The 166,772-nt window shown below is 70.3% G+C and carries 155 protein-coding genes and 2 pseudogenes (1 of these 157 only partly in view); 66 read left to right on the top strand and 91 right to left on the bottom strand.

Annotated elements, in window-relative coordinates:
• Positions 1-60: 60 nt before the first annotated feature.
• A pseudogene (locus CRT23_RS06685) lies at positions 61-1,065 on the bottom strand (IS481 family transposase).
• Positions 1,066-1,447: 382 nt separating this feature from the next.
• Here CRT23_RS06685 and CRT23_RS27715 point away from each other — a divergent pair.
• The gene (locus tag CRT23_RS27715; protein ID WP_146056333.1) at positions 1,448-1,750 is read left to right on the top strand and encodes a hypothetical protein; all 303 of its coding nucleotides are present in this window, start codon (positions 1,448-1,450) and stop codon (positions 1,748-1,750) included.
• A gap of 852 nt (positions 1,751-2,602) precedes the next feature.
• Here the strand turns inward: CRT23_RS27715 and CRT23_RS06680 are convergent.
• Both CRT23_RS06680 and CRT23_RS06675 read right to left on the bottom strand, forming a co-directional pair.
• Complete coding sequence (locus CRT23_RS06680; protein WP_103709061.1) at positions 2,603-3,598, bottom strand: SDR family oxidoreductase; 996 nt, start codon at positions 3,596-3,598, stop codon at positions 2,603-2,605.
• A gap of 118 nt (positions 3,599-3,716) precedes the next feature.
• Complete coding sequence (locus tag CRT23_RS06675) at positions 3,717-5,063, bottom strand: sorbosone dehydrogenase family protein (RefSeq protein ID WP_103709083.1); 1,347 nt, start codon at positions 5,061-5,063, stop codon at positions 3,717-3,719.
• A 252-nt stretch (positions 5,064-5,315) separates the two neighbouring features.
• On the opposite strand from CRT23_RS06675, the gene CRT23_RS06670 reads away from it, so the two are divergent.
• Together CRT23_RS06670 and CRT23_RS06665 are read left to right on the top strand one after the other, a co-directional pair.
• Positions 5,316-6,263 carry a TAXI family TRAP transporter solute-binding subunit gene (locus CRT23_RS06670; RefSeq protein WP_103709060.1) on the top strand — a complete coding sequence of 316 codons (948 nt, stop codon included), beginning with the start codon at positions 5,316-5,318 and terminating at the stop codon, positions 6,261-6,263.
• 61 nt (positions 6,264-6,324) lie between these two features.
• Positions 6,325-6,837: an SRPBCC family protein gene (locus CRT23_RS06665; RefSeq protein ID WP_103709059.1), complete on the top strand. Its 513-nt coding sequence runs from the start codon at positions 6,325-6,327 to the stop codon at positions 6,835-6,837.
• 24 nt (positions 6,838-6,861) lie between these two features.
• On the opposite strand, the gene CRT23_RS06660 is transcribed toward CRT23_RS06665, so the two are convergent.
• Complete coding sequence (locus tag CRT23_RS06660) at positions 6,862-8,337, bottom strand: sensor domain-containing diguanylate cyclase (RefSeq protein WP_181017270.1); 1,476 nt, start codon at positions 8,335-8,337, stop codon at positions 6,862-6,864.
• A 309-nt stretch (positions 8,338-8,646) separates the two neighbouring features.
• On the opposite strand from CRT23_RS06660, the gene CRT23_RS06655 reads away from it, so the two are divergent.
• A complete protein-coding gene (locus CRT23_RS06655) occupies positions 8,647-8,901 on the top strand; it encodes a hypothetical protein (protein ID WP_103709057.1) in 255 nt (84 codons plus the stop codon).
• 25 nt (positions 8,902-8,926) lie between these two features.
• Here the strand turns inward: CRT23_RS06655 and CRT23_RS06650 are convergent, their stop codons facing one another.
• Positions 8,927-9,214 carry an MTH1187 family thiamine-binding protein gene (locus tag CRT23_RS06650; RefSeq protein WP_103709056.1) on the bottom strand — a complete coding sequence of 96 codons (288 nt, stop codon included), beginning with the start codon at positions 9,212-9,214 and terminating at the stop codon, positions 8,927-8,929.
• A 263-nt stretch (positions 9,215-9,477) separates the two neighbouring features.
• Here CRT23_RS06650 and CRT23_RS06645 point away from each other — a divergent pair, with 263 nt between their 5' ends.
• Positions 9,478-10,023: a hypothetical protein gene (locus CRT23_RS06645; protein ID WP_245436009.1), complete on the top strand. Its 546-nt coding sequence runs from the start codon at positions 9,478-9,480 to the stop codon at positions 10,021-10,023.
• 105 nt (positions 10,024-10,128) lie between these two features.
• Here CRT23_RS06645 and lpdA (CRT23_RS06640) read toward each other — a convergent pair whose 3' ends face one another.
• From lpdA (CRT23_RS06640) to gloB, 8 genes are all read right to left on the bottom strand, one after another.
• A complete protein-coding gene (gene lpdA / locus CRT23_RS06640) occupies positions 10,129-11,529 on the bottom strand; it encodes a dihydrolipoyl dehydrogenase (protein WP_103709055.1) in 1,401 nt (466 codons plus the stop codon).
• Between the two features lie 114 nt (positions 11,530-11,643).
• Positions 11,644-12,930, bottom strand: a complete 1,287-nt coding sequence (gene odhB / locus CRT23_RS06635) for a 2-oxoglutarate dehydrogenase complex dihydrolipoyllysine-residue succinyltransferase (RefSeq protein ID WP_103709054.1) — start codon at positions 12,928-12,930, stop codon at positions 11,644-11,646.
• Positions 12,931-13,025: 95 nt separating this feature from the next.
• Positions 13,026-15,998 carry a 2-oxoglutarate dehydrogenase E1 component gene (locus tag CRT23_RS06630; RefSeq protein WP_055946206.1) on the bottom strand — a complete coding sequence of 991 codons (2,973 nt, stop codon included), beginning with the start codon at positions 15,996-15,998 and terminating at the stop codon, positions 13,026-13,028.
• 193 nt (positions 15,999-16,191) lie between these two features.
• Positions 16,192-17,076, bottom strand: coding sequence for a succinate--CoA ligase subunit alpha (gene sucD / locus CRT23_RS06625; protein WP_055946209.1), 885 nt, complete (start codon positions 17,074-17,076; stop codon positions 16,192-16,194).
• A gap of 8 nt (positions 17,077-17,084) precedes the next feature.
• On the bottom strand, positions 17,085-18,281 hold the full coding sequence (gene sucC / locus CRT23_RS06620) for an ADP-forming succinate--CoA ligase subunit beta (protein ID WP_055946213.1): 1,197 nt from the start codon (positions 18,279-18,281) through the stop codon (positions 17,085-17,087).
• 135 nt (positions 18,282-18,416) lie between these two features.
• Positions 18,417-19,379: a malate dehydrogenase gene (gene mdh / locus CRT23_RS06615; protein ID WP_055946216.1), complete on the bottom strand. Its 963-nt coding sequence runs from the start codon at positions 19,377-19,379 to the stop codon at positions 18,417-18,419.
• Positions 19,380-19,652: 273 nt separating this feature from the next.
• A complete protein-coding gene (locus tag CRT23_RS06610; protein ID WP_338011819.1) occupies positions 19,653-20,282 on the bottom strand; it encodes a TetR family transcriptional regulator in 630 nt (209 codons plus the stop codon).
• 259 nt (positions 20,283-20,541) lie between these two features.
• On the bottom strand, positions 20,542-21,321 hold the full coding sequence (gene gloB, locus CRT23_RS06605) for a hydroxyacylglutathione hydrolase (protein ID WP_103709053.1): 780 nt from the start codon (positions 21,319-21,321) through the stop codon (positions 20,542-20,544).
• Between the two features lie 250 nt (positions 21,322-21,571).
• On the opposite strand from gloB, the gene CRT23_RS06600 reads away from it, so the two are divergent.
• The 6 genes from CRT23_RS06600 to CRT23_RS06575 all read left to right on the top strand — a co-directional run bounded on the left by CRT23_RS06600 (position 21,572) and on the right by CRT23_RS06575 (position 26,531).
• Positions 21,572-22,306, top strand: a complete 735-nt coding sequence (locus CRT23_RS06600) for a methyltransferase domain-containing protein (protein ID WP_055946221.1) — start codon at positions 21,572-21,574, stop codon at positions 22,304-22,306.
• Positions 22,307-22,310: 4 nt separating this feature from the next.
• Entirely contained in the window at positions 22,311-23,024 is a 714-nt protein-coding gene (locus tag CRT23_RS06595) for a MarC family protein (RefSeq protein ID WP_103709052.1), read from the top strand.
• A 77-nt stretch (positions 23,025-23,101) separates the two neighbouring features.
• Positions 23,102-23,899: a 4-hydroxy-tetrahydrodipicolinate reductase gene (dapB, locus tag CRT23_RS06590; RefSeq protein WP_103709051.1), complete on the top strand. Its 798-nt coding sequence runs from the start codon at positions 23,102-23,104 to the stop codon at positions 23,897-23,899.
• Positions 23,900-24,110: 211 nt separating this feature from the next.
• A complete protein-coding gene (locus tag CRT23_RS06585) occupies positions 24,111-24,749 on the top strand; it encodes a 2,3-bisphosphoglycerate-dependent phosphoglycerate mutase (protein ID WP_055946230.1) in 639 nt (212 codons plus the stop codon).
• A gap of 11 nt (positions 24,750-24,760) precedes the next feature.
• A complete protein-coding gene (locus CRT23_RS06580; RefSeq protein WP_103709050.1) occupies positions 24,761-25,438 on the top strand; it encodes an alpha-ketoglutarate-dependent dioxygenase AlkB in 678 nt (225 codons plus the stop codon).
• A 133-nt stretch (positions 25,439-25,571) separates the two neighbouring features.
• Entirely contained in the window at positions 25,572-26,531 is a 960-nt protein-coding gene (locus tag CRT23_RS06575; RefSeq protein ID WP_103709049.1) for a hypothetical protein, read from the top strand.
• Positions 26,532-26,753: 222 nt separating this feature from the next.
• Here CRT23_RS06575 and grpE read toward each other — a convergent pair whose 3' ends face one another.
• Positions 26,754-27,371: a nucleotide exchange factor GrpE gene (gene grpE / locus CRT23_RS06570; RefSeq protein WP_055946239.1), complete on the bottom strand. Its 618-nt coding sequence runs from the start codon at positions 27,369-27,371 to the stop codon at positions 26,754-26,756.
• A 104-nt stretch (positions 27,372-27,475) separates the two neighbouring features.
• Positions 27,476-30,265 (bottom strand): [protein-PII] uridylyltransferase, encoded by a 2,790-nt coding sequence (locus CRT23_RS06565; RefSeq protein WP_055948511.1) that lies wholly within the window; start codon positions 30,263-30,265, stop codon positions 27,476-27,478.
• Positions 30,266-30,522: 257 nt separating this feature from the next.
• Here CRT23_RS06565 and CRT23_RS06560 point away from each other — a divergent pair, with 257 nt between their 5' ends.
• From CRT23_RS06560 to CRT23_RS06550, 3 genes are all read left to right on the top strand, one after another.
• On the top strand, positions 30,523-31,002 hold the full coding sequence (locus tag CRT23_RS06560; protein WP_103709081.1) for a hypothetical protein: 480 nt from the start codon (positions 30,523-30,525) through the stop codon (positions 31,000-31,002).
• 190 nt (positions 31,003-31,192) lie between these two features.
• Positions 31,193-31,900 (top strand): ribose-5-phosphate isomerase RpiA, encoded by a 708-nt coding sequence (gene rpiA / locus CRT23_RS06555; RefSeq protein ID WP_055946242.1) that lies wholly within the window; start codon positions 31,193-31,195, stop codon positions 31,898-31,900.
• A gap of 68 nt (positions 31,901-31,968) precedes the next feature.
• Entirely contained in the window at positions 31,969-32,556 is a 588-nt protein-coding gene (locus CRT23_RS06550) for a DUF2059 domain-containing protein (RefSeq protein ID WP_103709048.1), read from the top strand.
• Positions 32,557-32,562: 6 nt separating this feature from the next.
• Here CRT23_RS06550 and CRT23_RS06545 read toward each other — a convergent pair whose 3' ends face one another.
• Positions 32,563-33,936 (bottom strand): PleD family two-component system response regulator, encoded by a 1,374-nt coding sequence (locus CRT23_RS06545; protein WP_103709047.1) that lies wholly within the window; start codon positions 33,934-33,936, stop codon positions 32,563-32,565.
• A gap of 60 nt (positions 33,937-33,996) precedes the next feature.
• A complete protein-coding gene (locus CRT23_RS06540; RefSeq protein WP_055946254.1) occupies positions 33,997-34,377 on the bottom strand; it encodes a response regulator in 381 nt (126 codons plus the stop codon).
• A gap of 75 nt (positions 34,378-34,452) precedes the next feature.
• On the opposite strand from CRT23_RS06540, the gene CRT23_RS06535 reads away from it, so the two are divergent.
• Together CRT23_RS06535 and CRT23_RS06530 are read left to right on the top strand one after the other, a co-directional pair.
• On the top strand, positions 34,453-34,755 hold the full coding sequence (locus tag CRT23_RS06535) for a DUF3572 domain-containing protein (RefSeq protein WP_055946257.1): 303 nt from the start codon (positions 34,453-34,455) through the stop codon (positions 34,753-34,755).
• A 147-nt stretch (positions 34,756-34,902) separates the two neighbouring features.
• Positions 34,903-35,310, top strand: coding sequence for a DoxX family protein (locus CRT23_RS06530; protein WP_055946260.1), 408 nt, complete (start codon positions 34,903-34,905; stop codon positions 35,308-35,310).
• A gap of 24 nt (positions 35,311-35,334) precedes the next feature.
• On the opposite strand, the gene CRT23_RS06525 is transcribed toward CRT23_RS06530, so the two are convergent.
• Positions 35,335-35,994 (bottom strand): methyltransferase, encoded by a 660-nt coding sequence (locus tag CRT23_RS06525; protein ID WP_103709046.1) that lies wholly within the window; start codon positions 35,992-35,994, stop codon positions 35,335-35,337.
• A gap of 39 nt (positions 35,995-36,033) precedes the next feature.
• On the bottom strand, positions 36,034-36,636 hold the full coding sequence (locus tag CRT23_RS06520) for a hypothetical protein (protein ID WP_103709045.1): 603 nt from the start codon (positions 36,634-36,636) through the stop codon (positions 36,034-36,036).
• 133 nt (positions 36,637-36,769) lie between these two features.
• Here CRT23_RS06520 and CRT23_RS06515 point away from each other — a divergent pair, with 133 nt between their 5' ends.
• The 3 genes from CRT23_RS06515 (at position 36,770) to CRT23_RS06505 (ending at position 40,743) form a co-directional block, all read left to right on the top strand.
• Positions 36,770-38,074: a DNA topoisomerase IB gene (locus CRT23_RS06515; RefSeq protein WP_103709044.1), complete on the top strand. Its 1,305-nt coding sequence runs from the start codon at positions 36,770-36,772 to the stop codon at positions 38,072-38,074.
• 120 nt (positions 38,075-38,194) lie between these two features.
• Positions 38,195-39,205: an SDR family oxidoreductase gene (locus CRT23_RS06510; protein WP_103709043.1), complete on the top strand. Its 1,011-nt coding sequence runs from the start codon at positions 38,195-38,197 to the stop codon at positions 39,203-39,205.
• A gap of 128 nt (positions 39,206-39,333) precedes the next feature.
• The gene (locus CRT23_RS06505; RefSeq protein WP_055946273.1) at positions 39,334-40,743 is read left to right on the top strand and encodes a cytochrome ubiquinol oxidase subunit I; all 1,410 of its coding nucleotides are present in this window, start codon (positions 39,334-39,336) and stop codon (positions 40,741-40,743) included.
• 58 nt (positions 40,744-40,801) lie between these two features.
• Here CRT23_RS06505 and CRT23_RS06500 read toward each other — a convergent pair whose 3' ends face one another.
• The 9 genes from CRT23_RS06500 to crcB form a co-directional block, all read right to left on the bottom strand.
• Positions 40,802-41,485, bottom strand: a complete 684-nt coding sequence (locus CRT23_RS06500) for a response regulator transcription factor (RefSeq protein WP_103709042.1) — start codon at positions 41,483-41,485, stop codon at positions 40,802-40,804.
• Positions 41,486-41,745: 260 nt separating this feature from the next.
• Positions 41,746-42,642, bottom strand: coding sequence for a diguanylate cyclase (locus tag CRT23_RS06495; RefSeq protein WP_103709041.1), 897 nt, complete (start codon positions 42,640-42,642; stop codon positions 41,746-41,748).
• Positions 42,643-42,741: 99 nt separating this feature from the next.
• Positions 42,742-43,272 carry a hypothetical protein gene (locus tag CRT23_RS06490; RefSeq protein ID WP_103709040.1) on the bottom strand — a complete coding sequence of 177 codons (531 nt, stop codon included), beginning with the start codon at positions 43,270-43,272 and terminating at the stop codon, positions 42,742-42,744.
• A gap of 227 nt (positions 43,273-43,499) precedes the next feature.
• Positions 43,500-43,769: a hypothetical protein gene (locus tag CRT23_RS06485; protein WP_103709080.1), complete on the bottom strand. Its 270-nt coding sequence runs from the start codon at positions 43,767-43,769 to the stop codon at positions 43,500-43,502.
• A 204-nt stretch (positions 43,770-43,973) separates the two neighbouring features.
• On the bottom strand, positions 43,974-44,132 hold the full coding sequence (locus tag CRT23_RS28385; protein ID WP_181017269.1) for a hypothetical protein: 159 nt from the start codon (positions 44,130-44,132) through the stop codon (positions 43,974-43,976).
• A gap of 93 nt (positions 44,133-44,225) precedes the next feature.
• Positions 44,226-44,552, bottom strand: coding sequence for a hypothetical protein (locus CRT23_RS06480; RefSeq protein ID WP_055946289.1), 327 nt, complete (start codon positions 44,550-44,552; stop codon positions 44,226-44,228).
• 17 nt (positions 44,553-44,569) lie between these two features.
• The gene (locus CRT23_RS06475; protein ID WP_245436002.1) at positions 44,570-44,764 is read right to left on the bottom strand and encodes a hypothetical protein; all 195 of its coding nucleotides are present in this window, start codon (positions 44,762-44,764) and stop codon (positions 44,570-44,572) included.
• Positions 44,765-44,974: 210 nt separating this feature from the next.
• Positions 44,975-45,412, bottom strand: coding sequence for an EamA family transporter (locus CRT23_RS06470; protein ID WP_055948516.1), 438 nt, complete (start codon positions 45,410-45,412; stop codon positions 44,975-44,977).
• A 22-nt stretch (positions 45,413-45,434) separates the two neighbouring features.
• Positions 45,435-45,803 carry a fluoride efflux transporter CrcB gene (gene crcB, locus CRT23_RS06465; RefSeq protein ID WP_055946296.1) on the bottom strand — a complete coding sequence of 123 codons (369 nt, stop codon included), beginning with the start codon at positions 45,801-45,803 and terminating at the stop codon, positions 45,435-45,437.
• A gap of 400 nt (positions 45,804-46,203) precedes the next feature.
• Here crcB and CRT23_RS06460 point away from each other — a divergent pair, with 400 nt between their 5' ends.
• Positions 46,204-47,319 (top strand): DUF2778 domain-containing protein, encoded by a 1,116-nt coding sequence (locus tag CRT23_RS06460; protein ID WP_245436000.1) that lies wholly within the window; start codon positions 46,204-46,206, stop codon positions 47,317-47,319.
• A gap of 64 nt (positions 47,320-47,383) precedes the next feature.
• Here CRT23_RS06460 and CRT23_RS06455 read toward each other — a convergent pair whose 3' ends face one another.
• Genes CRT23_RS06455 through CRT23_RS06445 form a run of 3 tightly spaced genes read right to left on the bottom strand, consistent with a single transcriptional unit; the run spans position 47,384 to position 51,181 of the window.
• Entirely contained in the window at positions 47,384-49,636 is a 2,253-nt protein-coding gene (locus CRT23_RS06455) for a xanthine dehydrogenase family protein molybdopterin-binding subunit (protein ID WP_103709038.1), read from the bottom strand.
• Between the two features lie 10 nt (positions 49,637-49,646).
• Complete coding sequence (locus CRT23_RS06450; RefSeq protein WP_103709037.1) at positions 49,647-50,660, bottom strand: xanthine dehydrogenase family protein subunit M; 1,014 nt, start codon at positions 50,658-50,660, stop codon at positions 49,647-49,649.
• Positions 50,657-51,181 (bottom strand): (2Fe-2S)-binding protein, encoded by a 525-nt coding sequence (locus CRT23_RS06445; protein WP_103709036.1) that lies wholly within the window; start codon positions 51,179-51,181, stop codon positions 50,657-50,659. The genes CRT23_RS06450 and CRT23_RS06445 overlap by 4 nt, the downstream gene beginning before the upstream one ends.
• Before the next feature lie 421 nt (positions 51,182-51,602).
• On the opposite strand from CRT23_RS06445, the gene CRT23_RS06440 reads away from it, so the two are divergent.
• From CRT23_RS06440 to CRT23_RS06420, 5 genes are all read left to right on the top strand, one after another.
• Entirely contained in the window at positions 51,603-52,997 is a 1,395-nt protein-coding gene (locus CRT23_RS06440) for a M20/M25/M40 family metallo-hydrolase (RefSeq protein WP_103709035.1), read from the top strand.
• Between the two features lie 191 nt (positions 52,998-53,188).
• Complete coding sequence (locus tag CRT23_RS06435) at positions 53,189-53,896, top strand: hypothetical protein (RefSeq protein ID WP_103709034.1); 708 nt, start codon at positions 53,189-53,191, stop codon at positions 53,894-53,896.
• Positions 53,893-55,797: a glycosyltransferase gene (locus CRT23_RS06430; protein ID WP_348628839.1), complete on the top strand. Its 1,905-nt coding sequence runs from the start codon at positions 53,893-53,895 to the stop codon at positions 55,795-55,797. The genes CRT23_RS06435 and CRT23_RS06430 overlap by 4 nt, the downstream gene beginning before the upstream one ends.
• Positions 55,794-57,848, top strand: a complete 2,055-nt coding sequence (locus tag CRT23_RS06425; protein ID WP_103709033.1) for a glycosyltransferase — start codon at positions 55,794-55,796, stop codon at positions 57,846-57,848. The genes CRT23_RS06430 and CRT23_RS06425 overlap by 4 nt, the downstream gene beginning before the upstream one ends.
• On the top strand, positions 57,845-58,699 hold the full coding sequence (locus CRT23_RS06420) for a hypothetical protein (RefSeq protein WP_103709032.1): 855 nt from the start codon (positions 57,845-57,847) through the stop codon (positions 58,697-58,699). The genes CRT23_RS06425 and CRT23_RS06420 overlap by 4 nt, the downstream gene beginning before the upstream one ends.
• A gap of 26 nt (positions 58,700-58,725) precedes the next feature.
• On the opposite strand, the gene bioD is transcribed toward CRT23_RS06420, so the two are convergent.
• The 9 genes from bioD to ileS form a co-directional block, all read right to left on the bottom strand.
• A complete protein-coding gene (gene bioD / locus CRT23_RS06415) occupies positions 58,726-59,424 on the bottom strand; it encodes a dethiobiotin synthase (protein ID WP_103709031.1) in 699 nt (232 codons plus the stop codon).
• Positions 59,421-60,194 carry a ferredoxin--NADP reductase gene (locus CRT23_RS06410; protein ID WP_103709030.1) on the bottom strand — a complete coding sequence of 258 codons (774 nt, stop codon included), beginning with the start codon at positions 60,192-60,194 and terminating at the stop codon, positions 59,421-59,423. Before CRT23_RS06410 ends, bioD begins: the two co-directional genes overlap by 4 nt.
• A gap of 146 nt (positions 60,195-60,340) precedes the next feature.
• Positions 60,341-61,276 carry a ring-cleaving dioxygenase gene (locus CRT23_RS06405; RefSeq protein WP_103709029.1) on the bottom strand — a complete coding sequence of 312 codons (936 nt, stop codon included), beginning with the start codon at positions 61,274-61,276 and terminating at the stop codon, positions 60,341-60,343.
• A 103-nt stretch (positions 61,277-61,379) separates the two neighbouring features.
• The gene (locus CRT23_RS06400) at positions 61,380-61,985 is read right to left on the bottom strand and encodes a HupE/UreJ family protein (RefSeq protein ID WP_103709028.1); all 606 of its coding nucleotides are present in this window, start codon (positions 61,983-61,985) and stop codon (positions 61,380-61,382) included.
• A 163-nt stretch (positions 61,986-62,148) separates the two neighbouring features.
• Positions 62,149-63,447 carry a pitrilysin family protein gene (locus tag CRT23_RS06395; protein ID WP_055946335.1) on the bottom strand — a complete coding sequence of 433 codons (1,299 nt, stop codon included), beginning with the start codon at positions 63,445-63,447 and terminating at the stop codon, positions 62,149-62,151.
• An 87-nt stretch (positions 63,448-63,534) separates the two neighbouring features.
• Complete coding sequence (locus tag CRT23_RS06390; protein ID WP_103709027.1) at positions 63,535-64,914, bottom strand: pitrilysin family protein; 1,380 nt, start codon at positions 64,912-64,914, stop codon at positions 63,535-63,537.
• Between the two features lie 154 nt (positions 64,915-65,068).
• The gene (locus tag CRT23_RS06385; RefSeq protein WP_055946341.1) at positions 65,069-65,704 is read right to left on the bottom strand and encodes a hypothetical protein; all 636 of its coding nucleotides are present in this window, start codon (positions 65,702-65,704) and stop codon (positions 65,069-65,071) included.
• A gap of 208 nt (positions 65,705-65,912) precedes the next feature.
• A complete protein-coding gene (lspA, locus tag CRT23_RS06380) occupies positions 65,913-66,401 on the bottom strand; it encodes a signal peptidase II (RefSeq protein WP_103709026.1) in 489 nt (162 codons plus the stop codon).
• 136 nt (positions 66,402-66,537) lie between these two features.
• Positions 66,538-69,519, bottom strand: a complete 2,982-nt coding sequence (gene ileS / locus CRT23_RS06375; protein WP_103709025.1) for an isoleucine--tRNA ligase — start codon at positions 69,517-69,519, stop codon at positions 66,538-66,540.
• A 403-nt stretch (positions 69,520-69,922) separates the two neighbouring features.
• On the opposite strand from ileS, the gene CRT23_RS06370 reads away from it, so the two are divergent.
• Complete coding sequence (locus CRT23_RS06370) at positions 69,923-70,189, top strand: hypothetical protein (RefSeq protein WP_055946349.1); 267 nt, start codon at positions 69,923-69,925, stop codon at positions 70,187-70,189.
• On the opposite strand, the gene CRT23_RS06365 is transcribed toward CRT23_RS06370, so the two are convergent.
• Positions 70,180-71,061, bottom strand: a complete 882-nt coding sequence (locus CRT23_RS06365; protein ID WP_103709024.1) for a DMT family transporter — start codon at positions 71,059-71,061, stop codon at positions 70,180-70,182. The genes CRT23_RS06370 and CRT23_RS06365 overlap by 10 nt on opposite strands.
• A 327-nt stretch (positions 71,062-71,388) precedes the next feature.
• Between CRT23_RS06365 and CRT23_RS06360 the strand changes: the two genes are divergently transcribed.
• Entirely contained in the window at positions 71,389-71,658 is a 270-nt protein-coding gene (locus CRT23_RS06360) for a hypothetical protein (RefSeq protein ID WP_103709023.1), read from the top strand.
• 56 nt (positions 71,659-71,714) lie between these two features.
• Here the strand turns inward: CRT23_RS06360 and CRT23_RS06355 are convergent, their stop codons facing one another.
• Positions 71,715-72,251: a MarR family winged helix-turn-helix transcriptional regulator gene (locus CRT23_RS06355; RefSeq protein ID WP_244477191.1), complete on the bottom strand. Its 537-nt coding sequence runs from the start codon at positions 72,249-72,251 to the stop codon at positions 71,715-71,717.
• Between the two features lie 453 nt (positions 72,252-72,704).
• Here CRT23_RS06355 and rfbF point away from each other — a divergent pair, with 453 nt between their 5' ends.
• The 5 genes from rfbF to CRT23_RS06330 are packed head-to-tail and all read left to right on the top strand — an operon-like array spanning position 72,705 to position 77,344.
• Positions 72,705-73,472 (top strand): glucose-1-phosphate cytidylyltransferase, encoded by a 768-nt coding sequence (gene rfbF / locus CRT23_RS06350; RefSeq protein ID WP_055946355.1) that lies wholly within the window; start codon positions 72,705-72,707, stop codon positions 73,470-73,472.
• Between the two features lie 42 nt (positions 73,473-73,514).
• Positions 73,515-74,639, top strand: a complete 1,125-nt coding sequence (gene rfbG, locus CRT23_RS06345) for a CDP-glucose 4,6-dehydratase (RefSeq protein WP_245435998.1) — start codon at positions 73,515-73,517, stop codon at positions 74,637-74,639.
• On the top strand, positions 74,636-75,907 hold the full coding sequence (locus CRT23_RS06340) for a class I SAM-dependent methyltransferase (RefSeq protein ID WP_245435996.1): 1,272 nt from the start codon (positions 74,636-74,638) through the stop codon (positions 75,905-75,907). The genes rfbG and CRT23_RS06340 overlap by 4 nt, the downstream gene beginning before the upstream one ends.
• A 4-nt stretch (positions 75,908-75,911) precedes the next feature.
• On the top strand, positions 75,912-76,442 hold the full coding sequence (locus tag CRT23_RS06335; RefSeq protein WP_103709022.1) for a dTDP-4-dehydrorhamnose 3,5-epimerase family protein: 531 nt from the start codon (positions 75,912-75,914) through the stop codon (positions 76,440-76,442).
• Positions 76,439-77,344: an NAD(P)-dependent oxidoreductase gene (locus CRT23_RS06330; protein WP_103709021.1), complete on the top strand. Its 906-nt coding sequence runs from the start codon at positions 76,439-76,441 to the stop codon at positions 77,342-77,344. Before CRT23_RS06335 ends, CRT23_RS06330 begins: the two co-directional genes overlap by 4 nt.
• A gap of 12 nt (positions 77,345-77,356) precedes the next feature.
• On the opposite strand, the gene CRT23_RS06325 is transcribed toward CRT23_RS06330, so the two are convergent.
• Positions 77,357-77,743, bottom strand: coding sequence for a response regulator (locus CRT23_RS06325; protein WP_244477148.1), 387 nt, complete (start codon positions 77,741-77,743; stop codon positions 77,357-77,359).
• A gap of 195 nt (positions 77,744-77,938) precedes the next feature.
• Positions 77,939-79,192, bottom strand: coding sequence for an adenosylmethionine--8-amino-7-oxononanoate transaminase (locus CRT23_RS06320; RefSeq protein WP_103709020.1), 1,254 nt, complete (start codon positions 79,190-79,192; stop codon positions 77,939-77,941).
• A 452-nt stretch (positions 79,193-79,644) separates the two neighbouring features.
• Between CRT23_RS06320 and CRT23_RS06315 the strand changes: the two genes are divergently transcribed.
• From CRT23_RS06315 to CRT23_RS06300, 4 genes are all read left to right on the top strand, one after another.
• Positions 79,645-81,660, top strand: coding sequence for a TonB-dependent siderophore receptor (locus CRT23_RS06315; protein WP_245435994.1), 2,016 nt, complete (start codon positions 79,645-79,647; stop codon positions 81,658-81,660).
• Between the two features lie 216 nt (positions 81,661-81,876).
• Complete coding sequence (locus CRT23_RS06310; protein ID WP_103709018.1) at positions 81,877-84,072, top strand: TonB-dependent siderophore receptor; 2,196 nt, start codon at positions 81,877-81,879, stop codon at positions 84,070-84,072.
• Positions 84,069-85,319 carry a PepSY-associated TM helix domain-containing protein gene (locus CRT23_RS06305; protein ID WP_245435992.1) on the top strand — a complete coding sequence of 417 codons (1,251 nt, stop codon included), beginning with the start codon at positions 84,069-84,071 and terminating at the stop codon, positions 85,317-85,319. The genes CRT23_RS06310 and CRT23_RS06305 overlap by 4 nt, the downstream gene beginning before the upstream one ends.
• Before the next feature lie 72 nt (positions 85,320-85,391).
• Positions 85,392-86,405, top strand: coding sequence for a bifunctional riboflavin kinase/FAD synthetase (locus tag CRT23_RS06300; RefSeq protein ID WP_103709016.1), 1,014 nt, complete (start codon positions 85,392-85,394; stop codon positions 86,403-86,405).
• Positions 86,406-86,413: 8 nt separating this feature from the next.
• Here CRT23_RS06300 and CRT23_RS06295 read toward each other — a convergent pair whose 3' ends face one another.
• Positions 86,414-86,968 carry a YcgN family cysteine cluster protein gene (locus CRT23_RS06295; RefSeq protein ID WP_103709015.1) on the bottom strand — a complete coding sequence of 185 codons (555 nt, stop codon included), beginning with the start codon at positions 86,966-86,968 and terminating at the stop codon, positions 86,414-86,416.
• A 302-nt stretch (positions 86,969-87,270) separates the two neighbouring features.
• Here CRT23_RS06295 and CRT23_RS06290 point away from each other — a divergent pair, with 302 nt between their 5' ends.
• The 3 genes from CRT23_RS06290 to CRT23_RS06280 all read left to right on the top strand — a co-directional run bounded on the left by CRT23_RS06290 (position 87,271) and on the right by CRT23_RS06280 (position 90,848).
• Complete coding sequence (locus CRT23_RS06290) at positions 87,271-89,514, top strand: PBP1A family penicillin-binding protein (RefSeq protein ID WP_103709014.1); 2,244 nt, start codon at positions 87,271-87,273, stop codon at positions 89,512-89,514.
• 174 nt (positions 89,515-89,688) lie between these two features.
• On the top strand, positions 89,689-90,255 hold the full coding sequence (locus CRT23_RS06285; RefSeq protein WP_245436008.1) for a DUF1214 domain-containing protein: 567 nt from the start codon (positions 89,689-89,691) through the stop codon (positions 90,253-90,255).
• Positions 90,252-90,848, top strand: coding sequence for a hypothetical protein (locus CRT23_RS06280; protein ID WP_103709012.1), 597 nt, complete (start codon positions 90,252-90,254; stop codon positions 90,846-90,848). Before CRT23_RS06285 ends, CRT23_RS06280 begins: the two co-directional genes overlap by 4 nt.
• A gap of 8 nt (positions 90,849-90,856) precedes the next feature.
• On the opposite strand, the gene CRT23_RS06275 is transcribed toward CRT23_RS06280, so the two are convergent.
• Together CRT23_RS06275 and CRT23_RS06270 are read right to left on the bottom strand one after the other, a co-directional pair.
• Entirely contained in the window at positions 90,857-91,672 is an 816-nt protein-coding gene (locus tag CRT23_RS06275) for a hypothetical protein (protein ID WP_103709011.1), read from the bottom strand.
• A gap of 22 nt (positions 91,673-91,694) precedes the next feature.
• Positions 91,695-91,907, bottom strand: coding sequence for a hypothetical protein (locus CRT23_RS06270; RefSeq protein ID WP_055946379.1), 213 nt, complete (start codon positions 91,905-91,907; stop codon positions 91,695-91,697).
• A 603-nt stretch (positions 91,908-92,510) separates the two neighbouring features.
• Between CRT23_RS06270 and CRT23_RS06265 the strand changes: the two genes are divergently transcribed.
• Positions 92,511-92,723: a hypothetical protein gene (locus CRT23_RS06265; protein WP_244477193.1), complete on the top strand. Its 213-nt coding sequence runs from the start codon at positions 92,511-92,513 to the stop codon at positions 92,721-92,723.
• Positions 92,724-92,798: 75 nt separating this feature from the next.
• Entirely contained in the window at positions 92,799-93,755 is a 957-nt protein-coding gene (gene gshB, locus CRT23_RS06260; RefSeq protein WP_103709010.1) for a glutathione synthase, read from the top strand.
• A gap of 74 nt (positions 93,756-93,829) precedes the next feature.
• Here gshB and CRT23_RS06255 read toward each other — a convergent pair whose 3' ends face one another.
• The 4 genes from CRT23_RS06255 to oxlT are packed head-to-tail and all read right to left on the bottom strand — an operon-like array spanning position 93,830 to position 98,588.
• Positions 93,830-95,386, bottom strand: a complete 1,557-nt coding sequence (locus CRT23_RS06255; RefSeq protein ID WP_103709009.1) for an acyl--CoA ligase — start codon at positions 95,384-95,386, stop codon at positions 93,830-93,832.
• A gap of 20 nt (positions 95,387-95,406) precedes the next feature.
• On the bottom strand, positions 95,407-96,417 hold the full coding sequence (locus CRT23_RS06250) for a 2-dehydropantoate 2-reductase (RefSeq protein WP_103709008.1): 1,011 nt from the start codon (positions 96,415-96,417) through the stop codon (positions 95,407-95,409).
• A gap of 55 nt (positions 96,418-96,472) precedes the next feature.
• Positions 96,473-97,237, bottom strand: a complete 765-nt coding sequence (locus CRT23_RS06245; protein ID WP_055946388.1) for a fumarylacetoacetate hydrolase family protein — start codon at positions 97,235-97,237, stop codon at positions 96,473-96,475.
• Between the two features lie 4 nt (positions 97,238-97,241).
• The gene (gene oxlT, locus CRT23_RS06240) at positions 97,242-98,588 is read right to left on the bottom strand and encodes an oxalate/formate MFS antiporter (protein WP_103709007.1); all 1,347 of its coding nucleotides are present in this window, start codon (positions 98,586-98,588) and stop codon (positions 97,242-97,244) included.
• A 356-nt stretch (positions 98,589-98,944) separates the two neighbouring features.
• On the opposite strand from oxlT, the gene CRT23_RS06235 reads away from it, so the two are divergent.
• From CRT23_RS06235 to CRT23_RS06215, 5 genes are all read left to right on the top strand, one after another.
• The gene (locus CRT23_RS06235) at positions 98,945-99,157 is read left to right on the top strand and encodes a CsbD family protein (protein ID WP_055946396.1); all 213 of its coding nucleotides are present in this window, start codon (positions 98,945-98,947) and stop codon (positions 99,155-99,157) included.
• Positions 99,158-99,303: 146 nt separating this feature from the next.
• Positions 99,304-99,687: a CsbD family protein gene (locus tag CRT23_RS06230; protein ID WP_103709006.1), complete on the top strand. Its 384-nt coding sequence runs from the start codon at positions 99,304-99,306 to the stop codon at positions 99,685-99,687.
• 160 nt (positions 99,688-99,847) lie between these two features.
• The gene (locus CRT23_RS06225) at positions 99,848-100,630 is read left to right on the top strand and encodes a creatininase family protein (RefSeq protein WP_103709005.1); all 783 of its coding nucleotides are present in this window, start codon (positions 99,848-99,850) and stop codon (positions 100,628-100,630) included.
• Positions 100,631-100,882: 252 nt separating this feature from the next.
• Positions 100,883-101,491, top strand: a complete 609-nt coding sequence (locus CRT23_RS06220; protein ID WP_055948545.1) for a sigma-70 family RNA polymerase sigma factor — start codon at positions 100,883-100,885, stop codon at positions 101,489-101,491.
• Positions 101,484-102,143, top strand: a complete 660-nt coding sequence (locus tag CRT23_RS06215) for an NrsF family protein (protein WP_103709004.1) — start codon at positions 101,484-101,486, stop codon at positions 102,141-102,143. The genes CRT23_RS06220 and CRT23_RS06215 overlap by 8 nt, the downstream gene beginning before the upstream one ends.
• A gap of 5 nt (positions 102,144-102,148) precedes the next feature.
• Here the strand turns inward: CRT23_RS06215 and CRT23_RS06210 are convergent, their stop codons facing one another.
• Positions 102,149-102,727 (bottom strand): isochorismatase family cysteine hydrolase, encoded by a 579-nt coding sequence (locus tag CRT23_RS06210; protein ID WP_348628840.1) that lies wholly within the window; start codon positions 102,725-102,727, stop codon positions 102,149-102,151.
• Positions 102,728-103,050: 323 nt separating this feature from the next.
• Between CRT23_RS06210 and CRT23_RS06205 the strand changes: the two genes are divergently transcribed.
• Positions 103,051-103,905 (top strand): manganese catalase family protein, encoded by an 855-nt coding sequence (locus CRT23_RS06205; RefSeq protein WP_103709002.1) that lies wholly within the window; start codon positions 103,051-103,053, stop codon positions 103,903-103,905.
• A gap of 66 nt (positions 103,906-103,971) precedes the next feature.
• Here the strand turns inward: CRT23_RS06205 and CRT23_RS06200 are convergent, their stop codons facing one another.
• From CRT23_RS06200 to CRT23_RS06180, 6 genes are all read right to left on the bottom strand, one after another.
• Positions 103,972-104,847, bottom strand: coding sequence for an alpha/beta hydrolase (locus CRT23_RS06200; protein WP_103709001.1), 876 nt, complete (start codon positions 104,845-104,847; stop codon positions 103,972-103,974).
• A gap of 612 nt (positions 104,848-105,459) precedes the next feature.
• Positions 105,460-106,047 carry a hypothetical protein gene (locus tag CRT23_RS27710; protein ID WP_146056332.1) on the bottom strand — a complete coding sequence of 196 codons (588 nt, stop codon included), beginning with the start codon at positions 106,045-106,047 and terminating at the stop codon, positions 105,460-105,462.
• A gap of 560 nt (positions 106,048-106,607) precedes the next feature.
• The gene (dapD, locus tag CRT23_RS06195) at positions 106,608-107,462 is read right to left on the bottom strand and encodes a 2,3,4,5-tetrahydropyridine-2,6-dicarboxylate N-succinyltransferase (protein ID WP_055946411.1); all 855 of its coding nucleotides are present in this window, start codon (positions 107,460-107,462) and stop codon (positions 106,608-106,610) included.
• Positions 107,463-107,703: 241 nt separating this feature from the next.
• The gene (locus CRT23_RS06190) at positions 107,704-108,105 is read right to left on the bottom strand and encodes a hypothetical protein (protein ID WP_146056331.1); all 402 of its coding nucleotides are present in this window, start codon (positions 108,103-108,105) and stop codon (positions 107,704-107,706) included.
• Between the two features lie 459 nt (positions 108,106-108,564).
• On the bottom strand, positions 108,565-108,879 hold the full coding sequence (locus tag CRT23_RS06185) for a hypothetical protein (protein WP_103709000.1): 315 nt from the start codon (positions 108,877-108,879) through the stop codon (positions 108,565-108,567).
• A 355-nt stretch (positions 108,880-109,234) separates the two neighbouring features.
• A complete protein-coding gene (locus CRT23_RS06180; RefSeq protein ID WP_103708999.1) occupies positions 109,235-109,693 on the bottom strand; it encodes a Crp/Fnr family transcriptional regulator in 459 nt (152 codons plus the stop codon).
• A 332-nt stretch (positions 109,694-110,025) separates the two neighbouring features.
• On the opposite strand from CRT23_RS06180, the gene CRT23_RS06175 reads away from it, so the two are divergent.
• Both CRT23_RS06175 and CRT23_RS06170 read left to right on the top strand, forming a co-directional pair.
• Positions 110,026-110,748, top strand: coding sequence for a Crp/Fnr family transcriptional regulator (locus CRT23_RS06175; protein ID WP_103708998.1), 723 nt, complete (start codon positions 110,026-110,028; stop codon positions 110,746-110,748).
• Between the two features lie 15 nt (positions 110,749-110,763).
• The gene (locus CRT23_RS06170; RefSeq protein ID WP_055946424.1) at positions 110,764-111,015 is read left to right on the top strand and encodes a hypothetical protein; all 252 of its coding nucleotides are present in this window, start codon (positions 110,764-110,766) and stop codon (positions 111,013-111,015) included.
• A 15-nt stretch (positions 111,016-111,030) separates the two neighbouring features.
• On the opposite strand, the gene CRT23_RS06165 is transcribed toward CRT23_RS06170, so the two are convergent.
• Entirely contained in the window at positions 111,031-111,717 is a 687-nt protein-coding gene (locus CRT23_RS06165) for a response regulator transcription factor (protein ID WP_055946426.1), read from the bottom strand.
• A gap of 350 nt (positions 111,718-112,067) precedes the next feature.
• Here CRT23_RS06165 and CRT23_RS06160 point away from each other — a divergent pair, with 350 nt between their 5' ends.
• The gene (locus tag CRT23_RS06160; protein WP_055946429.1) at positions 112,068-112,640 is read left to right on the top strand and encodes a L,D-transpeptidase family protein; all 573 of its coding nucleotides are present in this window, start codon (positions 112,068-112,070) and stop codon (positions 112,638-112,640) included.
• Between the two features lie 6 nt (positions 112,641-112,646).
• Here the strand turns inward: CRT23_RS06160 and CRT23_RS06155 are convergent, their stop codons facing one another.
• Positions 112,647-113,618: an NAD(P)H-binding protein gene (locus tag CRT23_RS06155; RefSeq protein ID WP_103708997.1), complete on the bottom strand. Its 972-nt coding sequence runs from the start codon at positions 113,616-113,618 to the stop codon at positions 112,647-112,649.
• A gap of 92 nt (positions 113,619-113,710) precedes the next feature.
• On the opposite strand from CRT23_RS06155, the gene CRT23_RS06150 reads away from it, so the two are divergent.
• The gene (locus CRT23_RS06150) at positions 113,711-114,583 is read left to right on the top strand and encodes a LysR family transcriptional regulator (RefSeq protein ID WP_103708996.1); all 873 of its coding nucleotides are present in this window, start codon (positions 113,711-113,713) and stop codon (positions 114,581-114,583) included.
• A gap of 181 nt (positions 114,584-114,764) precedes the next feature.
• On the opposite strand, the gene CRT23_RS06145 is transcribed toward CRT23_RS06150, so the two are convergent.
• From CRT23_RS06145 to CRT23_RS06100, 9 genes and pseudogenes are all read right to left on the bottom strand, one after another.
• A complete protein-coding gene (locus CRT23_RS06145; protein WP_103708995.1) occupies positions 114,765-117,029 on the bottom strand; it encodes an NADP-dependent malic enzyme in 2,265 nt (754 codons plus the stop codon).
• A 100-nt stretch (positions 117,030-117,129) separates the two neighbouring features.
• Complete coding sequence (locus CRT23_RS28380; protein ID WP_181017267.1) at positions 117,130-117,630, bottom strand: hypothetical protein; 501 nt, start codon at positions 117,628-117,630, stop codon at positions 117,130-117,132.
• 140 nt (positions 117,631-117,770) lie between these two features.
• Positions 117,771-119,642, bottom strand: coding sequence for a dihydrolipoyl dehydrogenase (gene lpdA, locus CRT23_RS06130; protein ID WP_103708992.1), 1,872 nt, complete (start codon positions 119,640-119,642; stop codon positions 117,771-117,773).
• A 39-nt stretch (positions 119,643-119,681) separates the two neighbouring features.
• Positions 119,682-121,016, bottom strand: a pseudogene (gene aceF, locus CRT23_RS06125) (dihydrolipoyllysine-residue acetyltransferase); the annotation flags it as partial.
• Between the two features lie 125 nt (positions 121,017-121,141).
• Positions 121,142-123,805 (bottom strand): pyruvate dehydrogenase (acetyl-transferring), homodimeric type, encoded by a 2,664-nt coding sequence (aceE, locus tag CRT23_RS06120; RefSeq protein ID WP_103708990.1) that lies wholly within the window; start codon positions 123,803-123,805, stop codon positions 121,142-121,144.
• Between the two features lie 814 nt (positions 123,806-124,619).
• A complete protein-coding gene (locus CRT23_RS06115; RefSeq protein ID WP_055948551.1) occupies positions 124,620-125,348 on the bottom strand; it encodes an amino acid ABC transporter ATP-binding protein in 729 nt (242 codons plus the stop codon).
• Between the two features lie 135 nt (positions 125,349-125,483).
• Entirely contained in the window at positions 125,484-126,176 is a 693-nt protein-coding gene (locus CRT23_RS06110) for an ABC transporter permease subunit (protein WP_055946451.1), read from the bottom strand.
• Between the two features lie 40 nt (positions 126,177-126,216).
• Entirely contained in the window at positions 126,217-126,939 is a 723-nt protein-coding gene (locus CRT23_RS06105; protein ID WP_055946454.1) for an amino acid ABC transporter permease, read from the bottom strand.
• Positions 126,940-127,310: 371 nt separating this feature from the next.
• Positions 127,311-128,642: an MFS transporter gene (locus CRT23_RS06100; RefSeq protein ID WP_103708989.1), complete on the bottom strand. Its 1,332-nt coding sequence runs from the start codon at positions 128,640-128,642 to the stop codon at positions 127,311-127,313.
• Positions 128,643-128,759: 117 nt separating this feature from the next.
• Here CRT23_RS06100 and CRT23_RS06095 point away from each other — a divergent pair, with 117 nt between their 5' ends.
• On the top strand, positions 128,760-129,188 hold the full coding sequence (locus CRT23_RS06095; protein ID WP_055946462.1) for a MarR family winged helix-turn-helix transcriptional regulator: 429 nt from the start codon (positions 128,760-128,762) through the stop codon (positions 129,186-129,188).
• A 7-nt stretch (positions 129,189-129,195) separates the two neighbouring features.
• Here the strand turns inward: CRT23_RS06095 and CRT23_RS06090 are convergent, their stop codons facing one another.
• On the bottom strand, positions 129,196-129,963 hold the full coding sequence (locus tag CRT23_RS06090; RefSeq protein ID WP_103708988.1) for a YggS family pyridoxal phosphate-dependent enzyme: 768 nt from the start codon (positions 129,961-129,963) through the stop codon (positions 129,196-129,198).
• Between the two features lie 243 nt (positions 129,964-130,206).
• Between CRT23_RS06090 and leuS the strand changes: the two genes are divergently transcribed.
• The 3 genes from leuS (at position 130,207) to holA (ending at position 134,605) form a co-directional block, all read left to right on the top strand.
• The gene (gene leuS, locus CRT23_RS06085) at positions 130,207-132,813 is read left to right on the top strand and encodes a leucine--tRNA ligase (RefSeq protein ID WP_103708987.1); all 2,607 of its coding nucleotides are present in this window, start codon (positions 130,207-130,209) and stop codon (positions 132,811-132,813) included.
• Positions 132,814-132,987: 174 nt separating this feature from the next.
• Positions 132,988-133,563, top strand: a complete 576-nt coding sequence (gene lptE / locus CRT23_RS06080; RefSeq protein WP_244477151.1) for an LPS assembly lipoprotein LptE — start codon at positions 132,988-132,990, stop codon at positions 133,561-133,563.
• A gap of 13 nt (positions 133,564-133,576) precedes the next feature.
• On the top strand, positions 133,577-134,605 hold the full coding sequence (gene holA / locus CRT23_RS06075; protein ID WP_103708986.1) for a DNA polymerase III subunit delta: 1,029 nt from the start codon (positions 133,577-133,579) through the stop codon (positions 134,603-134,605).
• 12 nt (positions 134,606-134,617) lie between these two features.
• Here the strand turns inward: holA and CRT23_RS06070 are convergent, their stop codons facing one another.
• From CRT23_RS06070 to CRT23_RS06030, 9 genes are all read right to left on the bottom strand, one after another.
• A complete protein-coding gene (locus CRT23_RS06070; RefSeq protein ID WP_055948557.1) occupies positions 134,618-135,517 on the bottom strand; it encodes a ParB/RepB/Spo0J family partition protein in 900 nt (299 codons plus the stop codon).
• 71 nt (positions 135,518-135,588) lie between these two features.
• Positions 135,589-136,437 (bottom strand): ParA family protein, encoded by an 849-nt coding sequence (locus tag CRT23_RS06065; protein WP_055946476.1) that lies wholly within the window; start codon positions 136,435-136,437, stop codon positions 135,589-135,591.
• Positions 136,434-137,072, bottom strand: coding sequence for a 16S rRNA (guanine(527)-N(7))-methyltransferase RsmG (gene rsmG, locus CRT23_RS06060; RefSeq protein WP_055948560.1), 639 nt, complete (start codon positions 137,070-137,072; stop codon positions 136,434-136,436). The genes CRT23_RS06065 and rsmG overlap by 4 nt, the downstream gene beginning before the upstream one ends.
• Positions 137,062-138,942 (bottom strand): tRNA uridine-5-carboxymethylaminomethyl(34) synthesis enzyme MnmG, encoded by a 1,881-nt coding sequence (mnmG, locus tag CRT23_RS06055; RefSeq protein ID WP_103708985.1) that lies wholly within the window; start codon positions 138,940-138,942, stop codon positions 137,062-137,064. The genes rsmG and mnmG overlap by 11 nt, the downstream gene beginning before the upstream one ends.
• Positions 138,943-139,058: 116 nt before the next feature.
• Positions 139,059-140,375 (bottom strand): tRNA uridine-5-carboxymethylaminomethyl(34) synthesis GTPase MnmE, encoded by a 1,317-nt coding sequence (mnmE, locus tag CRT23_RS06050; RefSeq protein ID WP_103709074.1) that lies wholly within the window; start codon positions 140,373-140,375, stop codon positions 139,059-139,061.
• A 147-nt stretch (positions 140,376-140,522) separates the two neighbouring features.
• Positions 140,523-141,863, bottom strand: coding sequence for a transcription termination factor Rho (gene rho, locus CRT23_RS06045; protein ID WP_055946483.1), 1,341 nt, complete (start codon positions 141,861-141,863; stop codon positions 140,523-140,525).
• Between the two features lie 251 nt (positions 141,864-142,114).
• Positions 142,115-142,837, bottom strand: a complete 723-nt coding sequence (locus tag CRT23_RS06040) for a Smr/MutS family protein (RefSeq protein WP_103708984.1) — start codon at positions 142,835-142,837, stop codon at positions 142,115-142,117.
• Positions 142,834-144,021, bottom strand: coding sequence for a murein transglycosylase A (locus tag CRT23_RS06035; RefSeq protein ID WP_103708983.1), 1,188 nt, complete (start codon positions 144,019-144,021; stop codon positions 142,834-142,836). The genes CRT23_RS06040 and CRT23_RS06035 overlap by 4 nt, the downstream gene beginning before the upstream one ends.
• A gap of 22 nt (positions 144,022-144,043) precedes the next feature.
• Positions 144,044-144,775, bottom strand: a complete 732-nt coding sequence (locus CRT23_RS06030) for a Tim44/TimA family putative adaptor protein (protein WP_103708982.1) — start codon at positions 144,773-144,775, stop codon at positions 144,044-144,046.
• A gap of 623 nt (positions 144,776-145,398) precedes the next feature.
• Between CRT23_RS06030 and secB the strand changes: the two genes are divergently transcribed.
• The 4 genes from secB to hisS all read left to right on the top strand — a co-directional run bounded on the left by secB (position 145,399) and on the right by hisS (position 149,641).
• A complete protein-coding gene (secB, locus tag CRT23_RS06025; RefSeq protein ID WP_055946493.1) occupies positions 145,399-145,908 on the top strand; it encodes a protein-export chaperone SecB in 510 nt (169 codons plus the stop codon).
• A 203-nt stretch (positions 145,909-146,111) separates the two neighbouring features.
• Complete coding sequence (locus CRT23_RS06020) at positions 146,112-147,464, top strand: MFS transporter (protein WP_103708981.1); 1,353 nt, start codon at positions 146,112-146,114, stop codon at positions 147,462-147,464.
• Between the two features lie 79 nt (positions 147,465-147,543).
• Positions 147,544-148,035, top strand: coding sequence for a DUF3429 domain-containing protein (locus CRT23_RS06015; protein ID WP_055946496.1), 492 nt, complete (start codon positions 147,544-147,546; stop codon positions 148,033-148,035).
• A gap of 97 nt (positions 148,036-148,132) precedes the next feature.
• Entirely contained in the window at positions 148,133-149,641 is a 1,509-nt protein-coding gene (gene hisS, locus CRT23_RS06010; protein ID WP_055946498.1) for a histidine--tRNA ligase, read from the top strand.
• Between the two features lie 53 nt (positions 149,642-149,694).
• Here hisS and CRT23_RS06005 read toward each other — a convergent pair whose 3' ends face one another.
• A complete protein-coding gene (locus CRT23_RS06005) occupies positions 149,695-150,117 on the bottom strand; it encodes an organic hydroperoxide resistance protein (RefSeq protein WP_055946503.1) in 423 nt (140 codons plus the stop codon).
• A 187-nt stretch (positions 150,118-150,304) separates the two neighbouring features.
• Between CRT23_RS06005 and CRT23_RS06000 the strand changes: the two genes are divergently transcribed.
• Positions 150,305-150,862, top strand: a complete 558-nt coding sequence (locus tag CRT23_RS06000; RefSeq protein WP_103708980.1) for a MarR family transcriptional regulator — start codon at positions 150,305-150,307, stop codon at positions 150,860-150,862.
• A gap of 171 nt (positions 150,863-151,033) precedes the next feature.
• Here the strand turns inward: CRT23_RS06000 and CRT23_RS05995 are convergent, their stop codons facing one another.
• The gene (locus tag CRT23_RS05995) at positions 151,034-151,396 is read right to left on the bottom strand and encodes a cytochrome c family protein (protein WP_055946506.1); all 363 of its coding nucleotides are present in this window, start codon (positions 151,394-151,396) and stop codon (positions 151,034-151,036) included.
• Between the two features lie 346 nt (positions 151,397-151,742).
• Between CRT23_RS05995 and CRT23_RS05990 the strand changes: the two genes are divergently transcribed.
• Positions 151,743-153,176 (top strand): FAD-linked oxidase C-terminal domain-containing protein, encoded by a 1,434-nt coding sequence (locus tag CRT23_RS05990; protein ID WP_055946509.1) that lies wholly within the window; start codon positions 151,743-151,745, stop codon positions 153,174-153,176.
• Positions 153,177-153,194: 18 nt separating this feature from the next.
• On the opposite strand, the gene rlmJ is transcribed toward CRT23_RS05990, so the two are convergent.
• From rlmJ to CRT23_RS05970, 4 genes are all read right to left on the bottom strand, one after another.
• Entirely contained in the window at positions 153,195-154,040 is an 846-nt protein-coding gene (gene rlmJ, locus CRT23_RS05985; protein ID WP_103708979.1) for a 23S rRNA (adenine(2030)-N(6))-methyltransferase RlmJ, read from the bottom strand.
• Positions 154,041-154,104: 64 nt separating this feature from the next.
• Positions 154,105-154,710 carry a ribonuclease T2 gene (locus tag CRT23_RS05980; RefSeq protein ID WP_103709073.1) on the bottom strand — a complete coding sequence of 202 codons (606 nt, stop codon included), beginning with the start codon at positions 154,708-154,710 and terminating at the stop codon, positions 154,105-154,107.
• Between the two features lie 89 nt (positions 154,711-154,799).
• Positions 154,800-155,267, bottom strand: coding sequence for a hypothetical protein (locus tag CRT23_RS05975; protein ID WP_055946514.1), 468 nt, complete (start codon positions 155,265-155,267; stop codon positions 154,800-154,802).
• Between the two features lie 151 nt (positions 155,268-155,418).
• Positions 155,419-156,435 carry an extensin family protein gene (locus CRT23_RS05970; RefSeq protein WP_103708978.1) on the bottom strand — a complete coding sequence of 339 codons (1,017 nt, stop codon included), beginning with the start codon at positions 156,433-156,435 and terminating at the stop codon, positions 155,419-155,421.
• Positions 156,436-156,546: 111 nt separating this feature from the next.
• Here CRT23_RS05970 and CRT23_RS05965 point away from each other — a divergent pair, with 111 nt between their 5' ends.
• On the top strand, positions 156,547-157,779 hold the full coding sequence (locus tag CRT23_RS05965; protein WP_103708977.1) for an amidase: 1,233 nt from the start codon (positions 156,547-156,549) through the stop codon (positions 157,777-157,779).
• 79 nt (positions 157,780-157,858) lie between these two features.
• Positions 157,859-158,626 carry a methyltransferase domain-containing protein gene (locus CRT23_RS05960; RefSeq protein ID WP_103708976.1) on the top strand — a complete coding sequence of 256 codons (768 nt, stop codon included), beginning with the start codon at positions 157,859-157,861 and terminating at the stop codon, positions 158,624-158,626.
• A gap of 23 nt (positions 158,627-158,649) precedes the next feature.
• Here the strand turns inward: CRT23_RS05960 and metW are convergent, their stop codons facing one another.
• Together metW and CRT23_RS05950 are read right to left on the bottom strand one after the other, a co-directional pair.
• Positions 158,650-159,339 (bottom strand): methionine biosynthesis protein MetW, encoded by a 690-nt coding sequence (metW, locus tag CRT23_RS05955; protein ID WP_055946525.1) that lies wholly within the window; start codon positions 159,337-159,339, stop codon positions 158,650-158,652.
• Positions 159,340-159,350: 11 nt separating this feature from the next.
• A complete protein-coding gene (locus CRT23_RS05950) occupies positions 159,351-160,568 on the bottom strand; it encodes a homoserine O-acetyltransferase (protein ID WP_103708975.1) in 1,218 nt (405 codons plus the stop codon).
• A gap of 334 nt (positions 160,569-160,902) precedes the next feature.
• On the opposite strand from CRT23_RS05950, the gene CRT23_RS05945 reads away from it, so the two are divergent.
• From CRT23_RS05945 to CRT23_RS05935, 3 genes are all read left to right on the top strand, one after another.
• The gene (locus CRT23_RS05945) at positions 160,903-161,766 is read left to right on the top strand and encodes a chorismate mutase (protein ID WP_103708974.1); all 864 of its coding nucleotides are present in this window, start codon (positions 160,903-160,905) and stop codon (positions 161,764-161,766) included.
• 145 nt (positions 161,767-161,911) lie between these two features.
• Entirely contained in the window at positions 161,912-163,048 is a 1,137-nt protein-coding gene (locus CRT23_RS05940) for a histidinol-phosphate transaminase (protein ID WP_181017266.1), read from the top strand.
• On the top strand, positions 163,041-163,982 hold the full coding sequence (locus CRT23_RS05935) for a prephenate/arogenate dehydrogenase family protein (protein WP_181017265.1): 942 nt from the start codon (positions 163,041-163,043) through the stop codon (positions 163,980-163,982). The genes CRT23_RS05940 and CRT23_RS05935 overlap by 8 nt, the downstream gene beginning before the upstream one ends.
• Before the next feature lie 28 nt (positions 163,983-164,010).
• Here CRT23_RS05935 and CRT23_RS05930 read toward each other — a convergent pair whose 3' ends face one another.
• The 4 genes from CRT23_RS05930 to ggt form a co-directional block, all read right to left on the bottom strand.
• Entirely contained in the window at positions 164,011-165,093 is a 1,083-nt protein-coding gene (locus CRT23_RS05930; RefSeq protein ID WP_103708973.1) for a DUF2125 domain-containing protein, read from the bottom strand.
• 162 nt (positions 165,094-165,255) lie between these two features.
• Positions 165,256-165,702 (bottom strand): hypothetical protein, encoded by a 447-nt coding sequence (locus tag CRT23_RS05925; protein WP_055946546.1) that lies wholly within the window; start codon positions 165,700-165,702, stop codon positions 165,256-165,258.
• A gap of 124 nt (positions 165,703-165,826) precedes the next feature.
• The gene (locus tag CRT23_RS05920) at positions 165,827-166,624 is read right to left on the bottom strand and encodes a lysophospholipid acyltransferase family protein (RefSeq protein WP_103708972.1); all 798 of its coding nucleotides are present in this window, start codon (positions 166,622-166,624) and stop codon (positions 165,827-165,829) included.
• Between the two features lie 100 nt (positions 166,625-166,724).
• Positions 166,725-166,772: the 3' end of a gamma-glutamyltransferase gene (gene ggt, locus CRT23_RS05915; protein ID WP_103708971.1), read on the bottom strand. Its footprint extends 1,734 nt past the window's final position; the window shows 48 of its 1,782 coding nt (coding positions 1,735-1,782); the start codon falls outside the window, past its right edge; the stop codon is at positions 166,725-166,727.

The following is a 166,772-nucleotide window of genomic DNA, read 5'->3' as shown; positions in this document are numbered from 1 at the left end:
ACCACACCGCCGTCTTCATGGGCAAAGACGTCGACCAGCCGCGCAACCTCGCCAAATCGGTCACAGTGGAGTGACAAGAACACTGCTGTCTGGACGTGAAACCTCCTTGGCGTCTGCGACGACCTGCAGTGCTCGTTTGATGATGGTGCGATTGGGTGGTTTGTAAGTTGGATTGGCCCGCGCCAGTTCGGCTTCCAGGCGCTGACGCAGGACCATTTTGGGCGAGAGGCCGTTGAGCACGCGCTGACGACGGCTGTTGTAGGCGCGTTGAACCGACGTAAGACGATCTCCAGCTCGCTGTGGCTGTAGAGCGTGATGCCCAACACTTCGCGCTGCACCCGGCCGTTGAAGCGCTCGACCATGCCGTTAGTCTTGGGCGTATAAGGGCGCGTCCTGCGATGCTGCACACCGCGCCGCTCGGAGGCAGCCTCGAAGGCGTCGGCTGTGAAGCTAAGAGCCGTGGTCAGTCAGAACATGGGTGACCTGGAACGGAAAGGCACCGAGCGCATCCGCCGGGAAGGCAGTGGCGGACGCCGTGGTCTCGTCGTCTTTGACGGCGAGGTGCACGTAGTGGGAGGCGCGGTCGATGGCGACGTACAGGTAGCGTTTGCGCAAGACGCGGTGGCGGTCCTGCAATTTGGGCAGGTCCTTAATGTCAACGTGGATGAAGCCGACCTCGTACTCCTTGAGGGTACCGTGCGGTTTGCGAGCCTGCTGGGAGGGGGCCAAGCGGTTGAGCCCCTCCGCCTTGAGGATGCGATAGACCGCATCCCGGATGAGGTGCGGCAGGAAATGGCAGACGACGAAGGTCAGCGCGTCGAGAGGGAAGCCGGTGCTGCGGCGGAGCTCACACACGATGGCGCGCTCCTCGTCACTGGCGCGCCAGGGCAGCTTATGAGGCCGAGCCGAACGATCCTGGCAATCATCCGAGCCACGCTTGCGCCATTTGCGGACGGTCTTGGCGGAGATGCCGTAGCGCTTGGCCGGTGTGCTCGAACTCTCGAGTGAACGGGCGATCTTGGCACGGACGGCCGGGGTGGTCCGCGCCCTGGGGATGGATGGCAAACATCAGCGGGCCCTCCTGCCTGCACAACGGCGGACATGTTCAAAGCGCCATGCATAGGCTTCACTTGCTCAGCGCGCCGCAGCCCAACCTCGTTCCGCAACCAGACATGGCCGCAGTTGCGCTCGTTTCTTGTGTCATTGCACCGACCTGAATAAATCTTCTACCTAAAGGTGCATCACCACAGAGCGACGGTTCAAGGTTCCGCATTAGGAATGCCTATTACGAGGAAAAAAAGGGAAAATGCTCAGCAGTATCACGGGTGTCCCGCGGCTACCCGTATTCGGCAGAACGAAGCCATTACACGGCTGGGCTACGTTATAGGAGACACTCGGAAATGGATTGTTTAGGGCCGCTGTTAGCAAGCTGGTTAACTGACGGGTCATGATTCTCGACTTTCTGGCCAATGCACGGTCTAGAAATTTTATTCAAGACGTGAGAGCGATTAGACCCTGGCATCGTGACCGTCATTTGCCGTCCATTTACCAGGCCGATGTATTGATGAGGTCCGATTTGAAATATGATCATCCCACCCGTCACGTTCTTGATGATCAGCGGACTCCATTCAAAGGGCTTATCGGGATTGTCGTTCGCTTGAACGGCATCTTGATCGACCCGGATCTGAAGACCTTCTCCCGCCCAATGCCCTTCGAGAAATTTGCGCATGTTGAATTGGGCGTTGGCTGAGACGAGACTAAGCAGAAGCCCTATCGCCACGTTCAGCAATCATCGTGCAATTTTCAAAGCGCACCTCCGGTAGCATTCTTCGGATTACACCGCTCCCACCGACAAGGCACCTATACGACACGCTTGGCGCAGCCATTTTTAACCTTGGGAGTCAGCGCCGCAACGACGAGATGGTAGTTGCGCGCTGAATGACGGCAGAGGTTCCTGCGCTGCCATGTGCATCACCATCAGCGCGAGGACCGTTACTGTTGTCTCATGAGCCAATCTTGGCAGACGTTCCGCGCAAATCGCAGGAGTCAAGAGCCTATTGTAATGTGTGTCGCAATTGGGTTTCAGATACCGGTAGGCTTCCATCCGCCGCCGAGATGCCGCTTTCACCCGCTTGGCGACTTAAAATATGGCACGCTTCAGCCGGCGACCGTCACTGGCAGGGCCAATAGGACTCCCAGGGTCCCTGACGTGCCAGTCTATCACCAAGTGGAGGCCGCTCATGTCCTGCGAACATTGGTTTCTCCGTCCACCTTATTAGCATCGCCGAAGCTGTTAGGAGGGTCGGCTTTGCCAACCAGCCTGAGGCGGCGAGCGACGGAGACGTGGCGCGCGGCCTCGGTGTCGAAGCGGTGACATCCAGGTTCGAAGTGAAGGCATCGCACTCAGAGCGCGGCGCCTCGGCCTTGTCAAAAATAGAGCTATGTGGACTGCCACTCAGGCACGACAATCCGCCTCACGGGGTTCGGACTCATCATCAGCTTCACAGACAGTGACCACCAAGCCGGCCCTCTCGGGCCGGGTCCGGCGCCAACCGACGGGTGCAGCGGGACGTCGAATCCGCTAGCACGCGCATCTGCTGCCTCAGGGACCACCGCGCCCGCCGACAGCGCCGAAGACCTGGCCCGTGGAGTAGCTCGCTTCGTTGGAGGCGAGCAGGACGTAGATGCCGGCGAGTTCGGCTGGCTGACCTGGCCGCCCGATCGGCGTGTCCTTGCCAAAATTCGGCAGCTTCTCCGGCGGCTGCCCGCCGCAGACCTGGAGCGGAGTCCAGAAGGGTCCCGGCGCGACCGCATTCACCCGGATGCCGCTCTCCGCCAGTTGCTTGGCGAGACCCTTCGAGAAATTTACGATCGCCGCCTTGGTGGCGGCGTAGTCGAGCAGGTTCTCGGATGGCTCATAGGCGTTGACCGAGGCCGTGTTGATGATCGCCGCGCCGGGCCCGAGATGCGCAAGAGCGGCTTTGGTGATCCAGAACATCGCGTACACATTGGTCCGGAAGCTCTGGTCGAGTTGCTCGGTGGTGATGTCGAGGATCGAGACCTGGGACTTCTGATAGACCGCGTTGTTGACGAGGATGTCGAGTCCACCGAGTTCGCGCGCCGCATCCGCCACTAGGCGCTGGCAGAAGGCCTCCTCGCGGATGTCGCCCGGCAGCGCCACCGCCTTGCGTCCGGCCTGCCGGATGAGCGCCACCACCTCGGCCGCATCCGGCTCCTCGGCCGGCAGGTAATTGATGGCCACGTCCGCGCCCTCGCGGGCATAGGCGATGGCCGCGGCTCGGCCGATGCCCGAATCGCCGCCGGTGATCAGCGCCTTCCGGCCGGCGAGACGTCCGGACCCCTTGTAGCTGGTCTCACCATGGTCCGGGCGCGGCACCATCCGGCTCGCCAGCCCCGGCCACGCCTGCTGCTGCTTCTCGAAGGGGGGCTTCGGATAGCTGCGCGCCGGGTTCGGAGCGGTGTCGGTCTGCGCGACCTGCTCCTGGGCGCCCGCAGAACTTCCCAGGACGGCCACCATGCCGGCGGAGAGGCCACCGACGAGGGCGCGCCGCGAGGGATCGGTCTTGGTCTCTGTCATCAGGACTTTCGCTGCTCATCGAGACGGCGGGCTGGACGATCGCCGCCCCCTGGGAGACCCGCGGCCCGGCCGCCCGTCATTGGGGGCGGACCGGGGTCGGCGATCGGAGGGGAAGTGCCTACTGGGTCCGGGTGGAGGCGCTCACCCGCCAGATCGTCTTGCCGACATCGTCCGAGACCAGCAGGGCGCCGGTCTTGTCGAGGATGACGCCGACAGGACGTCCCTGGGCCTTCTCGTCGGCGTTGAGGAAGCCGGTCAGCGCATCGACCGGCTGACCGGTGGGCTTACCGTCCTTGAAGGGCACGTAGATCACCTTGTAGCCGCTCTTCGGCCGGCGGTTCCACGAACCGTGCTGCGCGACGAACAGGCCGCTCTTCCAGGCCTCCGGCAGGCTGCTCGCCTGCGAGAACGCGATGCCGAGGGAGGCGGTGTGGGTGCCCACCGCATAGTCCGGCGCGATCGCCTTGGCGACGAGATCGGGCTTCTGCGGCTCCACCCGCGCGTCGACATGGTTGCCCCAGTAGCTGTAGGGCCAGCCGTAGAAGCCGCCCTCCTGCACGGAAGTGATGTAGTCGGGCACGAGGTCGCTGCCGATTTCGTCGCGCTCGTTCACCGCCGTCCAGAGCTTGCCCGTCACCGGCTCGAAACCGAGGCCGTTGGGGTTGCGCAGGCCGGTGGCGTATTCACGCATCTGCTTGGTGGGAATCGTGTATTCCCAGATCGCCGCGCGGCCGGTCTCCTTGTCGAGGCCGTTCTCGCCGACATTGCTGTTCGAGCCGACGGTCACGTAGAGTTTCTGCCCGTCGGGGCTGGCGATGACGTTCTTGGTCCAATGGTGATTGATGCCGGACGGCAGGTCGACGAGCTTTTCCGGGGTCGCGGTGATCTCCGTCTGGCCCGCCTGGTAGGGCACCTTCACCAGCGAATCCGCGTTGGCGACGTAGAGGTCCGACCCGACCAGCGCCATGCCGAAGGGCGAGTGCAGGTCCTTCAGGAGCACGTGGCGTTCCTCGGCGACCCCGTCGCCGTTCGCGTCCCGCAGCAGGACGATCCGGTCGGGGCTCTTCACGCCGGCGCCGGCCAGGCTCTTGACCTTGTCGGCCACCCAGTCCGCGACGCCGGTGGAAGGGTCGTCGGTCTGCGGCTTGTTGGCCTCGGCCACCAGCACGTCGCCGTTGGGCAGGAGGTACATCCAGCGCGGATGGTCGAAACCATCCGCGTAGGCCGCCACCTGCAGCCCATCCGCGGCCTGCGGCTTGGCGCCATTCTCCCAGCGGGCAACGCGGGCGATGTTCACGGTGGGCATCAGGGTCGGATTCGGAGTCGGCAGGGTCGGACTCGCGCCCTGTCCGGCCGAGGCCTCGAGCGTGGCCTGCTCGGGATAGACGATGAAGCGCACGAAGGCCGCGCCGCCGAGGAGAACGAAGGCCAGGGCCGCGAGGCCGAGTTTCGATCGGGTCCGCATGATGATCTCGTCAGCTGGCATGGTGCGCGAGGCCCAGCGGGCCACGCCTCATCGGAACAAGCACCCGAGACCGGTTTTGGCTCCATCGGCAGGGGCGGCGGTTCCTTTGCGGCAGCCCCTTGCGCCGGCTGCCTCGCCTCCGCTTGAATGCTGATCGCAACCCTGCACGCGCGAGGCGATCTCCGCAGGGACGCGGCGGCCCACGATCCCGCAGGCCATGTTCCCGCGGCCCATGATCCACCGGATGGACCCATGCTCAGGCGCTCGTTCCTCATCGCGGCCACGGCGGCAACGCTGGTCCCGTCCCGGCGGGCGCGATCGGCCGGCGGGCTCGTCCTGGCGACGGCGACGCCCGGCGGCTCGTTCCCCGCCTTCGGCCAGGCGCTGGTGGAGGCGCTCCGCACGGTCGATCCCGCGCTGTCCATCGCCCTGCAGCCCTCCAAGGGCTCGGCCGAGAATGTCGGTCTCCTGAAGGGCGGTTCCGTCGATCTCGCCCTGGTCCAGGGCGACTATGCCTATGACACCCTCAAGGCCGAGCCCGCGGCGGGGCCGCGGATCACCGTGGTCGCGCCGGTGAACGCCTCGCCGGGCCTCTTCGTCGTCCCGGCCGCCAGCCAGATCCACGGTGTGCCGGACCTGCGCGGCAGGCGCGTCGTGCTGGGCACCCACGCCTCCGGCCTCACCGTCATGGGCCGGACCGTCCTGGCAGGGTCAGGCCTCGACCCCGACCGCGACATCGCGCCGATCCTCCTCGACCGGGCCGGCGACGGCGCGGTCATGGTGCAGGACGGGCGCGCCGCGGCGCTCTGGGGGGCGGGGCTCGGCTGGCCGGGCTTCCGCACGCTGGCGGAGGCGCCCGGCGGCGCCCGCTTCTTCGGGCCGCCCGCCGATGCGATCGATCGCATCCTGGCGCTCGGAACCTCCCTCCGCCGCCGCACCGTTCCGGCAGGGGCCTTCGCGGGGCAGCACGCGCCCATCGAGACCGTCGGCTCCTGGAGCTTCGTCCTCGCCCGGCCGGACATCGACGGCGCGCAAGTGGCACGCTTCGTGGCGGCCCTGGCACGAAGCCAGGCGAGTCTCGCGCGGATCTACCCGCAGGGCGGCGACAGCGACCCGCGCAACCTGATCGACGCCGTGCCGCGGGGCTGGCTGCACCCGGCAAGCGCCGCCTACCTGCGCGACAGCGGAGCGCTTCCGTGAGCGGAGGCGCAACCTTCCCTCGCGTCAGCCGGTTGCGCTGAGCGGAAACGGGGGGAATGACATGCGGCAGGCCATCCTGGGAGTCACCCTCACGCTCCTCGCCGGCCCGGCCAGCGCGATCGAGGTCTCGCGCAGCCGCGACATCCCGGCCCCGGCCGCCGCCGTGTGGGCGCTCATCGGCGGCTTCTGCTCCATCGCCCTGTGGCACCCGCAGGTGGTCGCCTGCGAAGCATCCGGAACCCGGGACGACGCCGACCGGGAGGACAACGAGCCCGTCCGCCGCCTCGTCGTCGCCGGAGGCCTCGGCACCCTCGTCGAAGCCGAGACCCGGCGCGACGAGGCCGGGATGAGCTACAGCTACGCCTTCATCGAGGGGCCCCTGCCGGTGGCGGCCTACAATGCCACCTTGCAGGTCCGGCCGAACGGCACCGGCGCGACGGTGGTGTGGAGCGCCACCTTCGACCCGGCCGGCATGAGCGAGGCCGAGGCCCGGGCCGACATCGAGGGCGTCTACGACCAGGGCCTCGACGGCATCGCCCGGGAGCTCGGCGCTCCGGCGACCCGCCCGCGATAGGTCCCCGCGCCCCCTGGTCCGGGATCAGCCCGCGGCGAGGCGAAGGCCGGCCTTGTCCCGGCGCCGCACCTGGACCTGGTTGCGCCCGTTCGCCTTGGCCGCGTAGAGCGCCTGGTCCGCCGCCTCGACGAAGGCGGCGGCGTCGGCCGCCCGGATTTCGGGGATCTGCGCCAGGCCCAGGCTGACGGTGAGCACCCCGAGGGGGCTGCTCGCATGCGGGACCTTCCAGCCCGCCACGGCCTCGCGGATGCGGTGGGCGACGATCTCCGCCCCCGCCGCGTCGGTCTCGGGCAGGATCACGGCGAATTCCTCACCGCCGATGCGGCAGGCCGTGTCGGAGGCATTGGCGATGCTCGCCTCGATGGAGCGCGCGATCAGCCGGAGGGCCTCGTCGCCTCGCTGGTGCCCGTAGCGGTCGTTGAAGCCCTTGAAGTAGTCGGCATCGAGGACGATGAGGGAGAGGGGCAGCTGGTTGCGGACCGCACGGCGCCATTCGCGTTCCAGCGCATCGTCGAACCGTCGCCGGTTGGCGAGGCCCGTCAGGGCATCGGTGGTGGCCAGCTTCTCGAGCTGGACGTTGAGGTCGAGGGCCGCCTGCTCCGCCGCCCTGCGCTGGTGCAGCTCGCGGCGGAACAGCCAGGTCAGGACGATGGTGGAGGCGCACAGGCTCAGCACCACCCCCCCGAGGACCAGGGCGCGGTGCCACCAATCGGCATAGATTTCCTCCGGCGCCACGGCGATGCTGAGGTGAAGCGGCAGGTCGCCGACCTTGGTGAACACGAAGTCGCGGCTGCCCTCGCCGACCATCGCAGGGCCGGTGAAGCGGCCCTCCGGTGCATCGAAGAACTTCCGGTAGCTGTCCGTGGCCGAGACGCTCCGCCCGATGACGCCCTCGTCGTAGGGCTCGCGCATGACGATCGTACCGCCCGGACCGTAGAGGGTGACGGTGCCGGCATGATCGGCACCGACGGCGGCGAACAGCTGGCGGAAGTAGTCGAGATAGATCGAACCGAGCACGACCCCCGCGAAGCTGCCATCCGGGTCCGACAGGCGCCGGCTGATGATCAGCACCCGCTTGCCCGTGAGGCGCGAAACCAGGGGTTGGCTGATGTGCAGCTCGTTGCCCGGGTGGGTGATGTGGTACTGGAAATATTCGCGGTCGGCGTAGTTCAGCGGCTCGGGGGCGAGGGATTTCGAGCTGATGATCAGCTTCCCGACTCGGTCGAACACCAGGGTGTGGCCGAAGTTCTCGGCCGTGGCGGCGCGATCGAACAGGATCATCTGCCGGAGCTCGGGATCCGCCTGGGCCAGATCGGGAAGCTTCAGGCCATCGACGACGGCCCGCAGGGAGAGATCATAGAGCTCGATGTTCCGAGCGATATCGCGCCCCAGAACCTGCACGAGGCTCCGCGACGTCACCTCCGAGCGCCGGGCCGAATCGAGGCGCATCTGCCAGAGCATGAAGGCGGAGACGGCGCAGAGACCGATAATCGAAAGCAAGTTGATGGCACTCAGCCATCGGGCCGAATGCGTCCATCGAAATCGCTGCAGCAGGACGGGTCGCTTGGGCATCGTCAGCACCCTGACATCCATCGTTGATCTGCGGTCAGCGCGGCGTGAGCAAGGAGAACGACCGCCGCCAGAGTCCTTTCATCACCGAGAGCCAGTTAATTCTTTCTCCGTTTCCTGCGTATGCGTACGCTGATGGACCATTGCGGATTGGCCGGCCGGCGGATCAAGGGCCGTTCGGCCGCGTTGCCCCGGCGACGCGGACCGAACCGGACAGCGCACAGGACGGAAGGACCCTTCATGGCATCCCGGCATCGTCACATCCTGCTCCTTGCCTTCGGGCTGGCCGGCCCGGCCTTCGGGCTGGCAACCCCGGCCGCGGCCCAGGCACCGGCCGTCGCCCCGCCTGCGAGCGGGCAGGCGCACGACGAGGCGGTCTGCGCCGCGCAGGCCGACAAGAACGCGTTCACGGGCGCGCACCGTGAGACCTACCTGCGGGAATGCGTGGCGGGCGAGAAGCTCGATCGACCGAAGACGGATCCGGCGAAGCCGTGACGATCCGCGCCGCCGCGGATCCCGTTCAGAGAACGGCCTTCAGCTTGTCCGCCATGGACTGGTCCTTGTCGCGCCGCGACGAGAACGCCATGGTGATGAAGACCCGCTGGACGCCGATCTCGCTCAATCTGGCCTCGCAGGCCTCGATGAGCGCGCAGATGTCGCTGAGTTCGCCCTCGATATTGGTCCCGTTGGCATGCATCTCGGCATTGAGGGGACTGGCGTCGATGACCGCCTTGATCTCTTTCACGTAGGGCGAGACCGAGGGGCCGACGCCCATCGGAACGATGCACAGATCCGCCACGACCTTCATGATGTGTCTCCCGGTGCCTGCTGACGCTGTCAGAGGTCGCACGCGCTCCGGCCTGTCAACCACGTCCGGACGCCGACGGCTCTCACCGCGGGGCCGCTGGTGGATCAAGGCGGGGGGAACGGAATCCACACCTTCGCCGTATCTGCTGACCGACGGGGACCCCTCCGCGCCTTACGGGGCGCGTCTGTCGAGAGGTCCGGAGGACAGGAGACGATCGAGCCTTGACCGACAGGTTTCGCGCCCTCGCCGCGGCGATCGCCGCTCTGCTGCTGTCGACGGCCTGGGAAGCGCCGGCCCAGGCCGCGACCGAGGCACCGGCCGTCGAGGTGGAGGAGGGGCGCCCGGGACCGCCACCGCCACTCCCCGATCTGGCCGATCCCAACGGGCGTGCCGGCGAGCCCTTGAACCAGCCCGGCCCGAACTCCGGTATTCCGAGGGCGCTTCGCGGCTCTGCCGACCGAGCCGGTGGTCCGGCCAACGACCTGACCGAGGTCGACCGGCCGGATGAGCCGCCGCTTCCCAGGGCCGATCTCGCGCAGGTGCTGGAGGGCAAGGCCCTGTTCCACGGCAATTATTGTGGTGCCGGCCAACGGGGCGAGGGCTTGCCGCCGACCGACGATCTCGATGCCGCCTGCCTGCGCCACGACGCCTGCTTCGATGCGGCCGGGCATCGGTCCTGCGCCTGCAACGTCCGCCTCGAACGGGAAGCGGCCGCTGTCTCCGAGCGGCCGGGCCTCTCGCGGCAGGTTCGCGAGCGCGCCCTCAGCGTGGCCCAGGCCGCCGAGGTGATGGACTGCCAAGCCCCCTGACCGCCCTCTCGACGATGGCGCGGCTTGGGGACGTGATGCCCCCAACGAGAACGGCCGCCGCTCGTGAAACGACGGCCGTCTTCGTCCTCGGAAAGGCGCTGCGGTTCAGATGTGGATCGCGCGCTTGCCAACCGCGAGGGCGGCTTCCTTGACCGCCTCGGTAAGGGTCGGGTGGGCGTGGCAGGTGCGGGCGACGTCCTCGGCCGAGGCGCCGAACTCCATCGCCACCGCGACTTCCGCGATCAGGTTGCCGGCATCGGCCCCGACGATGTGGACGCCGAGGACCCGGTCGGTGGTGGCGTCGGCCAGGATCTTCACGAAGCCGTCCGTGGTGTGGTTCACCTTGGCACGGCCGTTGGCGGTGAAGGGGAACTTGCCGCTGTTGTAGGCAATGCCGTCCTTCTTGAGTTCCTCCTCCGACTTTCCGACGGAAGCGACCTCAGGGTGGGTGTAGACCACGTTCGGGATGACGCCGTAGTTCACGTGGCCCGACTGGCCGGCCAGCAGCTCGGCCACGGCGACACCCTCGTCCTCGGCCTTGTGGGCCAGCATCGGCCCGGCGATGACGTCGCCGATGGCGTAGATGCCCGTGACGTTGGTGGCGTAGTGGCTGTCCGTCTGGATGCGGCCCTTGTTGTCGAGGCCGACCCCCACCGTCTCCAGCCCGAGGCCTTCGGTATAGGGCACCCGGCCGATGGCCACGAGCACGACGTCGGCCTGCAGCTTCTCGGCCTCGCCGCCGGCGGCGGGCTCCACCGTGACGGTGGCGGCGCCGTCCTTGACCTCGACGCCCGTGACCTTCGACGCGAGCTTGAACTGCATGCCCTGCTTGCCGAGGATGCGCTGGAACTGCTTGCCGACTTCGCCGTCCATGCCCGGCAGGATCCGGTCGAGATATTCGACCACGGTGACCTCGGAGCCGAGGCGGCGCCAGACCGAGCCGAGTTCGAGGCCGATGACGCCGGCGCCGATGATGAGGAGCTTGCCCGGGACCTTCTCCAGGGTGAGCGCACCGGTGGAGGAGACGACGACGGTCTCGTCGATGGTGACGCCCGGGAGCTTGGTGACGTCCGAGCCCGTGGCGATGACGACGTTCTTCGTCTCCAGGAGCTGGTTGCCGCCATCCTCGGACAGCACCTCGACGCGGCCGGCACCGGCGAGGCGCGCGGTGCCGCGATAGGCGTCGATGCCGTTCTTCTTGAGGAGGAACTCGACGCCCTTGGTGTTGCCGTCGACGCCGTCCTGCTTGAACGTCATCATCTTCGCGAGGTCGAGTTCGGGCGCGCTGACCATCACGCCCATGTCGGCGAAGTGCTTGCCCGCCTCCTCGAACGCTTCGGAGGCGTGCAGCAGGGCCTTCGACGGGATGCACCCGACGTTGAGGCAGGTGCCGCCGTGGGAGGCCCGCTTCTCCACCACGGCCGTCTTGAGGCCGAGCTGGGCGGCGCGAATGGCGCAGACGTAACCGCCGGGGCCGGTGCCGATTACGACGAGATCGTAGGACATAGGAATCTGACTCGCTGGATTGGGCGGCGGGTCATGCCCCACCATCGAAGTACGAAGCGCACGGAAGCGTCCGGCCGCGCGGGAGCGCGGCCGGCGGACGGCAGCTGCCGGGCCTTAGAGGTCGAGCACGAGGCGTGCCGGATCCTCCAGCGCCTCCTTGACGCGCACGAGGAAGGTCACGGCCTCCTTCCCGTCGACGATGCGGTGATCGTAGGACAGGGCGAGGTACATCATCGGGCGCGCCTCGATCTTGCCGGCGCGCACCACGGGGCGCTCCTCGATGCGGTGCATGCCGAGGATGCCGGATTGCGGCGCGTTGAGGATCGGCGTCGACATCAGCGAGCCGTAGATGCCGCCGTTGGTGATCGTGAAGGTGCCGCCCTGCATCTCGTCGATGGAGAGCTTGCCCTCGCGGGCCTTCTTGCCGAAGCCGGCGATCTTCTTCTCGATGCCGGCGATCGACAGGTCGTCGGCGTCGCGCACCACCGGCACCACGAGGCCCTTATCGGTGCCGACGGCGATGCCGATGTGGTAGTAGTTCTTGTAGACGAGGTCCTGCCCGTCGATCTCGGCGTTCACCGCCGGAACGTCCTTGAGGGCGCCGATCACCGCCTTGGTGAAGAAGCCCATGAAGCCGAGCTTGGTGCCGTGCTTCTTCTCGAAGATGTCCTTGTACTGGCTCCGCATCGCCATCACGGCCGACATGTCGACGTCGTTGAACGTCGTCAGCATCGCGGCACTGTCCTGCGCGTCCTTGAGACGGCGGGCGATGGTCTGGCGCAGCTTGGTCATGCGCACGCGCTCCTCGCGCGCCGCATCGTCGGGCTTCGAGGGAGCGCGCGGGGCGGCGGGCTTGGCCTCCCGCGCGGGGGCCGGTGCCGGGGCGGAGGGAGCCTTCGACGTGGCCTCGAGCATGTCGCCCTTGGTCACGCGGCCATCCTTGCCGCTGCCGTTCAGGGTCGCGGGGTCGATTCCGGACTCACGCGCCATCTTGGCGACCGCGGGGCCGTGATCGCCGCTCTCCCGAGCCGCCGGCGGGGCGCCATCGCCATGGTTGCCGTAGCCGGCCGAGGTGTCCTGGGCCGGCGCTTCCGCGGCCTTGGTCTCCGTCTCGGGCTTGGTCTCGGCCTTCTTCGGCGCCGCGGCCTTGCCCCCGCCGGCCCCGGCCTCGACGATCGAACCGAGGAGCGCGCCAGGCTCCACCGTCTCGCCGTCCTTGGCCAGGATCTCGCCGAGCTGACCCGCGGCCGGCGCGTTCACCTCGAGGGTGACCTTGTCGGTCTCGAGCTCCACCAAGGGCTCATCGGCCGCCACGGCGTCGCCCGGCTTCTTGAACCAGCGGCCGATGGTGGCCTCGCTCACGGATTCGCCCAGGGTCGGGACGACGATATCGGTTGCCATGGTTCAGTGTCCGTCCGGAGGGTTTGGGACGCCGCTCTGCGGCGCCCTCGGATCGAGTAACGTGGAGGCGAGCAACGTGGAGAGAGGGCCGGCGGTCAGACCGCCAGCGCCTCGTTGAGGAAGGCCTGGAGCTGGGCCTGGTGCTTGGAGAGCATGCCCACCGCCGTGGAGGCGGAGGCCGGGCGACCGACGTAGCGCGCACGCTTCACCGGCGACTGGGCCTGGCCGAGCACCCATTCGAGGTAGGGCTCGACGAAGGCCCAGGAGCCCATGTTCTTCGGCTCCTCCTGGCACCACACCACCTCGGCGTTGCGGAAGCGCGCCATCTCGTTGGCCAGGGCCTTCAGGGGGAACGGGTAGAGCTGCTCGACGCGCATCAGGTAGACGTCGTTGACGCCGCGCTTCTCCCGCTCCTCGTAGAGGTCGTAATAGACCTTGCCCGAGCACAGCACGACGCGCCGGACCTTGTCGTCCTTCACGAGCTTGATGCCGTCCTCGTCGCGCTCGGCATCGTCCCAGAGCACGCGGTGGAAGCTCGAGCCCTCCGCCATGGCCTCGATCGGCGAGACCGCCTTCTTGTGGCGCAGAAGCGACTTCGGCGTCATCAGGATGAGCGGCTTGCGGAACTCGCGGTGCAGCTGGCGCCGCAGGATGTGGAAGTAGTTCGAGGGCGTGGTGCAGTTGGCGACCTGCATGTTGTCCTCGGCGCACATCTGCAGGAAGCGCTCCAGGCGGGCGGAGGAGTGCTCCGGGCCCTGGCCCTCGTAGCCGTGCGGCAGCAGCAGGGTCAGGCCCGACATGCGCAGCCACTTGCGCTCGCCCGACGAGATGAACTGGTCGATGACCACCTGGGCGCCGTTGGCGAAGTCGCCGAACTGCGCCTCCCACAGCACCAGGGCGTTGGGCTCGGCCGCGGAGTAGCCGTACTCGAAGCCGAGCACCGCCTCCTCGGAGAGCATCGAGTTGATGACCTCCAGGCTGGCCTGGCCCTCGCGGATCGAGTTCAGCGAGGTGTAGCGCTGCTCGTTCTCCTGGTCGATCACCACCGCGTGGCGCTGCGAGAAGGTGCCGCGCTCCACGTCCTGGCCCGAGAGGCGGACGCGATTCCCCTCGATGAGGAGCGAGCCGAAGGCCAGCGCCTCGGCGGTGGCCCAATCGATGCCCTGGCCCGAGTCCACCGCCTTGGCGCGGTTGTCGAAGAAGCGCTGGATCGTCCGGTGCAGGTGGAAGCCGGGGGGCGGCGTGGTGATGCGCTGGGCGATCTCCCGCAGGGTCTCCACCGGCACGCCGGTCTTGCCGCGGCGCGGATCGTCCACGTCCTCGCGGACGGCCTTGAAGCCGGCCCAGCGGCCGTCGAGCCAATCGGCCTTGTTGGCCTTGTAGTTCGTCGCGACCTCCAGCTCGGCGTCGAGCATGGCGCGGAACTCGGCCTTGCGGGCGTCGAGCTGCTCCTGGCTCACCACGCTCTCGGCGACGAGCTTCTTGCCGTAGGTCTCCAGCGCCGTCGGGTGCTTGCGGATGCGCTGGTACATCTTCGGCTGGGTGAAGGCCGGCTCGTCGCCCTCGTTGTGGCCGAAGCGGCGATAGCAGAGCATGTCGATGACGACGGGCTTGCCGAACCGCTGGCGGTACTCGATCGCGATCTTGGCCGCGAAGGTCACGGCCTCCGGGTCGTCGCCGTTGCAGTGGAAGATCGGCGCCTCGACCATCTTCGCCACGTCGGACGGATAGGGCGAGGAGCGCGAGAAGCGCGGATCGGTGGTGAAGCCGATCTGGTTGTTGATGATGAAGTGGATCGAGCCGCCGGTGCGGTGCCCCTTCAGGCCGGACAGGCCGAGGCACTCGGCCACCACGCCCTGGCCCGCGAAGGCCGCGTCGCCGTGGATGAGCAGCGGCACCACGCGGGTGCGCTCCACCGTGGGCTTGGCCCGCTGGTCCTGCTTCGCGCGCACCTTGCCGAGCACGACGGGATCGACGATCTCGAGGTGCGACGGGTTGGCGGTGAGCGAGAGGTGGACGTTGTTGCCATCGAAGGCACGGTCCGACGAGGCACCGAGATGGTACTTCACGTCGCCGGAGCCCTCGACTTCGGCCGGGTTGGCCGAGCCGCCCTTGAACTCGTTGAACACCGCCCGGAAGGGCTTGGCCATCACGTTGGTGAGCACGTTGAGCCGGCCGCGGTGGGCCATGCCCACGACGATCTCCTCGGCACCGAGCGCGCCGCCGCGCTTGATGATCTGCTCGAGGGCCGGGATCATAGCCTCCGAGCCGTCGAGGCCGAAGCGCTTGGTGCCGGTGTACTTGAGGTCGAGGAACTTCTCGAAGCCCTCCGCCTCGATCAGCTTGTTGAGGATCGCGCGCCGGCCCTCGGGGGTGAAGGTGATCTCCTTGCCCTTGCCCTCGATGCGCTCCTGAATCCACGCCTTCTCCTCCGGATTGGAGATGTGCATGAACTCGACGCCGAGCGTCTGGCAGTAGGTGCGCTCCAGGATCTCGACGATCTCCCGGATGGTCGAGAATTCGAGGCCGAGCACGTTGTCGAGGAAGATCGGGCGGTCCCAGTCCTTCTCCTCGAAGCCGTAATGCTGCGGATGCAGCTCCTCGTGGTCGCCGCGGGGGGCGAGGCCGAGGGGATCGAGCTTGGCGTGCAGGTGGCCGCGCATGCGGTAGGCGCGGATCAGCATGATCGCGCGGACCGAATCCTTCGTCGCCTGCTCCACCGAGATCCCGGGAGCCGAGGCGATGACGGCCCCCTTGGCCGGGGCCGTCGCGGTGTCGGACTTGGCGCGGATCTTGTCGCCCATCGCCTTCTCGACGGTGGCCCAGTTGCCGTCGAGGGCCGAGACGATCTCGCCGTTGGCGTGGATCGGCCAGTTCGGCCGCTCCCACGAGGCGCCGGCGGCGTTTTTCTCCGCCAGGCCCTTGTCCTCGTTCAGGGACCGGAAGAACGTCTGCCACTCGGGGTCGACCGAGTTCGGATCACGGGCGTAAGACGCCTGCAGCTCCTCGATATAGGCGGCGTTGCCGCCGTAGAGGAACGAGGTTTCGAGCGCGTCCTGGCGTGCCATCGTTCGGGTCATCCTGCCGCTGTGCGGGGTCCTCCGCCGGGGAGGCCCCCTGCCCGACCCCATCCGCGCGGATCGCGGCCGGGATCGGATGTCTCGGGAAAGACGCGGGCCCCGATGGGCTCGCGTCGCTCAGTCGTCAGATGGGGTCGCGGACCTGAACCTCGTACAACGCGAGGCCCGCGTCCCGTGCGTGTCAGCCGCGCAGGACCTCGACGAGGGTGCTGCCGAGGCGGGCCGGCGAGGGCGAGACCCGGATGCCGGCCGCTTCCATTGCGGCGATCTTGTCCTCGGCGCCGCCCTTGCCGCCCGAGATGATGGCGCCCGCATGGCCCATGCGGCGGCCCGGAGGCGCCGTGCGGCCGGCGATGAAGCCGACCATGGGCTTCTTGCGGCCGCGCTTGGCCTCGTCGGCGAGGAACTGCGCCGCCTCCTCCTCGGCCGAGCCGCCGATCTCGCCGATCATCACGATCGACTCGGTCTTGTCGTCGGCGAGGAACAGCTCGAGCATGGAGATGAACTCCGTGCCCTTCACCGGGTCGCCGCCGATGCCGACCGCGGTGGTCTGGCCGAGGCCCGCATTGGTGGTCTGGAACACGGCCTCGTAGGTCAGCGTGCCGGAGCGGGAGACGATGCCCACCGAGCCCGGCTTGAAGATGTTGGCCGGCATGATGCCGATCTTGCACTGGCCGGCGGTGACGATGCCGGGGCAGTTCGGCCCGACGAGCCGGGACTTCGAGCCTTCCAGGGCGCGCTTGACGCGCACCATGTCGAGGACCGGGATCCCTTCCGTGATGCAGACGATGAGCGGGATCTCCGCCTGGATCGCCTCGCAGATCGCGTCGGCCGCGCCCGGCGGCGGCACGTAGACGACCGATGCCGTCGCGCCCGTGGCCTCGCGGGCCTCCGCCACCGTGTCGAAGACCGGCAGGTTGAGGTGCTTGGAGCCGCCCTTCCCCGGGCTGGTGCCGCCGACCATCTTGGTGCCGTAGGCGATGGCCTGCTCGGAGTGGAAGGTCCCGTTCTTGCCGGTGAAGCCCTGGCAGATGACCTTGGTGTTCGCGTCGATCAGGATGGACATGGGTACTCTCAGCCCTTCTTCACGGCGGCGACGATCTTCTGCGCGGCGTCGTCGAGGTCGTCGGCGGGGATCACGTTCAGGCCGGAATTCCGGATGATCTCCTTGCCCTTCTCGACGTTGGTGCCCTCGAGGCGCACCACCAGGGGCACCTGCAGGCCGACCGCCTTCACCGCCGCGATCACGCCGTTGGCGATCACGTCGCACTTCATGATGCCGCCGAAGATGTTGACCAGGATGCCCTTCACCTGCGGGTCGGCGGTGATGATCTTGAAGGCCGCGGTGACCTTCTCCTCGGAGGCACCGCCGCCCACGTCGAGGAAGTTCGCCGGCTCTTCGCCATAGAGCTTGATGATGTCGAGGGTCGCCATGGCGAGGCCGGCGCCGTTGACCATGCAGCCGATGGTGCCGTCGAGGGCGATGTAGGCGAGATCGTACTTCGAGGCCTCGATCTCCTTGGCATCCTCCTCGGTCTCGTCGCGGAGCGCGACGATGTCGGGGTGGCGGTAGAGGGCGTTCGAGTCGAAGGAGATCTTGGCATCGAGACACTTGAGATGGCCATCGCCGGTGAGCACCAGCGGGTTGATCTCCAGCATGCTCATGTCCTTGGCGGTGAACGCCTCGTAGAGCCGGGTGGTGAGGTCGCCGGCTTCCTTGGCCTGCGCGCCGCTGAGGCCGAGCGTCTTGGCGACGAGGCGGCCGTGATGGGGCATCACGCCCGTGGCGGGATCGACCGAGAAGGTGACGATCTTCTCGGGCGTGTCGTGCGCCACCGTCTCGATGTCCATGCCGCCCTCGGTGGAGACCACGAACGCGACCTTTCCGGTCTCGCGGTCGACCAGCATCGAGAGGTAGAACTCCGCCTCGATCTGGGCGCCCTCCTCGATGTAGAGGCGGTTGACCTGCTTGCCGGCCTCGCCGGTCTGGATCGTGACCAGGGTCTGGCCCAGCATTTCGCCGGCGAACTGCTTCACCTCGTCGAGGGACTTGGTGACGCGCACCCCGCCCTTGGCGCCGGCGGGAGCGCCCTTGAAGGTGCCCTTGCCGCGGCCGCCCGCGTGGATCTGCGACTTCACCACCCAGACCGGGCCGCCGAGTTCCCGGGCGGCCGCCTCGGCCTCTTCCGGCTTGAAGATCGCCACACCCTTGGAAACCGGCAGGCCGAATTCCTTCAGCACCGCCTTGGCCTGGTACTCGTGAATGTTCATGGATGAGAACCTCAGCGTCATCCCGGGGCCGCGCAGCGGGGCCCGGGATCCAGAAACACAGGTTGCGATCCAGCCTGCCGCATCGGCGGCCCTGGATTCCGGGCGCGCCCGCGGCGCCCCGGAATGACGGTCGACCTAGGCCAGCGCGGGGTTCACGCCCTTGCAGGCCTCGATCAGGGTCTTCACGGCGCCGACCGACTTGTCGAACATCGCCTTCTCGTCGCCGTTGAATTCGACCTCGAGGACGCGCTCGACGCCGTTCGCGCCGATCACGATCGGCACGCCGACATACATGTCGGAGACGCCGTACTCGCCGTTGAGGTAGGCGGCGCAGGGGAGCACGCGGCGCTTGTCGCGCAGGTAGCTCTCGGCCATGGCGATGGCCGAGGCGGCGGGGGCGTAGAAGGCCGAGCCGGTCTTGAGCAGGTTGACGATCTCGCCGCCGCCCTTGCGGGTGCGCTCGACCATGGCGTCGAGCTTCTCCTGCGTGGTCCAGCCGAGCTTGACCAGGTCGGGGAGGGGTACGCCGGCGACCGTGGAGTAGCGCACCAGCGGGACCATGTCGTCGCCGTGGCCGCCGAGCACGAAGGCGGTGACGTCCTCCACCGAGACCTTGAACTCGTCGGCGAGGAAGTGGCGGAAGCGGGCCGAATCGAGCACGCCGGCCATGCCGACCACCTTGTGGGTGGGCAGGCCGGAGAACTTCTGCAGGGCCCAGACCATCGCGTCGAGGGGGTTGGTGATGCAGATGACGAAGGCGTCCGGCGCGTGCTGCTTGATGCCGGTGCCGACGGCCTCCATGACCTTCAGGTTGATCCCGATCAGGTCGTCGCGGCTCATGCCGGGCTTGCGCGGCACGCCGGCGGTGACGATCACCACGTCGGCCCCCGCGATCGCCGCATAGTCGCTGGCGCCCGTGTAGGTCGCATCGAAGCCGTCGACGGGCGCGGATTCCGCGATGTCGAGACCCTTGCCCTGCGGAACGCCGTCGGCGATGTCGAACAGCACGACGTCGCCGAGTTCCTTCAGGCCGGCGAGGTGCGCGAGGGTTCCACCGATCTGTCCAGCGCCGATGAGCGCGATCTTGCTGCGTGCCATGGGGGAAACGAACCTCCGGTCCTTGCGTGGCGGTCGCGGCGCTGGGAGGCTTGAAAAACCACCGGCGCGTTGCTGCGGCGGTGTGTGGCGGAAAAGGCCCAGGGCTTCAACCGAGGCACGAAGGGCAAAGCAGGGCGAAGGTCAGGACGGGTGCCGGCCGGGCTCACGGCCGGTCGGAAAAAACCGTTCAGGACCGGAGAGTTAGAGAAGCGAGCGCCGAGTTTACCCCGGGATCGAGCCCAAGTGACAGAGAGGAAATTCTGTCACAGAGCCTCAGAGCGTCCCCGTCCGCAACACCTTCTGGATCGCCAGAATCACAGCGCCGAGACGGGCTTCCACGAGGTCACGCGGCAGGTCGGCATCGTGCTGAATCGCCAGCGGATGGGTGAAGCGGTAGCTGGCGTCGAAGATGTGGGCGATGGCCCGCTCCCGGTCGCGGGCGATGAAGGCACCGGCCCCGATCCCTTCCTCGACGACCCGCTCGACCAGGCTGCGCAGCCGGACCCGGTGACGCCGGGCGATGGGCCGTGCCCCCACGGTGGCGTCGAGATGGACAGCGAAGAGGTTCGGTTCGTGGACCAGGGTCTCGCGCTGGACGCTGGCCAGGGCGGTGAGCAGGCGCTCGATCTTGTCGTCGGCCGGGTCCGGCGCGTCGGCGATGCGGGCGAGCTCCGCCTCGACGTCGCGCAGCCAGCGCCCCGCCACGGCATCGAGGAGCGCGTCCTTCGACGGGAAGTAGCGGTAGACGTTGGCATGCGTCATGCCCGCTTCGGCGGCGACGGCCACCACGGTGACCCGCTTGGGACCGAGGCGCCGCAGGTGCTCGGTGGCGACGGCGAGGAGCCGCGCATCGACGGCCAGGGGAGCCGCGGCCCGTGGTGCCGGACGCGCGACGCGCGGCACCGTGAGGCGGACGGCGCTGTCCGGGGCTTTCCGGTCGTCCGACGGTTCGCTTCCCCCGCTCTCGCCGAGGTCGATCTCATGCCCGAAGGCGAAGGGCGGGCCGGGCGGCTGCATCAAATCGGACACCGGGGCTCGTGGATGGACGGGATGGACCGATCCGGACAGAGCCGCTTCGCGAGAAGTGGATTTCCACCCGGAAAGTCCAACGAGGCCAATATCAATGACAGCACCAGCCTCGCTGTAACGCCCCTTTAACGACTCAGAACCGGTTCTTCCAGGCCCTCAGTGCGGCAAAGACAACCGACGGCTGGGTGCCGGGGGCGAGATCCACCCTCTGGGTGAGGCTCGGCTCGCCGGCGCGCAGGAACGGATTGGTCGCGCGCTCCGCCCCCAGGGTGGTGGGAATCAGGAAGCGGCCCTCCGCCCGGGCCCGCTCGGCCTCGGCGGCCCGGGCGGCGAGGGCGGCATTGCCGGGCTCGGCCGCCCGCGCGAAGCAGGCGTTGGAGAGAACGTAGTCGTGGCCGCTATAGACCTGGGTCTCGTCCGGCAGCGGCAGGAAGCGCTCCAGGGAGCGCCACAGGGTGGCGGGCTCGGCCTCCATCACCCGGCCGCAGCCGAGGGTGAACAGGGTGTCGCCGGCAAAGATCACGCCCGCCGCCTCGAACCAGTAGGTGACATGGTCGGCGCAGTGCCCCGGCGTCTCCCAGACCCGCGCCACGAGGTCGCCGACCCGGACCACGTCGCCCTCCGCGACCGTGGCGTCGACGTCCGGCACGGCGTCGCCGGCCTTCAGGGGCGCCGTCACCCGGGCGCCGGTGCGGCGCTTCACCTCCGGGATGCCCTCCACGTGATCACCGTGCCGATGCGTGACGAGGATGTCGGTGAGGGTCCAGCCGGCCTCGTCGAGGGCCGCCAGCACGGGGCCGGCCTCGGGCACGTCGATGGCGGCGCAGGCGCCGGTGGCGGGATCGCGGATCAGGACCCCGATGTTGTCGCTGCGGCACAGGAAGGTGCGGATCTCGGGCTTCGGGGCGCTCATGGGGCTTCCTTCCGGACGGGGGACGGGCCGCGCCGACGCGGTGTGCGGCGGACCCTCGGTGCGGCACAGGAAGATGGGTGCGGCAAGAGACAGGTCCAGGGGCGGTTTCCCCCGCTCCTTCCGGGGCCTTGGGCCGATCCGGGCTTGTCGGGCCGGGCGTCGCCCCCCATTGATGCGGGTGAGCCTTTCTCGTCGCGCGCCTTCGAGCCGATCCCGACCCGAGCCGCGCGATCGTACCGAAACCCGAGCCATGCGCCTCGACGTCACCGATCTGCGCGCCTTCTATGCGAGCCCCCTCGGGGGGGTGACGCACCGCATCGTGGCGCGCGCGATCCACGGCTTCCTCGGCTCGGTCTCGGGCCTGCGGGTCCTCGGGCTCGGCTACGCCACGCCCTATCTCGGCCCCGTCCACGTCATCGCCGAACGGACGCTGGCCTTCATGCCGGCCACGCAGGGCGTGGTGAACTGGCCCGGCAGCGGCCGCTCCTGCTCGGCCCTCGCCGACCCGACCATGATGCCCCTGCCGGAGGCGGCCGTGGACCGGGTGATCCTCGTCCACGCGCTGGAATCCGTCGAGAGCCCGACCGAACTCCTGCAGGACGTCTGGCGCGTGCTGACCCCGGGCGGCCGCATGATCCTGGTGGTGCCGAACCGCCGGGGCGTCTGGGCCCGGCGCGACGCGACCCCCTTCGGCCATGGCCAGCCCTACAGCCGCTCGCAGCTCGCCCGGCTGATGCGCACCACCCAGTTCTCTCCCGAGGGCTGGGCCGAGACCCTCTACATGCCCCCGGTGGAGAACCGGCTGCTGCTGCGCACGGCGAGCGCCTGGGAGCGGATGGGCACGAGCCTGTCGCTGCCCTTCGCCGGGCTGCACGTGGTCGACGCCACCAAGCAGCTCTACCGTCCCGTCGCCGTGCGCCGGGTGCGCAAGGTGGCCCGCCTCGCACCGGCCCGCGTGCTGGTGCCCGCCCCCTCGCCGGGCTGAGCGGATGCTGAGCCTCATCGCCCCCGAAGCGGCCCTGCAGAGATTCGTGCTCGCCTTCTCCTCGCTGTTCTCCATCGTGAACCCGGTCGGCTCGTCGCTGATCTTCGCGCAGGTGACGGCCCTGAACTCCCATGCCGAGCGCCTGGAGCTCGCCAAGCGCATCGGCTTCTACGCCGCCCTGATCATGCTCTCGACGCTCTGGGCCGGCGCGCCGATCCTCAACTTCTTCGGCGTCTCCCTGGCGGCTCTGCGCATCGCCGGGGGCCTCGTGGTGGCGGCCTCGGCCTGGACGCTGCTGACGGCGCCCGAGGCGCGAGAGGCGCGCAAGCAGGCGGAGGCGACCCGGGAGCCGGCTGGAAACTCGGCCGGGAACCCGGCCGGGAACTTGGCCGAGATCGCGTTCTTTCCGCTGACGCTGCCCTTCACCACCGGACCCGGCACCATCGCGGTGGCGATCGCGCTGGGCTCCAACCGTCCGGCCCCGGGCCCCGACCGGATCGGCTTCTACGTCGGCATGTCCCTGGCGGCGCTCGCCATCGCCGTGCTCGTGCGCTTCACCTACGGCTCGGCCGACCGGGTGGTGACCTGGATCGGCCCCGTCGGCGCGCGGGTGCTGGGGCGCCTCTTCGCCTTCCTGCTCCTCTGCGTCGGCACCCAGATTACCGTGAACGGCGTCACGGACGTGCTGGGGCCCCTGCTGGCGCAGGCGGGGCGCTGATCCTTGTCCGCTCCGTCCGGAGGCTGTACCGCAACGCGCACGCGGCAGTGGGCAACAATCTCTGGAGGCTGAGGACGATGCGGCTCGTGGTGGTCGGCGCCGACGGGCGCATGGGACGGATGCTGATCCGCGCGGTGGCGGAGACCGAGGGCTGCACCCTGTCGGGCGCCATCGAGCGCGCCGGCTCCCCCGCGCTGGGGCAGGATGCCGGCACGCTCGCGGGCCTCGCGCCCCTCGGCGTCGCGGTCACGGACGATCCCCTGCCGATCTTCGCCGCCGCCGAGGGCGTCCTCGACTTCACGGCACCGGCCGCCACCACCTTCTTCGCCGAGCTCGCCGCCCAGGCCCGCATCGTCCACGTGGTCGGCACCACGGGCCTGCAGGAGGCCGATCTCGCCAAGCTCTCGGCGGCCGCCCACCATGCCCGCATCGTGCGCTCCGGCAACATGTCCCTCGGGGTGAACCTCGTCGCCGGCCTGGTGCGCCGGATGGCGGCGGCCCTCGGGGAGGATTTCGATATCGAGATCGTCGAGATGCATCACCGCATGAAGGTCGACGCCCCGTCCGGCACCGCCCTCCTCCTCGGCGAGGCGGCGGCGGCGGGGCGTGGGGTCCCGCTCGCCGACACCCGGGTCTCCACCCGCGACGGACATACCGGCGCCCGCCGGCCCGGCGACATCGGCTTCGCCACCCTGCGCGGCGGTACGGTGGTGGGCGACCACAGCGTGGTCTTCGCCGGCCCGGGCGAGCGGATCACCGTCAGCCACCATGCCGAGGACCGGGCGGTCTTCGCCCGCGGCGCGGTGCGGGCCGCACTTTGGGCCTTCGCCAAGCCGCCCGGCCTCTACGGGATGGACGACGTTCTCGGGCTTTAGAGACATCCGAACTTGAGGAAGTTCATGGGTTGTCAGGCGTCTCCAGGCATTCATACGGAGCCCGCACCGGGCCGGTACGTTTCGTCATCTGCCGTTCAGACTCACGCGCGCATGAGCCGCCCGATGCGCGCTCGTTGCGCTGCACCATCGTCCTGTGCCCGCGCCTCTGCCGAGGCCGTGCCGTCTCAAAGACCAAGAGGATCATCCCCCGATGGATCGCCTTCTCGTCCTCGCTCGTCATGGCCAGAGCGAATGGAACCTCAAGAAGCTGTTCACGGGCTGGCGTGATCCCGAGCTGACGGATCTCGGCGTCGAGGAAGCCCGCAATGCCGGGCGCTGGCTCAAGGAGCAGGGCTACGGCTTCGACGTGGCCTTCACCTCCAACCTGAAGCGCGCTCAGCGCACCTGCGCGCTGATCCTGGAGGAGATGGGCCTGGAGGGGGTCGAGACGATCCGCAACGAGGCGCTGAACGAGCGCGATTACGGCGATCTCTCCGGCCTCAACAAGGACGACGCCCGCGAGCGCTGGGGCGACGCCCAGGTGCACCAGTGGCGCCGGTCCTACGACGTGCCGCCGCCCGGCGGCGAGAGCCTGAAGGACACCGCCGCGCGCGTGCTGCCCTACTACATCCAGTTCATCCTGCCCCGCGTCATGGCGGGCGAGCGCGTGCTGGTGGCGGCCCACGGCAACTCGCTGCGCGCCCTGGTGATGGTGCTCGACGGCATGACCACGAAGACCATCGCCAGCCTCGAGATCGCCACCGGCATCCCGCTCGTCTACCAGCTCAAGGCCGACACCACGGTGGAGAGCAAGACGGTGCTGGAGCACGACATCGACCATAAGGTCTGACCACGGCACCGATGGCGTCCCCTGATCCGGCCGGGATCGTCCTCGTTCCCGGCCTGCTCCATCTGCCGGGCTACCTCGACGCGGCGGCGCAGGCACGCCTCGCCGCCGAACTCGCGACAGCGCTGAGGGCCGCCCCGCCCTACACGCCGCGGATGCCCCGCACCGACCAGCCCTTCTCGGTGCGGATGTCGAATTGCGGGCCCCTCGGCTGGGTCTCCGACCGGGCGGGCTACCGCTACCAGGCACGCCATCCCGTGACCGATACCCCCTGGCCGGACATCCCACCCACGGCGCGGGCCGCCTGGGACGCCCTGTCGGGGTATGGCGCTCCGCCCGAGGCCTGCCTCGTCAACCTGTACGAGGCCGACGCCCGCATGGGCCTGCACCAGGACCGCGACGAGGATGCCCTCGACGCGCCCGTCCTCTCGCTCTCGCTGGGCGCCACCGCCCTGTTCCGCTACGGCGGCCTCCGGCGCTCGGACCCGACCCGCTCGGTGCGCCTCCGGGCCGGTGACGCGCTCGTGATCGGCGGGCCCGCACGGCTGATCCATCATGGAATCGACCGCCTCGTCCCGGAGGCACCGGACCTGCTCCAGGGTACCGCCCCCGGGCCGGTGCCGGATTTCCTCATGCCGGGCGAGCGCTGCAACCTGACCCTGCGACGCGTGACGCGGCCCCCGGACGCTTGACAGCGGCGGGGTGTTGAGCCGACCCATCGCGACAGCCTCAGCGCCGGGCCGCTCCCGCCAAGGGACGGACGGCGGACCTTGCCCGGCGGACCTTGCCCGGTCCAAGACCGGGGCCTTGCGGAGATTCGATACGATGCGTCTGCGTAACCTCGTTCGTCCCGTTTCCCTCCTGGTCCTCGTCCTGGGACTGGCAGGACCCGCCCTGGCGGCTGACCCCGTCTTCCCGCCGAGTTCGCGCTTCGGCTTCGACCCGCCCTCCGACATGGTCTCGTCCAAGCGCTTCTCCGGCCTCGAGCGGCTGGAAGGCGGTGCCACGGTCTCGGTGGTCGAGCTGCCGGCCAACGCCTTCGCCGACCTGGAGACGAACTTCACCGATGCGAACCTGAAGGCCCAGGGCTTCATCGTCACCAGCCGACAGGCCATCAAGGTCGCGGGCGACGTCGACGCGGTGCTGTTCACCGGCGAGCAGCCGGCGGTGGAATCGGCCGGGACCCCGGCGATCAAGAAGTGGATGCTCCTCGTCGGCGACCCGACCGTGACCGGCATCATCATCGCGCAGGCGACGCCGGATGCCGAGACCGAGGAGACCATGAAGCGGCTGCTGACCGGGATCCACATCCGGCCGGCGCTGACCCTGGAGCAGCAGGTCGCCGCCCTGCCCTTCCGCATCGGCAACGACGCCGGCTTCCGTCCGGTGCGGGTGCTCGCCGGCAATTCGGTGCTGCTGACGCAGGGCACGAAGGACGAGATGCTCGGCCTGGAGCAGCCGATCCTGGTTCTGGCCCAGGCGGTGCAGCCGCCGCCGGCCACGGAACAGCGCGACGCCTTCGCGCGGGCGGCGCTTTATTCGAATCAGACGATGAAGGACTTCGTGATCGAGCGGGCCCAGAGCTACCGCCAGAACGGCGTCGACTGGCACGAGATCGTGGCGCGCGCCGTGGACACGGCCTCCGGCACGCCGGTGGTGATCTCGCAGACGATTCGCTTCGCGCCGGACGGCTACCTGCGCGCCGTCGGCGTCGTGAAGGCCGAGAAGCGCGAGGGTGTGCTGGCGAAGTTCCGCGAGGTCGTGGACAGCGTGCAGCTGCGGTAGGGGCACGCCTCCCCGCCCTCCACGGGGCGGGGGTGGTCGCCCGGGCGACGGGTCGCGTGCCGACCGCTCGGCCGGTTGCCCCACAGGCAGGGGGTGCAGGATGTCAGACCGTCGGCGGCTCTGGATTCCGGGCTCGCCTGCGGCGCCCCGGAATGACGCTGCAGTCTCGGCTGCGATCCCCCTCCCCGGGCGGAGAGGGGTGGTGCTCCGCTTAAAGGCGCGTCAGGCGGCGTCGGCCGGATTGGCGGCGGTCGGCTTCGGTCCGCCCTTGGCCACGCCCACCAGAGCGGGGCGCAGGACGCGGTCGCCGATGATGTAGCCGGCCTGCATGACCTGCACGACGGTGCCGGCGGGAACCTCCGGATCCGGGACCTCGAACATGGCCTGATGGCGGTTGGGGTCGAAGCGCTGGCCCTTCGGCTCGATCAGCTTGACGCCGTGCCGCTCCAGGGTCTTGGCGAGATCGCGCTCGGTGAGCTCGATCCCGTCGATCAGGGCCTTGAAGGCGCCGTCGGCACCGGTCCGGTCCGCTTCGGGAATGCTCTCGAGGGCCCGCCGGATGTTGTCGGCCGAATTCAGGAGATCGCGGGCGAAGTTGGTCACCGCGTAGGCGCGGGCATCGGCCACCTCGCGCTCGGTACGCCGGCGCAGGTTCTCCATCTCGGCCAGGGTGCGCAGCACCCGGTCCTTGAGCTCGTCGCGCTCGGCCACGAGGGTGGCCAGCGCATCGGCCTGCATCGCCTCGCCGGATCCGGCAGACTCGGCCTGCGCGGCCCCTGGGGTCTCCTCGACCGCCTGGGCCGGGTCGCGCCGCTCATCGTGCATGTCGTTCGCCATCATGTGGTTTCGTCGGAGATTGTCGGTGTCGGGGTTGGCGCTGATATCAGGCGGTGACGCCCTGAAATCAAGCGCGCAGCGCCGCCTCGCTTCCCGCACGCCTCGGCTCAGGCCTCCCGCGGGGGCGGCGAGTCGATCAGCGCATCGAGCCCTTCGGCCCGAAGCGCGGCCACGTCGCTGGCGAAGACTTCCATCACGGCCGTCCGAATCGCCACCTGGCGGTCGGGCTGGGTCACCCGGGTGCCGGTGAGGTCGGTGACGTAGAACACGTCCACCGCCCGCTCGCCGAAGGTCGCCACATGGGCCGAGGTGATGTTGAGGCTGAGCCGGCTGAGCGCCGTGGTCAGTTCGTAGAGGAGGCCCGGGCGGTCGAGGCCGGTGATCTCGATCACGGTCTCGCGGCTCGACAGGGCATTGTCGATCGCCATGTCGGGCGGCACCAGGAAGGTCCGCGACCGCTCGCTCGGCGGGTGCTTGTCGGCCACGAGGTCGGCGATGCGGATCTCGCCGCGCAGCGCCTTCTCGATCGCGGCGGTGATGCGGCCGGCCCGGCGCAGCTCGTCCTCGTCCCGCTCGAAGGCGCGCGAGATGAAGATCGAATCGAGGGCGAAACCGTCCGTGGTGGTGAAGATCTGCGCGTCGACGATGTTGCCCCCCGAGGCCGCGCAGGCCCCCGTGACGATGGCGAGCAGGCGCGGATGATCCGGCGAGTAGATCGTCAGCTCGGTGACGCCGCGGACCGGATCGGTCTCCGTGGCGGTGGCCACGGTGCGCCCCTCGGCCGTCAGCGCCTTGACGAAGCCCGCGTGCTTGTACTGGCGGGTGGTGTCGACCTTCAGCCAGTAGGCCTGGTTGTGGCGCGCCGCGTAGGCGTCGAACAGTTCGGCCTGCCAGTCGCTGAGCTGCTCGCGCAGGGCCATCTGGATCAGGCGGACCCGGTCGGTGCGGGCGATCTCCGAATGGCCGCCGGAGAGCACCACCTCGGTCTCGTCGTAGAGGGTGCGAATCAGGGTGCCCTTCCAGGCGGTCCAGACGCCCGGTCCCACGGCCTTGATGTCGGCCACGGTCAGGATGGTGAGGAGCTTCAGGCGCTCCAGGGTCTGCACCACGCCGGCGAACTTCTCGATGGTCTTCGGGTCCGAGAGGTCGCGGCTCTGGGCGGTCATCGACATCAGCAGGTGATGCTCCACCAGCCAGGCCATGAGTTCGGTCTCGGCCGGGGTCAGGCCGAAGCGCGGCCCGAGCTTCTCCGCGATGGCGGCGCCCGCGATGGAATGGTCCTCGGGCCGGCCCTTGGCGATGTCGTGCAGCAGCACGGTGACGTAGAGGGCGCGCCGGTTGCTGATCGTGTTGATCAGGCGGGTGGCGAGGGGGTGCTCCTCCTCGGTGCGCCCGGACTCGATGGCCGAGAGCACCCCGAGGGCGCGCAGCAGGTGCTCGTCCACCGTGAAGTGATGGTACATGTTGAACTGCATCATCGCGACGATGCGGCCGAAATCCGGGATGAAGCGACCGAGCACGCCGGCCTCGTTCATCAGCCGCAGGATCGTCTCGGGCGAGTTCTTCGAGGTCAGGATGTCGAGGAAGAGCCGGTTGGCCTCCTCGTCCGCCCGCAGGGAATGGCCGATCAGGCGCAGGGCGCGGTTGGCCGCCCGGGTGGCGTCGGGGTGGATCGGCAGGTTGTGCCGGTCGGCGAGCCAGAACAGCCGGATCAGGTTCACGGGGTCGCGGCTGAAGGCGTCCGTGTCGCGCAGGTTGATGCGGCCGTGATCGTCGACGAAGTCCTCCGCCTCGATGGCGGTGGCGCGGAAGCGGTCGCGGAACCGGCCGATCCAGCGGTCGAGCACCGGGGTGCGCTTGGCATGGCGCGCCTCCAGCGCCGCGCAGACGATGGCGGTGAGGTCCCCGACCTCTTTGGCGATCAGGAAGTAGGCCTTCATGAAGCGCTCGACGCCGGAGAGCCCGCCGCGGGGCTCGTAGCCGAAGCGCTCGGCGATCTTCGGCTGCAGGCCGAAGGACAGGCGCTCCTCGGCCCGGCCCGTGACGAAGTGCATGTGGCAGCGCACCCGCCACAGCAGCTCGTCGCAGCGCTCGAACACCCGGTACTCCTCGGGCGTGAACAGGCCGGCGGCCACGAGCTCGCTCTGGTCGCGGACCCGGTAGGTGTACTTGGCGATCCAGAACAGGGTGTTGAGGTCGCGCAGGCCTCCCTTGCCGTCCTTGACGTTGGGCTCAACGAGGTAGCGCGAGGCGCCCGCCTTCGAGACCCGCGCGTCGCGCTCGCGCAGCTTCGCCTCGACGAATTCCGGTGCGGTCCACATCACCAGCTCGGTGTCGAAGCGGGTGACGAGCTCCTCGAACAGGGCGCGGGTGCCGAACAGGTAGCGCGCCTCGAGGAGCGAGGTCCGGATGGTCATGTCGGCCCGGCCCTCGCGCAGGCACTCCTCCACCGAGCGGGTGGCGTGGCCGACCTTCAGCTTGAGGTCCCAGAGGACGTAGAGCATCGCCTCGACGACGCTCTCGGACCAGGCGGTCTGCTTGTAGGGCAGCAGGAACAGGAGATCGATGTCCGAGCCCGGGGCCATGGTGCCCCGGCCGTAGCCGCCGGTGGCCACCACGGCGAGCTGCTCGCCGGTGGAGGGATTGTCGTTCGGATAGAGCCGCCACACCACCGCGTCGTGGATGGTGCGGATCACCGCGTCGGTGAGGCGGCTCAGGCGCTGGGCGCAGGCGATGCCGTCGCGCTCCTCCAGGAGCCGCGCCTCGGCATCGGCGCGCCCGAGCTCGATCACCCGGCGCAGCTCCGGCACCAGGACCGCCCGCAGGCGCGTCGCCTCGCGGGCGTCGCGGTCCAGGTTCTCGAGGATGTCGTGGAGGGCGGCGACGGCGTCGAACATGGCCAACCCCGTTAGCATGTTGGCAGAATGACGCCAGCGGCATCACCGCGCGGGCCCCGCGCAGCGGCGGGATCGCGACGCGTTTTGTCCCGCGTCCCGCGCCGTCGCGGCGTTCTGCGTTCCGGCCTGCGATGATCCGGCGGGCCACGGTTGCGCCGCAAGCCGGCGCTAGCGCTGCGTCGTCTCCGATCCGAACCCTGCCGCCCCGCGCACCTCAGCATTCACGAAGGCTCCCGATGCGTTCGATCCTGCCTCCGATGTCCGTCCGCCCCGCCCGGGTCCTCGTCGCTCTGGCCGGCCTTCTCCCGGCCCTGGCCGCGCCGGCTTGGGCCGCTTCCTTCGAGTTCGTGCCGGCGCCCCAGATCGACCTGAACCGGGTCTATCGCGTCGACAAGGTCACGGGCGAGGTGACCTCCTGCCAGTACGGCCTGCGCGAGGGTGCGGTGGGCAGCGTCGGCGTCACCGTCTGCTACGGCGCCGGCGAGGGTGCCAGCGCCCAGGCCCCGTCGGAATACGGCCTGGTCGCCTCCCGCCACACCCGCGAGGCGGGGGTGTTCCGGGTCAATTACCGCACCGGCGAGATGAGCATCTGCTACGTGCAGCTGCAGAAGGAGGCGGTGGTCTGCACCGCGCAGGCGAATCCGGCGAGCCCGGGGGCCGACGAGGCCCCGGCCACAGGCGCCGCGCCGGGTCGGGTAGGTCCGAGCGCCACGCCGCCCCAGGGCACCCGGCCCTGACCGAGCCCTCTCCCGACCGCAACCCCTGTCTCGAGCGCAACTCCTGGCACGCCGCGTTGGACCGTCCGGCCCGGCGTGCTAGGGGCACCGGGCGCGCCGGCCGGCCGCTGGCGCGCCCCAGTCGATTCGCCCCTCGCCCGAGCCCTCCCATGCCGCACGCCTTCCCCCTCCCCGCCGCCGGAGCCTTCGCGTGAGCGGGCCGGATCTGCGCCGCGCGGCGGCCGAGGTCGCGGTCGGACTGGTGACGCCCGGGATGCGGCTGGGGATCGGAACCGGGTCCACCGCCAACGTCTTCGTCGAACTCCTGGGGGCCCGCGTCCGGGATGGCCTCGACGTCGTCGGCGTGCCCACCTCCGAGGCGACCCGGGTCGCGGCCGAGGCCGCCGGCATCCGCCTCGCCACCCTGGACGCGCTGCCCGAACTCGACTTGACCATCGACGGCGCGGACGAGATCGACGGGGCGATGCGCCTCGTGAAGGGCGGCGGCGGCGCGTTGCTCCGCGAGAAGATCGTCGCCTTCGCCAGCCACCGGATGGTGGTGATCGCGGATGCCGCCAAGCGCGTCGAGACCCTCGGGGCGTTCCCGCTGCCGATCGAGGTCAACGCCTTCGGCCTCGGCGCCACCCGCCGGGCCGTGGCCGCCGCCCTGCAGGCGAGCGGCTGCACCGGCCAGCTCGTCCTGCGGGCCCGGGACGGCACGCCCTTCGTCAGCGATGGCGGCCACCACATCCTCGACGCCCATCTCGGACGCATCCCGGATCCCGAGGCCTTGTCGGGTGCCCTCTGGGCCGTGCCGGGCGTCGTCGAGCACGGCCTGTTCCTCGGCCTCGCCACCGGAGCCATCCTGGCCGAGGCGCGCGACGGGCAGGCGGTGGTGAGCCGGCTCGGAACCGTCTGAGGGCGCTCACCCCCATCTCCCGCCCCTCCCATCCTCCCCTTCGCCGAACCCCTCCCGGAGCGTCCGCCATGTCCCGCCGCCTCGCCGCCCTGGCCGCCCTCGTCCTCGCCAGCGCCCCCCTGGCCGCCCAGGCCCAAGCCCCGGCCCAGAAGCCGCCGGCGGCCAAGCCCGGCGCCAAGCCGTCGACGCCCGCCGCCGCACCAGCGCCAAGCACGCCCGCCGCGCAGACACCCGCCTACTCGGCGAACCACCTGGCCCTCGCCCGCGAGGTCATGCTGAATTCCGGCATCGCCCGGTCGTTCGACTCGATCATCCCGGCCTTCGCCGAGCGGATCCGCCAGGGCGCCGTGACCCGGCCCGAGCTCTCCAAGGACCTCGAGACGGTGCTGACCTCCCTCGAGCCCGAGATGGAGCTGCAGAAGCAGGCGATGATCGATACCGCCGCCCGGATCTACGCCGCGCGCCTGTCCGAGGCCGAGCTGAACGAGATCGCGACCTTCTTCCGCTCGCCCGCCGGCAAGCGCTACGTCGAGACCCAGCCGCAGGTGCTCGACGAGATGGTCCAGGCCATGCAGAACTGGACCCAGGACGTCTCGGAATACATCATGGTTCGGGTGCGTGCCGAGATGGCCAAGAAGGGCCACCAGCTGCAGTAGCGGGCTTCAGGCCGCCGCCGCTTCGACGCGGTTCCGGCCGGTGCTCTTGGCCCGGTACAGGGCGAGGTCGGCCCGCTTGAGCATGTCGGCCGGCCCGACATCCTCGGCCCGGCGCCAGGCCACGCCGATGGACACCGTCACCGGCACCATGAGGGTGTCGCGCTGGATGGCGAACGGCACCGCCTCAATCCGCTCGCGGATGCGCTCGGCGATGGCGTAGGCTCCCTCGGCCTCGGCATCCGGCAGGATGATGACGATCTCCTCGCCGCCGTAGCGGGCCACGATGTCGATGCCGCGCGTATGGGTGCGGATGCGCTCGGCGAAGGCCTTGAGCACCTCGTCGCCGGCCTCGTGGCCGTAGGTGTCGTTGATGGACTTGAAGCGGTCGATGTCGAGCATCAGCGCCGCCACCGGACGGTTGCGCAGGGCCGCCTCGCCGAACAGCGCACCGAGGTGGCTGTCGAGGTAGCGCCGGTTGTGAAGGCCCGTGAGGCCATCGGTGACCGCGAGTTCCATCGAGGCCTGGACGGCGCCCCGCAGGGCGTCCGAGAAGCGGCGGCGGCGCACCTGCGTGCGCACCCGGGCCACGAGTTCGTTCCGGTCCACGGGCCGCATCAGGTAGTCGTGCACGCCGAATTCGAGCCCCCGGATCACCCGGGCGCGGTCGTGCTCCTCGGCGATCATCATCACGGGCATCAGGCGGGTGCGATCGAGGGAGCGCAGCTGGCTGCACAGGCGCAGGCCGTCGAACCCCTGGATGTCGAGGCTGACCAGGGTCAGGTCGAACGCGCCCTCCGCCGCCAGCACCAGGGCCTTGTGCGGGTCGGGCTCGACCGTCAGCGTGTGGTGCTGGCCCAGGGCCGCCGAGAGGCGGTCGGCCGAGCCGGGACGGTCCTCCACGAGGAGGATCGAGGCGTTGAGGCCGGTCTCGGCGGCGGCGAGGGCCAGGGGGTCGCCGATCCCGAAATCCCGCGAGGCCATGGCGCGGGAGCGCAGCTCGTCCGTCACCGCCTTGAGGCGCACGAGGCTGCGCACGCGGGCGAACAGGGCCGTGTCGTCGATGGGCTTCGTCAGAAAGTCGTCCGCACCCGCATCGAGCCCGCGCAGGCGGTCGGAGGGCTGGTCGAGGGCGGTGACCATCACGACGGGCAGGTGGGCCGTGTTGGGATTGCTCTTGAGCCGGCGGCAGACCTCGAACCCGTCCATGCCGGGCATCATCACGTCGAGGAGGACGAGGTCGCAGAGGCCCTTCTCGCAGATCGTCAGCGCGTCGGGGCCGTTCATCGCCGCCAAAACGTCGAAGTATTCCATGGAGAGCTTCGTCTCCAGGAGCTTCACGTTCGGGAAGAGATCATCGACGATCAGAATTCGGGCCGACATCGGTCCTCGCGCAGGGTCGTACTACGGGCCATCGGGAAGGCTATGAGCGAGGCGGGCGGGTCAGGCGGTCCTGGCGTCGCCGAGATACTGTCGGACGGTGGCGAGAAACTTCGCCACCGAGATCGGTTTCGACAGGTAGGCTTCACAACCGCCCTCGCGGATGCGCTCTTCGTCCCCCTTCATGGCGAAGGCCGTGATCGCGATCACCGGGATGGCCTTGAGGTCGTCGTCTTCCTTGAGCCACTTCGTGACTTCGAGGCCGGAGACCTCGGGCAGCTGGATGTCCATGAGGATCAGGTCGGGGCGATGGGCCCGCGCGAGCTCGATCGCCTCGATGCCGTTGGCCGTCTTGAGCGTCGCGTAGCCATGTCCCTCCAACAGGTCGTTGAAGAGCTTCATATTGAGTTCGTTGTCCTCAACGATGAGCACGGTCTTCTTCATGGCCCGTTGTTCCCGGTGCGTGGACGGCCCATTGTCGTTCGACGCATGCCCCGCCTGAGGAGATTTAGCGGATACATGTTGACGAAACGCAAACCCAATAGCGGAGACGAATCCGCCGAAGGCGTGGCCCTGGCGGCCCTCGCCTGGATGGCCACCGACGACGAGCGCCTGTTCGCCTTCCTCAACGCCACCGGGGCGACGCCCGAGACCCTGCGGGCCAGTGCACAGGACCCCGGCTTCCTGGCCGGCATCCTCGATCATATCATGGGTGACGAGGCGACGCTCCTCGCCTGCGCGGAGGCCCTCGACACCAAGCCCGAGCGCATCGCCGCCGCCTGGCGCCGCCTCGGCCCGCCGGAGTTCGACGACGGGATGTAGGCAGGGCCGCGCGGCCGGATATCCCCTGGGATTGTCCCGCGAGGCTCGCCCCGTCCCCGGCCCCGCGCTATGGCTCGACGGCTTCGCGCGGGCGCCGTCCGCGCCGCGGGCCCTTCGATGCGGCCCCTCGCCGGAGACCCCTCGCCCATGTCCCTCGCCAGCCTCTCGACGACCTGGGCCCCGCGCCTCCTCAGCATCCTGCGCATCGTGGCAGGCCTGCTCTTCCTGGAGCACGGCACGCAGAAGCTGTTCGGCTTTCCCCTCCGGATGGGTGGGGGAGCGGGCCCCGCGATGATGTCGCTCCTGTGGTTCGCCGCCATCCTCGAAACCCTGGGCGGCGTGCTCATCATCCTGGGCCTGTTCACCCGGCCGGTGGCGTTCCTGCTCTCCGGCCAGATGGCGGTCGCGTATTTCATCGCCCACCACCCCAAGAGCCCGTTCCCGGCCCTCAACGGCGGCGATGCCGCGATCCTGTTCTGCTTCGTCTTCCTCTACCTGGCGGCCGCCGGCGCCGGCCCGTGGAGCCTCGACGCGCAGCGCCGCGGCCGGTTCTGAGGCGGCCTCCGCGCGGGGCGCGGCTCAGGCGCTGAAGCGCCAGACGCTGCTGCGCTTGACCTCGGCATCCTCCAGGGAGCGGCTCACCGGCACCGTGTAGGTGGCGAGTTCGGTGAGCCGGTCGCGGGGCAGGTAGGAGCGGCCGGGATCGCCCACCAGCACGGTGGCGCCGCGCGCGTGCAGGCCGGACAGCCAGGCGGTGACCCGGGCGGCGAGGTCCTGCTCGTAGAAGATGTCGGCGGCGAGCACCACGGCGGACCCCGGATCGGAGCCGATGAGGTCGCGCGACACCGCCTCGATGCGCTCCGCCACGTCGTTGGCCGCCGCGTTGAGGCCGATGGCCGGGATCGCGAAGGGGTCGAGGTCGCTCGCCGTGACATGCTCCGCGCCGGAGCGCGCCGCCGCGATGGCGACGAGGCCCGAGCCGGAGGCGAAATCGAGCACCCGGCGTCCCGCCACGAGACCGGGATTGTCGAGGATGTAGCGGGCCAGGGCCTGCCCGCCGGCCCAGGCGAAGGCCCAGAACGGCGGCGGCAGACCGATCACCGCCAGCTCGTCCTCGGTCTTCTGCCACAGCTCGGTGGCCTCGTCGGCCACGTGCAGGACGATCTCGGGCGCGTGCGGCACCGGGCGCAGCCGGGTGTTGGCCCGGATGAAGGCGAGGGGATCGGCCGACGGCGTCATACGGGCGTTCTCTGGCGGGGCGTGATCATGCGGGCGTGATCATGCTCGGGCGAACTCGCCGTAGAGCGTGCCGGCGGCGACCGCGAGTCCGTCCGCGCCCGCCAGCGCCAGCGCCGTATCGGCTGGGTCGAGGCCCAGGGCGGCGGCCTCGGCCGCGGTCGCGCAGAGATAGCGGGTGGCCCGGGTGGCGAGGGGGCCCCGCAGCGCCCCGCGCAGGCCGAAGCGCGTCAGGCGCCCGGCGGCGTCCGTGCGGGCGTTCAGGGCCGCGAGGTCGCCGGGCTGGTAGATCCGCGCCGCGATCCCCGACATGGCCGCGGCCGTGCCGCCGACCACGATCGCCCGGAGGCCAATGGCGTGGAGGAGGTCGGCCTCCAGCGCTTTCAGGATTCCGGCGAGCTGGCCCGCCTCGTAGCCCGCCGCCATCGGGTTGAGCCGCGAGGTCCCCAGCGCGAAGGGCACCACCCGGGCGCCCGCCGCCTCGATCGCCCCGCGATGGGCGTCCACCCGCGTCACCACCGTCGCGGATAACCCGGCAGCCCGGGCCGCCGCCACGAGGGGAAGGTCGCGGGCCGCGAAGCCCGTATCGTCGGGGGCGAGGAGGACGAGGCGCCGGGGTGCGGCGGCGGAAGCGGGGATATCCATCGGACGCGATGTAGCACGCTCCGCCCGGAACGAGGCATGGCGGAACAGGGCATGGCGGAACAGGGCATGGCGGAACAGGGACTAGCGCGGGCCCGTTGACGGCGAACCAGATCACCGCAGGGACGGGACCAGCATGGCCACGGCGCGCGACGAAGAGGGCACGGTCGCCGACCCGCGCGACGCCGCCGAGGAAGCGGGCCTGCGCTACGTCGACGACACCATGCCGGGCCTGACGCGTCGGAAGAGCGGGACGGGTTTCGCTTATCGCGACGCCCGGGGCCAGCCGGTGCGGGACGCGAAGACCCTCGCCCGGATCCGCGCCCTGGCGATCCCGCCGGCCTATACCGACGTCTGGATCTGCCCGCGGGCCAACGGCCACATCCAGGCGACGGGCCGCGACGCCAAGGGGCGCAAGCAGTACCGCTACCACCCGGATTTTCGCGCCGCCCGCGACCTCACCAAGTTCGAGCACGTCATGGCCTTCGCCGACGCGCTCCCGGCCATCCGCGCCCGCGTGGATGCCGACATGGGCAAGCGCGACCTTCCCCGTGAGAAGGTGCTGGCCACCGTGGTGCATCTCCTGGAGACCACGCTGATCCGCGTCGGCAACGACGATTACGCCCGCACCAACAAGAGCTTCGGTCTTACGACGCTGCGCGACCGGCACGCCCGGATCGCGGGTTCGGCGCTGACCTTCCGGTTCAAGGGCAAGAGCGGCAAGACCTGGGACCTTGGCCTCAAGGACCGCCGCGTCGCCCGGATCGTCAAGGCCTGCCAGGACCTGCCCGGCCAGGAGCTGTTCCAGTATCGCGACGCGGACGGCACCGTGCGCGACGTGACCTCGGCGGACGTCAACGCCTACCTGCGCGAGATCACCGGCCAGGACATCACCGCCAAGGATTTCCGGACCTGGGCCGGGACCGTCCTGGCCGCCCTGGCGCTGCAGGAATTCGAGGCCTTCGACAGCGAGGCCAAGGCCAAGAAGAACCTGCGCGCCGCCATCGAGGGCGTCGCCGCCCGGCTCGGCAACACGCCGACCATCTGCCGCAAGTGCTACATCCATCCGCAGGTGCTCGACTGCTACCTCGAGGGTGCGCTCCTCCTGCAGATCAAGGACGCGGTGGAGGACGAGCTGCGCGAGGACCTCACCGTGCTGAAGCCCGAGGAGGCCGCCGTGCTCGGCCTGCTCCAGGCACGCCTCGCCGAGGTCAAGGACGGCCAGGGCCGCGATCTCTCGACCGGAGCGGGAAGCCCCGGTGCGCGCAAGGCCACGCGCCGCCGGGCCACCAAGGCGGCGAAGTCCCTGGCTGCCCCGGCAGCCGCCGCAGAGGCGCCCGCGGCCAAGGAAGCGAAAGCCAAGGAAGCGACAGCCAAGGCGGCGACAGCCAAGATGTCGAAAGCCAAGAAGTCGGCCGCGGAGGCGGGCCAGGCGGCCTGAGGCGTCGTCGACCGCCCGGTCCGTCCGGGACCCGTGTCGTTTGGGCACGCGGTCCTCGAGGCAACAGCCGCACCCCTGGACCGTTGGCGCAGGCTGTCGTCGAGAAGGAAGCCGAAATCCATGACCAAAGTCGCGGTCGTCACCGGAGGAACCGCCGGAATCGGGCTCGCCACCGCCCATCTCTTCGCGCGGCGAGGCTGGGCCGTGGTCGTCATCGCCCGCGATGCCGACCGCCTGCGCGACGCGGAGGCCGACCTGACCGCCTACGGCCGCCCCGTCCTGGGGATCTCGGCCGACGTCGCGGATGCGGAGGCGATCGACGCCGCCGCCGAGCGAATCGAGCGGGAGTTCGGGCCGATCCGGGCCTGGGTCAACAACGCGATGGCGACGATCGTGAACCCGGCCGACCGGATCACGCCCGAGGAGTACCGGCGCGTCACCGAGACGACCTACCTGAGCCAAGTCTACGGGACGCTGGCGGCCCTGCGCCACATGAAGCCGCGCAACCGCGGCGCGATCATCCAGGTCTCGTCGGGTCTCGGCATCCGGGCCGCGCCGCTCCAGGCGCCCTACTGCGCGGCGAAGTTCGCGGTCTCGGGCTTCACCGACGCCCTGCGCTCCGAGCTGATCCACGATCGCGTGGATGTCTCCCTCAGCGTGGTCTACCTGCCCGCCGTCAACACCCCGCAGTTCAACTGGGCCCGCAACCGCACCGGCCACGGCCAGTATGCTCCCGATCCGGTCTACGATCCGCGCCTCTGCGCCGAGGCCATCGTCGCCGCGGCGGAGAACCCGAGCCGCGAGGTCTGGGTCGGCCACAGCACGGTGATGATGGCCGCCGCCCAGGCGCTGATGCCGGGCTACGCGGACAAGAAGGCCGCCACGATGTGGTCGGCCCAGCTCACCGACGAACCGGTGCCCGACAAGGCCGGCAACCTGTTCGCCCCGGTGCCCGGCCATGTGGGCATCGACGGGCGATTCTCGGACCGGACCAAGACGACGCGCAGCGCCTACTGGACGAGCCGCGACCGCGACCTCCTCGTGGCCGGGCTGACCGGGGTGGTGGCCCTCGGCCTGTTCGGGGTCGCGACCCTGGCCCGCGCGCCGCGCCGCCTGCTGCCGCGGCGCTGAGGAGCCCCCCGGGCCGCCCCCTGCGACCCGGTCGCCCGCCGCGAACCGGATGCAGCTTCGGCGTCTTCACGCTATAGCTGCTTCAGGGGTCCCTGCCATCGGGGCTCCGCATCGCATGAGGGTTTGCCATGGAAGTCGACGCGCTCCTGCTCTCGCGCATCCAGTTCGGCTTCACCATGGCCTTCCACATCATCTTCCCGGCCTTCACCATCGGGCTGGCGAGCTTCCTCGCCCGCCTGGAGGCGCAGTGGCTCTGGACCGGCAACCCGATGTACCGGAACCTCTACCGGTTCTGGGTGAAGGTCTTCGCGGTCTCGTTCGGCCTCGGCGTCGTCTCCGGCATCGTGATGAGCTACCAGCTCGGCACCAACTGGTCGCGCTACTCCGACTTCACCGGCAACGTGCTCGGGCCGCTGATCCAGTACGAGGTGATCACCGCCTTCTTCCTCGAAGCGGGCTTCCTCGGGATCATGCTGTTCGGCTGGGACCGGGTCGGCGACAGGCTGCACTTCGTCTCCACCTGCATGGTGGCGATCGGCACCCTGATCTCGGCCTTCTGGATCCTGTCGGCCAATTCCTGGATGCAGACGCCGGACGGCTTCGTCGTCGAGAACGGCCGGGCCATCGCCACCGACTGGTGGAAGGTGATCTTCAACCCGTCCTTCCCGATCCGCTACGCCCACATGGTCCTGGGCTGCTTCCTCACCACGGCCTTCGCGGTGGCGGGCATGTCGGCCTGGATGATCCTGCGGGCGCGCAAGGAGCCGGCCGAGAAGGTGGCGGGGGCCCGTCTCTCGCTCTCCATGGCGCTCTGGTTCGCGGTGATCTTCACGCCGATCCAGATCTTCGTCGGCGACACCCACGGTCTCGCCGTGCTCAAGCTGCAGCCGACCAAGCTCGCGGCGATCGAGGCGAACTGGGACCGGCAGGACAACATGCCCCTGCTGCTGTTCGCGATCCCCAACATGCAGGCGGAGAAGAACGACTTCGAGATCGGCATCCCGCGCCTCGGCAGCTTCATCCTCACCCACGACTTCTCGGGCGTGGTGCCGGGCCTGAAGGACGTGCCGCCGGACCAGCGTCCGCCGGTCTGGCCGGTCTTCTATTCGTTCCGCATCATGGTCGCGATCGGCATGGCGATGCTGGGCTTGAGCCTGTGGAGCCTCTACCTGCGCTGGAAGGGCACGCTCTTCTCGAACCGCTGGTTCCTCAACGCGGCGATGCTGATGACCCCCTCCGGGTTCGGGGCGGTCCTGTTTGGCTGGTTCACCGCCGAGATCGGACGCCAGCCCTACATCGTCTACGGGCAGCTGCGCACGGCGGACGCCCACTCGCCCCTGACGGTCAACGCCGTGACGACCTCGCTGATCGCCTTCCTGATCGCCTACGCCTTCATCTTCGGGTTCGGCAGCTACTACCTAGCCAAGCTCCTGCGAAAGGGTCCGGAGCCGCTGGAAGAGGCCATCCGGGGCGGCGATGTGGCCCAGAAGCCCAAGCGTCCCCTCTCCGCGGTCAACGAAAGTCTGACCCCCGCCTGAAAAGCGTCTCGCCCGCCTGAAAAACGACTTGCCCGCCCGAGGGGCGTCGCGGCCCGGCTCAGAGCCGGGCCACGGACTCGCTCGCGTGCTGTCCCCGGGGGCGGTCGCCGCCCGTCGAACGGATCGGAGCAGCATCGACCACCGGCGTGAGGCCGAGGTGGCGGGCCAGGGCGACGAGGTCCTTGAGACGCCCGGTCTGGGTCTTGCGGCGCAGGTTGAGGCGGTGGGTCTCCACCGTGCGCACGCTGAGGTTCAGGCGGCGCGCCACCTCCTTGTTGCTGAAGCCGGCGCTCAGGAAGCGCAGGATCTCGGCCTCGCGCGGCGTCAGGCCATCGGCCGGCGCTGCCGCCGCAGCCTCGTCCCAGGTCGGCTCGGCCGGGTTGGCGGCAAGGCTCAGGAGGGCCTCGCAGACGTCGCGCGGCGTCGCCGAGCGGGCGATGAAGGCATCGGCGCCCGCATCCACCAGACGGGTCAGCAGGCCGGCCCGCAGCACCTCGAAGCCGACGAGGACGGCGAGGCCCGGCGCCCGGCCCTTGAGCGCCGCGATCCGGCCGGCAAGGCCCGGCTCGGGCTCCGCGCCGACGAACAGCAAGGCGACCTTGCGCGACGGCCCTCCCGATCCGGGCGCGAGCTCGCCCTCGCTCAAGGTCTGCAGGCGCGGCTCATGCTCGATGACGGCGCGAAACGCGGGTTCGAGCCCGAGGGGCTCGCCGACGATCAAAACTCCCACGGCGTCATTCATGCCGCTGCACTCCCCATTGTCCCACCGCGACACACCGCGGCGTTCCCTGGGAGGTTCAGATCAAGTTCCGTTCCAGAGCTTTACTGTCCAAATCTCAGTCTGGATTCGGGCGAAATCCCTCGAACATTGCCCAAGCCCCGCGGAAATCCGCGGGGTACTTTGGTAAACGCCGGATTTCGTGGTCGGATCGGGAAGCTTGGCGTTTCGCAACGGCACAGGGGCGTCGCCGGATTAACCCTCGATTCGAGACAGGCTCGGACTCAGCCGGCGCGCGCCAGCACGAGGTCGGAGGCGGCGCTCACGACGCGGTTGCGTCCCGTCGTCTTGGCCTCGTAGAGGGCGATGTCGGCCCGCTTGAGAAGCCCCTCGATGGTGTCGCCCTCCGACCACTCGCTGACGCCGAAGCTGCAGGTGAGGCGGATCGGGACCCGGCCGCCGCGAATGCGCAGGGCTTCCATCGAGCGGCGCAGGCGGGTCGCCAAACCCTCGGCCTCGGCGCCGGTGCGATGGGGCAGGACGATGCCGAACTCCTCGCCGCCGAGACGGCCGACGAGGCCGTCGAGGGCGAGTTCGCGGCACACAGCCTGGATCGCCGCGTCGCCGACGTCGTGGCCGTACTCGTCGTTGATGCGCTTGAAGTGATCGATGTCGAGGAGGATGGCCGACATCTTGCCGTGATCCCCCACACGGTCGGCGGTATCGCGCGCTTTCTGCAGGAAGGCGCGCCGGTTGAGCAGGCCCGTCAGCGAGTCCGTGTCGGCGAGGCGGATCAGTTCGCTCTGCATCGTGGTCAGGCGCTCGGCGGCTCGCAGGCGGGCATGCAGCTCCTCCGGTCCCGGCGGCTTCTCGATGAAGTCGTCGGCGCCGCTATCCAGGGCCTCGGCGAGGTTCCGGGCGTTCCGGGCCGAGGACATGGTGATGACGTAGAGGGGACGATTGGCTTCGGCGAGCAGGCGGGCGGACCAGCACAGTTCGAGGCCGCCCAGGGGCCGAACCTCGAGACTGGTAATCAGCACCCGGACCGAGCCGGTATTCTCGACGAAGTTCAGGGCCTCGGCAGAATCGGTGAAGGCCGAGACAGTGTGCCCGTTGGGTTCGAGCAGCGCCGCGATCATCTTGAGCACGACCCGACTGGTGTCGACGAGGACGATATGCATGACGCGGCCTGACCACCTTCACGGTTCTTGACGTGAGAGTGGCACGAACAGATTAACCGCTTGCGAAAGCCGACTCGAAGTCTTCTTCCCGCAACCGCCTTACCGGCGCGAGATCTGGACCGGCGGAACCCGGACGGGAATGACGCGGGCGCCACCGCCCGTCTCGGCGACCGGGGCCGCAGCCTGGAACGGCCCGCCGCGGGCCCGGGTCCGCTCGGCGCCGGCCGCGTCCGACCAGCGCCCCTGGCGGTTGCGCGTCAGAACCCGGGAGCGGCCCGGGGCTGCCGTGCGCAGCGCGGAGGGCTGCCCATCGATGACGTAGACCGTCGGCGTGCCGACCGAGGCGCTGCGGATCCCCGCCACCGTGGGGATGCCGTAAGTGCCGTAGCCCCAGGCGCTGGGCACGAGCTCGCTCGGGCGGGGGAAGCGGGTGAGCGGCGCACCGACATAGTCGCCGTGGAGCAGCGGCCCGCCATAGCCGTTCTCGGAACCGGCATAGGGATCCGTGCCGTAGGCGAGGTCCTGGCCCTGCGCCGTGCCGGCCAAGCCGGAGAGCACCAGGGTGCCGGCGAGGCCGACGACGCGGAGAGAGATTCCCCGGCGCGGCCGGATCTTCGAACAAGTGGTCATGCGGCGCCGAACTCCCACGCTGGCCGATTCGAGAAAGAACCGGCGGCTGCATCCGTCGTTCCCCAAATCCCGGCGGCGTTCAGCGTCGAAGAGTGCTTACAGGGCGTGCCGGGCAGGGTCCCCACGGGAACGGAGCAGCCCCGAGGCGGCGGGCGACCGGACCGATGACACGAAAAAACCCTGCCTCGCGGCAGGGTCGGGTTCGCCGCGGTGGTCTCGGTCCGAAGTCAGCGGCAGGTGGTGACGCGGCGAACGATCCAGCCCTCGCCCTCGACCCAGAGGCGCTTGCGCGAGCGGCTGCAATTGACCGATTCGTCCTCCGATTCGGTCACCGCCGCGACGGGGGTGACGGCCGCCGTCACCACGGCGGTCTTGCCCGGTCCCTGGTTGGCGACCGGGGCCGCCATGGCGCTGGGGACGAGAATGCCCGAGAACCCGGTTCCTGTCAGAACCGTCCCTGCCAAGGCGAAAGCGCCCACGATCGTGGACACGCGCAGTCGATTCGCTACCATCGAAAAGTCTCGCTCGCACATCCCTCGGTGGACGTGCCCTCAACATGTCGGGATCGTGCAACGGTGTGCCCAGCGGCGCGCGTTGCATCTTGGACTGTTAAGTCGCGAGAGGCCGGAAGGGTTGCAGTCAAGAGGGCGGACCGATCATGAATCCTTGAGCGGGATTTCGGATGCGGCCCGGACCAGAGCTCAGGGCAACGTCGAGACGGAGATCATCGGCAGGGTGACCGCCAACTGGGTCACGGCCGGGCGTGGCAGGGCACGGTCCGACATGACCAGGGCACCGAGCCCGAGGACCAGACTGAGAGCCAGGAGGCTCGTCTCGATCCCGCGATAGAACCCGTCCATCTCACACTCCCCGCGCGCCGACGCGAGGCCGTCAGCGGGCTCGCGTCGGCCATGTTCGGCCCGGGAGTGTGAGGGAATCGTAACCGTGACGGCTCAAGCGCGTCCGAGGGGGATCATGCGCGCGAGATCGGGCTCGGGCGGCTGCATCAGGGCCGCCGCGAGGTTGGCCTCCAGCACGATGAGGTCGCAATCGGGATCCGGCTCCCAGCCGCAACGGCAGCCCTGCGGCCCCTCATGGGCCTGGGCAACCTGCCGATAGAGGGCGCCGACGACGCGGGCCGCCACCTCCAGCGCCGAGAGGGCCGGCAGGGGCGCCCGGTTCAGGCTCTGCCAGAAGGCGCGGCGCAGGGCCTCGTCGAGATGGGCCTCGGGCGACGCGGGCTCGGCGCAGGCCGGCACGGGGTGGGGTGGGGCCTCCATCCGCTCGTCCTGCCCGCTCACGCCCGGGCTCCCGAGGTCCGGTCGGACGGGCGCTCCCGCCAGTGGGGCGGCACCAGGGCGGGATCCGTCTCCGGAGTGCCCGCCAGGGCGTCGATGAGATCGGCGAAGCGATGCAGCCGCAGGTCGAGGGCCGAGCCGTCCCACCAGGCGATCCGCATAGCGCCGCGAAGCCAGTCCAGCATGCGTTCCATGATCCCGCTCTCCTCTCGCGATCAGCGTCGTTGAGAGAGGTTTGAAAGCTTAGTCTCCGCTTGGCAAGCAATTCCCACAACATTGGAATTGATTGAATCTTGCACGCGGCGAACGATCTACTGTCTTCGATTTGGAAGAATTCCATGCACTGGAAAAAACGGCGCGTTGGCGGGGGCTTGATCCTGCGACAGCGCGGTGCCGGGCGGTTCTCAGGCCCGGTAGGCCACCAGGATTGCCCCGGCTGCGATCAGGGCGACGCCGATCCAGTTCGGCAGGGTCAGGCTCTCGCCGAGGAGAATCACCCCGAGGATCGCTACGAGGACGACGCTGAGCTTGTCGAGGGGGGCCACCCGCGCCGCATCTCCGAGGGCGAGGGCCCGGAAGTAGCAGAGCCAGGAGGCGCCGGTGGCGAGGCCCGAGGCCACGAGGAAGCCGGCGCTGCGGCCCGGGATCGCCGCGAGGCCCGTCGCCTGACCGGTGGCGAACAGGATCGCGCCGGTGAGGGCGAGGATCACCACGGTGCGGACGAAGGTCGCCACGTCGGGGGGCACGCCGGTGACGCCGACCTTCGCCAGGATGGCGGTCAGCGCGGCGAAGAAGGCCGAGAGCAGGGCCCAGAACCGCCAGGATTGCAGCAGCGCGCTCAGCATCACGACGGCCCGGCCGGTCTCACAGGATCATCCGCATGACCATGAGGCCGAGGAGCAGGCCGGCGAGACCGAGGACCACCGAGCCGAGAATGTAGATGATGGCCGCGGCCACCTCGCCGCGCTCCAACAGGAGGATGCCGTCGAGGGCATAGGACGAGAAGGTGGTGAAGCCGCCGAGCACGCCGGTGGCCAGGAACAGCCGCATCGGCTGGCTGCCGCTGCGCATGGCGTACCAGCCCGCCAGCACCCCCATCAGGATCGAGCCCAGGATGTTGATGCCCATCGTGCCGTAGGGAAAGGCCGTGCCGAAGCGCAGGGCGGCGAGCCCGACGCCGTGCCGGGCCATGCCGCCGAGGCCGGCCCCGAGAAAGACGATGAGAAACCCCATGGCGGGTACGATCCCCCTGCAGCCGGCCGCCAGCCCGGCCCGGCGCTCAGGATACGCATAAAATTCGAGCGGTTCGCCGTCGGGGCCCGGCTTGCCCCCGAGGTCCACAGGGCACGGATGGGATTTCGTGCCGGCGGCGGGCAGATCCGTGTCGCTCCGCCCCGCCGACGACCGTGGACGGAGGCTCCCGGCCGGCGCTGAACCACGTGGCGCAAGATTTCTGCGCAAGATGCGTCGCGGTTTATCTGGGATTAACCAAGCTGCGGCTGAATAGGGTCAGTTAAGGTTGATGTTTTCCTAACGGGCACCTTCCGCCGCTCTCGTCTACGCTTAACCTTCTCTTGAGGTCTGCGGCGATGGGCTGTGCCAGTTCGGGAACTGCGTATCCGAGTTCGCCCGCATGAACGACGCTGTGTACCCGTCCGGCCGCCGCCTCCGCCGCCGTCGCCGGCCCCACGGGCCGATGCTCCTGCGGACCTCCGCGGTGGCGCTCCTCTGCGCCGCCTTCCCGCACCTGACCGCGCCGGACGCACCCGTCCCGGCCGGCCCGGGACGGGCGGTGCTGGCGACCGCACCTGCGCCGAGCGCCTCTGCCTGGATGCTCGATCCGGTGCCGGTCCTGGGCTCTGCGGCCCGGGGGCTGGCCCAGGCGGCCCCGCTCAGCGCCGCCCTGCTGCCCGCCGCGGGTTCCGCCCGGACGCGGCTGGCGACGGCGACGCCGCGCCCCGCGCCTGTCCCGGTTGCTCCGGCCGCTCCGGCCGCCAGCCCGGTCCGGATCGCGCAGGCGCTGCCCCAGACCATCCCGCTGCCGGTGCCGCGCCCGGCCGGCCTCGTGGCCCAGGCCGAGCCGGCCCGCCTCGCGCTCCGCGCGGCGCCCGCCCTGCGCGCCCTGGCCACCCGCCGGACCCAGGTCGCCCGCGCGAGCGCCGATGCCGCGGCCGAGCGCTCCTTCTTCGACACGGTGTTCGGAACGCGCTCCGCGCCGGAGCCCGAGGCGGAGCCGCGGACCATCCTCGCCTACGCGGCGGTGGATCCCAGCGTCGATCCGGGTCCGCGCCGGGTGATCGAGAGCAGCCCGGTGGTCGGCGCCGGCACGGCTGTCTACGACATCACCGCCCGCACCGTGACCCTGCCCAGCGGCGAGCGGCTCGAGGCCCATTCTGGCCTCGGCGAGAGCATGGACAACCCGCGCCACGTCCACCGCCGGATGCGCGGCTCGACCCCGCCGGGCACCTACGAGCTCACCGAGCGCGAGGCACTGTTCCACGGCGTCCGGGCGATCCGCCTCAACCCGGTGGGCGGCAGCGCGGCGATCCACGGCCGCGACGGCATCCTGGCCCACACCTACATGCTGGGCCCCAGCGGCGCCTCGAACGGCTGCGTCTCGTTCCGCGACTACAACCGCTTCCTCCAGGCCTTCCTCCGCGGCGAGGTCCGCCGCCTCGTCGTGGTCGCCGGGCGCGGCGATGCGGGCCCGACCTTCGCCGAGCGCCTGTTCGGCCGCGCCACGCGCTGAACAGAAGAGCCGCGCGCCCGGACGGGCACGCGGCTCTCAAGACATCAAGACCGGCGGCGCGGGATCAGCCGATGATCTTGTCAATGGTAATCGGCAACGTGCGGATGCGCTTGCCGGTGGCGTGGAACACCGCGTTGGCCACCGCCGCCGCCGTGCCGACGATGCCGATCTCGCCCAGGCCCTTCACGCCCATCGGATTGGCCGTGTCGTCCTCGTCCACGAAGATCACGTCGATGTCGTGGATGTCGGCGTGCACCGGCACGTGGTATTCGCCGAGATTGTGGTTCATGAACCGGCCGATGGTGTGGTCGAGCATGGACTCTTCCTCCAGCGCCGAGCCGATGCCCATCACCACGCCGCCGAGGATCTGGCTGCGCGCCGTCTTGGTGTTGATGATCTTGCCCGCCGCGATCGCCGAGACGACGCGGGTGACGCGCACCACGCCGAGGTCCTCGTCGACCTTCACCTCGGCGAAGATGGCCGAGTGGGTGTAGCCGGCGAATTCCTGGGAGTGATTGGAATCCGGGCCGGCCGAGCCGGTGGCCTCGATCTTGTCCATCCCCGCCTTCGCCATCACCTCCGTGAGGGCGATGCTGCGGGACGGGTCGCCCGCCACGGAGATGCGCCCCTCCTTGAAGACCGCGCGGTCGAAATCGACGTTGGCCAGCGGCGAATCGTCGAGGCCGCGGGCCAGGGTGAAGACCTGGGCGGCGATGTCGCGGCAGGCCTTCATCACCGCCGTGCCCGAGGAGGCCGCGGTCCAGGAGCCACCGGCGATCGGTGCGTCGGCGAGCTTCGAGTCGCCGAGCTTCGTCGTCACGTCCGACATCGGAACGCCCAGGGCGTCGGCGGCGATCTGGGTCAGGATGGTGTAGGTGCCGGTGCCGATGTCGCCGGTCTGGTTGCCGACCACGAGCTTGCCGTCGGCGGTGAGGGTCGCCTGGGCGCTGGACTGCTGCATCAGGGCCTCCCAGATGCCGGTGGCCATGCCCCAACCCACGAGCTCGCGCCCCTCCTTCATGGAGCGCGGCTCCGGGTTGCGGGTCGACCAGCCGAAGCGCTCGGCGCCCTGGGCATAGGCCGCCCGCAGGGACTTGGAACTGAACGGCTTGTCCTGGGTCCGGTCCTTCTCGGCATAGTTCCGCAGGCGCAGGTCGATCGGGTCCTGGCCGGTCTCGTGGGCGAGCTCGTCCATGGCGATCTCGAGGGCGAACACGCCCGTCACCGCGCCCGGCGCGCGCATGTCGGAGGGGGTGTAGGTGTCGATCTTGGCGAGCCGGTAGTCGAGGGCGACGTTCGGGCAATCGTAGAGGATGCCCGACCAGTTCACGACCACCTCCTGGTAGTCCTCGAAGCCGGAGGTGCCGGAGATCGCCTCGTGCCGGACGGAGGTCAGCGCGCCGTCGGCCTCCGCCCCGAGGGCGATGGTCTGGCGCACGTCGGGCCGGTAGCCGAAGGTGAACATCTGGTCGCGGGTCAGGGTCACCCGCACCGAGCGCTCCAGCTCCCGCGCCGCCATGACGGCGAGGAAGAGCTGGTATTGCGGGCGAAGCCCCGAGCCGAAGCCGCCGCCGAGATAGGGGTTGAGGACGTGGACGTCGTCCTTCTTCATCCCGAACACGCCGGTGATGTAGCCGAGGCTGTTCGAGACGCCCTGGATCTTGTCGTAGACGGTCAGCTTGCCGCCGCCCTCCCAGACCACGGTCGAGGCGTGGGGCTCCATCGGGTTATGGTGCTCGACGGCCATATGGTAGTGGTTGGTGAGCTGGACCGGGGCGGCCTTGTAGGCGCCGTCCGCATCGCCCCAGGGCGCCGGCGGCGGCTTGATGCCGGACCGCTTCTTGGGCGGCACGTAGGCCACATCCTCCAGGGTCCGCAGATCGGTGGTCGGCGTCTCGGCCTCGTAGGTGAGCTTCACCAGCGAGGCGGCGTAGCGCGCCGTGCCGAAATCCTCCGCCACCACCAGGGCCACGGGCTGGCCGCTATAATGGACCTTGTCGTCGTAGAGCGGCCGGAAGGGCGAGCCCGGAGGGGCGACCTGGTCCTGGTAATTGTAGTCGAGCCAGGCGGTGCGCGGCCGGTTCTCGTGGGTGAAGACCTTGACGACGCCCGGCACCGCCTCGGCGGCGGCGGTGTCGATGGAAAGGATGCGGCCGCGGGCGATGCCGCTCGAGACCACGTAGCCGTGGGTCAGGTCGGGGGCGGCGAACTCGCCGGCGTACTTCGCCTGGCCGGTGACCTTGGCCGGGCCGTCGACGCGGCTCTGGGCGGTCCCGACATAGGTGTCGGTGCCTGAGGTGCTGATGCTGTGGGCCATGGGGGTTCCTTCAGGCGATGCGCTTGTCGGACTGCGACTGGGGCGTGCCGGCCGCGGCCTGGGCGAGGCCGCGGGCGATGGCGCGCCGCGCGAGTTCGATCTTGAAAACGTTCTCGGATTGGGGCTGTGCCTCGGCCACGACGATCTCGGCGGCCGCCGCGAAGGTCTCGGCGGTGGCGGGCTTCCCGATCAGGGAGGCCTCGGCATCGCGGTTGCGCCAGGGCTTGTGGGCCACGCCGCCCAGCGCGAAGCGCGCGGTCCGGATGGTGTCGCCGTCGAGCTTGATCACCGCCGCCACCGAGACGAGGGCGAAGGCGTAGGAGAGCCGGTCGCGCAGCTTCAGGTAGGTGTGGTGGGCACCGAAATCCTCGTCGGGCAGGTCGACCGAGAGCACGATCTCGTCCGCCGCCAGGGTGGTGTCCCGCTCAGGGGTGTCGCCCGGCAGACGGTGGAAGTCGGCAAAGGGAATCGTGCGTTCGCCCCCCGGGCCGGCGACCCGGACCGTCGCCTCCAGGGCGGCCAGCGCCACGCACATGTCGGAGGGGTGGGTGGCGATGCACGACGGGCTCGTCCCGAAGATGGCGTGGATGCGGTTGACCCCGCCGATGGCGGCGCAGCCGGTGCCGGGCTCGCGCTTGTTGCAGGGGGTGGCGTCGTCGTAGAAATAGTAGCAGCGGGTGCGCTGCAGGAGGTTGCCGCCCGTGGTGGCGGCGTTGCGCAGCTGGCCCGAGGCGCCGGCCAGGATCGCGCTCGACAGCAGCGGATACCGCGCCTTGACCCGGTCGTCGTAGGCCACGGTCGAATTCGTGACCAGGGCGCCGAGGCTGAGGCCGCCATCGCGCGCCTCGATCCGGTCGAGGGGCAGGCGGGTGATGTCGACGAGGCGCTCGGGCCGCTCGACGTTGTACTTCATCAGGTCGACGAGATTGGTGCCGCCGGCGATGAAGCGGGCCTGGGTGCCGGACGCGATGGCGCGGACCGCCTCGTCGACGGTGGTCGGGCGGACGTAATCGAAGCGGTTCATTTCGCGGCTCCCGCGTGCATCACGTCCTCGATGGCGTCGACGATGTTGGTGTAGGCGCCGCAGCGGCAGATGTTGCCGCTCATCGCCTCCCGGATCTCGTCCCGCGACTGGGCATGGCCCTCGGAGAGCATGCCCACCGCCGAGCAGAGCTGGCCGGGCGTGCAGTAGCCGCACTGGAAGGCGTCGTGCTCGACGAAGGCCGCCTGAAGCGGGTGCAGCCCTTCAGCTCCGGCCAAGCCCTGGGCCCCGGCCAAGCCCTCGACCGTGGTGATGCTGGCCCCATCCTTCATCACCGCCAGCGTCAGGCAGGAATTGATGCGCGTGCCGTTCACCAGCACCGTGCAGGCGCCGCACTGGCCGTGGTCGCAGCCCTTCTTGGTGCCGGTGAGGTCGAGGTCCTCCCGCAGGAGGTCGAGGAGGGTGGTCCAGGGGGCGACCTGAAGCGTCCGGCTCTCGCCATTGATCGTCAGGGTGATGCCAAGGGTGTTGGCAGCATGGCTGGAGCCGCTTTCGATGAGCATGGCGGTATCCGTGGCTTGCGCGGCGCGAAAGGCGCGACGCCGCTGGTGTTCGGAAAAAACTCGCAGGGGCGGCGGCGGGGGAAAACCATCCGCCCCGTCCCGGTCCACTCGATAACAGTTCCAAAAAGCTGGTGTTCCCGCCGGGTATCCCTGCGCCGGGTTCACGTTTGAGGGGAGCACCACTTCGCGACCCGATCCCGTGGTCGTGCCTCGGACCGATGCGGGGCCGCCGCGGTCGCCCGCCCGGAGGCCGCCCGCGCCGGGGGCCGGCTGTCGGCCGCCCCTCCCGGTCACTCCCCGGCCCGCCGTGACGGTCTCCTGGTTGCTTGGCGCGGGCGCGTTGCGCTAACCCGGTGGCGCCACGTGTGCCGCCGCCTGTGCCGCCACGCGCCTGAGCCACTCGCCTGATCAAGGACGCCCGATGACCGCGCTCGCCCCCGTTCTCAACGACATCGACCGCGACCTCGACAACGCCCTGGAGCGGCTCTTCGCCTTCCTGCGCATCCCCTCGATCTCCACCGATCCGGCCTTCGCCCCCCAGTGCCGCGAGGCCGCGAGCTGGCTCGCCGGCACCCTGACGGCCCTGGGCTTCGAGACCGGGATCCACGAGACCTCCCTGCACCCGGTGGTGCTGGCCCATGCGCCGAAGCCCGGCACCCCGCACGTGCTGTTCTACGGGCACTACGACGTGCAGCCGGTCGACCCCCTGCATCTCTGGGAGACGCCCCCCTTCGAGCCGCGCCTCGCCACCGATGCCGCCGGGAAGCAGAAGATCGTCGGGCGCGGCGCCTCGGACGACAAGGGCCAGGTGATGACCTTCGTCGAGGCCTGCCGGGCCTTCAAGGCGATGGAGGGCGAGCTCCCCTGCGGCGTCACCCTCCTGATCGAGGGCGCCGAGGAGAACGGCTCGCAGGGGCTGCCCGAATGGGTCGCGGCCAACCGCGACAAGCTCGGCGCCGACATCGTCCTCGTCTGCGACACCAGCATGTGGAATCCGACCACGCCCGCCATCACCACCTCCCTGCGCGGCCTCGCGTATTTCGAGGTGAAGGTGACCTGCGCCGACCGGGACCTGCATTCGGGCTTCTTCGGCGGCGCGGCGCGCAACCCGATCCACGTCCTGTCCAAGATCATCGCCGACCTGCACGACGCCGACGGAAAGGTCGCGCTGCCGGGCTTCTACGAGGGCGTGCGCGAGACGCCGCCGGAGGTGCTGGAGCAGTGGCGCGGCCTCGACTTCACGGCGGAGACGTTCCTCGGACCCATCGGCCTGTCGGAGCCGGCCGGCGAGCGCGGCCGCATGCTGATCGAGCTGATCCAGTCGCGTCCCGCCTGCGACGTCAACGGCATCATCGGCGGCTATACCGGCGAGGGCACCAAGACAGTGATCGCCGGCCAGGCCAGCGCCAAGGTCTCGTTCCGCCTCGTCGACGACCAGGACCCCGAGCAGCTCGCCCGCACCTTCGAGGCCTTCGTGCGCGCACGCATCCCGGCCGACTGCGCGGTGGAGGTGATCTGCTACAAGGGCAGCCGCGCCATCAGCCTGCCCTTCGACATGCCGGAGCTGGAGACCGCCCGCGCCGCCCTGGCCGAGGAATGGGGCGTGCCCGCCGTGACCATCGGCGCCGGCGGCTCGATCCCGATCGTGGGCGACTTCAAGCGCCTCCTCGACCGCAACACGCTGCTGATCGGCTTCGGCCTGGACGACGACCGCATCCACTCGCCCAACGAGAAGTACGACCTCGACAGCTTCCACAAGGGCACCCGCTCCTGGGCCCGCATCCTGGCGGCCTTCGGGGCGCAGCGGGCCGGCTGAGCGGCCCCGTCGTCTCCCGTGGCGCGCGGCTTCGCACCCTGGAGCCTCGCCGATCCCTTCCGGAGCCTGCGCCGATCCCTTGGGGGGACGCGCGTGACGACACGCCACCCTCTCCCGGAAGGAGAGGGATGGGGTGACCCTCGACCGTTCGAGATCCGCGGATTCACGCTCCGCTCGAGTCCCAAGGCCGCATGACCGCCCCTCCCGACCATCCAGCCCCCACCGAAGCCCGCCTGTTCGCGGCCGGCCACGGCGTGCTGGTCTGCCGCTATCCGGTGGCCACCGATCTGCCGATCCCCCTCGCGGTCCCGGAGCCGCCGGGCCTGCGCCTCCTCAGCTGGACCTTCACCGGCTTCGGCGGCCCTGAGCTTGATCCCGCCGGGCTCCTCGTCCTGCAGGACGGGGCGGCGGCCCTGGCGGAGGGCGGCGTCCTGACCCTGGAGACGCATTTTCGCGACCAGGCGATCGCCTGTTCGAAGCCCCGACCCGTGGCGGAGCTGGCGCGCCCCGCGCGCGCCGCCCTCGGGGAGGCGGTGCTGGCCGCGGTGATGCCGGACACCCTCGACGCCCTGGCGACACTGTTCCCGCTCCTGGCGCCCGCCGTCGCGGAGAGTCCGGTGCCCGAGACGGCGCCCCGCCTCGCCCTCGCGGGCGACGATGCGCACCGGGCCACGCTCTCGGGCTCCACGGTGCCGAACTACCTGCTGCTGCGGGCCGGCAGCACTTGGAGCTGCGCCCGGGTGGCGACGGCCGAGCTCCGCTTCGGCCCGGCCCCCGAGATCGACCTCACTCTGGCGCCGGCCTGGGGCACCCCCCGCGGGGCGACCATCGAGACCGCCTTCCTCCTCGGTCCCGGCACCGTCACGCCGGCCCGTCTCCGCCGCGAGGGCGGACGGTGAGCGGCCCGGCGATCCTCGTGTTGGCGCCGATGCCGGCGTTTCCGACCAGCGCCGGCAACCGGCGCCGGCTGCTCACCACCTGCGCCGCCCTGCAGCGCGGCGGGTACGCGGTCGACCTCGCCTATTATGCCCATGAGGACCAGATCTACCGCCGCTTCGGGCAGCACCCGCCCACCGACGAGGCCGCGGCGGCGGGCCTGTTCCGGCACACCTTCCGGATCGAGCCGCCGGCGACCATCCCGCTCACCACCCGGTCGCGGTGCTTTTCCATCGACGACTGGTGCCCCGAGGCCGTCGGCGCCTTCGTGTCCTGGTACGGGAAAGCCTATCCCCAGACCGGCGCGATCCTGATGAACTACGTCTTCCTGTCGCGCGCCCTGGAGGCGGCGCCTCCGGGCGTGCTGACGCTCATCGACACGCACGACCGCTTCGCCGACCGGCAGCGCCAATACCGGCCGTTCCGGGCCGAGCCGAACTTCTTCTACACCGATCGGGCGGGCGAGGCGGCGGGCCTCGCACGGGCCGACATCGTGCTGGCGATCCAGTCCGAGGAGGCGGCCTATTTCCGGACGATCACCGACCGCCGGGTTCACCTGCTGCCGCCGCGCTTTCCCGCCCGCCGGCCTTTCACCGCCCCGACCCGGGTCAGGCGGATCGGCTTCCTCGGCCACGGCAACGATCCGAACCTGTTCTCCATCCGGCGCTTCGCCGCGGCCTGGAGCGACGGTTGGACCCCGGCCCGTCCCGAACTCGTCATCGCGGGGGAGATCAGCAACAGCCTCGGCCCGACCGCGGGGCCCGGTATTCGCTTCGCCGGCTACCTGCCTGAACTCGAGGACTTCTACGACGGAATCGACCTCGTGGTGGCGCCCATCCTCATGGGCAGCGGCCTGAAGATGAAGGTCGCCGAGGCCCTGTCCTTCGGCAAGCCCGTCATCGGCACCGCCCTGGGTTTCGAGGGCTTCGACCCCGTCGTGCCGGCCCATCGCCTGGACACCGCCGAGGCAGTGAAGACGCAGGTGCTGGCCCTGGCCTCGGACGCGGCCGAACTCGCCGCGCTCACCCGAGCCTGCGCGGATCTATTTGCCGGCTACAACGCGCGTGCGGAGGAGGCGGAAACCGCTTTGCTGGCAATGCTCTCTGTTTCCGACCGGAAACCATCGGCGGCCGATGCGCCGGCCGCCCGCCCGGCGGCCACCGACCCGGACCGGGTCGTCACCGCCCTGGCGAACGGACGCCTCACCTGCGAAACCTCCCTGCGGTCCGACCTGCGCGACGATCCCGACCTCGGCCTCCTGGTCGCCACCGAGCGCGTCGCCCCGCCGGGCGCCGAACCCTACACCCCCGCCCGCCGGCGCTGGTTCGCCAGGGCGGAGGCTGCAAAGACCGGGCACAGACCGGACGAGGCCGGGTCCGCGGATGCCGGCCTGGCCGGGCTCCGGCTCGCCCTCTCGCCGGAATGGGTCCGCGATCGGCACCTGCCCCCGCCCCTCCGGGCGGAGATCGCGGCGCAGCTGGCGGACGTCGCGGCGAATTGGGACGCCCAGGCGGTCCGCGTCGGCAGCGCCGGAGACGAGACGACCCTAGCTCTGACGCTGCCGCGTCACCTCGCGTTCGGCACGCATCCCCACGCGGTCTTCCGGATCGGCACGCCGACGCGCGAGATCACCCTCGGACGTGTCACGCTTCTGAATACCAGCCGGATTTCGGTGTATTCCAGCCCGTATATCAGTACGTATGCCAGCGCCCGCGCGGACCTCCCGGGGGCGCCGGCGGCCGTGACCTTCGCGGGGCTCGGGGCGGGCACGGCGGCGTCCACGATCCTGGTCCTGCACGACGATCTCATCGGCCGCATCACCGTCCTGCCCGACCCTCTGCCGAGCCCGGAGCCCCTTGCATGATGGCGGCCCCCGACATCCTCGACGCCCCGGCAGGCCGGAAGGCGGCCCTGGTCGAGGCCGCCCTGATCTGGAACGCGTTGTTTCTCAACGACGTCCGCATCGCGTTCCGGCCGGAGACCGCGCCCGTGATCTCGGTCGTGATCGTCTCGCGCGGGGCCCGGCACCTGCTGGCCTGGACCCTGGCGAAGCTCGCCGGGCACCAGGCTTTCGCCGGGCCGGCCTTCGAGGTGATCCTGGTCGATAACGCCTCCGATGCCGAGACCCGGGCCCTGTTCGGGCGCATCGACGGCGCGCGAATCCGCCTCAATCCGGAGAATGCCGGCTTCGGTCCCGCCTGCAACCAGGGTGCCGCCGAGGCCCGCGGCCGCTACGTGCTGTTCCTCAATCCCGACATCGACCTGATGCCCGGCGCCCTCGCGGCCCTGGTGCGCACCTTCGCGGAATCCGACGAGATCGGCATCGTCGGTGGGCGGCTGGTGTTCCCTGGCGGCATCCTGCAGGAGGCCGGGGCCGGCTTCCAGGACGACCCGCAGCTGACCCATCCGGCCGGCCGCGGCGGTCTCGATCCCTTCGCGCCGGAGGCCTCCTACGTCCGCGACGCGGGCTACGTCTCCGGCGCCCTGCTGATGATCGAGGCCCAACTGTTCACGGATCTCGGCGGCTTCGACGACCGCTTCGCGCCGGCCTATTTCGAGGACACCGACCTCTGCGCGCGCTGCCAGCAGGCGGGGCGGCGGGTCGTCTACCAGCCCCGGGCCCTGGCGATCCACGTGGAGAGCGGCACCAGCGTCCGGCGTGCCGACGTCGAGGCGCTCTTGGACCGGAACCGGGTCCGCTTCCGCGAACGGCACGGCCCCTGGCTCTTCGGGCAGGGTCCGCGGCGCACGGGCTTCGGCCCCCGTGACGACGCCCCCTTCGCCCTGCGCGTCCTCTACGTCGACGACCGGGCCCCGCATCAGGACCTCGGAGCCGGGCTGCCGCGGGCCAACACCATCGTCAACGCGATGGCGGACCTGGGCTACGCCGTGACGGTGTGCTCGGTCTATGGCGAGCGCGAGGAGCCGGCGACGACCTACCGCGATCTCTCGGACCGGATCGAAGTCATCGAGCCCTGCGGGCGGGAAGGCTTCCGGCGCCTCGTCACCGAGCGGGCCGGGGTCTACGACGTGCTCTGGGTCAGCCGGCCACCGCATATCCGCATGGTGTGCGAGGTCCTGGCGGATCTGGGCCTGACCCCGCGGGAGGTCGGCCGCGCCCGCGTGGTGTTCGATTCCGAATCCCTCTACGCCCTGCGCGAGTTCGTCGTCGATGCCCTCAAGGGCCGGCCGGCGCCGGGGCCGGCCCTCGCCCGGGCGACCGCCCTGGAACTCCGGACCATCGCGGCGGCCGACCGGGTGGTCTGCGTCTCCCCGGCCGACGCGCGCCTGCTGCGCCGGGCCGGGGTCGCGGATCCGGTGGTCCTCGGCCACGTCCAGGCGCCCCATCCGAACCCGCCCGGCTTCGCCGCCCGCTCGGGGTTCGTCTTCATCGGGTCCCTCGCCCGCGAAGGCGAGCCGAACATCGATTCCCTCGACTGGTTCTTCGGGCAGGCTTGGGACGCCCTGCGGGCGCTCCTGCCGGAAGCCCACGTCACCATCATCGGTGCGGTCGCGCCCTCCATCGCCGAGCGCCTGACCCGGCCCGGCGTCACCGTCCTCGGCCGCCTCGACGAGATCGGCCCCACCCTCGATGCCGCCCGCGTCGCCCTTGCACCCACGCGCTTCGCCGCCGGCCTCCCGCACAAGGTGCTGGAGACCGTCGCGCGCGGCCTGCCGAGCGTCATCACCCCGGTCCTGGCTGGACAGATGGGCTGGCCCGACGGCACCGGATCCCGGGTCCGTGACTGGCACGATCCCCGGGGCTTCGCCGAGACGCTGGCGCATCTCCACGCGGACGCGGCCGCCTGGACGCAGGTGCAGCGCGCCGGTCTCGCCCAGGTCGGCCGCGAGGAGGACCCCGAGGCCTACCGCGCCGTCCTGCGCCGGTTGTGCGAGGCGCCGACCTTCCCATGACACGCAGCCCGACGTTCCACGCCGTCCGCCTCGCCACGCCCCTGATCCGCCGGGTGATCCTCGGCCGCGTGCCCCGCCTGTTCGACGCGGCCTATTACCGGACGAACAACCCGGACGTGGCCCGCTCCGGCATCGACCCGTTCCTGCACTTTGTCTGGCGCGGCGCGGCGCAGGACCGCGATCCCAGCGCCGATTTCGACACCGCCTTCTACCGGCGCCAGAGCGGCGCGACCCGCCTCGACCCGGTGCGGCATTACCTGCGCGTCGGTGCCAAGGCCGGTCTCGACCCGAACCCCGCCTTCAGCACCCTGATGTACGTGGCGCGCTACCCCGATGTCGGCCTGGCCGGGATCAACCCCCTGGTGCATTACCGCCAGGACGGGCGGGCGGAGGGCCGCGTCGCCGCCCCCTCCGCCTCGCAGCCGGAGGAATGGGTGCCCTTCCAGGGGGTCCGCGAAGCCCAGCGCTGGGCTTATCCGGCGCAAGCCTCGCCCCGCTTCGCCCTGACCCTGAGGCGCGACGTGCCGGTCTCGGCCTGCCCCAGCGTCCTGCCCCGGCTCTGCCTCGTGCTGACCCTCGATGGGAACGAGATCGACGGACTGGTCCAGAGCTTCGACGCCTTCCCGGACTCCGCCGCCGACGCGCTCACCCTCGCGATCGACACCACCCTGCGCCCCCATCCACCCCGCCCCACCCTGGTCCTCGCCCTGGAGCAGTGCTTCCACGGGCCGGGCCCCGGGGGCACGGTCCTGCTGCGCTACGCGGAGGCGCGGATCTGGGACGTGCTGCCGGAGCGCCCGCACGTGCTCCGGCTCTGCCCGGCCGGAGCGCTCGCGCTTCGGGTGCTCTGAGGCGCCTCCGGCGAGACTGCGGGCGTTCAGGCGGCGGAGGCCGGGCGCACGAGATCCGCGAGGTCGACCGGGCAGTCGCCGTTGCGGGCGATGACGATCACCGGCACGGCCTGGTGCCGGGCGATGGCCCCCGCCACGAAATCGGGCGGGGTCGGCGCGTCGGGGCTGGCGCAGACGACGATCCCCAGCAGGGGAACGCCGTGCGCCTGCAGGGTCTCGGCCGCCGTAAGGGCATGGCTGATCGCGCCGAGATAGGAGCCGGAGACGAGGAGGGCCGGCAGGCGCAGCGCCTTGAGCCAGTCAAGGCCGGTCGCCTCCCCCGTCACCGGGCTCATCACGCCGCCGACCCCCTCGATCAGCAACGTGGTGTCGGGCGGCGTGGCCGCGATCTCTCGCCGGCACCAGCCGACGAGGTCGTCCAGGGCCAGGGTCCGGCCCTCGCGGGTCGCGGCGAGATCGGGGCTCAAGGGGGCGGTGAAGCGCCAGGGCGAACAGGCGGCGACCGTCTCGGGCGTCGTCGCCAGGCCCTGCGCCGCGAGCAGGCGTCCGGTGTCGCTCTCCGCGAAATCCGCGGCATCGAGGGGCGGGACGCCGCTCGCCAGGGGCTTGAGGGTCCGCACGCCGCGGCCCAGGGCGCGCAGCCGCCGCGTCAGCGCGGCGGTAACGTAGGTCTTGCCGATCTCGGTCCCGGCGCCGGCGACGAAGACGGCGCGCGTGCCGCTCACTTCTCGACGAAGGCCTTCTCGATGACGTAGTGGCCGGCCTCGCCGTGATTGCCCTCCTCGTAGCCGCCCTCGGTCAGCAGCTGGCGGGTGTCGCGGATCATGTCGGGCGAGCCGCAGAGCATGAAGCGGTCGTTCTCCACCGACATCGGCGGCAGGCCGATATCCTCGAACAACTTGCCCGAGGTCATCAGGTCGGTGATGCGGCCGCGGTTGCGGAAGGGCTCACGGGTCACGGTCGGGTAGTAGATCAGCCCGGCGCTGATCACCTCGCCGAGAAACTCGTGGTTCGGCAGATCCTTGGTGATGGTCTCGCCGTAGGCGAGCTCCTGCACCTGGCGGCAGCCATGGACGAGGACGACCTTCTCGAAGCGCTCGTAGGTCTCCGGATCCTTGATGATCGACATGAAGGGTGCGAGGCCGGTGCCGGTGCCCAGGAGGTAGAGGTTCTTGCCCGGCATCAGATTGTCGAGCACCAGGGTGCCGGTGGGCTTCTTGCCGACGATGATCGGGTCACCGACCTTGAGGTGCTGCAGCTTCGAGGTGAGCGGGCCGTTCGGCACCTTGATCGAGAAGAACTCCAGTTCCTCCTCGTAATTGGCCGAGACGACGCTGTAGGCGCGCAGCAGCGGCCGGCCCTCGACCTCGAGGCCCATCATCACGAACTCGCCGTTGCGGAAGCGGAAGGCGGGATCGCGGGTGGTGCGGAAGGAGAACAGCGTGTCGGTCCAGTGATGGACACTCAGCACACGCTCCTCGTTGAACTTGCTCATCGACGGTCCGTCTCGAATTTCGCTCGAATCTCGAAGCTTTGCGTGGGGTCTTCTCGCACCTGCGGTAGGCCCGTCAAGGCGGCGCGCGTACGCAGGCACACGCGCGTGCAGTGGCTTGGAATCGTTCTTAATTCTGCCCCGGCCCGTCAGAGGGGCTTCAGGCCGGCCTCGATCTCCGCGCGGCGGGGTTCGAGGAAGGGCGGCAGGGCCAGGCGCTCGCCCAGGGTCTCCATCGGCTCGTCGGTGGCGAAGCCCGGCCCGTCGGTGGCGATCTCGAACAGGATTCCGTTGGGTTCGCGGAAGTACAGGCTGCGGAAGTAATAACGGTCCACCGGGCCGCTGGAGGGCATGCGCCGCTGCTGGAGGCGATCGGCCCAGGCCGCATAGTCGGTGTCCGGGATGCGGAAGGCAACGTGGTGCACGGCCCCGGCGCCCTGACGGGCGGGGGCCAGCTTCGGTTCGGTCACGAGGTGGAGTTCGGCGGCGGGGCCTCCCCCACCCATGCGGTAGACGCGCACCTCGCCCTCGGGAAGCTCATAGTTGCGATCGTGATTCACGCCGAGGATCTCGGTGAGCACGGCCTCGGTCCGCTCGATCTGCGCCACGCTGAGGCGGATCGGCCCGAGACCCCGGATCTGATGCGCCGCCGGTACGGGGCTCTGCGCCCAGGGATGGGCCTCGCCGGCACCCCCGTCATCCAGCAGCATCAGGCGCTGACCCTCGCCATCCTCGAAATCCAGGGTGAGGCGCCCGTCGCGCTCCACCGGCACCGCATGGCTTACGCCCTGCCGGGCGAAGTGCTCGCGCCACCAGTCGATCGCGGCGGCGCCCGCAACGCGCAGGCCGGTGCGGCTGATGCTGTTGGTGCCGCGCCGCTCGCGCGGCGCCGGCCAATCGAAGAAGGTCACGTCGGTGCCGGGCGAGGCGAGACCGTCGGCGTAGAACAGGTGGTAGGCCGAGACGTCGTCCTGGTTCACCGTCTTCTTCACCAGCCGGAGGCCGAGGACCCGGGTGTAGAAGGCCAGGTTGTCGGCCGCCTGCGCGGTGATGGCGGTGAGGTGGTGGATTCCGGTGAGTTGCATCGGCTGATCCCTGAATGGCGGGCGGACCCGTCAGATGGGGCGGCCTGTCCGAAAACGAAACGGCCCCCGGGAGGGGGCCGTTCGACGACGTCGGATGAGGCGCTCAGAAGGCGCCGGCGAGAAGACCGAGGCCCGCGAGCGCGAGGCCCGCGCCGGTCACCCGCAGGGCAGTGAAGCTCTGCACGAGCCGCCCGGCCGAGAGGCCGAGACCGAGGCCCACCGCGTGCAGGAGGGCGGTCGCCCCAAGGAAACCGAGACCGTAGGCGAGGCCCGAGCCGGTCTCCGGCATCTCGGCGCCGTGGGCATGCCCATGGAACATCGCGAAGGCGCCCACGAGGGCCATGGCGGCGGCGACCGGCAGGGCCGGACGCAGGGCCAGGGCGGCACCGAGCACCACCACCGAGAGGGCGATCCCGATCTCGACGAAGGGCAGCCCGATGCCGGCGACCCCGAGGGCGCCGCCGACGGCCATCATGCCGAGGAAGGACAGGGGGACGAGCACCAGGGCGCGTCCGCCGATGCGGGCCGCGATCAGGCCCACCGCCACCATGGCGAGGACGTGGTCGAGGCCGCCGAGGGGATGGAGGAAGCCCTGGCTCAGGCCGGCGGCGGGCGCGTGGCCGGGATGGGCCAGGGCCGGCGTCGCGGCGAGGCCCATCGCCGTCACGAGGGCGAGGCGGGCCGGCAGGGAGGCGAGGCGTGATGTCATCCGGACTGTCCCGAGCTTGAAAACCAGCGGTGCAGCATCGTCGCCGCCCCGGCGGAAACTAGCAACCCTCGTGCCCGCGGACAGGCCCGAGACACCGCAGCCGGGCGCGGCGGTTCGTCCACGGGCCCCGGAAACCCGGGCGCCCCCGAACGTTCGTGATCCGTCAGACGTCCGTGGGACGGCCGGCGGCGACCACCAGCATCTTCCCGTCTGCGAAGGTGCGGGCCCCGGCGCGGCGGATGTCGGCCTGGGTCACGTTGGCCACCAGATCGTTGCGGCGGGCGATGTAGTCCATGCCCAGGCCCTCGAAGGCGATCTGCACGAGCTGGTGCGCGATCTTGGTCGAGGTGTCGAAGCCCAGTGCGTAGGAGCCGGTCAGGTAGTCCTTGGCCTTCTGCAGCTCCTCGTCGGAGGGGCCGTCCGTGACGAGGCGGCCGATCTCCTCGCCGATCACCGACAGGGCCTCGCCGACGCGCTCGTTCTTGGTGGCGGTGTAGCCCCAGGTCATTGAGGCGGCACGGTGGCTGACCAGGGACGTGCCCACTGAATAGGCGAGGCCGCGCTTCTCGCGCACCTCCTGGAACAGGCGGGAGGTGAAGGAGCCGCCGCCCAGGATGTGGTTCAGGACGTAGGCCGGGATGAAGTCCGGGTCGCACCACGGAACGCCGTTCATGCCGAAACGGATCACGGATTGCGGCACGTCGAGATCGACCACGTGGCGCGCGCCGATGTTCTGCATCCGGGTCTGGGGCACCGCCGTGAGGGGGGTGGCCATGTCGAGCTTGCCGAACGCCCGGTCGAGGCTCTCCGCCAGGCGGGCGGCGTCGATGGCCCCCACCGCCGCGACCTTGACGGCCCCGCGCCCGATGATCTGGCGATGCATCGTCACGAGGTCGTCGCGGGTGATCGCCGCGATGCTCTCGGGCGTCCCGGAGGACGGGCGGGCATAGGGATGCCCGGCATAGGCCTCGGCGAAGAAGCGGCGCGAGGCCATCACGCCCGGATCGTTCTGCTGGTAGCGCAGGCCGGCCAGGGTCTGGGCCCGGACCCGCTCGATGGCGTCGGGGTCGAGGCGGGGTTTGGCCAGGGCCAGGGCCAGGAGGTCGATCGCCTCGTCGGCATGCTTGACCAGCATCTTGAGGGAGCCGCCCAGCGCGTCGGAGCCGGCATGGAAGGAGAGTTCGATGGCCCTGGCGGCGAGGCGCTCTTGGAAGGCGTCTGAGGTGAGGTCGCCGGCCCCCTCGTCGAGGAGGCGGGCGAGCATCTGGGCCACGCCGGCCTTGCCCTCCGGGTCCTGGGCCGCGCCGCCCTCGAAGGTGAAGGCCAGGGCGATCAGCGGCACCACCGGGGATTCGACGTGCCACGCCTCGATGCCGGGAGCGACCGCGACGGGAACCGCCTGGGTCGGCGAGGTCGCGGAGCGGGTGGCGGGGTCGAGCAGGTCGGTGGTGGCCACGGTCATGGGAACCTCATGCTGTGCGCGGGGCGCGGCGGCAGGCGCCGCGGCCTCTCGAATTGCGTGGCCCGGCCGTGAGGCCGGGAACGGCCTTCAGGCCGCGTCGGCCTCGCGGGCCTTGGTCAGGTAGCCGGTGACGGACCGGGAAGGCGACAGGTAGCGCTCGGCCACGGCCACGAGCCGCGCCTTCGTCACCCCCTCGATGTCGGAGGGCCAGCGACGGACCTCCTCGATGCTCTCGCCGATGGCCAGCGCCGAGCCGTAGATGCGGGCGAGCGAGGATTGGCTGTCGGACGAATAGACCGTCTCGGCCACGAGCCGGGTCTTGGCCCGCTCGATCGCCTCTTGCTCCAGGGCCTCGGAGGGAACACGGCGCAGGACGCGGTCGACCTCCTCCTCCAGCTTTTCCAGGCTGACCCCCTCGGCGGGGATCGCGTAGACGGAGAAGCGGGTGTCGTCGATGGCCGAGCCCATGTACCAGGCGCCGGCATTCACCGCGACGCCGAGCTCCATCACCAGCTTGCGATACAGGTAGGAGGTGGAGCCGCCGCCCATGACTTCGGCCAGCAGCTCGAGGGCGTGGCACTCGCCGTCCCGCGCGGTGATGCAGGAGGGGGTGAGGTAGAGCCGCTGCAGGGTCGGCTGCTCGACCTTCGGATCGGCCACGGCGAGGCGGCGGAGCGCCCGGGGCTCCGGCTCCTTGGCGCGGATGCGCACGGGCCGGGCGCCCTGCGGGGTGACGCGGCCGTAGGTGTCGTCGGCCATGCGGCGGACGTCGTCCGGGGTCACGTCGCCCGCCACCACCAGGATGGCGTTCTCCGGCGTGTAGAAGCGCTTGTAGTAGTCGAGGGCGTGGGTGCGGTTCAGCTCCTCGATCTCGTGCATCCAGCCGATGATCGGCGTGCCGTAGGGGTGATGCACGAACAGCGCGGCGGCCATCGCCTCGGAGAGCTGCGCCGAGGGGTCGGTCTCGACCCGCATGCGGCGCTCCTCCAGCACCACGTCGCGCTCGGGCGCCACCACGGCGTCGTCGAGGACGAGGCCGGTCATGCGGTCGGCCTCGAACTCCATCATGGTCCGGAGGTGATCGCGGGCGACGCGCTGGAAATAGGCGGTGTAGTCGTAGGAGGTGAAGGCGTTCTCCTGGCCGCCGAGGCCCGAGACGGCCTTCGAGAAGGCGCCGATCGGGTGCCGCTCGGTGCCCTTGAACATCAGGTGCTCGAGGAAGTGGGCGATGCCCGACTGGCCCAGCGGATCATCGGCCGAGCCGTTGCGGTACCACACCATGTGGGTGACGACCGGGGCCCGGTGATCGGGCACGACCACGACGTCGAGGCCGTTGTCGAGGGCGAAGGCACTGACCTCGGGGCCGCCCGCCTCGGAACGCCCGAAGGGCGCGGCCTCGGCTCGGCCCGCGCTGGCATGGCCGCGCGCGGGTCCGAAGAGGGGCATGTCCTTCCTGAACAGGTGCATCGAAGCTCTTCCTTCCGCGGTCGGCCGCTCGCGAGGACCGTCCGTCATGTTGGCATTGCGCCGGCTCCGCGCCACGGGGGTGCGGCGGAGGGGCAGGAAACGGGTCCGCGTGCGGTGACTCGCCGCCCCTGCGGCACCGGGCCGGACCCGGGGTTCAGTTCGCGGAGCGCGCGCGCACGTAGGCGCCCGGATCGGACTCCTCACGCTCGCGATAGGGGTTGTTCACGGGGTCGCCGTTGGTCTTGGCGACCTTGCGCGGCGGCTTGCGGTAGCCGGTGGGCGGATCGGTGAGGACGTCGCGGTCCGGCTCGACCTGCGACGGCTCCGCGACCTCGGCGGAACGCAGGCCGAAGGGGTTCGACCAGAAGGAATTGCGATCGTCGTTCTCGCCCTCGGGCCGGCCCGGCTCGGTACGGCCCTGGGCGCTCGCGCGGCGGCCTCCGCGCATCTCGTCGATGGAGAGCGTCATGTTGTTGTCGTTCATCCGGCCCTGGGCGCCGCGAACGATCGGCTTCCGGGCCTCCTCGCGCTCGCGCTCCCGCTGGACGACCTCGGGATCCTTCGGCCACTGCGCCGAGGCTTCGGGCTGGCGCGGCGGCGGCAGCGACTTGCCGTCGAGCTTGGGCGGCATCACCAGGGGGGCCCGCTCGCGGTAGGTGATCGCGGGCTTCTCGGGCTCGATCAGGCCGATGCTGCTGAGCGTGTCGCGCATGAACACGCCCTGCTGCGCCTGAGCGCTCCCGGCGGTCAGGATGCCTGCCACCACCAGCAAAGCCCGATGTCCGATCATGCTGTCCCCGCTCTCCGCCCGGTTGTGGGTCCCGGTTCCCCGAGCCCGGATGATCGCCTTGTGCCGCGATCTTGATCCGACCTCCTCGGCCTGACCCCGGTTTCAGGCGATCGTATGGCGCCTTGACCGCACTGCACCAGCCCAGCCGGCACAACGATCCCGGTTGTGGTTTACGGACCACAGGTCCGACGGAAACGACGGCGGAGCCTCAGAGCTCGGAACCGGTGCTCCGGGGGGCGGGCCGCAGGCTGTCGAGGATGAGGCCGACGACGCCGGCGACGATGGCCGCGTCGGCGATGTTGAAGACGTACCAGGACCAGCTGCGCCAGTGCAGGTGCACGAAGTCGAACACCGCGCCGTAGGCCGCGCGGTCGATGGCATTGCCGAGGGCGCCGCCCGCAACGAGCCCGAGGGCCACCGCCAGCAGGCGCGATTCTGCCCGTCGCATCCAGAGCGACAGGCCCAGGGCCGCGAGGCAGGACACCCCCACCAGCACCCAGCGGCCGATCCCGCCCTCCTGCTGGAACATCCCGTAGGAGACGCCCCGGTTCCACACCACGAGGAACTCGGCGAAAGGCGCGATCCGCCAGGGCTGCGTCAGCACCAGATCGGTGCCGAGATAGAGCCAGAGCTTCGAGGCCTGGTCGACGACCAGGGTGACGAGGAGCGCAACGAGGCCCAGGCGGGAGGGGGTCATGCGGGGGAAGTTGTCATGCGGGAGAAGGGGTCATTTGGGAAAAGGGGTCATGCGGGAGAGACCGTCATGCGGGAGAACGTCGCGCGCGGGGATGGGCCCTCCCCCGAAGGGGGGAAGGCAGGGGGCGGCGCCTGCGTCAGGCGGCGTCCGTGCCGGCATGCGCCGCGTCCCACTCGCGCAGGGCGCGGGCGTCGCGGGGCGTCACGTCGGGATAGTCCGGGTCGCTGCCGACCTCGGGCGTGACCCGCCAGGAGCGGGCGCATTTGCGGCCCTCGGCCAGGGCCGGCACCACGGCGACACCCCGCACGTCGTCGAGGCGGAACGCCTCGCTCGGGCCCTCGCCCGCCACGATGCGGAGGGCGGAGGTGATGCAGATATCGGCGAAGTCGACCCCCTCGACCACGGCCCGCAGCTCCGCATCCGCGACGTAGACGGTGGGGGCGGCCTCCAGGCTCGCTCCGATGCGCTTGGCCGTCCGCTCGATCTCCAGGGCCCCGGTCACGACCCGGCGTACGCGGCGGATCGTCTGCCAGCGGGCCGCGAGGGCGTCGTCCCGCCAGGCGGTGGGCGTCTCCGGCAGGGTCTGGAGGTGGACCGAGCCGGTCTCCGACGGGTAGCGGTCGAGCCAGGCTTCCTCCGCCGTGAAGGCCAGCACGGGCGCGAGCCAGATCGTGACCCGGCGGAAAGTCTCGTCGATGACCTGGAGGGCGGCGCGGCGCACCGGCGACGAGGCCGGGTCGCAGTAGAGCACGTCCTTGCGCACGTCGAAGTAGAAGGCCGAGAGGTCGCCGGTCATGAAGCCGTTGAGGAGCGCCACCACCCGCTTGGTGTCGAAGGTGGCGTAGGCCTCGCGGATCTCGCCGTCGAGCTCGGACAACCGGTGCCGGATCAGCCGCTCCAGTTCGGGCAGCTCCGCGTGCGGGATCTCGGTGCCGGGCTCGAAATGCGCCAGCGATCCCAGCATCCAGCGCACCGAGTTGCGCAGCTTGCGGTAGGTCTCCGCGAAGGTCTTGATGATCTCCGGGCCGATGCGCAGGTCGTCCGCGTAATCGGAGGCCGCCACCCACAAGCGCAGGATATCGGCGCCGGAATCCTTGATGACGTTCTGCGGCGCGACGACGTTGCCCTTCGACTTCGACATCTTCAGGCCCTTGGGATCTAGAACGAACCCGTGGGTGAGGACGATGTCGTAGGGGGCGCGGCCGCGGGTGCCGGCGGATTCGAGCAGGGACGACTGGAACCAGCCGCGATGCTGGTCCGATCCTTCCAGGTACATCACCGTGTCGGTCCCGCCGTCGCGCTTGCGCGCGACGCCGGACAGGCCGGGGAACTGCTCGGGATCATCCAGCACGAAGGCGTGGGTCGAGCCGGAATCGAACCAGACGTCGAGGACGTCCGTGACCTTTTCGTAGTCCGCCGGATCGTAGTCGGGCGCCAGAAAGCGGGCACCGTCGGCATCCGTGAACCAGGCATCGGCCCCCTCGGCCTTGAAGGCGGCCTCGATGCGGGCATTCACCGCCGCATCGCGCAAGACGTCGTGGGTGCCGCGCTTGACGAAGACGGTGATCGGCACGCCCCAGGCGCGCTGGCGCGACACCACCCAGTCGGGCCGGTTGGCGACCATGCCGTTGATGCGGTTCTTGCCCTGCGGGGGCACCCACTGGGTCTCGTCGATCGCCTTCAGCGCCACGTCCCGCAGGGTCTTCTCGCCAAGGGACGCGACCGGCCTGTCGAGGGCGATGAACCATTGCGGCGTGTTGCGGAAGATGACCGGCTTCTTCGAGCGCCAGGAATGCGGGTAGCTGTGCTTGAGCGTGCCGCGCGCCACCAGGGTGCCGGCCTCCGTGAGGGCGGCGATGACCGCCTTGTTGGCGTCGCCCTTCTCGCCCTTGTGGTTAAGAACGAGTTTTCCCGTGAAACCGGGAGCCTCCTCGGTCAGCGCACCGTCGGCATCCACGGTGTAGGGGATGCGGGTCTCGATGCCGCGCTGGGCGAGAGCCCGGCCATGGGCCATCCAGACCTCGAAATCCTCGCGGCCATGGCTCGGGGCCGTGTGGACGAAGCCGGTGCCGGCCTCGTCGGTGACATGCTCGCCGTCGAGGAGCGGAACGGCGAAGTCGTAGCCGGGCAGGTGGCCGGCGAGCGGATGGCTCAGGGTCAGGCCGGCGAGTTCGGCCGGCGCGACGTCACGCAGGCGCTCGAAAGCCTCGACCCGGGCGCTCGTGAAGACCGAAGCCGCCAGGGCATCGGCGAGGAGGTAGCGGTCGCCGACCTTGGCCCAGTTGTCCTCCGCCGCGGCGGTGACGCGATAGAGGCCGTAGGCAACCTTCCGCGAATAGGCCACCGCCCGGTTGGCCGGCATCGTCCAGGGCGTGGTGGTCCAGATCACGACCCGGGCCGTCTCGAGGGCCTCCGTCGCCCCGCCGGTGATCCGGAAGGCGGCGAAGATCGCGTCGCTGACGACGTCCTCGTACTCGACCTCGGCCTCGGCCAGGGCCGTCTTCTCCACCACCGACCACATCACCGGCTTCGAGCCGCGATAGAGCTGGCCCGTCATCGCGAAGGTCATGAGTTCGCGGGCGATCGCGGCCTCGGCCGGGAACGACATGGTGACGTAGGGGTGGTCCCAGTCGCCGGTGACGCCGAGGCGCTTGAACTCCCCGCGCTGCACGTCGAGCCAATGGGCCGCGAAGGTCCGGCATTCCTGGCGGAACTCGATGACCGGCACGTCGTCCTTGTTGCGGCCCTTGGCGCGGTACTGCTCCTCGATCTTCCACTCGATGGGCAGGCCATGGCAGTCCCAGCCCGGCACGTAGTTGGCGTCGTAGCCGAGGGTGCCCTGCGCGCGGACGATGACGTCCTTCAGGATCTTGTTCAGCGCCGTGCCGATGTGGATGTTGCCGTTGGCGTAGGGGGGGCCGTCATGCAGCACGAATTTCGGCCGGCCGGCGGCCTGCGCCCGGATCTGGCCGTAGAGCCCGGTGGCGGCCCAGCGCTCCAGCAGCAGGGGCTCGCGCACCGGCAGGCCGGCCCGCATCGGGAAGTCGGTCTGGGGCAGGAACAGGGTCTTCGAGTAGTCGCGCGCGGCGGCCGCGGCGGGAGAGGTCTGGTCGCTCATGGGCTGTCTGTGAGATCTTCGGCGCGGGTCGGCGTTGAGGCGTTCGGCGGGCAGGACTGCCCCCGGGGCCGGCGGAATGGAGGCGAGACATCGCCCTCCCGGCCTTCGCATCGGTCCGCCGCGGCGGCCCTCAGGCGCAGGCCGGGCTCATAATTCGGGGCCGGGACGCGCTCGGCACGCCGAACCGCCCGCGTGGATCACCATCAACGCACATTCGGCGGCTTCTAGCAGCGGTGCAGGCGCGAGACCAGCGAGCTTTCCGCCGCCGGCACACCGCGGGACGTTTCGCGGGGACCTTTTTCAAGCTCGGCCGTTGTCCCGCACGCGTTCGGGCGCCCCTCGCCTCGGCCGGGAACCGGCTCCGAGGGGCGACCGAGACGCGGCGTCATTGGGAGACACGATCATGAGAAAAGCTCTGCTCGCCGCCAGCCTCGTCCTGTCCGCCTTCGCCCTGTCGGGCGCGGCCGAAGCGCAGGGCCTGCCGGGCGGCATCCGCCGTGGCGCGGCCGAGGGCGACCGGGTCGCCGGTCCGGTGGGCGGCATCGTCGGCGGCGCCGTCGGCGGCGCGGTCGGGACCGTGAACGGGGCGCTCGGCATCGATCCGGGCCGTCGCGCCTACCGCACCCGCATGAAGTCCCGCCGCCACGCCCATCACCGCCGTCACCGCTGAGGCGGTGCGGGATCCTGTGGCCCGACCGCGCCGGCCGGCCGGCGGCGTCCACGGGATTCCTGGGCCAGCAGGGTGAGCCCGGACCCGATGACGATGGACGCGCCGATCAGCGTCCATCGGTTCGGCACGTCGCCGAAGATCAGGTAGCCCAGCATCACCGACCAGAGCAGCTGGGTGTAGATGAAGGGGGCCAGCACGTTGGCCGGCGCCCGGGCATGGGCCAGGACCAGGAGCCAGTGCCCGAGGGTGCCGAACAGCCCGACCCCGATCAGGAGCGCCCAGGTGGCCCAGGCCGTCGGCGTGGTCCAGATCCAGGGCAGGAGCGGGGTCATCACCGCGAGCCCGGCCAGCCCCGAGTAGAAGACCGTCGTGGCCGTCGAATCGACGCTCGCGAGCTTGCGCGTGGTCAGCACGTAGAACGCGTAGCACAGCATGTTGCCGATGCTCAGGAGCACGGCGGGCTGGAAGGCGCCGACGCCCGGACGCACGATGACCAGGACGCCAAGGAAGCCGATCGCCACCGCCCCCAGGCGACGCGGCGACGACCATTCGCCCAGGAGCGGCCCCGCGAGCAGGGCCACCATCAGCGGCGTCGCGAACTGGATCGACAGGGTCTCGGCGAGCTGGAGCTTGCGCAGGGCGAGGAAGTTGAGGGCCGTGGAGCCGAACAGCAGCAGCGAGCGCAGGACCTGGAGCGTGAGCCGGTTCGTCCGCGCCACCCCGGGCGTCCGGACCGGATTGAGGACCATCAGCACCAGCGAGACGTTCACCGCGTAGCGCATGAAGGTCGACAGCAGCGGATCGACGCCCAGGCCCGCCAGGGTCTTGGCCGAAGCATCGAGGCAGGCGAAGAACGCCAGCGTGCCGCACATCAGCGCGATGCCGGCCAGGCGCCGGTTCGGGGGCGCGGCGCCCTCTGGTTGTGACCTCAACGACGTGATCCCGATCCGCGACGGCGTTCCGCCCGGTGTGAACGGTGCGGGGGCCAAGCTTTAAAGCAGGCGCGGGGCAGCGCACACCTGCGTGGGGATCGGGTCCGCCACGGCGATGGAGCATCGATCCGCGGCGCGAAACCAGCCCGTTCGTAACCAGATGGTGACTCTCAGTTGCGATCGCGTCCGCGAATCGCCCGGCCTGCACGAAGTCTTATCGATGCCCGCTCAGGATCGCCGGCGAACGTTTCTGGCGGAGGGCCATCCATGGCGAAGACCATACCGTTGCTTGCTACCTTCGGGCTGATCTGCCTGATGGTTCTCCCCGCTCCGGGCATCCTGGGCCTGATGATCGGCCTCGGCTGCGCGATCACCATCGTGATCTGCGCCGCGATCTGGCTGTTCGACCGGGTCGCCACCCGCCTGGCCTTCTTCCTGGAACAGAGGAGCGAGCGCCTGTTCCGGCGCCGCCGGGCCGTGCATGCGGGCTCCGGCATGATGCGCAAGGCGAAGCCCCCGAAGGCCAAGGTCGCGTAGACCGCGGCGCGCGAGGGGGATCGGTTCGAGGGGGCGTGGTCCGGGGGCTGCCGGCGCTACAGCGCGTCCGGGACGGCCAGGCCGTCCGCCTCGTCCTCGTCCATCTCGGCATCGCCCTCGACCTCGTGACCGGTGACGCCGGAGGCTTCCGCGAGGTTGCGGGCGGCCTTGCGCAGGAGCTTGCGCAGGCGGCGCTTCTCCTTGCCGTCGAACCCGTCGAGGAGTTCGGCCTCGACCTCGTCCCACAGCCGCTCGATGGCGGCGGCCTTGGCGAGGCCCGTCTCGGTGAGGCGCACGCGGACGATGCGGCCGTCGCCGGCCTCGGCGCGGCGCTCGACGAACCCCAGGGCCGCGAGCCGCGAGATGGTCTTGGAGGCGGTCGGCGGACGCACCCGCAGGGTCGCGGCGAGGTCGCCCATCGTCATGGTCCCGGCCGCGGCGAGCGCCTGGACCACCTGTTCCTGTCCGGCGAAGAGATCGAGGCTGGCCAGCCGGTCGCCCACGCGGGAGCGGTGCAGGCGCGCGGCCTGGACCAGGGCCCAGCCCACGCTCTTGGCGCCCGGAGGCCGCAGGCGCTTGTCGGACTTGCTCATGCTCCGCTCGCCATCCGTGTCACCGCTCGTCTCGGGGAGCGACGCCATCACCGCGCGGGTCAAGCCCTCGCGGGGTTCGACCATCCCGCGCTCGTCAGCCGCCCGCATCGCTCGTGCCCTCTGCTCTCATACCCCGCGAACGATGGGCCCGCGCCGGTCAATCCGGGCACATCCACCGGCAACCGGGAACGTCCCTTCGTCCCGGGGCATGACCGGCTCGTATGAAGCTGGGATGACAGTGCCCGGCCCGGGGGCCCGAGCGGGCTGGAAAAGTCGGCTAAACGCCCGGTCGGTCCCGGGGCCCGCCCCGTGCCTGGACGAAGGCCGACCCCTCGATTAAGCCTTGCGCGACGGGGCGCACGCGCCCGCAGCGCGACTGTTCCCACACCAGGACCTTGTCCCGCACCAAGACCTTGTCCCGCGCCAGAACCTCCGACGACCACTCAGGAATCCATGAAGGCAGTCATCCTCGCAGGCGGTCTCGGCACGCGCCTCTCGGAGGAGACGGTGACCCGGCCCAAGCCCATGCTGGAGATCGGCGGCCGGCCGATTCTCTGGCACATCATGCAGATCTTCGCCGCCCACGGGGTGCGCGAGTTCGTGATCTGCCTCGGCTACAAGGGCTACGTCATCAAGGAGTTCTTCCTGAACTACCGGCTGCACCTGTCCGACGTGACGGTCGACATCGGGCGCGGCCACGTGGACTTCCACCGCAGCACCGCCGAGGACTGGCGCGTCTCGCTGATCGAGACCGGGGAGACCACGATGACGGGCGGGCGCCTCAAGCGGGTGCGCGACTATCTCGGCGACGACGACTTCTTCATGACCTACGGCGACGGCGTCGCCGACGTGGACCTGACGGCCCTGGCGGCCTTCCACCGGGCGCACGGCAAGCTCGCCACCCTCACGGCGGTGACGCCGCCGGGCCGCTTCGGGGCGCTGGAGCTGGAGGACGGCACGGTGCGGCGCTTCCGGGAGAAGCCCGCCGGGGACGGGGCGACGATCAACGGCGGCTTCTTCGTGCTCTCGCCGCGGGTGCTCGACCGGATCGCCGGCGACGCCACCGTCTGGGAGGCGGAGCCCCTGGAGGGCCTGGCCGCCGACGGGCAGCTCGCGGCCTACGTCCATGCGGGCTTCTGGCAGGCCATGGACACCCTGCGCGACAAGAACCACCTCGAAGCCCTGTGGGCGGGGGACGCGCCGCCCTGGAAGTGCTGGTAGTCTGGCGCCAGCGAAGATCGTTTCCGGAGATCGTTTCAGAGCGTGCAGCCCTCGCCCTTCCCGCAGCCCTCGCCCTTCCCCTTGCCGCGCACGCGTGGCCCGAATCCCGATCCCGCCTTCTGGGCCGGGCGGCGGGTGCTCGTCACCGGCCATACCGGCTTCAAGGGCGGCTGGCTCTGCCTGTGGCTGGAGCGCCTCGGCGCCCGGGTGAGCGGGCTGGCCCTGGCCCCCGACAGCACCCCGAGCCTGTTCGCGACGGCCGGCCTCGGCACCGGCCTCGACTCGCACCTCGCCGACATCCGCGACCCGGCGGCGGTGCAGGCCTGCCTGACCGCCACGGCCCCGGAGGTCGTCATCCACATGGCGGCCCAGGCCCTGGTGCGCGCCTCCTACCGCGACCCGCTGGCCACCTATGCCACCAACGTGATGGGCACCGCCCACGTGCTGGAGGCGGTGCGGGCGACCCCCTCCGTCCGGGCCGTCGTGGTGGTGACGAGCGACAAGGCCTACGCGAACCGGGAATGGCCCTGGGGCTACCGCGAGACGGAGGCCCTCGGCGGGCACGACCCCTACAGCAGCTCCAAGGGCTGCACCGAGCTGGTGGCGGCGGCCTATCGGGCCTCGTTCCTCGCCCAGCGGGATTGCCGGCTCGCCACCGCCCGGGCGGGCAACGTCATCGGCGGCGGCGACTGGTCGGAGGACCGGCTCGTGCCCGACATCGTCCGCGCCTTCGCGCGGGGCGACTCGGTGGAGATCCGCGCCCCCCACGCGACGCGGCCCTGGCAGCACGTGCTCGAGCCCCTGAGCGGTTACCTCCGCCTCGCCGAATGCCTGTCGGGGGCGGACGGGGCGCGCTACGCCGAGGCCTGGAACTTCGGCCCGGCCGACGAGGATTGCCGGCCCGTGGCCCATCTCGTCGACGCCCTCGCCCAGGCCTGGGGCTCCGAGGCCCTCTGGCACCTGTCGGAGGCGATCCACCCGCACGAGGCGACCTTCCTCAAGGTCGATTCGGCCAAGGCCCGCACCCATCTCGGCTGGGACCGGCGCCTGCGCCTCGATGCGGCCCTGGCCTGGACCGCGGCCTGGCACCGGGCCCAAGCCGGCGGGGCTTGCGCCCGCGACCTGACCCTGGCGCAGATCGGCGCCTACGAGGCGCTCGCCGCATGATGGCCCCGACCCCGACCCCGACCCCGACCACGACCCCGCCTCCGGCCCGAAGCTGCCGCGCCTGCGGGGCGCCCCTGCACCGGAGCGTGGCCGATCTCGGCCTGTCGCCCCTGGCCAACGCCTACGTGCCGGCCGACCGCGCCGATCGGGGCGAGAGAGTCCATCCCCTCCACGCCTTCGTCTGCGAGACCTGCTGGCTGGTGCAGCTCGAAGCCTTCGAGACGCCGGAGGCGATCTTCTCGGACTACGCCTACTTCTCCGGCTTCTCCGCCGGCTGGCTCGCCCATGCGGAGGCCTACGTCGCGGCCATGCAGGCGCGCTTCGGTCTCGGGCCGGACAGCAAGGTCGTGGAGGTGGCGAGCAACGACGGCTACCTGCTGCGCGCCGTCGTGGCCCGCGGCATCCCGGCCCTCGGCGTCGAGCCGGCCGCCAACGTGGCGGCGGTGGCGCGCGCGCACGGCATCCCCACCGCGGTGGCGTTCTTCGGGGCGGAGACCGCTCGGCGTCTCGAGGCGGAGGGCCATGCCGCCGATCTCATGGCGGCCAACAACGTGCTGGCGCACGTGCCCGACATCCACGACTTCGTGGACGGCTTCCGGATTCTCCTGAAGCCCGAGGGCGTCGCCACCTTCGAGTTCCCGCACCTCCTGCGGATGATCGCGGAGCGCCAGTTCGACACCATCTACCACGAGCACTTCTCGTACCTTGCCCTCGGGGTCGTCTCGGGGATCCTGGAGGCGCACGGCCTGCGGGTCTTCGACGTGGAGGAATGGCCGACCCATGGCGGTTCCCTCCGGGTCTTCGCCTGCCACGCGGCGGCCGCCCACCCGCAGGGTCCGGCCGTGGCCCGGGTGCTGGCGGCGGAGCGTGCCGGGGGCCTGTTCGACGCGAGCGGCTACGCCGCCTTCGCGGAGGACGTGGTGCGCATCAAGTGCACCACCCTCGCCTTCCTGGCGGAGCTGCGGCTGACGGGGAAGACCGTCTGCGCCTATGGGGCGGCGGCCAAGGGCAACACCTTCCTGAATTACTGCGGCATCGGTCCCGAGCTGGTGCGGGCCGTGGCCGACCGCTCGCCGCACAAGCAGGGCACGCTCCTGCCGGGGAGCCGCATCCCGGTGGTCGCGCCGGAGGCCCTCCTGGCACGGCGGCCGGACTACGTCCTGATCCTGCCCTGGAACCTGAAGGACGAGATCGCCGGCGAGATGGCCGCCATCCGGGATTGGGGCGGGCGCTTCGTCACCGCGATCCCGCGGCTCGCGGTGTTCTGAGCCCATGCGCTTCGAGGCCCTGCCGCTCGCCGGCGCGTATCGGATCGTCCCGGAACCCCATGCCGACGCGCGCGGCTTCTTCGCCCGCACCGCCTGCGTGGAGGACTTCGCCGCGCGGGGCCTCGTCGGCGCCTTCGCGCAGTCCAGCATCTCCTACAATGCCCGGCGCGGCACCGTGCGGGGCCTACACTTCGCCGCCGAGCCCGACGCGGAGACCAAGCTCGTGCGCTGCACGGCCGGCGCGATCCACGACGTCCTCGTCGACCTGCGGCCGGATTCCGCCACCTACCTCCGGTCCTACGGGGCCGAGCTCAGCGCCGGGAACCGCCACGCCCTCTACATTCCGGCGGGCTTCGGCCACGGCTTCCAGGCGCTCAGCGACGGCGCGGAAGTGCTCTACATGATCGACCGTCCCTACGTGGCCGGCAGCGCCCGGGGCCTGCGCTGGAACGATCCGAGCCTCGACGTCGCCTGGCCGGAGCCCGTCACGGTGATCGCCGAGCGCGATCTCGCCTATCCCGACTGGGTGCGGTGAGGGAGCGCGTCCTCGTCACGGGTGCGGCCGGCTTCGTCGGCCGCCACGCCGTCAAGGCCCTGCGGGCGCGCGGGTTCGCGGTTCACGGCGTCGGGCGTGCCGCCTCTGCCGAAGCGGGCTGGCACGCCGCCGACCTGCTCGTCCCCGAGGAACGGCGCGCGCTGCTGGTGCAGATCCGGCCGAGCCACCTCCTCCACCTCGCCTGGGATGCCGAGCCCGGCCGCTACTGGACCTCGGCGCGCAACCTCGACTGGGCCGCGGCCACCCTGGATCTCGCCCAGGCCTTCGCGGCCTCGGGGGGCCGACGGTTCGTGGGGGTCGGCACCTGCGCCGAGTATGCGTGGGGCGCGGCCCGCCTCGACGAGGCGACGACGCCCTGCCGGCCCGCGACGCTCTACGGCGCCGCCAAGGACGGCACGCGGCGCATCCTGGAGGCATTCGCCGGGCAGACCGCGATGCGGTTCGCCTGGGGTCGGCTGTTCTACCTCTACGGACCCGGCGAGCGTCGCGGGCGGCTGGTCCCGGACGCGCTCCAGGCGCTGACCGCCGGTACGGCGTTCCCGACCTCGCTCGGGCTCCAGCGCCGCGACTTCCTGCACGTCGCGGATGCCGCCGCGGCCCTGGCCGCCCTGGTGGCGGGGGACGTGACCGGGCCGGTGAATATCGGCTCGGGCACGGCGATCCCGGTGCGGACGCTCCTCGAAGGGCTCGCCGCCCGGATCGGGGGCGCCGAGCACCTGGATTTCGGGGCCCGTCCCCTGAGCCCGACGGAGCCACCGGTCATCGAGGCCGGGACCCGCATCCTGACGGAGACCGTGGGGTTCCGGCCGCGCTTCGACCTGGCACGGGGCCTCGACGACACCGTGGCGTGGTGGCGGGCCCAGGGCCAGCCGCCGGCTTGACCGCTCAGGGCCTCAGCAGGGCAGCAGGCCCCTGAGCTGGGACAGGATGTCCTCGCCGGTGCAGGGCCGGGCGATGAACTTGGCCCCCTTCGGCATCCGCTCGGGATCGGGGGCAGCGCGCCCCGAGACGATCACGATCGGCAGCTGCGGCCGGGCCTCGGACACCGCGGTCGCGAGTTCGAAGCCGTTGGTCTTGCCGGACAACTCGACGTCCGTGATCAGGCCGCAGATGTCGGGGCGGGCCTGGATGATGCCGAGGGCCCGCTCGGCCGAGGCGCATTGCACGGTCTCGTATCCGCCATTCTCGAGAACGTCGCCGAGGTCCATGATCGTCAGGGCCTCGTCCTCCACCAGCAGGATCACCGGCCGGTCGTCGTTCGCCTTCGCCTCATCCACCACGATGCACCCTCCAGCCTGTCTGGCCGCGGGCCCCGCCCGGGACCGGGACCCGCGCGTGAAGCCCGGGGGCCCGCACGGCACGATCAGGGTCTCCGGGGATCCTGGACAGTTCGGGGATCTTGGACACGGGGCCAGCGCAACGTCATTCCAACGAGCGACGCGGGCGTGGGTTGCACCGGATGCAGGGTCCCGCCGTCAGGAGGCCACCGCCCGCACCACCGTTCGCATGGCGTCGAGAAGCTCGGCCAGATCCTGCGCCGGGATGGTGAGAGCCGGCGTCAGGTAGACGATGTCGCCGAAGGGGCGGACCCAGGTGCCCCGCGCCAGGAAGCGGCGCTTCAGGTCGGCCAGGTCGGGGGCCTGGCGGAACTGCACCACCCCGATCGCCCCCAGGATCCGGATGTCGGCGACGTGCGGCAGCCCGCGCAGGGGTTCGAGGCCGTCCGCCAGGGCCCCCGCGAGGGCCGCGGCCTGGTCGAGGCGCGGCTCGCGCGCGAACAGGTCGAGGCTGGCATTGGCCGCCGCGCAGGCGAGCGGGTTGGCCATGAAGGTCGGCCCGTGCATGAGGGCGGCGGCGGGATCGTCGGCGAGGAAGCTCTCGAACACGGCCCCGGTGGCCACCGTGGCGGCCAGCGCCATCGTGCCCCCGGTGAGCGCCTTCGACAGGCACAGGATGTCCGGCACGATGCCGGCCTGGGTGCAGGCGAACAGGGTGCCGGTGCGCCCGAACCCGGTGAAGATCTCGTCGGCGATGAGCGGCAGGCCGTGGCGCCGCGCGAGCCGGGCCACGGTCGCCAGCACCTCGGGAGGGTGCATCCGCATGCCGCCGGCGCCCTGCACCAGGGGCTCCACGATCACGGCCGCCAGGGTCTCGCGCGCATCCGCCAGGGTCGCGTCGAGGGCGGCGACCTGCGCCGCCGTCCGGGGCAGGTCGCAGAAGACCTGGGTCGGCAGGTAGGCGCCGAAGCGCCGGTGCATGCCCTCGTCGGGGTCGCAGACCGACATCGCCCCCAGGGTGTCGCCGTGATAGCCCTCGCGGAAGGCCAGGATGCGGGTGCGCCCGGCGACCCCCCGGTTGATCCACATCTGCACCGCCATCTTCAAGGCGACCTCCACGGCCACCGAGCCGGAATCGGTGAAGAAGACGTGGTCGAGATCGCCCGGGAGCAGGGCCGCGAGGCGCGCCGCCAGCCGCTCCGCCGGGGCGTGGGTGAGCCCCCCGAACATCACGTGCGGCATTGCCTCGAGCTGCGCGGCCACGGCCGCCCGGATGTGGGGATGGTTGTAGCCGTGGGCCGCCGTCCACCACGAGGCGATGCCGTCGATCAGTTCGCGCCCGTCGGCGAGGACGATGCGCGACCCGTGCGTGCGCACGGCCTCCAGCGGCGGGGCCGCCCCCCGCATCTGTGTGTAGGGCCGCCAGAGATGTTGGATGTGCGGGCTGTCCATGACCCGCAGGGGATGGGCCGGCGCAGACCCCGGGTCAAGGCGGGGCGCGATGCTCCGCGTGGGACCCGGGATCATTCGGCATGAAGTTTAGTTTGTGAAATATATTGATATACTGACATATAAAACAGCACAGTTAGATATATTCCAATATACGCGACGGCTATTGTTATGAAGTCAAGATTATCCTACGGCAGATCGACCCCCGACCAGGAGCGATCATATCCCGTCAGGCCCGACGTCATCACCGCATCTCGTCCTGCGTCCGGAAACCTGCGGGTCCGGCCGCATGGATCTCGCCATGGACCTCGCCATGGACCTCGACGCGGTGGATTTCGGCGGGATGGATCTCGGGTGCCGCGCTCCTGCTCCAGGCCGGGCCGACGGCCGCGCAGCAGCCCGATTTCTCATCCGTCGCCCTCGATGAGATCCGGGTCGCGGGCGACGGCGGGGCGGTGATCGGCTACCAGCCCCGGCGCACGAGCTTCGGAGCGGGGTCCGACACGGCCCTCCTCGACACACCGGCCAACATCGCCATCGTGCCGAACGCCGTGCTGCGCGATCAGCGGGTGCTGAGCCTCGACGAGGCCCTGCGCAACGTCAGCAGCGTGGTGCAGACCAACAGCCTCGGCGGCACGCAGGAGGCCGTCATCCGGCGCGGCTTCGGCTTCTCCCGTGACAGCTCGATCCTGCGCGACGGGCGCCGCACGGTTCTTCAGCAGAACTTCAACCATGCCATCGAGCGGGTCGAGGTCCTGAAGGGTCCGGCCTCGCTCCTCTACGGCATCTCGGATCCCGGCGGCCTGATCAACCTCGTCTCGAAACGTCCAGACTTCACGCCTCGCGGCTCCCTCGACCTGACCGGGACGAGCTTCGGCGGCGGTCTCGTCCAGGCCGACCTCACCGGCCCGATCCAGGACACCAACCTCGCCTACCGGGTCGTCGGCGACTTTCAGGACTACGCCTACTGGCGCAATTTCGGGCAGATCCGCCGGCAGGTCGTCGCCCCGTCGCTGACCTGGCGCGGTGACGACACCACCGTGACGGTGGGCTACGAGTTCACGCACTACGCCATCCCCTTCGACCGGGGCACGACCTTCGACCGGCGCACCGGGCGCGCCCTTCGCGTGCCCCGCGACCGCCGCTTCGACGAGCGCGTCAGCAAGGTGGACGCCGAGAGCCATCTCGCCACGATCGATGTCGACCACAGGTTCGACGCGGATTGGAGGCTTCACTTCGGCTACAGCTATTCGCGGCTCGGCTACGACGACAACCAGATCCGACCCGTCGCCTACAATTCCGACACGCGCCTCCTGACGCGCCGGGCGGACGCGACGCGCGGCGGGGATTTCGAGGCCCACGTGGCCCGCCTCGACCTGACGGGGCGCTTCGAGACCTTCGGCCTGCGCAACGATCTCCTTGCCGGGGCGATGGTCGAGCGGATCGACTATTATTGGAAGACCAGCGTGCGGGGACCGAACGTCGGCGGGTTCGACCCGTTCGACCCCGTCTACGGCCTGATGGGCGCCTCCGACCGGGTCTCGCTGGCGGCCAGCAACAACCGCGACCGACTCAGCAACACCAGCCTCTATCTTCAGGATTCGCTCCACCTCACCGACCGGCTCATCCTGGTGGGCGGGATCAGCGCCCAGATCTACGACCAGCTCGCCTATGAGGGCCGCCCCGCCGTGATCTCGACCGCCATCGACGGCGTGAAGCCGGTGCCGCGGGCCGGGCTCGTCTACAAGCTCGCGCCCAATCTCTCGCTCTATGGAAGCTACACGCAGTCCTTTCGCCCCAACGTCACCGACCTCGATGTGACCGGGGCGCTGCTGCCGGAAGAGGGGACGGCCTACGAGGTGGGGGTCAAGGCGGAGGTCGCCGACGGCCTCCTGATCACCGGCGCGATGTTCGATGCCGAGAAGAGCAACGTGCTGATCACCCAGGTGATCGACGGCACCCGCTTCGGCTCGACCGCGGGCAAGGTGCGCTCGCGTGGCTTCGAACTCGATTTCGCGGGGCAGATCCTGCCCGACTGGGCCGTGATCGGCAGCTACGGCTTCACCCAGGCGGTCGTCACCGAGGATCCGGTGCTCGCCGGCAAGCAGCTCCAGAACACGCCGCGCGTCACGGCCTCGCTGTTCCTCACCCACCAGCTCGGCGCCGTCGCCGACGCGACGGCGTTCGGCTCGACCCTCCTCGGCCCTGGCTTCCTGGAGGCCGGGTTCGGCAGCCGCTACGTCGGGGTCCGCCCCGGAGACGCGGCCAACAGCTTCACCATGCCGGACTACGTGGTCTGCGACGCGTTCCTGTCTTACCGGACCCAGGTGAACGGCCTGCCGACCACCCTGCAGCTCAACCTGAAGAACCTGTTCGACGAGACCTATTATCCCTCGGCCGGCGCCAGCAACCTGCTGGTGGCGGTGGGCGAGCCCTTCCAGGCCCTGGTCACCGCCCGCGTCGCCTGGTGAGCGGGCGCACCGAAGCCGGGCGGGATGCCGGGTCACCACAGACTCTGATACCGGGACGAACCGGCCGGTCTGATCTTGCTTTCACTGCACGAGATCCAAGAATAATTCCAGAACTCGACTTCTCTTCTGTTTTTGAATGCTTCTAATCTTGACATTCACAATGGAAATTCCGCGGGGGAGCCGGTAGAGGTACCGGCTCCCCCGCACGGACCCGTCATGCCTTCCACTCCCCGCCCGTTCGCCGCCACGCGGCGGCCCCTGCCGACCGGCCTTCTCCTACTCCTCGCCACCGGGACCGCCGTGCAGGCCCAGGGCGCTTCGGACCAGGCGGCGTCGCCGTCCGCCGTCACCCTCGAGGAACTCAGCGTGGCCGGTCTGGGCAACGGACTCTCCACCGTCGGCTACCAGCCCAGGCGCTCGACCTTCGGGGCGGGCGCCGACACCGCGATCCTCGACACGCCGGCCAACATCGCCGTGGTCTCCGCCGGGGTGCTGCGCGACCAGCGCGTGATCTCGCTCGACGAAGCCCTGCGCAACGTCAGCGGCATCGCCCAGACCAACAGTGTCGGCGGCACGCAGGAGGCGGTGGTGCGGCGCGGCTTCGGCACCTTCCGCGACGACTCGATCCTGCGGGACGGGCGCCGCACCGTGCTGCAGCAGAACTTCAGCTACGCCATCGAGCGGGTGGAGGTGCTCAAGGGACCGGCCTCGCTCCTCTACGGCATCACCGACCCGGGCGGGCTGATCAACCTCGTCTCGAAGCGGCCCGAATTCACCCCGCACGGCTCGCTCAACCTCACGGGGACGAGCTTCGACGGCGGCCTCGTGCAGGGCGATCTCACCGGACCGATCGCGGGCACCAACCTCGCCTACCGGATGGTGGCCGACCTCCAGAGCTACGCCTACTGGCGCAACTTCGGCCATCTCAGCCGCCAGGTGGTGGCCCCTTCGCTGACCTGGCAGGGCGACGACACCACCGTGACGGTGGGCTACGAGTTCGGGCATTACCGCGTGCCCTACGACCGCGGCACGATCTTCGACCCGCGCACCGGTCGGCCCCTGCGGGTGCCGCGCGACCGGCGCTTCGACGAGCGCTCGAGCGAGCACGCGGCCACCAGCCATCTCGCCACCCTCGACGTCGACCACCGCTTCGACAACGATTGGAAGCTCCACTTCGGCTACACCTACTCCCATCTCGGCTACGACGAGGACCAGATCCGGCCGGTCACCTATGTCCCGGCCACCGGCCTCCTCACCCGCCGGGCCGACGGCACCCGCGACGCCGACTTCGATGCGCATGTCGCCCGCCTCGACCTGACCGGCAGCTTCGACACCGCCGGCCTGCGCCACGACCTCCTGGCCGGCGTGACCTACGAGAACATCGATTACGGCCGGCCCGACATCATCCGGGGTCCGAACCGGGCGGGATTTAACCCGTTCCGGCCGGTCTACGGCAGCCTCGCGGCGGTGCCGGTGATCTCGCCCGCCGACAGCAACCTGCGCGAACGCTTAGTGAATACCAGCCTCTATCTGCAGGACTCCCTGCACATCGGCGACCAGTGGATCCTGGTCGCCGGGGTCAGCGCGCAGATCTTCGACCAGTTCGGCGCCAAGGGGACGCCGGCGGTGGCCTATACCGACATCGACGGGGTCCGCGTCCTGCCGCGGGTCGGCCTCGTCTACAAGCTTGCCCCCCATCTCTCGCTCTACGGCAGCTACGCGCAGTCCTTCAAACCCAACACCTCGCTGGCCAACATCGTCGGAGCCCTGCCACCCGAGGAGGGGGAGTCCGTCGAAGTCGGCGTGAAGGCGGAGATCGCGGCCGGCCTGACCGTCACGGGGGCGATGTTCGACATCGACAAGGCGAACGTGCTGGTGACGCAGGTCAACGGCCAGGGCCTCACCGTGGCGACCACCGCCGGCAAGGTGCGCTCGCGCGGCTTCGAGCTCGACGTCGCCGGTCAGATCCTGCCCGACTGGGCGGTGATCGCCAGCTACAGCTTCACCCAGGCCGAGGTCACCCAGGATCCGGTGCTGGTGGGCAAGCAGCTCCTGAACACCCCGCGGGTCACCGCCTCGGCCTTCCTCACGCACCAGTTCGGGGCCGTCGCCGAGCCGGCGGAGTTCGGCGCGACGCGGCTGGGCGCCGGTTTCCTGGAAGCGGGCTTCGGGGCACGCTACGTCGGCGTCCGCCCAGGGGACGCCGCCAACAGCTTCGCTCTGCCGGACTACGTCGTCTGCGACGCGTTCCTCGCCTACAACACCCAGGTGAACGGCTTGCCGACCACGCTCCAGCTCAACCTCAAGAACCTGTTCGACCGCACTTATTACCCCTCGTCGGGGGGCAGCAACCTGCTGGTGGCGGTGGGCGAACCCTTCCAGGCCCTGGTGACCGCACGGGTGGCGTGGTGAGGTACCTGCGCGCCGTCCTGTTCCAGCTGCACTGGCTGCTGGGGCTCGGGGCGGGGCTGATCCTGGCCGTGGTGGGCGTCACCGGTGCGCTCCTCAGCTACGAGGACGCCATCGGCGAGGCCTTCGACGCGGACCTGATCCGCGTCGCCCCCCGGGCAGGGGATCCGCTCACGCCGGACGCCCTCCTGGCCCGCTTCCATGCCCAACGGCCCGACACGGTGGCGAACCTGACGCTCTCGGCCGAGCCCGCCACCGCCGCGATCGTACGGCTCGGGCGCGATCCCGCCACCGGCCAGCGGCCGCCCGCCCTCTACCTCGACCCCTATGACGGCACGGTGCGGGGCGCTGCGCGGACGGAGGAGGCCTTCGCGACCATCCGGCGCCTCCATCGCTGGCTGCTCCTGCCCGGCGACGGCAAGGGCTGGGGCCGGACCCTGACCGGCGCGAGCGTCGTCGCGCTCCTCGCCCTCCTCTGCACCGGTCTCTACCTGCGCTGGCCGAAGGTGATGTCCCTGCGGATCTGGCTGAAGCCCCATCTCCGGCAATGGGGCCGGCCGACCTACTGGTCGCTGCACGCGGTGGCCGGAACCTGGGTGCTGCCGGTCTACCTCGTCATCGCCCTGAGCGGGCTGTGGTGGTCCTTCGACGGCTATCGCGAGGTCGTCACCGCCCTCCTCACCCGCGGCGAGACCATCACCCGGATGGCGGATGGCAAGCCACCGGCGGAGAAGACGAACGGGCCGGCCGCCGGCCGGAAGGATGCCGCGGCGAAGGGCGAGGCTGCAGGTGGGGGCCGTCGGAAGGATGAGGGGCTGGGCAGCGCAGGAGCGCCGTCCCTCGACGCAGCCTGGTCGGCCTTCCGTACGGCGGATGACGGACACTTCACCCGTGCCACCCTGCTCCTGCCCGCGGGCCTCAGCGGGCCGGTGCGCATCCGCTCCGAGAATCGGAACGGCTGGCGCGACGACACGCGGATCGAAGCGGCCAGTGCGCGCATCCTCGTGCGCGAGATCGGAGGGGAGCGCCCGCTCGGCGTCCGCATCGCCGGCAACATGCTCGACGTGCACAGCGGACGCATCTTCGGCCCCCTCGGCCCCCCGGTCTTCCTCGTCGCGGCCCTGACGATGCCGCTGTTCCTCGTGACGGGGCTACTGCTCTACATCGGGCGCCGCGCGGCGAAGGCGCGGCGGCGCGTCCAAGCGGGGGTGAGCCCCACCGCGACCTCCGCACTCAGCCCGCGCGCTTGACCCTCCGACCGGTTTTCGACAGGTTCCGCCGCCACAGCTCCCGACCCCGACCGCTGCAACTCCTGAGATCCGATGTCGTCTGGCGACGAATCCGCCGTTCCGCCCGCCGCATCCGCGCCCGAGCGACGCTTCACGATCTGCCGCGAGGACGAGCCTGTGCCGCCCGCGATCGCCGGTGCCATCGCGGCGATCGGGAATTTCGACGGGGTGCATCTGGGTCACCGGGCCCTGATCGCCGCCGTGCGGGAGACCGCGCAGGAGGCCGCCCGCCCGGCGGTCGCCCTCACCTTTGAGCCGCATCCGCGCGCCTATTTCGCGCCGCATCTCCCCATGTTCCGCCTCACAGACGCGGACGCCAAGGAGATCGTCTTCGCCCATCTCGGCCTCGACGGGCTCATCGTGCGCCGCTTCGACGCCACCCTGGCGGGCACCGGCGCGCGCGACTTCGTCGAGGGGCTGCTGGTGCGCGACCTCGGTGTTGCGGGCGTCGTCATCGGCCACGACTTCCATTTCGGCCGAGGTCGCGAGGGCACCCCGGCGCTCCTCGCCGATCTCTGCGCGCAAGCGGGCCTGAGCTGCCGGATCATCCCCCCTGTCGCCCTAAGCGCGGGCGCGGAGCCGGTCTCGTCGAGTGCGATCCGCGCGGCCCTTACCGAGGGTGCGGTGGCGCGAGCCAACGTGCTCCTCGGCTATCGCTGGTTCGTCTCAGGCGAGGTCCGCCACGGCGACAAGCGCGGACGCACCCTCGGCTATCCCACCGCCAACGTGGCGCTGCCCGCCTGCAATCTCGCCCACGGCATCTACGCGGTCCGGGTGCGCCTGCCCGACAGCCGGGTGAAGGACGGGGTCGCCAGCTACGGCCGGCGCCCAACCTTCGATGATGGCGCCCCGCTCCTCGAGGTCAATCTGTTCGATTTCTCCGGCGACCTCTATGGCCAGACGATCGCAGTGGAGTTCCTGGAGTATCTCCGCGGGGAGGTCCGCTTCGACGGAGCGGAGGCCTTGATCGCTCAGATGCATCGCGACGCGGCCGAGGCCCGCCGGATCACCGTCGAGAATGCCGTCCCCTCGCTGCTCGACGCCTGAGGCCACGGCTATTCGGCATCGTCCTCGGTCTCCGGCGTGCGATTGGGCCAGGTTACGATCCGATCGAGGAGTTCGTCGGCGGTGAACTCCTCCTCGTTACCGGAGACGCGGCCACGCACGGAGATGCCGGCCTCGTGCACGCTGGCCGCGCGGCCTGAAACCAGCGGATGCCAAGCATAGAGATCGCGGCCTTCGCGGATCAGGCGATAGGCGCAGGTCGGCGGCAGCCACGGGATCGTGCGCACCGCCTCGGGCGTCAGGCGCACGCAGTCGGGCACCCGCTTCTGGCGGCGTGCGTAGTCGCGGCAGCGGCAGCCATGGCCGTCGAGAAGGGTGCAGCCGACATCGGTGTGGTAGACCTCCGCCGTATCCTCGTCCTCGAGCTTGAGGAGGCAGCAGCGACCGCAGCCGTCGCACAGGCTCTCCCACTCGGCCGGGGACATCGCCTCCAGGCTCTTGGTCCGCCAGAACGGCTCGGCCGTGGGGCAAGCCGGGAGATCGGAACGGGCGGTTTTGGGGAAGGCCTGCTGCGTTTGAGAACGCGCGGCCGAGCGGTCCCGCATGGGGAACACCTTGGGCTGGGAGCGGCGAGGATCCGGATGATCCGTTCCTGTGCCGCAACGCGGCCCCGGGAGCAAGCGTTGCCGGCGCACGGCATGACGCCGCGCCGCGGCGGGAGGCGCCACGCCACCACGCCGCCCCATTCCAGCATCAAGGTTAAGAACAGGTTATGGCCTGCGGCGGCGGGACGCTTGCCCTTGTCGGGCGTTCCCGCGAACGAAGCCTCGCGGCCGGGCGCGGGTGTTGTTAGGATCGCGCGGGCCGGCGTCGTGCCGGAACCGGGTGCGGAAGGACTGGAACTCAGGTGCGCCTGCCCAAAGCGACCTCCCTCACGACACGGATCAAGCACGCCGCCCTCGCCTTCGACGCCTGGGTGAACGCGAGCCTGTACGACGGCGGCCGCACGGCGGGAGAGACCTACGAGCGCTTCCAGGAGCGCATGAACGTCTTCTCGGTGCGGGGCTGGAAACGCTTCGCCCTCGACCTGACCAGCGAGGCGGTGACCCTCGGTACGGGTGGCGCGGTCCTGATGCTTGCCCTGGCGCAGCCGGCCTTCAACCTGACCAGCGACAACTGGCTGAAGGCCCAGGACCTCGCCGTGACCTTCCTCGACCGCTACGGCACCGAGGTCGGACGGCGCGGCATCAAGCACGACGATTCACTGAAACTCGACGATTTTCCAGACATCATGATCAAGGCGCTGGTCTCCACCGAGGACCGGCGCTTCTACGAGCATTGGGGTATCGACCCCATCGGAACCGCCCGCGCGCTGGTGTCGAATTCGCGCGGCGGCGGCAACACCCAGGGCGGCTCGTCGATCACCCAGCAGCTCGCCAAGAACCTCTTCCTCACCAACGAGCGCTCCCTCGAACGCAAGATCAACGAGGCCTTCCTGGCGCTCTGGCTGGAGAGCCACCTCTCCAAGAACGAGATCCTGAAGCTCTACCTCGACCGTGCTTACATGGGCGGCGGCACCTTCGGCGCCGTGGCAGCGGCGGATTACTACTTCGGCAAGCCGCTCAAGGACATCACCCTGGCCGAGGCCGCGATGCTCGCGGGCCTGTTCAAGGCGCCGACGAAGTACGCCCCCCACGTGAACCTGCCGGCGGCCCGCGCCCGCGCCGGCGACGTGCTGCACAACATGGTCGAGGCCGGCTTCCTCACCGAGGGCCAGATCCAGACCGCCCTGCGCAACCCCGCAACACCAGTGACCCGGACCCGCGACATCACAGCGGACTACTATCTCGACTGGGCCTTCGGCGAGATCAAGCAGATGGCCGATGCCGGTCGCTTTCGCAGCGACCGCGTCCTCACCGTGAAGACGCCCCTCGACCTGACCATCCAGCGCCGGGCCGACGAGGTGGTGCAGAACACCCTGCGCCGCTTCGGAGACCAGTACGAGGTCGACGAGGCCGCCATGGTGATCCTCGATCCGGACGGGGCCCTGCGGGCGATGGTCGGCGGTGCCGATTACGGCGAGAGCCAGTTCAACCGCGCCACCGACGCCCTTCGCCAGCCCGGCTCATCGTTCAAGCCCTACGTCTACGCCGCCGGTCTCGCCTCAGGCCTGTATCGCCCGGACACCCGTGTCGTCGATCGGCCCGTCTGCATCGGCAACTGGTGCCCGCAGAACTATGGGCGCTCGTTCTCGGGTGCCACGACGCTCACCGTCGCGGTGGCGAAATCCATCAATACCATCCCGATTCAGGTGTCGATCGCCCTGGGCAAGGCGATGGGCATCTCCCATGAAGCCCGGGCGGCGGCCGCCGGGCGCAAGAAGATCATCGAGATGGCCCACGCCATGGGCATCACCACCCAACTGACCGATTCCGTCTCCCTGCCGATCGGCTCGGCGGAGGTGAACGTCATCGACCAGGCCGCCGGCTACGCGGTGTTCGCCAATGGTGGGCGCAGGGCCAAGCCCTATGCGGCCATGGAGGTCCGCAACTCGTCCGGGGATGTGATCTACCGCCATGCCGACGAGCCGATGCAGCAGGTGCTGTCGACCCAGGTGGTCGCCGACATGAACTACATGCTCACCAAGGTCGTCGAGGAAGGCACCGGCAAGCGCGCTGCACTGGAAGGCATCAAGGTCGCGGGCAAATCCGGCACCACGAACGCCTACCGGGATGCCTGGTTCGTCGGGTACACGGGCAATTACGTCGGCGCCGTCTGGTTCGGCAACGACGATCATACCTCCACCAATAAGATGACCGGCGGCTCGTTGCCGGCCCTGACGTGGCATGACGTGATGGAAGTCGCCCACCAGGGTATCGAGCTCAAACCCATGCCGGGCCTGAAGGATCCGGGCCGTGCGGTGGCCCAGTCGGGGCAGAGCGCGGCCCCCGTGAACGCCGCGGCGAGCGCGGCCGGCAAACTCTCCCGCCGCTCCTTCGAGGTCATCGGCAGCATGAACGGCCTGTTCCGCCAGGTGGAGAAGACTTCCCTGAAAGCACCCGAGAAAACCTCTGCCCTTGAGCCCGTAAACGCCCCCGGCCCGGTGGCGGACGGGGTCCGCGCCGTCGGCGGCCGCATCGGCACACCGTAACCGGCGATCATGCGCATGACATTCGCCGAGACGGTCGCGCGGTTGCGTCCGGACCAGACCCGAACACGCTCTTCCGAGTCTCTGAGCCGGGAAGCAGGCCCGGTCTCCGAGACCGGCGGACGCGTGACGCGCGCACTGCGACACGGCGTACGCAAGGCTTCGACCGTGACGCTGATGCTCTACGCCCTGGCACTGGGGGCGGGACTCGGCCTCGCAACGGCCGATTACGCCACGCGGGGTGGCTATCTCTTCGGCGGCGTCCGGGTGGGGGCCTGGACCGCTTGGCCGAAAGTCGGCTCCTTGGGTGCGGATCCTTACGCCCGTGCGGTCAACGCGCGGCGCGGCGAGATCCCACTGGCGATCGGTGAAGGCATGCTGCTCACGGCCGATCAGGACGAATCCGGACGGCAACTCGATGCGGCCTGCACCTACCGCGTGGCGGGCGTGACGCCTCCGGCCCGTGCCTGGACCGTGACGGTGGCCGGACGCGGGCCGCGCGTTTCGGATAGCGCCCCCATGCGCGAAGGCTTCACCGCCACCGAGATTCTGCGCGAGGCCGATGGGCAGTTCGTGATTACCCTTTCACCGGAGGTCCAGCCGGGCAACTGGCTGCCGATGCCCCGTGCCGAGGGGCCGGTACGGCTCGCCCTGCGCCTGTACGACACGCCCGTGGCAGCCAGCGCGGGCAGCCTCGACCGCTCGGCGGTGCCGGCCATCACCCGGACTGGGTGCGCCGTATGACGCCGCGGGGACGCTTTCTCGTCGCCAGCCTGTCGGGACTGGTTCTCGCCGGCCTCGTGCACGGGACCACAATCCTGCTGATTCCGCGCCTTGCGGAGTCCGATGCCCTATCGCGCGCGCGTTCCGGAGAGAACCTCGACCATCCTTTGGCGATCAACACCGTGGCGGCCGGCGACACCACACCGCCCGTGGAAGCGTGGCTTCCGATTCCGGATCCGGCGGTGGCGGTCGGGCTCTGCGCCTATGACCTCTCCGAGGGACCGATGCGGGTTTCAGCGCGCACGGGCTCGCTGATGCTGTCCCTGGCGGTACACGGGCCTCGGGGGGCATTCTACGCGGTGACCGATCAGGCGGCGGTGCGCGGCGCCCTCGACCTCGTGGTGCTCACCCGGGCACAATACGACGAGGCGCTCGCCAACGCCGACGAGGACGAGGTCAGCCACGACGTCCGCATCGTCGCCGGCGACACCCGTGGGTTCGTGGTCGTGCGTGTGATCGCGGCCTTGCCGAGCCAACGCGCGGCGGCCGACGCGGCGGTACAGGCGGTCTCCTGCACCGTCGACAGCCCTGGCGACGAGAAGGCCGGCGGCTGAAGCAGCCCTCAATGCTTCGCGACGATCGGCCTCGGCGCAGGGATCGGGACCACGCCGTCCGTCTCCGGCAGCAGCCCGCATCGGGCCTCGGCTTCCGGTGGCACCAACGGATCAAGCAGTGGCCTCCGTCCGTCGAGGGCGGCTAAGGTCTGTCCGACCGCCAAGCCTTCCGGTCCCGGCGCCTCGATCAGCAGATGCTCGAGCGCATAGCGGTAGCGGCGGGAGCGGCGACCGGTCTCAAAGCGGACCCAGGCGGTGAGGCAGCGGTTCTCGGCCACCCGCATGGCGGCTTGGCGTACGTCGCCGTCGTCCAGACTCTTGGCGAAGGGCAGGCTGCGCAGGCGCAGGGCGTCGCCCTCCTTCACCCGCATCGCCACAGCGGCGAATTGAGGGATCAGCCGGGCATCGGTGCCAATATCCTCCGACAGACGCCGGTAGCGCGAGACCGGCGAGCGAAAGCTCTCAGCCTTCAAGGTGTCGTGATAGGCGGCCGGATCGTCGGTTCGCCAGGAGGCGGGCAGTACCCGAGTGCGCGTGAGATTGGCGAGAACGTCCGTGAACGCGTCGTGCTCGGCCGCCGGCATGAGGAAGCGCCAGGCGCGATCGCGCAGGGCGCGTTCCTCGTCGGTGAAAGGAAAGGCCGAGGCCGGCTCCTCGCGCTCCCGCGCCGCCAGAGTCCCGGTGGTCTCGATCAGACTGTTCCAGGCGCCGGCCTTGGGCCGCCCGAAATCGCCCTCCTGCGCGCAGCCGGCGAGGAGCGCCAGCGTCGCGAAGGGTGCCAGGCGCAGGGCCTGCCGGCGTCCGGTCCGGGAAAAGGGTACCATGCGGGCGCGCGTCGGCCGGGTGTCAGGACCGGCGGCGCAGGCGCGGCGCGGGAGCTTCCGGCTCGGGCATGCGCTCGTAGCGAATTCCGGTGAAGAGCAGGATGGCGCCCCGCGGCGCATCCGCGTCCGCTCTCCGGAAGCGGCGCGCCGGGGCCGGGAACGTCACGACCGTGGCCGTCGGACGCTCGGGGCGGCGATCGGCGCCGCCGGTGTCGGGCAACCTGTGGGTGTTCATCGGCTGGTTTCCGATTCCATTCGATCTCTGAGGCGAGCCGTCGCCGGGCCTGCCACCACCGCATCCGGGCCGTTCCGGTATCGGGGTGATGCCGTCAGAGATCAGCATGGGGTGGTTAACGGAACCTTGCGATGGCCGGAGCGCCTTCGTCTTCCATGCCCCACACACAGCAGGCCGATCGGGCGTGGCTTCCGTGCCACGCTCCTCGGCCCATGCCATGGCCCACGATTTGCTACGCCCTGGTCTGCCCATGGCGGGCATTTCCTCCCTTGCACTCGGCCCCGCTCGCCCGGCGAGCGGGGCTTTTTTGCGGGAGCGGCGTCATCGTGGCGCTTCGAACCCCGCTGGGTGCGGGGTCGAAGGCATGGAACACGCGGCGGCGGGAGCGCTTGCTAAGGGCCGGTCGCGCCCGATATGCCGTGTCGCTTCCGTTCGAACGACCTGACTCTTCGCGAACGCACTCTCCCGTCCAACACATTATCCCTTTCGCACACCCCACTTTCGATTGAAGGACACCGCCGGATGCGCGTGGTTATCTCCCGACTCTTGAGCTCCACCAAAGGACTCAACACGGCCCTGCGGATTGCGCCGTTCGCCCTCCTGATGGTGGCGGTCAGCCCGGCCCAGGCCCAGCGTGAGGACCAGGGCCTTCAGCTGGGATGCGCGAACGATTATTTCCGCCTGTGTGCCGGCGTGGATCCCAACAGCCAGGATGCGGAACGCTGCATGGATCGCAACCGTGCCCGCCTGTCGCCCGAGTGCAAGGCCGCCATCGGCGACTACGACCGCCGTACCGGCGGGAAATCGCAGAAGTAAGGTGCCGCACGGCACACCGCATTACGGTCGGGACGGGCATCGACGCGGTCCGTCCCCAGACAGAGGTTTGACAGCATGACCCTGACCGTCGCGGTGCAGATGGATCCGATCCAGGCGATCCGGATCGCCGGAGACACCACCTTCGCGCTCCTGCTCGAGGCCCAGGCGCGGGGACACCGGCTGCTTCACTACACCCCCGATCGACTGTCGATGCAGGGGCAGGTCGTGACGGCCCGCGTCGAGGCCCTCACGGTGCAGGACATGGAGGGGGCGCACGCCACCCTTGGGCCGGTCGAGCGCATCGACCTGTCCAGCGTTGACGTGGTCCTGATGCGCCAGGACCCGCCCTTTGACATGGCCTACATCACCGCGACCCACATGCTGGAGCGGATCCACCCGCGGACCCTGGTGGTGAACAACCCGGCCGAGGTCCGCAATGCGCCCGAGAAGCTGTTCGTCCTCGACTTCCCGGAGCTGATGCCACCGACCCTGATCACCCGCGACAAGGCGGAGATCGAGGCGTTCCGGGCCGAGCATGGCGCCATCGTGATGAAGCCCTTGCACGGGCATGGCGGAGCCGCGGTGTTTCGAGTCCTGCCGGAGGACGCGAATTTCGGCTCGATGTTCGACCTGTTCTCGGTGACGTTCCGCGAACAATGGGTCGTGCAGCGCTTCCTGCCGCGCATTACCGAGGGCGACAAGCGCATCATTCTGGTGGACGGCGAGCCGATGGGCGCGATCAACCGAGTGCCTGCCCTCAACGACATCCGCTCGAACATGGTCCGCGGTGGAGCGGCGGCGGCTTCGGATCTCACCGAACGCGAGCGCGCGATCTGCGCCGCCATAGGCCCGGAGCTGAAGCGTCGGGGACTGATCCTGGTGGGGATTGACGTCATCGACGGCAATCTCACCGAGATCAACGTCACTTCGCCGACTGGCATCCGGGCAATCAAACGCCTCGGCGGGCCTGATCTGGCGGTCTCGGTCTGGGACGCGATCGAGTGTCGCGTCGGCAGGGTTCTGTCAGCCTGAGCGACGCCGAGGGTTGGACGACCCGTCCAGGCAGGTCCGGGATATCCTGGACCTGCCGCGTGTTCGTTTCAGCTTCAGACCAGACCCAGCTTCTGCGCCAGGCCGATCCGCTGGAGCTTGCCGGTGGCGCCCTTCGGGATCTCGTCCAGGATCATGATCTTGGCCGGCACCTTGAAGGCGGCGAGCCGCTCCGAGGCGAAGCCGCGCAACTCCTTCTCGACGAGGTGGTGTCCCTCGCGCAGCACAATCGCGGCGCAGACGTCCTCACCGAGCTTGTCATGCGGCATCGCGAAGGTGACGCACTGCGAGACCGCCGGGTGGTCCATGAGGATCTCGTCGACTTCGCGGGGCGAGATCTTCTCACCGCCTCGGTTGATGATCTCCTTGAGACGCCCTGTGATGGTCAGGTAGCCCTCGGATGAGAGCGAACCCTGGTCGCCGGTGCGGAACCAGCCCTGCTTGGTGAAGGCTTCCGCATTGGCCTTGTCGTTGTTCTCGTAGCCCGCCATCACGTTGTCGCCGCGGATGACGATCTCGCCGGTCTCGCCGGCGGGCAGGGGCTCGCCATCCTCGTCCACGATGGCGATCTCCGGACCGGCGGCGAGACCGACCGAGCCGGCGTAGTGGGGGCGCGGCGGGAGTGGGTTCGAGGCCATCTGGTGAGAGGCCTCCGTCATGCCGTAGGCCTCGATCAAAGGTGCGCCGAAAACCTCCTCGATTTCCTTCATGACCTGCGGCGGCATGGAGGAAGAGGAGGAGCGGATGAACCGCAGGGGATTGGCCTCGATGATCTCGCGGTTGCGGGAGGCACGGCCCAGGATCGCCTGGTGCATCGTCGGCACCGCCGTATACCAGGTCGGGCGGATCTCGTTCATCCAACCGAAGAACTTCAAGGCGTTGAAACCCGGGGTGCAGCAGACTTGGCCGCCGGCCGAGAGTGGCGCCAGGATGCCGGCGATCAGCCCGTGGATGTGGAACAGCGGCATGATGTTGAGGCCCCGATCCTCGGCCGTGAAGGCCAGGGTGGTCCGGATGTTGCGGGCCGAGGCGCAGACGTTCGACTGCTTCAGGGGCACGATCTTCGGGCGCGAGGTGGTGCCCGAGGTGTGCAGCACGAGGCCGATATCGTCGGGCCGGGCCGGGCCGCCCTGGGCCGCCGGAGCTGCGGCGGAGCCCTCGAAGGATAGAATGAAGCTGCCAGCCCCCTCCGCCGGGGTGGGCGTCAGACGCACCACCGGCACCCCGAGGCGCGCGGCCACGGTCACTGCCGGGCTCTCGGAGCCTGCAGCGACGACCAGCAGGCGGGCGTTGAGGTCGGAGAGATAGAACGTGAATTCGTCCGCCTTGTAGCTCGGATTGAGGGGGGCCGCCGTCGTGCCCGCTCCGATGGCCATGAAGGCGGCCGCCATCTCCGGCCCATTGTCGAGGACGATGCCGACCCGATCGTTCCGACCAATGCCCTGCGCGTTGAGGGCCGCGATCGTCCGGTCCGTGAGCGTACGGAGCTGACCGAAGGTTAGTGGCACACCACCGGGGCTCGACAGGGCGGTGGCCTCCTCGGCCCCCGCGCGGATCAGGGCGTGGAGAGTGGTGGCGGCGGTCGTCGGTGCGGCGGTCTCGGCCATGGTCATCAACCTCGAATGTCTGGAGTTCAGGCCGGCGTGATGGAGAGGCGCCCCTGCGCTCGCTCCAGGCTTTGGGCGAGGAGGCGCATCAGGGCGTAGACGGTGTCGATATGGGGCGTCGGGGTGTCGGTGAGGCGCCCGAGTTCGATGATCGAGCCGACCAGAGCCTCGAGCTCGATCGGCCGCCCGGCCTCCACGTCCTGCAGCATCGACGTCTTGTGGGCGCCGACCTTCTCGGCACCCGCGATGCGGCGCTCGATGCCGAGCTTGAAGGTGACGCCGAGGCTGTTCGCGATCGTCTCCGCTTCCCGCATCATGTCGGCGGCGAGAGCGCGGGTTTCGGGAAACTGACAGATGTCCACCAGGGTGGCGTGGGCCAGCGCCGAAATCGGGTTGAAGCTGAGATTGCCCCACAGCTTGAGCCAGATCTCCGCCCTGATGTCGCTGGTCACCGGAGCGCGGAAGCCCGCCCTGATCAGGGTCTGGGCCAGGGACTGCACCCGCGGGGACATCGACCCGTCCAGTTCCCCGAGGCCGAAGCGGTGGCCCTCCACCACCTGCACCACGCCGGGCTCGGTGAGCACGGCGGCCGGGTACACCACCGACCCGATGACGTGTTTTGGGTCGAGGTGCTGGGCGATGAGGCCGCCCGGATCGGCGGTCTCCAGGTGCGTACCCGTCAGGTCCCCGCCATGCCCCTGCAGAAAGTACCACCACGGGATCCCGTTCTGCATCGTCACCACCATCGTCTCGGGTCCGATGAGGTGGTGCAGGTCGGCCGCGATCGGCCCGACCTGATGCGCCTTGACGGTGAGGAGCACGATGTCGTGCTGGCCCGCCTCTGCCATCGACTTGGTGGCCTTGAGGTTCGTCACGTGGATCTCGGAGCCGTCCTCCTCGATCAGCCGCATACCGTTCCGCTGGATGGCGTCGAGGTTGGTGCCGCGCGCGATGAAGGTGACGTCCTCGCCCGCATGGGCGAGGCGCACGCCGAGAAATCCTCCGATGGCGCCGGCGCCGACGATCGCGATGCTCATATGGGTGTCCTTAAAACCTGTCCTGATCACGGCCGCTTCGTGGGCGTCGGGTGTCTCATGAAACGCTGTTCGACAACACGCCGATGCCGGCGATCTCGACCTCCACCGTGGCGCCCTTGGGGATCGGGCCGCTGCCCACCGAGGTGCCGCAGGCAATGAGGTCGCCCGGCTCCAGAGTCATGTCCCGAGAGAGCTCGGCCACGAGTTCGGCGGGCCGGCGCATCATGTCGGCGAGAGGATAGCGCTGGCGCTCGCGCCCGTTCACCCGCACCGCCACATCGAGCACCTCGGGATCGATGCCGGTGGCTATCACCGGGCCGAAGGGGCCGAAGCCGTCGAAGCCCTTGGAGCGGGTCCAGTGCACGAAGCTCGGATCGGCCTTCAGCGCCTCCAGGGCGGTGACGTCGTTCACGCACGTGTAGCCGAAGATGTGCGCGGCCGCCGTTTCCGGCGTGAGGTCTCGACCACGCTTTCCGATCACGATCCCGAGTTCGCCCTCGAACAGCAGTCGCCCTGAGCCCTCAGGCGCCGTGATCGTCTGGCCGCTCGCAAGGTAGCAGCTTGCCGGCTTCACGAAGTACAGTGGCACGTCGGGCCGGGTCAGGCCCTGCTTCTCTGCGGAGGCGTGGAAGTTATTCCACAGGGCGATGTACTTCGAAGGCCTGCACGGCAGGTCGAGGGTGACCTCGGAGAGCAGCAGGGTCGCGCCGGTGGGTGTCGGTTCGGCGAACAGATCGCCCGTGTGAACGTGGATGGTCTCGCCGTCGAGGCGGCCGAAGCCGCTCGCGCCGTCGTGGAGGTAGCGGAGCCAGCGTGCCATCGGGTCAGCTCCGGGCGATGAACCGGGCGCGCATCGGCTTCAGCACGAAGAGCGCTAGAAACCCGGCCAGGAAGGCCATGCCGGAGGCGGCGTAGAACACGTTCTGCCAGCTGCCGGTCTTGGCCTGGATCATGAGCAGGATGGGCAGTAGCAGGGCAGCGGTGCCCTTTGCGGTGTAGAGGAGACCGGCATTGGCTGCAGCGTTCTTGTCGCCGTAGGTGTCGCTGCAGGTGGCTGGGAACAGGGAGTAGATCTCCCCCCAGGCGAAGAAGACGAGGCCGGTCAGCAGCACGAAGGCCATGGGGATATGGGCGAACATCCCAAGCGCCAGGATGCCGGCACCCTCGATCATGAAAGCGATGACCATCGTGTTCTCGCGCCCGATCTTGTCCGAGACCCAGCCGAAGAACGGTCGCGTCACACCGTTGAGCACCCGGTCGATGGTGAGCGCGAAAGTCAGGGCCGGCAGGGTGATGCCGATGAGCGAGACCTCGACCCCTGCCACCTTGAAGTCCTTGGCGATGGGAGCGAGGGAGGCAGCCGCCATCAGGCCACCGGCGGCCATCATCACGAACATGAGGTAGAGAAGCCAGAAGACCGGCGTCCGGACCATCTCGGCGGTCGAGTACTGGCGCCGGGTGACGGTGTTCACAGTCGCGGTGCGGCCGGCCAGCATCCGATCCTTGAAGGCGGCGGTGGGCGAGACGAGGAGCAGCGCCGCCAACATGACGACCAAGCCCTGGCCGAGGCCGAACACGAAGAAGGTGTGCTGGTAGCCCGAGTCGCGGATCATGTTGGCGATCGGGATCACGGTCAGGGCCGAGCCCGCCCCGAAACCGGCAGCGGTGAGGCCGGCTGCGAAGCCGCGCCTGTCTGGAAACCACTTCAGGGCATTGCCCACGCAGGTGCCGTAGACCGCGCCGGCGCCGACGCCGCTGATGGCGGCGGCCACGTACAGCAAGGTCAATGTGTCGGCATAGGCGTTCAATACCCAGCCGAGGGCGCAGAGGGCGCCGCCAAAGATGGTGACGAGGCGCGGACCGTACTTGTCGACGAACCAGCCCTCGATCGGCACCAACCAGGTTTCCATCACCACGAAGATCGTGAAGGCCCACTGGATTGCGGTGCGCTCCCAACCGAACTTCTGCTGGATCGGATCGACGAACAGGGTCCAGCCATATTGCAGGTTGGCGATCATCGACATGCACAGCACGCCGAGAACGAGCTGTCCCCACCGACCGAGCGGGGGCGCATCCACCTTCGCCGCAAGCTCCACGCGGCTTGCAGCGACGCCGGCGGGCGCGATCGACGTCGTCCCGGGCGGGACAGGCGCAGCAGTACGCGCGGTCATGGGCGGCTTCCTCGACTCAACTCTTGTTTGGGAGCTTCGGTTTTATCGGCAATTATTTTGCATTCAAGGATCTATACCTCGGGCAAACCTTCCGTTCGTCTGCAAAATTTTTGGGTTAAGCCGCTAAAAAATTTGAGATGCTGGGCGACCGGGCATCCGGACAGTTGATCTTCTTGCGGTGCAAGAGAGACGTTTGCGGCGCCGCGTCAGGAGGCATAGCCAGCAGGGGGCCACGCGTGCGGGGAACTGTCGGATAGGGAACCAACGGCAGTAGGCTCCGTTACGCTTGCCTGACGACGTCGGGTTGCATTCTGCGACCAGACGTTCAGCCTGACACCAACTTGATGGAGCGTTTGATGAGCAGCACGACGGACAAGATCAAGGGTCTCGCCAACGAGGCCGTCGGCAACATCAAGCAGGGCATTGGTTCGGCAACCGGCAATGAGAAGCTGCAGGCCGAGGGCAAGGCTCAGGAATTGAAGGGCGAAGCCCAGAAGACTGTCGGCGATGCCAAGGACGGCATCAAGGGTGCGGCCCAGAGCGCGGCCGACGCCGTCAAGAAGATCTGAGCGGGTCGTCCCTGCGCCTCGGCTCCGGATGGGCCGAGGCGTCGGGCTGCCGGGCCGACTAGCAGCAGCATCGAAACAGTCCTGGCCGAAGAGACCGCGCACGTTCGGCTGTTCTGGCAAGGGCCGAGACGAGAAGGATCTTCAAGATGAACCGCGACCAGATCGAGGGTGGAATCCGGAATATCCGGGGCCGCGGGCGCTCCGCACTCGGTGCCGTGACTGGACGGGTTCGTCCGCAGGCCGAGGGCGCCTATGATCAGGCAGCCGGAGCCGTCCAGTCTGCCTATGGGCGGGCCCGCGCCACCGCCGATGAGATCCAGCGCGACGGAGCCCATCTTATCGACGAGGCTCGTCACCGGAGCCGGGCGATTGCGGGCGACCTTCAGGACCGCGGTCGGCTGTATCAGGACGAGGCCGTCCGACGCAGTCGCGCCGTCGCCCTGCGGGCCGATGAGAACAAGGGTACCACGCTTCTCCTCGTGGCTGCCGCCGCGTTTGGCGCTGGCTGGCTCCTGCGACGCACCCGTTGAATCGTCGATCCATCCTCTGAGAGAGGGCCGGGGCATTCATGCCTCCGGCCTTCTTCGCGTTCGACGGTCCGGTACGGCGCGCCCCTTGGAGGAGGCAGGGATTCCGTGGCAGGCAGGGCTGCGCGCGGCGTTCCGATCGCTTCGCCCGAGGAGAGCGGAGATGCCGATACGCCACTGGGCCGAGTTGACGACGGACGAGATCCGGGATCGCGACATGGGCCGGACCATCGCGGTGCTGCCCGTCGCCGCCATCGAGCAGCACGGCCCGCACCTGCCGCTGGCCACTGACGCAATCATCGCCGAGGGCTATCTGGCGCGCCTCACGACGTTGTCAGCCGCAGATCTCGACGTCCTGCTCCTGCCGACCCAGGTCGTCGGCAAGTCCGACGAGCACGCGAGTTTCCCCGGGACCTTGTCACTGACCACCGCGACGGCCCTGGAGGCCTGGACCGGGATCGGCGATGCCGTCCGCCGCGCCGGTTGCGGCAAGCTCGTCATCGTGACCTCGCATGGTGGCAATAGCGGCCTGATCGACCTCGTGGCCGGTGACCTGCGCGGGCGCCACGCCATGGTGGCGGTGACCACCGCCTGGAGTCGGTTCGGCTATCCCGACGGACTGTTCCCCGAGGCGGAGATCCGTCACGGCATCCATGGCGGCGGCGTCGAGACCGCCCTGATGCTGGCCTTGCGGCCAGATCTGGTGCGACGTTCCGAGATCGCGAATTTCACGCCGCGTACGCTGGCCATGGCGCAGACCTTCACCCATCTGCGCGCGGGCCGTCCCGCTGCCTTCGCCTGGCGGGCGGAAGACCTCAACCCGGCCGGCGCCATCGGAGACGCCCGGCTCGGGACCGCGGAGGCGGGGGACCGTGCCCTCGACCACGGCGCCCGCGCCTTCCTCGATCTCCTGCGCGACGTCGACCACTTCAGCCTTGTCGCGTGATCCGCTTTTCCGCGTGAGAGGAGAATCTCGTGAGGTCGGTCCCATGCGCTCCGTAACCTCCGGGGAGCCGGGAGCGAACAGGCCTGATGCGGGAGAGCTGACCCCGATGTCGGCCTCTCGGATCATGGAGCACCCCCGATGGCCTGTGCCGTCCCGGCTGGACACGATCGGCCGACCCTGCGGACCCGCGACGCCTTCGGCTGGGCGAAGGTCGTCCGGCACTCCGCGGCGGCCAGCGGATTCACCGTACGCATGAGCCAGGATCAGGCGCTCGCATCCGACATGGCCGCCGCACAATCAGGTGACGCGGAGGCCTATCGCCGCCTTTTGCGCGACTGCCTTCCGGTGATTGCCGGAATGGTGCGGGCGCAGGGGGTCCGGGCGGATGCCGTGGACGACGTGGTGCAGGACGTGCTGCTGACGATCCACCGGGCGCGGGCGACCTACGATCCGGCCCGGCCCTTCCTGCCCTGGCTGCGCGCCATCACCCAGCGCCGGGCCATCGACGGGATGCGCCGGGCCGGTCGCCGCCCGCGGGAAGTCCACGATCCCATCGCCTACGAAGCGGAGGTCGATCGGGGGCCGGCGCCGGGCCACCGCCTGGAGGCGCGCGACCGGGAGCGGGTCCTGGCCCGGGCCGTCGCCGCCCTGCCGGAAGGCCAGCGCCAGGCCGTCGAGCATCTCGCGCTTCAGGAGCGCAGCCTGGACGAGACGGCCGCCCTGACGGGGCGCACAAAGGGTGCCCTGAAGGTCAACCTGCACCGGGCACTGAAGGCCCTGCGACGGACGCTGGGATCGGGCTCCGCGGACCGGGACGAGGCCGGGCCCCGGGCAGGTGAGCGAGGAACCCACGATGTCTGACACGGCCCGAACGTCCGCGCATGAGCGTCTGGTGGACAGCCTCGCCGGCGGTCTGCGGCCCGTCCGGCGGCTGCCCGGGCCGGCCTTCCGGGCGCTGGCCTGGTGCGCGGCCGCCGCCGGGCTGGGCCTCGCCCTGATGCCCTTCGCCGATCTCGAGGCCCTGCGCACCCGCATGGCCGTGGCGGATCTGCGCTACGCCGCGCTCGGGGCGGTGCTGACCGCCGTCGCGGCGGCGGTCGCGGCGTTCCAGACCAGCGTACCGGGGCGCGCCTCCACCTGGGCCCTGCTGCCCCTGGCACCGGCCGCCCTCTGGATCGGGGCCAGCGGCGTCGGCTGCCTGCGTGATTGGGCGGTGCCTGGTGCCGATCCCGCCGACATGCACCAGACCGGGGGATGCGTCGCGTTCCTCCTCACCTTCTCGCTTCCGTTGTCGCTGGCTCTTGTCTGGATGCTGCGCCGGGCCTGTCCGCTGCGCCCCAATCTGACCGCTGCCCTGGCGGGGCTCTCGGCGGCGGCGGCCTCGGCGGCGCTCCTGGTGCCGTTCCATCCGCACGACGCCACCGCGACGGACCTCGCCCTGCACGCGCTCGTGGTCGGCCTCGTGATCGGGGCCAACGGCTTGGCCGGCGGACGCCTGCTCAGACGTGGCTGACCGCCTCACGTCCAGGCGAGCAGGACCTCCTCGGTGGTCACGGGGTGGACCTGCTGGCCGTAGCGGCGATGGTACATCGTCAGCAGGGCATCGTGCGCCTCGTCGCAGGAGCTGCACAGGGCGTCGGTGACGACGAAGACCCGGTAGCCGAGGTCGACGGCTCCCAGCACGCTCGCGAGCACGCAGACCTCGGTCTCGCCGCCGGTCATCAACAGGGTGTCGACGCCGCGGGCCTGGAGGCGGGCATCGAGGTCGGTGCCGAGCCAGGGGGAATAGACCGTCTTGTCCAGGATCTCCGCCGGCGGTGTGAGGCGGGCGAGGCCGGGGGCGAGGTCGACCAGGCCGGGCGGCAGCTGATCCCGGGTCATCGAGGCCCAGCGCCGGTAGTAGCCTGCCCAGGTGCCGTGACCCTCGCCGGGATGCTGGGCGGGGATGAAGCGGGTGAGGATGGTGCGCTCCGGATGCGCGGCCACGAGGCGCTCGACCCGCGGCAGGACCCGGGCCATCCAGGGCGTGTGCCAGTCGGTCTCCTCTAGGAACATGCGCTGCATGTCGACGCACAGATGCAGGCAGTTCGGCCCCAGCGCACCGGGGCGCGCACGCCACTCGCTCACGATCCCCTCCCCTGATTGTCCACGACAGAACCCTTGAGTGTCCACGACAGGACCCTTGCCGGTCCGCCTGGATCAACCCCCGCTCGGGCCGTGAGTTCTGTGGAAAGATGCCGGTGCTCGAGGCTAGATGCACCCTCGGCTGAAAGAAATTGCATCCTCTAAAAAATTGAACACCCAGTGACTCTCACGGTTCTCGGGGTATCCGGAGACCAACGTCTCCGTATGCACGTCCATCGCACCGCCGTTATCGCGACGAGCGGGCTGTTTTTGTTCGAGCATGGCGAGATTTCTGCATGTTATACTATGATAAGCGCCTTCAATACCCGGTGAAGGTCGACAAGCCGGATCCGATCTTTGCACGCATGCTGCAGCAGGCGATCGGCGGCATCGAGGGTGAGATCCGCGTCTGCATGCAGTACTTCTTCCAGGGCTGGGGGGCGCGCGGGCCGACGACCAAGTACCGCGACATGCTGCTCAACACCGCGACGGAGGAGATCGGCCACATCGAGATGCTGGCCACCGCGGTGGCGCTGAACCTCGAGACCGCGCCGGCGACGCTGCAGGAGGCGGGGGCGGCCGATGGGGTCGTGGGCGCCGTGATGGGCGGCGGCAACCCGCGCGACACCATCGAGGGCATGCTGCACCGGCACGTCCTCTCCACCGGCATGGCGGCCTATCCGGCCAATTGCGACGGCGTGCCCTTCGACATGAGCCATGTCTACGCCAGCGGAAACCTCGCGGCGGACATGTATTGCAACGTCGCCGCCGAGACGACCGGCCGTATCCTGGCAGTTCGCCTGTTCAATGCCGCCCATGATGCCGGCATGAAGGACATGCTGCACTTCCTCATCGCGCGCGACACCATGCACCAGCAGCAGTGGCTCGCGGTGATCGAGGAGATGGGTGGCCACGAAGGCAACCTGCCGATCCCGAACAGCTTCCCGCAGAGCAAGGAACACGAGAAGTTCAATTACAACTTCTTCGCCACCACCCGGGACGGCTCGCCGCCGCCGGCGGGCCGCTGGACCAGCGGGCCGTCCCTCGACGGCAATGGCGTGTTCACCGTGGTCCAGAACGAGCCGATGGGCGAAGAGCCGAATCTCGGTCCGGCGCGGCCCGACAGCGGCGCGCAGACCCAGCAGATGTGAGGCGCGGGACGCGCCGGTATACCGGTGGGGTCGTGTTGAGGTCGCGGGGGTTTCGCCCCGCGCCGCTCAGCCGGCGCGGATCGCGTCCGCCACCTCGCCCGGATATTCCTCGTGCGGGCTGAGTGCGCCCGGCACCGAGGCCCGGGCGACCCGGCCGGTGGCGATCAGCGCGTCCATCTCGGCGCCGGAGCGGCGCGGGGCCCGCTCCGGCCGCAGGACCAGGATCGGCGGCAGGTCGGGGGCCTCGAACAGGTCGAGGAAGTCCCGGCGATTCGCGAACGGGTCGAGGCCGCCGGTGACGAAGGCGGCGGTGCCGAAGCGGCCGCCGTTCTGGCGGGTGATGGCGTGCTTGTCGGCGATGACTCCGGGCGTGACGTGGTCGGGGTCGGCATAGACGTGGGCCCGCATCATCCGGCCGATGACGGGGCGGCTGATGTTGATGCGGTAGAGGGCGTCGCCCAGGAGCGGCAGCTCGACGGCCCGGCGCAGGCCGGCGAACAGGCCCCGGCGCTCCGGTCCCAGGGCGGTGGGCAGGGGCCCCCGCCAGGTCGGGGCAATCAGGACGAGGCGCGCGAACAGCCCGGGGTGGCGCCGGGCCGCGGCCATGAGGTAGCCGGCGGCGTGGCCGGCCCCGACCCCGAGGGCGTAGGGCCCGGGGGCCGCCGCCAGCAGGGCGTCGAGGTAGGCGTGCATCGTCTCCGGGGTCATGGGCACCCGGGCCCGGACATGGTCGCCGAAGCCCGGCCAGTCCGGCACGAGGCAGCGATAGGCGTGGCCGAGGTCCTTGGCCAGGGGCCGCATCTCGACCCGGGCCGAGATCGAGGACAGGGCGGGCAGCAGCAGGGCGTCGGGGCCGCTGCCGACGACGTCGTAGGGCGTCGGCACGCGACGCCCGGCGAAGGTCAGCGCGAAGCTGCGGGCGGAATGGGCCGGGTCGATCATCGTACGCCTCTCTCTTGCATCCAAGAGACCGAACCAAACATCAGGAACAATCTTGCAAGCGGAAATTATACATCAGTATTATTGGTTCAATGCTTGACGTCTATTGGATGCAAAAATATCGCACTTGATAATTGATCGGCTCAAGAATACGCTTATTGTATGTTTACGCAGCGGACCAAAGTTGTGTCCTATGCGGTTGCGGCCCTCATTGGGGGCTGGCAGCCATACTTTTGCTTGTCATAAGGTCATATAGCCCAGCCGTCGCGCTTTTATCTGCGTCGCTTGGGCTTGGTATTTGCTTGTTCCTGCTCATCGAACGGAAGTAATTCTTGGGGTCCTTGATATTGGCCCGGCACGCTAAGCACAGACCATACTGTACGCTCTTTAGAAACCCAAGCTCCGTCCACGAATTCTTCATGAGTCTCTAAAGCAATTCGCATATGCGTACTTCCCTTCATAAGAATGGGATGCTTACCTGAAAATACTGCATCTAGAAATATATGATCCTTAATTGGAGCGCCGAACTCGACTTCACCGATTCGAAACTTCCATCGCCGCTTTCTATCGTTCTCCAGAACCGGACTTACCAAAATTGCATCGGAAATCTCACGTCTAACTCGCTTTTTTTTCAGCCGGTTCTTCGAGCCTTGTAATTCCACTGCGTTTAGCAAATTCATTTCTCGGAACAATGTTAGAGGGACAAACCCCAGGCTCCTTACTAACACCAACGCCAATTACCGCAGGGTCTTCATTTAGCTCGGCGTAAAGCCGTTGTATTTGCCGCTCACCGGCTTTTGCTTCTATGGCTTTCACGGCTCGGCTGACGATATCTTCTTTATCTTCGTCTGATAGCGCGGCTTCTTGCTCGCCAAATAGCTGCTCCCAAACGACGGTCGTAGCTTTCTCGAATACAAATTCTCCTACGTGGACCGTAATATAAGACGCAAACACCAGAAGCAGCGCATAAAGAGTTATTTCATAAGTCCTGCCGGCGGCACGAAATTTTATCTTTGTATTAAGAGATATGCTTCCTTCAGTCGTGCTGATAAGCTCAATTCTTGTGTCGCTGAATGGATCAATAAAGCCGGCAATCTCTCGAATCGCATCAGCAAATGCAAGACTTGCTCTTGCTACAGCTTCAAGGTCTGCCTTTTGGCCCTCTTGGAGGTCAATGTAGAGACTTATGGTCTCGGATAGCATATTTCCCCCCGGCCGCCGACAAGTTGTAACACGCGTCGGGTGCCGGTCAATCTCAGGTGGTTAACTTGCGCCGCTTCCTAAGAACCCAGAACCTCCTTACGACCAATAATCCGGTATCGTGTAGCAGCCTCATCCACGAAGGGGTTCCAAACATATGGTTCGACCGCCTCAATCCGTCCTATCGCCGGTAAGCCGTCTGACGCAGCCGCTCACTATCGTCCACACCACGACGGAATGGGCGTTAGCGACGGCGTTCTGGGACAAGCAACGAGCATTACTCATTCGATGGAATGGCGAGCCCGACAAGCCTCTCGGCAACCCCGTGTCGCACGGCAATCCTACTTGGTTCGTCCTGCCGTCTGATCTTCATTGGGCGGCCCTCGCTTTAGCTAATCCATCAAACCGCCTTGAGGCCATCAACTGGCTCAATGGACCGCCTCTACCCTAGTACCATCTCCTACACCTCAAGCGACACCATCCACGGTTGCTTTCGCCATCGCCTTGGTGCCTTTGCTTTCCCGGGTCGCCGAACGCGGTCCAGCGACCCGGCGCCGCCCGGATCAGGTGCGCAGGAGCTCGTTGATGGCGGTCTTGGAGCGGGTGCCGGCATCGACGCGCTTGACGATCACGGCGCAGTAGAGGCCCGGGCCGGGGCTGCCGTCGGGCAGGTCCTTGCCCGGCGTGGTGCCGGAGACCACCACCGAGTAGGGCGGCACGCGGCCGTACATGACCTCGCCGGTGGTCCGGTCGATGATCTTGGTCGAGGCGCCGATGTAGACGCCCATGGAGAGCACGCTGCCCTCGCCGACGATCACACCCTCGGCCACCTCGGCGCGGGCGCCGATGAAGCAGTTGTCCTCGATGATGACCGGGTTGGCCTGCAGCGGCTCGAGCACGCCCGCGATGCCGGCGCCGCCGGAGATGTGGCAGTTCTTCCCCACCTGGGCGCAGGAGCCGATGGTGACCCAGGTGTCGACCATGGTGCCCTCGCCCACATGGGCGCCGAGGTTGATGAAGCTCGGCATCAGCACGGCGCCGGGGGCGATGTAGGAGCCGCGGCGCACGACGCAGCCGGGCACGGCGCGGAAGCCGGCCTCGCGAAAATGCTTCTTCTTCCAGCCCTCGAACTTCGAGGGCACCTTGTCCCACCAGGTCGCGCCGTCGGGGCCGCCATGGATGATCTCCATGTCGTTGAGGCGGAAGGACAGCAGCACCGCCTTCTTGAGCCACTGGTTGACCTGCCAGTCGTCGCCGACCTTCTCGGCGACCCGGGCCTTGCCGGAATCCAGGAGGTCGAGGGCCGCGTCGACGGCCTCGCGCACGGCGCCCTTGGTGCCGGTGTCGATGCCGGCGCGCTCCTCCCAGGCGGTCTCGATGGTGGCGGCGAGGTCGGTGGGGGACGCGGGGTGCGACATGGGGCAGGTTCCGGCAACGGATCGGGACGGGCCCCGTGCTTACAAAAGCCCGTCCGGCCTGTCACCTTCGCGGCCGCAGCGTCGCGCGGCCTCGCGCGGTATGCCGGCGGCCGCCCTGGCCCGGCCGGACTCGACCGGCCCGGCTCAGCCGGCCGGCGTCGGCCCGAAGACGTTCACCCGAAGACGTTCCCCCGCAGACCTGAACCCGGAAAATTCGCCCGCCGACATCAGCCCGCGGTCATCAGCCCGCAGTCATGGGCTTGGCGCTGGCATGGCCGCAGGCGTCGTAGCGCCGCTCGATGAAGAAGTAGTCCTTCATGGCGGTGTTGAAGTACTTGGCCGAGACCGAGACCTCGCGCCGGCCCGGCCGCCCCTCGGCAATGGGGCTGGGCACCCGCTCGATGGTGCAGCACTCGGTCTTGTCCCCGAGATAGTCGAGCCGGTTGGCATAGGCCCGTCCGCCGTGATCGCCGTTCTTGACGATGTCGCGGATCATGATGTCGACGTAGGCCTCGTCGGGCAGGGTGGCGTTGGTCTCGTAGCAGACCAGCAGGCGGGTCGACTGCTCGTAGATCAGGAATCCGGCACCCAGGACGGCCAGCCCGAAGAAGGCGACGGTCGCCGCCTGCGTCCTCCGGCTCATCGGTTGATCCTCCTGGCGCTCCGCCATCCCATGTCCCTCCGCAGGGCGCCGACCCGGGCCCGCGGGCACACGGGGCCCGGGCGTGCGATCCCGGGCCGAAGGCCGGGATGCCACGTGCGCCGGATGTCACCTCCGACCGAGCTTGCACCCGATTCCATCACAAAGGGTTTCCGCGGAGGGGGTCGACGACCACAAAGGCCGGCCGGGTGCTGGCCAAGTGCCGGCCAAGTGCTGGCCAAGCGCCAGAAAAGGCCGGTTCCGGGCGGGATCGAGCGGATGCGGGTCCGAGACCGTCCCGCTGCCGCGTCCGTCGTCCGTCGTCCGTCGTCCGTCGTCCGTCGTCCGTCGTCCGCCGGCGATTCGGGACGCCAGGGTTCGGATCGCAAGGGTTCGGGACGAGGCCCCGGCTCAGGCCGCCCCGATGGGGCCTGGGGCGACCGAGCCGGGCGCGATCGTCGTTCAGTCGCCGTAATAGCGCTGGATGCGGGCGGCCTGGCCGACGTGATACGCGAACCGGGCGTCTCCGTCGGATTGCGCCTGCCGGACGGCGGCGGCATGTCCGTACACCTGAGCCGCACCATAATCGCCCTGGAGCACAGCAACGTTCGCGGCATGCAAGTCTCTCCGAGACTGAATCGCACGAACATTCGCGTCATGGGCGGCGTTTTGGGCGACGATGTACGAGCGCAGGCTCTCATGCGCCTGCGCCGGCACTGCAAGCCACGCCGAACTACTGACGAGAAAACCGGCCAAGGCCATTTTTACGACGCTCATGACAGTATCTCCTCAAACTGATCGATGATCACCGACGAAACAGCAGGCCCATCCCATCCCTCTGAGCGGATCAGGAGCCTGGGGTCGAGTCGAACTTAGTGTGTTTGTCCCGTCTCGACCAGGGCTATAGCCTGACGGAATGTCGGGCACCTTAACGGCGCGCGCCCTCGGCGCTCCGGCGGCGTGCCTCGGTCGCGACGCCGCGCCCGGTCGGGCCGCGCGAAGGGCGCCTCGGCGACCGAAGGCACCGGGTCGTCCGGACCTGCGGCCGCCGCCCGGCCGGTGGCGGTGGGGTGAGATCGCGGGGACCGTCAGCGCCGCGGGGCGAAGCCCCGACGCCGGCGGAGGCGGGCGGTTACGGCGCGATGCGGTCGAACCGGTCGCCGAGGCTGGCGAGGTCGCCCGCGAAGGTGGCGAGGTCCGTGCTGAGTTCGCCGTGAATCGCCCGGGCGGCGTCGGGAAACTCCTCCAGCACCCGGCGCATCAGGGTCGGGGTGATGCGGACCACCTCGGCGGGGCTGGTCGCGTCGGCGTCGCAGGGGCGCTCGCCGCGCTGGAACAGGGCGAGGCGGCCGACCAGGCTGGAGCGCCCGACCGTGACGGGGGCGGCGCGGCCGCCCCGCGGGGTCAGCGTCAGGGTGCCCGACATCACCACGAAGCCGCCGTCGCCGCGCTCGCCCTGCGCGAACAGGCGCTCGCCCGCCGCGAGGCTGCGGCGCTCGGCGGCGAAGGAGAGCAGGCGCAGGGCGTCCCGGCCCAGGAAGCCGAACAGCGGCGCGGCGCTCAGTATCGCGATGTCGTCGTCGAGCCCCACCTGGCGTCCATTCCTTGCCGCGCTGTCGGGGGAGCTTAGCCGAACCGGCGCGGACGCGAAACGGCGGCGGCGCGCCTCCGGCGCCGGACGGGGGAGAGCGGAGCACCCGGCCGGATCGACCGCGCGCGGAGGATGGGGCGGAGGATGGAGCAGAGGCGGTGTCGGCGGCGCGCGCGCCAGCGCCGGGGCGCCCATAACGTCTGCCACCCGACAAAGGCGGGCGACGACTATCTCGCCTCAGGAACGATGCTAGAGTGTCGGCACCTTCGACGTTTCTTCTCGGTGACGATACCCGAATTGTGCTGGGTGCCCTTGCCTGTCGGACAGGGACCATGACACGGCTCCAGCCATCCGCCTCCGCCAACGGGCTGCTCCGGCGGCTTCCCCCCGAGGATTTCGACCGCCTCGCGCCCGACCTCCGGCGGGTCGAGGTCGAACTCCTCCAGGTCCTGATCGCGCCGGGCGAGACCGTCGAGACCCTCTACTTTCCCGAGAGCGGCTACGGATCGGTCGTGGCCAATGGCGGCGAGGGCGGGACCGGCGGGGTCGAGATCGGGCTGATCGGCCGGGAAGGCCTGATCGGGGCCGCGCCGGTCCTGCTCGATGCCGACCGCACGCCGCACCAGACCCTGGTCCAGCAGGCCGGCACGATGCTGAGCCTTCCGGCCTCCGCCCTGACCGAGGCCGTCGGCCGCAGCGAGACCCTGCGGCGCTTCCTGCTGCGCTACGTCCACGTCCACGGCCTGCAGGTGGCCTCGACCGCCTACAGCAACGCGACCTACACCATCGACGTGCGCCTCGCCCGCTGGCTGCTGATGTGCCACGACCGGGCCGAGGGCGACGAGATCCGCCTCACCCACGACTTCGTGGCGCTGATGCTCGGGGTCCAGCGCGCCAGCGCGACCATCGCGGTCCAGACCCTGGAGGGCAACGGGCTCATCCGGGCCCAGCGCGGCCGCGTGACGATCCGGGACCGGGCGCGCCTGCGGGAGATGGCGAACGGGAGCTACGGCTCGGCGGAGGCGGAATATGCCCGCCTGATCGGGCCTTCCTAGGGAGGTGACCGCCGGATGCCGCGCTACTTCTTCAGCATCCGCTGCGACACCGGCCCCCTCGACCTGGCCGTGGACGAGGAGGGCGACGAGCTGCCCGACGTCGCGGCGGCGCGCCGGCATGCCCGGACCCTGGCGCAGGACCTGATCGCCCGGCACCGCATGAGCCTGATCCGGGACTGGTTCGCCTGCACCGTCGAGGTGACGGACGAGGCGGGGGAGCGGGTCTTCACGCTTCCGTTCGCCGACACCGTGCCGGATTCGTTCTAGGGTGGATCGCCCCGCCTACGGCAGCAGCTTGTAGCCGCCGCCCTCGGTGACGAGGATCGCCGCCAGGGCCGGGTTCGGCTCGATCTTCTGGCGCAGGCGGTAGATGTGCGTCTCGAGGGTGTGGGTGGTGACCTGGGCGTTGTAGCCCCAGACCTCGGCAAGCAGCGTGTCGCGGCCGACCACCTCGCGCCCCGCCCGGTAGAGGAAGCGCAGGATCGCGGTCTCCTTCTCGGTGAGCTTCAGCTTCGAGCCGCGCTCGCCCACCAGCAGCTTGGCGCCGGGCCGGAAGGTGTAGGGGCCGATCTGGAACACCGCGTCCTCGCTGGCCTCGTGGCTGCGCAGGTGGGCGCGGATGCGCGCCAGCAGGACGGCGAACTTGAAGGGCTTGGTGACGTAGTCGTTGGCGCCCGCCTCCAGGCCCTCGACGGTGTCGTCCTCGGAATCCTGCGCCGTCAGCATGATGACGGGGCCGCGATAGCCGCCGCGGCGCATGGCCCGCACGGCCTCGCGCCCGTCCATGTCGGGCAGGCCGACATCCATCACCGCCAGGTCGATCCGATCCTCCGTGACGCGCGTGACGGCGCTCTGGCCGTCCAAGGCGGTCAGCACGGTGAATTCGTCGTAGAGATCGAGCTGCTCCATCAGCGTCTCGCGGAGCGAGGCGTCGTCGTCGCAGATCAGCAGGCGATGGGTATTCGGCATCGACCGAAGGACTTTCAGGCAGTTTGCAGGATCCGCCAGCGGTGTTCAGGTCCGCGGACGGGCGGTGAGTCGTGAAGATCGACGGTTGCACCGTGACCCCGAAGCAGGATGATGACACGCGGCCGTCGTCTTGCTGTATGTCAATCACATCGGGTGCATTAAACCAACAATCCGGACTGCGCACAATACGGTTGTGCGCAGCCTAACACCCCGCAAACGGCGCAGACCCACGAAAAGTTTCAGGGACATGCTTCGGCCGAGGAGGCCGATCGCGGTTTTAAGGAGGTCGATCGCGGTTTCCGCGCGGGGCCGGATTTGGCAGCCGGGCCGGCCCACGCGATAAGCGCCCCATGAAGCGGATCCCGACCCCGGCGCGGCAGCCCCCCCGGACGCCCACCACCCTCCCCCGCCTGCGCGTCCGCGCCCTGGTGACGGACCGGAGCCGGGGCCAGCTCCTCGCAGGGGCCGCCGTCATCCCCTGCGCCCTCGGGCGGAGCGGGATCCGGCAGGTCAAGCGCGAGGGCGACGGCGCCTCGCCCCGGGGCACGGTCCGCCTGCGCGGCGGGGTCTACCGGCCGGACCATTTCGCGAGCCGGCCGGCGAGCCCCCTGCCCTTGCGCCCGAGCGCCCCCGGCGACGGCTGGTGCGACGACGCCCGGGACCGGCGCTACAACCGGCCGATCCGCCTGCCCGCCCCGGGGGTCGGGCACGAGCGGATGTGGCGCGACGACGGGCTCTACGACCTCGTGGTCGACCTCGACCACAATCGCGGGCCGATCCGGCCGGGCCGCGGCTCGGCCATCTTCCTGCACGTGGCGCGGGCCGGCTTCCTGCCGACCGAGGGCTGCGTCGCCCTGCGCCGGGCCGACCTCGTCCGCCTGCTGCGCCGGGTCGGCCCGGGCACTCGGATGCGGATCGGCTGAGCGGCCTCAGGCGGCGCGGCGGGCCCGCAGGGCGGCGAGGCTCGTCGCCACCGCCGCCGCGAGGGGTGTGTGCGGCTCCGCGCCGAGGCGGGCGACGAGGCGCGCATTGTCGAGCTCCAGGGTGGTCGACCAGAGATAGCGCATCTCGATCAGCTCGCGCAGGACAGTGACGAAGGGCGCCCCGAGATAGACCGGCGTCCAGGCGAAGGGCCGGACCGGCGGCCGGCGGCCCCCGGGATCGGCCTGCGCCGCCGCCTCGGCCACCGCCTCCGCCATGGCCCGCCCCTGCAGGTGATGCCCCCGGAAGTTCAGGCGCAGCTGGCGCGGCAGGGTGGCCGCGTCGTCGAGGAGGCGCGCGAAGGTCTCGGCGAGGTCGGGCAGGTAGGCCCAGGCATGCCCCGCACCCGGGCTCTCGGGGGTCGCCACCCGCCGCAGGGGCCGGCCCTCCCGCATCAGCACGGTGGTGACCCAGGAGCTCGGCGCGTGCGGGCCGAAGAAGTCGCCGGCGCAGAGGATCAGGTGATCGAGCCCGTCGGCCGCCGCCAGCATCGCCTCCATCTCGACCCGGACCGCGCCCTTGCGGGTCCGCGGACGGCGCGGCGCGTCCTCGCCGAGGCGCGGCCCGGCCTCGGGGGCGTAGACGTAGAGGTTGCCCGGCATGACGAGGCGGGCCCCCGCCGCCTGCGCCGCCGTGATGGCATGGCCCAGCATGGGCAGCGCCAGGCCGCGCCAGTCGCGGTAGCCGGGCGGGTTCACCCCGTGGAACAGGATGCCGGCGCCCCGGGCCGCCGCCGCCATGTCGGCCGCGCGCAGGGCGTCGCCCGCGACCCAGTCGACGCCCGCGGGCCCGGTCCGCCGGGCCCGGTCGGGGTCGCGCGCCAGACCGCGCACCCGCCAGCCGTGCCGCAGCAGCGCCTCCGCCACCGCCCCGCCGATTCCGCCCGTCGCCCCGGTGACCAGGGCCAGCCTGTCCGTCATCGCATCCTCCGATCCTGAAACGCCGCCGAGGATGCGGAGGGAACGGCCCAACGCATATTGCCGAAAGCCGGCGACCTGCCATACGGTTTCGTATGGCTGAGCCGGATTGGCACCTGTGGCGGGCGTTTCTGGGGGTGATGCGCGCGGGCAGCCTGTCCGGCGCGGCACGCGACCTGCGGCTGACCCAGCCCACCCTCGGCCGCCAGATCGCCGCCCTGGAGCGGGACCTCGGCGCGACCCTGTTCACCCGTGGCCGCGACGGCCTGCGGCCCACCGACCGGGCCCTCGACCTGGTGCCCCAGGCGGAGGCCATGGCCGCGGCGGCGGCGGCCCTTCTGCGCCGGGCCTCCGGCGACACCGACGCGATGCGGGGCCGCATCCGCCTCACCGCCAGCACCTTCCTGGGGGGCGCGGTGCTGCCGCCGATGCTGGCCCGGTTCCACGAGGCCCATCCGGGGGTCGACCTCGAACTATCCCTCAGCGACCGCACCGAAGACCTGCTGCGCCGGGACGCGGACCTCGCCGTGCGCAACGTGGCCCCGACCCAGGAGGCCCTGGTGGCCCGGCGCATCGGGACCGCGCCGGTCCGGTTCTACGCCCACCGGTCCTACGCCGCGCGACGGGGCCTGCCCGCGACGCCCGCGGAGCTCGGGCGCCACAGCCTGATCGGCCGGGCCGTCCATGCGGCGCGGGTGCGCCCGACGCTCGGTCACGACCTGACCTTCGCCTTCGCCTGCGACGACGACCTCGGGCTGCTGGCGGCCCTGCGCGCCGGCTTCGGCATCGGCTATTGCCAGGCGGGCGTCGCCCGCCGCGACCCGGAGCTCGTACCGGTCCTGCCCGACCTCGTGCTGGCCGAGATCGGGATCTGGCTCGTCATGCACGAGGACCTGCGCACCACCCGTCGCATCCGGGCGCTGTTCGATCATCTCGCCCGGACCCTGACGGGGTACCTCGCGGAATAATTGCCGGCTTACAAAACGTGTAGCCGGCTTTTTCCGAGGGTTTCAGGCTGGTGATCCCTGCCGGGCCATCGGGCCTAGCACCGCCATTCCGGGGCCGCGGAGCGGCGCCCCGGAATGACGGCGCGGTCCGCGCTGCCGGCCTCAGTGGACGAGGGCAGAGGCAGGCCCCCTCCCCTGCCCGTCAAGCCACCTCCGCGGCGGAGGCCGCCGTCAGGGCCGTCATGTTGACGATGCCGCGGACGGTGGCGGTGGGGGTCAGGATGTGCACCGGCCGGGCCGCGCCGAGCAGGATCGGGCCGACGGAGACGCTCTGGCCGGCCACCACCTTCAGGGCGTTGAAGGTGATGTTGGCCGCCTCCAGGGTCGGCATGACGAGGAGGTTGGCCTCGGCGGTGAGGGCCGAGTCCGGGCGCAGGCGCCCGAGGATCGTCCGGCTGAGCGCCGTGTCGGCGGACATCTCGCCGTCGATCTCGAGATCCGGTGCCCGTTCCCGGATGAGCGCCAGGGCCTCCCGCATCTTGCGCGAGACCGGATCGTCGACGCTGCCGAAATTCGCGGACGAGACCAGGGCGACGTGCGGGGTCTGGCCGAAGCGGCGCATCGCGGCGGCGGCCTGCACCGTCATGTCGGCGATCTCGGCGGCGCTGGGGTCGCGGTGGATGTAGGGATCGCAGATGAACAGCGTGTGCCGGGGCAGCTGCAGCAGGCCCATGGCGGCGAGCCCCTGCGCACCGGGCTTCAGGCCGATGGTCCCCGTCACGGCGGCGAGATGGGCCGGGTAGGTGCCGGTGGTGCCGCAGAGCATGCCGTCGACCTCGCCGGCCGCGAGCAGCGCGGCGGCCCGCACGGTGGTGTCGGCCCCGGGCGCGGTCTCGACCACGTGCACGTCGGTGCCGATGCGCAGGCGCAGGCCGAGGCCGGCGATCCGCTCGGCGATGGTCTCGGCCCGGCCGAGGAGGACCGGGGTGGCGAGGCGCTCGTCCACCACCACCTGGGCGGCGCGGAGCACGCGGTCCTCCTCACCCTCGGCATAGGCGATCCGCTGGGGGCCGGCCTCCGAATGGGCGCCGGCCTCGGAGGCGGCGGCGAAGACCGGCTGCATCACCGTGCCGGAGGTGTAGACCAGGCGCTCCAGGGAGCGGCGGTAGGTCTCGACGTCCTTGAAGGGCCGGGTGGCGACGCCGCTGTCGATGGCGGCCTGGGCCACCGCCGGGGCGACGGTGGTGATCAGGCGCGGGTCGAAGGGGCGCGGGATGAGGTAGTCGGGCCCGAAGCGCAGGTCGTGGGCCCCGTAGGCGGCGGCCACCACGTCCGACGGCTCGGCATGGACGAGGTCGGCGAGGGCGCGCACGGCGGCGCGCTTCATGGCCTCGTTGATCTCGGTGGCGCCGACGTCGAGGGCGCCCCGGAAGATGAAGGGGAAGCACAGGACGTTGTTGACCTGGTTCGGGTAGTCCGAGCGCCCGGTGGCGATGAGGCAGTCGGGCCGCACCTGCTTGGCCAGGGCCGGCAGGATCTCCGGGTCGGGGTTGGCCAGCGCCAGGATGATCGGCTTGTCGGCCATGCTCGCCACCATCTCGGGCTTGAGCACGCCGCCCTGGGAGACGCCGAGGAAGATGTCGGCCCCGGCCACGACGTCGCCCAGCGTCCGGGCCGTGGTGTCCCGGGCATAGGCGCGCTTCTGCGCGTCGAGGGAGGCCATCCGGTCGGTGGAGACCACGCCGCGGGAATCGCAGACGACGATGTTCTCCTTGCGCAGGCCGAGGCCCACCAGGATGTTGAGGCAGGCGATGGCCGCGGCGCCCGCGCCCGAGCAGACCAGGGTGGCGGATTCGATCGGCTTGCCCACCACCGCGAGGGCGTTGATCAGGGCGGCGGCGGCCACGATGGCGGTGCCGTGCTGGTCGTCGTGGAAGACCGGGATCTTCATGCGCTCGCGCAGCTTCGTCTCGATGACGAAGCACTCGGGGGCCTTGATGTCCTCGAGGTTGATGCCGCCGAAGGTCGGCTCCAGGCGGGCGACGGTCTCGATGAACTTCTCCGGATCGGTCTCGTCGACCTCGATGTCGAACACGTCGATGCCGGCGAACTTCTTGAACAGGCAGCCCTTGCCCTCCATCACAGGCTTGCCGGCCAGCGCGCCGATATGGCCGAGGCCGAGCACCGCCGTGCCGTTGGTGATGACCGCCACGAGGTTGCCCCGGGCGGTCAGGCTGTAGGCCTCGTCGGGCGCGTGCGCGATCGCCATGCAGGCGGCGGCAACCCCGGGGGAATAGGCGAGCGCGAGGTCGCGCTGGGTGCTCATGTCCTTGGTGGGCTGGACCGCGATTTTTCCCGGGGTCGGGAAGCGGTGATAGTCGAGGGCGGCCCGGGTCAGGGCGGCCTCGGTGCCGGCATCGGCGTTCGCGGCGGCGCCCGGCGCGCGCAGGTCGGTGTCTTTGCTCATGTCTGGTCCTGGGGGTTGCGGGTGACAGGCGCCGTCGGCCCCGCCGGGGGCGGGGTCGGTGGCAGCCGGAGGGGGTGTCGGGCCTGCCGCGCGGGGCGGATCAGGCCGGGTGAGGATCGGGGGGCGGCGTCTCCGGCGTCTCCGGCGGACCGGTCTCCGGTGGACCGGCCTCCGGCTCGACCTCCGATGGCGGGGCCGGGTCGGGCTCGCCCCCGGCCGCCCGGCGCCCTTCGGCCAGGAGGTCGAGGGCCTGGGCTCGGGCCAGGTCCCAGTCGCGCAGGGCCCAGTCCATTTGCCGGCGCAGGAAATCCTGCTGGAGCTGCAGCATCGCGGGCAGGCTGCGCGCCGCCATCAGGCCCTGGACCAGGGTGAGGTTGGCGGCGAGCTGCCGGTGGGTGTGACGGGCCATCAGCCGGCCGGCGGCCCGGAGGTCCGCCGCGACGTCGGCGCCGGCCGTCCGCTCCACCGTGGCGAGGCGGTCGAGGGTGCCCGCGACGGCCTCCGCGACGGCATCGCGGGCGGTCTCGGCGCGCCGCAGCGCCGGATCCGGTGCGGCGGACGATGGGGGCCCGGAGGTGAGATCGGGCGCGTTCGACGACATCGGCGGGTCTCCCGAAGCCGGAGCCGGGACGGGCTCCGCGAGGACCGCGCCGGTCGCGGCGCGGTCCTGTCTTCCTGATGCGGCGGCGCCCGTCCCGAAGGCGCCTGCCGATGTCCGAGCCTCGGCACGAACGTCCGGCGTCAGTGGCCGGCGCGCTTCGGGCCGTCCTTCCGGGGCATGTAGAGGTCCGTGATGGTGCCCTCGAAGGCCTCCGCCGCCAAGCCGATCGTCTCCGACAGGGTCGGGTGCGGGTGGATGGTCAGGCCGATATCCTCGGCATCCGCCCCGAGCTCGATGGCCAGGGCCGCCTCGGCGATGAGGTCGCCGGCGGACGGGCCGACGATGCCGCAGCCGAGGATGCGGTCCGTCTCCGGGTCGAACAGGACCTTGGTCAGACCCTCCTCGCGGCCGAGCGCCAGGGAGCGCCCGGAGGCCGCCCAGGGGAAGACGCCCTTGCCGACCTTCACGCCCTTCGCCTTGGCCTCGGTCTCGGTCATGCCGACCCAGGCCACCTCGGGGTCGGTATAGGCGACCGAGGGGATGACCTTGGCGTCGAAGGCGCTGGCCTTGCCGGCGGCGACCTCGGCCGCGACCTTGCCCTCGTGCGTCGCCTTGTGGGCCAGCATCGGCTGGCCGACCACGTCGCCGATGGCGAAGATGTGGGGCACGTTGGTGCGCATCTGCCGGTCGACGGCGATGAAGCCGCGCGCGTCGACGGCGACGCCCGCCGCCTCCGCGCCGATGCGCTGGCCGTTGGGGCGCCGCCCCACCGAGACCAGCACCTTGTCGAAGGTGTCGCTGGCCGGGGCGGTGCCGCCCTCGAACGAGACCTTCAGCCCCTCCGGCGTCGCCTCCACGGCGGTGACCTTGGCCTTGAGGTGGATCGCCTCGTACTGCTTGCTGATCCGCTTCATCAGCGGCGTGACCAGGTCCTTGTCGGCGCCGGGGATGATCTGGTCCATCAGCTCGACGATGGTCACCTTCGCGCCGAGGGCGTGGTAGACGGTGGCCATCTCCAGCCCGATGATGCCGCCGCCGATCACCAGCAAGCGGGCCGGGACGCCGTCGAGTTCCAGCGCCCCCGTCGAGTCGAGGACCCGCGGGTCGTCGTGCGGGATGAAGGGCATCTGCACGGGCTCGGAGCCGGCCGCGATGATGGCGTGGTCGAAGCCGATGATCCGGGTCTGGCCCTCGTGCTCCACCGCGACCTGGTTCGGGCTGACGAAGCGGGCCTCGCCCGTCACCACCGTGACCTTGCGCTGCTTGGCCAGCCCGGTGAGGCCGCCCGTGAGGCGCTGGACCACCCCGTCCTTCCAGGCGCGCAGCTTGTCGATGTCGATCTGCGGCGCGGCGAAGCTGATGCCGTGCGCCGCCATGGCGTGGCTCTCGTCGATGACCTTGGCGGCGTGCAGCAGGGCCTTCGAGGGGATGCAGCCCACGTTGAGGCAGACGCCGCCGAGGCTCGGCCAGCGCTCGACCAGCACCACCGACTGGCCGAGATCGGCCGCCCGGAAGGCGGCGGTGTAGCCGCCGGGTCCGGCCCCGATGACGAGGACCTGGGCCCGCATCGCCTCGCCGGAGACGGGGGCCGCCGCCTTCGGAGCGGGCGCGGGCGCCGCCCCGCCGGTGGCGGTGGCCGAGGAGCCGTAGCCGGCCTGGCCCTCGCCCGGGGCGTGGCCGCTCAGGGCCGCGGGGGCGCCGGGGGCGGAGGCGGGAGTGCCGGACCTGGTGGTGTCGGTGACCGTGGGCTTCGGCGCGCCGGCCCCGGCGTTCGCGGCCTCGGCCATCACCAGGATCAGGTCGCCCTGGCTCACCGTGTCGCCGGGCTTGATCCGCACCTCGGCCACCGTGCCGGCCACCGGGGACGGGATGTCCATGGTGGCCTTGTCGGATTCCAGCACGATGATCACGTCGTCGACCGAGATCACGTCGCCGGGGCTGACGCTGACCTCGATCACGGGCACGTTCTTGAAGTCGCCGATATCCGGCAGGTGGACGTCGTTGCTGCTCATCGCTTCACCTCGCTCGTTGGGTCGCGCAACCGGGCTTCGTCAGACGACGAGGCGCCGGACGTCCTCGAGGACGTGGGCGAGGTGGCGGGTGAAGCGCGCGGCGAGCGCACCGTCGATGACGCGGTGGTCGTAGGAGAGCGAGAGCGGCACGATCAGGCGCGGCGTGAACGCGGTGCCGTTCCAGACCGGGCTCATCTTCGCGCGGGCGACGCCCAGGATCGCGACCTCGGGGGCGTTGACCAGCGGCGTGAAGGCGGTGCCGCCGATGCCGCCGAGGCTGGAGATCGAGAAGGTGGCGCCCTGCATGTCGGCGGCGCTGAGCTTGCCGTCGCGGGCTTTCGCCGAGATCGCCCCGAGGTCGCGGCTGATCTCCACGAGGCCCTTGCGGTCGGCCTCCTTGATCACCGGGACGACGAGCCCGTCCGGCGTGTCGACCGCGACGCCGATGTTGTAGTAGCGCTTGAGGATCAGGGCGTCCTTCTCAGGCGACAGCGAGGCGTTGAACTCGGGGTGCTTGCGTAGGGCGGAAACCGCGGCCTTGATCAGGAAGGCCAGCAGGGTGACGCGGTAGCCCTTGTCCTTGAGCTCCTTGCCCTGGGCGTCGAGCTCCTTGCGGTAGGCATCCGTCTCGGTGATGTCCGACTCGTCCTGGTGGGTGACCAGCGGCACGTTGAGCCAGGACCGGTGCAGGTGCGCGCCGGAGATCTTCTTGATCCGCGACAGGGGCAGGGTCTCGATCGGGCCGAACTTCGCGAAATCCACCGCCGGGATCTCCGGGATGCCCATGCCGCCGCCGGAGAAGGCGGCCGTGCCGGAGGCGGCCGCGGCGGGCGCCGCCGCGCGGGTGAGGTGGCCCTTCACGTCCTCCTTGGTGATCCGGCCCTTCTCGCCGGTGCCCTTCACCGCCGTCAGATCGAGGCCGAGCTCGCGGGCCAGGCGCCGCACGCCGGGGCTGGCATGGACCTGTGAGAAGTCGGGAAGGTTGCCGGCCGACGGGGCGGGCGCGGCGGGGCCCGAATTCGGGGTGGGGGTCGCGCTCGGGGCCGGCTCCTGCTTGGCGAGCAGGGCGGCGCTGTCGGCGCCCGCGGGCGCGTCGGCGGCGGTCTCGGCGCCCTTGACCGCACCCTGGGAGGCCTCGCCCTTGAACACCAGGAGCGGCGAGCCCTCGCTCACTTTGTCGCCCAGCTTGACCAGGATCCGCTCCACCACGCCGGCGCTCGGCGAGGGCACGTCCATGGTCGCCTTGTCGGATTCCAGCGAGACCAGCGGGTCGTCGGGCCCGATCGTGTCGCCCTCCTTCACGTGGATCTCGATGATCGGGATGTCCTTGAAGTCGCCGATATCCGGGATCTGGATCTCGATGCCCACTGCGCATTCTCCCTGGCTGAGTCGGAGCCTCTCGCGGGCCCCCTCGTCCGGTGGTGTGGTCGGTGAAAGGTCGGGAAGTCGGGGGCGCCGGCCGCGCGTGGGCGGCCGGCGCCGAGCCGGATCAGATCAGATCAGACGGTCCAGGGGGCCGGCCGGTCGGTGTCGATGCCGTACCGGGCGAGGGCGTCGGCCACGGTCTGGGCCGGAATCACGCCCTCCTCGGCCAGGCTGTGCAGCGCCGCCACCACGACCCAGTGCCGGTTGACCTCGAAGAAGTCGCGCAGGCGGGCCCGGTAGTCCGAGCGGCCGAAGCCGTCGGTGCCGAGCACGCGGTAGCGTCCGGGCACCCAGGTGCGGATCTGGTCGGCGAACAGGCGCATGTAGTCGGTGGCGGCCACCACCGGGCCGGTGCGGCCGGTCAGGCAGGTCTCCACATGGGAGAGGCGCCTGCCCTCCAGCGGGTGCAGGAGGTTCCAGCGCTCCGCCGCCATGGCGTCGCGGCGCAGCTCGGTGAAGCTCGGGCAGCTCCAGATGTCGGCGCTGATGCCGAAATCCTGCTCCAGCAGGGCGGCCGCAGCGATGACCTCCCGCAGGATGGTGCCCGAGCCCAGGAGCTGGACCCGGTGCCCCTGGGTCTTCTCCTCCGGGCCCTCCTTGAAGAGGTACATGCCCTTGATGATGTCGGCCTCGGCGCCCTCCGGCATGCCGGGGTGCTCGTAGTTCTCGTTCATCACGGTGATGTAGTAGAACACGTCCTCCTGCTCGGCATACATCCGGCGCAGGCCGTCCTGCACGATCACCGCCACCTCGTACGAGAAGGTCGGGTCGTAGGAGACGCAGTTCGGGATGGTGGACGAGATCAGGTGGCTGTGGCCGTCCTCGTGCTGCAGGCCCTCGCCGTTGAGGGTGGTGCGCCCCGCCGTGCCGCCGATGAGGAAGCCCCGCGCCCGCATGTCGCCCGCCGCCCAGGCGAGGTCGCCGACCCGCTGGAAGCCGAACATCGAGTAGTAGACGTAGAACGGGATCGTCGGCGCGTCGGAGTGCGAGTAGGAGGTCGCGGCCGCGATCCAGGACGACATCGCGCCCGGCTCGTTGATGCCCTCCTGGAGCATCTGACCGTTCTTGTCCTCCTTGTAGTACATCAGCTGGTTGGCATCCTCCGGCCGGTAGAGCTGGCCGACCTGGGAGAAGATGCCGAACTGGCGGAACATGCCTTCCATGCCGAAGGTGCGGCTCTCGTCGGGCACGATCGGCACGATGCGGTTGCCGATGTTCTTGTCGCGCAGCAGCGTGTTGAGGATGCGCACGAAGGCCATGGTGGTGGAGATCTCGCGGCCCGCGGTCTCCTTGAGCTGGGCCGAGAAGGCCGAGAGCGGCGGGATCTCCAGGGCGTGCGATGTCCGCCGCCGGGCCGGGAGGGGACCGCCGAGGGCTTCCCGCCGCGCCATCAGGTAGCGGTGCTCGGGGCTGCCCTCGGGGAACTTGATGAAGGGGATCTCCTTCAGCTGGTCGTCGGTCAGGTCGATCTGGAAGCGGTCGCGGAACTGGCGCAGGACCGCCTCGCCCATCTTCTTCTGCTGGTGGGTGATGTTCTGGCCCTCGCCGGACTCGCCCATGCCGTAGCCCTTGACGGTCTTGGCGAGGATGAGGGTGGGCTGGCCCTTGTGCTTGGAGGCGGCGCTGTAGGCGGCGAAGACCTTGCGCGGGTCGTGGCCGCCGCGGGTGAGGCGCCAGATGTCGTCGTCGCTCATGTCGGCCACGAGGGCCGCGGTCTCGGGGTAGCGGCCGAAGAAGTGCTCGCGGATATAGGCGCCGTTCTTCGACTTGAAGTCCTGGTACTCGCCGTCGACGCACTCCTCCATCAGGCGCGCCAGCATGCCGGTGCTGTCGCGCTGGATCAGGGCGTCCCAGCCCGACCCCCACAGCACCTTGATGACGTTCCAGCCGGCGCCGCGGAAATCGGCCTCCAGCTCCTGGACGATCTTGCCGTTGCCGCGCACCGGCCCGTCGAGGCGCTGCAGGTTGCAGTTGATGACGAAGACGAGGTTGTCGAGTTTTTCACGCGCCGCGAGCGCGATGGCGCCCAGGCTCTCCGGCTCGTCCATCTCGCCGTCGCCCATGAAGGCCCAGACCTTGCGGCCGTCCGTCTGCGCGAGGTTGCGGTGGTGCAGGTAGCGCAGGAAGCGCGCCTGGTAGATCGCCATCAGGGGGCCGAGGCCCATGGAGACGGTGGGGAACTGCCAGAAATCCGGCATCAGCCAGGGATGCGGATAGGACGACAGGCCCTTGCCGCCGACCTCCTGCCGGAAGCCGAGGAGCTGCTCCTCGGTGAGGCGCCCCTCCAGGAAGGCGCGGGCATAGACGCCGGGCGAGGAATGGCCCTGCACGTAGATCAGGTCGCCGCCGTGGCTGGCATCGGCCGCCCGCCAGAAATGCATGAAGCCGGTGTCGTAGAGGGTGGCGGCGGACTGGAAGCTGGCGATGTGGCCGCCGAGCTCGGACGAGTCCTTGTTCGCCCGCAGGATGATCGCGATGGCGTTCCAGCGGATGGCCGAGCGGATGCGGTGCTCGATCGCCCGGTCGCCGGGATGCGGGTCCTGCTTCTCGGGCAGGATCGTGTTGAGGTAGGCGGTGTTGGCCGAGTAGGGGACGGGAGCGCCCTTCTTGCGGGCCCCGTCGATCACCTGCTCGATCAGGTAATGCGCCCGCTCCGGCCCGTCGACGTCGAGGACGCCGTCCAGCGAATCGAGCCATTCCTGCGTCTCGACGGGATCGAGGTCGCGGCTACGCTCCATGGCATCCTCCTTGGTTTTTCAGCGGTTCTCGCGGTCCGCTCTTTGGCGCCTCACGCGTCAGCGGCGTTCGTGCGTCGGCAGCGTTCGTGAGCAGCGTTCGTGCCAACCCCACCCAATCGCTTTTTGCGTTGTCTGGCAATGGCTTCGCCGAAGCCGAAAGTTTTTGGTCTGCGAAATTTGTTACGGGTTTGAATTTTTTTGTCTGGCTTTCCAGACCCGTGCCGGCGGCGTTATCGGGTCCGGCGCAGCCTCGGGCAGGTCGCTGCGCCGGTCCGTGCCGGGTCCGGATGATCCGGCCCAGGCCGGTCCCCGCCGAGACGCCCCCCGGCACCGTCGCGGCTGTTCCGAGAGACATCGCGTGGGTCCAGGCGACACGGCCGGCCACCCACGGGGCACACCCAACCCCGAAGCCGATCGCGAGGATTATGGGGCGAGGATCATGGGGCGAGGATCATGGGGCGAGGATCATGGGGCGAGGATTATGGGGCGGCCGGGACGGCACCCCGGAGGCGCGGTCTCGCAGCGGGGCGGCGATGTCGGTGCGGCCCGCGCGCAGCGCCGCGCGACGGGAGTCGCCCGGGTCCGGGGCCGTGCGGCGCGCCACGGGGAAAACGACCACCAGGAGGGTCGACGCGACGGCGAGGTCGCGGACGCTCCGAACTTCGTGAAGACCGTGGCGCGGGCTCGTTCAGGGGCCACCGCGCAGCGGGATTCCCTCAGGGATGGGGCAACGACCGAAGCGGGAAACGGTCCCGCTCCGGTGACGCCGTCCGCCCTCGGGAGGACGACGGGGCGCCGAAACCGGCGCCGGCCCTCAATGCACCAGGATCTTCGACAGGAAGTTCTGGGCGCGCTCGGAGCGGGCGTTGGCGAAGAAGTCCTCCTTGGTGGCGTCCTCGACGATCTCGCCCTTGTCCATGAAGATCACGCGGTTCGCGACCTTGCGGGCGAAGCCCATCTCGTGGGTCACGCACATCATGGTCATGCCCTCGCGGGCGAGCTGGACCATGACGTCGAGCACCTCGCCGACCATCTCGGGATCGAGGGCCGAGGTCGGCTCGTCGAACAGCATCACCACCGGGTTCATGGCGAGCGCCCGGGCGATGGCCACGCGCTGCTGCTGGCCGCCCGAGAGCTGGCCGGGAAACTTCTTGGCGTGGGCCGAGAGGCCGACCCGGTCGAGGAGCGCCAGACCCGTCTTGAGGGCGGTGTCCTCGTCGCGCCGGAGCACCTTGCGCTGCGCCAGGGTCAGGTTCTCCGTGATGGAGAGGTGCGGGAACAGCTCGAAGTGCTGGAACACCATGCCGACCCGGGCCCGCAGCTTCGGCAGGTTGGTCTTCTTGTCGTGCACGGGCGTGCCGTCGACGACGATCTCGCCCTTCTGGAAGGGCTCGAGGGCGTTGACGCACTTGATCAGGGTCGACTTGCCGGAGCCCGAGGGCCCGCAGACCACCACCACCTCACCCTTGTTCACGGCGGTGCTGCAATCGGTGAGGACCTGAAAGTCTCCGTACCATTTGCTGACGGACTTCATGGTGATCATCGGCCCCGTGGTCACGGGGGCCTGGGCGGTGTTGAGCGACGTGGTCATGGCGGAAATCCTCGTCTGGGATGCGGCGACGCCTGAGCAGGGGAAGGCCTCGTCCAGGGAATGCCTGGGCAGAGGGGGGGCCCGGTGTCAGCGGATGATGGCGATCTTCTTCTGGAGGCGGCGCACCGCCATGGAGGCCACGAAGCAGACCGCGAAGTAGACCACGGCCGCGAACAGGTACATTTCCACGAGGCGGCCGTCGCGCTGGGCGATCTTCGAGGCCGCGCCGAGGAAGTCGGTCACCGAGAGGACGTAGACCAGCGAGGTGTCCTGGAAGAGGACGATGGTCTGCGTCAGCAGGATCGGCGTCATGTTGCGGAACACCTGGGGCAGGATCACGCTGCGCATCGAGGCGAAGTAGGTCAGGCCCAGCGCCGAGGCCGCCGCCGCCTGGCCCTTGGGGATCGACTGGATGCCGGCGCGCATGATCTCGGAGAAGTAGGCCGCCTCGAACAGCGTGAAGGTCACCAGCGACGAGGTGAAGGCGCCCACCGTCATCGGCCGGTCGGCCCCGGTGATCCACTGCCCGAGATAGGGCACCAGGAAGTAGAACCAGAAGATCACCAGCACGAGGGGCAGCGACCGCATCAGGTTGACGTAGCCCTTGGCCACGGTCGGGATCACCGGCAGGCTGGAGAGCCGCATCATGGCGATGAGCGTGCCGAGCACGATGCCGCCGATGGCGGCGAGCGCCGTCAGCGTCAGGGTGAAGCGCATGCCGTCCAGGAACAGGTACGGCAGCGCGGAGGTGATGACGGAGAAGTCGAAATTCGCGAGCATCGCGGCGATCCTTGAGGAGGAGAAGGCGGAGGGCAGCCCCTCAGCGATGGCCCGGGACGGCGACGCGGCGCTCGATCCAGCCGGAGGTGAAGATCACCACGACGTTGATCAGGACGTAGAGGACGGTGGCGGCGGTGAAGGCCTCGAACACCTGGAACGAGAATTCCTGCATGGCGCGGGCGCGGGCGGTGAGCTCGAGCAGGCCGATGGTGAGGGCGACCGAGGTGTTCTTGAGGTTGTTCAGGAATTCCGAGGTCAGCGGCGGCAGGATCATCCGGTAGGCGCTGGGCAGGAGCACGTAGCGGTAGGTCTGGTAGACCGTCAGGCCCATGGCGGTGCCGGCCATCTTCTGCCCGCGCGGCAGGGCCTGGATGCCGGCGCGCACCTGCTCGGCGACGCGGGAGGCGGTGAAGAAGCCCAGGCACACCACCGCCGTGTAGAACGGCGCGTTGGGCAGCTGCTTGATCCCGCTGCCCCAGGATTCGGGCAGCACCTCCGGCAGGACGAAGTACCAGAGGAACATCTGCACCAGCAGGGGGATGTTGCGGAACAGCTCGACGTAGGTCGTGCCGACGGCGTTGGCGAGCTTCGACGGCAGGGTGCGCATCACGCCGATGACGGAGCCGAGGAGAAACGCGATCACCCAGGCGCAGAGGGCCGTCACCACCGTCCACATCAGGCCCGAGAGCAGCATGTCCGCGTAGGTGCCGGTGCCTTCCGGGGACGGTTCGAGGAAGATGCCCCAGTTCCAGTTGTAGTTCATCGCGTCGTCGTCCCCTGTGATCGGGCATCCGGGCGAGCGCCCGTGGCAAGCATGCGGGCGCGCGCCCGTGAATGTGGCGGTGCTGTGTCGGACAGTGCCGAGACCTTGAGCGGAAGGTCCAGGGCCTTGAGGGTCGCGCCCCGGTCCCACACTGACATTTCCAGAGATTTGCTGCTTTTCCGGGCATGACCCCCGCGCACGCCACGCAAGGGCCGCCGGCCCGCCCGGAGGGGGCGGAGCGACGGCCTTCGGGCGATTCGGCCGGGCACGGAGGGGGCTGAGGCGGATCGGACGGGAACCAGGGCGGCACATCGGTGCCCGCCCCTAGCATCATCCGGACCAGAGCCCGAGGGCGAGGGCCGACCCGCGGCTCAGGCGCGGGCCGGTGTGGCCGCGGGGACACCCTGCGGGGCCGGCCGGCCCAGGGTGAGGATCAGCCCGGCGGCGGCGAGGCAGAGCGCCCCGGCGGCGAAGAAGGCCGGCAGGTAGGTCGCGAGTTCGGTCCGCGAGAGACCGGCTCCGTAGGCGATCGTCGCCGCGCCGAGCTGATGGCCAGCGAAGACCCAGCCGAAGACGAGGTTGGCGCGCTCGCGCCCGAACCGCGCCGCGGTCAGCCGCACGGTGGGCGGCACCGTGGCGATCCAGTCGAGGCCGTAGAACACCGCGAACAGCGACAGGCCCACGAAGGAGAAGTCCGAGAACGGCAGGAACATCAGCGAGAGGCCGCGCAGGCCGTAGTACCAGAACAGGAGCCAGCGGTTGTCGTAGCGGTCGGAGAGCCAGCCCGAGGCCACGGTGCCGATGAAGTCGAACACGCCCATGGCGGCGAGCACGCTGGCGCCCTGCACCGGCCCGATGCCGTAATCGGCGCAGAGGGGGATGAAGTGGGTCTGGATCAGCCCGTTGGTGCTGGCCCCGCAGATGAAGAACGTGGCGAACAGCACCCAGAACACCCGGGTGCCGGCGGCGTCGCGCAGGGCGGACAGGGCGCCGTGGGCGCTCGGGCCGGTGGCACCGGAGCCCGGGGTGGCCGGGGCCACGGTCGGGCGCGTCTCGCCGTAGGGCGCCAGCCCGAGATCCTCCGGCCGGTCCCGCATCAGGGCGACGACCCCGAGGCCGGCCGCGAGGAGGAGGCCGCAGATCACCAGCAGGGCGGCGCGCCAGCCGAGGGCCTCCGTGAGGGCGGCGAGCAGGGGCAGCACCACGAGCTGCCCCGTGGCGGAACTGGCGGTGAGAAGGCCGACCACGAGGCCGCGGGATCGCGAGAACCAGCGCGTCGCCACCGTGGCGCCCAGCACCAGGGCGGTCAGCCCCGTGCCGATGCCCACCACCACGCCCCAGAGCAGGACGAGCTGCCAGACCTGCGTCATCCCCAGGGAGGCCAGCAGGCCGCCGGCGATCAGCCCCAGGGCCAGGAGCACGATCCGGCGCGGGCCGTAGCGGTTCATCAGGGCGGCGGCGAAGGGCCCCATCAGGCCGAACAGGACGAGGCGCACGGCGAGCGCCGAGCCGATCGTCGCCGTGTCCCAGCCGAACTCCTTCTGGAGGGGCAGGATCAGGACACCCGGGGCTCCGACGGCGCCCGCCGTGACCAGCATGGTCAGGAAGGTCACGCCGGCCACGGCCCAGCCGTAATGGAGGCCGCGGCGGGCGAACCCCGTCGCGACGGCGTCGGACAGGCGCAGGGTGGGGTCGGTGGCCATGGCACGGTGCTCCGGCGCGCCGGCTGCCGAGGCCCTGGAGCCTTGCAGGAGCGCAGGCGCCTTGCATAAGCGCATATGCACGCTTTAGACAAGGGCTCCGACCGCGCGGAGCGTTCCATGGCCGATCCCCCCTCCCCCGCCGTGCTCTGCCACTGCAACGCGATCCGCCGGGGCGCCCGGCAGGTGACGCAGTTCTACGACCGGCACCTGGCGCCGGCGGGCCTGCGCACGTCGCAGTATTCGATGCTGGTGGGCTTGGCGCGCCTCGGCCCGATCGCCATCGCCGCCTTCGCCGATGCCATGGCGATGGACCGCACCACCATGGGGCGGGCCCTGAAGCCCCTGGAACGCGACGGCCTCCTCGCCGTCGGGCCGGGACCGGACGGGCGGACCCGGGCCCTCCACCTCACCGAGGCCGGCCGGCGGCGCATCGCCGAGGCCGAGCCCCTCTGGCGGGTGGCGCAGGCGGGCTTCGAGGCACGCTACGGCGCGACGGCGGCCGCGGACCTCCGGACCGCCCTGGCGCGGGTGGTGCGGACGGTGTGAGGCGGCCCTAGCCCTTGCGCGGACGGGCGCCGAAGATCGCGGTGCCGACCCGGACATGGGTGGCGCCCATCTGGATCGCGGCGGGGTAGTCCGCGCTCATGCCCATGGAGAGGATCGGCAGGCTGTGGCGCTCGGCGATCCGGGCCAGCAGGGCGAAGTGCGGCGAGGGCGGCGCGTCGGCGGGCGGGATGCACATCAGCCCGTGGATCGTGAGGCCGTGGGTCTCGCGGCAGGCGGACAGCAGGGTGTCGAGATCGGCCGGCGCGACGCCGCCCTTCTGCGGCTCGTCGCCGGTATTGACCTGGATCAGGAGCTTGGGCGCGCGGCCCACCCGCGCGATCTCCTTGGCCAAAGCCGCCGCGAGGGAGAGCCGGTCGAGGCCGTGGAGGACGTCGAACAGCTCCACCGCCTCCCGGGCCTTGTTCGATTGCAGCGGGCCGACGAGGTGGAGCTCCACGTCCGGGTAGCGCTCCCGGAGCGCCGGCCACTTGGCCTTGGATTCCTGGACGTAGTTCTCGCCGAACAGGCGCTGCCCGGCGGCGAGCGCCGGCAGGATCCCGGCGGCGGGAATCGTCTTCGACACCGCCACCAGGGCGACCGTGGCGGGATCGCGCTCGGCATCCTCCGCCGCCTGGGCGATCTGGTGGCGCACCGCCGCGAGCCCGGCCACCACGTCGGCGGCGTTCGGAGGGAGCGGGGCAGCGTCGGGTAAGGTCTCGGGCGAGGTTTCGGGCGCGGTTTCGGAAATGGCGTCGTCGGAGACTGTGTCGGCCATGCTGCCTCGCAGGGAAGGGGTTCGGTGGATCGCTCGGTCCGGGGACTACCATTCCGGGCGCGGGCCGCAAGGACAACGCGCCGCGCGCCGACGCGGGCTCGGCGACGACGCTTCCCCGCGGGCCGGGCAGCCCGATCCGTGTTGACCCCTCCCCTCCCCGTGGTAGTCCGGCCCTCAGCCTCTCAGGGCGAGCCCGCACCCCGCGAGGCGCGCTTCTCACCCCAGAACCCCGGCGCCCGGCCCATGACGACCACCCCTGCCCCCAAACCCGCTCCCGAGCGCTACAACGCCAAGGAGACCGAGCCGCGCTGGCAGCAGGCCTGGGCGGCGGCGGGGATCTACGCCACCCAGAACGACGATCCGAAGCCGAAATACTACGTGCTGGAGATGTTCCCCTACCCGTCGGGGCGCATCCACATGGGCCACGTGCGCAACTACGCCATGGGCGACGTGGTGGCGCGCTACAAGCGGGCGCGGGGCTTCAACGTGCTGCACCCGATGGGCTGGGACGCCTTCGGCCTGCCGGCCGAGAACGCCGCCATGGAGCGCAAGGTCAACCCGCGCGACTGGACCTATGCCAACATCGCGACGATGCGCGGGCAGCTCCAGAGCATGGGCCTGTCCCTCGACTGGAGCCGCGAGATCGCGACCTGCGATCCCGACTACTACAAGCACCAGCAGCGCATGTTCCTCGACTTCCTGGCCAAGGGGCTGGTGACGCGCCGCACGGCCAAGGTGAACTGGGACCCGGTGGACCACACCGTGCTGGCCAACGAGCAGGTCATCGACGGGCGCGGCTGGCGCTCGGGCGCCCTGGTGGAGCAGCGCGAGCTGACCCAGTGGTTCTTCAAGATCACCGACTTCGCGCAGGACCTGTACGACGCCCTCGGCGGCCTGGAGCGCTGGCCGGAGAAGGTCCGGGTGATGCAGAAGAACTGGATCGGCCGCTCCGAGGGGCTGGAGGTCCGCTTCGCCCTGGAGGCGCCGCCGGCCCACATCGCTCCCGAGGTGAAGGTCTACACCACGCGGCCCGACACCCTGTTCGGGGCGAAGTTCCTGGCCATCGCCGCCGACCACCCGATCGCCGCAGCCCTGGCTCCGGCCCACCCGGCCCTGCAGAGCTTCATCGAGGAATGCCGGCGCACGGGCACGGCCCAGGCGGCCATCGACACGGCGGAGAAGCTCGGCTTCGACACCGGGCTCACGGTGCGCCATCCCCTCGACCCGTCCTGGCTGCTGCCGGTCTACGTCGCGAATTTCGTGCTCATGGAATACGGCACCGGCGCCGTGTTCGGCTGTCCGGCCCACGACCAGCGCGACCTCGACTTCTCCAACAAGTACGGGCTTGGCAACACGCCCGTGGTCTGCCCGGAGGACCAGGACGGTGCCAGCTTCGTTATCACCGACACCGCCTATGACGGCGACGGGCGGATGATCAACTCGCGCTTCCTCGACGACATGACCACCGACGAGGCCTTCCACGCGGTGGCCAACCGCCTGGAGGCGGAGATCCTCGACGGAGCGCCGGTGGCGCAGCGCAAGGTGCAGTTCCGCCTGCGCGACTGGGGCGTCTCGCGCCAGCGCTACTGGGGCTGCCCGATCCCGATCATCCATTGCGAGGCCTGCGGGCCCGTGCCGGTCCCGGCGGCCGACCTGCCGGTGAAGCTCCCCGAGGAGGTCTCCTTCGACGTGCCCGGCAACCCGCTGGAGCGGGATCACGCCTGGCGCGACGTCCCCTGCCCCACCTGCGGCCAGCCCGCGCGGCGCGAGACCGACACCATGGACACCTTCGTGGACTCGTCCTGGTACTATGCCCGCTTCACCGCCCCCTGGCTGCAGGACGCGCCCACGGACCGCACGGCCGTCGACCAGTGGCTCGCCGTCGACCAGTATATCGGCGGGATCGAGCACGCGATCCTGCACCTGCTCTACGCCCGCTTCTTCATGCGGGCGATGAAGGCCACCGACTGGTCCGGTGTCTCCGAGCCCTTCGACGGCCTGTTCACGCAGGGCATGGTCGTCCACGAGACCTACAAGGATGCGGCCGGCGCCTGGGTGCCTCCCGCCGACATCCGGATCTCGGCCGAGTCCGGCACCCGCGAAGCGTTTCACGTGAAAACGGCGGAGCCGATCACGATCGGCGCCATCGAGAAGATGTCCAAGTCGAAGAAGAACGTCGTCGACCCGGACGACATCATCGCCAGCTACGGCGCCGACACCGCGCGCTGGTTCATGCTCTCCGACTCTCCGCCCGAGCGCGACGTGATCTGGACCGAGGACGGCGTCCAGGGCGCGGCCCGCTTCGTCCAGCGCGTCTGGCGCCTCGTCTCCCTGGCGAGCACCGTTGAAACCACGACCGGCGCGAGCGACGCCGCCTTGCGCAAGGCTGCCCACAAGGCCCTGGCTGCCGTGGAGGAGGACGTGGAGCGCCTGCGCTTCAACCGCTGCGTGGCCCACATCTACACCCTCGCCAACGCCCTCGACGACGCGCTGCGGGGCAGCGTCTCGCGGGCCATCGTCGGGGAAGCGGCCGGGATCCTGACCCAGTTAATCGCCCCGATGATGCCGCACCTCGCCGAGGAATGCTGGCAGGCGCTCGGCCGCGACGGTCTCGCCGCCCAGGCGCCCTGGCCGGAGGTCGATCGCGCGCTGCTGGTGGAGGACAGCGTTACCCTGCCGGTCCAGCTCAACGGCAAGAAGCGGGCGGATGTCACGGTGCCGCGCAGCGCCGACGTCGCGGCTGTCCAGGCCCTGGTGCTGGCCGACGAGGCGGTGCAGCGCGCCCTCGAAGGCCGCAGCCCGAAGAAGGTCATCGTGGTCCCGGGCCGGATCGTGAACCTCGTGGTCTGAGCGGGTTTCCGACCTCCCCCACGAGGAAGGGGGACGCCCCCGCTGTCCACACCCCCGATCCGGCGACCATGATCCTGCCGGGTAGGAAACGTAAAGCTTGGGGCGAATAGGCTGTCGTCGAACCCCGGTTCGCCGTACAGACGGGCGGGACGAGACAGCGGAACGGCGGCGGGCATGATGCGCTTGGCAAACAGGGCAGTGGCGGTTCGGGCAGCGGCGGCCGGCACGGTCGGCCGCGCCCTGCGGGTCGCGGCCGTCGCCGCCCTGGCGCTCAACCTGTCGGCCTGCTTCCGTCCCCTCTACGGACCCACCGCCTCAGGCGAGCCGATGGCCGCCCTCCTCGCCTCCGTCCAGGTGGACGACGTGGCGATGGCCCAGGGTCAGGAGCGTCTGGGCCATTACCTGCGCAGCGAGCTCATCTTCGATCTCGATGGCTCGGGCCAGCCTTCCACCAAGCGCTACCGCCTGAAGATGCAGGGCAGCGAGTCGGTGCAGACCCCGATCGTGTCCTCGCAGACCGGTCGCGCCGAGGCCGGCACCATCGTCGGAACGGTGAAGTACGCCCTCGAAGACCTCAGCGGCACGAAGATCATCAGCGAGGGCGTGGCGACCTCCACCGCCACCTACGACCGCTCGATACAGCGCTTCGCCAGCCTGCGCGCCGCCCGCGACGCCGAGATCCGCCTGGCCAAGGTCCTGGCCGAGCAGATCAAGACCCGCATCGCCTCCGTGCTGGTGACGAAGCCCTGAGCCGGGCCCTGCCGTGACCGCCGTCAAGGCCAGCGACGTCGACGGCCTGATCCGGCGCGGACCCGATCCGCGCATCGCGATCCTGCTCGTCTACGGCCCGGATACGGGCCTCGTCTTCACGCGCGCCAAGGCCCTGGCGGAAGCCTTCGTCAGCGACCCGGGCGACCCCTTCGCCATGGTGAAGATCGACGGGGACGTGCTGGCCCAGGATCCCGGACGCCTCGTGGACGAGGCCGGCACGGTCGGACTGTTCGGTGGCAGCCGCACGATCTGGGTCCGGTCCGGCAGCCGCAACTACGCGCCCGCCGTCGAGGCCGCCCTCAAGGCCGAGATCCAGAACGCCCGCATCGTGGTGGAGGGCGGCGACCTCGCCAAGAGCGCCCCCCTGCGGACCCTCTGCGAGAAGTCGCCGAAGGCCCTCGCCCTGCCCTGCTATCCCGACGACGAGCGCGCGCTCGGCGACCTCATCGACCGCACCCTGCAGGACCAGGGCCTGCGCATCGCCCGCGAGGCGCGGGACGTGCTCGCCACCAGCCTCGGCGGCGACCGCGGCGCCAGCCTGTCGGAGATCGAGAAGCTCGCCCTCTACGCCCAGGGGCAGGGCAGCGTCAGCCTCGACGATGTCGAGGCGGTGGTCAGCGACGTCGCCGGCAGCGTGCTCAACACGCTGATCGATGCAGCCTTCGCCGGCCGCAGCGGCGAGGTCGAGCGCGACTATCGTCGCTTCCGCCACGAGGGCATGGACCCATCGGTGATGCTGGGCTCGGCCCTGCGGCACGCCCTGACCCTGCTGGCGACGCGGCTTGCCGGAGAGGGGCAGAGCCCCAGCCTAATGGTGGCGAACTGGCGCGGCCTGCATTTCCGGCGCAAGGCCCTGGTGGAAACCCAGCTCTCGCGCTGGTCGCCCCCGGCCCTGCGCCACGCGGTCCAGCTGCTGCAGGACTCGGTCCTGGCCTGCCGCCGGGCGACCCCGGACCTCGCCCACGCCCACGCGTCGAGCACGCTCCTGCGCATCGCCGGCGAGGCGGCCCGGCGGCGATAGCGATCGGTGGGGTCAGGCCTCCGCCTGCCCCAGGTTGAAGCGCTGGCACAGGGCTTCGAGCTCGGCCGCGTTCTCGTAGCGGATGCGGATCTCGCCCGCGCCGGCCACCTTGGTCTTCACCGCCACGGTCATGCCGAGGGCCCGGGCCATGGCCTGTTCCAGGGTGCGGATCTCGGCATCCTTCTCCGCCGCGCGCCGCGGCCGGCCGGGGCGGGGACCGTCACCCTCCGGCACCTCGGCGGAGGCCAGGGCCTCGACCTCGCGCACCGACAGGCCCTCCTCCACGATCCGACGGGCAACGCCCTCGGCGTCCCGCACGGCCAGGAGCGCGCGGGCATGGCCGGCGGTGATCTCACCGGCCACGACCCGGTCCTGGATCGTCGGGGCGAGCTGAAGCAGGCGCAGGGTGTTGGCCAGGTGGCTGCGGCTCTTGCCCAGAATCTCGGCGAGTTCGCTCTGGCTGTACTGGAACTCGCTCATCAGGCGCTCGTAGCCCGCGGCCTCCTCGATGGCGTTGAGGTCGGTGCGCTGGACGTTCTCCAGGATGGCGAATTCCAGCGAGGTCCGGTCGTCGATCTCCACCGTGACCACGGGCACCTCGTGCAGGCCCGCCCGCTGGGCTGCACGCCAGCGGCGCTCGCCGGCCACGATCTCGTAGGTGTCCGGCACGCCGGCGAGGGCCCGCACCACGATGGGCTGGATGATGCCGCGCAGCTTGATCGAGGCCGAGAGTTCCTCGAGGTCCGACTCGTTGAAGCGGCGGCGCGGGTTGCGCGGGTTGGGACGCAGGAATTCCACCGCGACCTTGCGCTGCTCCTGCGACTTGCTCGCCTCGGCGCTGTCATCGCCGAAATCGCCGATTAGGGCCGCGAGGCCGCGCCCGAGCCGGGGCCGCACCACATCATCCGCCATCGCCACCTGCTTCAACTCCGAACCTTGGGGACACGCTTGTCATACGGCGAGGGCAGAGCGCCCCCGCATCGTCACGCCGCGACGGGGAGGCGCCCCTCGCGCTGGATGATCTCGGAAGCGAGGCGCAGGTAGGCCTGCGAGCCCGCGCATTTGAGATCGTAGAGCAGGACTGGCTTGCCGTGCGACGGCGCCTCAGAGACCCGGACGTTGCGGGGGATCATGGTCTCGTAGACCTTCTCGCCCATGAAGCTGCGCACATCCGCCACCACCTGCGCCGACAGGTTGTTGCGGGGATCGAACATGGTCAGGACGATGCCCTGGATGGTCAGGCGCGGATTGAGCGCGCCGCGCACCTGCTCCACCGTGCGCAGCAGCTGGCTCAGGCCCTCCAGGGCGAAGAACTCGCATTGCAGGGGCACCAGCACCGCGTCGGAGGCGGCGAGGGCATTGATGGTCAGCAGGTTCAGGGAGGGCGGGCAATCGATCAGGACGTAGGTCACGCCGGCCGTGGCGCCCGCTTCGCCGACCCCCTTGAGGACGTTGCGCAGGCGATGGGCGCGGTCGGGCGCGCTCGCCATCTCCATCTCCAGCCCGAGCAGGTCCATGGTGGAGGGCGCCACCATCAGGCGCGGCACCGCGGTGGGGATGCAGGCCTGGCCCAGGGACGCCTCCCCGGCAAGCACGTGGTAGGTCGAGACCTTGCGCTGGCGGCGGTCGATGCCGAGGCCCGTCGAGGCATTGCCCTGCGGATCGAGATCGATCACCAGCACGCTCTCACCGATCGCCGCCAGCGCCGTGCCGAGGTTGATCGCGGTGGTCGTCTTGCCGACGCCACCCTTCTGGTTGGCCAGGGCCAGGATGCGCAGCGGCCGATCCGGATTGCCGCCGGTCGTCGGTACGGGAGTCGGAGCGCTTGTCATGAATCCACGCGAGATAGGGTCGTGACGCGGACGATCCGCGCTTCCGACTCGGTTCGGCTCGGCACGAGATCGTAAACGAATCTCCACCGTTGCGCGGCCTCGGTCAATTCCGATTGGACATCCCGTCCTTTCGGAAACAGGCCGACCGTGCCGGTTGTCAACAACGGCTCCGCCCAGGCGAGCAGCTGGGCGAGGGGCGCGAGGGCCCGGGCGCAGACCACCGCGACGCCGCGATGGGCCGCGATGACCTGCTCGATCCGGGCATTGTGGACCTTGGCCGGCGCGCCGGTCAGGCGCGCGGTCTCGGTGAGAAAAGCGCATTTGCGCGCGTTGCTCTCCACGAGATCGACCTGAAACCCGGGGCGCTCATGCCCCGCGATGGCCAGGACGAGGCCGGGGAGTCCGGCCCCTGCCCCGAGGTCGAGCCAGGTCTCCGCCTCCGGCGCGATGGCCCGAAGCTGGAGCGCATCGGCGATGTGGCGGGTCCAGACCTCCGTCAGGGTCGCGGGTCCGACGAGGTTCTTCACGGTCTGCCAGCGCCGCAGCTGCGCGACGTAGAGGTCGAGGCGCTGCGCTGTTTCACGTGAAACACCCGCACTGGCCAGGACCCGATCGCGGTCTCGATCAGAGGCCATGCGCGGCCCCGCGGTCGGCCCGGCGGGCATGGGCCGCCAGGAGGGTGAGGGCGGCCGGAGTCACACCCTCGATCCGTGCCGCCTGCCCCAGCGTTCCCGGGCGCACGGCTTCGAGCTTGAGCCGCATCTCGTTCGACAGGCCGGGAATGCCCGCATAGTCCAGGCGGATCGGCAGGGCGACCGCCTCGTCCCGGCGGAAGGCGGCGATGTCCGCCTGCTGCCGATCGAGGTAGACGGCGTAGGTGGCGTCGGTGCAGAGCCGCTCGGCCACGCGGGGCGGGACCGCCGAGAGCTCCGGCCAGACTGCGCAGAGGCGCGCCCAGTCGATGTCCGGGTAGGACAGAAGCTGGAAGGCGGAGCGGCGGATGCCGTCCTGATTGAGCGCGATACCGGCGGCCTGGGCCTGGTTCGGGGTCAGGCTCAAGCGGTCGAGCTGGCCGCGCGCCCCGTCCAGGGCCGTCTGCGCGGCGGCGAAATGCGTGGCGCGGCGCTGTCCGACGCAGCCGAGGGCGGCGCCCTTGGGCGTCAGGCGCTCGTCGGCATTGTCGATGCGCAGGGAGAGCCGGTACTCGGAGCGCGACGTGAACATGCGGTAGGGCTCGCTCACCCCATGGGTGACGAGGTCGTCGATCATCACGCCGAGATAGGACTCGGCCCGGTCGAAGGTGGCGAGGGCCGAACCCCCGGCGAGGCGGGCGGCGTTGAGTCCGGCCACGAGCCCCTGCCCGGCCGCTTCCTCGTAGCCGGTGGTGCCATTGATCTGCCCGGCCAGGAACAGGCCCGGCAGGCGCTTGGCCTGGAGGGTGGCATCGAGTTCGCGCGGATCGACGTAGTCGTACTCGATGGCATAGCCCGGCCGCAGGATGGTGGCCCGCTCCAGTCCGGGGATCAGCGCGATGACGTCGCGCTGGACGCTCTCGGGAAGCGCCGTGGAGATGCCGTTCGGGTAGACGGTCGGGTCGTCGAGGCCCTCGGGCTCCAGGAAGATCTGGTGACCCTCGCGGTCGCCGAAGCGGACGACCTTGTCCTCGATCGATGGGCAGTAGCGCGGGCCCCGGCTGGCGATGCCGCCGGAATACATCGGCGAGCGGTGCAGGTTGGCGCGGATGAGGTCGTGAACGGCCTGGGTCGTGCGGGTGATGCCGCACTGGATCTGCGGGGTGGTGATCCGCTCGGTGAGGGTCGAGAACGGCACCGGATCCGCGTCCGCCGACTGCATCTCCAGGCCGGACCAGTCGATGGTGCGTCCGTCGAGACGGGCCGGGGTGCCGGTCTTCAGGCGCCCGAGGGCGAAACCGGCGCGGTCGAGGGTCTGGGCCAGGCACACGGACGGGGCCTCGCCGACCCGGCCGGCCGGGATCCGGGTCTCGCCGATATGGATGAGGCCGCGCAGGAAGGTGCCGGTGGTCAGGACGACGGCGCCGCAGGGGAGGGTGCGCCCATCGGCCAGGAGCACCGCGGAGACGCGCCCCTGCGCGAGGGCGAGATCGGCCACCTCCCCCTCGATCACCCGCAGGTTCGCGGTCTCGGCGATGGCCGCCTGCATCGCGCGGGCGTAGAGCTTGCGATCGGCCTGGGTGCGTGGGCCACGGACCGCCGGACCCTTCCGCCGGTTGAGCAGCCGGAACTGGATGCCGGCCGCGTCGGCCACGCGTCCCATCAGGCCGTCGAGGGCATCGACCTCGCAGACCAGATGTCCCTTGCCCAGGCCCCCGATGGCGGGGTTGCAGGACATGGCACCGATGGTGGCGGCCTGATGGGTCACGAGCGCCGTCCGCGCGCCGATCCGGGCGGCGGCCGCAGCCGCCTCGACGCCGGCATGGCCTCCACCAACGACGATGACGTCGTAGGAATCAGGTGTCTGGTGCATGGGATCGATTAAGCGGCTGAGGCGCCGATGGTCAATCGATGGATCGGCAGCGACGTAGTTTTCACGTGAAACCGAAGCCTCGTGGTCCCAGGGTCACAGGGCGCGGAGGGACGCGCTCACTTTCCGATGCAGAAGCCGGCGAAGAGCCGATCCAGCATTTCCTCGACGCCGACATGTCCGGCCACTTCGCCGAGCGCCCGGACCGCCAGCCGTAGATCCTCGGCGGCAAGTTCGGGCAGGGCCGTCCCGGCCAGCAGCCGATCGAGATGTTCGCGACAGCGGGTCAGGCCCAGCCGGTGACGTTCGCGCGTGATCAGGGCGTCTCCGCTGCCGACCGCTCGGGAGGCCTGATCCTCGATGGCCGCCAACAACCGGTCGAGACCCAGACCGGTCAGGGCCGAGATGGCGATTGCGCCGTCCGGCAGGGGAGCGGCGGGATCGAGGTCGCCCTTGGTCCGCACGCGAAGCACCGGCCCGTCCGGCATCGGCTCGGCCGCCGACGTCTCCGCATCCGGGCTCGCGAGCATCACCACGAGGTCGGCCTGCCGCATCCGGGCCCGCGTCCGCCGGATGCCTTCCGCCTCGATGGCATCGCCCGCCACGCGCAGGCCGGCAGTGTCCACGAGGATCACCGGCAATCCGCCGAGGTCGCAGCGCACCTCGATGACGTCGCGGGTCGTGCCGGGGATCGCCGAGACGATCGCCGCCTCGCGTCGGCTCAGGGCGTTCAGCAGCGTCGACTTGCCGGCATTGGGCGGCCCCGCCAGGACGACGGTGAATCCGTCCCGCAGGCGCTCACCGCGCCGGGCATCGGCCAGGACCATCGCCACCTCGTTGCGGATCGCCCGCGCCTTCTGCGCCAGGGCGGCATCCAGGGCCGCGTCGTCGACATCGCCCTCGTCGGAGAAGTCGAGGGCCGCCTCGACGCCGGCCAGCAGATCGAGCAGGCGTTCACGCCAATCGGCCACGCGCTTGCCGAGGGCTCCGTCGAGCTGGCGCAGGGCCTGGCGTCGCTGCGCCTCGGTCTCGGCGTCGATGAGGTCGGCGATGCCCTCGGCCTCGGTGAGGTCCAGGCGGCCGTTGAGGAAGGCCCGGCGGGTGAAGGCCCCGGGTTCGGCCGGTCGACATTGCGGGATCTCGGCCAGGGCGCGCAGGACCGCGCTGCGGACCGCGAGGCCGCCATGCAGGTGCAGCTCCACCATGTCCTCGCCGGTGAAGCTGGCAGGGCCCGGCATCCAGGCGACGAGGGCTTGGTCGAGGGGCGTGCCGTCGGGCGCGCGCAGCGTACGGAGGGACAGGCGCCGGGGCGGGGGGAGGGGGCCGGAGAGGGCACGGATCACGGCGGCGGAGGCCGGACCGGAGATCCGGATCACGCTGACGGCCGATCGACCGGGGCCGGTGGCAGGCGCGAAGAGGGTAGGCGGTTCGGTCATCGGGGCGGTGCCCTTTGAGCCGACACCGGGCGCGTCAGGCATTCGTTAACCAGCTAATAAACTTGTTTCAGCCGGAAATTGTCAGGCGAGGGAAGGCCATGGGCCGGACCCGGATGCGCGTGCGATCCGGGTCCGGCCCAGTCGGCCTCAGGTGTTCATCGAGTCGAAGAAGTCATTGTTGCTCTTCGTCTGGCGCAGCTTGTCCATGAGGAACTCGATCGCGTCGGTGACGCCCATCGGGTTGAGGATGCGGCGCAGGACATAGGTCTTCTTGAGCGCATCCGGCGGCACCAGGAGCTCTTCCTTGCGGGTACCCGAGCGGGTGATGTCGATGGCCGGGAAGATGCGCTTGTCGGAGACCTTGCGGTCGAGAATGATCTCGGAGTTACCGGTGCCCTTGAACTCCTCGAAGATCACCTCGTCCATGCGCGAGCCGGTGTCGATGAGCGCGGTGGCGATGATCGAGAGCGAGCCGCCCTCCTCGATGTTGCGGGCGGCACCGAAGAAGCGCTTCGGGCGCTGCAGGGCGTTGGCGTCGACGCCGCCGGTGAGCACCTTGCCGGAGGACGGCACCACGGTGTTGTAGGCGCGGCCGAGGCGGGTGATCGAATCCAGCAGGATGACCACGTCGCGGCCGTGCTCGACGAGGCGCTTGGCCTTCTCGATCACCATCTCGGCGACCTGCACGTGGCGGGTGGCCGGCTCGTCGAAGGTCGAGGCGATGACCTCGCCCTTCACCGAGCGAATCATGTCGGTCACTTCCTCGGGGCGCTCGTCGATGAGCAGCACGATGAGGTAGCATTCCGGGTGGTTGATGGTGATCGACTGCGCGATGTTCTGCATCAGCACGGTCTTGCCGGTGCGCGGCGGCGCCACGATCAGGGCGCGCTGGCCCTTGCCGATCGGGGCGACGATGTCGATGATCCGCGGCGAGAAGTCCTTCTTCGGCGGATTGTCCAGTTCGAGCTTGAAGCGCTGCGTCGGGAACAGCGGCGTCAGGTTGTCGAAGTGGACCTTGTGCTTGATCTTCTCCGGGTTCTCGAAGTTGATCGTGTTGACCTTCAGCAGCGCGAAGTAGCGCTCACCGTCCTTGGGCCCGCGGATCGGTCCCTCGACGGTGTCGCCGGTGCGCAGGCCGAAGCGCCGGATCTGGGTCGGCGAGATGTAGATGTCGTCGGGACCCGGCAGGTAGTTCGAGTCGGACGAGCGCAGGAAGCCGAAGCCGTCCTGCAGCACCTCGACGGTGCCGGCGCCGATGATCTCGACCTCCTTGGCAGCGAGCTGCTTCAGGATCGCGAACATCAGCTCCTGCTTGCGCATGGTCGAGGCGTTCTCGACCTCGACCTCTTCGGCGAAGGCGATCAGGTCGGTCGGCGTCTTGGACTTGAGGTCCTGGAGCTTGACCTCGCGCATGCCGTCGAGATCGGCGGCGACGATGCCGCCCTCGGCCGGGCTTTCCACGGGGAGGGTCTCGTACGGTGACGTCATGGGGGATTCAGAACCGGCGGGAAGGGCGAGGCGGGGCAGAGGGTCGGAAATGGCAGTCGGGGAGTTTGGTCGCCGGGCGCCGTTTCGGCGCCGATCAGTCGGTCCGTCCTGGGGAAAGACGGCTCCGCGCATCGTCTTGGCGGAGCCAGGGGCTCACGGATGCAACGCGGCGTAACGAGGAGAGGCCTCACCGGTAGCGCGTTTCTCGGGTTTTCGCAAGGTCCGTCCGCCGGGGCGCCTGCAACGGCCCCTCAGCGGCGGCGCAGGCGCACGTAGAGGGCCCCGGCGCCACCGTGATGGCGGGCCGCCTCCTCGAATCCGAGAACCACGGTGCGCAGCTCCGGCGCGCGCAGCCAATGGGGCACGCTGCGGCGGAGCACGCCCCGCTCGGAGAAGGCATCGTCGTAGGTCGGGCCCCCCTTGCCGGTGACCACGAGGACGTGGGTGTGGCCCGTCGCGCGGGCCCGCATCAGGAAGCCGATCAGCGCCCCGTGCGCCTCCGCCTGGTACATTCCGTGGAGGTCGATGCGGGCATCGACCTGGAGGGCGCCGCGGCGCAGGGCGAGGCGGATGCGGCGCTCGAGGCCCGGCGCGGTCGGCGCAGCCGGTGCCAGGACAGGCGCCGGTGGCGCCGGCGGCGGGTTCGGCTTCAGTGCGGCGCGCTTGGCCAGCGTCCGGGGCATCGGCTTCGGGGGCGCGGGCTTCGGGGGCGCGGGCTTCGGGGGCGCGGGCTTCGTCGAGACGGGTTTGCTCGGAACGACTCTCGGCGGCGCGCCCTGGGGTAGCGCGCCCTTGGGTAGCGCGTTCTTGGCCGAGGCGGGCGTCGTCGCCGGAGCGGGCGTGGCGTCGGAGGGCTTGCCCGCCGCGCCGCGCCCCGTGATGCGGCCGCGCAGGGGCGTGATCAGCCGGGCGATCTCGCCCCACAGATAGGCGTCCTCTCCCGAGAGGCCGCGCGGGCGACGGGGCGTCTTCATGGCGCCGATGCCCCGGATTTCGGGAGCAGGACCACGAAGCCGACGGCGTCGCGCAGGTTGCCGGCGGCGATGCCGGCCTCCGCACCGGTGCCGAGATAGAGGTCGCCGCGGGCCGGGCCGACGATGGCCGAGCCGGTATCGGCGGCGACGACGAGGCGCCCCGGCTCGGCAGCACCGGCGATCCGGCCCTCGAGCCAGAACGGCAGGCCGTAGCGCCAGAGGGTGGCGTCCACCGCGAGGTTGCGGCCGGGGCTCAGGGGCACGCCGGCCCCGCCGGGCGGCCCAAGGCTCGGGTCGTCGATCTCGGCCAGGCGGAAGAAGATGTAGGAGGCGTTCGCGCGCATCAGCCGGGCGGCGTGGTGGGGGTTCGCCCGCAGCCAGCTGGTCCAGCGGGCCAGGGTGAGACCGTCGAGGGGCAGGTGCCCCTCCGCCACGATGAGCTTGCCGATGGAGGTGTAGGGCCGGCCGTTGCGGCCGTCGTAGAGGACCCGGACCGCGCGCCCGTCGGTCAGGCGGACCCGGCCGGAGCCCTGGACCTGGAGCACGAACAGGTCGACGGCGTCGCGCAGGTAGAGGAGCGGGCGGGCCCGGGTGCCCAGGGCTCCGTCCTCGATCGCGGCCCGGTCGGGATAGGCCTCGAAGCCGTCACCGGTCCGGCGCGCGGCACGCAGGGCGGGGTCGAGGCCGGGCCGCGTCTCGCCGGGCTCCAGGCTGACGAGGTCGTCGGGCCGGGCCAGCACCGCGGCGGTGAATTGCGGGCTCGGGCTGGCGGCGCCGACGAGTTCCGGCTCGAAGTAGCCGGTGAGGAAGCCCGTGCGCGTCTCGGGCTTGCCCCCGGCCGGGGGCCTGACGATCCGATAGGGCGTGAAGGCCTCGGCGAAGAAGCGGGCCGCCTCGGCGTCCGGCACGGACTCGGCTCTCGTACAGGCGGCCCGGAGCGCCTCGGGCGCGCCCGCGACCGTGGCGGGCTGGGGCGTGGCCGGCGGCGTCCGGCAGGTCCGGCGGAAGGCCGCGAGGGTCGCGGCGGCGTCGGGTCCGGGGAAACCCGGCAGCGATGCGGGATCGACGGGCTCCAGCACGGCCCCGCCCACGCGAAACGGCTCGGCCGCGGGGGCGGCCGAGCCGGGGGAGGGAAGAGCGAGGGCGGCGAGGAGACTCGCCGCGGGACGGGAGAACCGGTTCACGCGACCTTGGACAGCGTCGGGTTCAGACGCCGGCTTCCGTGGCGACGAGCTGCCAGTTCGGGTCGCGGGTGCCGAGGGTCCGGGCAAAGGTCCAGACGTCCGGCACCTCGACCACCGCCTCGGCGCTGCCGTCGGTCACCTGGCCCTGCGCGTTGCGGGTGGCGGTGATGAGGTGGGAGAGGAAGTGCACGGTGATCTGCGCGACGCGGTTCTTCACGTCGACGGCCACGATCTCGGCCTTGTCGAGGGAGACGAAGGTGGTCTCCACGGTCTCGCGCCGCGCCTCGCGGGCGTCGATCTCGCGCTCGAAGCCCTCGCAGACCTCGCGGGAGAGCAGGCCGCGCAGGGTCTTGCGGTCGCCCTTGGCGAAGGCGATCACGATGGCCTCGTAGGCGCTGCGGGCGCCCTCCACGAAGGCGCGCGGATCGAAGGCGGGCTCGACCTGGACGACGGCTTCGAGGCCCTGGGCGATGGCCGAGCCGGGCTCGGCGATGCCGCGCCAGTCGCGCACGTCGGTCTTCACCGCGGTCTGGCCTCGATCGGCCTGGGGCTGGACCCGATCGGCGCCGGGCAGGCGCACGACGTTGTCGCCGTCCCCGCGGCCGGCCGGCGGCTCGGTACGGCTGCGGTCCACCGGCTTGAACGGCGAGCGCTCCGTGCCGGTCTTCTGCCCGAGCACCGAGCGCAGGCGCCAGATGACGAAGACCGCCAGCGCGAGAAAGATCAGGGTCGTCAAGTCGAAGGAGTCCTGCATCACTGATCCGATCGTGGCCGTGGCACGAATACGTTACTTCACGGGGCTCTGGAAACCCGGCCCGGGTCCTCGGCTGACATGCGTGGCCGAGACACGCCCGGCCGGATAGGTCCGGCCCAGGAAAATCTGGCCAAAGGAAATCTGGCCAAGGAAGTTCTGGCCAGGACAGATCTGGCCAAGAAAGATCCGGCCAGGACAGATCTGGCCAGGACAGTTCTGGCCATGTCGCGCATTCCCCGGGTCCCGCGCAAGGCGCAGGCCGGGTTCGGCGCGCGGAGGCTCGCGCGGGGTCGAACCTCCGGGGTCGTGCGGAGATATGGATATCGCGGGCCATGAATCCAGGCGAGGGCGCGCGCCTGCGCCGCCTTGACCCGGCGGCGGCCCCGACCGGTCCTGCGGACCGGGCCCCGGGCTCGCCTTGTCCCATGCGGGCGAGCGTGATAGCGCGCTATCGCGCGGACCGGGCGGTGGCGGCATGTCGGTGTGCATGTCGGTGTGCAGGCCGGGGCGCCTGGTTCCGGGCGACCGGGATCGGCGCCCGTCACGGGTTCGCCCCCGGGACCTGAGCGCACCAGACCCGGGCCCCGCCGCGCCCCGACGATCCAGGAAGAGGACAGAACGCCATGGCCGACACTCCGGCACCGAACGGCAACGGTGGCGCCACGGCGCAGACCGACGACGCCACGCCGACGATCAACTCGCTCGCGCAGTACACCAAGGATCTCTCCTTCGAGAATCCGAATGCGCCGCGCTCCCTGCAGCCGCAGGAGAGCGGACCGCAGATCAACATCCAGGTGAACGTCAACGCCAAGCAGGTGGCCGAGTTCGACTTCGAGGTCGACCTGACCCTGGAAGGCGATGCCAAGATCGCCAACGAGGTGCTGTTCGCCTTCGAGCTGACCTATTCGGGCATCTTCCGCATGCGCAACATCCCGCAGGACCAGCTCCACCCGGCGGTGATGATCGAGTGCCCGCGCCTGCTCTTCCCCTTCGCGCGCCAGATCGTCGCCGAGGCCGTGCGCAACGGTGGCTTCCCGCCCCTCTACATCGACCCGATCGACTTCGTCGGCCTCTACCGCCAGAAGGCCATGGAAGCCCAGGCCCAGGGCGAGACCGGCCCGCTCAACTCCTGAGCTGAGGGCGCGCCTCGCCGGCCCCGTCCGCCCGGGGCGGGGTCCGGGGTCCTGAGGAGCGAAGGCCGGACTCGAGAAGGCCGGACCTGAGGATCGAAGGCCGGACTTGCGGATCGAAGGCCGGATTTGGCCGTTACTCGCAGCCAGTCCGGCCGCGGCCTCCCGTGCCGCCGGTCGCCGGATCGCCTCAGCCCCGGGATCGCATGCTCGCCACACACCACCTCGCCCTGATCAACGTCTTCACGGGCGACATCCAGGGCGGGCTCGGCCCCTTCCTCGGCACCTGGCTCGCCGAGTCGGCCTCCTGGAGCCCCTCGCGGGTGGGCTTCGTCACCACCCTGGTGGGCATCGGCTCCCTCCTCCTCAGCGGTCCCTTCGGCGCCCTGGTCGACCGCCTCGGCCGGCCCCGGATGCTGATCGCCGTCGCCTGCGGGGCGATCCTGTGCGGCACCCTGCTGCTGCTGCCGGCCCGGGGCCTGATCCCGGTCTTCGCCGCGCAGATGATGGCGGCGGCCGGCGGCACGTTGCTGCTTCCGGCGGTCACCGCGCTCACCCTCGGCATCGTCGGCAAGGACCGCTTCCCCCGGCAGCAGGGCCGCAACCAGGCCTTCAACCATCTCGGCATCCTGCTGGCGGCCGGCGGCATCAGCCTCGGCACCGGCTGGTTCGGCCCGGCCATCGCCTTCTGGGTGCTCGGTGGCATGGCGGTCCTGGCCATCCTCGCCACCGTCACCACGCCGGGCCACTGCTACAACGAGCGCCGGGCCGTGGGCTGGCAGGAGGATGGCGACGACAAGCCAGAGCGCGCCGGCCTGCGCAGCATCGTGGCCAACCGCAAGCTCCTGGTCCTCGCCGTGGCGCTGGCGCTGTTCAACCTCGGCAACGGCGGCATGCTCTCCCTGCTCGGCCAGAAGCTCGTCGCCACCGCTGCCGACGCCACGAGCTGGACCGCCCGCTACGTCATGGTGGCGCAGCTGGTGATGATCCCGGTCGCCCTGTTCGCCGGCTCCCTGGCCGACCGGCGCGGGCGGCGCCAGCTCCTCATCGCGGCCTGCGCGGTGCTGCCGGTGCGGGCCGCGCTCTCGGCCTTCATCGACGATCCCCTCTGGCTGATCTCCGCCGAGATCCTCGACGGCGTCGCCTCCGGGATCATCGGCGTCGCGGTGCCGGTGGTGGTCGCCGACCTGACCTGGGGCTCCGGCCGCACCCAGACGGCGCTGGGCTCCCTCAACGCCATCCAGGGCATCGGCGGCGCCCTGTCGGCCTGGTACGGCGGCCTCGCCCAGGCGATGCTCGGCTGGACCGGGGCCTTCCTGGCCCTCGGCGCCCCGGCCCTCGTCGCCCTCGCCCTCGTGCTGTGGCTCGACACCACCAGCGAGGGCCGCGGCAGGCGCCAAGGCAACGGCCGGAAGAGCGACGGCCGGAAGGGCAACGGGCAGAGGGGCGACGGCCAGAAGGGCGACGGGTCGTCGACGGACCCTGATGCCGAGAGCGGGCGCGGGCCCGACCGCGGCACCGACCCGCTCCGCCGCGCCCCGCAGCCGGAGACAGCCTGAGGGCGGATTGCCGCCCGGGGGAACAGGCCGCCCCCGCCCCGGTTTGGCGAGGACGCCTCAGCCACCGGAGCTCCCGACGATGCATGATCGACCCGACGGACGGACCCTGCGGGTCACCGAGCCGCGCGCCGTCCCCTGGCTCAGCATCGTGTTCGGCTACGGCCCGATGCTGCCCTTCGCCGCCGGTGCGCTGGTCGCCTGGGGCTGGCGCGGCACGCCCCTCGGGCAGGTCGCCGCCGCGCTGACGATCCTCTGGGGCTGCGCCATCCTGCTGTTCCTGTCGGGCGTGCGCCGCGGCGTCAGCTTCCGCACCGAGGGCGGGGCGACCGTCGCCCAGATCGCCACCATGATCGGCCTCTTCAGCCTCGGCTTCGCCGCCCTGGTGCTGGCGACCCTGGACCGGGCCGTGCCCGCCCTGGTCCTGCTCCTCCTCGGCTTCACCGCGATCGCGATCCTCGATCCGATCGCGGCCCGGCGCGGAGAGGCACCGCTGTTCTTCGCCCGCCTGCGCCCGGTGCAGATCCCCATCGCGATCCTGAGCCTCGCGGCGCTGCTCGCCCTGGCTCTCTGAGGCCCGACGCGCCGAGGCCCGACACGCTTGCCGCCCCCGGCCACCCGCGATAGAGCCCCCGGGACCCCGAACAGCCCCGACGGACGCGAAGATCACCATGGCCAAGGCCGATTCGAATAAGGCCGACACCCTGAAGCCGCGCCTGCCGCGCGGTTTCGTCGACCGGCGCGCGGATGAGATCGCCGCCCAGCACCGCATGCTCGAGACGATCCGGCAGAGCTTCGAGCTCTACGGTTTCGAGGCGCTGGAGACGCCCTTCGTCGAGTACACCGAGGCGCTGGGCAAGTTCCTGCCCGACCTCGACCGGCCGAACGAGGGCGTGTTCTCGTTCCAGGACGACGACGAATCCTGGCTCTCGCTGCGCTACGACCTGACCGCGCCCCTGGCCCGGCACGTGGCCGAGCACTTCGACGCGATCCCGAAGCCCTATCGCAGCTTCCGTGCGGGCTACGTCTTCCGCAACGAGAAGCCGGGCCCGGGCCGCTTCCGCCAGTTCATGCAGTTCGACGCCGACATCGTCGGGGCCGGCTCGGTGGCGGCGGATGCCGAGATCTGCCTGCTGATGGCCGACACCCTGGAGAAGCTCGGGCTGACCGGGCAGTACGTGGTGAAGGTCAACAACCGGAAGGTGCTCGACGGCCTGATGGAGTCGATCGGGCTGAGCGGTCCCGACAAGGCCGGCCAGCGCCTGACCGTGCTGCGGGCGATCGACAAGCTCGACCGCCTCGGCGATGCCGGCGTGCGCGAGCTGCTGGGCGCCGGCCGCAAGGACGAGAGCGGCGACTACACCAAGGGCGCCGGGCTGGAGGATGCCGCGATCGGGCGCGTCTTGGCTTTCACCGGCTGGACCGGAACCGGATCGGCGCCGGCCGACAACGCCACCACCCTGGCGAATTTCGAGGCGTCGCTCGCGGGCAGCGCCATCGGCCTGGAGGGCGTGCGCGAACTCGCCGACATGGCGGCCCTGTTCGCCGCGGCCGGCTACGACGACCGCATCCGCATCGACCCCTCCGTGGTGCGCGGGCTCGAATACTATACCGGCCCGGTCTACGAGGCGGAGCTGACCTTCCCGGTCACCAACGAGGACGGACAGGTGGTGCGCTTCGGCTCGGTCTCGGGCGGCGGGCGCTACGACGGCCTCGTCGGGCGCTTCCGGGCCGAGCCGGTGCCCGCCACCGGCTTCTCCATCGGCGTCTCGCGCCTGTTCTCGGCGCTGCAGCTGGTGAAGAGCCCGCTGCTGGAAGGCATCACCAAGCCCGGTCCCGTGGTGGTCCTGGTGCTCGACCGGGACAACGTCGCCGACTACCAGCGGCTCGTCGCGAGCCTGCGCGCGGCCGGCATCCGGGCCGAGCTCTATCTCGGCGGCTCCGGCATGAAGGCGCAGATGAAGTATGCCGACCGACGCGGATCGCCCTGCGCCATCATCCAGGGCTCGAACGAGCGCGAGGCCGGCGAGGTCCAGATCAAGGACCTGATCGAGGGGGCCAAGGCGGCGGCCGCCATCACCAGCAATGCCGAATGGAAGGCCGCGCGCCCGGCCCAGTTCTCGGTGCCGGTGGCCGAGATGGTCGAGCGGGTCCGCGAGGTCCTGGGACGCCACTTCTGACAGTCGAGACCCGAAGGACGGCCGTGGAGCGAACTCCACGGCCGTGCGGATCGTCAGGCGACCGAGATGTCGACCTGGATGTTGCCGCGGGTGGCGTGGGAGTAGGGGCACACCACGTCGGCGCGCTTCACCAGATCCTCGGCCACCGCCCGGTCGAGGCCCGGCAGGGTCGCCTTGAGGGCGACGACGAGGCCGAAGCCGGTGCCGTCATCCCGCGGGCCGATGCCGACGCTCGACTCGATCTTGGACTCCTCCGAGACCGTGATCTTGTCCTTGCCGGCGACGAACTTGATCGCGCCGAGGAAGCAGGCGGCGTAGCCGGCCGCGAAGAGCTGCTCCGGGTTGGTGCCGGCGCCACCGCCGCCGCCGAGTTCCTTCGGGGTGGAGAGCTTCACGTCCACCTTGGCGTCGTCGGTCGCGGCGGACCCTTCGCGGCCACCGGTGGCATGGGCATGAGCGGTGTAGAGGGCCTTCATGTCGGTCTCTCCTGCTGAACGAACGAGGGGATCGGGCGCGTCGGTCCGGCCTGAGTCAGCCCATATCGATTGCGCACAACCTAGTTATTTCCTCGCATAGAACTTGATTGTGCGCAATATGAAATTTGAATAAGATCGGACCCGCGGCCCGATTTCGGCCCGCGGCACATCGTGAAGGACAGTCAATATGTCGGGACGGCAGACCCGCACGCTTCGGGAGCCGGTGGCAGAGCCGGAAACCCCGGACGCCCTGAGCCTGGACAGCCAGCTCTGCTTTGCCGTCTATGCCACGGCCCATGCGTTCGGACGCGCCTATCGCGCGCTCCTGGCCGCGCATGACCTGACCTACCCGCAATACCTCGTCCTGCTGGTCCTGTGGGAGGAGGAGGGGATGACCGTCAAGGAGATCGGCCAGCGCCTGTTCCTGGATTCCGGCACCCTGACGCCCCTGCTCAAGCGCCTCGAGGCGGCCGGCCACGTGAAGCGGGCCCGGGACCGGGCCGACGAGCGGCAGGTGAGCATCTTCCTGACCGACAAGAGCCGGGCCCTGCGGGGCCGGATGGAATGCGTGCCGGACGAGGTGGGTGGCCTGACCGGCCTCGATCTCGACGGGCGGCGGGCGCTCCTCGACATCCTGATGAACCTGCGCGGCGCGCTGCATGCGGGCCTCGGCGAGGGCCAGGCCGGTCTCGGCGCGGAGACCGAGGGAACGAGCGGCTCCGAGACCGCGCGACGCGGATCCTGACAGGCGCCGGACATGAAAAAAGCCGCTCCCGCCAGGGCGGAAACGGCTTCCTGATCGCGTGACGGGGCGAAGGATCTCGGCCGGCCCCGTGGGGCAGGCCGGACCGATCCCGCAACCCGGGCCTCGGACCCTGAGGATCAGGACGCGATGAAGATCAGCACTTGGTGACGATCAGGACTTGGTCTTGAGGTAGGCGATGACGTCGTCGACCTTCTTGGGGTCCTTGATGCCGGGGAAGACCATCTTGGTGCCCGGAATCTTCTTCTTCGGGTCGGTCAGCCACTCGTGGAGGTTGGCCTCGTCCCAGGTGATGCCGGAGCTCTTCATGGCCGCCGAGAAGGCGTAGCCGTCGGCACCTTCACCGGCCTTCGCGCCCACGACGCCCTTCAGGGTCGGGCCGACGCCGTTCTTCTCGAAGTTGTGGCAGGCCTTGCAGGGGGCGAAGGCCTTCTCGCCGGCAGCGGCATCGCCCTCGGCATGAGCCGACAGAGGCAGCAGCAGGGCCAGGGCGGCGCCGAACATGACATGACGCATCGTGTTTTTCCTCCTTGAAGCGGCTTCAGCCGCTTGGGCTTATGGCAGAGCTTACCCGTTTAGAACAGATCGAGACAGGAACGTGCAAGGTCGGACGCGATGAGCTGCGGCCAAAGGAAGCTTCCCCGGCGGCGTTCGGTTCCGCCGCGGCGGTCGGCGCCAAGACTCGGCGCCGAGAGTGAGTCGACGCCAAGACTCGGCGTCAAGAACCGGATGCGCTGCGCCGGCGTTTGTTTTAGGGTCCGTCACAAAGCACCCTCCGTCTTCCGTCTCTCACCGCCGCTTCCTCATAGGCGGTCCCGGCTGAGCGGATGATGAAGAGGGCGCGCCCCCGGAGGACATGCCCATGTCGATCGCCTTTCCCGTGCCCGATGCCGCCATCGTCGCCCGCCGCGAGGCGATCATCGCGGGCCTCGCCCCCCTGGTCGCGCCGGAGGCCCTGGTCACCACCGAGGACGAGCGCCGCGCCTTCGAGACCGACGGTCTCACCGCCTACCGCAAGATGCCCCTGGCCGTGGTGCTGCCCTCGACGACCGCCGAGGTCTCGGCCGTGATGGCGTTCTGCCACGCCAACGGCGTCCGGGTGGTGCCGCGGGGCGCCGGCACCTCGCTGGCGGGGGGCGCCATCGCGCAGGAGGATGCGGTGATCCTCGGCATCTCGAAGATGAACCGCATCCTCGACATCGATTTCGAGAACCGCACCGCGCGGGTCGAGGCCGGCATCACCAACCTCGCCATCTCGGGGGCCGTCAGCCACGAGGGCTTCTTCTACGCCCCCGACCCTTCGAGCCAGCTCGCCTGCACCATCGCGGGCAACATCGCGATGAATTCCGGCGGGGCGCACTGCCTCAAGTACGGGGTGACCACCAACAACCTCCTGGGCGTCACCCTGGTGATGAACGACGGCACCGTGGTGACAATCGGGGGCGAGCATCTCGACGCGCCGGGCTACGACCTCCTCGGCCTGGTCTGCGGCTCGGAGGGGCAGCTTGGCATCGTCACCGAGGCCACCGTGCGCATCCTGCGGGCGGCGGAGGGCGCGCGCCCGGCCCTGGTCGGGTTCGGCTCCGTGGAGGATGCCGGCGCCTGCACGGCGGCGATCATCGGGGCCGGCATCATCCCGGTGGCGATCGAGTACATGGACCGCGAGGCGATCCTGATCACCGAGGATTTCGCCCAGGCCGGCTACCCGCGCGACGCCGAGGCCATGCTGATCATCGAGGTCGAGGGGTCGGACGCCGAGTGCACGGCGATGCTCGCCCGCATCGAGGCCATCGCCAGCGACTTCAACCCGACCAGCATCCGGGTCTCGAAATCCGAGGCCGAGAGCGCCGCGATCTGGAAGGGCCGCAAGTCCGCCTTCGGCGCCACCGGCCGGATCTCGGACTACATCTGCATGGACGGCACCATCCCCACCGGGCAGCTCCCCGGAGTGCTGGAGCGCATCGGGGCGATCTGCGCCGAGAAGGGTCTGCGCGTCGCCAACGTGTTCCATGCCGGCGACGGCAACCTGCACCCGCTGATCCTATTCGACATCAACAAGCCGGGCGAGATGGAGAAGGCGGAGGCGGCCGGCGACGAGATCCTCAAGCTCTGCGTCGAGGTCGGCGGCTGCCTCACGGGCGAGCACGGCGTCGGCATCGAGAAGCGCGAGCTGATGCGCTTCCAGTACGCCCAGGCGGATCTCGAGCAGCAGATGCGGGTGCGCAACGTCTTCGACCCGCACTGGCTCATGAACCCCGCCAAGGTGTTCCCCCTGGAGGGGCGCCTGGTCGCCTGACGCTCGGGCGTCCGGGTTTCAGCTCTGCGCGCCGAAGGCCTCGCACCGGAACGCGCCGTAATCGGTACGGGCCAGGCGCTCGGCCAGGGCCGGCAGGAACAGCATCGCCTCCTCGCCGAGGCGCCAGGGCGGGTTGATGACCACGAGGCCGGTGCCGTTGAGCCGGGTCGGGTCGGGCTCGGAGACCATCAGGTCGAGGCGCAGGGCCGGGCGGGCGAGGTCCCGGTCGAGTTGGGCCACCATATGGTCGACCTTGGCGACGTCCTTGATCGGGTACCAGCCGAGATAGATGCCGGTCGGCCACTTGCGCGCCGCCTTGGCGAGGGCCGCCCCCAGCCGGTCGATCTCGCCGAGCTCCTCGTAGGGCGGGTCGATCAGGACGAGGCCGCGGCGCTCCGGGGGCGGGATCATCGCGTTGAGCGCCGTCCAGCCGTCGAGATGCATCACCTTCGACAGGGAATCCTGGTTGAAGCGCGCCCGCAGGGTCTCGGCATCGGCCGGGTGCAACTCCACGAAGACGCCCTGGTCGGTGGGGCGCAGGAACTCGCGGATGAGCGCGGGCGAGCCCGGATAGGTGTCGGCCCCGTGCCGGGCCTGGACCGCCGCCACCGCCTCGCGATAGGGGGCGAGCAAGATTTCCACGGCCTCGGGAAACGGCGTCGCGAGACGGCCCCAGCCCTCGTGCCACTCGCCCGTACGCCCGGCCTCGTCGGCGGTGAGGTCGTAGAAGCCGAGGCCCGCATGGGTGTCGATCGCCCGGAACCCCGTGGGCTTCAGGCAGAGATGGGCCAGCACGCGGCTGAGCACAAGGTGCTTCAGGACGTCGGCGAAGTTGCCGGCGTGGAAGGCGTGGCGGTAATTCATGAGGTCCGGGCCTGTCTCAGCGCACGCCCCGGCGGTCCCGCCCGGGGTCGAAGCGCGGCATCATCTACCGCGCGGCGTCGATGGCAACCGCGCCGGCGCGGCAATTCTGGCGGGCCACTTCGGGGCAGGGGGTGAAGCCGCGCAGGTCCTTGGCAAAGCAGATCCGGACCTCCTGAAGCTGGCCGCCCCGGCAGGTCACCGACATCATGTCGGGGCGCAGGCCCCGGTTGGCCGCCACGAACTGCCGGGCGATGTCGATCGGCGCCATCCGGGTGTCGCGCTCGGGGGCCTTGAAGGCGTCCGGGATGGTCACCGCCGCCCGGGCGTCGCGGGCCGCCTGGAAATACGAGACCGGATCGAGGCCCGAGCAGGTGCCGTGGCTGCGCCACTCGTGCCGCGCCAGGCCCTCGCTCGGATAGACCTGGCCCGCCACCTCGATCGCCTGCCGGGTCGGCGAACGCTCGACCGAGGCGCAGTTCGAGGGATAGCCGCGGGTGTATTGCGGCCAGAGTCCGTGCACCACGAAGCCGAGGCCGCGGCCCGGACGGCACTGCCCTTCCGCCTCGCGCCGGGCACCCGGCCCCTCGCAATAGGTCGGCGACCAGGACAGGGCCAGGACGTAGAAGTCGAACGTGCCCGGGGTGCCGCCGCGCTCGAAGCCCTGCGCCATCGCCGGCGGAGCCGCGGCCCCCTGGGCCAGCGCCAGCGTCAAGGCGGCCGAGGCGAGGCGCCCTGCGTTCCGGCGCCGGGCGCTCGGGCTCACGGACGGGCTTCGCGGCAGGCCGAGGAATAGGCGTAGGCGAGGTTGCGATCGAGGCCGTGGACGCAGAACTCGATGCCCCAGTCGGCCCCGATGATGCCGAGCCCGTCGCGCACCGAGTAATCCACCTTGCGGCGGATGCCGTCGGAGGTGGTGGCCACGGCGCTGCAGAAGCGGCGCGGGACGTAGTCGAGGCCCCAGGGGCGCCACGCCGTGCGCTCGATGTGCTCGTAGCGCAGGATGGTGAGGGAGGAGTTCCAGAACTTCGCCTCCTTCTCGGCGAAGTGCGACGAGAGCCGCTCCAGCACCTCGGGAGCCTGGCAGCCGGGGATGTCGGCGTCGTAGTTGAACTCGCGCTCCTCGGCCGGGGTGATCTCCTCGCGGCCGGAGCGGGCGAGGGCCGGCTGGAGGGCGCCCGCCAGCACGAGGCCGAGGGCGAAGGCGGTGGAGAGGGGATTCGGGCGCATGCCGGCGTCTTTGTTCCGCTGGAGTCCGTGACACGTCCCGGAACGATGGCGGCTCGGCCCGCCCTGTCAAGCATGAGGCCGGGGGCGGCGTCGCTTTCCGCGGCCCCTGGGGTGCGCCGGGCACACCCCGAAGGCGGGACCGGGGCGGCCTTCAGTAGATCGGTTCGGCGAGGCTGGGCGCGGCGAGCGAGAGCGGCTCGGCGGCGAAATCCTCCGGGGGGAGGGCGGTCGCGACCCGGGGCGCCGGGGCGCGCGGCACCGGACCCCGCGGGGCGGCGGCGTAGGCCACTGCCGGCGCGGACGGGCGGACGGGGGCCGATCCATGGCTGAGCTGCGTGGCCGGGGCCCGGGCGGGCTGGCGCGCCGACATCGGGGTGACGCCGTAGGGATCGTCCTCCTCGACATCGATCGGGGCCTGCGGCGGGGCGGGCAGGCGCTCGGGCGGACGGGGACGGGCCGTGGCGCGCGGGACGCCGTCGGCGCCGAGCTGCGGCGTGAACTTGATCAGCGGCTGGCAGATGCGGCGCAGGCCGCGGGGGTCGTGGCGGGCGAGGTCGACGTGGATGTGGTCGTAGTGGAACACGTTCGAGCCCGGCGCCAGCACGGTGGAGAACCGGGCGCAGGCCCCGAGGAAAACCTCGCGCAGGAAGCCCTGCTCGGCCTCGGTGCCGCGCCAGCCGCCCTTCACGGTGATGACGTAGCCGTCCGCGAGCTTGAACGACATGATGTCGAGGGCATTGCCGAAGGAATGCTCGGAGAGCTTGGCGCCGGCCTGGTTGTTGCGGCCGCGGCAGGCATAGGTGCCGGCGTTGATCTCGGCCACGGGCTGGCCGAAATACAGGTTCGCGGCGGGCTGGATCGTGTCGGCGAGCCAGGCCTCGGCCTCGGTCAGGGCCGGGCAGGCCAGGGTCACCCGCTGCTTCAGGGCGACGGTGCCCCGGCCGAGGCGCGTGACGCGGTAGGGCTGCAGCATGCCGCAGACGCCCGGCCCGCTGATCTCCTTGACGGGGGTGACGAACTCCGTCGTCTCGACCAGACGCTTGGCGTTGCAGGCCTGCTCGGTCTGGTCACGCCACGCCTCGCGCTGCTCAAACTTGTTGAGTGCACAGCCGGTGAGGCCCGCGCCGAACAGCGTCAGGGCCGAGAACGCGAATACGCTACGCCACATGATGCGGACGATGCGCCGGGTTCCGTAAACGTTGCGTCAACGATGCGGCGGCGCGCGGCATCCCTGTGGACGGGTGTTGACAGACGGCGGCCGAGGCCGGACCAAGCCCCCATGCTGTCCCTCGTCGATCTTCGCACCCGCATCGCTGCCGGCACCCTCGACCCCCCCGGCGCCATCCGCCTCGCCGAGGTCGCCATCGCGGCCCGCGACCCCGGCATCGGGGCGATCGTCAGCCAAAATCCCGCCCCGGCAATCGCCGGCTCCGGTCCGCTGGCGGGCATCGCCGTGGGGGTCAAGGACATCATCGACACCGCCGACCTGCCGACGCAGATGGGCTCGCCGATCTACGCCGGCTGGCAGCCCAAGGCGGATGCCGCCATCGTGGCGCGGCTTCGGGCCCTGGGCGCCGTGCCCCTGGTCAAGACCAGCACCTCCCCCTTCGCCAGCCACGACCCCACCGCGACGGTGAACCCGCGCGACCCCGGCCACACGCCCGGCGGCTCCTCGGCCGGCTCGGCCGCGGCGGTCGCCGCCGGGATGGTGCCCCTGGCGCTGGGCACCCAGACCGGCGGCTCGGTGATCCGCCCGGCGGCCTTCTGCGGCGTGGCGGCGATCAAGCCCTCGTTCCGGCTCCTGCCGACGGTCGGCGTGAAGACCTTCTCCTGGGCCCTCGACACCGTCGGCCTGTTCGGCGCCGGCATCCGCGACATCGCCCAGGGCCTGAGCCTGATCGCCGACCGACCCGCCCTGGATCTCGACGCGGCCCCCGGGGCCCCGCGTCTCGGCCTCTGCCTCCAGGACTTCGCGGAGGCCCCCGACCCGGACGCCCTGGCCGCCCTGCACCGGGCCGCCCGCGCGGCCGAGGCTGCCGGCGCCCGGCTGGTCGACCTCGTCCTGCCGGATCCGCTGCCGGAGGCCTGGTCGCAGCACGCGGTCATCCAGGACTACGAGGCCCGCCAGGCGCTGGCCTGGGAATACGCCCACCATCGGGCGCAGCTCAGTCCGGAACTCGGCGAGCAGCTCGACGCGGCCCAGGACTTGGTCGCCGCCCAGTACGACGCGGCGCGCCGCGCGGCGCACCGGGCCCGGCGGGCCTTGAAGGACCTGTTCGGGGCGTTCGACGCGATCCTGACCCTGTCGGCCCCGGGTCGGGCACCCGCCGGTCTCGGCACCACGGGCGACGCGCGCTTCAACCGGCTCTGGACCCTGATGGGCGTGCCCTGCGTCACCGTCCCGGTTCCCGGGGACGGCCTGCCCCTGGGCGTTCAGGTCGTCGCCCGCTTCGGCGACGACGGCCGAGCGCTCGCCGTGGCACGGATGATCGAACACGCCCTGGCGGCGTAAGCGCCCCGGACGCCTTGCGCCCACCAGACCGAACGACGACCGCCCCACGTTCCTGCCCGTCCCACAGACGATCGCCCCGATGCATTCCTGGAAACAGGCCGTGGCCCGGGCCTTCGACGGGGCCGAGGGCTATGACGGCGCAGCGACGATCCAGGCCCTGGTGGCGGAGCGCCTGGCCCGGCGCCTCGAAGCCGAGCCCCTGCCGCCGGAGCCGCGCATCCTCGAGATCGGCTGCGGCACCGGCCTGCTGACCGCGCACCTGCGCCGGCGCCTGCCGAAGGGCGTTCTCGTCGCCTCGGACCTCGCCCCCGCCATGGTGCAGCGCTGCCGCACCCGTCTCGCCGGAACGGCGGGCCTGCGCTTCGTCGTCATGGATGCCGAGCGGCCGGCCTGCGCGCCGGGCTTCGACCTCATCGCGTCGAGCCTCGCCGCGCAGTGGTTCGAGGACCTGTCCGGAACGCTGGCGGGCCTCGCCGCGCTGCTGGCGCCCGGGGGCCTGCTGGCGGTGGCGACGCTGAGTGCGGGCACCTTCGCCGAGTGGCGGGCGGCGCACACGGCGCTGGGCCTGGAGGCGGCGACGCCCGTCTATCCGTCCCTCCGGGACCTCGCCGCGCTGGCCTGTCCCGGCTGCACCCTCGCGGTCTCCGCGGAGCCCGTGGTGGAGGCCCATGCCGATGGCCGGGCCTTCCTGGGTTCGCTGCGGGCCATCGGTGCCGGCACGCCCGGGGCGTCGCGGACGCTCTCGCCTGGGGCGATGCGGCGGGTGCTGCGCGCATTCGAGGAGGGGGGCGCGCAAGTCACCTACGAGGTCGCGACCCTGCTCATCCGGCGCGACCCACGGGGTTAGGGGTTTTCACGTGCAACAGCGGATCAGACCGCCGGCTTGGTATCGCCGCTCGTGCCGCCCCGTCGCAGCAGGAACACGCCCTGCGCGCCCATCAGGTTCCAGACCCACCAGGGCATCGCGAAGCGCATCGGCCGGCCGCTGGCATTGAGGGCGGTGGCCTTCTCGATCTCGGCATTCACCGTCCGGCACAGGCCGACGAAGTCGCGGATCGTGCAGTGATGGATGTTCTGCGTCTCGTACCATTCCTCGGGCATCAGGGCGGTGACCGGCATGCGGCCGCGCAGGGCCAGCTCGGAGCGCACCCGCCAGTGGCCGAAATTCGGGAACGAGATGATGACCTGCCGGCCGATGCGCAGCAGGTGCTCCAGCACGATGCGGGGGTTGCGCGTCGCCTGGATGGTCTGGGACAGGACGACCACGTCGAAGGCGTCGTCGGGATAGTTCGCCAGGTCGGTGTCGGCATCCCCCTGGATCACCGGCAGGCCCCGGGCGAGGCAGGCGTTCACGCCTTCCCGCGACAGCTCGATGCCGCGCCCGTCGACGCCGCGCCGGTCACGGAGCAGGGCGAGCAGGGCGCCGTCGCCGCAGCCGATGTCGAGGACCCGGGCGTTCGCCGGCACGAGGTCGAGCACCACGAGGTGGTCGACCCGGGTGCTGCCGGCCTCGCCGTGGGGCAGCGTCTCCGCCGCTTCCCAGGGCCGGTGGGCGGACATCCCCGATCCCGTCACAGGCCGCGGGCCCGGGCGGCGGCGTCGATGTAGCCGCGCGCGGCGGCGAACATCGCCGGCTCGTCGAGGAGGAAGGCGTCGTGACCCTTGTCGCTCTCGACCTCCACGAAGGCGACCGGGGCGGAGGCCGCGTTCAAGGCATGGACGATGGCGCGGGATTCGGAAGTCGGGAACAGCCAGTCGGAGGTGAAGGAGATCACGCAGAACCGGGTCCTGGTGCCCTTGAAGGCTTTGGCCAGCACGCCGCCCTGGTCGGCCGCGAGGTCGAAATAGTCCATCGCCCGGGTGAGGTAGAGATAGGCGTTGGCGTCGAAGCGCTCGACGAAGCTCAGGCCCTGGTGCCGCAGGTAGCTCTCGATCTGGAAGTCGGCATTGAACGAGAAGGTCGGTGCCGAGCCGCCCTGGAAGCGGCGGCCGAACTTGCGGTGCAGGGCCGGCTCCGACAGGTAGGTGATGTGCGCGCCCATGCGGGCGACGCCGAGGCCCTTGGCCGGCCGGGTGCCGGCCTCGAGGTAGCGCCCCTCCGCCCAGGCGGGATCGGCCATGATCGCCTGCCGGCCGACCTCGTGGAAGGCGATGTTCTGCGCCGAGTGGCGGGGCCCCGTGGCGATCGGCATCGCGGCGAAGACCCGCTCGGGGTAGCTCGCCGCCCATTGCAGCACCTGCATGCCGCCCATGGAGCCGCCGATGCAGAGGAACAGGTCGCGGATGCCGAGCCGGTCGAGCAGCATGGCCTGCGCCCGGACCATGTCGCGGATGGTCACCAGCGGGAAGTCGAGCCCGTAGGCCCGGCCCGTGGCCGGATCGATCGAGGCCGGGCCGGTGGAGCCCATGCACGAGCCGATGACGTTCGAGCAGACGACGAAGTAGCGGTCGGTGTCCACGGGCTTGCCCGGCCCCACCAGGGTCTCCCACCAGCCGCGCTTGCCCGTCACCGGATGGGTGTGGGCGAAGTGCTGGTCGCCCGTGAGCGCGTGGCAGATCAGGACGGCGTTGGAGCGGTCCGCGTTGAGGGTGCCCGCCGTCTGGTAGGCGATCTGGAAGGGCGCGAGCTGCACGCCGGCATCCATTGCCAGGGGCTCGTCCAGGCCGAACTGCGCCACGAGGCCCCGGGGCTCGCGGGCCTGGGACAGCTCGGCGCCCGGCGCGTCGGCGCGCGCCGATTCGTCTTCGGGCGTGCCTAGCTTGAGGGCGGTATCCAGCGACATGGTCATGAAACGGGTTGGAGGAGACGGCGCGTCGGTCCGGGCGGGACGGAAGGGACGGCTCGGCGTGCCATCCGCAGAGAAGACCATGCGTCGTGAGGCGTTCAGGTAGTGTGCGCTCCCTCACGCGTCAACGAAAGGGCGCCCGCGCCACGCTTGGCCCGCACCCGGGGCGCCCCTCGGTTTCAGAAGCACCCGGTCGATCCGGTTCCGGGCAAACGGCTCTGGCCCTTCGGCGCGCGCGATCGTAGACCGGGCGGCGGCGCCTGGGAGGCGAGACCCCGGCGCCGGCTCCCCCGATCGTCCCCACCGCACCCGCCCACCGCACCCGCGCGAGCCCCCGATGCGCTTCACGACCAGACCCGCGCCGCCCCTCGACAACCTCGGCGACCTGCGCGCCGAGATCGATCGGATCGACGCCGAGATGCATGCCCTGCTGATCCAGCGCGGGTCGATCATCGACCGGCTGATCGCGGTCAAGCGCACCTCGGCCAGCGGCTCGGCTTTCCGGCCCGGGCGCGAAGCCTCGATGATGCGGCGCGTCGCCGAGCGCCATCGCGGGCTCCTGCCCCTCGACACCGTGGAGGGGATCTGGCGCGTCATCATCGCCACCTTCACCTACGTGCAGGCGCCGTTCTCGGTCCATGCCGACATCTCGGGCGGGGATGCGCCGATGCGCGATTCCGCCCGCTTCCACTTCGGCTTCACGGTGCCCTACCGGCCCCACCCCACCTGTCTCGCGGTGATCGAGGCGGTGGCCGCCTCCCGCGGCGACCTCGGCATCTTCCGCCTCGATCCCGACGGCTCGGGCCCGTCGACCGAGGCCGCGCCCTGGTGGGAAGGGCTCGTCGGCGCGGGCCGGCCCAAGGTCATCGCGCGCCTGCCCTTCATCGAGCGGCCCACCCACCCGGCCGGCACCCCGGTCTTCGTGGTCTCGAACCCGCTGGACGATCCGGCCGCGGCCCAGCGCGACTGGGTCCTGCACGCCACCCGCGTCGCCGCCTGGGAGCCGGAGGCCATGCGCGCCCTGCAGGACCTCTACGGCGAGGTTGTCGCCCGCGCTCCGGGGCCGGGCGGCCATGGCCTGCTCCTCGCCGTCCCCGGCGGGGTCAGTGCCCGACAGCTGCACGAGGCCCTGACCCGGGCGGGCGCTGCGCCCGAGACCCTCGAGGAAATCGGCAGCCACGCGGCCCGCTTCCGGGTTTAAGGCGGGCAGGTCCAAAGGCGGGCAGGTCCGAGGCACCCGGGTCCGCGGCGCAAGGGTCCGCGGAACAGGGCCCGCTCGCAAAGCCGGGCCAGCTTTGTTAGACGGGCGCTTCGCCGATCCACCGGCGGCCGCCAGGTCCACCTCCATGTCCTCGTCCATATCCTCCACCCCCGTCGCTCCCGCACGCCCGGTGCCCCGTCCCGGCGTTCTCGCCATCGAGGCCTACGTGCCCGGCAAGAGCGGCGCGCCCGGCCATGCCAAGGTGCACAAGCTCTCCTCGAACGAGACCCCGCTCGGCCCGAGCCCGAAGGCGGTGGCGGCGATGCGGGCGGAAGCGGCCAAGCTCGAGCTCTACCCGGAGGGCACCTCGCGGGTGCTGCGCGAGGCGATCGCCACCCGCTACGGCCTCGACCCGGCGCGGATCGTCTGCGGCGCAGGCTCGGACGAGCTCCTGTCCTTCCTGGCCTACGCCTATCTCGGGGCCGGCGACGAGGGGATCTTCACCGAGCACGGCTTCCTGGTCTACCGGATCGCGATCCTGGCCGCGGGCGGCACCCCCGTGGTGGTGCCCGAGCGCGACCTGCGCGCCGATGTCGACGCGCTGCTGGCCGCCGTCACGCCGCGCACCAAGATCGTCTATCTCGCCAACCCCAACAACCCGACCGGCACCTACCTGCCCTTCGACGCGATCCGGCGCCTGCATGCGGGCCTGCCGCCCCACGTCCTCCTCGTCCTCGACGGCGCCTACGCGGAATACGTACGGGCGAACGACTACAGCGCCGGCCTCGACCTCGTGCTGGAGGCCAACAACGTCGTGATGACCCGGACCTTCTCGAAGATCCACGGGCTGGCCGCCCTCCGCATCGGCTGGATGGTCGGCCCCGCCGAGGTGGTCGACGCGGTCAACCGCATCCGGGGACCCTTCAACCTGTCGGGAGCCGGCATCGCCGCGGGCGCCGCCGCCATCGCGGACGACGTGCACGTGGCCGCGGCCGTCGCCCACAACGACACCTGGCTCGCCGCGATGACGCAGGACGTGCAGGCGCTCGGCCTCACCGTGACCCCGAGCGTCGCGAACTTCATCCTCGTCCACTTCCCCGATGCGCCGGGCCGGACGGCCGCCGAGGCCGACACGTTCCTCTCCGCCCGGGGCGTCATCACCCGGCGGGTCTCGTCCTACGGGCTGCCCCACGCCCTGCGCGTCACCATCGGCGGCGAGGAGGCGAACACCGCCTTCCTCGACGGCCTGACCGCCTTCGTGCGGGGCGAGAGCCGTGGCTGAGAGCGACGCGCCTCCCCTGGAGACCCTGGCCATCGTCGGCCTCGGGCTGATCGGTTCCTCGATCGCCCGGGGCGCCCGGCAGTTCGGCCTCGCCCGGCGCATCGTCGCCGTCGACCGCGATGCCGCGGTGCTGGAGCGCGTGCGCGCGCTCGGCCTCGCGGACATCGCCACCGACGACCTCGCTGCCGGCGTGGCGGAGGCCGACCTCGTCATCCTGTGCGTGCCGGTGGGCGCCGTCGGCGCGGTGGCGGAGATCATGGGGCCCGCCCTGAAGCCGGGCGCCATCGTGTCGGATGTCGGCTCGGTCAAGGCCTCGGTGGTGGCGGCCGTCACGCCGCACCTGCCCGCCAGCGTCCCGTTCGTGCCGGCCCACCCCGTGGCCGGCACCGAGTATTCCGGCCCGGATGCCGGTTTCTCGACCCTGTTCTCTGGGCGCTGGTGCATCCTCACCCCCGCCGCAGACACCGATCCGGCCGCGACCGCGCGGGTCCAGGCCTTCTGGGAGGGTTTGCGCGCCATCGTCGAGACGATGACGCCGGAGCATCACGACCTCGTCCTGGCCATCACCAGCCACGTGCCGCACCTCATCGCCTACAACATCGTCGGCACCGCCGCCGACCTCGAGGCGGTGACCCAGTCCGAGGTGATCAAGTTCTCCGCCGGCGGCTTCCGCGACTTCACCCGCATCGCCGCCTCCGACCCGACCATGTGGCGGGACGTGTTCCTGACCAACAAGGACGCGGTGCTGGAGATGCTGGGGCGCTTCAACGAGGACCTGGCGGCGCTGGCCCGAGCGATCCGCTGGGGCGACGGCGAGGCCCTGCACGACCTCTTCACCCGCACCCGCGCCATCCGCCGGGGCATCGTCGCCATGGGCCAGGAGACGGCCGAGGCCGATTTCGGCCGCGGCCGCCCGAGCGACCCCGCGGCCTGAGGCTCGTCCCCCCGGCGCGGGCGGCCGCTCAGTAGAGCGGCGGCAGCTGCACGTTGGGGATCGGAAACGGCCCGAGCATCAGGCGGCCCTCGGCGAGGCGCAGGGGCGGCAGGGGCTTGAGGGCATCGTCGGCCGGGGCCGCGACGCCCGCCTCGACACTGGCCTGGCTGCGGCGGCCGAGGAGCTGGCCGACGAGGCTGCCGATCAGCGCGCCCTTCTCGGCCCCGAAGCGCTGGCCCATGACCTGGCCGACCAGCGCCTCGACGCCGGCCGCGCGCAGGTCGAGCTGGCCCTGGAGCCGGTGCGCGGTGTCGAGATCGAGGCGGCCCTTCGCCTGGAGCCGACGCTCGCCCTTGGCGAGGGAGAGGAGCGCGATGTCGAGGCCGCCGCCGGCCTGGCGCCAGTCCTCCAGCTCCTTCGCCACGGTGCCGGTGTCGAGGCTGGTAGCGCGGCTCACGGTGGCGTCGAGGGCGAGATCGGCCGGATCGGCATTGCCGAGGGCGGCGTCGACCAGGGGCAGGCGGATGCGGTTCACCCGCAGGCTGGTGTCGATGGCCCCCTCCGATTCGAAGCGTCCCGGGGTCGGACGGGCGTGGAGCTCGAAGTGCTGGGTCTCGAACGCGATCGGCTCGGGGCCGGCGCCGCGCACCACGCCCTTGGCGCCGTCGGCTACCACGGAGGCGCGCACGAAGCCGTCGGACGCGCCGTGGAAGCTGCCCTCCAGGGAAGTCCAGGTCGCGTCCGCCGTGAGGTCGCCCTGCTCGACGTGGAACGGGCCCCCGACCTCGAGGATGCCTCGACGGGGCTGGTAGACCTGGGTCACGGCCGTGACCGGGCCGAGGGTGAAGCGGCTGTCGGAGCGGCTGAAGGCCAGGGAGGCGCAGCGCAGTTCGATGCGGAACGGGTAGCCGGTGATGCTGCGGTCGGCGCAGGTCCAGGTCCGGCCCGCGGCCGCTTCTTGGGCGATCCAGCCATCCATCTCGGAGGCGGCCCGGTGGCGGATGTAGAACCATCCGAGCGACCAGGCGATCACGAGGACGGCGAGGAGAATGTAGGGAAGGAACAGCCCCTTGCGCGAGTGGGGACGGGTCGGAGTCGGGCTCTGCGCCATCGCGTGTCGGTATCCTGCGCTCGCGTCACGGGCCTGCGGCCCTCGTCGGGGCAGCCCGGGTGCAAGGCTTGGCAGGGTCTCGGCGGCGAAAGCATGGCAGGGCCGCCATGGCGCCGCAAAACGCGAAGCCGTGAAGTCAGCGGAGCGAGCGCTCCGCCGCGATCAGTTCGCGGCGTCGGCCTTCTGCTCGCTGCCCAGATCGGCCACGATGGCCTCGCGCTCGGCCTCGTCCTCGGCCAGCCGGTGGACGTGCATCTCGGTCGCGCCCTTGTGCCGGGCCCGGGCGATCCAGTTCCGGTGCAGGCGCTCTCGAGGGCTCTGCCCGGCGGAGGCGACCGAGACCAGTTCGCCGACGCCCGAGGCGTCGCGGCGCACGGCCATCACCACGGCCTCGCCCATGTCGTCGAGCTCGGGCTCGGCCAGCTCGTGGATACCGACCACGTAGCGGCGGCCGGACCGGCCGCGCCAGGCGCTCAGCACCAGGGCGGGGGTCCCCCGCAGACCGGCCGTCGTCCTCAGGCGTTCCTCGCGCACTTCCTGTCTCCGGGCTCGATCGTCCTTCAGGTCGCGCAGTGCGGCCGACCAGGACAGGGCTCTCTTGTTCGCCATTTGTTCCACATTAATCTTAACGGTTCGTTGGCGTCAAGGACGACGCCTCGGCTTCCAATGAGATGGGGATGACGGGAGTTATCCACAAGTCGTGCACAGGGCCGAAACGGCCCCGGAGACCCCCTCAGGCGACGGGCGATCCGTTCCGAGGAGCCTTGGCCGGAGACGCCGGGACGGCCTCCGGAACCGGGTGCCCCGCCGCCGCGAGTTCGCTCCGGCCGGCGGCCAGCAATGCGTCGGAGGCGGTCTCGATCCGGCCCTGGACCAGCTCCAGGAAACGCGCCCGGTCCAGGCCCGGCGGGATCGGAGACAAGAACTCGATCACCGAGGTGCCGGGCCGGCGGATCAGGCGGCGGCGGGGCCAGTGCAGGCCGGTGTTGAGGGCGACCGGCAGGCAGGGCACGCCGAGGGCGGCGTACAGGTGGGTAATGCCGAGCTTGTAGGCGGGGGGCGCGCCGGGCGGGCGGCGGGTGCCCTCGGGGAAGATGATGAGCTGGCGCTCGTCCCGGATGGCCTGGGCGGCGGCCTCGTTCATGGCGGCCATCGCCCGGGCGCCCTTGCTGCGGTCGATGGCGACCATGCCGGAGCGCGAGAGGAACCACCCGATCAGCGGGATCCAGAGCAGCTCGCGCTTGAGGATGTAGGCGAAATCCGGAAAGGCCGTGACGAGGGCCAGGGTCTCCAGGGCCGACTGGTGCTTGGCCGCCACCAGGAGAGGGCCGGGCGGGATGTTCTCGACGCCCCGGAACTCCACCGTGATGCCGCCCACCACCCGCAGGAGCCACAGGGTGACCCGACCCCAGAGCTGAGCCAGCCGGATCACCCCCCGCCGGGAGACGAGGGTCGGCAGCCCACCGATCGCGATGAGGGTGGTGGCGACGTAGAAGGCGAGGTTGAACGCGAGGGAGCGGACGAGGAGCATCGGGAACCTGGATGAGACAGCCCGGGACAGGGCGCGGCCCAGCTCCCGTGTAGCGTGCGATCTCGTCCCAGACCATCCGAGGGCGGGATTATCCGCCCCCTCAGTCGCCCTCCGCCAGGGTGCCGCGGTGGCGCGGATCGGCGGCGCC

Origin of the sequence: Methylobacterium sp. V23 (genome assembly GCF_002917135.1) — a bacterium.
GTDB lineage: Bacteria > Pseudomonadota > Alphaproteobacteria > Rhizobiales > Beijerinckiaceae > Methylobacterium.
Note: the sequence above shows the minus strand (reverse complement) of the source record. Positions and strands in the feature narration are given on the sequence as shown.

Coding starts and splice junctions, on each gene's coding strand:
- CRT23_RS27715 (WP_146056333.1), top strand. CDS start 1,448: ATGATTCTCGACTTTCTGGCCAATGCACGGTCTAGAAATTTTATTCAA.
- CRT23_RS06680 (WP_103709061.1), bottom strand. CDS start 3,598: ATGACAGAGACCAAGACCGATCCCTCGCGGCGCGCCCTCGTCGGTGGC.
- CRT23_RS06675 (WP_103709083.1), bottom strand. CDS start 5,063: ATGCGGACCCGATCGAAACTCGGCCTCGCGGCCCTGGCCTTCGTTCTC.
- CRT23_RS06670 (WP_103709060.1), top strand. CDS start 5,316: ATGCTCAGGCGCTCGTTCCTCATCGCGGCCACGGCGGCAACGCTGGTC.
- CRT23_RS06665 (WP_103709059.1), top strand. CDS start 6,325: ATGCGGCAGGCCATCCTGGGAGTCACCCTCACGCTCCTCGCCGGCCCG.
- CRT23_RS06655 (WP_103709057.1), top strand. CDS start 8,647: ATGGCATCCCGGCATCGTCACATCCTGCTCCTTGCCTTCGGGCTGGCC.
- CRT23_RS06650 (WP_103709056.1), bottom strand. CDS start 9,214: ATGAAGGTCGTGGCGGATCTGTGCATCGTTCCGATGGGCGTCGGCCCC.
- lpdA (WP_103709055.1), bottom strand. CDS start 11,529: ATGTCCTACGATCTCGTCGTAATCGGCACCGGCCCCGGCGGTTACGTC.
- odhB (WP_103709054.1), bottom strand. CDS start 12,930: ATGGCAACCGATATCGTCGTCCCGACCCTGGGCGAATCCGTGAGCGAG.
- CRT23_RS06630 (WP_055946206.1), bottom strand. CDS start 15,998: ATGGCACGCCAGGACGCGCTCGAAACCTCGTTCCTCTACGGCGGCAAC.
- sucD (WP_055946209.1), bottom strand. CDS start 17,076: ATGTCCATCCTGATCGACGCGAACACCAAGGTCATCTGCCAGGGCTTC.
- sucC (WP_055946213.1), bottom strand. CDS start 18,281: ATGAACATTCACGAGTACCAGGCCAAGGCGGTGCTGAAGGAATTCGGC.
- mdh (WP_055946216.1), bottom strand. CDS start 19,379: ATGGCACGCAGCAAGATCGCGCTCATCGGCGCTGGACAGATCGGTGGA.
- gloB (WP_103709053.1), bottom strand. CDS start 21,321: ATGAGCGCCCCGAAGCCCGAGATCCGCACCTTCCTGTGCCGCAGCGAC.
- CRT23_RS06600 (WP_055946221.1), top strand. CDS start 21,572: ATGCGCCTCGACGTCACCGATCTGCGCGCCTTCTATGCGAGCCCCCTC.
- CRT23_RS06595 (WP_103709052.1), top strand. CDS start 22,311: ATGCTGAGCCTCATCGCCCCCGAAGCGGCCCTGCAGAGATTCGTGCTC.
- dapB (WP_103709051.1), top strand. CDS start 23,102: ATGCGGCTCGTGGTGGTCGGCGCCGACGGGCGCATGGGACGGATGCTG.
- CRT23_RS06585 (WP_055946230.1), top strand. CDS start 24,111: ATGGATCGCCTTCTCGTCCTCGCTCGTCATGGCCAGAGCGAATGGAAC.
- CRT23_RS06580 (WP_103709050.1), top strand. CDS start 24,761: ATGGCGTCCCCTGATCCGGCCGGGATCGTCCTCGTTCCCGGCCTGCTC.
- CRT23_RS06575 (WP_103709049.1), top strand. CDS start 25,572: ATGCGTCTGCGTAACCTCGTTCGTCCCGTTTCCCTCCTGGTCCTCGTC.
- grpE (WP_055946239.1), bottom strand. CDS start 27,371: ATGATGGCGAACGACATGCACGATGAGCGGCGCGACCCGGCCCAGGCG.
- CRT23_RS06565 (WP_055948511.1), bottom strand. CDS start 30,265: ATGTTCGACGCCGTCGCCGCCCTCCACGACATCCTCGAGAACCTGGAC.
- CRT23_RS06560 (WP_103709081.1), top strand. CDS start 30,523: ATGTCCGTCCGCCCCGCCCGGGTCCTCGTCGCTCTGGCCGGCCTTCTC.
- CRT23_RS06550 (WP_103709048.1), top strand. CDS start 31,969: ATGTCCCGCCGCCTCGCCGCCCTGGCCGCCCTCGTCCTCGCCAGCGCC.
- CRT23_RS06545 (WP_103709047.1), bottom strand. CDS start 33,936: ATGTCGGCCCGAATTCTGATCGTCGATGATCTCTTCCCGAACGTGAAG.
- CRT23_RS06540 (WP_055946254.1), bottom strand. CDS start 34,377: ATGAAGAAGACCGTGCTCATCGTTGAGGACAACGAACTCAATATGAAG.
- CRT23_RS06535 (WP_055946257.1), top strand. CDS start 34,453: ATGTTGACGAAACGCAAACCCAATAGCGGAGACGAATCCGCCGAAGGC.
- CRT23_RS06530 (WP_055946260.1), top strand. CDS start 34,903: ATGTCCCTCGCCAGCCTCTCGACGACCTGGGCCCCGCGCCTCCTCAGC.
- CRT23_RS06525 (WP_103709046.1), bottom strand. CDS start 35,994: ATGACGCCGTCGGCCGATCCCCTCGCCTTCATCCGGGCCAACACCCGG.
- CRT23_RS06520 (WP_103709045.1), bottom strand. CDS start 36,636: ATGGATATCCCCGCTTCCGCCGCCGCACCCCGGCGCCTCGTCCTCCTC.
- CRT23_RS06515 (WP_103709044.1), top strand. CDS start 36,770: ATGGCCACGGCGCGCGACGAAGAGGGCACGGTCGCCGACCCGCGCGAC.
- CRT23_RS06510 (WP_103709043.1), top strand. CDS start 38,195: ATGACCAAAGTCGCGGTCGTCACCGGAGGAACCGCCGGAATCGGGCTC.
- CRT23_RS06505 (WP_055946273.1), top strand. CDS start 39,334: ATGGAAGTCGACGCGCTCCTGCTCTCGCGCATCCAGTTCGGCTTCACC.
- CRT23_RS06500 (WP_103709042.1), bottom strand. CDS start 41,485: ATGAATGACGCCGTGGGAGTTTTGATCGTCGGCGAGCCCCTCGGGCTC.
- CRT23_RS06495 (WP_103709041.1), bottom strand. CDS start 42,642: ATGCATATCGTCCTCGTCGACACCAGTCGGGTCGTGCTCAAGATGATC.
- CRT23_RS06490 (WP_103709040.1), bottom strand. CDS start 43,272: ATGACCACTTGTTCGAAGATCCGGCCGCGCCGGGGAATCTCTCTCCGC.
- CRT23_RS28385 (WP_181017269.1), bottom strand. CDS start 44,132: ATGGACGGGTTCTATCGCGGGATCGAGACGAGCCTCCTGGCTCTCAGT.
- CRT23_RS06480 (WP_055946289.1), bottom strand. CDS start 44,552: ATGGAGGCCCCACCCCACCCCGTGCCGGCCTGCGCCGAGCCCGCGTCG.
- CRT23_RS06475 (WP_245436002.1), bottom strand. CDS start 44,764: ATGGAACGCATGCTGGACTGGCTTCGCGGCGCTATGCGGATCGCCTGG.
- crcB (WP_055946296.1), bottom strand. CDS start 45,803: ATGGGGTTTCTCATCGTCTTTCTCGGGGCCGGCCTCGGCGGCATGGCC.
- CRT23_RS06460 (WP_245436000.1), top strand. CDS start 46,204: ATGAACGACGCTGTGTACCCGTCCGGCCGCCGCCTCCGCCGCCGTCGC.
- CRT23_RS06455 (WP_103709038.1), bottom strand. CDS start 49,636: ATGGCCCACAGCATCAGCACCTCAGGCACCGACACCTATGTCGGGACC.
- CRT23_RS06450 (WP_103709037.1), bottom strand. CDS start 50,660: ATGAACCGCTTCGATTACGTCCGCCCGACCACCGTCGACGAGGCGGTC.
- CRT23_RS06445 (WP_103709036.1), bottom strand. CDS start 51,181: ATGCTCATCGAAAGCGGCTCCAGCCATGCTGCCAACACCCTTGGCATC.
- CRT23_RS06440 (WP_103709035.1), top strand. CDS start 51,603: ATGACCGCGCTCGCCCCCGTTCTCAACGACATCGACCGCGACCTCGAC.
- CRT23_RS06435 (WP_103709034.1), top strand. CDS start 53,189: ATGACCGCCCCTCCCGACCATCCAGCCCCCACCGAAGCCCGCCTGTTC.
- CRT23_RS06425 (WP_103709033.1), top strand. CDS start 55,794: ATGATGGCGGCCCCCGACATCCTCGACGCCCCGGCAGGCCGGAAGGCG.
- CRT23_RS06420 (WP_103709032.1), top strand. CDS start 57,845: ATGACACGCAGCCCGACGTTCCACGCCGTCCGCCTCGCCACGCCCCTG.
- CRT23_RS06410 (WP_103709030.1), bottom strand. CDS start 60,194: ATGAGCAAGTTCAACGAGGAGCGTGTGCTGAGTGTCCATCACTGGACC.
- CRT23_RS06405 (WP_103709029.1), bottom strand. CDS start 61,276: ATGCAACTCACCGGAATCCACCACCTCACCGCCATCACCGCGCAGGCG.
- CRT23_RS06400 (WP_103709028.1), bottom strand. CDS start 61,985: ATGACATCACGCCTCGCCTCCCTGCCGGCCCGCCTCGCCCTCGTGACG.
- CRT23_RS06395 (WP_055946335.1), bottom strand. CDS start 63,447: ATGACCGTGGCCACCACCGACCTGCTCGACCCCGCCACCCGCTCCGCG.
- CRT23_RS06390 (WP_103709027.1), bottom strand. CDS start 64,914: ATGCACCTGTTCAGGAAGGACATGCCCCTCTTCGGACCCGCGCGCGGC.
- CRT23_RS06385 (WP_055946341.1), bottom strand. CDS start 65,704: ATGATCGGACATCGGGCTTTGCTGGTGGTGGCAGGCATCCTGACCGCC.
- lspA (WP_103709026.1), bottom strand. CDS start 66,401: ATGACCCCCTCCCGCCTGGGCCTCGTTGCGCTCCTCGTCACCCTGGTC.
- ileS (WP_103709025.1), bottom strand. CDS start 69,519: ATGAGCGACCAGACCTCTCCCGCCGCGGCCGCCGCGCGCGACTACTCG.
- CRT23_RS06370 (WP_055946349.1), top strand. CDS start 69,923: ATGAGAAAAGCTCTGCTCGCCGCCAGCCTCGTCCTGTCCGCCTTCGCC.
- CRT23_RS06365 (WP_103709024.1), bottom strand. CDS start 71,061: ATGTGCGGCACGCTGGCGTTCTTCGCCTGCCTCGATGCTTCGGCCAAG.
- CRT23_RS06360 (WP_103709023.1), top strand. CDS start 71,389: ATGGCGAAGACCATACCGTTGCTTGCTACCTTCGGGCTGATCTGCCTG.
- CRT23_RS06355 (WP_244477191.1), bottom strand. CDS start 72,251: ATGAGCAAGTCCGACAAGCGCCTGCGGCCTCCGGGCGCCAAGAGCGTG.
- rfbF (WP_055946355.1), top strand. CDS start 72,705: ATGAAGGCAGTCATCCTCGCAGGCGGTCTCGGCACGCGCCTCTCGGAG.
- CRT23_RS06340 (WP_245435996.1), top strand. CDS start 74,636: ATGATGGCCCCGACCCCGACCCCGACCCCGACCACGACCCCGCCTCCG.
- CRT23_RS06335 (WP_103709022.1), top strand. CDS start 75,912: ATGCGCTTCGAGGCCCTGCCGCTCGCCGGCGCGTATCGGATCGTCCCG.
- CRT23_RS06320 (WP_103709020.1), bottom strand. CDS start 79,192: ATGGACAGCCCGCACATCCAACATCTCTGGCGGCCCTACACACAGATG.
- CRT23_RS06310 (WP_103709018.1), top strand. CDS start 81,877: ATGCCTTCCACTCCCCGCCCGTTCGCCGCCACGCGGCGGCCCCTGCCG.
- CRT23_RS06300 (WP_103709016.1), top strand. CDS start 85,392: ATGTCGTCTGGCGACGAATCCGCCGTTCCGCCCGCCGCATCCGCGCCC.
- CRT23_RS06295 (WP_103709015.1), bottom strand. CDS start 86,968: ATGCGGGACCGCTCGGCCGCGCGTTCTCAAACGCAGCAGGCCTTCCCC.
- CRT23_RS06285 (WP_245436008.1), top strand. CDS start 89,689: ATGCTCTACGCCCTGGCACTGGGGGCGGGACTCGGCCTCGCAACGGCC.
- CRT23_RS06280 (WP_103709012.1), top strand. CDS start 90,252: ATGACGCCGCGGGGACGCTTTCTCGTCGCCAGCCTGTCGGGACTGGTT.
- CRT23_RS06275 (WP_103709011.1), bottom strand. CDS start 91,672: ATGGTACCCTTTTCCCGGACCGGACGCCGGCAGGCCCTGCGCCTGGCA.
- CRT23_RS06270 (WP_055946379.1), bottom strand. CDS start 91,907: ATGAACACCCACAGGTTGCCCGACACCGGCGGCGCCGATCGCCGCCCC.
- CRT23_RS06265 (WP_244477193.1), top strand. CDS start 92,511: ATGGTGGCGGTCAGCCCGGCCCAGGCCCAGCGTGAGGACCAGGGCCTT.
- gshB (WP_103709010.1), top strand. CDS start 92,799: ATGACCCTGACCGTCGCGGTGCAGATGGATCCGATCCAGGCGATCCGG.
- CRT23_RS06255 (WP_103709009.1), bottom strand. CDS start 95,386: ATGACCATGGCCGAGACCGCCGCACCGACGACCGCCGCCACCACTCTC.
- CRT23_RS06250 (WP_103709008.1), bottom strand. CDS start 96,417: ATGAGCATCGCGATCGTCGGCGCCGGCGCCATCGGAGGATTTCTCGGC.
- CRT23_RS06245 (WP_055946388.1), bottom strand. CDS start 97,237: ATGGCACGCTGGCTCCGCTACCTCCACGACGGCGCGAGCGGCTTCGGC.
- oxlT (WP_103709007.1), bottom strand. CDS start 98,588: ATGACCGCGCGTACTGCTGCGCCTGTCCCGCCCGGGACGACGTCGATC.
- CRT23_RS06235 (WP_055946396.1), top strand. CDS start 98,945: ATGAGCAGCACGACGGACAAGATCAAGGGTCTCGCCAACGAGGCCGTC.
- CRT23_RS06230 (WP_103709006.1), top strand. CDS start 99,304: ATGAACCGCGACCAGATCGAGGGTGGAATCCGGAATATCCGGGGCCGC.
- CRT23_RS06225 (WP_103709005.1), top strand. CDS start 99,848: ATGCCGATACGCCACTGGGCCGAGTTGACGACGGACGAGATCCGGGAT.
- CRT23_RS06220 (WP_055948545.1), top strand. CDS start 100,883: ATGAGCCAGGATCAGGCGCTCGCATCCGACATGGCCGCCGCACAATCA.
- CRT23_RS06215 (WP_103709004.1), top strand. CDS start 101,484: ATGTCTGACACGGCCCGAACGTCCGCGCATGAGCGTCTGGTGGACAGC.
- CRT23_RS06205 (WP_103709002.1), top strand. CDS start 103,051: ATGTTATACTATGATAAGCGCCTTCAATACCCGGTGAAGGTCGACAAG.
- CRT23_RS06200 (WP_103709001.1), bottom strand. CDS start 104,847: ATGATCGACCCGGCCCATTCCGCCCGCAGCTTCGCGCTGACCTTCGCC.
- CRT23_RS27710 (WP_146056332.1), bottom strand. CDS start 106,047: ATGCTATCCGAGACCATAAGTCTCTACATTGACCTCCAAGAGGGCCAA.
- dapD (WP_055946411.1), bottom strand. CDS start 107,462: ATGTCGCACCCCGCGTCCCCCACCGACCTCGCCGCCACCATCGAGACC.
- CRT23_RS06190 (WP_146056331.1), bottom strand. CDS start 108,105: ATGAGCCGGAGGACGCAGGCGGCGACCGTCGCCTTCTTCGGGCTGGCC.
- CRT23_RS06185 (WP_103709000.1), bottom strand. CDS start 108,879: ATGAGCGTCGTAAAAATGGCCTTGGCCGGTTTTCTCGTCAGTAGTTCG.
- CRT23_RS06175 (WP_103708998.1), top strand. CDS start 110,026: ATGACACGGCTCCAGCCATCCGCCTCCGCCAACGGGCTGCTCCGGCGG.
- CRT23_RS06170 (WP_055946424.1), top strand. CDS start 110,764: ATGCCGCGCTACTTCTTCAGCATCCGCTGCGACACCGGCCCCCTCGAC.
- CRT23_RS06165 (WP_055946426.1), bottom strand. CDS start 111,717: ATGCCGAATACCCATCGCCTGCTGATCTGCGACGACGACGCCTCGCTC.
- CRT23_RS06160 (WP_055946429.1), top strand. CDS start 112,068: ATGAAGCGGATCCCGACCCCGGCGCGGCAGCCCCCCCGGACGCCCACC.
- CRT23_RS06155 (WP_103708997.1), bottom strand. CDS start 113,618: ATGACGGACAGGCTGGCCCTGGTCACCGGGGCGACGGGCGGAATCGGC.
- CRT23_RS06150 (WP_103708996.1), top strand. CDS start 113,711: ATGGCTGAGCCGGATTGGCACCTGTGGCGGGCGTTTCTGGGGGTGATG.
- CRT23_RS06145 (WP_103708995.1), bottom strand. CDS start 117,029: ATGAGCAAAGACACCGACCTGCGCGCGCCGGGCGCCGCCGCGAACGCC.
- CRT23_RS28380 (WP_181017267.1), bottom strand. CDS start 117,630: ATGTCGTCGAACGCGCCCGATCTCACCTCCGGGCCCCCATCGTCCGCC.
- lpdA (WP_103708992.1), bottom strand. CDS start 119,642: ATGAGCAGCAACGACGTCCACCTGCCGGATATCGGCGACTTCAAGAAC.
- aceE (WP_103708990.1), bottom strand. CDS start 123,805: ATGGAGCGTAGCCGCGACCTCGATCCCGTCGAGACGCAGGAATGGCTC.
- CRT23_RS06115 (WP_055948551.1), bottom strand. CDS start 125,348: ATGATCACCATGAAGTCCGTCAGCAAATGGTACGGAGACTTTCAGGTC.
- CRT23_RS06110 (WP_055946451.1), bottom strand. CDS start 126,176: ATGCTCGCGAATTTCGACTTCTCCGTCATCACCTCCGCGCTGCCGTAC.
- CRT23_RS06105 (WP_055946454.1), bottom strand. CDS start 126,939: ATGAACTACAACTGGAACTGGGGCATCTTCCTCGAACCGTCCCCGGAA.
- CRT23_RS06100 (WP_103708989.1), bottom strand. CDS start 128,642: ATGGCCACCGACCCCACCCTGCGCCTGTCCGACGCCGTCGCGACGGGG.
- CRT23_RS06095 (WP_055946462.1), top strand. CDS start 128,760: ATGGCCGATCCCCCCTCCCCCGCCGTGCTCTGCCACTGCAACGCGATC.
- CRT23_RS06090 (WP_103708988.1), bottom strand. CDS start 129,963: ATGGCCGACACAGTCTCCGACGACGCCATTTCCGAAACCGCGCCCGAA.
- leuS (WP_103708987.1), top strand. CDS start 130,207: ATGACGACCACCCCTGCCCCCAAACCCGCTCCCGAGCGCTACAACGCC.
- lptE (WP_244477151.1), top strand. CDS start 132,988: ATGATGCGCTTGGCAAACAGGGCAGTGGCGGTTCGGGCAGCGGCGGCC.
- CRT23_RS06070 (WP_055948557.1), bottom strand. CDS start 135,517: ATGGCGGATGATGTGGTGCGGCCCCGGCTCGGGCGCGGCCTCGCGGCC.
- CRT23_RS06065 (WP_055946476.1), bottom strand. CDS start 136,437: ATGACAAGCGCTCCGACTCCCGTACCGACGACCGGCGGCAATCCGGAT.
- rsmG (WP_055948560.1), bottom strand. CDS start 137,072: ATGGCCTCTGATCGAGACCGCGATCGGGTCCTGGCCAGTGCGGGTGTT.
- mnmG (WP_103708985.1), bottom strand. CDS start 138,942: ATGCACCAGACACCTGATTCCTACGACGTCATCGTCGTTGGTGGAGGC.
- mnmE (WP_103709074.1), bottom strand. CDS start 140,375: ATGACCGAACCGCCTACCCTCTTCGCGCCTGCCACCGGCCCCGGTCGA.
- rho (WP_055946483.1), bottom strand. CDS start 141,863: ATGACGTCACCGTACGAGACCCTCCCCGTGGAAAGCCCGGCCGAGGGC.
- CRT23_RS06040 (WP_103708984.1), bottom strand. CDS start 142,837: ATGAAGACGCCCCGTCGCCCGCGCGGCCTCTCGGGAGAGGACGCCTAT.
- CRT23_RS06030 (WP_103708982.1), bottom strand. CDS start 144,775: ATGCAGGACTCCTTCGACTTGACGACCCTGATCTTTCTCGCGCTGGCG.
- secB (WP_055946493.1), top strand. CDS start 145,399: ATGGCCGACACTCCGGCACCGAACGGCAACGGTGGCGCCACGGCGCAG.
- CRT23_RS06020 (WP_103708981.1), top strand. CDS start 146,112: ATGCTCGCCACACACCACCTCGCCCTGATCAACGTCTTCACGGGCGAC.
- CRT23_RS06015 (WP_055946496.1), top strand. CDS start 147,544: ATGCATGATCGACCCGACGGACGGACCCTGCGGGTCACCGAGCCGCGC.
- hisS (WP_055946498.1), top strand. CDS start 148,133: ATGGCCAAGGCCGATTCGAATAAGGCCGACACCCTGAAGCCGCGCCTG.
- CRT23_RS06005 (WP_055946503.1), bottom strand. CDS start 150,117: ATGAAGGCCCTCTACACCGCTCATGCCCATGCCACCGGTGGCCGCGAA.
- CRT23_RS06000 (WP_103708980.1), top strand. CDS start 150,305: ATGTCGGGACGGCAGACCCGCACGCTTCGGGAGCCGGTGGCAGAGCCG.
- CRT23_RS05995 (WP_055946506.1), bottom strand. CDS start 151,396: ATGCGTCATGTCATGTTCGGCGCCGCCCTGGCCCTGCTGCTGCCTCTG.
- CRT23_RS05990 (WP_055946509.1), top strand. CDS start 151,743: ATGTCGATCGCCTTTCCCGTGCCCGATGCCGCCATCGTCGCCCGCCGC.
- rlmJ (WP_103708979.1), bottom strand. CDS start 154,040: ATGAATTACCGCCACGCCTTCCACGCCGGCAACTTCGCCGACGTCCTG.
- CRT23_RS05980 (WP_103709073.1), bottom strand. CDS start 154,710: ATGGCGCAGGGCTTCGAGCGCGGCGGCACCCCGGGCACGTTCGACTTC.
- CRT23_RS05975 (WP_055946514.1), bottom strand. CDS start 155,267: ATGCGCCCGAATCCCCTCTCCACCGCCTTCGCCCTCGGCCTCGTGCTG.
- CRT23_RS05970 (WP_103708978.1), bottom strand. CDS start 156,435: ATGTGGCGTAGCGTATTCGCGTTCTCGGCCCTGACGCTGTTCGGCGCG.
- CRT23_RS05965 (WP_103708977.1), top strand. CDS start 156,547: ATGCTGTCCCTCGTCGATCTTCGCACCCGCATCGCTGCCGGCACCCTC.
- CRT23_RS05960 (WP_103708976.1), top strand. CDS start 157,859: ATGCATTCCTGGAAACAGGCCGTGGCCCGGGCCTTCGACGGGGCCGAG.
- metW (WP_055946525.1), bottom strand. CDS start 159,339: ATGTCCGCCCACCGGCCCTGGGAAGCGGCGGAGACGCTGCCCCACGGC.
- CRT23_RS05950 (WP_103708975.1), bottom strand. CDS start 160,568: ATGACCATGTCGCTGGATACCGCCCTCAAGCTAGGCACGCCCGAAGAC.
- CRT23_RS05945 (WP_103708974.1), top strand. CDS start 160,903: ATGCGCTTCACGACCAGACCCGCGCCGCCCCTCGACAACCTCGGCGAC.
- CRT23_RS05940 (WP_181017266.1), top strand. CDS start 161,912: ATGTCCTCGTCCATATCCTCCACCCCCGTCGCTCCCGCACGCCCGGTG.
- CRT23_RS05930 (WP_103708973.1), bottom strand. CDS start 165,093: ATGGCGCAGAGCCCGACTCCGACCCGTCCCCACTCGCGCAAGGGGCTG.
- CRT23_RS05925 (WP_055946546.1), bottom strand. CDS start 165,702: ATGGCGAACAAGAGAGCCCTGTCCTGGTCGGCCGCACTGCGCGACCTG.
- CRT23_RS05920 (WP_103708972.1), bottom strand. CDS start 166,624: ATGCTCCTCGTCCGCTCCCTCGCGTTCAACCTCGCCTTCTACGTCGCC.